The following is a 230,686-nucleotide window of genomic DNA, read 5'->3' on the forward strand; positions in this document are numbered from 1 at the left end:
GGGTTTCCGTCGAGATTGTCCAGGTACTCGGTGATCGCCGTGCATTCGGAGATGCAGAGGCCGTCGTCCAGCTCCAGCACCGGCACGGTCCCGGTCGGGTTCTTTTCGAGGAACGCCGGCTGCTTGTGCTCGGCTCCGGGCAGGTCGACCGGCACGAAGGTGACCTCGGCGCCCAGGCCCTTTTCGGCCAGGGCGATGCGGACGCGGGCCGGGTTCGGCCCGATGGCGAAGTCGTGGATTTTCATGGCGGCTGCCTTTCCGATGATTCTACCTATCAGTAGGTAGACAAAACCCGTAAAGGCCTTTCGCGCGACGCCGTCAACAATTATCTATCGATAGATAGGCAAGGAATCAGCGGTGCCCCCCGAGACGAAGCCGGACACGAGACAGGCGATCCTGGACGCCGGGCAGGCCGTGGTGCAGGCCCGAGGCTACAATGCGCTGAGCTTCCGCGACCTGGCCAAGACGGTCGGGATCAAGAGCGCCAGCATCCACTACCATTTCCCGACCAAGGGCGACCTGGGGGCGGCCCTGGCCAAGCGCTATACCGAGGGGGCCGCCAAGGCCTTCGAGCATTTCCTGACCGTCGCGCCCGACGCGGTGACGCGGATGAGCCTCTATACCGGCGTGTTCCGCGCCGCCTTGGTCAACGACAACCGCATGTGCCTGGTCGGGATCATGGCCGCCGAGAAGGCCGACATGCCGGCCGAGGTGATGATCCAGGTCGATGCGTTCGTCGCCCTGAACGTCGCGTGGCTGACCCAGGTGCTGGGCCTGACCGGCCCCGAGGCCAGCCAGAAGGCCCTGGCGGTGCTGTCGGCCGTCAACGGCGCCCAGCTGCTGGCGCGCGGCGGCGGCGACGTGGCGATCTACGACCGCACGATCGCCGCCTACCGGGCGGCGGGGCTGTTCCCCTAGCCCCGCCCGTGGCCCTCACCCTCGACCGCAGAGCACCTCGGCGATCTGGACGGCGTTGAGCGCCGCGCCCTTGCGCAGGTTGTCACCCGTCACGAACAGCGCCAGGCCGTGGACGACGGTGGGGTCGGACCGCACCCGTCCCACGAACACCGGGTCCTGGCCGGTGGCGGCCAGCGGATTGGGGACCTCGGCCAGCACCACCCCCGGGGCCCGGCCCAGCAGGTCCAGGGCGTCGGCGACGGACAGCGGCCGCTCGAACTCGGCGTTGATCGACAGCGAGTGCCCCGTGAACACCGGCACCCGCACGCAGGTGCCCGACACCGGCAGGCCCGGGATCTCCAGGATCTTGCGGGTCTCGTCGCGCAGCTTGGCCTCCTCCTCGGTATAGCCGTCCTCGCCCAGCCTGTAGTTCAGCGGCACGACGTTGAAGGCGATCGGCGCGACCCACTTCTTCGGCGGAGGAAAGGCCACGGCGGCGCCGTCGCGGGCCAGGGCCGCGCCGCCGTCCGCGGCCGTCGCCAGCACCTGCTCGCGCAGTTCGTCGATCCCGGCCACGCCGCCGCCCGACACCGCCTGGTAGGTGCTGACCGTCAGGCGCTTCAGGCCGGCCGCCGCATGCAGCGGCTTGAGGACCGGCATGGCCGCCATGGTCGTGCAGTTGGGGTTGGCGACGATCCCCTTGGGGATCGCGGCCAGGGCGTGGGGGTTCACCTCGGCCACCACCAGCGGCACGTCCGGATCGTCGCGCCAGGCCGAGGAGTTGTCGATGACGATCGCCCCGGCGGCCGCCACCTTCGGAGCCAGGGCGCGCGAGGTGTCGCCGCCGGCCGAGAAGAACACGATGTCCAGGCCGGCATAGTCGGCGGTCGCGGCGTCCTCGACCACGACCTCGCGGCCGCCGAAGCGCAGCGTCGTCCCGGCCGAGCGCGCCGAGGCGAACAGGCGCAGGGAAGCCAGCGGGAAGTCCCGCTCGGCCAGCAGCGTCCGCATCATCTCGCCGACCAGGCCGGTGGCGCCGACGATGCCGACGCGGGGCGGGTTGGAGCTGGAAAAGGACGGGGTCATGTCATGCGTCTCCTGAGGATGCGGAGGCGCGGGGATCTTGCCGGTCTGGAAAGGACGGCCCCGCGCATCGGCGGGGCTTCTGTCCGGGTTGTCGCGCCCTAGACCCGGCGCATACCCGCAGACGCCCCGCGCGAGCGGGTCGTTTTGCGAATAATGGCTTTGGTCATGACGACGGACATGGCCAAGCTCTCTAGGGGCGGACGCGGCGGATGTAAACCTCCCGCCGCTCCCACCAGGGCGTGGAAACTAGTTTCCTTCCGGAACCGGCGACATCGCCGCCACCGCCTGGCCGGCGACCGGGATCAGGAAGCCGGGGACCGGACGCGGCGCGGGGGCCGGAGCCGCCGTCGGGACCGTCGCTCCGCCCGCGGCGTCGTTGACGCACTGGGCGGTGTCGATCAGGGCGTGCTGGCCCAGGCAGAAGACATCCTCGTAGTGCGGACCGGCGACGGCCAGGCACTGGTAGAGGTTCAGCTTGGCCATCTTCATGCAGAAGCCGCTCTTCTTCTCGTGCATGACGACGTCCAGCTTGGCCACGTCGTCGTCGCCGGCCGCGCCCAGCACGGCCAGGGCGGCCAGGGCGGCGGCCCGCACGGTCACCGGGGTGAAGGCCGCCCCGCCCTCACCGCCGCCAAAGGCGTTCGCCCCCTCGCGCGGCGCGGTCGCCGCCTGGATCAGCCGGCCGGCGTCCTCGTCGCCGGGGGTAAAGAAGGCGGCGGACATCGCCTTGACCTTGGCCAGGCGGCCGGCGCTGTCGGCGACCGGGTCCTTGGACCAGCCCTGGCGCTGGACGTCGTAGGCCGCCTGCTTGACCGCCTTGCCGGTGACGCCCAGCGGCGCGCCGCGCTTGAGCAGGGCCGCCTGGGCCCGGCTGGCGGCCGCGCCGACGCCGTCGATCTCGACGACGCTTTCGGGATTGGCTTCCAGGCGCTCGACCAGCTCTTCGGGCGACGTTTCGCGCGCCGCCTGGCGCACCCCGTCGATGAAGGCCTCCTCCTGCAGGGCGGCGATGGCGCCATAGGCGATCATGCCGGCGTCCAGCTGCTCGGGCTGGTAGGCCGCGCCCTTGGCCAGGGCCTCGGCGACGCCGCCGCCGTTCTCGAACGCCGCCGAGATGGTCCCGGCGCCGCGCGTATAGGTCTCGAAGGCGCTGGCCGCGGCGACCACGTCGCGGGCCAGGCTGACGCCGGGCGCCCCGCGCTCCTGGCGGGCGACGGCGAAACCGGACACGGCGACGGCCGCGATCAGCGCGCTCGTCGCCCAGAGGACAGGATATTTCATGGTGATGGCCCCAAACCCAACTTGAGGCCATTGGGCGACCATCGCGGTTGATCACCCTCTAATGTTCATGCCCAATTGGACATTAACGTCCCTGTATTGGACTGTTTTTGCTGCGCATTTTGTCGCACAACAGCTTGGCCGATAGCACTCGTGTCGAGCTTGCATCTCTAGATACAGAAATGTCGAAGGGCCGACATTTGTACCTTGATGAATATTTCTCGCCCGAAGATTGTATAGCGCGACAACCACCGCGCCTCGCCCTTCACCGACGACAACGTCCGAAAACCGCGAGACGTCGCCTCGTCCGGGGCTATGATCGGGCGCATGGACCTTGATCCCGACGCCTGCTACCGCGCCATCCAGACCCGTGACGCCCGCTTCGACGGCCGGTTGTTCGTGGCCGTCAAGACCACGGGCATCTACTGCCGGCCGGTGTGCCCGGCCCGCACGCCCAAGCGTGAGAACGTCACCTTCCACGCCTCCGCCGCCTCGGCCCAGGAGGCTGGCTATCGGGCCTGCCTGCGCTGCCGGCCCGAAACCTCGCCGCAACTGGGGGCCTGGAACGGGGCGTCCAACACCGTCAGCCGGGCCCTGGCCCTGATCGAGGCCGGCGCGCTCGACGAGGGGGACGTGGAAACCCTGGCCGAACGCGTGGGTGTGGGAGGACGCCAACTGCGGCGGCTGTTCCTGCAGCACCTGGGCGCGACGCCGGTGGGCGTGGCCCAGACCCGGCGGGTGCTGCTGGCCAAGCAGCTGATCCACGAGACCGACCTGCCGATGGGCGAGGTGGCCCTGGCCGCGGGCTTCGGCAGCGTGCGGCGCTTCAACGAGACCTTCCAGCAGCTCTACGATCGTCCGCCCGCCGCCCTGCGCCGGAGGAAGGCGCTCCCGGCCCCGGCCGGTGAAGCCATCTCCCTGACCCTGCGCTACCGTCCGCCCTACGACTGGGACGGCATGCTGGCCTTCCTGGCCATGCGGGCGATCCCCGGCGTCGAGGTCGTCGAGAACAACGTGTACCGCCGGGTCATCGCCCTGGATGGCGCGGCCGGGACGATCGCCGTGGCGCCGATCGGCGGCGACCGACTGAGCGTGGCGGTGCGGTTCCCCAAGCCGTCGGCCCTGCCCCGCGTCCTGGCCCGGGTGCGCGGGGTGTTCGACCTGTCGGCCGACCCGGTCGGCATCGGCGAGGTGCTGTCGCGCGACCCGGACCTGGCGGGGATGGTGGCCCGGCGCCCGGGCCTGCGGGTGCCCGGCGCCTGGGACGGGTTCGAGCTGGCGGTGCGGGCGATCCTGGGCCAGCAGATCACCGTGGTCCAGGCGCGCAAGCTGGCCGGCGACCTGACGGCCGCGCACGGCGAGCCCCTCCCGGCGCCCTGGGCCGAGCCCGGCCTGACCCACGCCTTCCCGTCCGCCGAACGCCTGGCCGCCGCCGACCTGTCCGGGATGAAGATGCCCGGCGCCCGCATTCGCTGCCTGGCGGCCATGGCCGGGGCGATCGTCGCCGACCCGAACCTGCTGTCGCCGACCGCCAGCCTGGCGGAAATGGTCGCCCGCCTGCGCGCCCTGCCCGGCATCGGCGAATGGACGGCCCAGTACATCGCCATGCGCCAGCTGCGCGAGCCCGACGCCTTCCCGGCCGCCGACGTGGCCCTGATGCGCGCCCTGGCCGACGGCGACGGCGTTCGTCCGACGGCGGACCAGCTGCTGGCCCGGGCCGAGGCCTGGCGGCCCTGGCGCGCCTACGCCGCCCTGCACCTGTGGGCCTCGCTGGCCGACGAGGGCGCGCCGCCGGTCCGGAAGGTCAAGCGTGCGGCCTGAGGTCCTGACGCTCGACGTGCTGACCACCCCGATCGGCGAGATCGACGTGGTCGCCGACGCGCAAGGCCGGCTGCGGGTGCTGGAGTTCCACGACCAGCCCCAGCGCCTGGCCCGGGCCCTGCGTCTGCACCACCGCGGCCAGACGGTGGCGACCGGCGCGGCCCCGGCGGCGGTGCGCGAGGGCCTGGCGGCCTATTTCACCGGCGAGCTGGCGGCGCTCAGGGCCGTGCCCTGGACGATCGGCGGCACGGCTTTCCAGCAGCAGGTCTGGAACGCCCTGGTCGAGATTCCCCCGGGCGAGGCGACGACCTATGCCCGGCTGGCCGAGAGGATCGGCCGACCCAGCGCCGTGCGCGCCGTCGGCCTGGCCAACGGGGCCAACCCGATCGCCGTCGTCGTGCCCTGCCACCGGGTGGTCGGAACCGGCGGGTCGCTGACCGGCTATGGCGGCGGGATCGAACGCAAGCGCTGGCTGCTGGCGCACGAAAACGCTCTGCGCGCAACCTTCCAAACTTCGCTCATCCCGGCGGATTTCAAAGGTTTCCCCGCCCCGAACAATCCCTAAGATACCTTCGCCCCCGCCAAGCCCACGAGCGTCATGCAGCTGTCCCTTCCGACCACCACCTCCGTGCGCTGGCTCAGCTGGCTGCGGCGGCGGATCCGGTCCAGCGAGCTGTGGCTGATCGCGGTGGCCACCCTGATCGGGGCCGGGGCCGGGGCCCTGGCGGTGCTGCAGGCCAAGCTGGCCCACGGCCTGCAGGTGCTGCTGTTCGCCATCGACGTCGACGAGCGGCTCAGCGCCCAGAGCGCGATCGCCCCCTGGCGGACCCTGGCCATCCCGCTCGGCGGCCTGGCGCTGGGCCTGGCCACCTGGGCCTGGCTGAAGTACCGCCCCAAGCCCGCCGTCGACCCGGTCGAGGCCAACGCCCTGCACGGCGGCCACCTGTCGGTCCGCGACAGCGCCTTCATCTGCGGCCAGACCCTGCTGTCGAACGGGGTCGGGGCCTCGGTCGGGCTGGAGGCCGCCTACGCCCAGGCCGGGGCGGCGGTCGCCTCGTTCGCCGGCCAGAGGCTGAACCTGCGCCGGGCCGACATGCGCACCCTGGTCGGGGCCGGGGCCGGCGCCGCCATCGCCGCGGCCTTCGGCGCGCCCCTGACCGGGGCCTTCTACGCGTTCGAGATCGTCATCGGCGCCTATACCGTCGCCAACCTGGCCCCGGTGGCCGCCGCCGCCCTGGCCGCGGTGCTGGTGGCCGGACGGATGGGCGGCCTGCCCTATCTGCTGAAGACCTCGACCCCGGCCGTGCAGTCTTGGTTCGACTACGGCCTCTACGCCCTGCTGGGCGTGGTCTGCGCCTTCGCGGGGGTCGCCCTGATGCGGCTGGTCGCCTCGGCCGAGGGGCTGGTGGGCAAGTCGAAGCTGCCCCGGATCTTCCGACCGATGGTCGGGGGCGTGGCCCTGGCCGCCCTGGCGATGATCACGCCCCAGACCCTGTCGGCCGGCCATGGGGCGGTGCACGTCAACCTGACGGCTGACCTGGGCCTGAAGATGCTGCTGATCCTGCTGGCCATGAAGGCCCTGGCCAGCGTGGTGTCGCTGAGCTTCGGCTTCCGGGGCGGCCTGTTCTTCGCCTCGCTGTTCCTGGGCGTGCTGGTGGGCCAGATCTTCGCGGCCCTGACGGTGTTCGTGCCCTGGCTACCCTCGCTGGACCCGACGGTGGCGGCCCTGGTCGGGCTGGGCGCGTTCGGCGTCGCGGTGGTCGGCGGCCCCTTCACCATGTCGTTCCTGGTGCTGGAGGCGACTGGCGACTTCACCGTGGCCGCCGCCGCCCTGGTCGCCTCGCTGATCGCCAGCGCCATCGTGCGCGAGACCTTCGGCTACTCGTTCTCGACCTGGCGGCTGCACCTGCGCGGCGAGACCATCCGCAGCGCCCACGACGTTTCCTGGATGCGCCCCCTGACCGCGGGACGGATGATGCGCAAGGACGTCAAGACCGTGCCGGCCCAGGCCAGCCTGGCCGAGTTCCGCCGCCGCTATCCGCTGGGCTCGACCAAGCGGGTGGTGATGCTGGACGACAAGGGCCGCTACGCCGGCATCGTCCGCACCGCCCTGGCCTACGCCCAGCCCGACGAGAGCGAGTCCCCGGTCGGCGCCCTGGCGCTCTATACCGACACCGCCCTGACGGCCGAGCAGTCGATCAAGGAGGTCATGCGCGCCTTCGACCACACCCAGGCCGACGAACTGGCGGTGATCGACGCCAATCGCGAGGTGATCGGCATCCTGTCCGAAGCCTATGCGACCCGACGCTACGCCGAGGAGCTGGACAAGGCGCGGCGCGAGCTGACGGGGGAAGCGGGGTAGAAAACCCTCTCCAACCGAGAACCTTCTCCCTTTGGGAGAAGGTGTCGGCGTAGCCGACGGATGAGGGGGGGGCCGCGGGCCGGAGCGCCGGCACGCCGTCCGACGCCTTCACCCCTCACCCTCCCACCGCTTCGCGGCGGGCCCCTCCCTCTCCCCTCCGGGAGAGGGATCAAGGCCGCAAATAGATCGGATTGCCGATCAGCAGCAGCCGGCCCTGGACGTCGCGCAGGTTCAGCCGCACCCACGACGCCTTGTCGCCCATCTTCAGGGTGAAGGTCCCGGACGGTCCCACCGTCACCGGCAGCTTCGTCCCGTCGCGGATCACTTCCAGCCCCGCCATCTCGCCGCCGGTCAGCGACGCCGTGAAGGCCACCGTCTCGCCCGGCCGCGCGGTCAGGACCCCGCCCATGACCGCCTGGCCCGCCTTCGAGCGGGCGCTCAGGTCCAGCATCCAGTCCCTGGTTCCGTCCAGGTCGATGAACACCCGGCCCGCGCGGATCCCCGCCAGGATTCCCGCCGTCGACAGCGCCTCGGCATGGACCACCGTGGTCGGTCGGCCGACCGCGCCGGGGGTGTCGAGCGACAGGCCGGCGTCATGGTTGTCGCTGCCGCCGACGGCGGTGATGCGGTGGCCGGCGTTCAGCTGGGCCTCCCAGAACGGTGCGCCGAACAGCGGGCCTTCCACGCCGCCCTGGGCGCGCTGCGACCCGCCGTTGGCGACCTCGATCGACTGCACCTGGTCATAGTCCGTGTTCGGAACGGTCCAGCCGCAGCCCATGCACGGCTCGCCGGAGGGAGAACTGGGATGGTTGATCGAGAACAGCCCGCCGGCCGCCGCCACCGCGCCTTGCAGAGCCCGGATGTCCGGCACGCTGGGATCGCCCAGCCTGAAGTCGATGAAGGCGGTCGGGCCGAAGACGTTGGCGTGGCCCTGGAACGTGGTCACCTCGCGGCCGGGGATCAGCAACAGCTGGTCGAAGGCCGGCTGCAGCTCGGCCATGGCCTCGTAGTGGCTGGTGGTGTTGTGGTCGGTGATGGCGATGAAATCCAGGCCCCTGGCCTGGGCCGCCTGGACCGTGCGATAGACCGGGCACGGGGCGCGGGCGCCGGACTGGGCCAGGCACGCGCCGTCGCTGTGGGCGGTGTGCATGTGCAGGTCGCCGCGATACCAGCCCGGCGCGGCCTTCAGCGGCTTGGGCGCGAAGCTGGTCGCCACGGGACCGCGCTCGAAGCTGATCCCGGCCTCGTAGGCGGCCGCCGAGCCGGGCCGCGCATAGGGCACGCCCAGCAGCAGGGTCCAGCGGCCGGCCGGCAGCGGGCCGGGCAGGTAGCTGGGGGTGGCGTCCTCGGTCGAGACGGTGAAGCGCCTCTTGTTGCCGCCGCTCCAGCCGCGGAACCGCACCGGGTCCAGCAGGCCCAGGTCGACGACGGTCTTCTGGTCGCGGGCGTAGTCGACCTCGACAGTCAGGCGGGTGACGCCCTCGGGGACCTCGAAGGCGACCGGCTTGTAGGTCTGGTGGTCGGCGCCCAGCACCTGGCCGGTCAGGACCAGGTCGGGCTTGGCGGCGTCGGCCCGGGCCGGGACCGCCACCAGAAGGAAGATCAAAGCCAGCCAGCGGATCATGTTCGGCTTCCGAAAAAACGGGCGACCGGTTGCAGCCGGCCGCCCAGTCGAGGGGATTCAGAAAAGGAAGAGTGCGATACTTCCGAGTTCGCGCCCTCTAGAACCGGTACATCAGCGCCGCGCGGAACGAGCGGCCGAACTCCGGGCGGCCGATGCCGTACAGGGCCCCGGCCTCGCCGCTGATGATCTGGCCGGCCCGGGGGTTGCCCTCGGTCAGGCCCAGTTCGTCGAACAGGTTGTTGCCATAGGCGTAGACCGTCAGGGCGTCGGTGATGTTGTAGCGGACCGTGGCGCCCACCAGGGTGTAGGCCGGCAGCTTCGAGGTGTTGGCGGCGTCGGAATAGCGGTCGCCGTAGCGCTCGACGGTGGCCTCCAGGCGCAGCTTCGTATCCAGCAGGTTCAGGCCGGGGGTCAGGCGGAACGAGGTCTTGGGCACGCGCACCAACTGGTTGCCGGTGAAGTCCCGGGTGCGGCTGGCCGTGGTGGCCGGCGGCTTGACCTGGCAGCTCGGGTCGGCGGCCGAGACCGTGCAGGCCTCCTCGAACTTGTAGTCGCCGAACTCGGGGTTCTGGAGCGTGGCGCTGACCCGCAGGTCGAACCACGGGACCGGGCGCACCGTGCCCTCCAGCTCCAACCCCAGGGTCTTGGTGTCGGTGATGCTGGTCTGGTTGACGTAGGCGCCGGTGGTCGGGTTGAACACCAGGCTGCCGAAGCCGAGGTTGTCATAGGTGGTCTGGAAGGCCGTGGCGTAGAGCTCGACCTTCGGGGTCACCCATTTGAAGCCCAGCTCGGACAGATCCATGGTCTGGACCGAACCCGAGGCGTTGGTGGCGTTGGTGATGTAGTCGCCCAGCGACGGCAGGCGGAACGCCGCGGTGTAGCGGCCGAACAGGCCCATCTGGCCGTTGAACTTGTAGTCGACGCCGAGCGTCCAGCCGGCATGGTCGAACTTGCGGTCGAGGCGGTCGTAGACCCCCGTGCCGGACAGCACCGTGTCGTCGGCCGGCATGGCCGACTGGCCGAGGTTGCGGGTCGCGCTGCGCTCGCTGCGGCCTTCGAACTCGATCTTCTCCCAGCGCACGCCGGCGTCGATGCGCAGCTTGGGCGTCAGGGTCCATTCGTCGGTCAGGTAGAGGGCGACGGTGTTGGACTTGCCGTCGCCGTTGGCGAACTCCGCGCCGTAGCGGCTGATCCCGTTCTCGGTCAGGCTGGACAGCACCCGGCCCGCGCCGTCGACGGCCACCAGGTCCAGCCGGCGGGCGTTGCCGCGCACGTCCAGCAGGGCGTTGGCCGAATAGCGGTTGAAGGCCTCTTCCACGTGGGCGGTGTAGACGCCGAACGCCACGTCGTGGCTCTGCTCGCCGAACTGGAACTTGTGCAGGAAGCGGGCGTCGTTGATCAGCTCGTCCAGGGGCACGGAGACGTAGCGCAGCGAGCCGTCGAGGACGAGACCGTTGCCGTTCTGGCCCGCCCCGGCCGTGTTGAACACCTCGCCGCTGGTCGTGTAGCGCAGCTGCACGTCGGCGGCGCCCGGCGTGGCGGCCAGCAGGGCGGCGCGATACTGGGCGATCCGCGCCGAGCCCAGCACCGGGGTATTGGGGAACAGGCCGATGCGCTTGGACTCCGAGGTGCGGTAGCGCAGCGTGTCCTGGAAGCGCCAGCCGTCGAACGGCTCGTACTTGAACACCGCCGTGGCCTGGGTCAGCTCGACCTCGGTGCCGCGCGTCAGGTCCCAGTTGAAGGGCCCCGTCGGGCCGCGCAGGGTCAGGTGGGCGGTCTCCGGGCCGGCCAGGGTGCCGGTCAGCGGATCGAAGCCGGGGGCGGCGCTGGGCTCGCCGGCGGCGTTGAACTTCAGCGGCACGCCCGCGAACAGGATGATGTTGTCGTCCAGGTGCTTGAGGTTGAACTCGAAGCTGCCGCGCTCGAATTCGCGGCCGGCCTCGATCCGCCACTGGTAGCCCTTGTTGGCCGTGAAGCCCGGGTCGCGGACGCCGTCTTCCTCGCGCCAGAAGCCGCCGACCGAGGCGTGCCAGCCGCCGCCGACCGGACCGCCGTAGAACAGGTCGACCCGCTTGGTCCCGTAGTCGCTGACCTGGACCTTGGCCAGGCCCTCGGGCGTGTCGCCGCCCTTGCGGGTGATGAAGTTGACCGTGCCGCCGGGGGCGTAGGAGGCGAAGATCGACGAGGGGCCGCCGCGCACCACCTCGATGCGGTCGATGGTCTCGTCCAGGCGGAACGACTGGTCGGCGTTCAGGTAGCCCAGGCCGCCGTCGTGCTGGATCGGCGCGCCGTCCTCCTGCAGGGCGATGGCCGAGAAGCCTTCCTGCGGGATGCCGCGGGCCCGGATGTTGGCGCTGGCCTCGCCGCCCGAGGCCTCGACCCAGAAGCCGGGCACGGCCTTCAGCGCATCGGCCACGCCCATCGGCGAGCGCAGGCGCAGCGACTCGGCGCTCATGGTGGTGACGGCGTAGCTGGTCTCCAGCCGGGTGCGGACGTCCGATCCGGCCCGCGAGGTGACGATGATCTCGCCGACCACGTCAGCCGGCGCGTCGGCCAAAGGGGCCGGGCCCTTTTGGCGCAGGGTGATGACCTGGGCGCTGGCCGAGGCGATCTCCAGCTCGCCGCCATCGATCAGCCGGCGCAGGGCCTCCTCGCGGCCATAGGCGCCCTTCAGCCCCGCGGTGCGGTGGCGGGCGGCGACGTCGTAGGGGAACAGCAGCTGCACGCCGGCCTGGCGCGAAAAGGCGTTCAGGGCGCTGGCGGTGTCGCCGGCCGGAATGTCGAAGGCCATCCGCGCGGCGGCCTGGGACTGGGCCGTGGCCGGAGCGACGGACACCAGGGCGGTGGCGCCCAGCAAAGCGCATGCGCCGAGGCGCGGGCCCAAGGTCTTGATCATCAGGAAAGCCCCCTTGTCGTCAGGACGCCGCGATCGGCGTCTCGAACGGCAAGACGGGGGAGCGGGGCGAAACCCCTATCGAGATTTAAGAAGAATTCGCGACGGCCCGTCCTCGACGATCCGTACGCCGAAGGTCGTGCGCAGGGCGTCCAGGAAGCTGTCGGGATCGCCGGTCAGGAAGCGGCCGCCCAGGCGCAGGGCCCCGGCCCGGTCGTCGCCGATCACCAGCTTGCGGATCAGGTAGCGGTTGTACTCCTCGACGGCGACCGACAGGGCCTGCCCCTCGAAGACGATCTCGCCGCGCCGCCAGGCCTGGAGGCTCTGGAGCTGCGCCTCGGGCGTGGCGACCACCGCGACGCCCCGGGGGGTGACCTCCAGCGCCTGGCGGGCGTCGGCGGGCCCGACCACCTGGGCCTGGGCCCCGCCCGAGGCCGTCTCGACCGCCGCCCGGCCGGCCAGCACGATCAGGTCCAGGCCCGCCGGCCGCAGGCGGGCGTTGAACTGGCCGGCGGCCAGGCGGGCCAGCCCCTGGGACGTGAACAGCTCGAAGGGGCGCAGGCTGTCGTGGGCGATCATCAGGGCGGCCTCGCCGCGCGACAGCCACAGCCGCCGGCTCTGGCGATCGAACCGCCAGAAGACCTCGGTGTCGGTGTTGAGCTCGACCGAGCTGCCGTCGGACAGGGCCAGGGTCCGGCGCTCGCCCACCCCGGTGGCCACGCGGTCGCGCAGCAGGACGTCGCGGCCCAGCCAGGCGCCGCCCGCCAGGCTCGCCGCCAGCGCCGCGCCGCCGCCGGCCAGCCAGGTCCGGCGGCTGGGCCTGGGAACGGTCTGGTCGTCGGCGCCCTTCAAGGCGTCCAGCCGGGTCCAGGCGCTGGCCACCTCGGCGAAGGCCGCCGCGCGGCGCGGATCGGCCTCGCGCCAGGCGTCCAGGTCCTGTTCGGAAGCCCGGCCGGCGTCGAGGCGCGCCAGCCACAGCGAAGCCTCGGCGATCAGCGCGTCTCTGTCTTGATCGCCCGGTCGCGCCATGAACTCGATCGTTTCCCGATACTGCGGCCATCGCCCGTGGCCAGGGTCTTGGTCAAGAGCTTGAGGCCCTTGGCCAGGTGCTTCTCGACTGTAGAGACGGACAAGTTCAACCTGACCGCTATCTGTCCAGGCGACAGGCCGTGCATTTTTCGCAGGGTCAGCACTTTTCGGCACTGGACGGGCAGGCGCTCGAGCGCCGCCAGCACCAGGTCCAGCTCCTGGCGAGCGCTGGTCACCGCATAGGCGTCCGGCGCCGGGTCGGGCAGGGCGTCCATCTCCAGCACCCCGATCTGGCGGATGCCCACCACCTTGGCGCGGCGGAAACGCTCGAAGGCCAGGTTGCGGATGATGGTCAGCACGAACCGCTCGGGCGCCTCCAGCCGCCGCCACTCGGCCACGCCCAGCACCTTGGCGTAGGCCTCCTGAACCAGGTCCTCGGCGTCGCCGTCGTCGCCCACCAGCTTGCGGGCGTAGGCCCGGTAGTTGGCGGCGTAGGGCAGAACCCTGGCGGCGAACCAGCGGTCGATGTCGCGCAGCCAGGCCATGGAAGACGTCCACCCCCTCATCGCACGCCAGGATCCGGAGCGCTGCACTAGCCGGATCGTGTGTCGGTTTGCTGACAGGCCGTCGCCGGCCGGGGAAAATGGGGCCGGGGAATGGAGGAGCCCCCAGCGTCGCGGGGCGTTTGATCACCGGCTTCGAAAACCAAGGCGGCGTCATGACCAGCTTCGACCTTCGCCGGGACCTGATCACCCGGCCGATCCTCTCGTGGGCGCGCGGCGTGATGCCGGCCCTGTCCCAGACCGAGCGCGAGGCGATCGACGCCGGCGACACCTGGTGGGACGCGGCCCTGTTCACCGGCGATCCGGACTGGAACCAGTTGCTGGCCTTCCCGACGCCGAAGCTGCGCCCCGACGAGCAGGCCTTCCTCGACGGACCGGTGAACGTCCTGTGCGCCATGCTCGACGACTGGACCATGACCTGGGAGACCAGGGACCTGCCGCCCGAGGCCTGGGCCTACCTCAAGAGCCAGAAATTCTTCGGGATGATCATTCCCAAGGACTACGGCGGCCTGGGCTTTTCCGCCTTCGGCCACGCCGAGATCGTCCGCAAGATCGCTACCCGCTCGGTGTCGGCGGCGGTGACGGCCATGGTCCCCAACAGCCTGGGGCCGGGCGAGCTGATCATGAAGTTCGGAACCCAGGCCCAGCGCGACCACTGGCTGCCGCGCCTGGCCGACGGCCGCGAGGTGCCCGCCTTCGGCCTGACCAGCCCCGAGGCCGGCTCGGACGCCGGGGCCATGGTCGACGAGGGCGTGGTCTGCCGGGGACTCTGGAAGGGCCAGGAGGTGCTGGGCGTCCGCCTGAACTGGCACAAGCGCTACATCACCCTGGGCCCCGTCTGCACGGTGCTGGGCCTGGCCTTCAAGCTGCGCGACCCCGACCGGCTGCTGGGCGAGGTCGAGGACATCGGCATCACCTGCGCCCTGGTCCCGACCGACACGGCGGGGGTCGAGATCGGCCGCCGCCACCTGCCCGCCTTCCAGACGTTCCAGAACGGCCCCAACTGGGGCCGGGACGTCTTCATCCCGATGGAGATGGTGATCGGCGGGGCCGAGCGCGTCGGCCAGGGCTGGAAGATGCTGATGACCGCCCTGGCGGCGGGGCGCGGCATCTCGCTGCCGGCCCTGTCGGGCGCGGCGGCGTCGTTCAGCGCCCTGACGACCGGGGCCTACGCCCGCGTCCGCAGCCAGTTCAACGTGCCGATCGGCAGGTTCGAGGGCGTGCAGGAGCGCCTGGCCCGCATCGCCGGCAACGCCTACCTGCTGGACGCCGGCCGCCGCCTGACCTGCACGGGCCTGGACCTGGGCCACCACCCGTCGGTGATCTCGGCCCTGCTGAAGTCGGGCGCCACCGAGCGCATGCGGGTGGTGGTCAACGACGCCATGGACGTGCATGGCGGCAAGGCGGTGGTCGAGGGGCCACGCAACTACATGGGCTCGCAATACCGGGCCATCCCGGTGGGGATCACGGTCGAGGGCGCCAATATCCTGACCCGCAGCCTGATGGTGTTCGGCCAGGGCGCGATCCGGGCCCATCCGTTCCTGCTGCAGGAGATCCTGGCGATCGGCGAGGAGGATCGCGCCAAGGGCCTGGCCGAGTTCGACGCAGTGTTCTGGAAGCATGTGGCCCACAGCATCCGCACCGGCCTGCGCGCCTGGAGCCGATCCTGGACCGGCGGAGCCTTCGCCCCCGCGCCGGATGCCGGCCGCGCCACCCGGTTCTACCGACAGATGGGCCGCTACAGCGCCGCCTTCGCCCTGACGTCCGACCTCGCCCTGCTGACCCTGGGCGGGGCGCTGAAGCGGAGAGAGATGCTGTCGGGCCGGCTGGGCGACATCCTGGCCGAACTCTATTTCCTGTCGGCCGCCCTGAAGCGCTGGGAGGACGAGGGCCGCCAGGACGCCGACTTCCCGCTGCTGCAATGGTGCATGGACACGGGCTTCGCGACGATCGAACAGCGCCTGGACGAGGTGTTCGCCAACCTGCCCAACGTGCTGGCCGGCTGGCTGCTGCGGACGGCGATCCTGCCGCTGGGGCCGCGCCGCCGGGGTCCGTCGGACCGCACGACGACCGCCTGCGCCGAGCTGCTGCTGCACCCCTCGCCCACCCGCGACCGTTTGATCGAGAACGTCTATGTCGGCGGCCGGGACGAGGCGGTCGGGCAGCTGATCGACGCCTTCGAGCGCGTCGTCGCCACCCAGCCGATCCACGACCGCCTGCGCGCCCAGAAGATCCGCCACTGGAAGGACGGGGTGGAGCAGGGCTGGGTCACCGCCGACGAGATCGCGGCGCTCGAGGCGGCCGACAGGGCCGTGGCGGCGGTGATCGCGGTCGACGACTTCGCCCATGACGGCCTGGCGACCCAGGTGGCGGCGGAGGCGCGGCCGGGCCGCCCGATCTGGACCGACGGCCTGACGCCACGGCAGGGCCTGGACTCGGAGGCGCGGACGTTCAGCGGGGCGGAGACCTGAACCTCCCCCTGTGGTGGAGGCGATCGCGCAGCGATCGGTGGGGGGAGCTTCAGGGTCGTCGATCGTAGGACTCGCCGCCTACCGATCACGCCCCCCTCCGTCGGCTTCGCCGACACCTCCCCCACAGGGGGAGGATCTTCGAAACTCCGCGCTTGATTTATAATATAATTGCCGACACCTTCCGCCGGCCTCGCCGAGGCGCGTCAAGTCGGAAGGAACGTCATGCGGGGCAAGCGTCGCTTCATCGTCGCCGGGATGGCCGCCGCCGTCGCCAGCCTGGTCAGCCTCGCAACGGCCCACGCCGCCGAACCACCGATCTATCTCGGCGTCGACATCTCCTACGCCAACGAAATGGACGACTGCGGCGCGGTCTACAGGTCGGGCGGCAAGACGGTCGACCAGTACCGGTTCTTCAAGTCGGCCGGGGCCAATGTGGCGCGGATCCGGATCTGGAACGATCCGGACTGGACGAAGTACTCCAACCTGGCCGACGTGAAGCGCAGCCTCCGTCGCGCCAAGTCCGCCGGCCTGCGGGTGCTGCTGGACTTCCACTATTCCGACGACTGGGCCGACGGCGACAAGCAGATCGCCCCCAAGGCCTGGGCCAAGCTGTCGACGCCGGACCAGGCCAACGCGCTGTACGCCTTCACCCACGACACCCTGACCGAACTGAACCGCGAGGGCCTGATGCCCGACCTCGTGCAGGTGGGCAACGAGACCAACGGCGAGATCGTCTCCAGCCTGGCCAAGGCCAAGGAGCCCATCCACTGGGACCGCAACGCCCTGCTGTTCAACGCCGGAATCCGGGCGGTGCGCGACGCCGGGCGCGAGACCGGGACCCGGCCGCGCGTGATGCTGCACATCGCCCAGCCCGAGAACGCCGAGCCGTGGTTCGCGGCGGCGGCCAAGGCCGGCGTCACCGACTATGACATCATCGGCCTGAGCTACTACAGCAAGTGGTCCAAGCGCTCGATGGCGGAGCTGGGCCAGACCATCAACCGCCTGCGCAACACCTACGCGGCCGAGGTGCTGGTGGTGGAAACGGCCTATCCGTTCACGACCGAGAACGCCGACACCTCCCCCAACCTGCTGGGCGCGGACTCGCTGATCGCCAGCTATCCGGCCACGCCCGACGGCCAGAAGCGGTACCTGGTCGACCTGACCCAGCTTGTTCTGGCCAGTGGCGGCGCGGGCGTCTTCTACTGGGAGCCGGCCTGGGTCTCGACCCGAACCTGCGGCACCCGCTGGGGCAAGGGCTCCAACTGGGAGAACGCGGCGGTGTTCGACTTCAAGGGCGAGACCCTGGGCAGCGCCGAGGCCTGGCTGAAGCACCCCTACGTCCTGCCGGTCGAGGTGACGTTCAAGGCCCAGGCGACGGCGGAAACGGCCTTCATCGACGGCGATTTCCTGGGCGGCGCGGGCCCCAGGCCCATGACCCGCGAGGGCGACGCCTTCGTCTACCGCACGCGGCTTATGCCCGGGACCTCGGTGACCGTGGCCACGGCGGCGACGGCCGCGGCGGCGCCCGACGCGCCGGCGGTCACCGCGACGATCGGCGCCCGCGCGGCGACCGTTCCCCTGCCGGAACAACCCTGACCTTTCGGATTCGACCTCCGATTGTCTGTTTAATAATATGAATGGAGATTCCCCCAGAACGGCGATATGGCTGTCGAAAGAGGGGAACGTCGGGCGCGGGGGCGCGCCGGTCGAGGAGGTGGCGATGCCGCGGGAGAACCCGGCGCAACATCCGATGGAGGCGCAGGACGATGGCCAGATCGACCGCCTCAGCGCGCGGTATCGCGGGCCGCTGACCAGCTATTTCCTACGCCGCGTCCACCGTCGCGACGAGGCCGAGGACCTGACCCAGGAGGTGTTCCTGCGCATGGTCCGCAGCCTGCAACGCTCCGATCGCGACGGCGGCGAGCGGATCGACAATCCCGAGGCCTTCCTGTTCCGGACCGCGGTGAACCTGCTGCGCGACCGGGCGCGCCGGGCCAAGACCTACGCCGAACACCTGGCCGAGACGGCCCACCGCGACGAAACTATTGAGGTGCGGTCGCCCGAGCGCGTCTTACAGGGCAGGCAGTCCTTGCGTTCCGCGCTGGCCGCCCTGGAGGAACTGGACGCCCGCACGCGCGACGTGTTCATCCTGCATCGACTGGAAGGGTTGAAACACGCCGAGATCGCGACGCTGTACGGCGTCTCGGCGAGTTCGATCGAGAAGTACATGATCAAGGCGCTGGCGCACCTGGCAAGGCGCGCTCGCGCGGTCTAGAGCAGGTCCGTGGCCCGATCCTTGTCCGACAGCATCGTTCATGAAGAGGCCGCGCGCTGGCTGATGCGCCTGGGCGAGGCCCCGGACGACGCCGCGATCTTCCAGGCCTTCGAGGACTGGCGCGACGCCGCGCCCGAACACCGCCAGGCCTTCGAGGCCGTCCAGGAAAGCTGGGCGCTGTTCGGAGACCAGGCGGCCGCGCCGGAACTGCTGGTCCTGCGCCGCGACGCCCTGGGCCGGGCCGGCGGAATCGGCCGGCGACGCGGCTACGACCGCCGTGCTGTCGCCGCCGGCCTGGCCGCCCTCGCCGCAGGCCCCTTGGCGGTCTACGGCTGGCGGCGACTGCATCCTGACGCTCGCCAGACCCTGCGGACGGCGGTGGGCGAGCAGCGCACGGTCACCCTGTCGGACGGCAGCCGGGTTTCCCTGGACGCCAACACCCTGGTCAAGGTCGCCTATTCGCCCGCCCTGCGGCTGGCCGAGGTGGTCGAGGGCCGGGCCCATTTCGAGGTGGCCAAGGACAAGGCCCGGCCGATGAAGGTGCGGGCCGGCACGCGCACCGTGACCGCCCTGGGCACCGCCTTCACCGTCGAGCACGAGGGCGCGCGCGTCGTCGTCACCCTGGTCGAGGGCCGCGTGGCGGTGACCGAGACCGCCCCCGCCCGCGGGGGCGCGCCGCCGCCGGCGAAGGAACTGGCGCCGCAGCAGCAGCTGGTCTTCGCCGCCAACGCCACGCCGCTCATGCACGAGGCCGTCGACGTCGAGCGGGCCATGGCCTGGCGCGAGGGCAAGCTGGTGTTCGACGACGAAAGCCTGGCCGACGCCGTGGCCCGGGTGAACAACTATTCGCGGGTGAAGATCGTCGTCGAGGACGCCCCCGCCCGGGCCCTGAAGATCAGCGGCATCTTCAACGCCGGCGACACCCCAGCCTTCGTCGAGGCCGTGCAGAGCTATTTCCCCGTCGACGTCTCGACCGGCGAGTCCACCGTCCAGATCCGCTCGCGAAGCTGATCCCCGGACCCGACCCCGGCCATTGTGAAGTTTTTTCTTGAGGGCTCCGCGAGGAACCGCGTCGTAACCCATATCCGCTGGTTCAAGAGCCAAGACGGCCGCCAGAGCGAACCGCGGACAGGGAGGGAAAACGATGACTGCCTATCGTCCGCGCGGACACCGCCACGGCCTGTGCGCCGGCGCCGCGAGCGCCATTCTGCTGACCGGCGTGGCGACCGCCGCGCCCGCCCTGGCCCAGGGCCAGGCCGCCGTCGCCCAGACCTACGAATTCAACATTCCGGCCAAGGACCTCGACCAGGCCCTGAAGGCGTTCGGCGACCGGTCCAACACCCAGGTGCTGTTCACCAAGGCCGTCGTCCAGGGACGCAAGAGCCCGGCGCTGCGCGGCCGCTACACCAGCGCCGAGGCCCTGAACCTGCTGCTCAAGGGCTCGGACCTCAACTACCAGCGCACCGCCTCCAACGTGGTCCTGATCCGCGAGGGCGCGCCGCCGGCGTCGTCCATGGCCGGGTCGGCCGCCGAGGCGCCGGCGTCGACCGCGGCGCAGGAGAGCGTCGCCGTCGATGAAGTGGTCGTCACCGGGGTGCGCAAGAGCCTGCGCGAAGCCCTGGACGTCAAGCGCGGCTCCGACAAGGTGGTCGAGGCCATCTCGGCCAAGGACATCGGCGTGCTGCCCGACGTCACCATCGCCGAGTCGATCGCCCGCCTGCCCGGCGTCAACGCCACCCGCGACCGCGGCAACGACAGCCAGGCCGTCGTGCGCGGCCTGGGCGCCCGCCTGGTGCTGGGCACGATCAACGGCCGCGAGGTCGCCTCGTCCGAGCCCGACCGCAACGTCCGCTGGGAGATCTATCCCTCGGAAGTCGTCTCGGGCGTCCAGGTCTACAAGTCGCAGTCGTCCGACCTGATCGCCGGCGGCGTGGCCGCGACCATCAACATCGATACGATCGCCCCGCTCGACTACAAGGGCCCCGAGTTCGTGCTCCGCGCCGGCCCGGTGTTCTATGACGGCGGCAAGGACATCCCGAACTACAAGACCACCGGCTACCGCGCCTCCGGCTCGTGGGTGCACAAGATCAATGACGACCTGGCCGTGGTGCTGGGCGTGACCGGCCAGCGCCAGAAGAACGGCTACGGCTCGTTCACGGGCTGGGGCTACAACGACTCCAACGCCCGCCCGCCGGCGGGCGCCAGCGACTACAGCAGCGACCTGAACCGCGACGGCGTGGTCGACTACACGCCGTGGGGCGCGCAGATGTCGGCCAGCCGCATCGACCAGAAGCGCACCGGCGTCTCGGGCGGCCTGCAGTACAAGCCCACCGACCACTTCGAGCTGAAGGCCGACGCCCTTTATTCGAAGATCAAGATCACCGAGGTCCAGGACCAGACCGTCTGGGGCGCCAACAACTGGGGCAACTGGAACCGCGGCGACGGCACCAACACCGGCTGGAACGACGCCGACTACCACGCCGCCGGCTCGTCCTTCACCCTGGTCGACAACACCGTGGTGGCCGCCACCCTGCCCTTCAGCTCGGTCCAGACGGTGCTGGCCAAGTACAGCGAGGACAAGGACCTGTTCGCCGGCGGCCTGAACGGCAAGTGGACCGGCGACCAGTGGACCGTCGTCGCCGACGCCTCCTATTCGAAGGCCAAGCGCACCAACACCTGGAAGGCCGTGCGCTTCGAGGCCTGGCCGACCTGGACCAGCTTCGACTGGCGCGACGGCAAGACCCCGACCATCACCACCAGCCAGGACAGCCTGAGCCTCAGCCAGACGGCCGACCTGGCCGGCTCGCACGACGGCCCCGAGCACCTGAACGACGAGCTGAAGGCCGCGGCCCTGGACGTCACCCGCGACCTGCAGGGCTCGCCGTTCAAGAGCTTCCAGTTCGGGGTCCGCGCCTCGGATCGCACCAAGGACCATGACAGCTACAGCTTCGCGCCAACCGCGACCGGCGCGACCGTGCCCGCCAACCTGCTGACCGCCTACACGCTCGGCGACGGCGCCGATGTGCCGGCCCTGCTGACCGGCGACATCGACAAGATCGCGGCGGTCGCCTACGGCCCCGACGCCTTCGCCCTGTCGAACGCGACCGAGGAGCTGGGCGAGCGCTGGAGCGTCAACGAGAAGGTCTTCGAAGGCTACGGCAAGCTGAACTTCGCGGCCGACAGCGTCGGCGGCGCGTGGCTGACCGGCAATGTCGGCGCCCGGGTGGTGCACACCGAGACCAGCAGCGACGGCATGCAGCAGGACACCGCCGGCGCCTTCAACGCCGTGACGGTCGACAACGACTACACGGACTTCCTGCCCTCGGCGAACGCCAAGTTCGACTTCGGGGACGGCAAGGTGGTGCGTTTCGGCCTGGCCAAGGTCATCGCCCGGCCGCCGCTGGACGAGCTTCGCGCCAGCCGCACCCTGGCCAACTGGGCCCCGTGGACCGGCAGCGCCGGCAACCCGAAGCTGAAGCCGTTCGAGGCCTGGCAGTTGGACGCCTCGGCCGAGTGGTACTTCCGCCCCGAGGCCCTGATCGCCGCGTCCTACTACTACAAGGACGTCGACTCCTACATCGGCTGGAAGCAGAGCCCCGTGGCCTTCGGCGGCCAGACCTATACGGTCGCCAGCCCGGCCAACGGCGGCGGCGGCTACATCCAGGGCCTGGAGCTGACCTTCCAGACCCCGTTCTTCTTCCTGCCCGGCCCGCTGAGCAAGTTCGGGATCTATTCGAACTACGCCTATGTCGACTCCGACCTGAAGGAGTTCTCGCCGGTCAACAACCCGCTCTCGATGACGGGCCTGGCCAAGAACACGGCCACGGTCGACCTGTGGTACGCCAACGGCCCGATCGAGGCGCGGCTGGGCTGGAAATACCACTCGCCGATGACCGTGATCTACGGCTGGAACGGCTCGGACCTGCAGACCCTGGAGAGCGAGAAGACCCTCGACTTCAGTTCGTCCTACACCTTCAACGACCACGTCGCCGTGCGCTTCCAGGTCAACAACCTGACCAACGAGGAACTGCGGATGTACCGCGACAACGATCCCAACCGGATCGGGCGGTACGACAGCTACGGCCGCCGCTACCTCGTCGACGTGACCCTGAAGTTCTAGGCTCGCGCCTCCCCAAAGATCCTGCGACTGGGGAGGAAGCACACCGCTTCCTCCCCGCTTTTTTGCCTTCCGCGTGAGGACTCCATGGTCGACTTCAGCCGCCGCCAAGCCCTGGCCGCCACCGCCGGCGTCGCCGCCCTTGTCGGGGCGGGGGCCGCCGCTTCCGCCCCGCTGAAGGGCGCGGCGCCCGCCGCCCCGCCGCTCGCCCCCTTGCCCGTCGTCGACCTGGCCCCGCGCGAGCGCCTGTCCCTGGACTTCGACTGGCGCTTCAAGCTGGGCCACGCCCAGGATCCGGCCCGCGACTTCGGCTTCGGGGCCAACCAGCGCACCTTCGCCAAGGCCGGCGCCACGGCCGCCAACTGGGCCGTCAGCCAGCTGTCCGACCCGAACTTCGACACCGGCGCCTGGGCCCCGGTGACCCTGCCCCACGACTGGGCGGTCGAGCTGCCGTTCGTCGACAACCCCGCCTATGTCCCGTCCGGCAAGCCCGACGACGAGGACCTGCGCGCCGCCCACGGCTACAAGCCCCTGGGTCGCGAGTTCCCGGAAACCAGCGTCGGCTGGTATCGCAAGACCTTCGCCCTGCCGGCCGCCGACGCCGGCAAGCGGCTGTCGATCGAGTTCGACGGCGCCTTCCGCGACGCCACGGTGATCGTCAACGGCTACATCCTCGAGCGCGAGGACAGCGGCTACAGCCCGTTCCGCGTCGACATCACCGACATCGCCAATGTCGGCGGCGACAACAGCCTGGTCGTGCGCGTCGACGCCAGCCTGGGCGAGGGCTGGTTCTACGAGGGGGCGGGCCTCTATCGCCACGTCTGGCTGGTCAAGACCGCCCCGGTCCACGTGCCGCAATGGGGCGTGTTCGTCCGCGCCAAGGTCGACGGAACCCTGTCGATCGACACCGACCTGGTCAACGAGGGCGACGCCCGCGCCGCCTACGCCGTCGCCCACACCGTGCTCGACGCCGCCGGCAGGCCGGTGCTGGCCCCCGCCCCGGCCGAGGGCCTGCTGCCGGCCTGGGAGCGCCAGTCGCTGTCGCTGACCGTGTCGCTGCCCAACCCGGTGCTGTGGTCGCTGGAGGCCCCGCACCTCTACACCCTGGTCACCGAGGTCAAGGTCGGCGGGGCCGTCGTCGACCGTCATCTCACCCGCTTCGGCGTTCGCTCCATCGCCTTCGACGCCGACAGGGGCTTCCTGCTCAACGGCCAGTCCGTGAAGCTGAAGGGAACCTGCAACCACCAGGACCATGCCGGGGTCGGGGCGGCCATCCCCGACGCCCTGCAGGTCTGGCGGCTGGAACAGCTGAAGAGCATGGGCTGCAACGCCTATCGCGCCGCCCACAACCCGCCAACCCCGGAACTGCTGGACGCCTGCGACCGCCTGGGCCTGGTGGTGATTGACGAGACCCGGCGGATGTCCAGCGACGGGGCGTCGCTGGACGAGCTGGAGCGCCTGGTCCGCCGCGACCGCAACCACCCGTCGGTGATCCTGTGGTCGATCGGCAACGAGGAGCCGCAGCAGGGCACGGCGCGCGGGGCCAAGGTGGCGGCCACGATGAAGCGGCTGGTCAATCGCCTGGACCCCACCCGCCTGGTCATCGCCGCCATGGACAACGGCTTTGGCGAAGGCATCAGCGCGGTCATCGACGTCCAGGGCTTCAACTATCGCCACGAGAAGATGGACGACTTCCACGCCAGGTTCCCGCACATGCCGATCATCGGCACCGAGAGCGCCAGCACCGTGGCCACCCGCGGCGAATACGCCCGCGACGACGCCAAGCTGTACGTGCCGGCCTACGACACCGAGCACCCCTGGTGGGCGACCACGGCCGAGAAGTGGTGGAGCCACGCCGCCGACCGCCCCTGGATGGCCGGCGGCTTCATCTGGACCGGCTTCGACTATCGCGGCGAGCCGACGCCGTTCAACCGCTGGCCCAGCATCAGCTCGCACTTCGGCGCCTTGGACACCTGCGGCTTCCCGAAGGACAACTATTACTACTACCGCGCCTGGTGGCGGCCCGAGCCGCTGCTGCACCTGCTGCCGCACTGGAACTGGGAAGGCCGCGAGGGCCAGCCGATCGCGGTCTGGGCGCATAGCAACTGCGACCGGGTCGAGCTGTTCCTGAACGGCAAGAGCCAGGGCGTCCGCGATGTCGTCCCCAACCACCACGTCGAATGGTCGGTTCCCTATGCGCCGGGCGTGATCGAGGCCCATGGCTATAAGGGCGGCAAGGTCGTCCTGCGCGAGCGCCGCGAAACCGCCGGCCCGGCCGCCGCCCTGCGCCTCACCGCCGACCGCGCGAGCCTGCGCGCCGACGGCCAGGACGTGGCGATCCTCAAGGTCGAGGTGCTGGACGCCAAGGGTCGCCCCGTACCCCGCGCCGACGACCTGGTGTCGTTCACGGTGTCCGGCCCCGGCGAGGTGATCGGGGTCGGCAACGGCGATCCCACCAGCCATGAGGCCGACGTGGCCAGCCGGAGGAAGGCGTTCAACGGCCTGTGCCAGGCGATCGTCCGCACACGGCGCGGCCAGGCGGGGGCGCTGCGAGTGACCGCTTCGGCGCCGGGGCTGAAGGCCGCCGCGGTGAGCGTGACAGCGGGCGTCTAGCGCTATCCCCAATATCGTTGTCATCCCGGAAAGCGCGCAGCGCTTGTCCGGGACCCAGGTGAACCGCAAGGCCTTCGCCCAGTCCCCTGGGTCCCGGACAGCCTCTGCGAGGCTTCCGGGATGACAACCTTGAGCTCTAGCGCCTGACCAGCGACTCGATCGCCACCGCCTCGCCCATCGCCTTGTAGCCCGCCGGCGAGGGGTGCAGCTGGTCGCCGGAATCATAGGCCGGCAGCAGGCGTTCCGGATGGGCCGGATCGCGGGTCACGCGGTCGAAGTCGACCACCGCGTCGAACACGCCCGAGCCGCGGATCCAGGCGTTGACCGCCTGGCGATCGGCGTCGGCGTCCGCGTCGGAGCGGTAGATCTTGGTCCCGCCGCACGGCAGGATCGTCGCCCCGATCACCCGGACGCCGCGCTCGTGCGCCCGGGTCACGATCTGGCGGTAGGCGGCGATCAGGCCGGTCACGACCTGGGTCCGCTTTTCCGGCGTCACCTCGCCCTCGCGCGACAGGCCGCCGATGTCGTTGACGCCGATCAGCACGATCAGGGCCTTGACCCCCGGCTGGGCCAGCACGTCGCGATCCAGGCGCGCCAGGGCCGCCTGGCCGCTGCCGTCCTTGAGCAGCTTGTTGCCGCCGATGCCGACGTTCAGCACCGAGACGCCCTTGGTCCGCGGATCGGCCTGCAGCCGCGCGGCCAGCACGTCGGGCCAGCGCTCGTAGACGTCGACGCCCGCGCCCGAACCGTCGGTGATCGAGTCGCCCAGGGCCACGACCGCCATGCCCTTGCCGGCGGGCCTTTCGACGTCGACGCCGGCCAGCTGCGCCCACTGGGTGAAGGTCGCCGCGCCCGCCAGCTCCGGCGCGGCCGACTGGTCGCCGGCCACGACGAAGGCCGTGGTCCGGGCAGCGCGGTGCACGCTGGCCTGGCGGGGCGCTTCGGGCAGGCGCAGGCTGACGGCCAGCCGCGCCAGGCCCTCGACCGGCAGGTCCACAGGATCGGACAGCCAGGTCGCGCCGGGCGGAAGGGTCACTCCGGCCTGGCCGTCGAAGGTCACCGCCCGGTCGGTTCCCGCCACGATCGCCGAGCCGCCCGGCGCGGCCGACAGCGCCACCCGAGCGCCGTCGATCCGCAGCGGCGCCGTCCCGAAGGTGTTGGCCAGCCGCAGCCTCAGGCGCGGTCCGCCGGCGCCCAGCCTCACCACCTGGCGGATGGTGACCTCGCCCTGCGGCGCGGGCAGGTTGGCCGCGTCGGTGGGAACCAGGGCCGTCGCCCACGAGCCGGTCCAGGCCGGCGGCGAGGGAGTGGCGGCGACGGCGGGCCAGGCCAACCCCACGCACAGCGCCAGCCCCAAAAGCCGCGTTCCGATCCGCCGCATCGCACCCTCCCAAGATCTCACAAAATGGATTGACGTCACAGAATATGGAATTAGCGTCGCTGGCAAGATCGCGCTGATCCGGCCGGCGACGCCGAAGGCGGCGCGCAGGAGGAAGCGCGCCATGAACTCTCACACCCGACGCGAGGTGCTGACCCGGACGGCCCTGGCCGGCGCCGCCGCCGGCCTGGCGGGCCCGGCCCTGGCCGCCGCGCCCGCCCGGGCCGTGTCCGCCAAGTCCCTGCCGCCGACGCAGGCGGCATGGATCGACGGCGCCCCGCCGCCCCTGAACGCCGGCCAGACCTGGGGCGTACCCTGGCCGCGGGGGGCCTATCCCCGCAAGCAGGCGTTCCGCGCCAAGGCGGCCGACGGCTCGGCCGTGCCCCTGCAGACCTGGCCGATCGCCTACTGGCCCGACGGTTCGCTGAAGTGGACGGCCCACGCGGTCGGGGCCGGCGACCTGGGCCAGGGCCTGACGATCGAGCCGGGCAAGCCCGGCCCCGACGCCCCCGGCGTCCGCGTGACCGAAGGCCCGGCCGCCATCGAGGTCTCGACCGGTCCGGCGGCCTGGCGCTTCCCCCGCGACGGCTCGGCCCTGATCGCCTCGGCCAGCCGGGGCGGCCGCGAGGTGCTGCGCAACGTGCGCCTGGTGCTGCGGACCCAGGACGCGCCGGAGATCGACACCGCCCCGGTGGGCCGCAAGACCTTCGAGAGCGCGCTGGACAAGGTGACGGTCGAGCAGGCCGGTCCCGTCCGCGCCGTGATCCGCGTCGAGGGCCGCCACAGGAACGCCGACCGCGCCTGGGCGCCGTTCATCGTCCGCTTCTACGCCTATGCCGGCGCGGACTCGCTGCGGATGATGCACACCTTCATCTTCGACGGCGACGCGGCCAAGGACTTCGTCTGCGGCCTGGGCGTCACCGCCGACGTGCCGATGGCCGACGAACTCTACGATCGCCATGTCCGCTTCACCGGCCAGGACGCAGGCCAGAATACGGGACTGTGGGCCGAGGCGGTCAAGCCGCTGACCGGCCTGCGTCGCGATCCGGGGGCGGCGTTCCGCGACGCCCAGATCGCCGGCCGCAAGGTCCCGCCCGCCGACCAGATGGCCGCGCCGGTCCGCTCGGCCCTGCACCTGATCCCGGCCTGGGGCGACTTCCTGCTGTCGCAGCCCACGGCCGACGGCTTCACGATCCGCAAGCGCACCGCGCCGGGCCACGCCTGGATCCATTCGGACGGCGGCCGGCGCGCCACCGGCGTGGCCTATGTCGGTGGCGCGGGCGGCGGGGCGGCGATCGGCCTGGGCAACTTCTGGCGCGCGCCGCCGACCGCCCTGGAGATCCGCGGCGCGGCGGGCGAGGTCGCCCAGCTGACCGCCTGGCTGTGGTCGCCCGACGCCCCGGTGATGGACACCCGCTTCTATCACGACGGCCTGGGCATGGAGACCCACGCCGAGGAGACCCAGGGCCTCAACATCACCTACGAGGACTACGAAAAGAACTGGGGCACGCCCACGGGGATCGCCCGCACCACCGAGCTGCGGCTGTGGGCCCTGGACACGACCCCGGCCCGCGACCAGTTCCCGAGGATGGCCCAGCTGAACGACCGGCCCCCGCGCCTGATGACGACGCCCGAGCGGATCCACGCCGCCAGCGTGCTGGGCGCCTGGAGCCTGCCCGACCGGAGCACGCCGCGGAAGGCGAAGATCGAGGACCGGCAGGACCAGTTGCTGAACTTCTATCTCTCGCAGATCGAGCAGCGCCGCTGGTACGGCTTCTGGGACTATGGCGACGTCATGCACAGCTACGACGTCGACCGCCACGTCTGGCGCTACGACATCGGCGGCTTCGCCTGGGACAATTCGGAACTGTCGACCGATCTGTGGCTGTGGCTGAGCTATCTGCGCGGCGGGCGGGCCGACGTGTTCCGGATGGCCGAGGCCATGACCCGCCACACCGGCGAGGTCGACGTCTATCACGTCGGCCCCTATCGCGGCCTGGGCACGCGGCACGGCGTGCAGCACTGGGGCGACAGCTCCAAGCAGCCGCGGGTCAGCAACGCCATCTACCGCCGCATCTACTACTACCTGACCGCCGACGAGCGGGTCGGCGACCTGATGCGCGACCTGGTCGACGGCGACGAGGCCCTGACCCGGGTCAATATCGGCCGCAAGCTGGAGGACGGCGCCTGGCCCAAGGGCGAGATCCGCGCCTCGTTCGGCACCGACTGGAGCTCGCTGTGCGGCGCCTGGTTCACCGAATGGGAGCGGACGGGCGACACCCGCTGGCGCGATCGCATCGTCGCCGGCATGAAGTCGATCGCCGCCCTGCAGAAGCAATGGTTCGCCGGGGCCGCCACCTACGACGTCAAGACCGGCACGTTCTCCGGCCCGGGCGACAAGCTGGCCGTCGGGCACCTGAACGCGGCGTTCGGCGCGCCCGAGATCCACGTCGAGATGCTGGCCCTGATCCGCGAGCCCGCCTACGACAAGGCCTGGGTCGACTATTGCCGCTGGTACAACGCCTCGCGCGAGGACCAGATCGCCCAGTTCGGCCGGCCGCTGGGCGCCAACGGCCTGCGCCAGGGCCATTCGCGCCTGACCGCCTACGCCGCCTCGCGGCTGGGCGACAAGGCCTTGGCCGAGCGGGCCTGGAAGGAGTTCTTCGGCCGCGGCGTGGTCGAGGACCTGAACCTGTCGACCGCCACCAAGGCCTTCGCGGGCCCCGACGTACTCAACCCCATCGACGAGGCCCCCGGGGTCACCACCAACGGCACGGCGCAATGGGGCCTGGCGGCGATCATGAACCTGGCGCTGGTGTCGGACGCCCTGGAGGCGGTGGAAGCGAAGTAGGCGGGGCGTTTCCCAAGCTCCCCTCCGAGTTGTCATCCCGGAAAGCGCGCAGCGCTTGTCCGGACCCAGGACAACCGCACCGCGCCAGCCCAGTCTCCTGGGTCCCGGACAGCCTCTGCGAGGCTTCCGGGATGACAACGAGAATGCGGCGCCGCTTCTCAGCGGCAACACCCCGCCTCCCCGCCGATACGCGCCCGAAACACTGCGCCGGTTTCGCGCCCCTCTGCTTATCGGCGTCGATACCCGGGGGTCATCCGCCAGCCACGGCGGCGCTCTAGGCCATGACGGCTCACCCTCACAGGCCGTTCATGTCCCGCAAACTTCTCGCCTCGGCCGCCCTGGCTCCCCTGCTGCTCTGCGCCGGAGGCGCGGCGGCAGAGACCCAGGTGACCAGCAGCTCGCGCACCACGCCGATCGCCACCTCGACGGCCGCGTCCGGGGCCGCCGACGACGTCAAGATCACCAGCGACGGCGCGATCACGCTCAGCGTGTCGGGCGCCATCGCCACGCTCGACAGCGACAACACCCTGACCAACGCCGGAACGCTGTCCAGCGTCGGCGTCTCGGACTCGATCGGTGTGCTGGTGCTGGGCGGCCACGCCGGAACGCTGCTCAACAGCGCCACGATCAGCCTGACCGAGGACTACACCTATACCGACGACGACAGCGACGGCGACTATGACGGCGCGTTCGCCAAGGGTTCGGGCCGCTACGGGATCCGCCTGACCGGGACCGATCCGTTCGTCGGGACCCTCACCAACGACTCGTCGGGCGCGATCACCATCGAGGGCAACGATTCGGCGGGCGTCAGCCTGGAAGCGCCCCTGACCGGCTCGCTGGTCCACAGCGGCTCGATCAGCGTCACCGGCGATCGAAGCTACGGGATCCACACCACCGGGACGATCAGCGGCGGCCTGACCAGCAACGGCTCGATCAGCGTGCTGGGCGGCGGCGGTGTCGGCCTGACGGTGGACGGCGACGTCGGCGGGGCGGTCGTCATCCAGGGCTCGGTCTATTCGACCGGCTACCGCGTCACCTCGCGCTATTCCGACCCGGACGACGAGGCCCTGCTCGACGCCGACGACCTGCTGCAGGGCGGCGGCGGGGTGAAGGTCACGGCCGACGTGGCCGGCGGCGTGCTGCTGGACGCCCCGCCCACCGACACCAACGACGACACCTCCGACGACGAGGACGGCGACGGCACGACCGACAGCAGCGAAGGCACGGCCTCGATCACCGCCTACGGCTCGGCCCCCGCCCTGCTGATCGGCTCGGACACCCGGGCGGTGACCCTGGGCGCGGTCGGGACGGGCGACGACGCCTACGGCCTGGTCATCAAGGGTTCGGTGACGGCCGCAGGGGTCCATGACGGGATCAGCGCCACCGGCCTGCAGCTGGGCGGCGACGCGGGCCTGTCGACGATCGTCACCGGCGGCGTGAAGCTGACCGGCTCGATCTCGGCCAGCGCCTACGAGGGCGACGCCGTGGGCCTGAAGCTGAACGCCGGCGCCGTGGCCGACACCCTGTGGAACACCGGCGCCCTCAGCGCCTCGGTGACCGGCGACACCGCCGTCACCGCCAAGGCCCTGAGCATCGCCTCCGGCGCCGACATGACCAGCGTGACCAACGCCGGGACCCTCAGCGCCACCGTCGCCGGCGAGGGCGGCTCGTCCTACGCCATCATCGACGAGAGCGGCGGCCTGAAGGCCATCACCAACACCGGCACGATCGCGGCCTATGTCTACGCCACCGACGACGACTACGACACCGACGACGACGACACCGACGCCAGCAACGAGACGATCACCGGCGTGGCCACGGCCATCGACGTGTCGAAGAACACGACGGGCGTCACCATCGTCCAGAGCGGCGTCGACGACGGGGATGACGGCGACGACGGCGTGGCCGACACCGATACCGACGGCGACGGTGTGGACGACGGCGACGAGCCGCTGATCCGCGGCAAGGTGCTGTTCGGCTCGGGCGCCGACAGCCTGTCGATCCTGAACGGCGGCCTGATCGGCGACGTCTCGTTCGGGGCCGGCGCCGACCGCCTGACCCTCGACGGCACGGGCTACATGATCGGCGCCTTGACCGACAGCGACGGCCTGCTGGACATCCGGATAGGCAACGGCTCGCTGGGCCTGACCAACACCGAGACCATCAAGGCCACCAGCCTGACCCTGGGGGCCGACAGCACCCTGGTCTTCTCGATCGATCCCACCGCCGGAACCCAGACGAAGCTGGTGGTCGACACCGCGACGATCGAGACGGGCGCGACCCTGGGCCTGAACTTCAAGAGCCTGCTGACCGACCCAACCACCTATACGGTGATCCAGGCCGGCAGCCTGACGGCCGGAACGATCAACCAGGACCTGCTGGGCCACACGGCCTACATGTACGTCGCCAACGCCTATGCCTCGGGCGACGACATCGACATCGACGTGCGGCGGCGCACCGCCTCGGAGGCGTCGATGTCGCGCAGCCAGGCCAGCGCCTATGACGCGGTGTTCGCGGCCCTGTCGAACAACACCGACATCGCCAGCGCCTTCCTTAACCAGAGCACCCACGACGGCTTCTTCAACCTCTACGACCAGATGCTGCCCAGCCAGGGCGAGGGGCTGTTCTCGGCCCTGCAGAGCGTGCAGCAGCAGATCTCGGCGGCCACCGCCCACCGCCCGGACATCGGAGACCGCTACGGGCCCGACAGCGTCTGGCTGCAGGAGATCAACGTCCTGGTCCGCCGCGAGGACGGCGACACCCGGGGCTCCGACACCCAGGCCCTGGGCGTGGTGGCGGGCTACGAGGCGATGGGCGACGCCGGCGGGGCGCTGGGCGTCACCCTGGCGGCGGTCAGCCTGGAAGAGCACGACACCGTCGCCAAGGCCGGCGAGAAGACCACCGCCTCGATGCTGCAGGCCGGCCTCTACTGGCGCCGGTCGGTCGGCGGCTGGCGGTTCAACCTGGGCGGCGGCGTCGGCTACAGCCGCTTCAACGGCGACCGCGGCTTCGTCAGCGAGGACGTCGACGGCGACGGGACGGTCGATGTCAGCCTGACCAACACCGCGGCCTGGAACGGCATGGTCGCCAACGCCTTCGCGGGACTGGCCTACGAGGCCCGGCTCGGCGAGGTCTATCTGCGTCCCGAGGCCCGGCTGGACTATGTCTGGCTGTGGGAAGGCCAGCGCAAGGAGCATGGCGGCGGCTCGGGCTTCGACCTGACCGTGGCCTCGCGCAAGGCCGACAACCTCAGCGGCGACCTCGGCCTGGTGCTGGGCAGGCAGTACGGCAAGGACGTCTGGGTGCGGCCCGAACTGCGGGTCGGCTATCGCCAGACCCTGGCCGGCGCCATGGGCGACACCATCGCCAGCTTCGCGGGCGGAACGCCCTTCACCCTGGCCGCCTCGAGCGAGAAGACCGGCGCGGTCACCCTGGGCTTCGCCATCCGCGCCGGCTCGGCGCTCTCCTACCTGGCCCTGGAAGGCGGGGCCGAGGCCTCGCGCAAGCAGACCAAGTACACCGCGCGACTGACCGGGAGGGCGATGTTCTGACCATGGACAAGCGCATCCTCGTCCTCGACGGCGACCCGGTCGCCCGCCACGACATGACGGGGCTGCTGGCCGGCTATGGCCTGACGACGCTGGAAGCCGGCAGCGCCCGCGAGATGGAGCAGATTCTGCGCGAGACGCAGGTCAACCTGGTGATGCTGGACATGATGCTGCCCGACGCCTCGGGCCTTTCGGTCTGCTCGCGACTGCTCAGCCTGCCCTCCCCGCCGGCCATCATGATGGTCTCCGAGTCCGGCGAGGAATGCGACGTCGTCGTGGGGCTGGAGTTCGGGGCAGACGACTATGTGATCAAGCCCTACCGTCCCCGTGAACTGCTGGCCCGCATCAAGGCGGTGCTGCGCCGCCATGACGACGCCCGCCCCGACGAGCCGGCCCGCGAGCCGCCGACCGTCTATCGCTTCGACGGCTGGCGGCTGAACGTCGCCACCCAGGCGCTGTTCGATCCGCGCGGCCGGCCCGTGCCGCTGTCGACCGCCGAGTTCCTGGTGCTGTGGGCCCTGGTCGCCCGGCCAGGCCGGGTGCTGACCCGCGACGAACTGCGCCAGGGCCCGCCCGACGCCTATGCCCGCCCCGCGCCCCAGCAAGTCAACGTCGCCGTCAGCCGGCTGAGGAGCAAGCTCGACCGCGTCGAGGGCGGCGGCGAGCTGATCCGCACGGTGCGCCATGTGGGCTACATCTTCGCGGCGCGGGTGGAGCGGGTTCAGGAGTGAGCTAACCGCCTCCACGCCATCATCCTCGGACGGGTGTCGCCCGAGACCGACAATTGCTCGCGGTAGCAGTCTGAAGGTTCGGATTGAGCGTCAGTCCTGACCGTGCTCACCGCCGAGAAACGGCGGGAGCTGCTCATGGCGCCGGCGGCGTCCTGACCTCCGCCAAGACTTTTCGGATCGCGGCCACTACGGCCGCTGGCTGGCTGGCCTGAATATAATGGCTGGAGTCCGGCACGCTGATCGCCTCGCCACGGCTCGACCGCGCCGCCAGCGCCCGGTGTCCACGCTTCCAGACCTCCACGACGCTCCGATGCGAGGCCTCCGACTGGCCGGGGGTGGGCTGGAACCTGTCGCGCGTCAGCACCACGACCGGCAGAGCGCCCCAGTCTCGTTGCGGTCCCTTGTCCTCGTCCACGTGGGTGTATTCCGACGCGATCGTCTCCCAACGCTCGGGGCGCTGATAAACGGGCGACATCCGCGCCGCTTCGTCGCGGGTGTAGTAGGGCAGCTTCGCCGCGAAGCAGCCTTGCGGCGCCTCCAGCGTGACCGCGCCCTTGCGCGCCGCGTCGGCGCAGTTCGACCACTTCTGCAACACCTTGACCCGCAATCCGTCGAAGAACGCCTGGTCGCTGACAGACAGGCCCAGGTCGTCCTGCCCCGCGAATCCCGGATCCACCAGCACCAAGCCCGCGACCTCGGCGGGAAACCGCTCGTAGTAGTAGGTCGCGTAACGGCCGCCGATCGAGTGCCCCACCAGGACCACCGGTTTGTGCTCTCCGGCCTTGCGCAACAGGGCGTGCAGATCGTCAGTGACGTTCTGGGGGGAGCGGGCGCGGTCCGAGGCGTCGCTGTAGCCGTACCCCGCGCGGTCGTAGAAGCAGGCGCGGTTGGTCTGGCTGACCTCGGCCTGGATGTATTGCCAGTCGAGGATCGTCCCACCCAGGGCCTGGTCGAACACCAGGGTCGGCGAACCCTTGCCGATGCAGACCATGTTCAGCCGCCGGCCGCCGATGTCGATCAGGCGCTTGTCCAGCATCTTCGAGCTGCCGGCCGACATCACCGGGGTCACCGCCCGGGCCGACGGCAAGGACGGCCACAGACATATCAACGCCAACAGACAGATACGAAGACTGCGCATCACCCCTCCCCCTGAAGCTCCAGCGAAGCCTTGTCAGCGGGAGAGGCGATTCAATGGCGCCTTCAGGGCCATGCCCTTCGCTGCGCATAGAATGACCGACTGGAACGTTCGTTATCCGCGCAGGCGACGGGAATTGCCGGCAGTGGTGCAATCCCCGTCATCCTGGGAGCGAGTCCGAGGATGATGGGCGTTGGGGGCATGGACGGGCGCCTACACCGCGGCCGCCGCATGCGCCGGCCGATAGCCGGCCGCGTCGGTGACGTATTCGGCGTGGCCGTAGCGGGCCAGCAGCTTGCGGACCCGGCGCTCCAGCACGGCGTCGGCCACCTCGCGCAGGCCCGGCGTCCGGCCGGCCGCGCGGAAGATCGCCATACGCGCGGTCACCCCCAGGGCCACGGCCGCGAAGATCAGCCCGTCGGCGGGCCCGACCTCGACGCCCATCCGCGCCGCCGCCGCCCGGTCGCCGTCCATGAAGTGGCGCAGGAAGAAGACCTTGGCGAACCGGCGCTCGATGCGATCGTGCAGGCGGCTGGCCAGCGAGCGGTCCGGCGGCAGGTAGGCGGCCAGGGTGGCGCGGATCAGCGCGCCGCAGGTCTCGTCGTCAAAGCCCTTGCGCAGGGTGGAGTTGCGCGCGGTCATGGCCCGCACGATCCCTTCGGGCGTCTCGGCCAGCAGGTCGCGCGGCAGGCCCAGCAGGAAGCAGCGATAGCGCGCCAGCTCGACCTTGGCCCGCTCCTCGGCCGTGAACCGGCGGCGACCCTGGCGCAGCATCTTGAACGCCATCAGGTAGATCGGGATCAGGCCGGCCGGCATCTGGTCGACCTGGGGGATCGGCACGCCGTAGACCAACACGTCCCAGCGGCCCGAGCGCAGGGCGTTGAACCGGACCATCGAGTGCATCAGCCGCACCATGGCCGCGGCCTTGAACCCCGCGCCGTGGCGCTCCAGCGCGCCGGGCAGCACCGTGGTGGCGAAGAAGGTCGCCGTCTCGTTCACCCGGCGGGCGGCGCTGTCGTCGGTCAGGGTCCCGGTCAGGGCCATCGGCAGGGCCGAGTACTTGTTCAGGAACGTGGCCACGAAGGCGCCGCGGATCGCGAACGGCGCCAGGTGGGCCATGGCGTTGAGGTCCAGCCGCGCCCCCTCGCGCACCAGGTCCATGTCGATCCAGTCGGGCGTGGCCTCCATGTCGGCGATGAAGGCGGCCAGTTCCGGCGGGGCGGCGGCCACGGCCTCGACCCCGTGCTCGCAGGCCGTGGCCAGCATGTCGATCAGCCGGCGAAAGCCGTATCGCGGGATCAGGGCGGCGTAGCCGTCGGCGACGATGTCGCCCAGCATCGTATAGGCCTGGACCCGGTCCAGGTCGTCCTGGGTGACGGTCACGCCCAGCGGCGCGCGGTCGCGCACCACCGCCTTGGACGCGTCCAGCGTGAAGCGCTCGGGCACGGCGTCGAAATCGACGTTTCCGTACAGCGCCGGCAGCAGCGTCTTCTGCGACGCCACCTTGGCGCGGACCTGGTCGATGGAGAGGCTCATCGGCGCTCCTGAAGTTGCGAAATCCGCCACGGCCGGCGGCCCCTGGTGTCAGCGCCAAGGTTATGTAAGCGTCGTTCAGGTTCCTACTCGCCTTCCCACGAGGGGGGCGAGGCGACGGGCGAGGGATGGCAAGTGGCTGAAAGACAACGCAGAACGCCGCGCCAGGCCCGGTCGGAATCGACGATCGACGCGATCCTGGACGCGACCTTTCAACTTCTCGAGGCCGACGGCGTCGACCGGCTGACCACCAATCGCATCGCCGAGCGGGCCGGGGTCAGCATCGGCACCCTCTACCAGTATTTCGCCGGCAAGCAGGCCATCCTGGCCGCCCTGGCCCAGCGCCGCGCCTCCAGCGTGCGCGACGCCATCGCCGAGACGGTGATCGAGCGCCCTGAGATCGGCAGCGTCCGGGCGATCGTCCGGTCCCTGATGAAGGGCGTCGAGGGCTCGCCCGCCACCGGCCAGGTGCTGTTCGACGCCCTGTTCCAGACCGGCAAGGACGGGATGCTGGCGCACCATCACCAGGCCTTCCTGGCCTCGATCGCCGGCAAGGCGCGGCTGGAGATCGCCCTGACCAACGAGTCGGCCTTCGTCCTGACCCACGCCGCGATCGGCCTGCTGCGCGCCGCCGCCGCCGAGCCGGCCCTGGCGCTGGATCCCGCCAAGCTGGAGGACGAGCTGGTGCGGCTGATGGAGGCCTATGTGGCGGCGCTGGCGCTTCGTCCTTCCTCCCCCTCGGGAAAGGGCGCCGATGAAGCCGACGGACCTCGGAACGTCTCGCGCCAACCGCGGACCAGTAATGTTTCCGATTAATACAGTAATGTTTCAAGCCGATACAAATGCGCGATGAAAAAGGCGCCTGAAAAGCTGACAAAACTCCAAGTCGCGACGCTTCACCCATAGCGAAGGTCCAGGCTCCGCCTTATTCTGGATATATGCTGGCCGCCATGATCCAGCCCGCCCCTTCCGAAACCGCCACCGTCCTGCTGGTCGAGGACGACGAGGTGCTGCGCCAGGAGATGGCCGGCTATCTGGCCGGCCAAGGCTACGCCGTGCGTCAGGCCGCCGACGTGCCCGCCGCCCGCGAGGTGCTGGAGACCCGGCCCGTCGACGTGCTGGTGCTGGACGTCAACCTGCCCGGCGAGAACGGCCTGTCGCTGTGCCGCCAGGTGTCGGGAACCGACGGGCCGGCCATCCTGCTGCTCAGCGCCCTGGGCGATCCGGTCGACCGGATCGTCGGACTGGAACTGGGCGCCGACGACTATGTGGTCAAGCCGATCCCGCCCCGCGAGCTGCTGGCCCGGGTCAAGGCCCTGCTGCGCCGCCGGGCCGGGGGCAGGGGGCCGCGCAGCGACGTGCGGCTGTTCGCCGGCTTCCGGCTGGACGCCGCCGCCCGCCAGCTGACCGCGCCCAACGGCGTGCTGCTGCTGCTGACCCCGGGCGAGTTCACCATCCTGTCGACCCTGGCCGACCACGCCCGCTCGGTGGTGTCGCGCGACGAGCTGCTGACCATCATCGCCGGCGAGACGGTCGAGAACCTGGGCCGCCGCGTCGACCTGCACATCAGCCGCCTGCGCCGCAAGATCGAGGCCCAGTCCGAGCAGCCCCTGATCCGCACCTATCGCGGCATGGGCTACATGCTGGACGCCAAGGTGACGCTGGAATGACCCCAGGCGGCCGCCTGTTCAAACGCTGGCCCAGCCCGCCGATCGCCTTCCAGATCCTGGCCCTGCTGCTGGCCGGCCTGGTCGTGGCCCAGACCGTCACCCTGGTCCTGACCGTGCTGCTGCCGCCGGCCCCGGCCATGCACCACAGCCTGGCCGACATCGCCGCCGGCCTGCGCGGCGCCGTGCCCGACAGCGACGCCGACCGTCCCCTGGTCCGAACGATCGAGACCCAGCCGCCCAGCCTGCAGAGCCCCGGCTGGGTGGCCTCCGAACCCGCCAGCGCCGACCTGGCCCGCCTGCTGAACGCGCCGCGCGAGGACGTCCGCCTGCTGTTCTACGCCCCGCCGCCGTTCGCCGGGACCGAGAGCCGCCGTCCGGGCCGCTCGCCGGTGGCCCTGCTGTTCACGAGCTATGCCGAGGCCCAGACCCTGCCGCCGGGCCCGGGGCCGGGCGGCGTCGGCGGCCTGCGCGGCGGCATGGGCCCGATGGGCGGCGCCGGGCCGGGCGGCGTCCAGATCGGCCAGGGCTTTCCGCCCGACGCGGCGATGCGCGCCGCCGCCGGCCAGCGGATCTTCAGCTCCGCATCGCCCGCCGCCGCCGGCCGCTCGGCCGACCCGCTGTTCACCGCCCCGTTCCGCTCGCAGAGGGTAACCCTGCCCCCCTCGCTGCGGGGCGTGGCCCCGCCGGCCCCGCCGCTGGACCCGGTCGCCGACGCCGCCGCCCGCGAGCCGACCCTGAAGCGGCCGCCGCCGCCCCAGCCCCTGGCGGCAACCGCCCCGGTCACCGAACCGGTCCAGACCGCGCCCCATGTCGCCCTCCCCGCGCCCCGGCCGCCTCCGCCCAGACCCGCGCCCGAGCCCGAGGCGACCGCCGGCCGCCCCTTGCCGGCGCCGGCGGCCCGCAGCCTGTTCGGCCTGGCGCCGCCGCCGTTCATCGAGGGCGACTTCGTGGCCGCCCTGCGCATCGGCCCGAACCAGTGGGTGACGCTCCGGCCCGAGCCCGAGGCCTTTCCCAACAGCTGGCAGCGCCGGGTGCTGATGTGGTTCGCCCTGTCCCTGGCGGTGGTCGCACCGCTGGGGTGGATCTTCGCCCGTCGCCTGGCCGCGCCCCTGGCCGGTTTCGCCGCCGCCGCCGAGCAGCTGGGCCGCGACCCCGCCTCGCCGGTGATCGTGGCCGGCGGCCCCGCCGAGATCGGCCGCGCCGCCCGGGCCTTCAACGCCATGCAGGGCCGGCTGAGCCGCTACATCACCGACCGCACCGCGATGATCGGCGCGATCTCGCACGACCTGCGCACGCCCCTGGCCCGCCTGCGCTTCCGCCTGGAGCGGGCCTCGCCCTCGCTGCGCCGCGAAATCGGCCAGGACCTGGACCAGATGGAGGCGATGATCACCTCGGTGCTGGCCTTCATGCGCGAGGACGCCGAGGCCGGCGCCCGCCAGCGGGTCGACCTGCGCTCGCTGCTGGAATGCGTGATCGACGAGGCCGAGGTCACCGGCGCCGACGTGGCCCTGGCGCCGGGCGAACCCGCCGAGGTCGAGGTCTCGGTCCTGGGCCTGCAGCGGGTGTTCGCCAACCTGGTGGACAACGCCGTCAAGTATGGCGACAGCGCCCGCGTTACGCTCCGCCTCGAGGGCGACGAGACGGTGGTCGAGATCCGCGACCGGGGACCGGGCCTGGAGGCCAGCGAGCTGGAACGGGTGTTCACCCCCTTCTACCGCGGCGTCGAGGCCCGCACCTCCAGCAAGCAGGGCGTCGGCCTGGGCCTCAGCTCCGCCCGCTCGATCGTCCGCGCCCACGGCGGCGACATCCGGCTGATGCTGCCGGGCGAGGGCTTGCTGGTGCAGGTGCGCCTGCCGCTGGTCGAGGGGGTCGCGACGGCGCCGCCGGTTCGGTTGCAGGCGGCGGAATAGGCGTCCGGTCAGGACACCGCGACGCCGCAGTACCGGTCGAGGAAGGCCTGGTGTTGCGGCAGGCCGCCCACGGCGCGGGCGATGTTGCCGCTCAGGTCGGCCAGGGCCGCGCGCAACTGCTCGGGCGGCATCAGCCGGCCCATCTGGTGATGGGCGGCCGGCCGCAGCCGCTGGCCCAGCATCACCTGCAGCCAGGAATCGACCTGGAACAGCTCGCCCGGGGCCTGGAAGGCCTGGGCGCTTTCGCGGAACAGGTCGATGCGCTGGGCCAGGCTGTCGGGGATCGCCATGGTCCGGCAGCGGTCCCAGAACGGGCTGTCGGTCCGCTCGGTCAGCTTGTAGTGCAGGATGATGAAGTCGCGGATCTTTTCCAGCTCGTCGACGGCCTGCTGGTTGTAGCGGGCGACCACCGCGTCGCTGACGCCGTGGAACGGGAACAGCTGCATCAGCCGCGTGACCCCGATCATGATCAGGTGGATCGAGGTCGATTCCAGGGGCTCGACGAAGCCGCTGGCCAGGCCCAGGGCCACGCAGTTCTTGGACCAGGTCTTCAGCCGCCGCCCGGTGCGGTAGCGGATCACCCGCGGCTCGATCAGCCGTTCGCCGTCCAGCGCGCCCAGCAGGGTCTCGCGGGCCTGGTCGTCGGACATGTATTGGCTGCAATAGACCAGGCCGTTGCCGACCCGGTGCTGCAGCGGGATCTTCCAGCGCCAGCCGGCCTCGTGGGCGATCGCGCGGGTATAGGGCGCGGCCGGGCCGGTCGAGCGGGTCTGCACGGCCAGGGCGCTGTCGGTCGGCAGCCAGTGGCTCCAGTCCTCGTAGCCGGCCTTCAGGGTCTGCTCGATCAGCAGGCCGCGAAAACCGGTGCAGTCGATGAACAGGTCGCCCTCGACCCGGTCGCCGTTCTCCAGCACCAGGGCCTGGATGAAGCCGGTCTCGGGATGCTGCTGGACCTGGCTGATCTTGCCCTCGATCCGCTTGACGCCCAGGCCCTCGCTCATCCGGCGCAGGAACTGGCCGTACAGCGTCGCGTCCAGGTGATAGGCGTAGTTCAGCTCGGGCCCCTCGCCGACCGAGAACCGGTCGGCCTCGGCCGCCTTCAGTTCGAAACAGTAGTCGCCCAGCTCGCCGCCGAAGCCGGCCGCCTTGGCCTGCAGCCAGAAGTGATGGAAGCTTCCCATCCAGTTCGACTTCCCGACCTGGCCGAACGAGTGGATGTAGCGATCGCCGATCCGGGCCCAGTGCTCGAACGAGATGCCCAGCTTGAAGGTCGCCTGGGTGGCGCGCATGAACGCCGGCTCGTCGACGCCCAACAGGGCGTTGAAGGTGCGGGCCGTGGGAATGGTCGACTCCCCCACCCCGACCGTGCCGATCTCGTCGGACTCGACCAGGCTGATGTCCAGCAGCGGGCCCAGTTGCTTGGCCAGCGCCGCCGCCGCCATCCAGCCCGCCGTCCCGCCCCCGGCGACGACCACCTTCTTCACGACCTGGTCTTGCATGGGAGTCTCCGGTCCGGCGTCAGCGGTTCAGGCGATTGAGCAGATAGGCCCGCAGCCGCCGGGCCTTGCGGTCGTCCATCGGCGCCAGGTCGCCGCGCGCGGCTTCCGGCAAGTGCGCGCCCGCCCGGTCGGCGGGACCGAAGACGTAGTAGTCGAACAGTTTCTTCCAGGCCTGCTTCTCGAAGTCGGGCCGGTCGCGCAGGCTGAGCAGGCCGTGCAGCAGGGTGTTCATGGGCGTATCCATGAAGGTCGGCGCGGCGTTCCACCAGTAGTTCACCAGCACGTTGAACGGGTCCAGAGCCTCGACCTGGTGCCACCACAGGGCCGGATAGACCAGCACGTCGCCGGGTTCGAGGTCGGCCACCTGGGCCGCCGCCAGGGCCTCCCGGAACCGGGGGAAGCGCGCGAAGTCCGGCGCGGCGAAGTCGACCATGCTGACCGCCTGGCCGCCGGGCGTCGGGTCCAGCGGGCCCGGATACAGATTGTCGACCTGGTCGGGCGGGAACAGCGTGAACCGCCGCCGCCCCACCGCGCAGACGGCGATGTTGTTGGACATGTCGTAGTGGGCCGCCGCGACCGTGCGGTTGCCGATCCAGATGCTGGCCAGGGGCGTCTCGTCGCCCAGGGCGGCCCAGTCCAGGCCCAGGTCATTCTCCACGCGCAGGCCCGGCAGATAGGCGTCGATGTCGCTGGAGCCGATGTAGAACGACGGCCCGTCGGGCGCGTCCAGCTGCTGTTCGACACGGTCGAGGAACGCCCGCAGCGGCACGCGCTCGGTCCGGAAGTTCAGGCGCGCGACGCCCTCGTCATAGCCGAACCGCCCCTTGATCTCCGGCGCGCCCGTATAGCCGACGAAGGGCTCGCCGCGATCGTGGGACAGCAGATGGTCCATGGCCGCGCGCGGCGAGGTCAGGCCCGCCCGCACCAGCGGCCAGTCGCGGGCCATGCCGCGAAAGATCGTCGGGCGCTGCTCCGCCAGGATCTCGTCGAACGGGATCTGGCCGGGCGCCATCCCCTCGATCACCGGCGTCTCGCGAGCGATCTCGATCATCGGCGTCCCTCGCTCAAGCCGCCCGGATCCGCTTGCGGTTCTTCAGCTCGACCAGCGTCCCGACATTGCCCAGGGACGACAGCGCCCATTGGGCGGCGGCCAGGAAGCCGCCCTGGTGCAACACCTGCAGCGCCGCGCCGTCCAGGTCGGCGAACCGCGCCTGCGAGATCGTGTAGAGGTCGGGCAGGTCGTACTGGACGTGCTCGTCCAGCTTGATCTCCACGTCGACCGGCTCGATCAGGTCCAGCGCCTCGAACGCCGCGAACATCGCCTTGCCGATCTCAAGCCCGTCATAGATCAGGCCCAGCAGTCGGGCGACGTGCTGGAGATAGGGCGAGTTGCCGCCCGCCGGCAGGAACACCGGCTCGCCCTCGCCCGCCCGGACGCGAGGATGGTCGAGATCGACATGGATCATCGGCTCGCCGTCCCGCTCGCGCAGGGCGATCGAGAACGGTCCGCGCTGCTGGACGGCCGGCACGTAGCGGGCGTTCCAGCCGCTTCGGTGACTTGCGTCGTCGAGGAACAGGTTCTCGTCGCGGTCCAGGCCCAGCAGGGCCACCGCCTGGAACGCCCCCTCGGCGTCCTTGCGGAAGAAGATCGGATATTCGCGCTGGACCGCCTCGAACTCGGTGGGGAAGACCAGCACCTGGTTGATGTTGTCGCCGAACGCGGCGCCGTGCCCCGTGACGACCCGCAGGTCGCCATGGTCGACGTTGTTGAGCAGCACTCTGTTGGTCATGTCCGCCCTCGGCCCAAGCGACGCCCCATCGGTTCGACGCGCGGTCACTCTAGAGAAGAAAGGGCCGCTGCGAACAGCGACCCTTTTCCGGATCCGGACGGGCCCGAAGGCCCGCCGTCGCCGTCATCCCTAGAAGCGGTAGCGCGCCCCGAGCAGGAAGCGACGATCCAGTTCCTGGGCGTACCACAGCTGGTTTTCGTCGCGCGCATAGGTGCGCAGGTTTTCCTTCGTCAGGTTGATGCCTTCCAGCGAGATCGCCAGCTGGGGCGTGACGTCGTAGCTGATGTTGAAATCCAGCTGGGCGAACGGCGCGACGAACACCGGGTTGCGCGAGCCGCCGCGATTGGTGGCCTGCAGGAACTTGTCGCGCCAGTTGTAGGCCAGCCGGGCCGAGATCCCGTTCTTGTCGTAGATCAGGGTGGCGTTGGCCGTGTCGCTCAGGCCCAGCAGGGCGAACTGGTCCTCGCCCGGGTCCGAGGCGATGTCGAAGCCGACGTCGCCGCGCACCAGGGTGTAGGCCCCGGCGATCCCGAAGCCGGTGTCGCCGAAGAAGTGCTGGGCGGCGATTTCGAAGCCGTGGATCTTGCCGGTCTTGTTGTTGATCGGCTGGGCGACCTGGAAGTTGAACAGCGGATCGGCCGCGTTGGGGCTGATGTCGGTGCTGGCCAGAACCTGGTCGACGAAGGCCTGGTTCAGGTCTCCCGAGGGGCCGCGATTGGCCTGGAACACGGCCGTGGCGGCCGCGACCGAGCCCGTGGACTGGATCAGGGACGTCATGGTGAACAGGTTGACGTCGGTCTGGTCGGCCCCGATCGTGGTCAGCGAGGCCTTGGCGTCGCCCGACCGCGTGCCGGGGGCGCCGGAGCTGGCGTCACGCAGGCCGAACAGGGTCTGGGTGAAGGTGCCGGTGCCGACGAAGTTGTTCACGCGCTTCTCGAAGAAGCCGGCCGAAACATAGCTGCTGGGCTTGTAGTACCACTCGACCGAGACGTCGAAGTTGTCCGAGATCAGCGGCTGCAGTTCGGGGTTTCCGCGGGTGCCCAGCGGGATGGCGCCGTTGGCGGTCGGCCGGTTGGGCGCCCCGGCCGAGACCGAGGCGAACAGGTTGCCGTAGTCGGGACGGGCGATCGTGCGGCTGAACGAGAAGCGGCCGACCAGGTCCTTGGCCAGGTCCATCTGGAAGTCCAGGGCCGGCAGCAGGTTGCTGTACTTGTTGCTGCCCGAGACGGGCGAGTAGGTGGTCGTGGTGTCGACGCGGAAGTCGTTGTCGGCCGTCCAGACGATGGCCTGCGGGGTGCGGATCAGCGAGACCGACTTCGACTTGGTCTCTTCGTAGCGCACGCCGGCGACCATGCTGGCGTTGCGGCCCGCCAGTTCGCCCTTCCAGGTCAGCTGGGCGTAGCCGGCCCAGATGTCCTCGTCGACCTTGTTGTTGTCCTGGCCGGTGACGCCCACCGCGTTGCCGCGGGCGACATAGGCTGGCGACAGGGCGTTGTAGAGGTCGATCGCGTCGGCCCGGAAGGCGATCAGGCCCGCGCCGCTCTGCTTGGGATCGAAGCTGTCGAACCGGCAGGCCAGGCAGAACTGCTTGACCAGGCTGCCGGCGTATTGCGACACGTCGCGCGGGTTCGAGATGCCCCAGCTGCCCAGGTCCTGCTGGGTGTTGATGCTGGTCTGGCTCATCTTCGAGGTGCGGTAGTTCAGGCCGAAGTCGAAGCGGCTGCCGTTGTCGTCCAGCTCGTAGGACGCGTCGGCGCGGATCTCCTTGACCTCCTGCTGCTGGCGCTGGGCCGAGGTGCGGGCCACCTGGCTGCCCAGGTCGCCGATGTCGAGCACGCCGTTGCCGTTGCCGCGCGGCAGGGCGTCGTTGATCGTCACCGACTGGATCGGAATCTTGCCGCTGTAGTCCACCGAGTGCGACGAGATGATCGGCGCGCCGATGCTGACCGAGGTCGAGCTGGTGCCGTTCGGCGCGTCGGGGGCGCTGTCGGCCTTGGAGATGTGGCCGTCCACCGAGACCTTGAAGCGGTCGTTGACGTCCCAGACGCCGTTCAGGCCGAACGACTTCAGGGTGTCCTCGTTGGCCCTGTACTGCTGCTCGAAGCCGGTGTCCTTCACCCCGCTGAGGTTCTCCTGCAGGAAGACCGCCGTGGCGACCACGGGATTGTCGTCGAAGGTCACCCGGTCGAACGGCCGGTTGAACCAGTTGGTCTGGTCGTTGCGCCGCTCGTAGGTCTTGTTGCGGGCGTAGAGGGCGTCGGCGGTGATGGTCACGTTCTCGACCGGCCGCCACTGCAGGGTGGCCTGGCCGTTCAGGCGTTCGCGCTGGCCCTGCGAGAAGTGGTAGCGGCTGTCGTTGGGGATCGCCACCAGGGTGTTGGGATTGGACGGCGCGTTGGTGATCTGGGTCGCGCCGCCGTTGCGGACGAAGCCGTTGGCCGGATTGATGAAGTCGGCGTAGGTGCGGATGTTCCAGTCGTTGGAGGTGACGCTGCGGCTGGTGAAGTTGCGCTTCTGGTAGCTGCCGAACAGGGCGACGCCGAACTTCTCGTCCTCGTCGGTCCAGTTCAGCAGGCCCGACACTTCCGGCGTATACTTGGAGGTGTCCTCCAGCTTCTCGTCCATGCTGGTGTCGTAGACGCCCTTGACGCCGATGCTGCCGCTGAGGCCGCTTTCGCGGGCGTCGAACGGGCGGCGGGTCTTGACGTTGATCGCCGCGCCGATGCCGCCCGACGGGATCGCCGCCCGGCCGGTCTTGTAGACCTCCAGGGTCGAGACCCCTTCGGAGGCCAGGTTCGAGAAGTCGAACGAGCGGCTGGTGCCGGCCGCGAAGTCGACCGACTGGTCGCCACCGACGGTGGAGACGTTGGCTGTCGGCATCGTGCGGCCGTTGACGGTCACCAGGTTGAAGCCGCCGCCGAAGCCGCGGACCGTGACCTGCGAGCCTTCGCCATTGCTGCGGTCGATCGACACCCCGGTGATGCGCTGCAGCGATTCCGCCAGGTTGGTGTCGGGGAACTTGCCGATGTCTTCGGCCGAGATCGCGTCGACGACGCCGCTGTTGGTGCGCTTGATCTCGATCGACCGCTCCAGCGAGGCGCGGATGCCGGTGACGACGATCTCGTCGACCGTGCTGCTTTCGTTGTTGCTCTGGGCCCGGGCCTGGCCGGCGGCGAAGATCGCCACGGACAGCGCCAGCAAGGACGCAGAGGTGTTCAGGCGACGGTGTCGCTTCATGGCCGTTTCCCCGCGCAACGCCCCCGCACTGGAGGGCTTGGTTCTTCTTGTTTCGGCGCCGACAACTTGTTCGCGGTCGTTTTTCGCGATCTTCGTCAAAAACAACCAGACGTCGACGACTGCGTTAGCGGTAACATCAGTATCTGAAATCGGTCAAGCGCCCGAAAATCGATTCTGACAGCGCTGTTTTGGTCGATAATTCATACAAATGGCCGGAAATCCTGGCCCGACAAGCCAATAGCCATCTTTTTGACGCAACCGTCTTTTTCGTAAGGGCGGTCGATTGTTGCGGGGCCGACACAGAAGATCCCCCACAATCTGTGGATAAGTCAACCCTTCAAGCTCCACCATGAAGGGTCCGAAGCGCTGGTCTCGGGTCGAGTCGCACGAGCAACGCGAGACAAATCCCGTTGACGCAACCGGGAAGAATGTTACCGCTATCTTCGGCTTTGAGAGCCGGCGCTCTTGAATCGCTTGCTCGATCCGCCCGTGGACCACTTCAGGGGCCGCCATCCTGGATGTCGGCCCCGTCTTTTCGACTGTGGGTCATCGCTCGCCGACCGACCGTTGACACCAAGGGCGACTGCGACGGCAGCGGAAGAAATCCTCGTCCTTCGACAGGCTCAGGATGAGGATTTCTACTGAACCGTCGTTGAATTCGTCCTCATCCTGAGCCTGTCGAAGGACGAGGACGCCTCCGGGGCGCCGGCCGTCGCTGCACCGGGGCGCCGGCCGTCGCTGCATCAGAGTCCAAACAATTTCAACGCGATCCCACTAGACCAACGAACCGGATAGCCGTGGCGCAAAGGCCTGGGATGACGGTGGAAGACGATGATGGAGATGCAAAGCGTAGAGCGCCCTACCCCGCTGGATCAACCTTCGCCCACGCGCGACGCTCGGCCGCGAACCGGTCCGGAACCACCGCGCAGGCCACGTCCAGCACCATGGTCGACCGCGTCTTCAGGTCATAGGCGGGCCAGGTCGGCTGCCCCGGCGCGCCGGGCCGTCCCGTCCGCGCGAAATTGGCCCACATGGCGCTGATGTTACGCGCCGCGGCGAAGCGGTCGGGCCGGCTGCCGGCCAGGGTGTCGGGCGAGGCGACGGTGTTGAACACCAGGGGGATGTCGCTGGCGTGCATGGCCCCCAGCTCGATGTCGGTCCCGTCCATCCTGCGGTTCGAGCGGTAGGCGATGTTGTAGACATAGACCGGCGCCTTGCCTTGAGCGGCCTTGCGCTCGGCGGCCAGCACCGAGCCGGCCCCCATGGCGTGGTAGCTGGCGACGGCCAGGTAGAGGTCGCTGGGCGTCGCGCCGGGACGGTCGGACCGGTAGGCGTCGATCAGGGCCTGGGCCTTGTCGCCGAACCGGCCCGCCAGCCGCGCCTTCAGCCCCGCCTCGTCCAGCCGGAACGCCTCGACGTCCTTGCCGGTCCAGGCGAAGAACGCCGCCTCGTTGTCCAGCCAACCGATCATCAGCGGCTTGTCGGCGGCGCTGGCCGGGGCGGTCGGGTCGAACGGATGATGCGGCAGCAGGTCGCCATCGACAATCGGGCCGTAAGCGCCCGGATTGAGCGACTGGATGCCCTTCCAGCCGCCGCTGTCGCCCTTGACCCTGGCGTTCAGCGCCTTCTGCGCCGCCAGAATCCGGGGCGCGGGCGCGTCCAGAACCTGGCGCCAGTCCGTCGGGGCGATCCCCAGCTGCGCCAGGAACATCCGCGTGGTCTCGGCGGCGACGTCGGGAGTCGAGATCCGCACCACCGGCCCGCTCTGGATGATCGCCCTGGAGAACAGCGGCGCGACCGACGGCATGGCGTAGAGGCACGAGGTCTTGGCCCCGCCGCCGCTTTCGCCGAAGATCGTCACGTTGCCCGGATCGCCGCCGAAGGCCTCGATGTTGCGCGCCACCCACTTCAGGGCCAGCACGATGTCGGACAGGCCCTGGTTGCCCGAGCCGGCGTATTCGGCCCCGCCCAGCGCGCCCAGATACAGATAGCCCAGCACGCCCAGGCGATGGTTGGTGGCCACCACCACCACGTCGTGCTCGCGGGCCAGCATCGCGCCGTCTTGCGCCGTGCTGCCGCCCGAGCCGGTCGTGTAGCCGCCGCCGTGGCTGTAGACCATCACCGGCCGCCCCTTCCCGCCGCCGGCCGGGGTCCAGACGTTCAGCACCAGGCAGTCCTCGCCCGGCGCGGGCTCGTTCTTGCCGTAGACGGTGGTCGGGTCCTGGAGGGACGGCGTCCCCAGCCTGGTGGCGTCGAACACGCCCGTCCACGGCGCCACGGGCCTGGCCGGCTTGAAGCGGTTCGCGCCCGAGACGCCGGCTCCATAGGGCACGCCCTTGTAGGCGTCGACGCCGCCGGTCCGCACGCCGCGCAGCCGCCCCTCGGCGACCTGGACCTCCACGGCCTCGGACGCGGCCTCGGCGCAGGCGGCCATCGGTACGGCCAGGACGCCGGCCGTCGCCGCGCCTCCGGCCAGCAGGCGGCGGCGATTGATGTCGGCGTCGCGGATCAAGGACGTCACGGGCAACTCCTGTTTCGATCGACCGCCGAGGCGGAAACCGAGATTCATCCCGACGGCGCCCGGATTCCCAGACCGACCTTGGTCGATCAGGCGGGCGCCTATCGGCACATCCTGTCGAGCTCGGCGAAGGGCAGGTCCAGCCTGGGAACCGGCAGGCCCTTGGCCTTCATGGCCTCCTCCAGGCTGGTGGGGACGCGGGTCGGCCTGGTCTTGAAGTCGGCCGCATAGAACCTGTCGCGCTCGGCCTCCTCCAGGCTGACGAAGGTCACGCCGTTGTCGCGGTACATCTTCAGCAGCCGCGGCATGATCCGGGCGTCGAAGGCGCCGGCGTGCATCAGCAGCACATAGGGGATGTCGCGGCCGTACAGCGTGGCCGACAGGCTCCGCGAATAGTCCAGGCTGTCCTTGGCGGCCTTCAGGAAGCTGGCCTCCAGGGCCGCCACCGCCGCGGCGTCGCCCTTGGCCATGCAGCGGGCGTAGGGCTCGTTCCAGGCGTAGTCGCCAAAGCTCATGGTCACGCTGGCGATGCGGTAGCCATGGGCCTTGAGCAACTGGCGGGCGACGACGTGCTTTTCCGACGTCTCGCCCTCGCTGAGGAACGGATAGCGCAGCCAGCGCCAGTCCTCGCCGGCCATCTGTCTTTGCAACAGCGGCTCGTTGCGGACCAGGTCGGCCTCCCAGTCGGCCAGGCTGTTGGAGTCCAGCCCCATGTGCGACCAGGTGTGGTTGCCCAGCGGATGGCCGGCCGCGCGCCATAGCGACAGCACGCCCACCGAATCCGGCTCGCGCTCTTCGCCCACGCCGTTGACGAAGCCGTAGACCGGTCCGGTCCCCGCGTCGTGGAAGGCGGCCAGCAGCCGGCCGGCCACGTCGATGCGGCTGACGCCCGGCGGCAGGGCGCTGTGGACGGGCAGGTCGTCGAAGGTCAGGGCCATCTTGACCGGCGTGGCGGCCTGGGCCGCGCCCAGCGTCGTCGCGGCGGCGACCAGCGGCGCGATCCAGCGTGTCCAGGCGGGCGTTCGCACGCCCCTGTGGCCCTCGATGCCCATGCGTCCTCCCGCTTCATTCCTTGGCGAATGATAACGGTACCAGTTATGCCGCCGATCGCGCTCGCCGCAAGGACGTTCGCGCGCCGCCGCCGCTCGCGCGAAAACTTCCGGGCGGCGCGGTGCGGGTTTTTCCGCGACGTGCGTCATACATCCTGGGAAAATCGTCAGACCCCCTGGGACAGGACCGTGCGGCCAGCCACCGAGCCAGACCTGAGCAGACTCGACCGGCGCTATCGGCCGGCGCTGATGGCGTTCTTCATGCGCCGCGCCGCCAGCCACGGCGACGCCGAGGACATGACCCAGGAGCTGTTCGCCAAGCTGGCGACGGCTGAAGCCGGTTCGATCGACAACGCCGACGCCTACATCTTCCAGATGGCGGCCAACCTGCTGCGCGACCGGGGCCGGCGCGAGAAGGTGCGGGCCAACTACCGCGCCAGCCTCGACACCGGCGTCCTCGACCTCGAGCCCCTGGATCCGGCCCGGGTGCTGCTGGGCCGCGAGAGCCTGGGCGAGGTTTCCGACGCCCTGCGCGAACTGCCCGAACGCACCCGGGCCATCTTTCTCCTGTTCCGTCTGGAAGGCATGAAGCAATCCGAACTCGCCGCCCTGTACGGCGTCTCCGTCAGCGCGGTGCAGAAGCACATCCTCAAGGCCATGACCCACCTGACCCGACGCGTGAGGGCCGGCGAATGACCCTGTCGTCTTTCGAAGCGCGGATGGACGCGGCGCGCGAGCAGGCCGCCCTGTGGTGCGTGCGCCTGGCCGATGGCGAGCTTTCACCGGCGCAGCAGGCTGATCTCCAGGCGTGGTTCGAGGCCGACGCGGCCCATCGCGGCCTGCTGGACGACGCCGTCACCGCCTGGCGCGCCATCGAGGAGCAAGCCGCCACCCCCGGCCTGATCGCGCTTCGCCGCGAGGCTCTGGAGGACTTGCGCCGGGCCCAGCACGGGCGCTGGGCCCGGCCCGGCCGTCAGCCGGCGATCTGGGCCGGCCTGGCCGCCGGCCTGGTGATCGCCGTCGGGGCCGGGGTCGCCTGGCGGGCCAGCCAGCCCGACGTCTACCGCACCACCGAGGGCGAGCGACGGATCGTCGAGCTGGCCGACGGCTCGCGCGCCTCGCTCGACAGCGCCACCGTGCTGAAGGTGAAATATTCGGGCGGCCGCCGCCGGCTGTGGCTGGACAGCGGCCGGGCCAAGTTCTCGGTCGCCAAGGACCCGCTGCGCCCGTTCTCGGTGGCGGCCGGCGACAAGCTGGTGGTGGCCACCGGCACGGTGTTCAGCGTCGAGCGCCTGACCGGCCAGATGCGGGTGGTGCTGTACGAGGGCCACGTGGCGGTGCTGGACGACAAGACGGGCCGGGCGGACAAGGCCGCGCCGGTGCAGATCGACGGCTCGCCCGCCGATCGCCTGCTGACCCCCGACCACGAGCTGGTGACCTCGACCCGGACCAACGCCACGGTGGTCAGCCCGCTGGACCCGGCCCGGGCCCGGGCCTGGGAAAACGGCCAGTTGGTGTTCCAGGACGAGCCCATGGACCTGGCCGTCGAGCGGGTGAACCGCTACGCCCGCGACAAGCTGCGGATCGGCGACCCGGGCGTGGCCAGGCTGCGGATCAGCGGGGTGTTCACCTCGGGCGACACCGGCGCCTTCGTCGACGGGGTGACGGCCGTCCTGCCGGTCCACGCGGTTGCGGCCAATGGCGTGACCGTGCTGAAAATCGACCACGGCCAAAAAAATTCCGCGCCGGCCGGTGTGTCTTCGACGAGCTGAGGCGTCTCACCTTCCAAAGCGCCGCAATCAACGTCGGCGCATGTTGGGAGGGAAGACAGATGCGCAGATCCTTCGACCGCCGTCCGGATCGCTATGGGGCCTGGGGCTCCGCCGCCGCCGCGGCCCTGATGCTGGCGACCGCCCCGGTCGCCGTCCACGCCCAGTCGCAGCGGGCCACCTACAGCTTCGACATTCCCGCCCAGGACCTGAGCGGCGCCCTGCGGGCCTTCGGCCAGGCGTCCGGCCAGCAGCTGGCCTATGACGAGGCCAGCGTGCGCGGCAAGCGCGCCCCGGCCCTGACCGGCGCCTACACCGCCGAGGCCGGCCTCAAGCGCCTGCTGAACGGCACGGGCCTCAGCGCCCAGGCCACCGCCAGCGGCGTCTACGCCATCCGCGCCAAGACCCTGCTGGTGGCCACCAGCGCCCAGACCGAGGCCCAGCCCGCCACCGCCGTCGAGCCCACGCCCGAGACCCCCGCCCAGGTCGACGAACTGATCGTGGTCGGCACCCCCGGCGGCAAGGGCGTCGACAAGCTGGCCGCCAGCTTCGCGGTCACCACCGTCAACGCCGACGACATCACCAAGGCCTCGCCCAAGAGCACCGCCGAACTGCTGACCCTGGTGCCCGGCGTCTGGGTCGAGACCTCGGGCGGCGTGGCCGGGGCCAACGTCTTCGTGCGCGGCTTCCCCGCCACCGGCGACGCCGAGTTCCTGACCATCCAGCTGCAGGGCACGCCGATCTACCCGCCCTCGACCCTGTCGTTCCTCGAGAACAGCTCGATCTTCCGGGTCGACGAGACGATCTCGCGGATGGAGGCCCTGCGCGGCGGCCCCAACCCGATCTTCTCGAACGGCCAGCCGGGCCTGACCACCAACTTCCAGCTCAAGGAAGGCGGCGAGGAGACCCACGGCCTGGTCAAGCTGACCACCTCCGACTACGACCTGCGCCGCGTCGACGGCCTGCTGAGCGGCAAGCTGGCCGACGACCTCTATTTCATGGTCGGCGGCTATGCGACCACCTCGCCGGGCGTGCGCGACACCCAGTTCGACAGCGAGGTCGGCCAGCAGTTCACCGTCAACATCACCAAGCGGATGGAGCGGGGGAAGCTGAACCTCTATGCCCGCTACACCGACGACCACGGCGCCTGGTACCTGCCGTTCGCGATCAACGTGCCCGGCGTCGACAAGGGCGAATACACCCAGCTGGGCAACGCCAGCCGCTTCCACACCCTGCAGGTCAACGGGGCCGGCGCGACCCGCGATTTCGACCTGGCCGACGGCCGGGGCTTCAAGGGCTACGTGGCCGGCGGCAGCTTCGAGCACGAGTTCGGCGACGGCTGGCAGGTGCGCGACCGCTTCAGCCTGACCGACGGCGACGCCAACACCTACGGCCTGGTGCCGGACGGGGCGGCGATCACCGTGGCCGCTCTGAACACCGTGGTCCCCGGCGCGATCACCACCCGCGGCGGAACCGCCCTGGGCGCCAACGACTACGTCCAGAACTGGGGCGCCTGGATCGTCGAGAAGAAGATCAAGGCCGTGACCAACGACCTGTCGATCGCCAAGACGATCGGCGGGCACCAGCTGTCGGCCGGCTACTACGCCTCCAGCTTCAAGTCCGACGACTTCTGGACCATCGGCAATGTCGAGCCGATGCAGGTCAAGGCCAATGGCGACTACCTGGCCGCCCCGGTCACCTGCGCCAACCTGGCCGCGGCCGGCAGCACCTCCAGCTGCTTCAAGTTCGGCCTGACCTCGGCCGGCGACGGGCGGGTGGACGCCCTGTACCTGGCCGACTCCTGGCAGGTGATCGATCCGCTGCGCATCGACCTGGGCGTGCGCCGCGAGCGGTTCCAGACCGACTACGTGGTCGACGACGGCCCCGGCTATCCCGACGGCCTGGCCCTGCGCGCCACCGACTACAGCAACAGCAAGACCAGCTACACGGTCGGGGTGAACTACGACATCAACGCCGTCTCGGGCGTGTTCGGCCGCTATTCGCGCGGCTACAAGTTCCCCAGCTTCGACAACTTCCGCGAAGGCCTGACCGACACCCTGTCGGTCGACCAGTACGAGCTGGGCTACAAGCTGCGCAGCGGGCCGTTCGAACTCTACGCCACGGGCTTCGCCAACAAGTTCGAGGGCGCCAAGTTCGCCGACGTCGGCGGCATCCAGGAAAGCAACAGCAACAAGGCCCACGGCGTCGAGCTGGACGGCCGCTGGCGTTCGGACTTCGGCCTGTCGCTGGCCTTGAACGGCACCTTCCAGAAGACCGAGATCGTCAAGTCGTCGATCCCCGGCAACAAGGGCAACAGCGCCCAGCGCCAGCCCGACTGGATGATCCGTTTCACGCCCAGCTACGACGTGACCCTGGGTTCGGTGGAGTCGACCTTCTACGGCACCGTCAGCGCCGTGGACGACCGCTTCGCCGACAACGCCAACACCCAGGTGCTGAAGGGCTACACCAAGGTCGACCTGGGCGCGATCTTCGACGTCAACGACTTCACCGTCCAGGTCTCGGCCGACAACCTCACCGACAGCCACGGCCTGACCGAGGGCGACCCGCGCTCGACCAGCGGGGCCAACGCCCGCCCGATCCTGGGCCGGTCGTTCAAGGTCAGCGTCGGCTACAACTTCTGACCGGTCCGCCGATCAGGATCCGCCGGAACCGCCCCCAGCGGTCCGGCGGGAACGGCGCCGCTCCCCCGCGGCGCCGCTTGCGGATCGGGTTCGCCACGGACCCGATCCGCGCTTTTGCCGTTTGAAACTCGGGTGATTTTTTAGAATCGCTCATCCCGGCGAACGCCGGGACCCAGATCCCGAAGCTGGGCAGCTGATTGGAAGACCTCGGCGATCCTGGAAACAGCCTCTGAGCCATTCCATCTGGGTCCCGGCATTCGCCGGGATGAGCGGATATGTGGAGGACCTGTCGTGAAGCATCGCACCCTACTGGCCTCCATCGCCTGGCTGGCTCTCGCCTCTCCGACGCTCGCCCTCGCCCAGGCGCCCAAGGCCAGCGAGGTTCCCTCCCCCGCCGACATCTATGGCGAGCTGTTCCACCAGGTGCAGATGCGCAAGCTGTTCCCGGACGGCAAGACCTTCGTCGACGCCACGCCCAAGCGTCCGCCGGCCCAGATCCTGGCCGCCTACCGCGCCCATGCCGCCTTCACCGACGCCGAGCTGAAGCGCTTCGTGCGGGCCAATTTCGTCGTGCCGCAAAGCGCGCCCCTGCCCCCGCCGTCCCAGGACCGCACCACGCTGAAGACCCACATCGCCGCCCTGTGGCCGGTGCTCACCCGGCCGCCGGTCAAGGCCGTGGACGGCGACAGCGCCCTGCCGCTGGACAAGCCGTTCGTGGTGCCCGGCGGGCGGTTCCGGGAGATGTACTACTGGGACAGCTATTTCACGATGCTGGGCCTGGCCGCTGACGGCCGCCGGGACGCGGTGGAAAGCATGGTCGACGACTTCGGCGGGCTGGTCGACCGCTACGGCCACATCCCCAACGGCACGCGCACCTACTATCTCAGCCGCTCGCAGCCGCCGTTCTATTTCGCCATGGTCGGGCTCGCCGACAAGACCGACAAGGCGCGGTTCAAGCAGCGCCTGGACCTGATGCGCCGCGAGCACGCCTTCTGGATGGACGGCGAGAAGACCCTCGCGCCGGGCCAGGCCTGGCGCCGCGTGGTCGCCTTGCCCGACGGGGCGGTGCTCAACCGCTACGCCGACGACCGGACCACGCCGCGCGACGAGTCCTACCGCGAGGACGTGCTGACGGCGCGCGAGGCGACCAGCCGCCCGGCCGGCGAGGTCTTCCGCGACCTGCGCTCGGGGGCCGAAAGCGGCTGGGACTTCAGCTCGCGCTGGATGGCCGACGGCGGGAGCCTGAAGACCATCCAGACCACCGCGATCGTCCCGGTCGACCTGAACGCCCTGCTCTATGGCCTGGAGACGGCGATCGCGGCCGGCTGCGCCGACCTGGCGGACGCGCCGTGCGTCGCCGCGTTCAGCGGCCGGGCCAAGGCGCGCCAGGCGGCGATGGACGCCTGGCTCTGGGACGCCCCGCGCGGTCTCTATCTGGACTACCAGTGGCGCCAGCGGACCCGGCTGGACCATCCCAGCGCCGCGACGCTCTATCCGCTGTTCGTCGGGGCGGCGAGCCCGGACCAGGCCAAGGCGGTGGCGGCGGCGACCCGCGCCCTGCTGCTGGCCCCCGGCGGCCTGCGCACCACCACCGTCTCCACCGGCCAGCAGTGGGACACCCCCAACGGCTGGGCGCCGCTGCAATGGGTGGCGGTCTCGGGCCTGCGCCGCTACGGCGAGGAAGCGCTCGCCAAGGACATCGGCGAGCGCTGGCTGGCCACCGTGGCCCGCGAGTACGAGGCCAGCGGCAAGATGCTGGAGAAGTACGACGTCGAGGAGGCCAAGGCCGGCGGCGGCGGCGAATATCCCCTGCAGGACGGTTTCGGCTGGACCAACGGCGTGACCCGCGCCTTGCTCGATCTCTATCCGGCGCCGCGCTGAACGCCCAGGCGCCGAGGGCCGGCGCGCCGTGCGCTCAGCCCTCGGCGTCGAGCTGCGCCTTTCGCCGTTCGCGGGAGGGTCCCGGGCCGCCCGCCCCGTCAGCCTCGTGGCTCGCCGGCCTCGACGTCCGGCCGGCGCGCGTCACGGCCGAGACCAGCGCGGCCATGTCCACGGGCTTGACCACGAAGTCGTCCATGCCGGCCTCGCGGCAGGCCTGGACCTGGTCGTCCATCACGTCGGCGGTCAGGGCGATGATCGGCAGTCCGGCCCAGTCCGGGCGCGCGCGGATGCGGCGCGTCGCCTCCAGCCCGTCCATCACCGGCATGTTGACGTCCATCAGCACCACGTCGAAACGGTCGGTCTCCAGCCGGTCCAGCGCGGCCTGTCCGTGCTCGGCCTCGACCACCACGCAGCCGAACGGCGCCAGCATCACGCCGACCACCTTGCGGTTCACCGGATGGTCATCGACCAGCAGGACCCTGCGGCCCTGGAGGTCGAAGGGCGCGGCGGCTTCCTCGGCTTCGGCCTGGGGCGCCTCCATGGTCGGCGCGCCGCAGCGGAAGGACAGGGTGAAGGTCGAGCCGACACCCTCCTGGCTCTCGACGGTCACGCCGCCGCCCATCATCCCGGCCAGGCGGCGGGTGATGTTGAGTCCCAGGCCCGTGCCGCCGAACCGGCGCGTGGTCTCCGCGTCGGCCTGCACATAGGCCCCGAACAGCTTGGCCAGGGTCTGCGGCGCCATGCCCACCCCGGTGTCGGCGACGCGGATCGTCGCCATCACGTCGCCGTCCGCCAGGGGCTCGCACCGCAAGGTCATCGCGACCTCGCCCTGGGCGGTGAACTTGACGGCGTTGGACAGCAGGTTGGAAACGCACTGGCGCACCCGCACCGGATCGAACGACAGCCTGGCGGGCGTGTCGGCGGCCGCGTCGAAGGTGATCGCCAGCCCCTTGTCCGCGGCCAGGGCGCCATGGACTCGGACCAGGCGGGCGCAGGTCTGGACCAGGTCGCCGGGGATCGGCGCGATGTCCAGCTTGCCGGCCTCGATCTTGGACAGGTCCAGCACATCGTTGAGCAGGGTCAGAAGGTTGCGGCCCGAATCCTCCAGCAGCTCCACCTGTTCGCGTTCGCCGGGCTCCAGCGGCTCCAGCTTCAGCGTCTGGGCCAGGCCCAGCATGCCGTTCAGGGGCGTGCGCAGCTCGTGGCTCATGGTGGCCAGGAAGGTCGACTTGGCCTCGCTGGCGGCCTCGGCGCGGGCCCGCGCGTCGCGCAGTTCCCGCGAGGCCCGCCGCTGGTGGACGATCCAGGCCGCGCCGCCGGCCGCCAGCAGCGTCATCAGGCCGGCGACCAGGGTCCAGGCCGTGTTCAGCCCGCGCTGGAGCGCGGCCTCCTTCTCCACGTGCTGCAGCCGCTCGCGCTTGGCGCCCAGCTCGGCCTGCAGGGCCGAGGAAATGTCGGCGATCTTGTGCTGATGGTCTTCGTCCATGGCCCGCATCGCCTTGCGGCGCCAGCGGTCATAGACGTCGAAGGCCTCCAGGCCCCGCTTCTCGGCCCGCAGGGCGTAGGCGTCGCTGAACAGGTCGGACAGCGGATCCTCGGCGCCCAGACCGTCAGGCGCGGCGCGCAGCCTCGCGAAATCGCGGCGGGCTCCCTTGGCGTCGCCGAGGCGCGCCTTGACCTCCAGCCTCAGGCGCAAGACCCCCACGGCCCATGCGTCCTCGGGCTTGTCGAGGAGCGGCGCGATGTCGTCCAGGCAGCGCAGGGTCCGCGCCCATTGCGCCTGATCATAGGCGATCGAGGCGCAGAGATAGCGGTTGAAGAAGGTGGCCCGGGGGCCGCCGGACGTCTTGATGACCTCGCCGTGCAGGGCCGCCAGCCGTTCGGCGGCGGCGTATTCGCCGGCCGCGCTGGCCATGTAGGCCAGGTTGTAGACACGCTCGGCGTCCTGGGTCGCCGACCCGATCCTGCGGTCCAGGTCGGCGGCCGCGGCCATGTGGTCCAGCGCGCTGACATGGTCGCCAAGATCGCCCAGCGTCGTCGACAGCTGGGTGTGGGCCTCCGCCGCCAGGGGCCAGGTCAGACGATCTGGGCCGTCGACGTCGCGGATCAACGCCGCGCCCACGGTCGAGGCCCTGGCCCAATGGCTCAGGGCGACCGCCACGCGCAGGCGCTCCAGCTGGGCCACGCGGCGGACGTCGGGACCCGCGGCGTCGAACCGGCTCCAGACCGCGTCGTCCAGGTCGTCCGTTCGTCCGGACAGCACCGGCGCAGACAGCGTCATCGCCTCGACCATGCCGGCCAGCCTCGGCTCGCCGTCGCGCGCCGCGACCTTGCGCAACTGGTCGCCCCAGCGTTCGAAATCGGCGTCCTGGCCGTTGTTGCGGTAGTAGTTCAGCACGCGCCAGCCGCCGTAGAAGCGCGCGTCACCCTTGGCTTCCAGCGCGGAGCGGCCCATGGCCTCGATCAGGGCCGGCGTCAGCGTGCCGCGGTGGGCGCGGATCTGCGCGCCCAGGGCGTCGAGGCGCGCCTCCCGGGTTTCGGCCTGCGCCGCGCCGGCCGGCAGCGCGGCCAGGGCCAGCGCGACCGCCAAGGCCGCGCGACCGGCGCGTCCGCCAGCGATCCTGATTGTCGCCATCGGCGATCCCCCGTTCGTCTCCGGCCGGACCAGATCACGAGTTGATGCAGCCACGCTTAACGCGCCGTCTAAAAGCGCCAAGACTCCTGCGACGTATCGCCCCTGTCGAAGGCCCCCGCGCGCCATCAGGCCCGAGGGCCGCGCCGGGCGGGCCGATAGGCGTCGATCTCGATCCCGTGGCGGCGCAGCTTGTCGTAGAAGGTCTTGCGCGGCGTGCGCAGCAGGCCCATCGCGGTGCGCGCGTCGCCGTTGCAGGCGGCCAGGGTTTCACGGATCGCCATCGCCTCGTACCGCTCGACGCGCTCGGCCAGGCCCTCGGCCTGACCGCCGGTCCCCGCCTCGGCGACGATGGCGGACGACAGGCCCAGCGCCACGCGTTCGGCGTAGTGCGCCAGTTCCCGCACGTTGCCGGGCCAATCATGGGCCAGCAGATGGTCGCGGACCGCGGCCGTCAGGCGTGGAACGGGCCGGCGAAACCGCGCCGCGGCCTCGGCCAGGAAATGCCCGAACAGCATCGGCACGTCCTCGCGCCGTTCGCGTAGCGGCGGCACCACCAGGGTGACGACGTTCAGCCGGTAGTAGAGGTCGGCCCGGAAGAGACCGTCGCGGACCGGTTCGGCCAGGTCGATCTTGCCGGCCGCGATGATCCGGAAGTCCAGGTGCCGGGGCTCGGCCGCGCCGATCGGCCAGATCTCCCGTTCCTCGACCACCCGCAGCAGCTTGGCCTGCATGGTCGGCGTCAGGCCCTCGATCTCGTCGAGAAACAGCACGCCGCGATCGGCGAGCTCCAGACGGCCGATGCGGGGCCGGCCGCCCGCCGCGCCGCCCGCCACCCCGAACAACTCGGCCTCGAACACCGCCTCGGGCAGGGCCGCGCAGTTGACCGTGGCCATGGGGCGGGCGCGCCGCGGACCGCCGCGGTGCAGGGCCTGGGCGACCAGGTCCTTGCCGACCCCGGTCTCGCCCTGGATCAGCACGTCGACCTCGGCCTCGGCCAGCTGGGCGATCGTCGCCCGCAGGCGCTGCATGACCGGGGCCTCGCCGAGCAGGGGCGAGCCGGCCGTCGCCTGGGCGGCCGCCGCCTCCAGGCGCCGGTTGTCGAGCACCAGGCTCCGCTTCTCCAGGGCGCGCGCCAGGGCCACCGCCAGCCGCTCGATCGGGAAGGGCTTGGAGACGAAGTCGTAGACGCCGTCCTTCAGGGCGGCCACGGCCATGGCCACGTCGCCATGGCCGGTGATCAGCAGCACCGGAATGTCCGGGTCGATCGCCTGGACGCGCGCGAACAGCGCCAGGCCGTCCATGCCCGGCATGCGGACGTCGGAGACCACCGCGCCCGCGAAGTCGCGCGACAGCGCCTTCAGCGCCGCGGGACCGCTGTCGAAGGCCGCGACGTCGAAGCCGGCCAGCTCAAGCCCCTGGACGGCGGCCACCCGCAGGGCGTCGTCGTCGTCGACGAACAGGACCTTGCCCGCCGCGGCGCTCATCGGTCGGCCTTGCGCAGGATCAGGGTGAAGGTCGCGCCCTCGCCGGGGACCGAAGCGGCGGTCAGCTGGCCGCCGAAGCCGGCCGCGATGTCGCGGGCGATGACCAGTCCCAGGCCCAGGCCCTGGGACTTGGTGGTCAGGAAGGGTGTGAACAGGCCGCGCTCGACCTCCGGAGCCAGCCCCGGCCCGTTGTCGGCGACGGCGATCTCCACCGTGTCGCCGGCGTCGCGCACGGTCAGGGTCACCAGGCCCTGGGCGCGATGCTCCACCGCCTCGAATGCGTTCTGCAGCAGGTTGACCAGCACCTGCTCCAGGCGGATCCGCTCGCCCAGCACCCTCAGGCCCGGCGTCTCGCCCTGGCGGACCAGGCGCGCGTCGTGACGGCGCGACCGGCTGGCGGTCAGCAAGACCGAACCCTCGACGACCTCGGACACCAGGGTCGGCTCCACCCGGCCATCGGCCTTGCGCGAGAAGGCCCGCAGTTCGTCGGTGATCCGGCCGATCCGCTCGGTCATGGCGGCGATCGCCACCAGGTTCTCCCGCGCCGTCTCCGGCTTGCCGCGACCGATCAGCACCAGCCCGTTGTCGGCGTTGGCCCGGATGGCGGCGACCGGCTGGTTGATCTCGTGCGCCACCCCGGCGGCGATCTGGCCCAGGGCCGCCAGCTTGTTGGCCTGGACGAGGTCAGCCTGCAGCGCTCGCAGCCGGGTCTCGGTCCGCTGCCGCTCGTCGACCTCGCGCGACAGGGCGCGGTTGACCTCGGTCAGCTCCTGGGTGCGGACCTCGACCCGCCGCTCGAGCTCGACGCGGGCCTCGCGTTCGCGCTGGGCGGCCAGGCGGATGCGCCGGCGGCGGATCCACAGCCAGAACAGCACCGTGCACAGGAGGGTCCAGACCAGGGCGGTGATCCAGCGCGCCGCCGCCGCCGCCTGGTCGGCGGGGGCGGCGGCGGTCAGCAGGTGCAGCGTCCAGCCGGGCGCGACCTGCGGCAACAGGGTCTCGACCTGGCGTTCGGCGCGGGCGACGTCGGTCCGCTGGACGCCGTCGCCGCCGCGCGATCTCAAGGGCAAGGGCCCGAACGCCGCATCGCCGAACTGGCCCTGTTCCCGCAGCGCCGCGCGATCTTTCTCGGACAGCGGACGGCGCGTCTGGAAGCGCCAGTCGGGCTGGCTGGTGATCAGCACCAGACCGCGCTGATCGACCACGAAGGCGGGCTCGCCGATGGCCCGCCAGGCCGCCTCGACGCCGTCGAACTCCAGCTTGACCACCACCACGCCCAGCGGTCCCGCGGCCCCGTCCACCCGACGGGTCAGGTAGAGGCCCGGCTTGCGGCTGACCGTGCCCAGGGCGAACTGCTCGGCCTGGCCCTGGCGCATCGCTTCGGTGAAATAGGGGCGAAAGCCGTAGTTCGAACCGACGAAGCTGGCCGGCCGGTTCCAGTTGCTGGCCGCGACGGTCACGCCGTCGGCGGCGATGACATAGACGGCGGCGGCGCGGGCCTGGAGGCCAAGGGTCTCCAGCTTGCGCGACAGGGCGGCCAGGCGGGCGGGCGCGCGGCTGGACAGGGCCGCCTCCAGGTCGGCGTCGTCGGCCAGGACCAGGGGCAGGGCCCGCTGCTTGTCGAGCTCGCTGCGCAGCACCGCCGCGTGCAGCGCCGCCGAGGCCGTCGCCCGCGACCGCAGGCTGGCCATGGCGCGATGCTGCGTCAACGCCCCGACCGTCCAGGCCAGGATCAGGCCGATGAGGGCCGCCACCAGGGCCAGGCCGAGCAGGCGGCGGCGCGAAACCGGCGCGTCCGAGGTCGAAGATGCGGTCAAGCCAGCCTCCGAGAATTGTGCCATATACCACACAGATACGGATCTTCGTGGGCGGAATACGATACGGATTGAAGCGTCAAGGCAAGAAGAAACCCGAATTATATTCCTAAAAATCATTGACTTATGGAGAATATGAAGAAATCCAAGAACGCGGCGGTGAAAATCCCGCACTCTAGGACCAAGCGCCACGCCTTCAGAGACGCGCGAGGAAACGAGCCCAGGAGCCCGCCGATGATTCCGCAGACCCCCGCCGCAGCGCCGTCGCGCCCCGGTCGCTGGTACGCCCACCTCTATGTCCAGGTGCTGATCGCCATCACGGCCGGCGCCCTGATCGGCCATTTCTACCCGGGCTTCGGGGAATCCCTCAAACCGCTGGGCGACGCCTTCATCAAGCTGGTGAAGATGGTCATCGCCCCGGTGATCTTCCTGACCGTGGTCACCGGCATCGCCGGCATGCGCGACCTGGGCAAGTTCGGCCGCGTGGTGCTGAAGGCCTTCGTCTACTTCCTCACCTTCTCGACCCTGGCCCTGGTCCTGGGCATGGTGGTGGCCAATGTCGTCCAGCCCGGGGCCGGCATGAACATCGACCCGGCCAGCCTGCACAGCGACAAGGTCGCCGACTACGCGGCCAAGGCCCACGAGACGACGATCGTCGGCTTCCTGAGCAACATCATCCCCGCCACGGTCACCGGGGCCTTCGCCGACGGCGACATCCTGCAGGTGCTGTTCTTCTCGATCCTGTTCGGCGTCGCCCTGGCCCTGGTCGGCGACAAGGGCCAGCCGGTGGTCGACCTGCTGGAGTCCATCGCCCACGCCTTCTTCCGCCTGGTCGGCATTCTGATGAAGGCCGCCCCGATCGGCGCCTTCGGGGCCTTCGCCTTCACGATCGGCAAGTACGGCATCGGCTCGGTGATCAACCTGGCCGCCCTGGTCGGGACCTTCTACGCCACCTCCCTGGTGTTCGTGCTGGTGATCCTCGGCGCGGTGGCGCGCTTCAACGGCTTCTCGATCCTGCGCCTGATCCGCTACCTGAAGAGCGAACTGCTGCTGGTGCTGGGCACCAGTTCGTCGGAATCGGCCCTGCCCAGCCTGATCGACAAGCTGGAGCGGGCCGGCTGCTCCAAGCCGGTGGTCGGCCTGGTCGTGCCGACCGGCTACTCGTTCAATCTGGACGGCACCAACATCTACATGACCCTGGCGGCGCTGTTCATCGCCCAGGCCACCGGCGTCCACCTGTCGATCGGCGACCAGCTGCTGCTCCTGGGCGTGGCCATGCTGAGCTCCAAGGGCGCGGCTGGCGTCACCGGCGCCGGGTTCATCACCCTGGCCGCCACCCTGTCGGTGGTGCCGTCGGTGCCGGTGGCCGGCATGGCCCTGATCCTCGGCGTCGACCGGTTCATGTCCGAGTGCCGGGCCCTGACCAACTTCATCGGCAACGCCGTGGCGACCATCGTCGTCAGCCGCTGGGAGAACGCCCTGGACAAGGACCAGCTGGAGGCGGCCCTGGCCGGCCATCCGGCCCCGTCCGACGTCGAGCCCACGCCCGACCCGGTCACGATCGCGGCCCAATAGGCCTTCTTCTGCGGGAGGCCGCCCCGCCGGCCTCCCTCCCGTCCCCATCCTGACCACCGGCTTCCGGCGCGTGGCGCCGAAGACGGGGAGACTCCGTCATGCGCATGCTTTTCGCCACCACGGCCCTGGTCGCCGCCAGCCTCGCCGGCGCGGCCCACGCCGAAGACCCCGACCTCGCGGCCCTGAAGGCGCAGATCCAAGCGCTGCAGGCCCGGCTCGACGTCCTGGAACGCCAGGCCGCAGCCGTCCCGCCCGCCGCCGCCCCAACTCCAGCCGCCGCGCCGATCCAGACCCTGCCGTCCAAGCCGGCCGCCGAGCCAATCCGCTGGGAAAACTCGCCGCGCTTCACCGACCCGGCGTCCGGCGCGACCTTCAAGCTGCGCGGGCGGATGTCGCTGGACGCGGTGGACTCCACCACCGAGCGCGACGGTCTGGCCGACTATCACGCCCGCCAGTTCCGCGCCCGCCAGCTGTTCCTGGGCGTCGAGGGCCAGACCGGCCGCTGGGCCTATCGCCTGGAGGGCGGCGCGGTCAGCGGCGGCGCCTGGGGCTGGGACGACGCCATCATCGAGTACAAACTCGACAGCCAGACCTCGCTGCTGGCCGGCAACCAGAAGGCCGCCTCGCTGGAGGGCCTGACCTCGTTCAAGTCGATCACCTTCATGGAGCGCGGCGCCTATGGCGACCTGATCGACGCCGGCTACACCCTGGCCCTTGAAGCCGTGCGGACCGGGCCCAACTGGTCGCTGTGGGCGGCCCTGCAGGGCGACAGCATCAACAAGGCCGACGTGACCGGCGGCTTCGACCCCAACCAGGCCGTCGAGCGCTCCGGCGCGACCGTGCGGGCCACCTGGTCGCCCAAGCTGTCGGAGAACAACCGCCTGCACCTGGGCGCCTGGGCGCGGCGGCGCGATCGCGGCGGCGAGACCGGCTTCACCTATTCGGCCGCCGCCAACACCGCCTTCCGGCCGCAGACCTCGGCCGGCGCCACCCTGCTGAGCACCGGCGCGGTGGGCGACGGCGACACCACCCTGGCCCTGGAAGGCGCCTGGGTGCACCGCGCCCTGTCGGTGCAGGCCGAGGCCGCCCGGATCAGGGTCGATCGCATCGCCACCACCCTGAGCCCGACCCTGGGCGGTCCGAACTTCGACATCGTCACCGCCTATGGCGCGGTCAGCTGGTTCCCGACCGGCGAGACGCGACCCTACAATCCCAACGGCTCGTTCGGGCGGATCAAGGTGCTCCACCCGCTGGACAAGGGCGGCCTGGGGGCGGTGGAGCTGGCGGCCCGCTACGACTACGCCGACCTCAGCGACATGGCGGCCAACACCGTGGTCGCCCCGTCGCTGCAGACCGGCCTGGCCACGGCCGGGATCTATCGCGGCGTCACCCTGGGGGCCAACTGGTATCCCTACAGCTACGTCCGCCTGACCGGGAACCTGACCCGGGCCAAGATCGACAACCGCAACATCGCCGGCTCGCAGCTCGACGCCGACGTCACCGTGGCCCAGGCCCGCCTGCAGGTGGAGTTTTAGGAGCGACGTTCGAGCCCTGGGCGCGCAAGGTTCGAAAACACCAGCAATTCAAAGACAGTTGTCATCCCGGAAGCCTCGCAGAGGCTGTCCGGGACCCAGGGGACTGGGCCGATGCGGTGCGGTTCACCTGGATGCCGGCTCTCCGCTTCGTTCCGGCCGGGATGACAACATTCGGGTGTTGGGATTCAACCCTTGATGCGCCCCCCCGCGATCAGCGCCCGGCGCCCTCGATGATCGCCACGCCCCAGGGCGGCAGGTCGAGGGCCTGGCCGGCCTCGAGCTTGCGTCCGGACAGCAGCTCGGTCCCGGCCCCTGCCCCGCCCGCCAGGCGCCGCGGCGCGGCCGAATAGTTCAGCACATAGCGCACGGCGTGTCCGTTCGACAGCTGGCCGCCGCGGACGATGACCGGAAAGCGGGTTTCCGGGATCGCGACGCCGGCGCGCCGGGCCTCGCCGGCCAGGATCTTCTCGATCATCGCGTCGGTCGGCATGAAGCCGACATAGGCGACCTCGCCCTTGCCGTAGGCGTTGCGGGTCATCGCCGCATAGGCCGGCCAGGAGGGATGCTTGTAGCGCGCGACGACGGTCGCGGTCGTCGGCGTCAGGAACTCCATCCACCAGCGGGCGGCATTATCCTTGTCGCCGACGGCGAAGGGATCGCCGTCCAGGGACACGCCCTCGGGCCTGGTGAACTGCTCGTAGCGCACGCCCGCCGCCTCGGCGATCCGGCCGGGCTGGGACGTGTAGCGCACCTTGGTGTTCTCGTCCGAGAAGCCGCTCTTGAAGGTGTAGACCAGGTGGCCGCCGGCCTTGGCGTAGGCGTTCAGCCGGTCGATCTCGGCGTCGCTGGCGGCGTAGAGCGCGGGCACGACGATCATCTGGTAGTCGGACAGCGGCGCCTTGGAGGTGGGCGACAGGATGTCGACCTCGACGTTCATCCGATAGAGGGCGTCGTAATAGGGACGCATGACGTCGTTGTAGCCGACGTCCGAACTGATCTTGAACGAGTCGAAGGCGCTCAGCGCGGTGTTGCTGACATAGAGCGCGACGCGGTTGCGCTTCTTCAGATTGACCAGTTTCGGCCCCAGCCGCTTGAGGTCGGCGCCGATGGTCTTGGCCTCGTCGTAGACAGCGTTGGGCTGGTAGTCCTGCGACAGCACCCCGCGCCAGTAGGTCTCGATGGCGTTGGCGGTGCTGGCCCAGTGCCAGTACTCGACCATGTTGGCGCCTGACGCCAGGTGGCTGAAGGCCTGCAGCCGAAGCTGGCCGGGATAGGGCGTCCATTCGGGGAAGCCCTGGGCCTGGGTCTCCAGCACCAGGTAGTTCTGGCCGTCGCGCAGGGACCGGGTCAGGTCGCCGCCGAAGGCGATCTCGGCGCCGGTCAGCTTGTCCTGGCTGGGGTGGTAGATGTCGATCCCGGCGACGTCGAGGGCCCGGGCCGCCTCCCAGTGGTTCACCTCGGGCTGCACGCCGAACGAATGGCCCCGCCAGCTCAGGTCGAAGTTCTGGGTGATGAACTGTCCCGGCCGGGCGTGGGCCCGCACCAGACCGGCCTGCCAGGCCAGGAAGTCGGTGACCAGGCCGCGCTGGAACCGGGCGAAGGCGTTGGACAGGCTGGCGTTGATCGAGCCGTTGACCGACGGGAAGTCCTCCCACCGGTTGATGCGGTTGCTCCAGTAGTCCAGGCCGTAGGCCTTGTTCAGGGCGTCCAGGTCGGGCCAGCGGCGCTTCATGTCGGCGACGAAGGCGGCCTGCACGTTGGGACCGCTGGTGTCGTAGGCCTTGGTCTCGTTGTCGACCTGGTAGCCGATGACGGCCGGATGGTCCTTCACGTGGTCGACCAGGGCGACGATCACCCGCTCGGCGGCCCGGCGGTAGTCGGGATCGGTGATGTCCATGTTCTGGCGGCGGCCGTACTCGGCGCGGCCGCGCGGCGTCGTCACCAGGACGTTGGGATGCTCGCGCGCCAGCCAGGTGGGAACGGCGTAGGTGGGCGTGCCGACGATCACCTTGATCCCGTGGCGCTGCATGGCCGCCAGGGTCCGGTCGACGTGGCTGAAGTCGAAGACGCCGGGCTGGGGTTCCAGCGTGCCCCAGGTGGACTCGGCGATGCGGACGACGGTGATACCCGCCGCCTGCATCATCCGCGCGTCTTCCTCGACCCGGTCGGTCGGGGTGTATTCGTCGTAATAGGCGACGCCGAAGAGAATGGTGTCGGGGAGATCCGCCGCCGCCGCGGCCCGTCCGCCGCCCAGGGCGAGCAGGAGGGCCAGCGCCATGGCCCGCAGGCGTCGATCGAAGTTCAGCATCCCGGCCTCCCGAGCCGTTCATCAGGGGCCGGCGGCGCCGGAGCAGCCGGACCGGCCAGCGGCGACGCCGCCGGCCGGTCCTTGCATCATTCGCCGAAGCGGAAGCGCAGGCCCAGGCCGTAATAGCGGCCTTCGTAGCGGACATCGACCGGATAGGTGCGGTCGGGCTGGTAGTTGTTGTAGTTCTCGAACGGCTTGGCCAGCAGGTTGGAGACGTCAAAGCTGACGGTCAGGTGCTTGGAGATGTCGTAGCTCAGCGACGCGTCCAGACGGGAGATCGCCTTGACGCCCACGCCGGTGTACTGCGAGCCGTCGGTGGCCTGGCGGTAATAGTTCACCCAGGGCGAACGGTGATTGTAGGAAAGCCGCCCCGTCACGCCGTTCCGCTCGTAGAACACGGCGGCGTTGTAGGTCCACTTCGACAGGCCCGTGATGCGGACATATTCACCGTCGCCGCCCAGCGTCTGGGGAAACTGGTTCTTGCCGTCGATATAGGTGACGTTCCCCTGGACGCCGAAGCCCTTCAGCGCCTCGGGCAGGAAGTCGAGGAAGGTCTGGGCGCTGACCTCAAAGCCCTTGATCTTGCCCGCGCCGGAATTCTCCGGGCGATTGATCTCGATCAGGCCGTAGACCGGATCCTGGATCCGCCGCGTGTAGTTGCTCGTGAAGCCGAAGAGGTCGCGATAGAAGCCCGCGACGGTGATGCTGCCCGTGCTCGAGAAGTAGTATTCGGCGCTGACGTCGTAGTTGTCGGACGTGAGCGGCAGGAGGTCGGGGTTCCCGCCCGAGCCATAGGCGTTCGGCTGCGGGGGCGCGTTGGGATCGACCGGCTGCGAAGGATCCCGCACGACCTGGGTGACGTTCAGGGACGGGTTGAGCGCCCCGAAATCGACACGGGTGCGCGTCTGGGTGTAGCCGAGGCGCAGCTGCAGCTTGTCGATCGGCCGGATCCGCAGACTGACGTTCGGCAGCACGTCGGTGTAGTTCTGCCGGATGGTCCGCGGGATCAGGCTCGTGGTCCCGTTGACGGAAACCCGCGAGGTGCCGGAATATTCGCCGAGGGTCTGGACGACCCGGACGCCGACCACGCCGTCGATCGCGATCGAGCCCACGTCGAAGGCGTATTTCGCCTGAGCGTATTCCGCGTAGCTTTGCTCGGTGGCGCTGAAGGCGCCGCCCTGGTCCAGCGGCACGTCGGGGCTGCTGAAGGCCTTCAGCGTGTCCTTGTAGCCCTGGTCGTTGGGATTCAGCGCCACCAGCTGCTGCAGGGCGGCGATGGAGCGTTGCTGCAGCCCCGCGTAGTTTCCGGCGATCCCGTCACGCGTCGGCATCAGGTACTGGGTGAAGCCCTGCGAGTTTCCGCGGAACGGATCCTCGACCATCTGCAGCTCGCCCACGGGGAGGCCGGCCAGGGGCAGCTTCAGGGGCAGCACCCAGGCGTAGCGCGAGCCCTGGATCAGCGAGGCGTCCCGGTCGGTGAAGCGCAGGCCGAACTTGATTTCCGGCAGCCAGGAGGCGCCCGTGTCGAACTTGGCGTCGCCCCGCCACTGCACGCCGCTGCCCTTGGCGATGTAGTGCCGCTCGTAATAGCCGCGCCAGTAGTAGTTGGCGGGGTTGGCGGCGTCGAAGTTGGTGATGTCGAAGGCCGCGCCGTCCTTCTCGTTGAAGTTCACGACCACCGTCGGAGGCGAGGCGAAGGCGCTGTCCAGGCTCCAGTTGCGGGCCTCGTACTCGCTGTCCTCGTAGGCCAGGTCGGTGGACAGGGTCAGGCGATCGCCGCGCCAGGTCGCGCCGACCGCGCCCTGGTAGGTGTTGGTATGGTCGGCGCCGGTCGAGCGGTAGGCCTGGGGCGCAACGCCGCCGGTCTTGGTGAAGCCGGCCGCCTGGTCGGGCTTGCCCGGCACCAGGGTGACGTTCGTCAGCGTGGGATCCTGCTGCACCGTCGAATCCCAGTCGCGCAGGTTGACATCCAGGTTGTCGGTCGCCTGCCGGCCGCGATAGCCCTGGTAGATGCCGTCGAAATAGATCTCGAGCTTGTCGTTCGGCCGCCACTGGAGGGCGATGTTCCCGGAGGGTCGGAAGCGCTTGCCGCCGTCGTTGTAGAGGCCGACGGAGTGGGGATGGTAGAAGCTGTTGCCCGCGCTCGCCGGCGAAACGCTGGACGCGGGACTGACCTGACGGATCCACTGATTGTTGTAGCGCACGCCGTTGCGGTACTGCGACTGGGCGTAGGTGGCATTGGCCAGGACGCCGATCTCGCCGATCGGCGTGTCCCAGCGGTCCGAGACCAGGATGTTGCCGTTCGGGTCGTATTTCTTGGTCTGGTCGTTGTAGGTGCCGCGGACGCCGCCGCCGACGAACCAGTCCTTGAAGTCGAAGGGGCGGCGGGTGCGGACATTGATCAGGCCCGCCAGGCCGGGCTCGACGATCTCGGCCGTGCCGGACTTGTAGACCTCGATCCCCGCCAGCGCCTGGGCCGGGAAGTCCTGCAGCTGCACGCGGCGCAGCTCGGCGGTGAAGATCTCGCGGCCGTTATAGGTGGTGGCGACATCCGGCAGGCCACGGATCAGCACGCGGTTGGCCTCGTCGCTGAACCGTTCGACCTGCACGCCGGTGATGCGCGCCAGGGTCTCGGCGGCGGTGTTGTCGGGAAGCTTGCCGATGTCCTCGGCGACGACCGCGTCGAGAATGGCGTCGGAGTTGCGCTTGATCTGCTGGGCCGACCGCAGGCTTTCCCGCAGGCCGGTCACGACGATTTCGTCGACGGCCGCGTCGTCCTTCGCCGAGCCGGCCGTCACGGGCGTTGCGGCGCCTCGCTTGGCCGGGGCAGACTTGTCAGACAATACCGGACTTGCTGGCGCCGTCTGCGCCGCGGCAGGCATGGCCAAAAGCGCCATCGGCGCAACCGACAGCATGAAAGCGAGACGTTTCATCGTTCCCCCTAGTGATCAAGCCCGAGGTATTTTCCTCGTGGCTGCATTTGTCCGACCAAACGTGCCCGTCCCGTCACCGATCGTCAACAGGTTTGTAATACTAATACCATTTCGCCACGCCCGTGGAAATGAAGGTTCACGCCAGAATCATGAAGAAGTCATTGAATTACATGATCTTTATGGCACCCTCGATTGCCGGCCTATTGCCTTGCATGGCAGGAGGTCGGGCGCGCGGGCTTCAGGCCCCACAGGATCCGTGCGGTCCCGGCGCGCCGACGCGGACATATAGTCGGACAAAACTGAGGCCGCCGACAGAATCGTGACGAAATGCGGCGGCCGCGAGGGAATCAGCGTCAGGCGGAACGTCGGCGACCGGCCCGGTCCCGACCATCGAATCCCGGCGCGCCGGACCGGCGAGGAATCGCGGCCGCCCCCGCCGCGCGCGTCCGGCGGCCGAGGGCGGGAAGACCGACGAGCGTCAGCCGAGCCGTCTTGTGGACAGTCCTCCGGGAGAAGGCCTACGACCAAGGCCGGAGCTTCGCGGCCCGGCGCCCTGGCCCCTGCCCGGGTGAACCTTCATGGCTTCGACGGCTAGGTCACCGGCGGCTGAAGGCCGTACCAGCCCTCGACCCGCGCCACCATCCCGGGTGAGAGGCCGTGGCCCTTGGTGTCGAAGCTGAAGGCGTCGAACCGGTCGTTGCCGCCGCCTTCGATCTGGGCGGCCGCCGCCGCGACCAGCTCCGAGCGGACGCGCCGGTCGTGGACGCCGTAGACGATCAGGCCGGGCTTCTTGCCGATCACCTGCGCGCTGGGCCGGCAGCGGTCGTTGGACTGCCAGCGAAACTCGTCCAGGCGCGAAAGGTCCGTGACCGGGGAGATCGCGATCCAGCCGTCGACGGCCGGGTCCTGGGCGGCGAGCATGGCGTGGTAGCCGCCGTAGCTGATCCCGACCGAATAGTCCTTGGCCGGACCATAGCGTTGCGAGATGTCCTTCTCGAAGGCCGCGAACCAGGTCCGGAACGCCTGGCAGTAGGTCGCGCCGCCGTCGGCATAGAAGGCCTGCCGGGCCGGGGGCAGGCGGACGACGACGATCTGTGACCCGTCCTCCTGCAGGGCGTCGACCAAGGCCTGCCGATCCGGGCTCTGCCAATAGCCGTCGAGGCCCGGGAGACCATGGAAAAGATAGACGCGCTTGCCGAAGTTGCGGCCGATCACCCGTTCGGCCTGGGTAAAGGTCGGGGCGACGGTCTTGGTGGGCAGGGCGGCGGCGCTTTCGGCCAGCCTCCAGACAGGCGACGCGGCGGCGCGTCGTTGCACCGTCGGGAAGGCCAGGGCCAAGCCGAACGACAGCACGCCCGTGAGGGCGATCAGATACCGCGTCTTCATTCCTGGAGTCCCCCGACCCGTTTCGATCCGGAGCGAAAATTTCGCCCTTAGCGTCACCATGGCACGACGACTATCGCAAAGCGATCAGGGAAGCGGTGCGGCGGACGGCCGCACCCAGGGATGGAGCGGACGCTCGCCCCTGGGCTCAGGCGAACCTCAGCCGCAGTTCATAGCGAAGCGGCGTGCGTCCGGTGATGTAGAGCTGCCGGCCGGGGAGCCGCAGGCGGCCGCCCGCCCAGCTGTAGGTCTCGCCGGAACTCACCTTCACCGGACCGTCCCCGTTGCCGGGCCCGATCAGGAGACGCTCGTCGCCCAGGCGATAGCTGGCCTGCCCTTCCACCAGGTGGAAGCCGCCGTCGTCGAGTCCGCGGGCGCCCTCCAGGACGCCGCCGTCGCGCAGGGTGAGCTCGAGGGTCATGTCGACCTCCTCCTCCCCGGCGCTTTCGAACAGCATGCGGTAGCCGTCGGGTTCGGGGGTGACCAGGATCTGGACGCCCAGCCGGCGGAAGGTCGCGGGACGGCGGCTGAAATCCAGCGCGCTGTTGAAGCGCCCGTCGACCGAAGGGCTCAAGGCGTAGGCGCCGTCCGGCCGGCGCCGGTCGGCCGGCATGGGCTGATAGTAGGGCACGGCCAGTTCCCCGCCCAGGCGGACGGCGCCGTCGGGCTCCATCGTGACGCCCGACGGCCGGAAGTGACCCATGTTGAAGAAGTCCGGGATCAGCCGGACCGCTTCCAGCGCCAGGCCGCCCTTCCACAGGCGCATCAGCGTGGGGTTGGCGGCCAGCCCCGACCCGATCGTGTTGAAGAACGCGGAAGGCGCGCCGTCGGCGTACCAGTCGCTGCCAGCGTACAGGCTGGCGGTGATCGGTCCCCGTCGCTGGCGCACCAGCCCCACGGTCTTGAAGTGACGCCTGAGATCGACGAAGGGCTGGGTTTCCGCCGGCAGCGGCCGGGCGAGATCGGGCGTGTCGATGAAGTCGGCCAGCGTGTCGGCCAGCCGGCCGCTGTCGTGGCGTTCGATCCAGCGGACCACGCCGGCGAACCGGCTGTCGCCGTCGAGCAGCGCCATCTCGCGGTATTGCAGGTAGTAGGGGTGCAGGGTCTGCTGGCGCTGGTCCTGGTCCTGCCGGCGCGATTGCATCGTCTCCACGCCGCCACCGAACGGCTCGGCCAGGGCGATCGTGGTTTCAAGATTGCGCCGGACGAGATCGCGCAGCCCGGCCAGGCCAGGCAGGCGCGCGAGCGCCAGCAGCGACGGATTGCTGACCTCCGACGCATAGATCGCGCTTCGCTCGGAATAGAAGCCGTCCGCGTCGATATCGACGCCCTCCGCGAGCCACGCGTCGATGCGGTCGCGATAGGCGGGGTTGGGGTCGATCCGATCGATCTTCGACAGCGCCGCGGAAAGCTCCCAGCGGTGGTTGGGCGTGTGGATCCCTCCGGCCGCCAGGGTCGGTCCGGCCCTGCGCATCATCGCCACGAGCCGCGCGGCGATGGCCTGGCTCTCGGGGCGCCCGTCCTGCCGCAGGCCTCCGACCATCACCGACATGTCCTCGACCAGGAAGGCGGCGTCGGGCGGCGAGTGGCGGTTTCCCCCGGAGCGGAAGGTGCCGTCGTCGTGCTGGGCGCCTTCGACCTTGGCCAGCAGCGCCTCGATCGGCGCGATCAGCGCGTCGTCGTGAAAATGGGTCGAGGCCGGCCAGATGAACGGCGCCACCAGGCGGCGCATCTGGCGAAGCGTGGCGCGGGCGGCCGTCCGCCCGCCTCCGAGGCCGGGCTGCGACAGGATCGCCGCCGCCTGGCGGTCCGCCGCGGCGGTGACGAGCGCCAGGGTCTGGGTGTCGCGGGCGCGCGGCCGGGGCGCGGCGAATGCCGGAACGGCGGCGGCGGCCGCGGCCGTTCCGGCGAGGAAAACGCGGCGGCGCATGGTCTTTCTCCCTCCTGCCCGACCCGATTCCTCGGGGTCCTTGTCCAGCCACGCCATCTGGACCTGGACGCGGGCGGGACCGCAAGGCGGTTGCGAGCCCTCCGCCAGCGGGCCAAGGACGCCGGGATCTCGATCTCGGGCAAGGCGGCAGCCGGCCCCTCGCGGACAGACGGAGCGGCGAGGCCGACCGCGCGTTGTCGACGCCCCGTCGCGCGTGAGGAGCCTGGCCCATGTCGACGCCTGGGCGCTCGCCCCTGGGTCCCGGCCCTACGGTCCGCCAGGCGGACCTTCGGCCGGGATGACAACTGAAAATCAACGATCCAATAGAGTCCGGACCCTAGGTCGCGCGCCATCCTCCGCCCAGCGCCTGGAACGACCGGATCGCCGCGCGGGCCGCCTCGGTGCGGGCCTGGGCCCGGGCGTCGCGCACGGCCAGCAGGCGGGCGTCGGCGTCGAGCACTTCGATCAGGCTGACGACGCCGCCGTCATAGGCGGCTTGCGAAACGGTCCTGGCCTGGGCCAACGAGGCCTCGCCGGCCGCCAGGGTGCGCTCCTGGCTCTCGCGCTTGACCAGGCTGGAGAAGGCGTTCTCGACGTCCTCGGTCGCCCTCAGCACCGACTGCTGATAGGCGGCCAGGGCCTCGGCCTTCTGCCCGCGGGCCGCGGCCACCTCGGCGCCGACCCGGCCGAAGTCGAACAGGCGCCAGCGCAGGCCAAGTACGCCTTGCGCCTGGTTGGCTGCCCCCTGGAAGAGCCCGCCGCTGTCGGTGGTGGCCGTGCCGACGAGGCCGCTCAGCGAGAACTTCGGGAAATATTGGGAGATCGCCGAGCCGACCTCGGCGTTGCTGGCGCGCAGACGGTGTTCGGCGACCACGAGGTCGGGGCGGCGGCGCAACAGTTCGACCGGCCCGCCGGCCTCTCCAAGGCCCGGCGCCGTGGGAACGGGCGCCGGCCCGGCCAGCTCGGCCCGATAGGTTCCCGGCTGGGCGCCCTGGATGACGTCCATGGCGTTGAGCGCCGCCTCCAGACCTTCCTCGAGGACCGGAATGCCGGCCCGCGTCTGTTCCAGCGCGCCGCGAGCCTGCTGCAGCTGCAGCTCGGCGGCGACGCCCTGCTCACGCTGCAGGCGGACGGTCTCGACGAGCCGCGTCTGGGTTTCGACCTGGCCGCGCGCCACGGCGAGCCGCTCCTGCAGCCCGCGCACCAGCATGTAGGTGTCGGCGGTCTGGGCGGCGACCGCCAGCCGCGCGGCGGCGACGCCAACCTCCGCGGCCTTGTACCGCGCCATGGCCGCCTCGCGGTCCCGACGGGCGCCGCCGAACACGTCCAGCTCCCAGCCGGCGACGATGTCGCCCTCGTAGAGTTCGCCGTCGCGATCGAAGTTCGGCGTGGCGGCCAACAGGCGTCCCGTGGGCGTCTGGGTCGAGGCGTGAGCCTTGGCCGCGCTGGCCTGGATCGAGGCGGACGGCAGCAGGGCCGCGGTCGCCGCGCGCACGCCCGCCCGCGCCTGGGTGACCCGCGCGGCCGCCTGAGCGAGGTCAAGGTTCTGCGCCAGGGCCCGATCGACGAGACGATCGAGCACCGGATCGTTGAAGCCGCGCCACCAGGCATCGGTCGAAACGGGCGCGGCGGCGCGTGCTTCGACCGCGGCGGCGCCCATATAGGCTTGCGGCGCGGCGATGGTCGGCGCCGCATAGTCGGGACCGACCGCGCACCCGGCCGCGAGCGCGGAAGCGGCCATGACGGGAAGGACCCGGAGGAAGGCAGAGCGCATGGAACAACCCGCTTGAACGATCAAATTCGATGTGACCAATTTCCAATATCGTCACTCGTTTGTCAATCCACGCGTCCGGTGGTAGCGTCCCCCCATGAGCACAATTGACCTTTCGCCCCCCACAGCGGGCCAACGGGGCCCCGTCGAGCACGGTGTGCGAGACCAGATCGTCGACGCCGCCAGGGCGCATTTCAGCCGGTTCGGCTATGGCAAGACGACCGTGGCCGACCTCGCCAAGGCGATCGGGTTCTCCAAGGCCTACATCTACAAGTTCTTCGATTCCAAGCAGGCGATCGGCCAGGCGATCTGCGTGCAATGTCTGGACAAGGTGCTTGCGGCGGGCGAGGCGGGCATCGCCGACGGCAAGACTGCTTCTGAGAAATTTCGGCGCTTTTTCAATGGGATAATATCCACCAGCGCCGAACTCTTTTTCGAGGACAAGCTCCTCTACGACATCGCCGCCCATTCGGCCGAGGAGCACTGGCCCTCGGCGGTGGCCTATGTCGAGCGCGCCGAGGTCCTGCTCAAGGAGATCATCCTGCTCGGCCGCGAGACCGGCGAGTTCGAGCGCAAGACGCCGATCGACGAGACCTGCGAAGCCATCATGCTGGTGATGCAGAGCTTCATGAACCCGCTGATGCTCAAGCACAATCTCGACGGCATGCCCGAAGCGCCGACCAAGGCCATAAACCTGGTTCTGCGCAGCTTGGCCCCATAAAAGACAAAGTGACCAGTTGACAATTTAGTCACTCGCCACCAGCCTAAGGGCCTACCGTCAAGGCAGGACCCTAAGCCATGTCGTCTCGAACTCTCGCCGCCGCCCTGCTCCTGGCCGGCCTCACGCCACTCGCCGCCTGCGGCGACAGATCCGAGGCCGACGACCCTCGCACCCTGCCCCCGGTGGTGCGCGTCGCCGTAGCCAGTCCCGCTAACGACGGCGAGCGCCGGTTCAGCGGCGTCGTCACCGCCCGGGTCCAGAGCGACCTGGGCTTCCGGGTCGGCGGCAAGGTGGTCGCGCGCCTGGTCGACGCGGGCCAGACGGTGCGCCGCGGCCAGCCGCTGATGCGCATCGACGCCACCGACTACGCCCTGGCGCTGTCGGCCCAGAACGAGCTGGTCGAGGCGGCGCGGGCGCGGGCCCTGCAGACGGCCTCGGACGAGCGGCGCTATCGCGGGCTCGTCGCCGCCGGCGCGGTCTCGGCGATCGCCTACGATCAGGCCAAGGCCGCCGCCGACGCCGCGCAAGCCCAGCTGGAAGCGGCGCAGGCCCAGGCCCGGGTGTCACGCAACACGACCGGCTATGCGGTCCTGACCGCCGACTCCGACGGCGTCGTCGTCGAGACCCTGGCTGAAACCGGACAGGTGGTGGCCGCCGGCCAGCCGGTCGTCCGCCTGGCCCATTCCGGCCCGCGGGAAGCGACCATCACCCTGCCCGAGACCGTCCGGCCGGCGCTGGGCTCCATCGCGACGGCCTTCGCCTTCGACGGCGCCCAGGCCGGCCAGGCGCGCCTGCGGCAGCTGTCCGACGCGGCCGACCCTCGCACGCGCACCTATGAGGCCAAGTATGTCCTGGCCGGCGCGGCCGCCCAGGCGCCGCTGGGGTCGACCATGGTCGTGGCCCTGCCGGCCCCGGCTGGTGCCGACGGCCAGCGCGGCGTCGAAGCGCCGATCGGCGCGATCCAGGACGCCGGCAAGGGCCCGGGCGTCTGGGTCGTCGACCCGAAGTCCTCCACCGTCCAGTGGCGGGCGGTGCGGGTGGCCGCGCTCGGCGCCGAGACCGCGACGATTTCCGGCGGACTGCAGGGCGGCGAGCGGTTCGTGGCCCTGGGCGCCCACCTGCTGCACCAGGGCCAGCGCGTCCGCGTCCAGACCGGAGCGGCGCAATGAACTTCAACCTTTCCGCCCTGGCGGTCCGCGAGCGGTCGATCACCCTCTTCCTGATCATCGCCATCACCTTCGCCGGCGCCTTCGCCTTCATGAAGCTGGGGCGCGCCGAGGATCCCAGCTTCTCGATCAAGGTGATGACCATCGTCAGCGCCTGGCCCGGCGCCACCGCCCAGGAGATGCAGGACCAGGTCGCCGAGCCGCTCGAGAAGCGGATGCAGGAACTGAAGTGGTACGACCGCTCCGAGACCTTCACCCGGCCGGGCCTGGCCTTCACCACCCTGACCCTGAAGGACCAGATTCCGGCCAAGGAAGTCCCCGAGCAGTTCTACCAGACCCGCAAGAAGATGGCCGACGAGGCGCCCAACCTGCCGCGCGGCGTGCTGGGTCCGTTCGTCAATGACGAGTATGGCGACGTCACCTTCGCGCTCTACGCGCTGAAGGCCAAGGGCGAGCCGCAACGCCTACTGGCCCGCCAGGCCGAGACCCTGCGCCAGCGCCTGCTGCACGTGCCCGGCGTCAAGAAGGTCCAGATCATCGGCGAACAGCCGCAGAAGATCTTCGTGGAGTTCTCGCAGGCGCGGCTGGCCACGCTGGGCGTCAGCCCCACCGACATCTTTTCGGCCCTCAACGCCCGCAACCTCGTCACCCCCGCCGGCTCGATCGAGACGCAAGGCCCCCAGGTCCAGATCCGCCTCGACGGCGCGATCGACGGCCTGGAGAAGATCAAGGAGACGCCGATCGTGGTCGGCGGACGCACGCTCAAGCTCTCCGACATCGCCGAGGTCAAGCGCGGCTACGAGGACCCGGCGACCTTCCTGATCCGCAACGGCGGCGAGCCGGCGATCGTGCTCGGCGTGGTGATGAAGGACCGCTTCAACGGCCTGGAGCTGGGCAAGAACCTCGAGAAGGAGGCCAAGGCCATCGGGGCCGAGATGCCGCTGGGCATGAGCTTCACGAAGATCACCGACCAGTCGGTGAACATCGTCGAGGCCTATGACGAGTTCATGCTGAAGTTCTTCGTGGCCCTGGCCGTCGTCATCGTGGTCAGCCTGATCAGCCTGGGCTTCCGGGTCGGGGTGGTGGTGGCCATGGCCGTGCCGCTGACCCTGGCCGGCGTCTTCGTGATCATGCTGGTCACCGGCCGCGACTTCGACCGCATCACCCTGGGGGCGCTGATCCTGTCGCTGGGCCTGCTGGTCGACGACGCCATCATCATCATCGAGACGATCGTGGTGAAGATGGAGGAGGGCAAGGACCGGATCTCGGCGGCCACCTACGCCTGGGGCCATACCGCCGCGCCAATGCTGGCCGGCACCCTGGTGACCATCATCGGCCTGATGCCGGTGGGCTTCGCCAAGTCCACGGCGGGCGAGTACGCCGGCAACATCTTCTGGGTCGTGGCCTTCGCCCTGATCACCTCGTGGTTCGTGGCGGTGATCTTCACGCCCTATCTGGGCGTTCTGATGATTCCCAAGATCAAGCCGATCGAGGGCGGCCACGGGGCGATCTACGACACCCCGCGCTATCGCCAACTGCGTTCGCTCGTCGTCTGGACGGTGAAGAACCGCCTCAAGGTGGCCGCTGGGGTCGGCGTGGCGATGGTCATCGCCGTCATGATGATGGGCGGCGTCAAGCAGCAGTTCTTCCCGCTGTCGGACCGGCCCGAGGTGCTGATCGAGGTGCAGATGCCCGAGGGCCAAAGCATCGGCTCGACCAGCCAGGCCGTCGCCAAGGTCGAGGCGTGGCTCGCCAAGCAGCCCGAGGCCAAGATCTTCACCAGCTACATCGGCCAGGGCGCGCCGCGGTTCTTCCTGGCCATCTCGCCGGAGCTTCCCGACCCGTCCTTCGCCAAGATCGTGGTGCTGACGCCGGACGAGAAGGCGCGCGACGCCCTCAAGAAGCGCCTGCGCCAGTTCGCGGCCAGCGGCTCGGTTCCGGGCGCGAAGATCCGCGCCACCCAGATCGTGTTCGGCCCCCCCTCGCCCTTCCCGGTGGCTTTCCGGGTCATGGGCCCGGACGCCGACCGCGTCCGCGAGATCGCCGAACGGGTGAAAGGCGTGATGCTGCGCAACGACGGCATGCGCCAGGTCAACACCGACTGGGGCGAGCGCACGCCGACCGTCCATTTCGTGCTCGACCAGGACCGGCTTCGCGCCTTTGGCCTCAGCTCCGCCGACGCCTCCCAGCAGCTTCAGTTCCTGCTGACGGGCGTGCCGGTCACCCAGGTGCGCGAGGACATCCGTTCGGTCGAGGTCGTCGCCCGGACCAGCGGACAGGAACGTCTGGATCCGTCCAGGCTCGGCGCCTTCACCCTGGTCGGCGCGGGGGGTGAACGCATCCCGCTCGACCAGATCGGCAAGGCCGAGATCCGCATGGAGGACCCGATCCTGCGCCGCCGCGACCGCCTGACCACCATCACCGTGCGCGGCGACATCGACGAGCGCCTGCAGCCGCCGGACGTCTCGACGCAGATCCAGAAGTCCCTGCAGCCGATCATCAAGACCCTGCCGACCGGCTACAGGATCGAAATGGGCGGCTCCATCGAGGAGGCCGGCAAGGCCAACGCCGCCCTGGCCGTGGTCTTCCCGCTGATGTTCATCCTGATGATGGTGGTGATCATCTTCCAGGTCCGATCCCTGTCGGCGATGTGGATGGTGCTGCTGACCGCGCCGCTGGCCCTGGTCGGGGTCGCGCCGACCCTGCTGGTCTTCCACCAGCCGTTCGGGTTCAACGCCATCCTGGGGCTGATCGCCCTGGCCGGGATCATCATGCGCAACAGCCTGATCCTGATCGGCCAGATCCAGATCAACCAGGACGAGGGTCTTGATCCCTTCCATGCGGTGGTCGAGGCCACGGTGCAGAGGGCCAGGCCGGTGATCCTGACCGCCCTGGCGGCCGTGTTCGCCTTCATCCCGCTGACCTGGTCGGTGTTCTGGTCATCCATGGCCTACACCCTGATCGGCGGCACGATCGGCGGCACCGTCCTGACCCTGGTCTTCCTGCCGGCGCTCTACGCGATGTGGTTCCGGATCAAGGAGCCTGGGCGCGACACCGCCCAGGCCAGCGACCCGCACCCGCTGGCCACTTGATCGCCGCCCCCGATCGCGGGGCGGGCCGGCGCGGGCGGCGGGCAAGGTCTTGACCTTCGCCCGCCGCGGAGCCGGCGGCGAATATCGCCCCTTCATCAGGGCGGATTGTCGCACCCCACCGGCTCCCGAGACAACTTGGCAATAAAGTAAACAATTTGTAATATTTAATGACAACGCTGTCCGCGCGGCCAACGAGCCGAGGCGGGGAACAGCGAGCGCGATGTCCTGGGGTTCAAAAGCGGCGCGGGATGTCGGTCGGCGCATGGCGGCGGTGAGGCGCTTGCTCGTCGGCCTGCCGAACGACCAGCGGGGCGCGGTCGCCGTCACCTACGCGCTTTTGATCATTCCGATGGTCATCGCCATCGGCGCGGCGCTCGACTTCACCCTCGCCTATAACGCCAAGGACCGAATGCAGGGCGATCTCGACGCGGCCCTGCTCGCCGCCGTCAAGACGCTCAACACCGGGGACACGGCCGCGGTCAAGGCGAAGGTCCGTACATGGTTCGCCACCCAGACCAACCGCAGCGCCTATAGCCTGGACGATGTCACGATCGACCAGTCGAGCTATGTCGTTCAAGCCAAGGCCACCGCGTCGGTCCCGACGATGATCATGGGCGTCGTCGGGATCAACAGCCTGCCGATCGGCGCGAGCAGCGCCGTCGCCGGACCCGGCACCTCCTATATCAACATCTACCTGCTGCTCGACACGTCCGCGTCCCAGATGCTGGCTTCGAGCGCCGACGGCCAGGCGACCATGCGCAAGGACATCGGCTGCGAGTTCGCCTGCCACACGGGTGATCCGCAGACGGTGAACAACGTCGCCTACGCCAACAACTATCTCTACGCGAAGGCGAAGAACATCAACCTGCGCTCCGATGTCCTGGTGGACGCCGCCAAGACCATGGTGACGTCCGTCGACAGCGTCGATCCGACCCATAAACGCATCAAGGTGGGCGTCTACGCCTTCAACACCACGACGACCCAGGTCCTGGCTCCGACCTATTCCACCAGCTCGGTCCGCTCGGCCCTGACCACGACGACCTCCGCCGACGGCACGGCCTTCGACACTTCGCTCAAGGCCATGGCGGGGCTCGTGGGGGCCAGTGGCGACGGCAAGACCGCGGCCAAGCCCCTGAAGTTCGTGATGCTGGTCACCGACGGCGTTCAGTCGCAACGCAACTGGGTGGGCGCCTCCGCATGGACCTGCAAGAAGAAGATGGGATCGGTCTGCCTCTCCTATCCGATGTCGGCGGCCTCCTACAATGTGACGCCGCTCAATCCCGCCTGGTGCAACTACGTGAAGAACAACAAGGTGACCATGGCGGTGCTCTACACCGAGTACCTGCCGGCGCCGCTGGACTGGGGCTATAACGGCACCCTGGGTTCCGTCATGCCCGGTTCCTGGACGGGAACCCTGAGATCAGGCGTCAGTCCCACGACCACGCGGCAGGCCTACCTGCCCTACGCCCTCGAGGATTGCGCCTCGTCGAAGGATCTCTACATGGGCGCGGAGTCGGAGGACGCCATCAAGAACGGCATGAACAAGCTGTTCAAGAAATACATGAACTCCGTGCACCTGATCCAATAGATGCGCAGGTCTTCCCCACATCCCCGGCCGCCCGGTCTGCTTGAACGCTGGCGACGATCGACCAGCGGAGCCACGGCGGTCGAGTTCGCCATGCTGTTCGTCGTGTTCATGGGGATACTCGCCGCCGTCCTCGACACCGCCATCATGTATTTCGCGGCGGCCGGCCTGGATGCTTCCGTGCGCACCGCCAGCCGCCTGATCAGGACGGGACAGGCCCAGACTTCCGGCATGACGGCCGAAACCTTCAAGAAAAACATCTGTTCAGGCGTGGTTGGCGCCTTCTATTGCGAAAAGGAGCTCTATGTCCGGGTCTCCGTGATCTCGGCGTTCGCCGACGCCGATCTGAGCACGCCGATCGTCGGCGGCAGGCTGAGCACGACCAGCGCCTATGATCTCGGCAACGCGGGCGACATCGTGGTCGTTCAGGCCTATCTGCCCTGGGACCCGATGTTCAACGTCCTGGCCTATGCGACGCCGAAGCTGTCCGACGGCAGAACAATCATCGCCTCGACCGCCGCCTTCCGCAACGAGCCGTTCAATTGAACCGGATCGTTCGCAGATCGGCGACCTTCTGGCGGAACCAGACGGGCGTCGCCGCGGTCGAGTTCGCGCTGATCCTGCCCAGCTTGCTGCTGCTCTATGTGGGGACGGTGGAAATCGGCCAGGGCCTGACCGCGGCCCGGAAACTGAACAACGCCGCGGTCGTCGCCGCCGACCTGATGGCCCAGAGCGAGAGCCTTTCCACCGACGACATGAACGACATTTTCGCCGCCGCCCAGGCGACCCTGGCGCCCTACGATACGGGCAGCCTCAAGCTCCAGGCCTGCGTCATCACGATCACCGGCACGACCCAGAAGGTCAAGTGGTGCTCGGCCAAGAACGACCTCGCCCCGGCGAAAGGCGCGACGCCGCCGGCCCCCGTCCCTTCGGCCTTGCTCGAGAGCGGCGTGGACATGGTGGTGGTTCGAACACGCTATCATCTCGACACGCCCTTCTCGTCGGCCATGTCCGTCATAGGGCGCGGCTACGACTTCCAACGGGTCTATGTCCAACGACCCCGCATCGGCGACGCCATCGACAAGGAATGAGACCACGCCGACCGCGCGCCCGCACCCGCGCATCAAGCTTTGTCAGGCGCCCGCGACCTCCGACGGGTCGGCGAGCGCGGGGGCCAGTACGGCGGCGATGGTCTCGAACAGCGCGGCCACCTCGATCGGCTTGCTGACATGGGCGTCGAGGCCGGCCGCCAGATAGTCGTGCTTCTGATGGGCCATGGCGTTCGCGGTCAAGGCGATGATCGGCGTTCGCGCGCGCCCCTCGGCGTGCTCCTCGGCGCGAATGGCCCGGGTGGCGCTGACGCCATCCATGATCGGCATGTTGATGTCCATCAGGATCAGGTCGAACCTTCCTCCACGCCAGGCCTCGAGCGCCAGGCAACCGTCCTCGACGAGTTCCAGGCTGACGTCGGCGCCGTCCAGCAGGCTTCGAAGAACCAGTTGATTGGTCGGATTGTCCTCGGCCACCAGGATGCTGAGCGGCCCGGAGGTCTGCGGGGCTCGCGCGCTCGCCGTGGTGGCGGTCGCCGAAACGTCCGCGGGCCCGGCGGCCGGCAGGGGAAGCGCCACCCGAAAGGCCGAACCCTCCCCGACCCGGCTGTCGACCACGATGTCGCCGCCCATCAGGTGGACCAGTTCCCGCGCGATCGGCAGGCCAAGCCCCGAACCCCCGAAGCGTCGGGTCGTCGTGGCGTCGGCCTGGGCGAACCGCTCGAAGAGGCTGGCCTTGGCCAGTTCGGAAAAGCCGATGCCGGTGTCCTCGACCACCAGTTCGAAACCGGCCGGCCTGTGCGCCAGCCGCACCACGACATGGCCATGATCGGTGAATTTCAGGGCGTTGCCGATCAGGTTGTAGAGGATCTGCCGGACCCGCGTCGGGTCGCCGCGATAGCGGACGGCCTCGCCTTCCATCTCGAGATGCAGGTCAAGCCCCTTTTCGCCGGCGATGCCCGCGAAGGCGTCGCAAGCGCTCCGCGCCACGGTCTCCGGGTCGAAGTCGAGGGATTCGAGCTGGATCTTGCCCGCTTCGATCTTGGCCATGTCCAGCACGTCGTTCAGCAGGGTCAGCAGGGTCGCGCCGGACTGTCGCAGAACCCTCAGGCGGTCGGCCTGGTCGGCCGTCATCGGTTCGCGCGCCATCGCCTGGGCCATGCCCAGCACGCCATTCAGCGGCGTGCGGATCTCGTGGGACACCGTGGCCAGAAAGGCGCTCTTGGCCTGGCTGGCCTGCTCGGCGTTCGACTGCCCATTGATGACTTCGGCATAGGAGCTGGCGTTGGCGACCTGCAGTCCGCGGGCGTTGACCAGGAAGCACAGGCCAAGCGCCGTCAGGACCCAGGCTTCGGCGCCCGATTGCAGCCGGCTCATGCTGTAGAGCAAGGCCGCCGCCGGAACGGGGGCCGTCCAGAAGAACATCCCCCGCGTCAGGGTGTGCTGGGCGGCGATGGTCATCAGGACGCCGGCGCTGACGATGACCATCGAGATCACGCCCGCGCTGCTGGTGGGCCGCGCCAGCAGCAGCGGCCCCGCGGCGACCGCGGACAGCAACGCCGAAATCGCGATCAACTGGTTGCGAAAGGCCAGGATCTGTTCGGGCGTGGCCTCGGGCAGGCGCGGGACGACCCTGCGCCACCAGGCCATGGAATAGGCTTCGCACAGCGCGAAGGACACGATCCAGCCCAGGGCGATCCCGGGACTGACCACCTTCAGGACGAACAGCAGGGCCGCGACCAGGCCGATGCTGCCGATCCGCGTGACGACGTGACCGGAATAGGTTCGAGCATAGTATTTCTCGAACGCCTGCTGGGAGTAGGGTCTGTACGCGCCTGCCGTCATGCCCGCCAGACTGACCAGGTTAGCCTTTACGTGGCGTTGGCGGGACGTTCCGCGGGATCGCACGGCCCTGCGGCATGGCGCCACATCGCCGCGTCCCGTCGGCGGGCTCGACGTCTCGCCCACGGCGATCCAGCAGCCGCGCGCAACCCCTTCAAGCGGGCGGGTTATCGCCTATGCTCAAGACGACTGTCATCCCGGACGAGCGCGCAGCGCGAAGATCCGGGACCGGGGCGTGAACGCGGCGTCTGCGGCGGTCCCGGATCGGCGCCCGGCTCCGCCGAGCTTGTCCGGGATGACAGGTTCTTTCAGAGCAGATCCATGGCCGATAGCCCTGCTTCAAGCGGGCGGGATCACCCGGCTCGCGGGCTCGGCGCATCCGCCCCGGCGACCACGATCCGCGCGTGGGCGAAGGCTTCCTCGTATTCCGGCGCCAGGGGCAGATCCGTCACCAGCACGTCGACATCGACCAGCTGGGCCGTCCGGATCAGTCCGTAGCGGTCGAACTTGCTGGCGTCGGCGGCCAGAATCACCGTGCGCGCCTTGCCATAGACGATCCTGTTGGCGGCGGCCTCGCCCGAATGGAAGTCCATCAGGCCCTGGTCGCGGCTGATCGCCCCCACCGACAGCACCGCCAGGGTGGGCGTGAACTGGGCGAGATAGTCGCAGCTGCGATGGTCGAAGAAGGCCTTGTACTGGTAGTCGAGCTCGCCGCCCGACAGGAAGACCCGGTTGTCGTTGCGTCCGCCCAGCTCGGCGCTCACGGCCACCGAGTTGGTGATCACGGTCAGGGACCTGTGCTGGCGCAGGGCCTTGGCGACGTAGTAGCTGGTCGTGCCGCTGTCGATGTGGACGATGCCGCCGTCGGGAACCAGGCCGGCGACGGTCCGGGCGATGCGCTGCTTGGCCTCGGCGTTTTCCCGCAGCCGCAGCTCGAAGGGCCCCTCGGTCACGCCGAGCGGCAGGCTGACCGCGCCATGGGCCTTGGAGATCGCGCCGCTGGCTTCCAGCACCTTAAGCTCGCGGCGGATGGTCTCCTCGGAAACCTGGAGCTCATGGGCCAGGTCGCGGACCGCATAGGCGCCCGCCGCCTGGACGCGGGCGATGATCGCCTGTTGCCGAACCCGTCGCTTGGTCATGGTCGCCCTCTGAAACTGACGGAGAAATGACCGAGTTGCGAGCAACTCGTCAAGGTTGTTGCGAAAACCGCGCGGAATATCACATTTTTTGAGGGATAAATGTTGATATTTCCAGGTTTACGCACTTTTCGGTCAGAAATGTCGCAGAACTGACGCGTGGGATCCCTAAGGAGGGCGCCGACAGACGGACCCGCTGGGGGGCCGCGCCTGAGCTGGTGACATGATGACCCGATCGACCTTCAGCGGCCTCGACGCCCCTAGCGCCGGTCACGCGCGGCGGTCGCGCGGCGCCTGGCTGGCGGGAAGCGCCGCCGGCGCCCTGCTCCTGGCGACCCTGGGCTCCGTGGCCCACGCGGCGGACCTGGACGGCGGCGACGTCTCGGCGGTGGTCGTCAACGGCAAGCGCAAGGCCGAGGCCGACCAGCAGGTCCAGGCGATCGGCGCGACCAATGTGCTGTCGGCCGACCAGATCCGGCGCAATCCCGACCAGAACGTGGTCGACGCCCTGGCCCGCCTGCCTGGCGTCTCGGTCTCTCCCACCGACAACATGGGCTCGCCGTCGCAGGGCAACCACCACGGCGTCGACGCCGCCGGTCGTGGCGAGGGCTCCTTCGTCAGCCTGCGCGGCCTGAACGGCGCCTACAACGTCAACTTGCTCAATGGCGTCAACGCCGCCCAGGGCATGCCCTACAGCCGGCAGATCGAACTGAGCCTGCTGCCGCCGGTCGGCCTGGACCGGATCGTGGTGTCCAAGACCTCGACGGCCGACATGGACGGCGACGCCATCGGCGGCACGATCGACTTCCGCACGCCCACCGGCCTGGACTTCCAGGAACCGATGACGCGGATCTACGTCCAGGCCGGCCTGGCCCAGTTGCCGCTGCGCTACGGCCTCAAGGGCGGTTCGGGCCTGACCCAGGCGGAGCTGGCCCGCCGGTTCGGCGCCGACGGCCGGTTCGGGCTGTACGCCACCGCCTACTACGGCCAGCGCGACTTCGCCTCGACCATGCAGGACTATCAGGCCGGCCAGTGGGAGCACGCCATTTCCGAGGGCGAACAGGGCTCCAATCCAGCCGGCATGGACAAGAGCGACAACCTGCTGCTGACCAGCCTCAACGCCCAGTTCACGCGCGGCCGGCAGAAGCGCTACGGCGCCATTGCCTCGCTGGACTGGGAAGGCGAACGGACCACGCTGTACGCCCGCGGCAGCTTCGCCCGCTCGACCATCGACCAGGAGGTCTACCAGAAGAGCATCCAGGCCGACGGCTATTCGGCCGGGGTCCTGCGGCCCGACGGCCTGTACCAGAACGCCGAGGACGACGGCGAATACCACTACTGGTTCGAAACCTCGCCGGAAGTGTCGGAGCTGGACTCGTTCCAGCTGGGCGGCCAGTCGAGGTTCGGCAAGCTGACGGCGGACTACAACGTCTTCTACAGCTGGGGCGAGAACTCGGCTCCCGACCACGCCGAGATCACCTACCAGACCAGCGCCGACAACGACCTCAACGGCCCGTTCACGGTGACCTATCGCGACCGCTATCCCATACCGCAGCTGACGCCGGCCCAGCTGGCGCGGCTGAACGACAGCCGCCTGTTCCTGGTCGGCGAGGACAGCGGCGAATTCACCAGCTCCCATAGCGAGCAGCGCAAGACCGGCGGCAAGGTCGACTTCCACTACGACTTCGACCGCGACGTGCTGAGCGACGTGGCGTTCGGCGCAAAATATGTCGAGAGCCGCCGGGAGACCAGCTCGCGCGACTACAGCGGGCTCAATCCCTATCCGGCGGGCTCGACCCTGGCCGACAGCCCGTTGATCGACAGGACGCTGGGCCAGACGATCAAGGGCGTCTATCCCTACGCCCTGCCGATCGGCGACGGCGCGGCCCTGACCGACCTGATGGCCGGCCTGGCCAGGACCCAGACCTTGTCGGCCGACGACTTCAACAAGAACAGCCTGTCGGGCACGGAGAAGGTCTCTTCCGTCTACGTGCTGGCCAATCTCAAGCTCGGCGTCGTCGAGGTGCAGCCGGGCCTGCGCTACGAGCACACCGACATCCGCGACACCTTCTGGAACCAGGTCACCAATCCGGACGACAGCGCCGGCGCCTCGGCCTTCGCCTCCAACCGGACGACGTACGACTTCGTGCTGCCCAGCCTGCACGCCAACTACCGTCCCGACGCCGAGACGGTGGTCCGGGCCTCGGTCTGGCGCAGCTACGTGCGGCCGGCCTTCTTCCAGCTGGCCGGCGGCCGCACCACCTCGCTCAATCCCGACGGCTCGATCGACATCACCGAGGGCAATCCGAACCTGAAGGCGGTCTCGGCGGTCAATTACGACGTGTCGTACGAGCACGCCGGCGCCGGCGGGACCCAGGTCATGGTCGGCCTGTTCCTGAAGGACCTGTCCAACTACCTCTACGACCGCGGCAACACCTACCGCGCCCAGGCCGTGGCCCAGACGGGGATCTCGTCGATCAGCCGGCCCGAGAACGGCGGCGACGCGCGCGTCTACGGCCTGGAGATGTCCGCTCGGCGCCAGTTCGCCGAACTGCCGGGCCGGCTGGCCGGGCTGGGCCTCAGCGGCAACCTGACCCTGCAGCGCTCGAAGGTCGACCTGAAGGACCCCGACACCGACAGCGGCATGCGGATGCAGGGCTCACCCGACCTGCTCTACAACGCCTCGCTGTTCTACGATCGCGACGGCCTGACCGCGACCCTGTCCTATCGCTACGGCGGGCCGACCCTGGTCAGCTACCGGTTCGGCGACTATGGCGGGGCGGATCTCAACGAGTGGCAACGCGCCACCCGCACCCTGGACGCCAGCGTGGCGTACCAGTTCCGGAGCGGGCTGAAGCTGACCCTGTCGGCCTCGAACCTGCTCAACGACTACGGCTACTACCGGACGGTCGGCCGCGACAGCGGGACGATCCCGCAACTGGTCTCGTCGGGTCGCAACGCCTTCATATCAGCGGCCTATAGCTTCTGATCCTTCCCTCGCCCGGCCGCTTCGTGCTCCCCCTCGCGAAGCGGCCCAGCCGGAGCGCCCCATGCCCTTCACCCGACGCCGTTTCATGAAGACCGCTTCGGGTGCGGCCCTGGGCGCGACGGTGGCCAGCGGCCCCGCCCGGGCGACATCGCCCGGGCGGGGTTCGATCCAGGACGTCGAGCACGTGGTCATCCTGATGCAGGAGAACCGCTCGTTCGACCACTATTTCGGCGCCCTGCGCGGCGTGCGCGGCTTCGACGATCCGCACCCGGCGCTCAAGCCGAACGGCGATCCGGTATGGATGCAGAAGCAGCTGGACCAGGACGGCGGCGAGACGATCATGCCGTTCCGGCTGAACACCGGCGCCACCGCCGCTCAGTGCCTGTCGGGCCTGGACCACAGCTGGAAGGGCAGCCACGACCGCTGGAAGAACTACGACGTCTGGATGCCCGAGAAGGGCCCGATGAGCATGGGTTACCTGACGCGCGAGGACATCCCCTACTACTACGCCCTGGCCGACGCCTTCACGATCTGCGACGCCTACCATGCCTCGGTGCACGGGCCGACGGGACCCAACCGCCTGTTCCTGTTCTCGGGGACCAACGGCCTCAGCGTCGGCCAGGTCACGGTCTCGGCCGTCTCCAACGAAGGCTCCGACGACAACGGCTGCGCCGACATGGCCAAGGACGACCCGGCCTTCGCGGGCTACGGCTGGACGCCCTACGCCGCGCGCCTGGAGGCGGCGGGGATCAGCTGGAAGGTCTACCAGGAGTACGACAACTACAGCGACAATCCGCTGGCCTACTTCCCGATGTACCGCAACCTCGACCGCGGTTCCGTGGCCTACCGGCGCGCCCGGGCCTGGGTGGCGGGATCGACGCAGGAGAACGCCGCCGAGACCACGGGCCAGCACCTGGTCGACACCTTCGCCGCCGACGTGGCGGCCGACGCCCTGCCGGCCGTGTCGTGGATCGTCGCGCCGTTCAAGCTGTGCGAGCACCCCGACGCGCCGCCGGCCTATGGCGAGACCCTGACCGCCCGCCTGGTCGCGGCCCTGGGCGCCAATCCCGAGGTCTGGAAGAAGACCGTCTTCATCCTGAACTATGACGAGAACGACGGCTTCTTCGACCATGTGCCCCCGCCGATCCCGGCCATCCGGCCCGAGCTGGGCGCCAGCACGGTCGACCTGCGCGGCGAGGACTATCACGGCGAGCCGCTGGGCCTGGGCTTTCGGGTGCCGATGCTGATCGTCTCGCCCTGGACGCGCGGCGGCTGGGTCAATTCCCAGGTCTTCGACCACACCTCGGTGCTGCGCTTCCTGGAGCGGCGGTTCGGGGTGGCGGAACCCAACATCGGCCCGTGGCGGCGCGCGGTGTGCGGCGACCTGACCTCGGCCTTCGACTTCGAGGTCTCCGAGGCCGAGCGGCGCGACACGAGCTGGCTGCGGCGTTTGCCCGACACCGGCGACTACAAGGCGCGCGCCGACGCCAGCTGCCGCCTGCCCAAGGCGACCTACGCCCAGCCGCCGGCCATGCCGCGCCAGGAACCCGGCGTCCGGCCAGCCCGGCCCCTGCCCTACGATCTGGAGGTGCTGGCGCACTGGAAGGCCGGCGCCCTGACCCTTCGGTTCCTCAACCGGGGCCAGGCCGGGGCGGTGTTCATCGTCTATCGCGACGGCGACGACACGGGCCCGCGCTACTACACCGTCGAGGCCGGCAAGACCCTGTCGGGAACCTGGCCGATCCCCGGATCGGGCAAGGCCCAGGGCTTCACCGTCCACGGTCCGGGCGGCTTCTACCGGGCGTTCCGCGACACGAACGCCATCGGGATCACCTGAGAGCGGCGTACACGACCGCCGGTAGGGTCTTCCCTTCCGCGCCAGGGCGGTACAAGCTTGGCTTGCGGCGGGGCGAAAGTGCGCGGCGCGTAGTGCCTAATCCTCGAGACTGACGCCCGCCGTCGATGAAAGCCGCCTTCGCATGCTGACCCTGGCCCAGGTGGAAGCCATGGCCCCCGATCAGTCGGCGCTGACGGCGGCGTCCAAGCTGCTCAAGCCTTCGGCCTGGCCGCTGCTGGCCCGCGACCCGGCGACCAGCGTGGTCTGGGGCGAGGCCCAGGGCTCCGGCAGCGCGCCCTACCGCCTGATGTTCGATCCGGCCGATCGCGGCCATAAGTGCAGCTGCCCCAGTCGCAAGTTCCCCTGCAAGCACGTGCTGGCGATGATGTGGCAGTTCGCCGAACATCCCGATCGCTTCGCCGTTGGCGAGCCCGCGCCCTGGGTCATCGAATGGCTGTCACGCAGGCGTCCGGGGACCGGCCGCCCCGCCGGAAAACCGGCGCAGGCCGACGCCCCCGCGCCGTCGATGGCCGCGCTCGACCCGGTCGAGGCGCCGCTCGCCGACCCCGCCGCCCAGGCCCATGCCGAGGCCCAGGCCGCCCAGCGCCGGGCCAAGGCCGAGGCGGCGCGCGAGGCTTCGGTCACCGCGGGGCTGGAGGCCCTGGATGTCTGGATCGGCGACCAGCTGAACACGGGTTTGGCCGGTTTCGTCCAGCGCGCCCAGACCGCCTGCCGAACGGCGGCCCAGCGGCTGGTCGACGTCAAGGCGCCGGGGCTGGCCGCGCGACTGGACGCCTTGCCGGGCGCCCTGCTGAGCCGGCCCGAGGCCCTGCGGCCCGACTTCCTGCTGGCCGAGCTGGGCCGGCTGCATCTGATCTCGGCGGCATGGCGGCGGCGCGAGGGGCTGGACCCGGCCCTGGTCGACGACCTGCGCCGGGCCATCGGCTGGAGCGTGCGCCGCGAGGACGCCCTGAACGATCCGGCCGTTCCGCGCTGGGCGGGCGAGTGGGTGGTGGCCGGGGCGCGTGTGGTGATCCAGCCCGACCGCCTGCGCCGCACCGAGACCTGGCTCACCGCCGCCGATCCCGCCACGCAAGGGCCGCGCGCCGCCGTGCTGCTGGATTTCACCCCGGTGCAGGTCGGGGCCGGCGAGGCGATCCCGGCCGGCGAGCGGTTCGTCGCCGAACTGGCCTTCTACCCATCGACCGCGCCGCTGCGGGCCCTGGTCGCCACGCGCGGTCCGGCCCGGGCCACGCGGACGGCGCCGCAGGGCGGTCCCGGCCTGGCCGAGGCGCTGGCGGCGCATCACGCGCGGCTGGCGGCCCTGCCGTGGCTGGGCGACGACCTGCTGGTGGCGGGCTCGGGCCGCATCGTCGAGGCCGAAGGCGGGCTGTGGGCCGTCGATCCCGAGACCGGGGCGGGCCTGCGCCTGGCCGTCGAGCAGACCCGCGCCGCCGCGCCTCTGCTGGGCCTGGCGCTGTCCGGGCTGGCCGGGGTCTGGGACGGCCAGATCCTGACCCTGCTGTCGGCCGCCACGCCGCACGGCCCCTGGTTCGCCGACTCATGACCGATACAGCGGACTGGAAGCGCCTGGATGGCGCGCTGTCGCTGGGCCTTTCGCGCCAGCCCCTGCCGCCCCTGCCCGGCGTCGAAGGCCTGGACGAGCCAGCCCGCGCCCTGGCGGCCCTCGCCCTGCTGGGCCAGCGCGCGCGCCTGGCGCCGGCCGCCGGCCCGCGCGGCGAGGCGGCGGGCTCGCGCCTGCCCGACGATCCGCGCCCCATGCTGGATCCGGCGGCCCGCGAGGCCTTGCTGCGGCTGGACCGCCGTCTGGACGCCGAAAGCCGCCGTCGCCTGGCCCCGATGATCCTGGCGGCGATCACGGCGGCGGGCCGACGCCCGCACTTGTTCGACCTGCCCCATCTCGACGCCCTGCTGCGGCTGGGCGGCAAGGGGCTGGGGCTCGTCGAACGGACGTGGCTGGGCTGGACCGGCGCGAGCGCCTCGGACGCGCCTGATCCCGAGGGCGGTCCGGCCGACCGGCTGGGCGCCTTCCGCCAGGCCCGTCGCAAGGACCCCGCCGCGGCTCGCCAAGCCCTGGCCGCCAGCCTGTCGGGTGAACCCGCCAAGCTGCGGGCCGAGCTGGTGGGCGGCCTTGGAATCCACCTGAGCCCCGAGGACGCGCCGCTCCTGGAGTCCTGCCTGGCCGACCGCGCATCGGGGGTGCGCGAGGCGGCGACCGGCCTTTTGGCCCGGCTGCCCGGGGCGCCGGCCTACGAGGCGCGCCTGGCCCTGGCCCGCGCCGGCCTGGGCGTCGAGACCAAGGGCCTGCTGCGCAAGACCCGCCGCCTGACGTTCAAGCCGCCTACCGGCGACCGCCACGCCGCCGCGACCCTGTTCGAGGGTTTTGGCCTGACCGTCCTGGTCGGCGGGTTGGGTCTGGAGACCCATGACCTGCCCGAGGCCGCCGCGGGCGCCCAGCCCGCCCTGCCCCTGCTGGCTCGCGCGGCCTTGCTGGACGACGACCCGGCCCTGGCGGCGGCCTTCCTGGCCAGGCTCGACGATCCGGTCTGGCCCGGCGACGTGCTGAGGCTGCCGCTGGACGCCGACCTGATGAGCCGCGAGACCCGCCACGCGGTGATGGCCGCCAGCCTGACGCCCGAGGTCCGCTTCGATCCGCGGCTCGACGGCTTCAATCTGGCGGAGTTCCTGGACGGGCCCATGTCCGGCGACCTGGCCGCCCGGCTGATCGCCAGTCCGCCGTGGCGGCGCTGGCTGGCCGAGGTGATCCAGCAGGCCGAGACCAACGACAGATTCGAGCCCGACGACGTCCTGCTGCGCGCCGTGTCGGCCATGCCCTCGCCGATGGCCCGGGCCGTCGCCGACGCCCTGGCCGCGATCCCGCCCGCGCGCCAGCCCAAGACCGCCGCCTACCTGGCCTTCCTGGCCCGGCTGGCCACGCCCTCCAACCCGTCCGCCCTTTCGGAGACGCCCGTTGCCTGATCCTTCCCAACAACTTCGGCTGGCCGCCGAGGATCTGTTCGCGCACGAGCTGGCCGCGCTCGCCAAGGACGACGATCGTCCCCGGCCCGAGGGCTGGAAGATGTCGCCCCAGGCCGTGGTCACCTACCTGCTGGGCGGCAAGGCCAAGGACGGCACGGCGATCAGCGCCAAGTACGTCGGCAACCGGCGCCTGATCGAGACGGCCGTGGCCACCTTGGCCACCGACCGGGCCCTGTTGTTGCTGGGCGTGCCGGGCACGGCCAAGTCCTGGGTGTCGGAACACCTGGCGGCGGCGGTGTCGGGCTCGTCCCAGCGGCTGATCCAGTGCACGGCCGGCACCGACGAGACCCAGATCCGCTATGGCTGGAACTACGCCCTGCTGCTGGCCCAAGGCCCGTCGCGCGCCGCCATCACCCCCACCCCGCTGATGCGCGGCATGGAGGACGGGGCGATCGTGCGGCTGGAGGAACTGACCCGCATGGGCGCCGATGTGCAGGACACCCTGATCACCGTGCTGTCGGAAAAGATGCTGCCGATTCCCGAACTGAACGAGGCGGTCCACGCCCGGCGCGGCTTCAACGTGATCGCCACCGCCAACAACCGCGACAAGGGCGTCAACGACCTGTCGGCGGCGCTGAAACGCCGCTTCAACGTCGTGGTGCTGCCGCTGCCGTCCAGCTTCGAGGAGGAGGTCGGCATCGTCTCCAAGCGCGTGACCGAGCTGGGCGCCAGCCTGGCCCTGCCGCCGGTCAAGTCCGCCACCGCCGAAATCGAGCGGGTGGTGACGCTGTTCCGCGAGCTGCGCTCGGGCGAGACCGCCGACGGCCGCATGAAGCTGAAATCGCCCAGCGGCACGCTGAGCACCGCCGAGGCCATCGCCGTGACCATCGGCGCCTGGGCCGAGGCCGGCCACTTCGGCTCGGGCGTCATCGACGCCGGCAGCCTGGCGGCTAACATCGTCGGCGCCGTCGTCAAGGACCCGGTGCAGGACGCGGTCGTCCTGGGCGAATATCTCGAGACCGTGGTCAAGACCCGCAAGGGTTGGGGCGACCTCTACGGCGCGATCCGCGAGGTGCTGTGAGCGATCGGCTCCATCTTTTCGGCGTCCGCCACCACGGTCCCGGCTGCGCCCACAGCCTGGCGCGGGCGCTCGACCGGCTGGACCCGGCGATGGTGCTGATCGAGGGGCCGCCCGAAGCCGAGGCCGTCCTGGCCTTCGCCGCCTCGCCGGACATGGTCCCGCCGGTGGCGCTGCTGGCCCACGCGCCCGACCGGCCGGGCCTGGCCAGCTTCTACCCCCTCGCCGAGTTCTCGCCCGAGTGGATCGCGATCCGCTGGGCCCAGGACCACGGCCGGCCCGTGCGCTTCATCGACCTGCCGGCCACGCACAATCTGGCCCTGCGCGCGGCGGCCGAGGCCAGGGTCGAGCCGCCGCTCGCCGAAGAGCACGAGGCCGAACCTTTGGAGGCCCCGTCCGACGAGACCGTGGAAGCCGTCCCCGCCGAAACGCCCTCGGCCGGGCCCCGCGATCCGCTGGCGGACCTGGCCGAGCTGGCCGGCTACGGCGACGTCGAGGCGTGGTGGAACAGCCTGATCGAGGAAGGGAGCCACCCCGAGTCCCTGTTCGCCGCCATCGAGACGGCCATGACCGCCGTGCGCGAGCGGGCCGAGCTTGAGCAAGATCCGACCACGGACGAAGCCGTGCGCGAGGCCCGGCGCGAGGCGCATATGCGGCTGGCGATCCGCGCCGGCCTGGAGGCCTGCGAAGGCCCGGTCGCGGCCGTGGTCGGCGCCTGGCACGTGCCCGCCCTGCGCCGCCAGGTTCCCCTGAAGGACGACAGGGCCTTGCTCAAGGGCCTGCCCAAGACCGAGGTCGCCGTCACCTGGACCCCCTGGACCGACGCCCGCCTGGCCCGCAACTCGGGCTATGGGGCCGGCGTGGTGTCGCCCGGCTGGTACCGGCATCTGTGGGCGGCGCTGGAAGGCCGCGAGGTCCTGGACGTCCGGACCCTGGCCGTCGGCTGGCAGGCGCGGGTGGCGGGGCTGCTGCGCGACGAGGGCCTGGCCGCCTCCACCGCCTCGGTGATCGAGGCCGTGCGGCTGGCCGAGACCCTGGCGGCGCTGCGCGATCGCGGCGCCCCGGGCCTGGACGAGCTGAACGAGGCCAGCCTGGCCACCCTGTGCCATGGCCAGGACGCGCCGATGCGGCTGATCGAGCAGCGGCTGGTGATCGGATCGCGGGTCGGGAGCGTCGACCCCGCCGTGCCCCTGATGCCGCTGCTGGCCGACCTGGCCCGCCAGCAGAAGAAGCTGCGGCTCAAGCCCGAGGCGGTCGAGACCGAGGCCAGCCTCGACCTGCGCTCGGAGGTCGGCCTGGCCAAGTCGGCCCTGTTGCACCGCCTGAGCCTGATCGACGTGCCGTGGGGCCGGCTGACCGACGTCGGCGGCAGCCGGGGCACCTTCCGCGAGCGCTGGATCCTGCTATGGGAGCCCGAGCTGGGCGTGGCCCTGGCCGAGGCCCTGCGCTGGGGCGTGACCATCCTGGACGCCGCCTCGGAGGCCGCCGTCGAGCGCGCCGAGGCCCGGGACGATCCGGCCGCTGTCGCCGAACTGGTGCGCGCCACCCTCCTGGCCGACCTGCCGCGGGCCGCCGAGCGCTGCATCGACCGCCTGCAGGCCGTGGCCGCCCGGTCCGGCGACGTCGGCGCCCTGATGCGCGCCGCCGCGCCCCTGGCCGAGACCCTGCGCTACGGCCAGGCCCGCGCCATTCCCGAAGCCCCCTTGCGGCGGCTCATCGAGGCCATGGTCGAGGAAGTCTGCGTCGGCCTGCCGGTCGCCTGCCGCCAGTTGGACGATGGGGCCGCCGCCGTCATGCTGGCCGCCGCCGCCGGATTGGAGCGCGCCCTGCCCCTGCTCGATCGCCCCGGACTGGTCGCCGACTGGCGCGCCGCCCTGGGCCGGCTGATCGAGGACAGGGCGGTCGCCGCCGGCCTGCGCGGCTTCGCGGCCCGCAAGCTGCACGACGGCGGCGCCGGCGTCGAGACCACCGCCACCCGGCTGTCGCGCGCCCTGTCGTCGGCCGTGCCACCCGCCGACGCCGCCGCCTGGCTCGAGGGCTTCCTCGACGACGCCGGCCGGCTGCTGCTGCACGACCAGCCGCTGCTCGACGTGCTGGACGACTGGCTGCGGCGTATTCCGCCCGAGGACCTGGACGGCCTGCTGCCTCAGCTGCGCCGGGCCTTTTCGGGCCTGGACCGCATGGAACGGCGGCGTCTGCTGGACGCCGCGACCGGCGATCGCGCCGCCCCGGATCCCGACGAAACGGCCGCCACGGGCGACGACACGGCCTTCCAGGCCGCCCTGCCGCTGCTGAAGACCCTGCTGGGAATGAGCGCATGAACCAGGACGCCGCCCCGCGGGACGAGACGATCGCGCCGACCGCCGAGGACGCCCGTCGCCGCTGGCGCCTGGTGCTGGGCGCCGAGGACGGCGATGAGCCGCTGGCCCCGCGCGACCAGCGGCTGGACGCCGTGCTGACCGCGCTCTACGGCCCCGGCGACGACAGCGGCGGCCGCAAGGGTTCGCTGGGCGCCTCGGCCCCGAAGGTGTCGCGCTGGCTGGGCGACGTGCGCGAGTTCTTCCCCGCCCCGGTGGTGCAGATGGTGCAGCGCGACGCCTTCGAGCGGCTGGGCCTGCGCCAGATGCTGCTGGAGCCGGAGTTCCTGGCCGCGGTCGAGGCCGATGTGCACCTGATCGCCGACCTGATCTCGCTGCGCTCGGTGATGCCGGAGAAGACCAAGGAGACCGCGCGGCAGGTGGTGCGCAAGGTGGTTGACCAGCTCCTGGCCCGGCTGGAGAGCCAGACCACCCAGGCCCTGCGCGGAGCGCTCAACCGCAGCCAACGCAGCTTTCGGCCCCGTCCCGGCGACATCGACTGGCCCCGAACCATCCGCGCCAACCTGCGTCACTGGCAGGCCGAGCACCGGACCATCGTGCCCGAGAAGCTGGTCGGCTTTGGCCGGGCCAGCCGCCGCCGGCGGCTCGACGAAGTGGTGCTGTGCGTCGACCAGTCGGGCTCCATGGCCAGCTCGGTGGTCTATGCCTCGATCTTCGCGGCGGTGCTGGCCTCCATTCCCGCCATGCGCACCAAGCTCGCGGTGTTCGACACCGTGGTCGCCGACCTGACCGAGGACCTGGCCGATCCGGTCGAGGTGCTGTTTGGCGTCCAGCTGGGCGGCGGCACCGACATCAACCAGGCCCTGGCCTGGTGCCAGGCCAACATCGCCGATCCGTCCCAGACCCACCTGGTGCTCGTCACCGACCTCTATGAGGGCGGCGACGCCAAGGCGATGCTGGGCCGGGCCGCGGCGCTGGTGAACAGCGGCGTCAACCTGATCGTGCTGCTGGCGTTGAACGACGACGGCCGCCCATCCTATGACGCCAACCTGGCCGCCGCCGTCGCCGCGCTCGGCGCGCCCGTCTTCGCCTGCACCCCCGATCTCTTCCCGGACATGATGGCCACCGCCCTCCGACGCGGCGACCTGAACGCCTGGGCCGCGAGCGCCGGCATAGGGATCACGCGCAGCCAGGCCTGAGAGCGGAAGGCCGCGTCGCGCCGGAATCGGACCTTGACCTGACGCCGGAAGACGGGCCCGCCCGCCGACCCGGCGCGCCTGACCATAAGCTCCTCATCCTGTCGCGCCCCGGTCCGCGGACGAAAGCCAAGCGGTGTCTGGCTTTGCGAGTTGGCTGACAACCTTGTCAGCTTGGCGTCAGCCTGGCGACCGCATGGGATTGCTAGGTCTGGCCCTCATTCTTCCGCAACGACGGAACCTGCCATGACATCCCTCGTGCGGATCGCGCTTTCACGTCCCTACACCTTCGTGGTCGCCGCCATCATGGTGCTGATCGTCGGGGTTCTGGCGGTGCTGCGCACGCCGACGGACATCTTCCCCAACATCCGGGTGCCGGTCGTGGCGGTGGCCTGGACCTATAACGGCCTGTCGGCCTCGGAGATGTCCGGGCGGGTGCTGACCCCCTACCAGCGGACGCTGACCACGACGGTCAACGACATCGAGCACATCGAGGCCCATTCCCTGCCCGGCATCGGGGTGGTGAAGATCTATTTCCAGCCGGGCGCCGACGTGCGGCTGGCCAACGCCCAGATCACGGCCATCTCCCAGACCCTGCTGCGGCAGATGCCGACCGGCACGACGCCGCCGCTGATCCTCAACTACAACGCCTCCACGGTGCCCATCGTCCAGCTGGCCCTGGCCGGCGACGGCCTCAGCGAGCAGAGGCTGTTCGACTACGGGGTCAACTTCATCCGCACGCGCCTGGTCACGGTGCCCGGCGCGGCCCTCCCCTTCCCGTTCGGCGGCCGAACGCGCCAGATCCAGGTCGACATCGATCCGCAGGCCCTGCTCTCGAAGGGGCTGTCGGCGACCGACGTCGGCGCCGCCATCGCCGCCCAGACCCAGATCACCCCGGCCGGCTTCGTCAAGATCGGCGAGTTCCAGTACAGCCTCAAGCTCAACAACGCCCCCGGCACGGTCGAGGAGCTGAACAATCTGCCGATCCGCACCATCAACGGCGCCACCGTGCGGATGAGCGACGTCGCCCACGTTCGCGACGGCTCGGCGCCGCAGCAGAACGTCGTGCACGTCGACGGCCAGCGCTCGGTGCTGATGACGGTGCTGAAGTCGGGCGCCACCTCGACGATCTCGATCGTCGACGGCGTCCGTGCGGCCCTGCCCGAGCTGAAGACCAGCCTACCCAAGGAACTGACCATCACCCCGCTGAACGACCAGTCCGCCTTCGTGAAGGCCGCGGTGGCGGGCGTGGTGCACGAAGGCGCGCTGGCGGCGGTCCTCACATCGCTGATGATCCTGCTGTTCCTGGGGTCCTGGCGCTCGACGACGATCATCGCCATCTCGATCCCGCTGGCGGTGCTGGCCGCCATCGCCGCCCTGGCCGCCTTCGGCCAGACCCTCAACGTCATGACCCTGGGCGGCCTGGCCCTGGCGGTCGGCATCCTGGTCGACGACGCCACGGTGACCATCGAGAACGTCAACTGGCACCTGGAGCAGGGCAAGGACGTCCGCACCGCCATCCTCGACGGCGCGGCCCAGATCGTCACGCCCGCCTTCGTCAGCCTGCTGTGCATCTGCATCGTCTTCGTGCCGATGTTCTTCCTGCCCGGCGTCTCCGGCTTCCTGTTCGTGCCGATGGCCCTGTCGGTCGTGTTCGCGATGATCGCCTCGTTCCTGCTGTCGCGGACCCTGGTGCCGACCATGGCCATGTTCCTGCTGCGGCCGCACGCGGCCCATGGGCCGGACGGGCCGCCTCCCTCCTCCAAGCCGCTGGTGCGGTTCCAGCAGGGGTTCGAGCGCCGCTTCGGCCGCGTCCGCGACGGCTATGCCGGCGTGCTCGGCTCGGCCCTGGGCTCGGGACGGCTGTTCGTCGCCGGTTTCGTGGCCTTCGCGCTCGTCAGCCTCGTCCTTGTCCCGTTCCTGGGCCGCAACTTCTTCCCGGCCGTGGATTCGGGCGCGATCGCCCTGCACGTCCGGGCGCCGGTGGGCTCGCGCATCGAGGAGTCAGCGGCGCTGTTCGACCGCATCCAGCGCCAGGTGCGCACGATCATCCCGCCGGCCGAGATCGAGACCATCGTCGACAACATCGGCCTCAGCAGCAGCGGCATCAACACCATCTACAACGCCTCGGGCACGATCGGTTCGCAGGACGGCGACATCCTGATCAGCCTGAAGAAGGGCCATGCGCCGACGGCCGAGCACATCGCCCGGCTGCGGCGGGACCTGCCCCGCCTGTTCCCGACCGCGACCTTCTCGTTCCTGCCGGCCGACGTCACCAGTCAGATCCTCAACTTCGGCGCGCCGTCCCCCATCGACATCCAGGTGACGGGCAACAACCTGGCCGCCAACCAGGCCTACGCCCAGAAGATCCTGCGCGCGATCCGCGGGGTCGACGGGGTGGCCGATGCGCGGATCCAGCAGCCGGCCGGCGCTCCCGAACTGCGTTTCGACGTCGACCGCACCCGGATCAACGCCCTGGGCCTGGACGAGCGCGACGTCACCGCCGGCCTGGCCGGCTCGGTGGCCGGCAGCGCCCAGGCCGCGCCGGTGTTCTGGCTCAACCCCGCCAACGGCGTGTCCTACCCCGTCGTCGCCCAGACCCCGGAATACATGATCGACAGCCTGCAGAAGCTGGCCGCCATCCCCGTCACCGGGTCCCGGACGCCCGGACAGGACCCGCAGGTGCTGGGCGGCCTGGGCGTGCTGAGCCGGGGCGCGACCCCCGCCGTCATCTCGCAATACAACATCCAGCCGATGGTCAACGTCTTCGCCGCCACCCAGGGGCGCGACCTGGGCGGCGTGGCGGACGACATCCAGAAGGTTCTCAAGACCCTGGAGAAGGACAAGCCCGCCACCGTCAAGGTGACCCTTCGCGGCCAGTATCAGACGATGAACACCGCCTTCTCGGGCATGGGCTGGGGCCTGCTGGGCGCGGTCGTGATGATCTATCTGCTGATCGTCATCAACTTCCAGTCCTGGTCCGATCCGTTCGTCATCGTCTCGGCCCTGCCGGCGGCGCTGGCCGGCATCGCCTGGATGCTGTTCGCCACGGGCACGCCGCTGTCGGTGCCCGCCCTGACCGGCGCGATCATGTGCATGGGCGTGGCCACGGCCAACTCCATCCTGGTGGTCAGCTTCGCGCGCGAACGGCTGGCCGAGCACGACGACGCGGTCCAGGCCGCTTTCGAGGCCGGGGTCACCCGCTTCCGCCCGGTGCTGATGACCGCCCTGGCGATGATCATCGGCATGGCTCCCATGGCCCTGGGCCTGGGGGAAGGCGCCGAGCAGAACGCGCCGCTCGGCCGCGCCGTGGTCGGCGGCCTGCTCTTCGCCACCTGCGCCTCGCTGCTTTTCGTTCCCTGCATCTTCGCCCTCGTCCACGGCCGCCGCGCCTCCCGCCGGGATGCGCCTTCCCAAGGTCTCGCCCATGCCTGACGCCCCCTTGCCCACGACCTCGCCCAAGCGGCTGCGCCGCGCGGCCTATGTGATCACGGCCGTGCTGGCGGTCGTCCTCGTCGCCGGGACCGCGACCCGGCTGACGGCCCGGCAGGCCCTGAGCGCGGCGACGAACGACAGCGCCGTACAGTCCGTCAGCGTCACGCGGCCTTCGCGGGGCGAGGCCGGGACGCTGGTCCTGCCGGGCCGCCTGCAGGCCTGGGCGGAGGCGCCGGTCTACGCCCGGACCAGCGGCTATCTGCGCGGCTGGTACGTCGACATCGGAACCGCGGTGAAGGCGGGCCAGCTGCTGGCCGAGGTCGACGCCCCGGAGGTCGACCAGCAACTGGTCGCCGCCAACGCGGCCCTGGCCACCGCCCAGGCCCAGCGCGACCTGGCCGCCGTGACCTCCAAGCGCTGGGAGCGCCTGGTCAGCGAGAACGCGGTCTCCCAGCAGGAGGCCGACGAGAAGCGCGGCGACTTCGCCGCCCGCGAGGCCATGCGCAACGAGGCCCAGGCCAATGTCCAGCGCCTGCGGGCCCTGACCGGCTTCCGGCGGATCGTCGCGCCGTTCGACGGCGTGGTGACCAGCCGCGCCACCGACGTCGGCGCCTTCATCGCGGCAGGCGACGGGCGGGCCACGCCGCTGTTCACCGTCGCCGACATCCGCAAGCTGCGCCTCTATGTCAGCGTGCCCCAGAGCCTGGCCGCCGGGGTCCGCCCGGGCCTGACCGCCCGCTTCACCGTGCCCGAGCAGCCCGACCGGGTGTTCCAGGCCCGGATCGTCCGCTCGGCCGACGCCGTCGACACCCAGACCGGCGCCATGCTCGTGCAGCTGGAGTTCGACAACAGCGCCGGCCAACTGAAGCCGGGCGCCTACGCCCAGGTGACCCTGGACCTGCAAGGCCCGGCGACGGATCCGAATCCGCTTCGAGTGCCGTCGAACGCCCTGCTCTTCCGCAAGGAAGGCACGGCGGTGGCCCTGGTGGGAGCCGACAACCGCGTCCGGATCCGGACCGTGCGGATCGCCCGCGACTTCGGTACCGACCTGGAGCTGGCCGGCGGCGTCGGGGCCGGCGACTGGGTGGTCAACAGCCCGCCCGACTCCATCGCCGACGGCGACGTGGTGCGGGCGGTGCGGCCGAAGGGCGCGTCCAATGCGGCCTCGTAGCCTTTCCCTGGCGCTGGTCGCGCTCCCCGCCCTCGTCGGGGGCGGCTGCAGCCTGGCCCCTGCCTACGCCCCGCCGCCCGTCGTCGCCGCGACGCCGGCCTATCGCGAGACCGGTCCCTGGACCCCGGCCGCCCCGGCCGACGCCCAGGCGCGCGGCGCCTGGTGGCGCGTCTTCGGCGATCCGGTGCTCGACGACCTGGAACAGCGCCTCGAAGCCGGCGGGCCGGACCTGGCCGCGGCCCTGGCCCGCTACGACCAGGCCCGCGCCCTGGCGCGCCGGGCCCGCGCCGCCCGCTCGCCGACCGTGGACGCCACGGCCAGCGTCGAGCGGTATCGCGACGCCGGCCTGGGCCGACAGGACGACCGCCTGGTCGAGGCGACGGCGGCCTACGAGCTGGACCTCTGGGGCCGGGTCCGCGACCTGGTGGCCGCCGGCCGCGCCGAGGCCCAGGCCAGCGGCGCCGACCTGGCGTCGACGCGGCTCAGCCTGCAGGTCCAGCTGGCCGACACCTACTTCCAGCTTCGCGGCCTGGACGGCCAGATCTCGGTCCTGACCCGCACCGCCGACGCCTACGAAAAGGCCCTGGCCCTGACCGACAAGCGGTTCCGCGGCGGCGCCTCCAGCGCGGTCGACGTCGGCCGGGCCCGCACCCAGCTGGCCGCGACCCAGGCCCAGTACGAACAGGCCCTGGCCGATCGGGCCCTGCTGGAACACGCCATCGCCGCCTTGGTGGGCGAGTCCGCCTCCCGCTTCACCTTGGCGGCGGCGCCCGACCTGGTCGAGCCGCCGAGGGTCCCGGTCGATGCGCCGTCCAGCCTGCTGCAGCGACGTCCCGACGTCGCCGCCGCCGAACGCCGGATGGCGGCGGCCAACGCCCGTATCGGCGTGGCCCGCGCCGCCGCCTTCCCCCGCCTGACCCTGGCGGCGACCGGCGGTTTCGAGTCGGCGGGCGGGGACCTGCTGTCGGCGTCCAACCGCCAGTGGGCGCTGGGCCCGATCGCCGTCGGCCTGCCCCTGCTCGACGGCGGCGCGCGCCGCGCCGACGTCGCCGCCAGTCGCGCGGCCTTCGACGAACAGGCGGCGCTCTATCGCAAGACCGTGCTGGACGCCTTCCGCGAGGTCGAGGACCAGCTGGCCCTGGCCAACCGCCTGGCGACCGCCGAGGCGCGCCAGGCCGAGGCGGTGGACGCCGCGGTCCGGACGAACCTCCTGGCCACCACGCGCTATCGCGAGGGCGCCACCAGCTATCTGGACGTGGTCACCGCCCAGACCGCCGAGCTCGACGCCCGCCGCACCGCCCTGGACCTGCGGACCCGACGGCTCGCCGCCGGCGTCGACCTGATCCGCGCCCTGGGCGGCGGGTGGGACGGAACCCCAGGACCTTCAAGCTAGGGGGCAAGTTAGAGCGGGCGGACGAGTTCCGGCTCGGCCGGCGCGCCGACGGGGCGCCGGGCCGGAGCGTCCGTCCGCCCGTCGATCGGCGGCGGGATCCGCCTGCGCAGGAACAGACCCACCAGGACCTCGCCGTTCTCGCAACGGGCGAAGACGCTCCCGCCATGCATCGACGCCACGGCCTTGACCACCGCGAGCCCCAGGCCGTGGCTGTCGCCGCTGTTCTCGCGGGCCGGATCCGGGCGGTAGAAGCGGTCGAAGAGTCGGGCCAGATGGGCGTCCTGGATCGGCGCGCCCCTGTTGCGCACGCCGATGCAGACCTCCTCGCCATGGTCCTCGATCGTCACGGTCACCAGACCGGGTCCGGCGCCATGGCGGATGGCGTTGTCCAGCAGGTTGGTCAGGGCCCGGGCCAGCAGCGACTCCTCGACGGCGAGGGTCGCATCGCCCACCACGCGCAGGGTGACGCCGGCCTCCTCGAACAGCACGTCGAGGAAGTCGGCGGTCTTGCGGACCAGGCCGGCCAGCGAGGCGGTCGCCAGATTGGCCGCCATCGCGCCCTGGTCGGCGCGGGCCAGGAACAGCATGTCGTTGATGATGGTGCGAAGGCGTTCCAGTTCCTCGAGATTGGAGTGGAGCACGTCCTCCAGCTCGTCGGCCTGGCGGGGGCGCGACAGGGCCACCTGGGTCTGGCCGATCAGGTTGCTGAGCGGCGTGCGCAGTTCGTGCGCCACGTCGGCGTTGAACGCCGACAGCCGGACATAGGCGTGCTGCAGGCGGTCCAGCGCGCCGTTGAAGGCGGCCATCAGGCCCTTCAGTTCCGCGGGCAACGCCTGGGTCGGCATCCGCAGGCTGAGGTCGTCGGGGTTCAGCGCCGCGGCGTGCTGCGACAGCCGGTCGACCGGCGCCAGGCCGCTCCTGGCGATGCGGCGGCCCAGCAGGCTCACGACGGCGACCGTCAGGAGCGAGACGGCCAGGACGCCGACGCCCAGCACCAGCCCGGAAGCGTCGAAGGGCGCGGTGTCGGCGGCGATGGTCAGGCGCACCGCCGGGCGTTCGCGATTAGGCGCCACCACCTTCGACAGGGTCATGAACCGCCGCTGGTCGAAGCGGACATAGCCCAGGCCCTCGCGGCCGCCCTGGATCTTCGCGTCCGCGGGCCAGGCGGCGCCGTAGACGAAGCGGGGGTCGGCGCTCTCGACCCGATAGCGGATGCTGTCGTTGGCCGGCGTGAAGGAGGTCAGCTTGTCGGCCAGCAGCGGCCATTTGGCGACCTCGCCGAGGCGCAGGACCATGGCCTCCACGATCTCGAAACGGGCGTTCAGTTCCTCGGCCTGGTGCCGCCTCAGCTCCAGGGTCTGGAACATGAAGATCGCCACTCCGGCCAGGGCGGAGACCAGGCCGGTGGCCACGGCGAACATCAGGGTCAGGCGTCCGGAGATCGAGGTCGGCATCAGGCGGTCTCCTCCGGACGGTGTTCGAGCACGTAGCCCATGCCTCGGATGGTGTGCAGCAGCTTGGTGTCGAACCCGCCGTCGATCTTGGCCCGCAGGCGCTTGATCGCCACCTCGACGACGTTGGTGTTGGTGTCGAAATTGATGTCCCAGACCAGTTCGGTGATCACGGTCTTGGACACGATCTGCGACTGGCGGCGGCCCAGCACGCCCAGCAGGGCGAACTCCTTGGCGGTCAGGTTCAGGCGCTTGCCCGCCCGGGTGGCCCGCCGCGCCAGGAGGTCCAGATGCAGGTCGCCGACGGTGATCGAGGTCGACTCGTTGCGACCGCGGCGGGTGATCGCCTGCAGCCGGGCCAGCAGTTCCAGGAACGAGAACGGCTTGACCAGATAGTCGTCGGCGCCCGCGCCCAGGCCCTGCAGGCGGTCCTCGACGCTGTCGCGGGCGGTCAGCATGATCACCGGCGTCTGGTGGCGCTGGCGCAGGCGCTGCAGCAGGGCGACCCCGTCCAGCCGGGGCAGCATGACGTCGAGGATGACGGCGTCGTAGTCCAGGGTCTGGGCCAGGTGCAGGCCGCTCTCGCCGTCGCTGGCGAAGTCCACGGCGTAGCCCTGTTCGGTCAACCCCTTGCGCAGATAGGCGACGGTCTTGGGTTCGTCCTCGACGATCAGGATCTTCATGTCGGCGGTTCGCGCCTTCAACTCACGGTCGGTTGGGCGGACACGGTCCGCGGTGGGGCACTCTACAGCCAGGAACCTCGCACCTGAAGGTTCTGGCGAATGCACCCCCGGGGGGGAGAGGAATGCGGTGCGAACCGACAGGGCGAGGCGCGGCGACTATGGACGTCGGTTCCGGTCCGGCCGCTGACGCGAAAATGACAAATCCGACCCGAAACGCGCTGGCCCCGGGGCGCGGCGCGCCCCGAGGCGCGCCAGGAGCGGACGTCCGACTTCCGCTAAGGGACGTCGGACTCGGCCGGGCCTTCGCGAAACTCGTCCGCCGCAACGAACACGACGCCCTCTTCGTCCAGCACCCATGCGCCGAGGAAGGCGGCGTGGCCCGGATCGATCTCCTCGTCGATCAGGTCGCCGTCATAGAGGCCGACCGTGCTGAAGTCGAAGTCCAGCGACAGTTGATGGGCCATGCCCACCATCTCCTCGGCCATGCGGCGCGAGTACCCCAGGGCCTCGCTTTGATCGCCGAAATCATCGCTCAGCGTGCTTACCTCCACCGCATCGCTGCCTTGGGTCGCACTGGTGGTGACGATGGTGAACGCGGACATGGGCATTTCTCGTGAAGCAGGAATCCTCACCTAACCCCATTTGTCCGGGTCGAGGGCCATATTCTGCAAGAACCTTGTTCTCCGACCAGGTCGGTCAGTCCCCGCCTCGGGCGTCTCTCTTGTTGGCGCGATAGGCTTTCTGCAGCGCGGCCAAGCGGCGACGCTCGGTGTCCCTGGCGGCGCGGTCGGCGCGGTCCTGGACCTCGGCCAGTTCGACGCCCAGCTTCCGGAAGTGGGCCCAGCGGGCGGGATCGAGCGCGCCGTCCGCCAGCGCCTTGCGCACCGCGCAGCCGGGCTCGTTGGCGTGGCCGCAGTCATTGAACTTGCAGGTTTCGATCAGGCGCTCGATGTCGTCGAACACCACGCTCAGGCCTTCCTCGGCGTCGATCAGGCCCACTTCCCGCATGCCGGGCGTGTCGAGGATCAGCCCGCCGCCGGGCAGCAGGACCAGCTGGCGATGGCTGGTGGTGTGGCGGCCCTGGTCGTCGGACTCGCGGATCGCCCGGGTCGCCAGGCGGTCCTCGCCCAGGAAGGCGTTGACCAGGGTGGACTTGCCGACGCCGGACGAGCCGATCAGCACGCAGGTCTCGCCGGGCGCCACGTGGGCCAGGAGGGCGTCCAGGCCCAGCCCCTGCCGCGCCGACACCGTCAACACCGGGCAGCCGGCCGCCAGGGCGGCGATCGCGTCGGCCTGGCCTTGCGGGTCGTCGGCGAGGTCGGACTTGGTCAGCACCACCACGGGCCGGGCCCCGCTCTGCCAGGCGGCGGCCAGGTAGCGCTCGATCCGGCGCGGATTGAGGTCGGCGTTCAGCGAGCTGACGACGAAGGCGACATCGATGTTGGCGGCGACGACCTGCAGGGTCTGCACGCTGTCGGCCGCCCGGCGCACGAAGACGGTGCGGCGCGGCAGGATGGCGTGGACGGTGGCGGCGCCCTTGGCCGGGTCCAGCGACAGCGCCACCCAGTCGCCGACCGCCGGATAGTCCGCCTCGCCGGCCTCGTGCAGCAGGCGGCCGGCGGGATTGGCGCGCAGTTCCCCCTCGCCGGTGACCACGTGATAGCCGTCGCGGTGCTGGGCGACGATACGGCCAGGGCTATGGCCGGCGCGCGCGTGCGGCTCGAAGGCCCGCCGCAGCGTATCGGACCAGCCGTATTGTTTGATCACGTCACGGGCCTTCACATCGCCAGCGATTGATCGCGGCTCGCCACGACCTTTCTATGGCCGTTGGCCGGCGCCCGCCAGCGATCAGTGCGCCTCCCTGGGAGCGAGGATCGTCGTTCCCAGCCCGTCAGGGGCGGTACTGAACCTGGCTCGACAGCGGCAAGTCGCGCGACGAGCCGCCCACCCGAACGCCACGCGCCTCCGTCGGAACGCGCCAGGCGCGGTCTCGCGGCGACCAGTAGGACAGCGACCGTTGGTCGACCTTCAACTGGATCCGGCGACTCTCGCCGGCGCGCAGGGTCACGCGCTCGAATCCGGCCAAGATCCGCGGCGCGAAGGTCAGGCCCTCGGGACGCGAGCTCGGGCCGTCGACATAGACCTGCGCCACCTCGTCGCCGTCCACCGCGCCGGCGTTGCGCAGGGTGAAGGCCACCTCCAGCCCATCGGCGACAGGCGTGACCTTCAGGCCGCTGTAGTCGAAGCGCGTGTAGGACAGGCCGTGGCCGAACGGGAACAGCGGCTTGGCCTTCTGGGCGTCGTACCAGCGGTAGCCGACCAACACGCCCTCGGAATAGGTCTGCCGACCGCCCACGCCCGGGAAGCGCTCGGGTCGGGCGACCGCGGTCTGGCTGTCGGACATCGGGAAGGTGACGGGCAGACGGCCCGACGGATTGGCCTTGCCGGTCAGCAGGTCGGCGGTCGCCTCCCCGCCGCGCTGGCCCGGATACCACATCTGCAGCACCGCCTTGACCTGGTCGATCCACGGCATCAGCACCGGCGCGCCGGTGTTCAGCACGACCACGGTGTCGGGATTGGCCCGCGCCACCGCCCGGATCAGTTCGTCCTGATGATAGGGCAAGGCCAGGGAGCGATTGTCCTCGCCCTCGGTGCCTTCGACGTGGACGAAGACGACGGCGGCCGGGGCCGCCCTGGCCGCCGTCGCCGCCGCCTCGATCAGGCGCCGGCGCAGGCCGGGCGTGGTCCAGGCCAGGCGCAGGCGCAACGGCTCGACGGCCGAGGCCTTGACCGCCAGCTTGAGGCGATAGCGCGCCCCGCGCTCCAGGCGCACGACATGGCCCTGGTTCAGCAGGCCGTCCGAGGTCTTGATCAGCCGCGAGCCGCCGAACAGCCGGCCGCCCTCGATGATCCGCTCGCCGTCCAGCTCGACGTCGGCCATGCCGCGATCGGCCTCGGCCAGCGCCAGGCCGCCGACCGGCGTGAACTGCAGCATCAGCTCGTATTCGCCGGTCTCCGGAGCCGTGACCCAGCCTTCCCAGCTGGCCGCCTGGCCCTTGTCGACGGTCGTCGCGCCCGTGAACGGACCCGAGGCGCCGGCCAGGCCCGCCCCGGCGTCGGACGCCAGGGCCGCCGCCGGGATGGGCTCGCCTTCCAGGCGCAGGCCCTCGGCGAAGACCAGGGGCGCGCCCGCCCGCGCGCCCAGCGCCTGGTAGGGATCGTCCAGGGCGGTCGGCTTGACCTCGGCGCTGCCGCCGCCCCCGAACAGCGACCGCCTGGCGGTCGGGCCGATGATCGCGGTCCGGGCCAGCCGGCCGGCGTCCAGCGGCAGGACGCCGCCCTCGTTCTTGAGCAGCACCGCGCCTTGCAGGGCGATCTGGAGGGCGAGGTCGGCGTGGGCCCGGCGCTGGGCGTCCTCTTCGGCCGGCCGCGCGACGGCGCCGCCGAGCAGGCCGATGCGGTCCATCTGGGTCAGGATACGCCGCGCCGAGCGGTCGATGTCGGCTTCGGCGACCTCGCCCTTGGCCACCGCGGCCATCAGCGCCTCGCCCAGGAACTTGCCGTTCGGCATCTCCATGTCCAGGCCCGCCTTCAGCGACGGAGCCGTGCTGTGGGCGGCGAACCAGTCGGACATCACGAAGCCGGAGAAGCCCCATTCCTGGCGCAGGACCTTGTCCAGCAGGAACGGGTTTTCGCACGCCCCCAGACCGCCCACCTTGTTGTAGGCGCACATGACCGCGCCGACCCCGGCCTGGACGGCCGCCTGGAAGGGCGGGAACTCGATCTCGCGCAAGGTGCGCTCGTCGACCTGGACGTCGATCGTCTTGCGGTCGGTCTCCTGGTTGTTCGCCGCGAAATGCTTGACCGTGGCGATCACGCCGCCGTCCTGCAGGCCCTGGACGCTGGCGCCCACCAGGCGCGAGGCCAGCAGTGGATCCTCGCCGAAGGTCTCGAAGTTGCGGCCCGCCGTCGGCACGCGGACATTGTTGGTCATCGGCGCCAGAAGCAGCTGCTGGTCGCGCGCCAGGGCCTCGCTGGCCACGGCGCCGCCCCAGGCCTTGGCCAGCATCGGCGAGAAGGTGGACGCCAGGGCGACCGGCGCGGGGAACGCCGTCGCCGCGCGCGCGGTGCGCACGCCCGCCGGGCCGTCGGCCAGGCGCAGGGCCGGAACGTTCAGGCGGGAGACGCCGGGGATGTAGCCGCCGCCGGCCAGGCGCTGGGGATCCTCGCGGCCGTGCAGGAGGCCGACCTTCTCCTCCAGGGTCATGCTCCCGATCAGCAGGTCGACCTTGGCGGCGTCGGCCCTGGCCGCCGGACCCGCCAGGGTCCAGGCGAGAACCGCGGCGCTGGCCCGGACCAGAAAGCGGGAAAGAGGGCTCATGCGATGATCTCCAGGCGGCGGCGAAACACTGGAGGCTCGCGCCCCCCTTCCGCCTCACGCGAAAACGCCGCCCAGGCCGGTGACGGCCTGGGCGCGGTGGGTATCCGGCGGGTCAGAACCTGGTGTCGAGCCGCAGGCCGGCGTATCGCCGGGCGTCGCGACCGTACCAACCGCTCATCGCCGCCTTGTTGCCCCAGCGGCCGCCGACATCCGAGACGTTCGACAGGTAGAGCTTGTCGGTCACGTTGTTGACGAAGGCGGTGAGCGACCAGCTCTGGTCGGGGCGTCCGACCGTCGCCGACAGATTGACGATGGCGTAGGCGTCCTGGGTCGCCAGCGGGTTGTTGTTGGCGTCGAAGTTGATCCGGCTCTGGTAGTTCACGACCCCGCCCAGGGTCAGCTCCAGGTCGCTGGACAGGTCGATGCGCTGCTCGGCGCCGGCGTTGAGCTTCCAGCGCGGCGAGCTGGACAGGCGCTTGCCCGACAGGTCCTGGAAGCTGGCGCCGCCCGTGGTGACGCAGCCGGCGGCGGCGGTCTGGCCCGCATAGCAGGTGGCGCCGGCGAAGCTGTCGTACTTGGCGTCGACATAGGCGACCGACGCATTGAGGCTCAGGCCGCGGGCCGGGCGGATCGTCGTGTCCAGCTCCACGCCGCGCGTGCTGGCCTTGCCGGCGTTGGTCAGCTGGAAGGTGGGCGCCGCCGCGGTCGGGTCGACCGCCTGGACCTGGAAATTCTTGTAGGTCGTGTAGAAGGCCGCGAGGTTGAGGCTCACCCGCCGGTCGAAATAGTCGCCCTTCAGGCCGCCCTCGAAGTTGTCGACCTTTTCCTTGTCGACGGGATTGAAGGTGTTGGTCGGGGTGACCGTGGCGTCGAGGTTGTAGACCTTGGGCTTATAGCCCCGCGAATAGGTCGCGTAGACATTGGCCCGCGCGCCGATCTCCTGCTTCAGGGTCACGTCGCCGACGATCGTGTCGAAGCTGTCCGAGCCCTTGCGGGTGAACGGCGTCGAGTTGCTGGCCGGCGTGGTGTTGTATTGCAGGTTATAGACGTAGGCGATCTTGTCGTGGTTGTAGCGCAGCCCGGTGATCAGGGTCGTGCTGTCGGTCAGGTCGAAGTCCGCCCGCACATAGGCCGCGTAGCTCTTGTTGTTGGCTTCGCGATAGGCCCCCAGCGGGATGGGCGTGCCGAAGGCGGGGCGGTCGAACTGGAACCCGGTCTTGCTGTGGTCGTAGTACAGGCCCGCCAGCACGCGGCCGAAGCCCAGGTCCCGCGACGCCAGGCGGAACTCCTGGCTGAAGCCGTCGATCTTCAGCTGCGAGCGCTGGATGTTGTTCCAGGAATAGGTCCCGCCCGACAGGCGCGAGGCCCAGTCGATCTTCTGGCCGTAGACGTCGTAGCGCAGGTCGCGGTCCTCGTGCGACCTGGCGGTGATCGAGCTCAGGGTGAAGTCGCCGATCTCGTAGTTCGCCACCGCGCTGTACAGCTGGTCCTTGGTGTGCTGGCCGGGCGTGGTGATCGTGTTGTAGTCGGTGTTGTCGCGGCTGGGCGTCACGCCGACCAGGGCCTCGCTCTGGGCGAACGCGCCGCGAAAGCGGGCCGTCGGGTCGATATCGATGAAGGCCTGGAACTGTCCCTTGTCGCGCGCGTCGACATAGTTGGCCGACAGGGTGACGTCCAAGCCGTCCGTGGGCTTGAACAGCAGCTTGCCGCGCACGCCGGCCGCCTTGGAGACGTCGTTGTCGCCGGTCGCCAGGTTGCGGGTGACGAACTCGGCCCGGTTGCGGAAGCCCGAGAGCGAGAAGCCGATGCTGTCGTTGATCGGCCCGGCCACGAAGGCCTGGGCGCGCAGCTCGTCATCGGTCGTGGCCGTCACCGAGGCCCGCGCCTCGAACACGTCGGTGGGCTTGCGGGTGACGATGTTGACCACGCCGATCGAGGCGGTGCGACCGCCCAGGGTCGATTGCGGGCCGCGCAGCACCTCGGCGCTGGCGATGTCGGTCAGCTGGCGCGCGGCCAGCGATTCCGGGGCCAGGGTAACGCCGTCCAGCATCACCGCCACGCCGCTGGGCGAGCCGACGGTGATGACGTTCGTGCTGACCCCGCGCAGGGTGTAGAACGGCCGCAGGGTCGAGGTCGCCGGCAGGGCCACCAGCGAGGGCACCGCCTTGCCCAGGTCGTCCAGGGTCGTCACGCCGGCGGCCTCCAGCTGCTTGGGGGCCACGACCGCGACCGAGACCGGGGTGTCGCGCAGGTTTTCCGTCCGCTTCTGGGCGGTGACCACGATCTCGCCGATCTGGTTGTCGGCGGGCGCCTGGGCCGGGCCGGCCTCCTGGGCGTGGACGTTGCCGGCGGCAAGCCCGACCACCAGCGCCTGAAGGCTGGCGACCGAACACAAGACCGTCTTGCGTTTCATGAATCCTCTCCTGGGTCGTGTTCTTATCGTGATGGGCGCCGCGGTCCGCCGAGCGCTAGGGATGGACATCCAGCAGGACCCGGCGATACCGGGTGATCGCTGGCGCGCCGGCGTCTCGAACCTCGAGAACGATGTGGTAGACGACCGCCTCCTTGACGGCCGGGGCCACGACGCTGGCCTGCGGCTTGTCGGCGTCGACGAGGTCGAGCTTGGGCGGCGAGAAGCCCGGTCGGCCGCTGGGCTCGGCGTACTGCCACCAGCGATAGGTCAGCCGGTCGCCGTCCGGATCGCGCGAACCGGCGGCGCTCAGCGCCACGATCTGGCCGGCCTTGGCCTGGAGCGTCACGGGGGCGTCTCCGGGCGCGCCGTTCAGGACCAGCGCCGGGGGATGGTTGGCCTTGGCGCGGTCCGGCGTCAGGGTCCAGCCGATCCGCGCGGCGAAGTCGTTCTGGAAGGCTTCGCGCCAGCGGAAGATGGTGGCCTGGTTGCTGAGCCAGCGGGTCCCGTCCGGCCCGGGGACGGCGTCCTGGGTGTCTCCGTACTGCGCCGCGCCCTCATAGGTCGGGACATAGCGACCGCCCCAGCCGCCGTACTCGGGATGCTCGGGGACGTTCAGGCCGTTGGGGATCAGCCACAGGAACGCGGGCGTGTCGCCTTCCATGATGAACTGGTGGGGCGGATAGAGCGCGCCGAGGGGGCCCCGGCGGATGTTGGTCTCCAGCCAGGCGTTGGTCACCATCTCGCCGGCGGGCCACTTGGCGGGCCGCAGGACGTCGGCGGAAATGCCGGTCCAGGCGGCCTGGCCGTACTGGCCCCAGCCATGGACGCTGGCGATCCAGAACAGGTCCGGGAAGTTCTGGCGCAGCCAGGGGCCGGCGTCGTCCTGGTCCGAGATCGAATAGACCCGCAGCTTGGCGACGAAGGCCTTCAGCTGCTCGGGCGTGCGCGTCGCGCGGACGGTCCACAGCGCCTGGGCCAGGTCCAGCGCCCCGCCCCATACCGAGACGTAGACCGGCCGGGGATCGGGTCGATCCACCGTCGCGATGATCAGGCGCGAACCGTCGGTGTCCTTGCCCTGCCCCACCCCGCGCATGCCGTAGGCGGCGGCGCCGGACCGGACCAGGCCCTCCAGCCTGGCGGCCTCGGGATAGCCGTCGGCGTGGCGGCGCAGGTTCGGCAGGACCTGGCCATAGGCCGCGATCCGCTCGCGCATCAGCTGGGGCTGGACGCGGTCGCGCTGCCAGGTCGAGGTGGTGGCGACCAGGCCCTCCAGATCCAGCACGTTGGCGTACAGGAGCAGGCGGACCAGGGACTCGGAGTCGTCGGGCTCGTTGCCGATGTCCGAGAGAACGATCACCCGGGGCTTTTCCACGGCCGATCGCGCCTGGCCGACGCTTCCGGCGGACAGGGCGCCCAGGCCCGCGAGCGCGGCCAGCCACAGTCGAACTTGACGCTTCATCGTCCCTCTCCCGTCCCGACGTCCCGCGTGAAGCGGACGCTCCAGCCTGGCGCCGGCCGTTCGCCCCGCCGCCACCCGCACCGGATTTTTTCATTTTCTTTCGAATATCTTCGAATTTAAACGAAGACGTAGCCGCGCTTCGGAACCATGTCAATCAACCTCAACGGTCCGAGCGCCAGGCGACGAGAGATATGAAATTTTCTTCTAATTTCAGCTGCTTACGCTGCACACACGCGCAACCACCCCGCCAACCGAAGCGCCGGCGAGACCCTTGGACGTGAGGACTTCGCCCGAGGCGGAGCGCGTCGATACCGACGGAGGCCTCGCTCATGGGATTTTATCATGCGAAATAGATTTGACTATGACCAATTGTCAAATCAACCTTGGTCGACGGAAACCGGACCGCCGCCACGCGACGCCGTGGGCATCAAACCCAGGTCGGGACCGTTTTCCAGGCGCGGAGGAAAGACATCATGGCGGGCATGCAGCCGGGTCCCGAAGGGGGACTCGACCAGGCGCGGTTCGGCGCGTTCCAGATTGGCGTCACCGCCCTGTGCGGGCTGGTGGCGATGCTGGACGGCTTCGACACCCAGTCGATCGCCTATGTCGCGCCGCGCATCGCCGAGGACTGGGGCCTGCCCGCCTCCGCCTTCGGCCCGATCTTCGGCGCGGGCCTTCTGGGCCTGACGATCGGGGCCTTCGCGCTCAGCTCGGCCGCCGACCGCTTCGGCCGCAAGATCATCATCCTGCTGTCGGTGGCGGTCTTCGGGATCTTCGCCCTGCTCACCGCCCAGGCGCGCACCCTGGACGAGCTCCTGACCCTGCGCCTGCTGACCGGCGTCGGCCTGGGCGGCGCCATGCCCAACATCATCGCCCTGACCAACGAGTATGCGCCCGCCCGCTACAAGGCGACCTTGGTGACGGTGATGTTCTGCGGCTTCCCCCTGGGCTCGACGATCGGCGGCCTGGTCACCGCCCCGCTGATCGCCGACCACGGCTGGTCGTGGGTGTTCCTGGTCGGCGGCGCCATGCCGCTGCTGCTGCTGCCGGTGCTGATCTGGCGATTGCCGGAGTCGGCCCGCTTCCTGGCCCTGCGCCCGGGACAGGAGCCGCGCATCGCCGCGATCCTGCGCAAGGCCGCGCCCGGCCTGTCCGTCGAGGCCTTCGTCGCCTCGGTGCGCGGCGAGAGCGGCGACCGCGACGGCGTCAGGCGCTTCCCGGTCGCGGCCCTGTTCACCGAGGGTCGCGCCGGCCGCACCGCGCTGGTCTGGACGGCCTTCTTCATGAACCTGCTGGTCATGTACTTCCTGGTCAACTGGCTGCCGTCCCTGCTCAAGAGCCTGGGCATGCCCCTGAAGACCGCCATCCTCTCCACCGCCCTGCTGAACCTGGGCGGCGTGATCGGCGGCGTGGTGCTGGGCCGGCTGATCGACCGTCGCGATCCCTACCTGATCCTCGGCGCGGCCTATTTCGCCGCGGCCGTCTTCATCGCCGTCATCGCCCTGGCGGGGCCCAACACGACGCTGCTGCTGGCGGCGGCCACGGCCTGCGGCTTCGGCGTGTCGGGCGCGCAGATCGGGCTGAACGCGGTGACCGCCAACGCCTATCCGACGGCGGTCCGCTCGACGGGCATCGGCTGGGCGTTGGGCGTGGGGCGCATCGGCTCGATCCTGGGCCCGACGATCGGCGGAGCCCTGCTGACCCTGGGCTGGACGCCGCGGGCCTTGCTGCTGACGGCGATCGCGCCGGCCCTGATCGCCGCCCTGGCGGTGTTCGCGCTGCGCCGGACCTGAGGGCCCGGCCAGAGTCTATTCGGCGTCGGGCTGCCGTTCCGGCGCCGCCCGGCCGAAGGCGTCCAGCGCCAGGCAGGCCGCCTCGATCGCCAGCAGGCGCGGCCAGCGCAGGTCGACGCCGAAACGCCGGGCGTTGACCAGTTGCGGGACCAGGCACAGGTCGGCCAGGCTCACCTGGCCGCCGAAGCAATAGGGACCGTCGGCCGACACCAGCCGCGCGCAGGCCTCCAGCCCCTCGTCGATCACCTGGACCGCCCAGTCGTTGACCAGGGGCTCGGCCACGCCCAGGGCTCGCAGCCGCGCCAGGACGCGCAGGTTCTGCACCGGGTGGATGTCGCAGGCGATGACCTGGGAGAAGGCCCGCACCCTGGCGCGCGCCAGCGGGTCGGCCGGCAGAAGCGGCGGATCGGGATGGAGCTCGTCCAGATACTCGCAGATCGCCAGGCTCTGGGTCAGCACCGCGCCGCCGATCTCCAGTGCGGGCACCAGCCCCTGCGGATTGATCGCCAGGAATTCCGGCGCGCGCTGCTCGCCCTTGCGCAGGTGATGAAAGACGTCGCCATGGGCGACGCCCTTCAGGTTCAGCGCGATGCGGACCCGGTAGGAGGCCGTCGAGCGAAAATAGCCGTGCAGCGTCACCGGGTCAGTCACGGGCGGGCGGCCCGACCTTGACGGCGCAGTCGCTGAGACCGGCGATCGACACGACGATCTCGTCGCCCTCGACCACCGCCCCGACCCCCGCCGGCGTGCCGGTGTAGATCAGGTCGCCTGGCTCCAGCCGGTAGAAGCGCGAGACATAGGCGATGACGTCGGCCACGGGCCAGATCAGGTCGGCCAGGTCGGCGTCCTGCCGGACCGCGCCGTTCACGGTCAGGGCGATGCGGCCGCTTGCGGGATGACCCACCTCGGCCACGGGATGGATCAGGCCCAGCGGCGAGGACTGCTCGACGTTCTTCCCGGTGTCCCAGGGGCGGCCTTTCTCGCGGGCTTCCAGCTGCAGGTCGCGGCGGGTCATGTCCAGGCCCGTGGCGTAGCCGTGGACATGGGCCAGGGCCTCATTCACGGGGATATCGCGGCCGCCGGCGCCGATCGCGACGACCAGTTCGGCCTCGTAGTGGAAGTCGCCGGTCTCGGGCGGATAGGCGACGACGCCGCCGCTGGGCACGACCGTCTCGGCCCACTTGGTGAAGAAGAACGGCGCTTCACGATCCGGATCGCGTCCCATCTCGCGCGCGTGGGCGGCGTAGTTGCGTCCCACGCAGAAGATCCGCCGGACCGGGAAGCCGCGCCCATCGCTGGTCGCGGCGATCGTCGGCGCTTGAGGCTCGAACACCAGGGTCACGCGCATTGCTCCTTGTAGAGATTGAGTTTTTCCTGCGCCGCCTTGTCGGAATAACCGAACAGCACCAGGTCCTCGGACGCGCCCAGGCGCAGGTCATGCCAGGACGGCACGACCAGGATGTCGCGCGGCGCCAGCCGGATCTCGCGCCCCTCGACCGACGCCCAGCCGCTTCCCTCGACCACGACGAAGATCGTGCCGTCGGTGGCGCGGCGCGAGCGGGTCTCGAAGCCCGCCGGCAGCAGGCGCACATGGGCGGCGATCGTGGGCATGACCGAACCGCCGTCGGCGGGGTTCACGAATTCCAGCGCGTGGCCCAGGTGCGGATCGATGTCCGCGCCGGCGGCCATGGCGCCGAGGGACGGACGCCAGTCGGCGTAGGGATAGTGGAACAGCGGCTGGCCGGCCGGCCGGCGATCGGCCGGCGAGCCCCGCACGGGCCGCAGGTTGCGGCCATAGCGCGCCAGGGTGTCGCCGGGCGGCGCGGTCTCGGGATGGGCCTTCTCGGAAAAGCCCTCGGCGAAACCGGCGTCGAAATGGCGAACGGTCGGGATGTCCAGGCCGTCCAGCCAGATCATCGGCCGGTCGGTCGGATTGCCATGGTCATGCCACTGCCAGCCGGGCGTCAGCACCAGGTCGAACGGCCGCATGATCGCCTTCTCGCCGTCCAGGGCGGTGAAGGCGCCCTCGCCTTCCATCACGAAGCGCAAGGCGCACTGGGCATGGCGGTGGGCCGGCGCGACCTCGCCCGGCAGGATCAGCTGCAGGCCCGCATAGAGGCTGGGGGTGATCGCCGACTGCCCCTTGAGGCCGGGGTTCTCCAGGATCAACACCCGCCGCTCGGCCTGTTCCGCGCTGATCAGGTCGCCGGCGCGAAGCAGATAGGCGCGCGCCGCGTCATACGACCACCGATGGACCGCCGCCGGCGAGGCCGGGCGCCGGGGCACCAGCTGGGCCAGCGACTCCCATAACGGCGTCAGGTTCGACGGCGCCATCTCCGCGTAGAGCGCTTCCAGCTGGGCGCGCTGGTCGTTGGGCGAGGTCATCACGCATCCTTCGTTACCCCGCGTCTCGAGGACATCGGGATGGATGCGATTTTTTGACACTGAGAAATCATTTTCGCAATGAATAATGACTCAACCCAACCAGCCCAGTTGCGCGCTGATCTCGCGGCACAGGTCGCCCAGCTCCGCCAGCGCCTCCTGGTGACGGTCCCCCGCGAACATCTCCGGCAGCAGCGCGGTCGCGGTCAGCACCGCGCGCCCCTGCAGGTCGAAGATCGGAAACGCCGTGGCGCGCAGCCCCGGCACCATCGTGCCCTCCACGTGCCCGTAGCCGCGCTCGCGAACAGTCTGGCGCAGGGCCTCGACCTGGGGGCGGGTCATCGGCCCGGTCGTCAGTTCGCGATCCAGCAGGTGCTCGGTCTCGATCGGCGGGGTGAAGGCCAGGAAGGCGTGCCCCGTCGCCGAGTACAGCAGCGGCAGCACGGATCCGACATTGAACGAGGTCATCACCGCCGGCCGCCCCATGTTCCAGCGGACGATGGTCGGGCCCAGCGGCCCCAAGGCGGCGATCTGCACCGTCTGGCCGGTCCGCTGGGTGAACTCGCCGATCGCGGCGTCGACAAGCCGGAAGGCGTCGATCCGCGACAGGGCCGCCATGCCCAGCTTCAGCGCCTTGGGTCCAAGGTCGTAGCGGCCGGTGGCCGGGTCCTGGCAGGCCATGCCGGCCATGATCAGGCTCTGAAGATAGCGGTGCACCTGGGGCGCGGCCATGCCGCTGGCCTGGGCCACCGCGCCCAACGTCGAGGCCTGGCCCAGTCCGGCCAGGGCCTCCAGGATGCCCAGGCCGATCTCGACGGACTGGATGCCTCGGCGTCGCGCGGGGGACTCGGCTTCGGCCTCGTCGATCATGCTCTTCTCCAGAATGGCTTGGGCGGCGAAACCCACCAACCGCTCGAGGAAGAGTCCTAGCCCCCGCGCGGGGCTCGAACCATAGGCTAGAGACGCGCTAGAACGCGCCGAACAGGGCCGAGCGCGCGATATCCAGCGCCGTCACGGCGTCCTGGCGCGCCTGGGCCGCCTTGAGCCCCTCGATGTCCAGCCGATCCAGCGCCGCCTCGATGCGCTTCAGGAAGCGGATGGCGCTGTTGGCGGCGGCGACGCTGTCCTCGCGGAACGGGAACTGGTCCAGCTGCCAGACCCCCTCCCAGCCGTTCTTGCGCAGGGTCCAGAAGAACTCGAACAGCTCGATCGGGTGCACCGAGCCGGCGATCAGGTCGTCGTCCCAGCCGCGCATGTTGTCGTTGACGTCCATGCCGAACAGGCGGCCGTGGTCGATGGCCAGCTGGGCGGCGTCGGCGGGGGACTCGCCGCCGTACAGCGAGTGGCCGAAGTCCAGCAGGATGCCGACGTTCGGCGCGCCCATGCGCTCGATGGCCAGCAGGGTGCGGGCGACGGAGTCGTAGCTCATGTGCACCCGCGGCTCGCGCGGCTTGTACTCGATGACGAACTTCAGGTCCGGGTTCTGGGCGGCCAGCTCGGCGACGCCCTCGACCGAGGCGGTCCACAGCGCCTTGTGGTCGACCTGGAACGGATAGTCCCAGCCGTCCTGGCCCGGCCACAGCTTGACGTAGTCGGCGCCGAAGTGGCGGACCATCTTGGCCGCCTCGTTGCACATTTCGTTGGCCAGGCGGCGCACGCCCGGGTCGGGATTGGTGAAGGCGCCCTTGGAGAACTGCCGGGTATAGATCTCGGGCGTGACGCCGATGACCTTCAGGCCGTTGCGGTCCAGCGCCTGGTCGATCGCCGACAGCGAGACCCCCTGCCCCACGAACGGGAAGTTGATGTCGACCACCGACAGGTCCTCGACCTGGCCGGCCAGGTCGATCATCTCCAGCAGGGTGCGCGGCGAGCCGTAGCCGTCGGTCGCGTAGCGGTCGACATAGGTCGCGAAGTGCCAGATGCCGGCGCCGTATCTTTGCTTGGCCGTCATGGGGATACGCTTTCGATTGGGGGTTTCAGAGGCCTTCGGGCTTGGCCAGCGCGAAGTTGTTCAGGCGGGGAGCATTGCTCCGATCGACCAGGAAGCAGTTCATCAGGAGCTTCTCGCGCTCGCCGGTCTTGCCGGTCTTGAGGAAGCGGTCGGCCAGCTCGACGGCGTACTGGGCCTGGCGGTGGGCCGGCTGCAGCACGGTCGCCCGCATCTTGCCCGCCGCGATGGCGTCGCGGGCGTCGTTGGAGCCGTCGAACCCGACGACGACCACGTCCCGCCGGCCGGCGCTCTCCAGGGCGGCCACCGCCCCCAGGGCCATGGTGTCGTTGCCGGCGATCACGCCCTTGAGGTCGGGGTGGGCCTGCAGGATCGACTGCATGACCGCGAACGCCTGGGCCTGGTCCCAGTTGGCGCTCTGGCGCGAGACCATCTTCAAATCGGGATACTGGTCGAGCACGTCGTGGAAGCCGCGCGAGCGGATGGCGGCGTTGGTGTCCGACTCCTTGCCGACCAGCTCGGCATAGGGGCCCTTCTCCCGCAGCGCCTCGGCGAAGGCCTGCGCGCCCAGGGCCGCGCCCTGGTAGTTGTTGGAGACGATCTGCACGGCGGCCGCGCCGCGGCTGGAGATCTCGCGATCGATCAGGAACACCGGCACGCCCGCCGCCTTGGCGCGCAGGACGGCCGCGACGCTGGCGTCGGCGCCGGCGTTGTCCAGGATGATGGCCGCCGCGCCCTGGGCGATGGCGGTGTCGATCAGCTGGCTCTGCTTGAAGGCGTCGTCGCCGTGCGAGAACTTCAGCGTCCGGTAGCCCAGGGCCACGGCCCGCTGCTCGGCGGCCAGGGCCTCCTGGCCGAAGAAGGGGTTGTCGAGCGAGGGCGTGATCACGACCATCAGGCTGGACCGGCCCGCGCGCGGCGCGAACACCAGCAGGACGACCGCCAGCACGGCGATGACCGCCACGCCCAGGACCAGCAGCCCGGTTCTTCGCGTCATGCCACTATGACCTCTATGCCGGCGTCTTCGAAGGCGCGGCGATCCTCGTCGCGGATGCCGCTGTCGGTGATCAGGCTATGGATGTTCTCGACCCCGCCCAGCGACGAGAAGGACGTCTTGCCGATCTTGGTGGAGTCGGCGGCCAGATAGACCTTGGAGGCCGACTTGATCATCGCGCGCTTGACGGCGATGTCGGAGATGGCCGGGAAGGTCAGGCCCGCCTCGAACGAGATGGCGGCCGTGGCCAGGAACAGCTTCTGGGCGAACAGGCCCTCGAAATAGTCGGCCGAGCGTTCGCCCGACAGCGACAGGGTCGGCGCCTTGAACTGCCCGCCGGGCATGTGGACCGTGTAGGTCGGGATCGCGCCCAGGATCAGGGCGATGTTGAGGGCGTTGGTGACGATGTTCAGGCCCTGCCGGTCGCCCAGGTTCATGGCGATCTCGGTGATGGTCGAGCCGGCGTCCATGATGATGGTCTCGTGGTCCTCGACCAGGGCGGCGGCGGCCTGGCCGATCCGCTTCTTGGCCTCCATGTTGACCAGGTGATGCAGCGCCATGGCGCGCACCTGCTGGGGCACCGACTTCAGATAGGCCCCGCCGTGCTCGCGAACGACGTGGCCGTCGGCTTCCAGACGCTCCAGGTCCTGGCGGACCGTCACTTCCGAGACCGCGAAGGCCTCGGCCAGGTCGCGCACCCGGGCGCTGCCCGACTCCTGGAACCAGGCCAGCATCTTCATGCGGCGCGGCTCGCCCAGCAGCGAGGCGCCGGACGAGGCTGTCCGCGGGCTGACGGCCTTGGGGCGCGGCGCCTTGGCCGACGCGGTCTTGCCCGCGCTCTTGGCGGTTTCAGTCTTGGTGGAAGTTTCCTTGGCCATGTCCGCTCTCAGTCCCGCGCGCCGATGATCCGGCCCTGCAACTGATCGAGTACAACGGCCGTGACGATTACCGTACCCTTGATCACCATTTGCCAGAACTCGCTGACGCCGATCATGACCAGGCCGTCGCCGAGAACGCCGATGACGCAGGCGCCGATGATCGCCCCGCCGATGGTCCCCCGCCCGCCGACCAGCGAGGCGCCGCCCAGGACGACCGCGGCGATGGCGCTGAGCTCGAAGGTTTCGCCCGAGGCGGGGTGGGCCGCGACCAGGTCCGAGGCGACGATCAGGCCGACCAGCGCCGCGCACATGCCCGAGATCACGTAGACCAGGGTCTTGATCCGGGCGACGCGCACGCCCGAGAGCTGGGCGGCCCGCTCGTTGCCGCCCACCGCGTAGACGCGACGGCCGAAGGGCGTGTGGGCCGCGACCCAGGCGGCCAGCGCCGCGAGGGCGATCATGATCAGCACCGGAACCGGCACGCCCAGCAGGCGTCCGGCGCCCAGCATCGGAAAGCCGCCATTGCCGAGCTCGACGTTGCCGGTCAGGTTCGGAAACGTCGCGCCGTTGGAGCACAGCAGCGCCGCGCCGCGCGCCACGTACAGCACGCCCAGGGTGGCGATGAACGGCGCCACGCCGAAGCGGGTGATCAGCACCCCGTTCAGCAGGCCGATCAGGCCGCCGATCGCCACCACGATGGCGATCACCGCCGGCACGGACGGATAGATCACCACGCCCAGCGGGCCGGCGGTCAGGCCGTTGAGGATCAAGGCGCCGCCGATCATGCCGGCCAGGCCCGCGATCGACCCGACCGACAGGTCGATGCCGCCGGTCAGGATCACATAGGTCATGCCGATCGCCAGGATGGCGATGGTGGCGATGTGCTTGGCGGTGATCAGCAGGCTGGCCACCGACAGGAAGTTGGGAGCCTGCACGGCGAAGAAGGCGGTGACCAGCACCAGCGCGACCAGGGCCCGCGACTTGAACAGCAGGGCGAGCCAGGCCGGGGCGGGCGGCTTGGCGATCGGAGCGGCCGGGGTGGAGGCGATCGACGTCATGCTGACCTTCACTGCGCGAGCGCGGCGCGCTGGGGGCGCGGCGCGGAAGAGGAAACGACCGCGCCGTTGGCGGCCCGGACCAGGCGCCCTTCATCGGCCTCGGCCGCGGGCAGGTCGGCGGTCAGGCGGCCCTTCGAGAGCACCAGGATCCGGTCGGCGACGCCGAGGGCCTCCAGCATGTCCGAGGTGGCGAACACCACGGCCAGGCCGTCGGCGGCCAGGGCGCGCATGGCCGCGAACACCTCGGCGCGCGCGCCGATGTCGACGCCGCGCGCGGGCTCGTCCAGCAGCAGGGCCAACGGATCGCAGAGCAGGCAGCGGCCGATGACGACCTTCTGCTGGTTGCCGCCCGACAGCGCGCCGATCGGCGTCGCGCCCGACGGGGTCTTCACCCCCAGGCGCGAGATCATCGTCCTGACCGCGCCGGCCTCCGCCCCGCCCGAGACGACGCCCAGGCGCGAGAGCCGGCCGATGGTCGAGAGGCCGAGATTGCCGCCGACGGTCAGGTTCTGGAACAGGCCCGCGCGCTGGCGGTCCTCCGGGACCATCAGCAAGCGCCGCTCGACCCGCTCGGCCGTCGAGCGCTTTTCGATCGCCTCGCCGGCCAGCCGCACCGCCCCGACGCCCCGACGCAGGCCGAAGGCGTATTCGAACAGTTCCGTGCGCCCCGCGCCCAGCAGGCCGTAGATCGCCACCACCTCGCCGGCGCGGAAGTCGGCGCTGACGCCGTCCACCAGCCTGGCGCCGTCGCCGCGCTGGACGACCACGTCGTTCAGGGACAGCACGACCTCGCCGGCCGCGCGGGGCGCCGGCCGCGCGGGACCCGCGGCGGCCTCGCCCAGCATGGCTTCGATGATCCAGGGCACCGAGGCCTGGGCGACCGGCGCCGAGGCCACCACCGCGCCGTCGCGCATGACCGTGATGAGGTCGCCGATGCGCATCAGCTCCTCGAGCCGGTGGGAGATGTAGACGACGCCCACGCCCTGCCGCTTCAGCTCGCCGATCACGGCGAACAGGCTGGCGACCTCCTCCTCGCTGAGAGCCGAGGTCGGCTCGTCCATGATCAGGACACGGACGTCCTCGACCAGCACGCGGGCGATCTCGACGATCTGCTGCTGGCCGATGCTCAGCGCGGAGACGGGCGTGTCGCCGCCGAAGGTCGCGCCCAGGCGCGCCAGGGCCTCGTCGGCCTTCCGCCGCTCGGCGGCGTGATCGATGGCCAGGCCGGTCCGCAGGTTACGGCCCAGGAAGATGTTCTCGACCACCGTCAGGTTCGGACAGAGGTTCAGCTCCTGGAACACGATGCCGATGCCTTGCCGGACCGCGTCGCGGATCGAGCGCAGCCGCGCGGGGGCGCCGGCCAGGGCCAGTTCGCCGCCGTCGGGCTGCTCGACCCCGGCCAGGATGCGCATCAGCGTCGACTTGCCCGCGCCGTTCTCGCCGATCAGGACATTGACCGCGCCGCCCCGCACGTCGAAGTCGACGCCGCGCAGGGCCTGGGTCGCGCCATAGGCCTTGGTCACGCCGCGGGCGCTGAGAAGGACGGGGCCCGGGCTCATGGCGCGACGCCCCGCGGGCCCGGCTTGTCAATCAGCACCGGCGTCACCAGCACGGGCTGGTCGGCCGCCGCCAGGTCGAACGCGCCGACGAAGCGGACCTCGTCCCCGGGCTTGAGGCCGTCCAGGGTCGGGGCCAGCCGCGACAGGGCGGTGTTGGTCAGCGCCCGGCCGACGTCGGCATAGGCCAGTTGGTCGGTGAAGTCGTCGAACGCGATGAACGGCAAGGCGTCGCGCAGCGAGGTTCCGACCACCACGGGCCCCGCCTGCAGCCTCACGGAACGGGACAGGCCGTCGCCCAGCGCCACGGCGATGGTGCGGCGTCGCGAGCCGGAGTCGACGGCGGTGACGACGCCCTCCCCGGAGACGACGAAGGTCCAGGGCGCGCCCTCGCCGGACCGACGGCCCAGGCGAACGCCGGCCTCCTCGGCGTTGGCGTCGATCGCGGGAAACAGCGTCTTGGCGGGCGCGGCGCGGGCGCGGAAGGCCGGCAAGGCCTGGGTGTCCCAGATCTTGCCGACATAGTCGTCGGCCTTGAAGTTGAGGCTGCGCTTGGCGCGGATGGCCTGGTCCTGGTCCAGCGTCACGACCTTGCAGCCCGACAGCGTCGCGGCGCCCGCGAGCAGGACGGCGCACACCGCCCATCGCGCCCCACGCCGTCTCGGACCGATCTTCGTCACGCGCCCTCCCTGCCCGGCGCACTCGCCGGCTGAGCTTCGTTTATTTTCTTTTTCCGACGGCAAGATGCATACGAGATTCCGCGCTGTCAAACCAGGCTCGACGATTTCCCTGGAAATTCCGAAGAGATGCGCTTTCGCCCAACGCGGCAATTCGAAGCCATTCGAAAGTTTCCCTTGTTTCCGACCAAGGGTGCGGATAGTCAAATCCTCACGATGGAGGAGGCGGGATTGGTGAAAGCCCTGGACGCAAGGCGAGAGGCCGTGGCCGCCGGGCGCGTCGACCGCGTGCGGGAGCGCGCGAACTGGATGCGCCGGCGCAGTCTCCAGATGATCTACGAGGCCGGGCAAGGCCATCCGGGCGGCGACCTGTCGGCGACGGACGTCCTGGCCGCCTTGTATTTCGGCGTCATGCGCTTCGACCCCGCCGCGCCGGCCGCGCCGGATCGCGACCGGTTCATCATGAGCAAGGGCCACTGCACCGGCGCGCTCTACAGCGCCCTGGCCGGCGCGGGTTTCTTTCCCGAAACCGAGCTGTCGACCTATCTGCAACCCAATTCACGGCTCAACGGCCACCCCAACCGCACCTATCTGCCAGGCGTGGAGACCAATACCGGCCCGCTGGGCCACGGCCTGCCCGTGGCGGTCGGCGTGGCCATCGCCGCCCAGGTGGACGGCGCCGACCACCGCACCTTCGTGCTGACCGGCGACGGCGAGCTGCAGGAAGGCAGCATGTGGGAGGCCGCCATGCTGGCCGGCCACCGCAAGCTGGGCGGCCTGACCGCGATCATCGACCGCAATCGCCTGCAGCAGGGCGCGCGGACCGAGGACACCAATGGCCTGGAACCCCTGGCCGACAAATGGCGGGCCTTCGGATGGGAGGTCGTCGAGGTGAACGGCCACGACCACGCCGCCCTGCTGTCGGTCCTCGACGCCCCGGCCACGCCGCGCCAGCGACCTCGCTGCGTGATCGCCAACACGATCAAGGGCTATGGTATTTCGTTCATGCACGACCAGGCCCGATGGCATCATGGCGTACCGAACGCCGAGCAATACGCCCAGGCCCAGGCCGAACTGGCGGACGGCAAGGATCCCGCATGAACGCGCACGCCCCCTCCCCGCCCGGCCTCTTCGACTGCCGCGACGCCTATTCGCGCACGCTCGAGACGCTGGCCGCCGCCGATCCCCGCATCGTCGCCGTCGTCAATGACAGCGTCGGCTCCAGCAAGCTGGGCCCGTTCCGCGACCGCTTCCCCGAACGCCTGATCAATGTCGGCATCGCCGAGCAGAACATGGTCGGCGTCGGCGCCGGCCTGGCCAACGGCGGCAAGATCCCGTTCGTCAGCGGCGCCGCCTGCTTCCTGACCGCCCGCGCCCTGGAGCAGATCAAGGTCGACGTCGCCTATTCGGCGGCGAACGTGAAGCTGTGCGGCATCTCCAGCGGCGTCGCCTATGGCGAACTGGGCGCGACCCATCACTCGATCGAGGACCTGGCCTGGCTGCGCCCCCTGCGCGGGCTGACGGTGATCGTGCCCTGCGACCCCTGGGAGACGGCCGAGGCGGTCAAGGCCGCCGCCGCCAGCGACCAGCCGACCTTCATCCGCATCAGCCGCATGCCGGTGCCGGAACTGGAGCACGGGACGCCGTTCCAGATCGGCAAGGCCGAGATCATGCGCGAGGGCGCCGACGTGGCGATCATCGCCACCGGCGCCCTGGTGCATCGCGCCCTGGCGGCCGCCGAGCTGCTGGCGGCCGAAGGCGTGTCGGCCCGGGTGATCAACATGGCGACCATCGCGCCCCTGGACGAGGCGGCGATCATCGCCGCGGCCGCCGACTGCGGCGCCATCGTCACCGCCGAGGAACATGTCGTGCGCGGCGGCCTGGGCGGCGCGGTCGCCGAGGTCGTGACCCAGAACCGGCCCGTCGCGATGCGCATCCTGGGCTTCGACGGTTTCCAGCCGACCGGGTCGGCCGAATGGCTGATGGAGCGCGCCGGCCTGACCGCCGGGGGCGTCGCCGCCGCGGCCCGGGACCTCGTCGCCCAAAAGACCCGCTGATGGCCGGCGCGGCGATCCTGGCGATCGACCAGGGCACCACCAACACCAAGGCCCTGCTGGTCGGCCAGGACGGCGGGATCATCGCCCGCGCCTCGCGCCCGATGAGCCTCGGCCATCCCCGGTCGGGCTGGGCCGAGCAGAACGCCGAGCATGTCTGGGCCAGCGTCGTGGCGGTGATCGACGATCTGCTGGCCGCCGCCCCGGGCGTCACCGTGGCCGCCCTGGCGATCAGCAACCAGCGCGAGACGATCGTCGCCTGGGACGCCGACACCGGCCGCCCGGTCGCGCCGGCGATCAGCTGGCAGTGCCGTCGCTCGTCGGACCTGTGCGCCAGGCTGAAGGCCGAGGGCCACGAGGCGTTCATCGCCGAGCGCAGCGGCCTGGGCCTGGATCCCCTGTTTCCCGCCGCCAAGCTGGCCTGGCTGCTCGAGACCCAGCCGGACGTCGCCGACCTGGCGGCGCGCGGCAAGCTGCGCGCCGGCACGATCGATTCCTGGCTGCTCTGGAATTTCACCGGCGGCGCGGTCCACGCGACCGACCCCAGCAACGCCTCGCGCACCCAGCTCCTGAACCTGCGCACCCGCGCCTGGGATCCCGAGCTGGCCGCGGTGTTCGGCGTTCCGCTGTCGATCCTGCCGGCCATCGCCCCGTCCGACGCCCGCTTCGGCGCGGTCGCGGCGGGCGTCACCGGGCTGGAGCCGGGCACGCCGATCCACGCGATCCTGGGCGACTCCCACGCGGCGCTGTTCGGCCACGCCCAGGCCGCGCCAGGGGCGGTGAAGGCCACGATCGGCACCGGCTCGTCGATCATGACCGCGACCGACGAGCCGGTCGCCTCGTCCCATGGCCTGTCGTCGACGATCGCCTGGACCCAGGGCGGGACCTGCGTCTACGCCCTGGAAGGCAACATCACCGTCTCGGGCCAGGCCGCGGCCTTCGCGACCCAGCTGCTGGGCCTGGCCGACGAGCAGGCCCTGACGGACCTGGCGCTGTCGGTCGAGACCAGCGACGGGGTCGTCTTCGTCCCCGCCCTGGCCGGGCTGGGCGCGCCGCACTGGCACGACCGCGCCCGCGGCCTGATCAGCGGCATGAGCCTGGGCACCCGTCCGGCCCACGTCGCGCGCGCCGCCTTCGAGGCCATCGCCCTGCAGATCGCCGACGTCGTCGCGGCCATGGAGGCCGATCTCGGCCGGGCGCTCAGCGAGATCCGCGTCGACGGCGGGGCCACCCGCAACGCTTTCCTGCTTCAGCTCCTGGCCGACCTGATGGACCGCGCCGTCGTCCGCCAGCCCAGCCCGGAGGCCAGCGCCCTGGGCGTGGCCCGCATGGCCGCCCAGGCCCTGGGCGCGCCCCTGACGGCGGACACCGCGCCCAGCCGGCGCTTCCAGCCCGCCATGCCGGCGGCGACGCGCGAGCGGATATGGCGCGCCTGGCGCGCCGCCGTCGCCCAGGCCAAGCCCGCGGACTGAACCTGGGCCGCGCTTCGTCCCGAAGAAAAAGGCCCGCCGAGAGAGGAGAACGTCGCTCCCGGCGGGCGAGCGCGGGCTAGAACTTGGTGCGCACCCCGACCGAGACGAGGCGGCCGAGCGTCGAGCCGTTGGCGTAGCCGCTGTTGGCGTTGCGCCATGGCGGGTCCTTGTCGAACAGGTTGTCGACATTGAGGGTCAGCTGCGCGCCCTGCATCGGCCCGAGGTCGCCCAGGTCCAGGCCGCCATAGAGATCGACGGTGTTGAAGGCGCCCACGCTCGACTGGACCGCTTCGCCCACGATCGGATAGCCGCCGCTGTGCGTCAGGGTCACCCGGCCGGTGACCTTGCCGTAGGCGCCGCCGGCGGTGGCCACATAGTTGAAGCGCCCCACGCCGTTCTTCAGGCGGTCGACATAGACGCCGTTGTTGGCGTCGCTGGTCTTGCGGTTCAGCGTGTAGGTCCCGCCGAAGCTGGCCGACAGCGATCCGAAGCGGGTCGCGCGATAGGCCTGCAGGTTGAAGTCGACGCCGTCCTGCTTGACCCGGCCGCGGTTGTAGCGACGCAGGTCGTAGATCGCGTACGGGCTGCTGGTCGCGAAGAACGCGGCCAGGGAGTCGAAGTTGTCGGCCCGGGCGCCGCGCGAGAAGGCCTGGGCCTGCGCCAGGGTCGGGTTGAGGATGTAGTACGGCGCGTTGGAGGCGTCGGCGTAGAAGGCCGCGCCACCGTTGAAGCCCCCGGCGTTGACGCTGATCACGTCGGAGAAGTCGACGTTGTAGTAGGTCACGCTGGCGGTCACGCCGGGCAGGAACTTCGGCTTGAAGTCCGCGCCCAGCGACCATGTATCGGCGGTTTCGGGACGCAGGGTCGGGCTGCCGCCGGAGATGTACAGGATCGGCCGCAGGGCGCTGCCGGCCGGATCGCCCGGACGGACGTTCAGCGCGATCGGGAACGAGGTCACCCGGGCATCGACCGCGCCGGTGGTGTCGGCCAGGCTGGGCGCGTGGAACGAGCTGCCCCAGTTGCCGCGGATGCGGACGCCGTCGAACGGCGTGTAGTTGAAGCCGACCTTGGGATTGGTCGTGCCGCCGACGTCGCTGTAGTCGTCATGGCGGATCGAGCCGGTCAGGTCCAGGGCCCGCAGGAAGGGCTTGGCGTTGCCCGCGCCGACCAGCGGCACGAGGACTTCGCCGAACACGGACTTGACGTTGCGCGAGGCCGAGACGGCGTTGCGCTTGGGCGTGGCCGTCGGACCGAAGGCGATGGCCGCGTCGATGCTCTCGTGATGATACTCGGCGCCCACGGCCAGGCGGACGTCGCCGCCCGGCAGGATGAACAGCGCGCCGTCGGCGACCAGGCGGCCTTCGGCCAGGTCCTGCTTGGCCTTCGAGATGTTGGTGTAGTCGCGGATCGCGGCCAGCACCGCCGGGTTGGTCTGGGCCAGGTCGTAGGGGTTCAGCGCCGTGGCGGTGGTGGTCGCCCGCAGGGCCTGGTCCACATAGGGGCTGTTGATCGAGCCCTCGTTGGTCTGGCTGTAGCTGTGACCGAAGTTGCCCATGCCGCGCAGCTTCCAGCCATGGCCGAGGTCCAGGTCGAAGGTCGGGGTGACGCCCTCGGAGCTGAACTTGGCGGGGTTGTCCGTGCTGTCGCCGAGCACCGGCGCGTAGCTGAACAACACCGACTGGCTGGTCTCGGTCCCGATCGGGCGGAAGTAGGGGTTGGCCGAGGTGATCGTCGAGTTCGTCGACAGCGGCGCGGTCTTCATGTTGGTCTTGCGGACCGAGTAGTAGCCGGTGACGTTGACCGACAGGTCGTCGGTGACCTGCTGGTCCAGGGTCACGAAGACCGTGTGGCGACGCTCGCGCGGATAGACGTCGGCGTGGTCGGTGGTGTCGCAGAGGTTACGGGTCCCCGCGACCAGGCCCGGCATGGCGTAGGCGACGCCCGCAGCGGTGATGTTGGCTTGCGCGCAGGTCGCGGCGCGGCGGTCCGTGCCGCCGGTCCCGCGGTTGTCCTGGGTGACGTAGTCTCGCTCGCGGCCCAGGATGTCGTCGTGCCAGGCATAGGCGTAGGACGCCGACAGCGAGCCGCGGCCCCAGTCCTTGCCGACCGTCATGTTGGCGTCGAGGGTGTGGTAGCCGTCGGCCACGCCGTACTTGCCCGACACCTCGGCGCCCGACATCCGCTTGCGGGTGATGAAGTTGATGACGCCGCCGATGGCGTCCGAGCCATAGATCGACGACCCGCCGTCCGGGATGACCTCGACGCGCTCGATGACGCCCGGCGGGATCACGGTGGGATCGACATAGGTCTGCAGGATGCCCGCGCCGACCACCCGGTGGCCGTTCAGCAGGACCAGGGTGGTGGTCCCGCCCGAGGCGCCCAGGTTGCGAAGGTTGGTCTGGGCGATCGGCTGGCCGAAGCTGGCCGAGACGGCGGGGAAGCCGTTGAAGTTGCTGATCTGCGGAATGGTGGCCAACAGGTCGTTGGTCGAGGCCGCGCCGCTGGCGATCACCTCGTCCTTGCCCACGCCGATGACGTTGGTGCCCACCGGCGCGACGCCTCGCAGCAGGGTGCCGGTGACGACGACCTCTTCCACCTGGGCGGCGTCGGCCTGGGCCGCCTCGTCCGATGGCGCCGTCTGGGCGTAAACCGGCCCGGCGATGGCGACGGCGATCGCCGCCAGGCTGGCCGAAAACACGGTCGCACGCGCGCTGTCGCGGTTCTTCACTGCCACGTCCCCTCTCCCATTCGCGCCGCGAGCTCTTTGGTCCCGCGGTCCCTTTGATGCTTTCATTCGTAACTCAATGATCTCCGAATGACAATTGACTGCTTTCGAATATCTTCGTATCTCGAAACAGACCTGAGAATGAACGCGAAAATGCGCGCGACGGCGACCCGAGGGAGGGGTTGGGAATGAACGTGAGGGGCAGGATCTCCAGGCGGGAATGGATGGCGTCGGCCGCGGCGACCGCCGCCGCGCTGGCGGCGCCGACCGGCGCGCGGGCGATTGGCGCGCGGGCGGCCGGCGCGCGGGCGGCCGGCGAAGGGGTCGCCACGGCGGTGGTCCAGACCGACCACGGTCCGGTGCGGGGGCGGGTCGAGGGCGGCGTCAACGCCTTCCGCGGCGTTCGCTACGGCGCCCCGCCCGTCGGCAAGCTGCGCTTCCGCCCGCCCCGCCCGCCCCAGACCTGGTCGAAAGTGCTCGAAGCCGACAAGTTCGGCGCGGCCGCCATGCAGACCCCGGGCCCCGACGCCCCCAAGACCGAGGAACACAGCGAGGACTGCCTGTTCCTCAACGTCTGGACCGCCGGGCTCGACGCCGGGAAGCGGCCGGTCATGGTCTGGCTGCACGGCGGCGGCTTCTGGGAGGGCGCGGCGGGCCGTCCGACCTATTATGGCGACCATTTCGCCCGGGACGGCGTGGTGCTGGTCTCGGTCAATCACCGCCTGAACGTCTTCGGCTTCGCCCAGCTGCCCGACAGCTGGGGGCCGGACTACAGGTCCTCGGGCCTGGCCGGCATGCTGGACATCGTCCTGGCCCTGCGGTGGGTGAAGGCCAACATCGCCCGTTTCGGCGGCGATCCCGACAACGTCACGATCTTCGGCGAGAGCGGCGGCGGGGCCAAGGTTTCGCTGCTGCTGGGCATGCCGCCGGCCAAGGGCCTGTTCCGCCGGGCCATCATCCAGAGCGGGGCGGGCCTGAACGCGGCGCCCCGCGACTACGCCCAGGCCCTGGGCGGGGCGCTGACCGAGGTCCTGGGCGTGAAGCCGGGCGATGTCGACGCCCTGGCCGCCCTCGACGGCAAGACCATCTTCGACAGCCAGAAGGCGGCGGTCGAGAAGGCCAAGGGGGCCGCCCGCCCGGGCTTCCTGGTCGACGGCTTCGTGCCCAGCATCGACGGCCAGGCCCTGCCGCGCGGCCCGTTCACGCCGGGCCCGCAGCCCTGGATCTCCGACGTGCCGCTGCTGATCGGCTCGAACCGCGACGAGATGGCCCTGTTCCTGTCGAACGTCCCGACGGTGGTCAACCAGACCGACGCCGACTTCCAGAAGGGCGTCCGCGACGCCTATCCGGACAAGGCCGACCCGATCATCGCCGCCCTGCGCGCGGCCAATCCCGGCGCGACGCCCGGCGAGCTGACCATCGCCTTCCAGACGGCCAAGGCCTTCTGGATCGACTCGGTGACCCTGGCCGAGCGCAAGCTCACCCAGCCCGCGCCCGTCTGGATGTATCGAATGGACTGGGACCAGTCGCCGGCCCTGGGCGGCAAGCTCAAGGCGTCCCACGCCATGGAGCTGTCGTTCGTGTTCGGCACCTACGAGAACATCCGCTTCTTCGTCGGCCCGGGCGACGGCCCCGCCCGCATGGCCGCCCAGATGCACCCGGCCTGGGTCGCCTTCGCCAAGACCGGCGATCCGCGGACGGCGAGCTTGCCCGACTGGCCGCGCTATGACCTGGCCAGGCGCCAGACCATGATCTTCGACCTGGAAAGCAAGGTGGTGAGCGACCCGCTGGGCGACCTGCGCCGCCTGATCGGCGCCTAGCCAGGACGCAAGGGCGGGAGGCGCGCGGGCCGCTTCCCCATGCAATACGACGCCACGAACGGGTCGATCTGTCGTCAATCCGTCACCCAAGCCGACTAGTGACGGCTTGGTTCGGTCGCGTCGTCGGGACCCGAGATTCCTCGCAGCATGCCACGCAACCTCTGTCGCGCCACGCTGCTGGCGATCACCACGGCCGGCTCGATCCCGACCCTCGGCCACACCCAGGCCCGGCCGGACCTGGGTCCCGCCCTCACGCGGCTGGCCATCGAACGCAATGTCCAGATCCTTTTCCAACCGCGTCTTGTCGAAGGCCTGGTCGCCAACCCGGTTCGGCATGGGATGGCCCTGGACCAGGCGCTGGCCGCGATCATCGGTCGCCAGGGCCTCAGGGTCCGCAAGGTCCGCGCGGGGGTCTATGCGGTGGAGCCGGAGGTCAGGCGCGTGTCCCTTCCCGGTCCGCCGGGTCCGCCCGCCGAGGAAGACGGCCCGAACGACGTGGCCCCGCTGGTCGTCACCGCCGCCTACGCCGCCAGCCTGGAGCGGGCCCTGGCGCTCAAGCGCCAAGCCGGCTACGGCCTGGACGCCGTCAGCGCCGAAGACATCGCTCGCCTGCCCGCCGCCAACGCCGCCGAGGCCCTGCAGCTGGCGCCGGGCGTGAGCCTGGAGCGCCATCGCGGCGTGGGCCTCTATGTCAGCGTCCGGGGCCTTGGACCGCAGTTCCAGAACGTCCTGCTGAACGGCCGGTCGATCGCCATCAACGACCTGGTCGAGAACGGCGGGTTTCGCGGCCGGCAGTTCCGCTTCGAGGTCCTGCCCGCCGACGTCATCGACCGCATCGAGGTCGTCAAGACCACCACCGCCGACATGGACGAGGGCGCGCTGGGCGGCAATATCGACGTGCGGACCTTCAAGCCGCTGGAGCGCGGCCCGCGCGCGGTGCTGTCGGTCCGGGCCTCGCAAGGCCTGGCCGGCAAGCCCGACCCGGCGGTGTCGGGCGTCTGGAGCTGGGTCTCGCCCGACGGCCGTCTCGGCCTTCTGGCTGCGGGCATGGCTGAGCGGCGGCGGATCCGCAACGACCGCCTCTACCAGACCGGCTGGAACCTCGACCGCTTCACCCCCGTCCTCCCCGCCGGGCTCTACACGCCCACGCGCACGCGACCGACCATCGAGCTGGAGGACCGCCGCCTGATGTCGGGCGATTTCGCCCTGCAATGGCGGCCCTCGCCGGACTGGCGGACCGACGTCGACCTGCTGGTCACGCGCCTGGACGCCCACTACGACGAGTTCGGTCTGGACATCTATCCGGACGACACCACCTTCGCCCGCCCCGCCTTCGTGGCCGGCAGCCAGAGGGTGGTCGGCGACACCGTGCAAGCTGGCCGGATCGACAACGTGCGCTGGATGGCCTCGCGCGAGACCAGCCTCAATCGCCACGACCTGGCGGCTTTCGGCGTCCGGCAGAGCTGGACGCCGGGCGCGTGGGCGCTGGACGTCGACTACGCCTATTCCCGCGCCCGCAGCTACCATCCCGACGGCCGGGGCACGGTGCGGGCGCGCGCCGCCTTCTTCGCGCCCCTGATCTACGATTTCGGCGGCGGCCTGCACACCGCGCCCACCCTGAGGACGACGGTCGACTACACCGATCCGGCGCGGTTCGTCGGCCAGGCGTTCGACTACACCTGGAAGGACTCGCGCGACACCGACGAGGCCCTGAAAGCCGATCTCGCCCGGTCGCTGGGCCCGGGCCGGTTCAGCGTGGGGGTCGAAGGCCATCGGCGGGTGCGCGACTATCGTCGGCGCGACTGGATCCTCGACACGGTCGTCGGCGCCCCCCTGACCAGCCTGGGCCGCGACGATTACGGCCAGACCCCGGTCTCGGACTATCTGGCCGGCACGCGGGGCGACCTGCCGCGACGCTGGGTCGCCCTGGACGCCCGGGCTTTCCACCAGCGCCTGTTCACCGAAGAGATCGCCGCGCGAGCCCCGTCGGTGTCGGACCTGCGCAATTCGTTCGTGGTCGAGGAGAAGATCGTCTCGGCCTATGCGCGCGGCGACTTCTCGGCCCGCTGGTACGGCCTGCCGGTCGACGGTGACGTGGGGGTCCGCTACGCCAGCACCCGGCAGGTCTCGACGGGCGTGCTGTCCAGCGGGGCCGAACCGATCCCGGCCGAGTGGCGCAAGTCGTATGGAAACTGGCTGCCCAGCGCCAATCTTCGCGTCGCCCTGACCCCGGACCTGCTGTTGCGGCTGGCCGCCTCACGGGTGGTCAACCGCCCCAATGTCGTCGACAACGCCCCGCGCATCACCCTGGCCCGCGACACGCCGACGGCCAACGGCGGCAATCCCGATCTCGACCCGTTCCTGGCCACCCAGCTGGACGCCTCGCTGGAGTGGTACTTCCCGTCCGGGGGCGCCCTGACCGGGGCGGTGTTCGACCGGCGGCTGGACAACTACATCACCGCCCAGAACACCTTCATCCAGGTACCCGGGCGCGGCGAGATCCTGCTGTCGACCAACGTCAACGGCGGCGACGCCCGCATCCAGGGCCTGGAGCTGGCCTATAGCCGCTCCTTCAAGACCCTGCCCGCGCCGCTGGACGGCCTGGGCGTGCAGGGCTCGCTGACCCTCGTGCGCAGCCAGGCCAGCTATTTCGCCGGCGACCGGGTGATCCGCAACGCCCTGCTGGGCCTGTCGCGCACCAACTACAGCCTGCTGGCCTTCTACGAGCGCGGCCGGGCGTCCGTGCGGCTGGGCTACAACTGGCGCAGTTCCTACCTGACCACGATCGGCAGCTCGATCACCGCCCCGGCCACCACGGCGGCCTTCGGGTCGCTGGACGGCGCGGCGTCCTGGCGGATCAACCGACAGGCGACGATCACCGTCGAAGGCGTGAACCTGGCCGACGCGCGTCGCTTCGTCCACGGCGAGAGCCGCGATCAGCCGATGGAGATTCATCATTGGGGCCGCTACCTGTCCACGAGGCTGCGATGGGCGTTCTGATCTTCCCGAGCCTGGCGTCGACCGACGAGGAGCCGCCGGTCAGGGCCAGCGACGCCGCCGAGCCGCGGCCAGCGCTGGACGCGCCGCGGTTCGACACCCTCGTCTCGCGCTATCGTCGACCGCTGCTCAGCTTCTTCCAGCGACGTTCGGTCGGGGCCGAAGACGCCGAGGACCTGACCCAGGAGGTGTTCATGCGCCTGTCCCGCCGGTTCGCGCGCCTGCACTGGGGCAACCCCGACGGCCTGGTGTTCACCGTGGCGGCCAACGCCCTGATCGACCATGAGCGCCACGAACGCTCCCGCCGGCGCGACCGCCACGTCGAGGTCGATCCCGGCCTGCCCGACGAGGAGCCGTCCGCCGAGACCGCCCTGGCCGGCCGCGAGCGGCTGCGCAGCCTGGTGGCGGCGCTGGACACCCTGAGCCCCAGCGTCCGCGCGGCCTTCGTGCTCTGTCGCTTCGAGGGCCTCACCCAGGCCGAGGCCGCCGCGCGGCTGGGCGTGTCGGTCAGCGCCGTCGAGAAACACATGATGACCGCCCTGGCGCGGCTGCGCCTGGCGATCGGAACCGAACATGACGCCTGACACCCCGACCGAGCCCGCCGGATCCGACCCGCGCCGGATTCTGGCCGCCAGCCTTTCGCGCCCCCTGTCCGCCGCCGAACAGGCGGTGCTCGACGCCTGGGCCGAAGGTTCCGCCCAGGCGCGCGAGGAGATCGCCGAGACCCGCGAGGCGTGGCTGGCCATCGGCCTGGCCGCCGAGGATCCGGCCGTGCGCGCCCTGCGCCGCTCGGTGCGGCTGGAGACAGGCCTGGACCGCCCGGCGACGCGCCGGCCGCATCGAACCGATCGCCGCTGGCTGATCGGCGGGCTGACCCTGGCGGCCGCCGGCGTCGTGGCCGGCGTGGCGCTGGTCGATCATCCCCGGACGGAGACCTATGTCGCCCCGCCGCACGCCGCGGCGCGGTTGACCCTGGCCGACGGCAGCCGCATCACCCTTAGTCCCGGCGGCCGCCTGACCGCCCGGTTTTCCCGGCGCGCCCGGACCTTGGCCCTGACCGAAGGCGACGCCTTCTTCGACGTCGGCCACGATGCGCGACGCCCCTTCACCGTGGCGGTTTCGGACCGCACCCTGACGGTGCTGGGCACCCGCTTCAATGTCGCGGGCGGGCGCCGCCTGACCGTGTCGCTGGTGCAGGGCTCGCTGCGGGTGAGCCAGGCGGGCGCGCCCGACGTGCTGCTGCGGCCCGGCGAGCGCTACCTTGCGACCGAGCACGGCGGTCGCGCCGAAGCCGGCGACGTGGCGGGCGACGCCGCCTGGACCAGCGGCCGCCTGGTCTTCGCCGACGCCGGCCTGGTCGAGGTCGCCGAGCGGCTCTCGCGCGCGGCCGGCCGAAGGGTGATCCTCGGCGATCCGGCCCTGGCCGACCTGCGCCTGTCGGGCTCGGTGCGCGTCGAGCGGCTGGACGACGTCCGCGCCGCCCTGGAGGTCGCCTTGCCGGTGAAGACCCACACGACGCCCGACGGAAGCCTGGTCATCACCCCGGCCAAGGATTCATCTCGGCACGGATGAAAGCCCAAGGTTTTCAACAGGTCGTCGCAAATAATTCACCGACGGCGAACTGAGGGCGAACCGCCGGGCTTTCGTTCTACCCCCTCGACCCGCGCCTCCCCGCGGGTCGCAACCGATCGGGGGACAAGATGATCCGCTCCAAGAACTCGTCGGCGCGCTGCGCCGGCGCCGTCGCCATTCTCGCCTTCGCCGCCCTGGCCTCCAGCCAGGCCGCCCAGGCCGCCGAACCGACCGCCGAACCCACCGCCGCGCCCGCCGAAGCGGCGGACACCGTCGATACGATCGTGGTCACCTCGTATGGCAAGAGCCTGCAGGCCGCCGCCGCCCTGAAGCGCTCGGCCGCCTATGGCCTGGACGCGATCAACGCCGAGGACATCGGCAAATTCCCCACCCGCAACGCCGCCGAGGCCCTGCAACTGGTCACCGGCGTGACCATCGACCGCCAGCGCGGCGCGGGCCTCTATGTCAGCGTCCGGGGCCTGGGTCCGCAGTTCCAGTATGTCGAGCTGAACGGCCGCTCGATCGCGGTCAACGAACTGATCGAGAACGGCGGCGCCAAGGGCCGCCAGTTCCGCTTCGAGGTCCTGCCCGCCGAACTGATCTCGCAGATCGAGGTGGTCAAGACCCCGACCGCCGACATGGACGAAGGCGCCCTGGGCGGCAACATCAACATCAAGACCTTCAAGCCGCTGGACGTCGGCCACAAGGCCGCCTTCTCGATCCGCGAGACCTATGGCGACGTGCGCAAGAAGGCCGATCCGTCGGCCTCGGGCCTGCTCAGCTGGACCAGCGCCGACAACACCCTGGGCCTGCTGGCCTCGGGCCTCTACGACGAGCGCCACGTCCGCAACGATCGCCTGTACCAGGTGGGCTGGAACCTGGATAAGTTCAAATCGGCGCTGGGCAGCGGCCTCTACACGCCCTCGCGCACCCGTCCGACCATCGAGACCGAGCATCGCAAGCTCTATTCCGGCGCGGTGACCGGCCAATGGCGGCCGAACGGCGACTTCCAGACCGACGTCGACGTGCTGGTGACGCGCCTGGACGTCGACTACGACGAGTTCGGCCTCGACATCTATCCGGACGACACCACCTTCCGGACCCCGACCTTCGTGGCCGGCAGCCAGAAGGTGGTCGGCGACACCGTGGTGGGCGGCACGATCAACAACGTGCGCTGGATGGCCTCGCGCGAGACCAGCCTCAATCGCCACGACCTGACCGCCGTCGGCCTCAAGCAGACCTGGACGCCCGGCGCCTGGAGCTTCAACGCCGAATACGCCTTCTCGCGGGCCCGCAGCTACCATCCGGACGGCCAGGCCACCAAGCGCAACCGCCTGGCCTTCTTCGGCCCGCTGACCTACGACTTCTCGCGCGGCTACAAGTCGATCCCGCAGCTGACCACCACGGTGGACTACACCAACCCGGCCAACTTCGTCGGCCAGGCCTTCGACTACACCTGGAAGGATTCGCGCGACACCGACGAGACGATCCGGCTGGACGGCGGGCGGGTGTTCGACGGCTGGTTCAGCAAGATCGCCTTCGGGGCCGAGCGTCACAACCTGAAGCGCGACTACCGCCGTCGCGACTGGGTGCTCAACAACGACCTCAACGTGCCGGTCAGCACGCTCGGCTCGTCCTTCTACGAGGCCCTCCCCTACAAGAACTTCCTGTCGGGTTTCGACGGCAATACGCCGCGCAACTGGGTCACCCCGACCACCACGGCCTTCTACAACAGCCTGTTCACCCCGGCCGTCGCCGCCCAGCCGCTGTCGGCCGCCGACGCCCGCAACTCGTTCGTCGTCGACCAGAAGATCACCAGCGCCTATGTGCGCGGCGACTTCCGGTTCGAGGCCGTCGTGCCGATCAGCGGCAATGTCGGCGTCCGCTACGCCCGCACCGAACAGGTGGCGAGCGGCACCCTGACCAGCACCGACGCCAGCAACAACCCGGTCCTGACGCCGGTGGCCTATCCGCAGGACTATGGAAACTGGCTGCCCAGCCTGAACGTCAAGGCCGAGCTCAGCGACACCCTGATCGCCCGCTTCGCCGCCTCGCGCGTCGTCAACCGGCCCAACGTCACCGACAGCGCGCCGCGCATCAGCGTCTCGCGCGACTCGCCCAACGCCTCGGGCGGCAACCCGGCCCTGAAGCCGTTCCTGGCCGACCAGCTGGACGCCTCGCTGGAGTGGTACCCGGCCCCGACCACGGCCCTGACCGGGGCGGTGTTCTGGAAGAAGATGGACGACTACATCACCCAGCAGAACACCACGATCCAGGTCCCGGGCCGCGGCGACATCCTGCTGTCGACCAGCGTCAACGGCGGCGACGCCAAGCTGACCGGCGTCGAACTGGCCTACAACCAGAGCCTGGCCTTCCTGCCGGGTCCGTTCGACGGCCTGGGCGTCCAGGCCTCGGTGACGCTCGTGGACAGCAAGGCCAGCTACTTCGCCGGCAACCGCCAGATCAAGGACGACCTGATCGGCCTGTCCAAGACCAGCTACAATCTGGTCGGCTACTACGAGAAAGGCCCGCTGGCCGCGCGCCTGGGCTGGTTCTGGCGCTCGCGCTACCTGTCGGGCACGGGCAGCACCACCACCGCCGAGTCCTATATCGACGCCTATGGCTCGCTGGACGGCTCGATCTCGTACGACCTGACGCCGAACTACGCCCTGACGCTGGAAGGCTCCAACCTCACGAACGAGATCCGCTACGTCTACGGCAAGACCAAGGACCAGCCGATGGAGATCTATCACTGGGGCCGCACGGTCTCGCTGACCCTGCGCGGCAAGTTCTAACCGTCCCCCGAAGGCGGCCGCCCCCTCGGCCGCTTCACCTCGCGGCTGGGCGCGTCCGCGCGCCCAGCCGACTTTTCCCTTCACGAGATCCGTCATGCGCCTGTCCGCCGCCCTGCTGTCGTCGATCGCCCTGATGGCGCCACTGATGGCGCCACTGCTGTCGCCGCTGGGCGCCCACGCCGCCGATGCGCCCCGGCTCAACGCCATGCACGTGCTGGGCTCGCACAACAGCTATCGCCCGGACCTGGACCCGGCCGCCCTGGCCCACCAGCGCCAGGTGATGGGCCCGCGTTCCACGGGCGTCGAATACGGCCATCCGCCGATCGCCGCGCAACTGGACCTGGGCCTGCGCCAGCTGGAATTCGACCCCTATGCCGATAGCGCCGGCGGTCTCTACGCCGCGCCCTATGCCGGCGATCCGGCCCGGCTGGCGACCATGAAGCGGCCGGGCGCCAAGGTCCTGCACGCCCCCGTCGTCGATGCGCGCACGCTCTGCCTGACCCTGGCCGACTGCTTCGGCCAGGTCGCCGCCTGGTCTCGCGCCCATCCCGATCACGACCTGATCGTGATCTTCGTCAACACCAAGGAAGAGCCGTTCGACACGCCCGCCATTCCCAACCCGCCGGCCTATACCGAGGCGGACCTCGCGGGCCTCGACGCCGACGCGGTCCGGGCGTTCGGCCGCGCCCATGTCGTCGCGCCGGACGACCTGCGCGGCGACGCTCCCACCCTGCGCCAGGCGGCGACGGACGGGCGCTGGCCCAGCCTGGCGGCGTCGCGCGGCAAGGTGCTGCTGGTGCTGGATTCCAACCCGCGGATCGCCCAGCTCTATCGCCAGGACCATCCGTCCCTGGCCGGCCGCATGATGTTCGGCCTGTACGACGCCGCCGAGCCCGAAGCCGCGGTGTTCAACATCCAGGATCCCCGGGCCGAGGAAGCCCGGATCAAGGACCTGGTCGCCCAGGGCTTCCTGGTCCGCACCCGCAGCGACGCCGACACCCGCGAAGCCCGCCTGCACGACCAGGGTCGCCTGCAGGCCGCGCTGCGCTCGGGCGCGCAGATCATCAGCACCGACTACTATCCCGGCGCGCCCGACCCGCTGAACTTGCGGTTCGTGGTGCGACCGCCGTGGTTCAAGGCGCCCTGATAGACAGGATCGAGCGCGATGTTCGAGGCTGGCGGCGACCGCGGACTGGCCGGAAGGACTGTCAGCCCAGGCCATGGGCGAACCAGGTTCGCCTCCATGATCCTGAAGCCCGTCGCTCTCCAGCGGCGGGCTTCTTCGCGTTCTCGGGCTTGGCTCCGTGGTCGGCGATGCGCGCGATCCTCGGTGGCGACCGTCGTTGATCCCTGGCTGATTACATGATTGCATTATCGCCGGGTGAAATCGGTGGTTTAGTTGGGGGTGGGCTATATTCGACAGTATTTCCGCGTTCGCGCGTTCGCGACGCGCTCGAAGGCATTTGCTTCCCTTGCTGAAGGCCGCCCGCTCTGGCGGCGGCCCCCTCCGGGTGCTCGACGTCGGGGGGACGGCGAATTTCTGGCGGCCTATCATGCCTTCCTTGGAGGGAATGGACGTCAGAATCACCGTTCTCAACCTTGAGCCTCGGTCGGGAGCCGACGACGAAACTTTCACCTACGTGGTGGGGGACGCCTGCGCGCTGGAGTACGAGGACAACGCATTCGACATCGTCGTCTCGAACTCGGTCATCGAGCATGTGGAAGACCCTGCCGGCGTCGTCACATGGCGAGCCCAGCGCAGATACGCCTCCGAAGTCCGGCGCGTCGGCAAGAGCTTCTACGTCCAGGCCCCCTATTTCTGGTTCCCGGTGGAGCCTCACTACCGCCGCCTCTTCTTTCACTGGCTGCCGTTGCCGCTCCAGGCCTGGATGCTGATGAACTTCGATCTGCGTGGCGGGCGGAAATCGGGCTCGCTTCACGACGCCTACGAGCGGCTCGACAAGCACCCCCGGCTCCCGACCTTCGGCGACATGAAGCTGCTGTTCCCGGATGCGCGCATTGAGCGGGAGGGGTTCGCCTTGCTGACGAAGTCGCTGACGGCGATCCGTTTGGATGCTCACTGAGGCGGAGATCTTGGCGGCGTTGAAGCGCCGGCCGGGCGGTTCGGTCCGGGGGCGGCCCGAAAGGACCACCCCCTTTCCGACGACATGACGGAGCTCGCCTTGCCGTCGCTCGCCGGGATCAGACGGCGCAGCTGGCGGTGTTGGTGTTCTTGTCGGTCTTGTCATAGGCCCGAACCGAACCATCCTCGTTCGTATAGATGAACAGCAGCATGTTCGGGTCGGCGGTGATGCCCCGCGGCAGCGAGGTGCTGCTGACCAGGCTGGTGTACTGGTCCCAGTCGCCGCCGCTGTGGTTCGACGGCGTGCGATCGTCGATGCCGCCGACATCGGGGTGGTTGTGGATGTAGCCGACGATGCGCGCGCCGTCCGGAACGCCGCCGGCCCCGATGTCGACCTGGCCCGTGTTGCTCTGCGTATAGACGTTGCCCACGCCCACGGAACCGTTGTGTTCGTAGATCAGCGCGCCATATTCGTAGGTCTCGTCGTTGCCCGCCGCGATTTGCGAGGCCGCGTTGCGGGCGGCGTCGAGGATCGATCCGGCGTCGACGCCTTCCGGCGCGGCCGCGACGCACGGCGGGTATTCTTCCGGGGGCGGATCGCCGCCGTCACCGCCGCCGCCGCCGTCGTAACCGCCGTCGCCGCCGTCATAGCCCCCGTCCCACCAACCGTCCCAGCCATCACCACCATCGGGGTAGCCAGTGACGGTGATGCCGTCGACCCAAGTATCGTCCGTGGTCGTACCGCCGGTGATCAACTCCAGCTCTTCCAACGTAAGCTCGCGCATGTCATCGCACCTATGTGGCGTCACCCCACCATGCGGGGCCACGATTTTGGGGCACGCTTAAGTGGAAGAATCCATATCGTACCCTTAGATTGAGTAATAAAATTTTCGTGATCAAACGAGCGTTCGTGCGGACGCGCGCGGAAGGCGAAAAACGGCGTTGCCAAACAGCCGAAAGCCACCATAGGTTGCCGAGAAAGGTGCGCAAGGAACATTTGTAGTTGTCGCTACAGTCCACACCGCCGCTGCCCAACGCGCCTCGGGAATTGGGCGCCCGACTGGCCGCGAGCATGCGGGAGGGCGGCTACGCCCAGACGGCGCGCCTGTTCAGGGACATCGCCGCGCGCCATTCCATTCCGCCGAAAATGGCCGCCGCCTTCGGCGCCTACGCGGCCTATCACGACCAGGCGCGAGCCAGCGAGGAAGCCTATGAGCTGGCGTTGAACGCCGCCCCTTCCGCCGACACCCTCCTCTGCCGCGGCCTGTCGCGTCTTCGCCAGGGCAATTGGCGCGAAGGCTGGATCGACATGGAGAACCGACTGGACGCGCTGAGGCTGACCCCGTTCTCGCAACTGCGCGGCAAATCGAGCGGACGCAGCGTCGAGCGTTGGCGCGTGGGCGAACCCCTACCCTCCGACCTTCTGGTGTTTCCGGAACAAGGCCTGGGCGACACGCTGCAGTTCGCGCGCTTTCTGCCCGACCTCGTCCGCCGCGGCGTCGAGGTGACGGTGGTCGGCCGCGCCTATCTCGAACCGGCGATCAGGTCGCTCTCGCCCGCCCCCCGGTTTCATCGGATCGACGAGCCCCTGATAAGCCGCGCCGAGCGTTGGTGCTGCCTGATGAGCCTGCCCGCCCTGCTCGGGCTGGAGCGGAGTTCGGACCTGGCGCGTTCGGCCTACCTGTTCCAGGACGTGATCGGTTCCAGGCCCGCGCGCGCCGAAAGCGGCCGGCTTGCGGTCGGTTTCGCCTGGCAAGGCAATCCCGACCACCCGCGGGACGCCCATCGCTCGACCCGCCTGTCAGCCCTGGCGCCCCTTCTGCGAGCGCCCGGCGTCCAACCGGTAAGCCTTCAGATTGGTCCGGGCGCGAGCCAGATCGCCGAAACCCCCGAAGCCGAGCGCATGCTTACGCCGCTCGGCGACGACGCCTCGCTCGTCGACACCGCCAAGGTGATCGCCGACCTCGACCTGGTGATCAGCGTCGACACCGCCGTAGCGCACCTGGCCGGCGCGATGGGCCGTCGCACGATCCTGCTTCTGGCCGCCGCCGGCGTCGATTGGCGCTGGCGGCGAAACCAGCGCCGCACGCCCTGGTACGAAAACATGACCGTGGCGCAGCAGTCGCGCGCGGGCCGCTGGGCCGATCCGGTGAGCGAAGCCCTGGCTCAGGTCGCCGACATGGGAGCTCGAGCCTGATGACGGGGTCGCGCCTTTTTCTCCCGCCAGCGCGACTTTATGTTGTGTGATTTTGGAATGTGTATCTAGGGTAATCCCGATGGGGGCGTACCGGCTTCAACTTGAGCCTAACGGCGTGCGGCCCGCAAGGACTGACCGCGTGACGTTGCGTATCCAGATCGTTCGCCGCCGACAGCGTTGCGCGACGCGCGCGCGCGCTGGCGCCCCGGGCTCGCGGCGGCTCGGCGGCCGGACGTCCCGGCCATGAAAAACATCAAGATCGCCATCCCTCCGCCGTCCAACGACGACGACGCCTCGCTGTTTCGGGAAAACGCGGTCAGGGCCGCGCGCTCGCGCCTGGGCTCGCCGTCCGAGACGTTCGGCGTCAGCAGCTGGGTGCTGACGGGCTTCCTGGGCGTCCTGCTGCTCGCGGGCTTCGCCTTCCTGATCTTCACGCGGTACGCCCGCGTGGAGCGCGTTCCCGGCCGGATCGAGCCGGACGCCGGCGCCATCAAGCTGACGACCACGCGCGCGGGCGTGATCTCGCAGGTGTTCGTCAAGGACGGGCAGACGATCTCGGCCGGCGCGCCGTTGATCAAGATGGCGCTGGACGCGACCGTCGACGCCGGCGCCGTTTCGGGCCTCTATTCGTCCGCCTCGGCCCAGCAGGAAGACGCCATCAGCGCGCAGGGCGAGGCGCGAGGCGCCAGCGCCAGACAGACCGAAGCCTTGGGCCTGGCCCGGCAAGCCGGCCTGATCCAGGAAATCCGCGGGCTGGAGGATCAACTGCAACTGCAGCGCGGTCGCCAGGCGCTGAACGAACAGACCGTCGCCTCGGCCCGTGAGCTTTTCGAGAAGCGGCTGATGCCCGCCATCCAGCTGCGCCAGCGCGAAGACAGCCTGCTGGAGGCCAAGATCAGCGTCGCGGGACTGGAGCGGCAACTGAGCGAGACCCGCGCCAACCTGGCTCAGGCCCAGATCGAAACCCGGCGCGCCCGGGCCGACGGCGCCGCCGCCCAGGCCGACATCGCCAAGAGCCGGGCCGAATTGCTGGAGCGGCGCGCGGCCCTGGCCAGCGAGGGACAGGTCCTGCTGACCGCCGAACGGTCGGGCCGTGTGGCGGCGCTGGCCGCCCGTCCGGGCCAGACGGCTGTTCCGGGCAGTCAGCTGGCGATCCTGCTGCCCGCCAACGCCCAGCAGACCGCCGAGCTCTGGGTGTCGTCAAAGGCGATCGGCTTCGTGCGAAAGGGCGACCGCGTGAGGCTTCTATACGAGGCGTTCCCCTATCGCCGGTTCGGCGTCGGCGGCGGCACGATCACTGAGGTGTCGGACGCTCCGGTGGCGCCCGCCGACCAGCCGGCCGGCGTGGCCGCGCCCGAAGGCAAGGAACCGCTCTACCGGGTCGTCGCCAGGCTCGATCGCCAGACGGTCTCCGCCTATGGCCGCGAATGGCCGCTGATGCCCGGAATGCGACTGAGCGGCGAGATCGTCCTCGACCGTCACTCGCTCATCGAATGGGTGCTCGACCCCATCCTGGCCATGCGCGAGCGCTCGAAGGTCCAGTAGCCCATGACCCCCGATTACCGACTCCAACAGACCGAGGCCGCCGAATGCGGCCTGTCGTGCCTGGCGGCCGTGGCGCAGATCTTCGGCGACGAGACCGACCTGGCCTCACTGCGCAAACGCTTCCCGATGTCCTCTCGCGGCATGAGTTTCCGCGACATCATCGACCTGGCCGGCTCGATGAACCTGGCGGCGCGCCCGCTGCGGTGCGAGCCCCAGGAACTGACCAACGTGAAATGCCCGGCCATCCTGCACTGGGGTCTGTCGCACTTCGTGGTCCTGATCAGCGTCAACCGCGGCTGGGCCAAGATCTTCGACCCCAGGCGGGGCCACGTGAAGGTCAGCCTCAAGGACCTGGACGCCAAGTTCACCGGCGCGGCGCTGGAGCTCTCGCCCACGCCCGCGTTCCAGCGCCGTCGCGATCGCTCCCCGCTCAATCTCTGGAGCGTGGTGCGCTGGGCCCCGGGCCTGGGCGGCGGGCTTGGCCAGGTGGTCGTGCTTTCGCTGGTGCTCCAAGTCTATGTCCTGATCAGCCCCTTCTACATGCAGTTCGTCGTCGACGACGCGGTCCTGAAGGGCGACTTCGATCTGCTGACCGGCCTTGCAATCGGCTTTGGGCTGTTCGCCATCTTCAACGTCGTGGCCGACACGCTGCGAGGCTTCGCGACCCAGAAGCTTTCGGCCCTGATGAACTGGGACATGACCCAGCGGCTGTTTCATCATTTGATCCGGCTGCCGCTGCCCTGGTTCCAGCGTCGACGGCTGGCCGACGCCCTGATGCGGTTCCAGGCTCTGGATCCGATCCGCAACCTCATCGCCGGCGGCCTGATCGCTGTCGTCCTGGACGGCGTGCTGTCGATCGCCACGGCGGTGATGATGTTCGTCTTCGCTCCCAGCCTGGCCGCGGTCACCGTCAGTTGTCTGGCGCTCTACATCGTCGTGCGTCTGCTTTCGATCCCGCTGACCATGAACTACGCTGCCAAGTCGCTGACCACGAGCATCATCGAGAACGGCAAGCGCATCGAAACCCTGCGCGCCATCCAGACGATCAAGGTGATGGGCGCCGAGCCCGAACGCCAAGCCGACTGGTCCAACCGGATGGCCGACAGCATCCGGGCCAGCCAGCTTTCGGCCTTCGCGACCATCGGCGTGGGGGGCGCGCAGAAGCTGATCCGCGGTCTGGCCAGCGTGGTGGTCATCTATCTGGCGGCGCGGATGATCATGGCCGACCAGATGTCGATCGGCGTCCTCTACGCCTTCATGGCCTATCACACCCAGTTCCTGGATCGCGGCGCCAACCTGATCGAGCAGGCCGTCTCCTGGAAGATGCTGGATCTCTACACCTTCCGCCTGGCCGACATCGTCCTGACGCCGACCGAAACCGACATCGACAAGCCGACCGCCGGCCTGCCGCAGATGAAGGGCAAGGTCAGCCTCGAAGGCGTTGGGTTCACCTATGCTCCGCACGAGCCCACGGTGCTCAGGAACCTCACCTTCACCGTCGAACCCGGCGAGTTCGTGGCGATCGTCGGACCGTCGGGCTCGGGCAAGTCGACCTTGGTCAAGGTGCTCTGCGGCCTCTATCCGGCGACGTACGGCCAAGTACGGATCGACGACATCCCGCTCAATGTCTGGGGGCCCCGCGGCGTTCGCCGCAACATCGGCGTGGTCCTGCAGGACGACGAGCTGCTCTCGGGCTCGGTCGCCGACAACGTCACGTTCTTCGACGAAACCATCGACATCGATCGCGTCAACGAATGCTTGCGACTGGCGGGGCTGGAGGACGAGATCAACCGCATGCCCATGCGTACGGAGACCTTCGTGGGCGACATGGGCTCGTCGCTGTCGGGCGGCCAGAAGCAACGCATCCTGCTGGCCCGCGCGCTCTATCGCCAGCCGAGCGTGCTGATCCTGGACGAGGCGACCTCGCACCTGGACCTGGCGCGCGAACGCCTGGTCAACCAGTCGCTGGCCAAGCTCAACATCACCCGGCTGGTCGTGGCCCACCGGCCCGAGACGATCGCCGCCGCCGACCGCGTGATCATGATCGAGGACGGCACGGCGACCGCTGATCGCCGCCGCTCCCGGATCTCGCCCGCCAGCGGCGACGAAGCCGAGCCCCCGCCCCTGGCCACCGCTTGACCAAGGCGCCTTCGATGCCGCTGTTTCGACGCCAGCCTCGTCGCCTCACGACGGGTCTCCTGGCCGCGGGTCTCCTGGGCGCGGGTCTCCTGGGCGCGGGTCTCCTGGGCGCGGGCCTGGGCGGCGGCCCGCCGGCCAGGGGCGAGACGCTGGCCCAGGCCGTGGCCCTGGTCTATGACGCCAACCCTCAGCTCCAGGCGCAGCGCGCGCAGTTGCGCGCCGTGCAGGAGGCCGAAAACCAGGCCCTGGCCGGTTACGGCCCCACCGCCTCGCTCCAGATCGCGCGAACCCGCACCCACAGCGACGCGCGCGGCGTCGAGGCCGAAGCCACCTCCAACACCGATCAGCTGTCTGTCGAGCAACCGCTCTATTCAGGCGGCGCGGCCCATGCGGGCCTGAACCTGGCGCGGGCCCAGGTCGCCGCCGGCCGCGAGGCTCTCCTGCAGTCGGAGCAACAGATCCTGCAGAGCCTGGTCGCGGCCTTCTCGGCGGTGCGCCGCGACGAACAGGCCGTGGCGATCGCCCGCGAGAACGTCCAGGTGCTCGAGCAGCAGCTCGCCGACACGGAAGCCAAGTTCGCCCTGTTCGAGGTGACCATCACCGACCGGTCGCAGGCGCAGGCGCGACTGGCCGGAGCCCGGGCCCGGCTGCTGGCGCGCCAGGGCCAGCTGGCGCAGAGCCGCAGCGACTATCTGGCCGTGGTCGGGCAGAACCCCGGGGACCTGGCGCCCCCGCCGGCGGCGCCCAACCTGCCCGGGGCGATCGAGGACGCCTTCAGCCGCGCCGAACGCAACAACCACGCCCTGCGGATCGCCATCTACGCCCAGCAGCAATCGCAGGCTCGCCTCCAGCTGGCCAAGACGCCGAACCGGCCGACCATCTCGCTTCAGGTCCAGAGCGCGGCCACGCCGCTCAACAGCTTCAACCCCATCGAAAACGCTCGGGCGACCACGGCCGCCGTGGTCTTGCGGCAGATCATCCCCCTGAACGGCGCGGTTCGATCGCGCGTCGCGGCCGCCGAGGCTCAGGCGCATCGCGACCAGTTGCTCGTGGACGACGCGCGCCGGCAGGCGATCCGAAGCGTCTCGCAGGCGTGGAACCAACTGGCCACCGCCCGCGGCACGCTTTCGGCGCGGCGCGAAGAGCTCAAGGCCCAGCAGGTCGCCTACGAGAGCGTCAAGGAAGAGCAGCGACTGGGGCTCAGGACCGTCCTGGACGTGCTCAACGCCGAACAGGAACTGCGCGACGCCAAGTTCAACCTGATCGAAACCGCCTATCAGGAATATGTCTCCTCCACCGCCTTGCTGGCGGCGATGGGCGAGCTGCGGTTCGTCGACTTTTCCCCTGGCCTGACGCCGATTTCCGTCGAGCCGCGCCGCGCCCTGCGGGCGCCCTGGACGGGACTGCTCGACACGCTGGACTCCGTCGGGGTCCGCGATCCGGCTCCGATCGAACAGACCCTGGGGACGAGCACGCGCAGGCCCGACGGGTCGCTGCCCCTGGTGGCGGCCGACGGAGCGACGCCTTGAGCCCGGCCGCGCGGCGAAGATCCTTCTTCCCCTGGCCCGACTGGTCGCAGGCCACCAGCGAGGTGGCCGACCTGGCGGCCCGCGCCCAGGCTCACGTCCTCGCGGCGCCGCCGATGATGGAGGCGCGTGTGCGCGCCTGGCTGGAAGGGGCCCCTCTCAACCTCAGCCGGGACTGGAATCTGGATCCGGCGCTGCGACACCCTCTCAGCCCCTGGTTCGCTCCCGACGCCGGGGCCGCGCGCGAGGGCCGGTCGCTGCGCGAGTGGAGCGTGGTCGACGAGTTCGGCGAGCGCCTGATCACCGCGATCGCGGCGGAGGACACCGCTGATTTCGTTCGAGGCCTGGCGACCCTGGCCAGCCATGGGCTGCGACGGCGCGTCGTCCCGAGACGTCGCGGCGTCGGCACCGAGCGCGATCAGAGCGGCCGGCGGGTGGCCTTCCCACCGGCCGCGTCGATCGCCGATCGCATGGTCCTGATCCATGAGCGGCTGCGCGCACCGGACGGACCGGTGATCCATCAGGCCGTCATCGCCCTGGCCGCGATCTCCAACTGCCATCCGTTCGTGGATGGGAACGGCCGAACCGGCCGCATGCTGTTCAACGCGCTCCTGCGGCACGGCCTGGCCCGGCCGCGCCTCTACGCCCCACTCCATGAACTGACGACCTTGGCGGGCGGCACCCTCACCCTGGCCGTGCGCGAGGCCGAACTGCACGGACGTTGGGAGCCCCTGTTCGGCTTCGTCGAGCGTTGCCTGTTCCTGATGGCCAACGACGCCTTGCCCTCGCCGACCGTGTCCGTGGCGGCCAGGCCGGCGGGGGTTTCCGGCTGACATTCGGACTCGCCGCCCGCCCTCGAACAGGGACGCGCGCATCCGGTCGCCAGGCAAGGGCGTCGCGTCGAAAAACAACCCAGGTTTGCTCAAATAGCCCTTGCGGACAGGCAAAAACAAAACCTAGGGTAGGCGCAACAGAAGCGAGTTCGGGATCTCCGCGTCCGTGCCAGCCGCATCCCCTTTCGAGCGTCCGACGTCGCACGCCAGCCATGGCGTGACGGAAAGCCAACCACCGTCCACCTCCCGCGACGAACCCCCGCCGCCTGGGTTCAAGGCCTTGACCCAAGCCTGCTTTCGCCAGGCCGAGATCCAAGGCTTTCCGCCCTTCGTCAGTCCAGAGCGCCTGAGCACGCCGATCAACGCCACGCCTTATCTGATCGATCTCTCCAGCTTGGTGGCGGGCGAGGGCTTGGCCAACCGCAGGCCCTTCATCGAGGCCTTGGCCGTTACGGTCCGGGCGCTGGACGCCATCGGCGGGCAAGCCGTGGCGGCCTTGCTGGGCGGCAGCGCCATCGGTCCCAAACCCGATCCTGGCGATCTGGACTGCGCGCTGTTCTACCGGTGGGTCGACGGAACCGCGGACGCCGCGGCCCTCAAGCGGCTTCAGACCGCGTCCAGGGCGCATGGGCTCGACCTGCGCCTACTGCCCTTGGATGGCGACCCGCTGCTGCTGATCAAGACGATCTCGTATTTCAGCATGCTCTACAGCAAGAACGAAGGCGAACGCACGATCGTGCGCGGCCTGGTTCTTGTCGACTGTCGAACCTAACGGGGGCGCGCCGAGTATCCCGGTCCAACAGCGCCCGCCCAGACCGCTCCCAGCCTTCGTTTTCCAGCCACGAGAGTCCCAGATGAGCGATTCTTCCGAGACCGCCGTTCTCGTTCGTCCCGCCCATATCCGGGACGATCCGATGGACGCCAAGCTTCGGTTCCTCGACCAGTTCGGCGCAACGGGTGTGGCGCATTCGGGCCATGCGCTGATGGACCACTTGAAAGCCACCGCGGCCATGCTGGCGGCCTGGGGCGAAGAGTCGGCCGTGTGCGACGCGGGCCTGTTCCATTCGATCTACGGCACCGAGAGCTTCAAGCGCGCGATCGTCTCGACCGACCGTCGCCACGACGTGGCGGCGGTGATCGGAGAACGCGCCGAGCGGCTGGCGTTCCTGTTCGGAGCGATGACCAAGCGGAGCTTCTTCCTGGCCCTATCGCCACGCGGACCGGGCGAGTTGACCCTGCTGGACCGGACTCAAGAGCCGGTCGCGCGCAGCGACCTTCGCGACCTGGCCCACATCTTCACCGCCAACTGGCTGGAGCAGTTCCCGCGCATGCAGCCCCGCCAGCGCGCGGACGCCGGAACCGGCCTGCGCGGCCTGCTCCCCTGGCTCAGCCCCGCGGCCCGCGAAGCCTTGTCCGACACCTACGGCTTCGATCGGGCCGCTCCCTCCATCGCCCTGCGGGCCCGTCCCCCGAGGGATGGCGAGATCCGCATGGTCGATGACATCGTCCCGGCCGAGCTGAGACTGCAGTTGTCGGGCCTGATGGACCGCAATATCTGGCGTTACGGCTGGCGGGCCAACACCACCCAGGTCAATCACGGCTTCTGGCACTCGCATTTCGGCGGCGGCGACGAGAACAGCCTGGACAACTGTGAGGCGGACCTGCTCGACCGGCCCCTGATCGCCCCGGTGATCGCCCTTTGGAAGCTGATCCGCGAACAGGTGGTGGGCGATCACGTCCCGGTGCGGGTCTACGCCAACGGCCATACGTTCGGGGGCGACGGCCATATGCATACCGACAGCGCCCAGCCCGACTACCTGACGACCATCTACTACGCCCACCCGCAGTGGGAGGCCAACTGGGGCGGCGAAACCGTCTTTTTCGACCAAGGCGGCGGCGATGTCATCCACGCGGCGTTCCCAAAGCCCGGACGACTGGTGACCTTCCCGGGCGATATTCCGCACGCGGCCCGCACGCCAAGCCGGGACTGTCCGGCGCTGCGCGCGGTGCTGGTGTTCAAATCCCGAGCCCGCAACGGCAACGACGCGCCCAGCTTGCTCTAGAGCATCGTGCGGAAAGGTGGACACCGGCTTTCCGCAAAAACGATGCGAAGACAAAAACCTAGAGCCAGTCGTGTTTCTCATGTCGCGCGACTGGCTCTAGCCGACGCCCTGGCGGCCGCTCCGGCGGTCGTCAGAGTCCCACGGCCTGGGCCAGTTCTTCGTTGACGCCGGCGCGGCCGCCCTCCCGCGCCAACCGACTGGCCACGTCGGCCTTGAACCGCGCGATCCATTCGGCGCTGACCGCGTCGCCCTGCCTCGACAAGGTCGGGATCGGCGCCGGAGGACAGTCGCTGGTCCGGGGCAAACCCAGGCGCTGGCGCACCGCGTCGACCAACGCCGCTTCGCGCCCCTGATAGTCCTCGTAGGCCGCCGAAAGCACGTCCGCTCCCGTCAACTCGAAGGCCGATCGCCACCAACGCTCCTGGTTCAGCAGGCTTCGAAGGCATCTGCCGATCAGGCCGCGGCTGTAGACCGACGGCAAGGCGTCCGCGCTCCACGAGCACCAGGCCTGGGTCTGCTGGGCCCTGGCCAGCGATACCGCCTGGGCGACCTTGTCGCGCCGGTACAGATGCACCGCCACGTCGCTGCGCAACAGGGGCAGCAGGTCCGGACAATGACGCACCGCCATCACATAATAGGGCTGAAACAGCTTATGCCCGAAAACGCCGTTGGGAGACGTGCGGCGGGCCTGGACCGCCCGCCAATAGTCGACGTAGTTCTCCGCGCCCAGCCGCGCGGACATCTGTTCGATATGCAGCGGGTTTAGATATTCCAGCGGCGCCCCGAGATCCCCTTCGCGCCAGAGGCAGGCGGCTAGGTGCGTGCTGCCGCTGCGCGGCGTGCTGGCGATGACATAGCTACGCCGCGTCCGCACACCGGTGGGGAAGTCGTGATCGGCGCGGTAGAGATCGTAGAGGTCGGACATGAAACGATGGTCCAATCCCCGGCCGCGCGACTCAAGCGGAAATTGCATTGGCGAACGATTCCATCCGCCCCTGGGTAGCGCCGCAAAAAAAGATCGTTTAGCGTGCATTCGTGGATCGATCGGCGGCCTCGGATCTCGGCCGCCGCCCTTCAGTACGCGAGCGGGTGTGGTGTGATTGCGCTTTTGCTGTTGCTGGCCATCGGCGCCTCCGACGTTGCCGCGGAGGGTCGCTCGGAGATCGAAATTCATCAGACGCGGTGGCCCAACGCCGCGCCCCGCTATTCCATCCCCCTGTCCATCGCCGGCCGCGCCCCTATCGAAGTCATGCTCGACACCGGCTCCACCGGCCTGCGGCTGCTGCCCGCCGCCGGCCCGGTCGCCGAGATCCGGGGCGCCCGCCCGCAACGCTACGCCTATCGCAACGGCGTGGTGCTGACCGGCAAGACCGCCCGCGCGGCGCTGGCGATCGGCCAGTTCAGGACCGAGGTCGAGCTCAGCGCGACGTCCGCGGTGGCTTGCGCGCCCGAACGACCGCAGTGCCCCGCGGCGAATCTGTCGCCCGCACAGTTCCGGATCGGCGGGGCCACGCCCACCGACGGGTTCCTGGGCATTCTGGGCGCGGGGCTGCGGGCCGGGGACGTCGACAATCCGCTGACCCGGACACGGGACCAGGCCTGGATCCTGCTGTTGCCGCGTCCCGGCGACGCGACGGCCGGCAAGCTGATCCTGAACCCTACGGCCGCCGAGCGGGCCAGGTTCACGCTCTTCCCCCTGGCCAGGGATCCGCGGGGCGACGGATCCGACTGGGTGGACACCGTTCCGACTTGCCTGGTGGCGGCCGAGGGCGCGAAACGCCTGTGCGCCCCGACCTTGCTCGACAGTGGAGCGCCCGGCCTCAACGTCATTTCCCGCTCTCCCCCGCCCGACGAGTGGCCGGCCGGCGCCAAGGCCGAGCTACGGTTTGGCCAAACCGATCCGTTGGGACCTAGGCAGGAGGTGACGCTTGGGCGAGGCTCCGCGCGCCTGGTGTTCACGACGCCGCCGGCGAACCTGCCCTGGGAAGGGCTCAACGCCGGCGACCTGCCCTTCCACGATTTCGCGGTGCTCTACGACGCCAAGGCCGGGACGATCGGCCTGGCGCCGCGCCAGGCCTTCATGGAGCCGGCCGCGCCATGAGGCCTTTACGCCCCGCTCCAGCCCCCCGGTTCGCTAGAGATCACCGGCGATACGCCCCATCAGTGTGAATGGAGAGGAACACCCATGCCCGGTTACGTCGCGTTGCCCTTGCTCCTGGTCGGCTTGCAGGCCGAGCCCGCGGTCGTGTCCGCGGTCGAGCCCACCCGCCCTGAACTGCTCAGCACGCGGTCGGAGGCCCGGTGCGGGAGCGACAAGCTCGTGCTCGATCGCCTGGGCGCGGGCGTCCCGGCTTCCGCCGAACCAACCCTGACGCTCGGCGGCAAGGCGCTGGCCCTGCCCGCGGCGATCCGGTCGTTCCTTTCAGCCGAACGCACGGCCTATCGGATTTCGGCCGTGTGCGACGCCAACCGGACGTTCCAGTTGCGTCTGTACCGGGTCTCCGGCTTGGCGACCGGCGCCCACGACTTCGCGCAGTACTCGTTCAACGTACATTCCGACGGCCGGATCACCGACGAACGCAGCGACAAGACCACCGCCGAAGGGTTCTTTTTTCGGTAGGGAACGGCGTCACCGCCGATTTGCCAGTAGGCGGCCCGTCCCGTCCGTCAGCATGGTGGATGGGCTGTCCCCCGCCTGCCCGACCGCTCGGCTCGTCGCACGTTCCAAACCGCTCGTGTCGGGCGCTCCTCGGGCCCCTTGTCCTGATGGGGCCGAAGGCGGCCGGGACGCGATCAGCCTCGTCGCCTTGTCGGTCACCTCCCGCCGTCGTGGCTTCGAGGCGTCACGGCGAACACCAGAACGACGCCTGGGCTGTCCTGATCGAAATTGTCGTCGGACATCAGGACCAGTGTGCGTCGACCGTCCTTCAGGCGCGCCCCCCAGGCCATGGCTTCGAGATTGCCGGCGTCGACGCGCTCCAGCTTGGCGAAGTTGACCAGCAGGCGCTTGGCGAGCGGGCGGACCGGGGCGCCGGCGAGGCTCTCGCGGCCAGCGACATCCCGAGCATGACGGATATCGACCAGATAGAGGCGGCAATGGAAGACGAAATGACCCTTGCGGACCTCCACGCCGGATCGCTCCAGCACCAGTAGCCGATGATCGTCCACGGCCAGTATCTCGCTGATCCCGTTGTCGGCGCGCAGACCGTCCCGGGGCGCGGCCTGAATGGGGTCCAGCCGATAGGCGTACTGGGCCAGAACTCGGCCCTTCCGGTCCAGGCGGGTGAGCCGCGTCAGGCCGCCGGCTCGCACCGAACTGACCGGCCCGTCCTGGATCAGGGGCGCCTCCATCGAAATCCAAAGCGATCGGCCATCCGGCGAAAAACTCAGTCCCTCGATCGTCTGGTTGGCCCTGGCGCCGGATTGGCCATGGGGATCGAACGCCAGGCTCGTCGGCAGTGGAACGCGCCCCGAGGGCGCGCCGTCGACACTCATGCGGCGCAAGGCCGGATCGAAGCCGCGCGCGGGATCGCCCTCGCTGGCCCAGACGATCTGGCCGTTGCTCGGATCGAGTCGCAACGCTTCGGCGTCGGCGCGCTCGCCAGCCAAGCTGGCGGTCGGTGGAAAGGCCTTCCCGTCCTCGCCGCGAAGCGCGACGCTGCGGTTCAGCCTGAAGGCCGAGACGCCACGCGCGTCATAGCTCAGACGCACTCTGTAGAACCGCGCCGACGCCTTGTCGGACCGGTCATCCGAGATCATCAGCCAGTCGCCGGCTCGTGGATCATAATCGATCCCTGAGACCCCACCGAACGGCGCGCCGTCGAGCGCGAGGTCCTTGGGAACCTCATAGGCGCCGAGAAGGTCCAGGCGGGGAGGGGCCGCCGCTCCGGCCGGGGCGACGGCCAGTACCGAGGTCGCCAGGCCGATCGCGAGGGCCAGGCGCATGCTCAGACCAGGCGGCGGACGGAGTCGCGCGTGATCAGCTCGACATTGAACATCACCCGGCGACGAGGTTCGGTCTTGTTGGCCATGCGGCGCACCAGGGTCTCGACCGCGGCGGCGGCCATCTCCTCGATAGGCATGTCGATGGTGGTCAGGGCGGGCTTGTTCAGCTGAGCCCAAGGGATGTCGTCGAAACCGACCACCGAGACGTCGTCGGGCACCGTCAGTCCCATGGCTTGGACGTGGCGAATGACTCCGATGGCGATCAGGTCGGTCCCGGCGATCACGGCGGTGGCGGTGCGAGTCTCCAGCGCCGCGGTCACCTGCGGTTCGAGGTCCAGTGCGAAAGCGTTGTGCACATGCCAGGTCAGGTTGGCCCGCTCGCGCAGCACGGCGATCGCCGCCTCGGCGCGCTGGCGGGCGCTGGACGCTGCATGCGGACCGGAGATCACTCCGATGTCCACATGACCGGCCTCGATCAGATGCTCGGCCGCCAGCCGGCCCCCGTCGGCATAGTCGGCCTGGATCACATCATAGCCCGGCAGGTTGCGGTCCAGCACGACGGTCGGGGTGTTGCCGATCAGCTTGCCCACCGTGTCGGTGTCGGCGATCGGGAACCAGACCACGCCGTCCACCCCGCGATCGATCAGCAGGCTGACCGAACGCTGCTCGGCCTCGGGCGAGCCTTCGGTGTCGGTCAGGAAGACGCTGTAGCCATGGGCCCGCGCCGCCTGGATCACGCCCTGAGCCAGGCTGGGGAAGAACGGATTGGTCAGGTCGGGCAGGATCAGGCCGATCGCGCCGGTGCGACCGGTCTTCATCGCCTTGGCGCTCTGATTGGGACGATAGCCCAGCTGGGCGGCGATTTTCAGAATGTGCTCGCGGGTCGCTTCCCCCACTGATCCCGTGCCGTTGATCGCGTAGGAGGCGCTGGCCAGCGATACGCCCGCCGCCTTGGCCACTTCCTTCAGCGTCGCGCGCCGCCCGGTATCATTGCGCGGCGGATCGTTCCTGGTCATGCGTCGGTCCCGTTTTCCGCACAGCACGTGAAACCTTTCACGTGCATCGTCAAGAATAAGCGCCGTCAGGAAAACGGGGCGGGCCTTGCGGCCCGCCCCTGCGAAAGCCCCGGAATGAGGGGCGCGGAACCTTCGCGTCTCGACGTCAGAAGCGGGCCCGCACCGAAAAGGTATAGGTGCGCGGCGCGCCGACGAAATAGCGATCCAGGGTGCGGGCGTTGGGCGTCGCGGCGGTGTAGCCAAACTCCGGCTGCGTGGCCGTCGAGCCGCTGACGGCGCCGATGTACGTCTGGTCGAACAGGTTATCGACGTTGAGCTGCAGCCGAAGATCCGGGACGCCCTCGCGCTTGACGTCGTAGCTCGCCGACAGGCCAAACAGCGTATAGCCGTCGATCTTCTCGACCCCGATCTCCTGGAAGGTGACCGGCGCGATGATGTGGCCGCCGACCCGGTCGCCGACATAGCGGGCGCTGGCTTCCAGCTTCAAGCCCGGCAGAGGACGCCAACCGATCTGGCCGAAGAACGAGTTCTTGGGGATGTCGCGGACGCCCGCGCCGCCGATCACCCCGACCGAGGCCAGAGCCTTGCGCGCGACGCTGCCGACGGCCGGATTGTCGTGCTTGGCGTCCTGCCGCGAATAGGAGCCGTAGAGATCGACCACGCCGAAGTCGTAGTAGCCGGTCAGCTCGACGCCCTTGGTCCTGACGCCGGCGATGTTGGCCGCCTTGGTCGCGACGTTGCCGCGCACCACTTCGTCCGGATCGAGCGCCGCGGTGGAGTCGCGCGGCACGATGCCGACATTGTTCTTCAGCGCGACGTCATAGGCCTGGATCGAGAAGGCCAGGCTCGGCTTCACATAGCGCAGGCCCAGATCGACGTTTTCGGTCGAGACCGGGTCGAGGTCCTTGGGATTGATCACCGCCGTCGACCCCAGGAAGGCGTCTTCGGGAATGCCCGCGAAGTTCTTGGCGTAGCCGCCGAACAGCTCCCAATCACCGCCCAGCCGGTAGGTCGCTCCAAGCTTGGGATTGATGTCGGAGTGCTGCGAGAACTTGACGTTGGCCTTGTATTCCAGCGGCGACTTGGCGTCGTAGCGGACATCGTACCAGGTCAGGCCCAGATCGACCTTCAGCCGGTCGTTCAGCAGCTTGATCTCGTCCTGGGCGTACAGCATCACCGTCTCGACCGAGGCCGTCCGTTCGTACTCCACATAGTCCAGCTTGGAACGATCGTAGGCGATGCCCTGGGCCGAATTGATGACCGGGTAGAAGTTGCGCTTCTCGGTGGAGTCGCCGCCCTCGTACCAGGCGCCGACCCTCAAGGTGTGGCCGGAGACCAGGTTGTCGGCCTTGATCTCGCTGGTGACGCCGTAGCGCTCGCGGTCGCGCGGGGTGACGCGCATGTCGGCCGGGCCGCCCACCACATTGCTGTTGCGCAGGGTGGTCAGGGTCGGCCGAACAGCGCCGCCGTTGGCGTTGTAGCTGGTCACGGCGCGGGGATTGCCCCCGGTCAGGATACGCTGGCGGTCCTGATAGCGGAAGGATTCTCCCTCCAGCGTCTGGCGATAGGGATTGACGTCGAAGCTGATCTTGTCGGTCAGCCTGAAATGGCCGTTCAGATAGACCAGCCAGTCCTTGCGCCAGCCGCCCAGGGCGCCGCCGAAATCGACGTCCTTGGCCGGAATGCCCGTGATCGCGTCCAGCGCCCGGTCGCTGCGCGGCGCGGCCAGGAACTCGTTCTTGGTGACGATGTTGAAGTCGTTGTCCTTCTGGTCGTTGTAGGAGACGCGGGCCTTCACGAACGAGCCATTGTCGAAGTCCTTGACCAGCTTGAACTCATAGTGCTCGCGCCGCGATCCGCGGCTCTTGCGGCCGGCCCAGACGTCGTTCTCCTGATGCGAATAGGTCAAATAGCCAGACAGACCTTGTCCGATCTCGCCGGTATCGACGCGCGCGTAGATGCGGCGGAAATCGAACGAGCCGATCCCGCCCTCGACCGTCGCGCCGAAGTCCTTGCGCGGGGCGTCGGTGACGAAGTCGATGAAGCCGCCCAGGGCGAAGCGCGACGGCGCGCCGATGTCGCCGGCGCTCTGCGACACGGTGATCTTGCCGACATTGCTCGACTCGATGAAGCGCGCGGGCGGCGAGCCGCCGTTGAAGCGCGAGTCGCCGGTCGGAACACCATCCAGGGTCAGGCCGATCTGCTCGTCGCTGAGGCCGCGCATATAGATCTCGAACGAGAAGCTGCCGCCCCGTGCATCGCCGGTCGAGACCTGGACCCCCGGCACCTTGACCAGGGCCTGGGTGATCTCGGCGCCCAGCGGCCGCTGCTGGATGTCCTCGGCGCCCAGGGTGAAGGTGGCGCGGGTCAGGCCCGAACCAAAGCGCTCGGCGGTGACCACCACTTCCTCGATGGTCTCGGTCGGCGCGGCGGCGGACTTGGCCGTTTCCTGAGCGATCGCCGGGCTCGAGGCGAGGACCGAGCACAGCGCGCTCGAAACCAGCCAGATGGACGTCTTCATGCTCTAGCCCCCTTTTTGCGATCCCCGATCGCGAACGTCGATGCTATTTAGTGAAACGTTTCATATCCAATTTCAATGACAATTTCATCACGGGGCCGGCGGCGCTCCAAAGCGCCCAATTGGACAGCAACCCCTGTCTTCTCAATATCCTTTGGGCGATACGCCCCTTCGAGCGCGGACCACGGTTGAAATGGTCCTGGACCATTTCCCCTTGGGATTGCAGGCTCTTTCTTTGAAACGTTTCACTCTATAAGGCTTCGCCATCTTCCGTCGAACGGACTCGCCATGATCGCTAGTGAAATCGCCGCTGGAGAAATCGTCAGGGGCCTGATCGGGATCATCGCCTTCATCGGCCTGGGCTGGCTGCTGTCGGAAAACAAGCGCGCCTTTCCGATCAAGCCGGTGCTGGTCGGCCTGGCCTGCCAGATCGGCCTGGCGATCCTGCTCACCCGGGCGCCGGCCATCACCGCCGCCTTCGCCGCCGCCACCCACGGCATGGACGCGCTCCAGGCCGCCTCCCGCGCCGGCTCCAGCTTCATGTTCGGCTATCTGGGCGGCGGTCGCGCGCCGTTCGACATCGGCGACCCCGGCGCCACCTTCATCTTCGCCTTCCAGGCCCTGCCGGCCATCCTGCTGGTCGGCGCTCTGTCAGCCCTGCTCTGGCACTGGAAGATCCTGATCTGGATCGTCCGGGGCGCGGCCTGGGTGTTTGGCAAGCTGTTCGGCGTCAGCGGCCCTGTCGGCGTTTCGACCTCGGCCTGCGTGTTCATGGGCATGGTCGAGGCGCCCTTGCTGGTCAAACCGTTCCTGCCCCGGCTGTCGCGCGGCGAACTCTTCATCATCATGGTCGACGGCCTGTCGGTGATCGGCGGCTCGATGATGATCGTTCTGGGGGCCTTGATCTCGGCCAAGATGCCCAACGCCTTCAGCCACCTGCTGATCGCCTCGCTGATCAGCACGCCGATGGCCATCGGCATGGCCCGGCTGATCATCCCCGGCGACGCCCTGGCCGCGCACGAGCCGATCGTGCTGGCCAGTCCCTATCGCAGCAGCCTGGAGGCCCTGACCTTCGGCACGCTGGACGCGATCAAGATGGTGCTCAACATCGCCGGCCTGCTGATCGTCTTCGTCGGCCTGATCGCCCTGATCAATATGGGCCTGGCCGCCCTGCCCCATTCGGGCGCGCCCGTCACCCTGGGCTTCCTGCTGGGCAAGCTGCTGACGCCGATCGTCTGGCTGACCGGAACGCCGCTGGGCGACCTGCAGACCGTCGGGTCCCTGCTGGGGACCAAGGTCGCGGCCAACGAGGTCGTGGCCTACAGCGACATGATGGCCCTGCCGGACGGGGCGCTTCAGCCCAAGAGCCTGCTGATCCTGACCTACGCCCTGGCCAGCTTTGGCAATGTCGGCAGCGTCGCCATCCTGATCGGCAGCCTGTCGTCGATGGCGCCCGAAAAGGTCGGCGAAGTGGTCGAGCTGGGTTTCAAGGCCTTGGCGGCGGCGTTTCTGACCACCTGCCTGACCGCGACGATCATGGGTCTGCTCAGCGCCCTGCCGTAAGTCGCGAGGCGAGCAACGCCCGCGCCGCCTCGATCCCGGCGCGCGCCGCGTCTCCCGCCCCGCCGCCGCGGATCAACGCCGCCAGGGCCGCGCCGGCGAAGGTGTCGCCAGCCCCGGTGGCGTCATCGACCTCCATGGGACGCACGGGCTGGTGAACCTCGCCGTCCGGACCTTCGACGACCACGCCCGCCGCGCCGCGCGTCTCGAACAAGCGTTGCCCGGCGGGCCTTGGCCCCGACCGCGCCGCCTCCAGCCAGGCCCGTTCTCCGGCGTTGCAGAAAATCACGTCGGCCCGGCGCGCGAGGCGGGTCGCCAGGTGGGCGGGGAAACAAGCGGCGTCCTCCTTGGCGATCCAGGCCAGGCGAGTCGTCGGCGTCAGAACGTCGAGCAGCCGGCCGGCGATGTCTGGCGGCCCCGCGCTGATCACCAGCCAGTCGGCGGCCGCCGCCAGGGCCAGTTGGACGCAGGTCAGCAAGGCGGGGCCGGGCCGCAGCAGGCAACCATAGCTCCCGTCGGCGTTATAGATCAGCAGGCAGCGGGTCGATGGCGCGCCTCCGGCGATCGCGAGGCCATCCAGTTCGACGCCGCCGCGCAGACAGGCGGCCCGATAGGCCGCGCCGTCGGCGTCGTCGCCGATCCAGGTCAGGGGCGCGGCGGCGACGCCCGCCGCCGCCAGCGCCGCCCCGGCATAGAGCGCCGCTCCGCCCGCTCGGGGCCAGGCGTCCTCCGCGCCCTGGCGCATGACGCGCGTGCCGCGACCGGAGAAGTCGCCCTCGACCCGCGCCACATAGTCCAGCGTCGCGTAGCCCGCGATCACCACCTCGGCCATGCCGAACCTCCTTCGAGATGAAGATTGACTGAAACGTTTCACTTGCTAGTTTGCAAGGGTATTCAGCATTTCAGCTCGCGGATTTTCCCCATGCAGCCGCCATCCTTCATTGCGTTCACCGGCGTCGATCGCCTTGATGTGCTGCCCGGCATGCGTCGGCTCTCCACTCGCTATCCGATCGAATGGGGCGTGCTGGTCGATCCGCACCAGGAGGACAAGCCGCTGTTCCCCGACACGGCGACGCGGGCGGCCTTGCTAGCCGAGCCCGGCCTGCGGTGGGCCGCTCACATCTGCGGCGCCGGCGCGCGCGACATCGTCGCCGCGCCTCGCGAAACGGCCGTGGCGGTGACCGGTGTGCAGCGCGTGCAGGTCAATCACAGCTTTCAGGGCAGCACGTCCGAACAGATCGCGGCGGCCCGCGACTATGGCCGGCGGCTGGGCGTGCGGACGGTCCTGCAGTGCGCCAGCGCCTTTCCGGCCGAAACAGGGGTCGACTGGCTCTACGACGTCTCGTTCGGCACGGGGGTAAAGCCCGACCGCTGGCCCGCCCTGCCCCCCGCCGGCCCATTCTGCGGCTATTCGGGCGGGATTGGACCGTCGACCGTCCGGGACATCCTGACCCGCATCGCCGCGCCCGACGGCGCCCTCTACTGGATCGACATGGAGTCGGGCGTCCGCACCGACGGGGTCTTCGACCTGGCCAAGTGCGAAGCCGTCTGCCGCGCGGTCTACGGATGAGCCCGCCGACGCCAAAGCTGGTCATACTCGACACGGATCCGGGCGTCGACGACGCCTTGGCCTTGCTCTATCTCACCGCCAGTCCGACCTTGCGCCTGCTGGCCATAACCACGGTGTTCGGCAACGCCGACATCGAGACCACCACCCGCAACGCGCTCTATCTGCGGGACCGCTTCTGCCCCGCCGCGCCGGTGTATCGCGGGGCGGGCGCGCCGCTCGTTCGTCCGCGTGGCGCGACGCCAGTCCATATCCATGGCGAGAACGGCTTGGGCGGCATGCTCCTGCCCGAGGTGAAGACCAAGGCCGATCCCGGAGACGCCCACCTCCGGATCATCGATCTGGTCCGCGCCCATCCAGGCGAGATCACGCTCTTGGCCATAGGTCCGCTGACCAATCTGGCCCTGGCGCTACGAAGCGCGCCGGATATCGCCGGGCTGGTCGCCGAGGTCGTCGTGATGGGCGGGGCGTTCGGAACCCATGGCAAACACGGCAACGTCACCCCCTTCGCGGAGGCCAACATCCACAACGACCCCGAAGCCGCGGATGCGGTCCTGGCGGGCGAGTGGCCCGTCACCCTGATCGGGCTGGACGTAACGACCCTTTGCGTGCTGACGAACGCCCAAGCCTCGGAGCTAGCCCTGTTTGGGGGCGAGCACGGCCAGTTCGCCAGCGACGTATCCCGTGGCTACGCCGCCGCCTACGCCGCTTACGAAAGCCTGGATGGCTGTTGCCTGCATGATGTCGCCGCCGTCGCGTATGCTCTGGATCCCATGCCCTTCCAGACCAGGCGCGGCGCCGTCACCGTCGGCCTGGACGACAGCCGGCGTGGCGAGACGCGATGGGACGTCGGCGACCGCCGCGCGCCCCAAAACGTCTGCCTCTCGGCCGACCCCGCGGCCATCGTCTCTGGCTTCCTGCGAACCCTGACGCGCCGGCGCCATGACAGATAGAAAGGACGATCCCCCTTTCCGGTCTTCGGGCCTTTGAAAGCGCGGGAGGTCATTTGCATTTCGGCAAGGCGGGCGCGGAACTGGGGGTGACGCACGGGGCGATCAGTCATCAGATCCGATCGCTGGAAGCCAATGGGGGCCGATCGACTCCGAGGCGTCCATGAACGCGGGTTGGCTGAAGGTCAGGAAGGCCCACAGCGGAAAAAGGGGTTCAGCCTCGGACCAGGCCGGGTCGCAGACCTTGAAGAGGCCGGCCCAGCGGCGAGAACCTGGTGCTGGCCGCGGTCCTGGAGTTGTCGGGCCGCCAGGATCTTGTTCCCGCGTCCAGCTTCCTGGCCTCAGGCAATCGCCCGAGCGCGTGCTGGCCGCCCTGGACGAACTCGGCGGCGGCTCCAAGTTCGCTTAGCCGGTCAGCCGGCCGACAGACACGCGCCCCTCCGTGGACTTGTCAGACAAGTCGCGCGAATGGAGCTTATCCTTGTTGGACGAAGCTGGTCCGAAGGGGGCGGGTGTCCAGGGCAATCTTTTTCAAAGAGCCTCATTGCCAAATGTCGAGAGGCCGATCGGTGTGGCATAATTCCCACCGTTTTTCACAATCGGTACCGCTACCATTGGCGATCGGAGGGGTATTTTGCCCGTGTCGTCAGCTCCGTCATTCGCTAGGACGCGGAAAAATAACGTCGTTTTGGATCTGACCATTGGTCAGGCCAATAGGAGGCTGGCCAGGCCAAGCCTCCCTCAAGCCTTATTGACTACGACCTGAGCCTGGCCAAAGGTCTGATGTCGTCGGCCTAAGCCGCCGGCGCCAAAAGCAAAAAGTCAGGCCGCGCCTCGGCGGCGGCCGCCTAGGAGGGGAAATCATATGCGAACGCTCGCCATTGGTGTGCGTCTGGGGCGCGCGGCGCTTCTCGGCGCGACCATGCTTTCCGGATTTGTCGCGGTCCAGGCGCAGGCGCAGACCGCGCCGGCGGCTCAGGCGCCCAATAGTGACCTCGTCGAGGAAATCGTCGTCACCGGCTATCGTCGCAGCCTGGCGCAATCGACCGTCGCCAAGCGCGAGACGACCGGCTTCGCCGACGCCATCTTCGCCGAGGACATCGGCAAGTTCCCCGACTCCAACATCGCCGAGTCGTTCAACCGCATTCCCGGCATCACCATCACCCGCGACATCACGGGCGAGGGCACGAACGTCGCCATCCGCGGCCTGGGCTCGAACTTCACCAATGTGACGCTGAACGGCGCTTCGATCGCCGTGGCCTCGTCGGGCGCCACCGACGCCCAGGGCACCGATCGCTCGGTCGACCTCAGCTTCTTCCCGACCGACCTGTTCACCAAGCTGACGGTCAACAAGAGCTATTCGGCCAGCCTGCTGGAAGGCGGCGCGGCCGGCAATATCGACATGCGCTCGGCGCGGCCGTTCGACCGGCCCGGCCAGCACCTGACCATGAATGTCCAGGGCGTGAAGCCGGACGGCGCCGACTGGGGCGGCAAGGGCTCGCTGATCGCCAGCAAGACCTGGGACAATTTCGGCGTCCTGTTCGGGATTTCCGGCCAGCGGCTCAAAACCGATACGCGCGGCTACGAGACGATCGGCTTCACCAACCCGAACCTGTCGGCGGCGCAATGCGGCGCGGCCACGGGCTGCAACGCCACCGGCGGCGGCAACTGGACGATTCCGGGCACGGTGCCGGTCGGCGCGGGCGGCGGCCTGACAGCCGGCACGGTCATCGACCGGGCCTTCCTGCTGGCCAACAACCCCGGCGCCTCGATCCAGCAGATCGACAACGGCCTGCTGCCGCGCCTGGGCCGCCCGTCGGCCGAGTACGGCCGCCGCGACCGCTTCAACGCCGTGGCCAGCCTGGAATGGAAGCCGACCGACGACCTGAACTTCTATGTCGACGGCATGTACGGCTACAAGAACAACGACTTGATCCGCGAAGACATGATGTGGATCGTGCGCAACGGCGCGGTCATTCCGCTCAACACCAAGTACGACAAGACCGATTGCTCGACCGGCTGCACGGTCACGCAAGGCACCTACGCCAATTCGCAGTTCTTCCTGGAATTCCGGCCCTATCTCGAGAAGACCGAGCTGTGGGGCATCAATCCGGGCGGCGAGTGGCGCATCACCGACAAGCTGAAGGTTGAAGCCCAGGCCAACTACACCAAGAGCAACTTCCACCGCGAAAGCCCGACCTTCGGTCCGGTGACCGCGCTGGGGGCCGGCACGACCGTCGACTACACCTACAACCCGACCGGCATCCCGACGATCAAGAGCAGCGTCGATCTGAACAACCCGGCCAATTTCGTCTGGACCGGCGGCCGGTTGAACATGCAGGACGAGAAGCGCTGGTATGAGACCAAGGGCGCCCGCGCCGTCGTCACCTGGGGCGACGAGGCGCTGAACCTGAAGTTCGGCGGCAACTACGACGACATCTCGCGCACCATCCGCGGCTACGACAACACCCAGCCGTGGCAGAACGCGACCTGCGGCAACAATCCGAGCATCAACCTGCCGTCGCCCAACGGCCAGCCGCCCTGCCAGGGCCTGAACCAGCCGGGCGCCGCGCCCGCGGGCTATCCGACCTATCCGGGCTATGGCACGGGCTATACGGCCGGCCAGACCGGGACGCTCACCTACGGCGGCTCGCTGATCCCGACCGCCAGCCTGGCCAGCTATCTGAGGCCCGGGCCCGCCGGCTTCGTCACGGTCGATTGGGACGCGGTCAAGAAGGCCACCAACTACGACCAGCTCCACGCCAACACGCCGGAGACGGGCGGCTCCAACACCGGCGCCAGCGGCGGCTACATCAACGAGAAGAACAGCGCGGCCTTCACCGAGCTGAATGGCGTCACCCAGGTGATGGACAGCGACCTGCGCTTCAACATCGGCGCCCGCTATATCCACACCAAGCAGACGATCGGCGGCCGCGTCTCGATCGCGGATCCGCGCAACACGCTGCCGGGCGGCGCCCAGCTGCCCGATGGCTCGCGCTACCCGAACCTGGTGAATTTCGTCTACACCGAGAACACCTATTCGAAGTGGTTGCCGGCCGCCAACATCGCCTATGACGTCGGCGAGCACGCCGTCGCCCGCGTGGCGGTGTCGGAGACCATGACCCGTCCGGATCCGGCCGCCCAACTGCCCGGCGTCAGCTTCGGCGCGCCGTCGGCCGACCAGGCCACCATCGGCAACTCGGCCCTGAAGCCGTATTTCTCGAAGAACATCGACCTGGGCTTCGAGTTCTACACCGGCCAGGAAGGCGTGATCGCGGTCAACGCCTTCCGCAAGTCGCTGACCGGCTTCACGACCAACAACGTCGTGACCCAGCCGTTCTCGTACCTGGCCCAGTACGGCATCACCTACGACACCCTGAACGACACCCAGAAGACGGCGATCAATTCGCGCGGCGGCCCGACCGCGGCGACGGTCCAGATCCAGTCGCAGATCAACGTGCCCAACAAGCTGACGATCAACGGCCTGGAATTCCAGTGGGTGCAGCCGCTCGACTTCCTGACCAGCCGGTTCGGCGTCGAGGGGCTGGGCGTCAACGCCAACGCCACCATCGTCGACCAGACCAGCAACGGCGCGGCCGTCGCCTACGGCGTGGCCAAGTACACCTACAACCTGACGGGCTATTACGAGCACGACGGCGTCAGCCTGCGCCTGAGCCACGTCTACCGGAAGGGCTCGCAATCCAGCGGCGCCAACCAGAACGGCGTTACCGCCGCGGCGCTGTTCGCGGACGACTACAAGCAGACCGACTTCTCCTCCAGCTTCGACCTGGAGAAGATCTTCGGCCTCGGCGGCGTGCCGCAGCTGACCTTCAACGTGACCAACATCACCAACGAAAAGCTGCGCTCGCACTTCCAGTACGACAACGCGACCTTCACCTACTACAAGCCCGGCCGCCAGTTCCTGGTCGGCCTGCGGGCGACCTTCTAAGGCGGCGGGCGGACGGCGGCGACGCCGTCCGCCCGCGGTCCTGGCGCTGGCCGGCGTCGGCCAAGGCCAATGGAAGCCGGCCTGGCTGGCCCGAGACTTGGGCGTGCTCGGCTTGGCGTTCGCGCTGATCGTGGCCTCATGCGTCCTGACGGCATGGTTGCTGGAGCAGCGGCTGCCCGACTCAAGTCATTGGCGCGGCGACAAGTCGAACGGGGTGGCCGCTCAGCGGCCGGGAACTCGCTCGTAGACGATCAGCCGCGTCCGCCGCAGCCGCACCACTTTCACCGGCCTGTAGGCTCGCCGCAGTTCCGCCTGAACGATGGCCACGACCTCGAAATTGAAGTCGCGCGCCGCCGGCTCGTGATCGACGATGACCTTGGGCCGTCCGGCCAGAATCCGCCTCACCTCCGTGGCCTGGTCGACGCCGATCGCGCCGTTCTCCCGCAGCAGGTTCAGGTGGCCCGCGAACGGATAGCGCGTGGGCAGGCACGAGCCGGTCAGGTGGTAGAGGAGCGGGTCGCCGTTCCACACATAGAGGCAGCCCTTCAGGCGGGGTCGGATCGCCTCGACCATGGCCGTCATTTCCGCCTGATGGCCGCGCTTGAGCCACATCTTGCGGACCACCACCCCGTTGGCGATCGCGCCGGAGAGCAGAATCAACGCCGCGGCGACCAGCCCCAGTCGGTACGGGCGATAGATGAACAGCGGCGCGCAGGCCGCGGCCAGGGGCGCGAACAGCGGCAAGGCGTAGTGATCGAAATAGGTGCCGAACGCCAGGTAGCCGACGACCGCCGCGGCGAGCCAGGCCAGCGCGAACTTCATCGTCGCGGCCCCGTTCGGAAAGCGCCGCCACGGTTCCAGCAGGGTCGCCAGGACGACGGCGAAGACGGGGACGTGAAGAAGCCTCCAGGCCTTGGCCAGCCGCCGCGCGAGTTCCTCGGCCGGCGCGCCGGAACGGTCGCCGATCGACAGGAAGTTGGCGTAGACGAAGGCGTCGGCATGGCCGATCCAGGCGTACCAGCACCAGGCGATCAGGGTCGGGGCGATGGCGATGGCGATCCAGATCGCCGCGTCGGCCGCCAGGCGGGCCGGCCGGGGGGTGGCGCGCCACGAGGCCCACATCAGCGCCAGCCCCATGAAGACCCCTTCGAAGACCGCCGTATATTTGAGCTGCATCGCCAGGCCGATCAGCCCCATGGCCAGGGCGCCCTCGCGCCGGATCCGTTCCGCCGACACGTCGCGCGACGTCAGGGCGGTCAAGGTCGCCAGGGCCGCGCCTGCGACGAACAGGTTGTAGAAGACAGGCGCCTGCCCGCCGGATCCGCCGACCAGGCCCAGCAGCAGCAGATAGATCACGCCGGCGATGGTCGCCGCCTTCAGGCCAGCCATCGGCGCGGCGATCCGGGCGACGATCATGGCCGTGCCGGCCGCGAAAAGGGTCGCCACGACCTGGTATTGGACGATCCCGTCGCCGCCCAGCAGGCGGATCGCGGCGAACAGCACGAACAGGCCGACGGGCTTGCGGTCCCATATGTCCACATACGGAACGGCGCCGTGCAGCATGCGATCGCCGACCAGCAGATAGAAGTTCTCGTCGACATGGATCAGCGGATTGCCGAACTGCGCGCACCGGATCGCGAACGCGGCCAGCAGCAGGATCAGGCCCACGACAGCCCAGCGCCGACGCTCGTCGAGCGTCGGCGATCGCTTCAGCAACGAGCGGCTCATCGGATGATCCTCCCGGCCCAGGCGGCCAGGACCATTCCGGCCTGCCGCGCCGCCTTGGCCGGACGCCAGGTGAGGCGCTGCACGGCGCGGTAGTTCCAGAACGCGCCCGCGACCGCACCGGCCGCGCCGGCCGCGAACCAGGGGACGCCCAGCGCATGCAGCCCCGCGCCGACCGCTTCGCTGATGGCCGCGCCGCCCAGGCAGGCGACATAGAAGCTCAGCAGGCCTTGCCAGAGCGCGCGGCCGTGCAGGCGCTGATCTCGAAACGTCAGGCCGTTGTTGAGCATGAAGTTCCAGTTCATGGCCAGGAAGATGGCGCTGCTCTGGCCCAGCCAGAACGGCGCGCCCAGCGCCCGTCCCGTGCTCAGGACCGTCAAGTGGACCAGCAGGCCCGTCAGGCCCACGAACAGGAACTGGGTCATGCGCGCCGACAGAGCTCCACCCGTCCGCTTCTCGACCAGCAGCGCCAGGAGATCGAACACGACCCGCAGGTCCAGCTTCGACACCCCGCCGACCCGGGCGCGCAGGGCGGTCGGCACCTGCTCCAGGCGCGGCCGACGTCGCGTCGAGGCGACCACGTCGATCAGGATCTTGAACCCCAGGCCCGACAGGCGCGGCCTGGCGGCCTCGTACCAGGCGCGGGTCATGACGAAACAGCCGCTCAGCGGGTCGGCCAGGCGCAGGCCCAGCAGCAGGCTCGACGCCATCACCCCGGCGCGGCTGCCCCAGTGACGCAGGCCCGTAAGGCCTGACCCGTTGTCGTCCAGGTAGCGGCTGGCCACCACGACGTCGGCATGGGCCTGGGCCATCCGCTCCAGCATTCGCCGGATCAGCCGCGGGTCATGCTGGCCGTCGCCGTCCATGATCGCCAGGGTCTCGCCGCGCGCCGCGTCCCAGCCCGCGATCGCGGCCGAGGCCAGACCCCCGGCGCCGTTGCGGCGGATCAGGCGGACGGCGGGGTGACGGCGGGCCCGGCCGAGGACGACCTGGGCCGTGGCGTCGTCAAGGGAATCGTCGACGACGATGATCTCGTGGCGAACGCCGGCCAGGTCGGCGATCACGTCATCCAGGACCCCGCCGATCGCCTCGTGTTCGTCGAGGGTGCAGATGACCACCGACACCTTTGGAACGGGTTGGGGCGTCACCACGGGAACATCGCGGCGCGACGCGACGAGCGCGCCAGAGAGGGAGCGTGAGAGCATGGATCGGGTCCGGATTGCGACCGGCGGAGCCGTCGCCTGAGGAGTGAAAGCCCAGGCCTGGTCGGTGGACGGACCACACGCCTCGCGAGGGCGCGCGGCCCCTGGGGCGGCGTCACCCGAACCCTATGTCACATAGTTTTAGATTGTCTAGTTATTACTATACAAACCAACCTGGCGTCGCCGCGTCGCGGTGCATCGGGCGACGGTTCGTTCAGCCCACGATGTCGGTCCAACCCGACCAGCTTTCGCCGGGGGCGACCGTGCAAGGGTCGAAGCCGTGCTCGGCCGGCGAGGTGTCGGCCGGCGCGGCGTCGCCCTGAGGCGCGATGAGCACGTAGCCGTCGACATGCCCGTTACCGTCGAGATCGACCTCGATCTTCCGGCCGCCCCGGGCGTCCTTCGGCGTCTCGACAGGTTCGTTCGATGGCGGCGCGCCGACGGCCTCGCCCCTGGCCGTCACCAGCCTGTCGCCTTCGCGGGTGTTGTAGCCGAGGATGGAGCCCAGCAGGGTCTCGGCATGATCCATCACCATGGGCGTGCTGATCACGAAAGTGTCGGCCCCGTCGCCGCCGGAGGCGAGAGCCTCGGACGTCAGAACGATCCAATCGTCGCCCGCCCCGCCCTCGAGGACGTCGCGTCCGCCGCCGCCGATCAGCACGTCGTCGCCATCCCCGCCGACCAGGTGCTCCGCCTCAGCGCCGCCGATCAGGACGTCATCGCCGCTGGTCCCATGGATCTGCACCAACAGCGCGGCCGGTCCGTCCGCCCGCGTATCTCCCTGGGCCTGCCGCCAGCCGGTCTGCCGCCCCTGCTCAACCTGGGCGGACGCGGCGGCCGGGGCGGCCGGGGCGACCGCGGCGGGGGACGCAACGACAAGCGGCGCGGCGTCCGCCTCGATCGGGGGCGGCGTCAGCGCGACGACGGCCCGCTCGGCCGAACCGCCGACATCATTGTCGCCAAGCCCATGCCGCGGGGCGTGGCTCGCCATCTCGGCCGCGATCGGGGCCAGGTGCTTGGTCGGCGCCTTCGCTTCCAGGACCGGGGCGTCGGCGATCGACCAGGCGAGCCCATCCATCACTTGCACGGCGTGATGGCGCAGCGTCTCCTCCAGCAGGGCCGCGACGGCGACGAGGATCATCATGTCCACGCCGCTCTGCAGCCTGCCGAACGGCACCACGACGCCCGGGCGGTCCGGCTCGGGTCTCAGCCAGCGCCCCAGGGCGTCGCGCAGGTTGTCGCCGCGCGAAACCACCTCCTCGCCGGCCACGTGCACGAGGAACTGGTTGGCGAGGCGGGCGACATGGACAAGGACCTCGCCCTCCCCGTTCATCACCGCGCACCACGGCGCGCCGTCGTCGGTGGCGCCAAACACCACCTCCAGGTCGCCGCCGCCCGGAAAATGTTCGGTCAGCGCCTGGAGGCGGCCGCGCTCGGCCGCGGTCCATTGGCCGCTGTCGCGGATCCAGTCAGCCAGGGAAAGGATGGTGCCCACGTCCGGAAACTCGCCGCGGCCTAGGCGCGCGCCTGGCTTGCCGAGGCGGTCGCGCCGAACAGCAGTCGGTGCAGCTCGGGCTCATAATAGGCCAACAGCGTCTTGGCGAACTCCGCCTCGTCCAAGTTCAGCGCCCTGGCCCAGACGGCCTGGGTCTCGATCGGCAGTCGACCGACGCCGCTCTCCACCTGCGAGACAAAGGTGTAGTAGCGCAGCCCGATCGCGTCGGAGAGCTGGGCCTGTGTCAGGCCCGCTCGCTCCCGCGCCGCCTTGAGCCAGCGGCCGGCCTCTTGCCGTAGGATCTTGGTCTGCGCGACCTTGGCGGCGTCGGGAGCTGATCGAGACATGCGGGTCCTGAAGTCTGGCCGCGTCCGCTGGGCGGGCGCTCCTTGATAACAGTAATTATGCAACGCTTTATCACGCAATGCCAGCGAACGCCCGAGAGATCTGACATTGACTTCAGTTATAACTAGATGCAATAAAATGAACTAGCCGCCGGATCACCGATCCAGGATCACCATGATCAGCCTCCCCCCGGCCGATCGATGGCCGATCCGGCGGCGCCTTTTGCACAACGCGGCCATTCGGCCCCTCAGCTGCAGCCGGCTGGGATAGCCCCGATCCTGGCCGGCTAGATGTTTAGTCCCGGACCTTGATGGTGCACTATTTTCCAGTGGTTGGAAGGATGCACTATGGGGCAGGTACATCACGGGAGGCCGCGCCGCCCAGCGCCTCATAGCGCCGCGCCGATAGCCATTGCAGGCGCTTAAGTCCGCCGCAATACGCGCCCTACCTCTTCCGTGCAGAAGCAGCCTTTACGCCGTCGATGTCTCCATAGCGGGGCAGCCGAGCGCCAATTGCTGCCATCGACATCCCTCCAGCAACTGGACATTCAGCCCGCCGCGCAAGCGCGAGATCGACCCGTCACCAATAGGCGAGAGCATTCTCGCCGCCGTATGACCGCCCATCCGGGCTGAAGCGCTACTTGGGAACACTGCGTCCCGGGCTCTTCCGGGCTCTTAGAGCAACTCGTGGGGACAACCGCATCGCGGCTCCATGACAAAGGATGCCTATCGGTTGTATGTCTACCCCGAACTAGCGTTGCTTAAAGGTCGGGGGCGAAATGACGAAAGGCCAGGACTCTAGGAGAGGTACCCAGTCCGGCGCCTTGGTGGGCGCCACTTGGGCTAGGTCGGTGGCGTCATGATCCGTATCGGCGCAGCCCCAGCCCCCGCATTTCTCTCCTCGCCGTTCATGCAGGATCGAACGCGCGAGTTGCTGGCCCATCTTCGTCTGTCCCCGCTTCAGCGTCGGCAGCGCCGACCGCCTGTCGCAGATGGGCTCTTCTACCAAGGCGACCTTCATGATGCCGTCGCGGACCGCTGTCGACACAAATGCGTGTTCTGCGAGACCGATGAAGTTCAGCCGCATATCGAGCATTTCCGGCCTATTCAGGTACGCGATGCCTTTGAACGGGGCGAAGACGACCACTACGCATGGTTGGCCTATGAGTGGGACAATCTGATCTATGTTTGTGACTACTGCCAACGGTCGCGACGAGATCAGTTTCCGGTCAAGTTCAGGCGCGCGGCCTATCTCGCCAGCTTTAAGGAGGTGCGTCGAGTCGAGAACCACTTGCGACGCCAGCGCGAGATCGCCCCGTCTGCGAATTTCTATCGGGAATTCCGACCGCCTGCAGAGAGTCGATCTCGCCCCGGCACCGAACTTCCTGGAATGTCCGGTATCGGAGGCGAGCCAACTTCGGCTTATGGCGCATTCAGGCCTAAACGGCCTCAAGGCCCAAGCCCCTAGCCCCAAACCACCTGCGACCGCCTCGCACTATTGACGGCCTTAAGTTGCAAATGGGTACGTCTTAAGTTGCAACGACACCCACAAAATGTGCGCGCAATTTAGAACTGCTATCATTAAATAAATGAATACATTGAGAAATAGCACATTCCACAAATATCATCTTACCAATTAAGGCTGCTACTTTATGGCGTGCCCGCAAGTTAAGGCTGCTACTTGGCGCGAAAACGCGGGCAAGCCGCGCGCATGTGCGGGCGGATTCAACCTCTGGAAATACTCCCCTCCTAACAGTTCCCCCTTCAAGTTGCAGGGTCGCTAGAGGGTGTCGTGTTTTTCCAATTTCTACGGTTTTTCACCAAGCGCGCCCGGGCACGAGACGCGGAGCATTGGCAGCGATGGGAGAAAGTGCGGCGGGCCGCCTCAGAAAGTTCTGATTGGCAGCTTGGTATTGTGACATCCATTCGCCAAACGGCTCGGAGCGGCACCAAGGGATACATCACTTGGTTTGAAACGGGCGTCACCGATGCGTTCTGGTCTCAGGACTATTTCCCATCGACAGGAAGCGGCCTCCTTGTGGACGGCAACCATGGTTACGGCGAGCATCACGACGAACCGGTCTTTTACATCAATACGGTGAAAGCCGAGGTGCCAGCCAAAGTACATCGTGGCTGGCGCCGTCATGGCCTTCGCCTTAGAGCGCTTGAGAAAATCGAACTCACCAAAAATTCGCCAGCGGCAGACGCGCACAATAGTGACTTAGAAAACGTAGCTCAGCGGTAAGTATCAGCCGACCTGTTAGACGAGCCTTGATCCATCGCCGAGCTCGTCCAGAGCGGTCAGCACGCGCTCCAACGATTGCCTGAGGCCCAGGAAGCTGGCTGCCGGAACGAGATCCCGGCGGCCCGACAACTCTAGGACCGCGGCGAGCACGGCGTCCGAATGGCGTATCAGCGCCACCAGGTTCTCGCCACTTGGCCCGTTCTTGCCCTCAAACCAATTGCGGACCGTGCGCTCGTTGGCCCGTGTGACCCGCCCAACTTCTTTGCGCGCCGACGGCGTCTCGCCCCACTGGGAAAGCATGGCCGTAGCGATCGCCGGGGCGAACGATCGGGCATCATGCCCGCTCTCGACGTGAAAAGATTTTCCTTTTTTGGACTGAAAATTTCGGTCCTTTTTATGAAAAGACATTCCGCGATCCTTCACCTAACCTCGCCTCAAACGAGACTTCCTGGCCGAGAGCCAGAGGCAATTGGCGCGTGCGATGAACACAGCGGTTACCAATGCAGGTGTCGGTTCTGTGCGGAAAAGTATCCGCGCGGCGCAATACGTACGCATGTCGACCGAGCACCAAAAATACTCGACCGAGAACCAGGCCGACGTCATCGCTAGCTATGCCGCGAAGCGCGGCTTCGAAATTGTCCGCACCTATGCTGACGACGGAAAGAGTGGCGTGGTGCTCAGCGGACGCGGCGCGATGCAGCGCCTGTTCCATGACATCAACTCAGGCACGGCCGACTTCACCGAGATCCTGGTCTACGACGTGAGCCGCTGGGGCCGCTTCCAGAACACCGACGAGCCCGCCCATTACGAGTTCCTGTGCAGCATGGCGGGAATGACCGTCCACTACTGCGCCGAGCAATTCGAGAACGACGGCAGCATCGGCGCCACCATCATAAAGAGCGTCAAACGGGCGATGGCCGGCGAGTACAGCCGCGAGCTATCGGTGAAGGTCTTCGCCGGCCAATGCCGCCTCATCACCCTGGGCTTTCGGCAAGGCGGGCCGGCCGGGTTCGGGCTGCGGCGGCAGCTGGTCGACGAACACCTGACGCCGAAGGCCGAGCTGCGTCGGGGAGAACATAAGAGCCTGCAGACCGATCGCGTCGTGCTGCGTCCGGGCCCGCCAGAAGAGGTGGAGATCGTCCGGCGGGTCTATCGAATGTTCGTGGTGCAGCGGCGTACCGAGCGCGACATCGCCAATCTTTTGAACGCAGAGGGCGTGCTGACCGACCTTGGGCGCCCGTGGACGCGCGGCGTGGTCCACCAGTTGCTGACGAACGAAAAGTACATCGGCAACAACGTCTACAATCGGGTGTCCTTCAAGCTGAAGGCCAAGCGCGTGACCAATGATCCCGAGGCGTGGGTGCGGGCCAACGGGGCGTTTGAGGCCATCGTCGAACCCGACTTCTTCGAGGCCGCCCAGCGCATCATCCAGGATCGTTGCCGTCGCTATACCGACGAGGAGATGCTTGAACGCCTATCCAGCCTTCTCGCGGAGAAGGGCTGGCTATCGGGCCTGGTCATCGACGAGTTCGAAGACATGCCTTCCAGTTCCGCGTTTCGGAGCCGGTTTGGCAGCTTGGTGCGCGCCTATCAGATGGTGGGCTATTCCCCGGCACGAGACTATCGCTACATCGAGACCAATCGCGCCCTGCGCGCGCTCCATCCCGACATCGTTTCTCAGATCGTCGGCGAGGTCCGGGGCGCCGGAGCGATCATCGAGCGCGATGAGGCTACCGACCTCCTGCACGTCAATCACGAGTTCACGGCCTCCGTTGTTGTAGCTCGATGCCATCAAACGCCGGCTGGCGGGCTTCGCTGGAAGATCAGGCTCGACCAAGGTCTGCGACCTGACATCACCATCGCCGCGCGCATGTGCGCCGACAACGCGACCGTCCGCGACTATTATCTGCTGCCCTGGATCGACATGGGCGCCGCGCCCAGTGTCAGGCTCGCACCCGAGAACGGCATCCGGCTCGACGCCTATCGCTTCGACAACCTCGACCCCTTCCTCGACCTCACGCGCCGTACGGCGTTGCGTGCCTCATGACCCAGGTCGCGCCGGAAGTCAGGATGATCCCGGTGGAGGCGATCACCGTCCTCAATCCACGGGTCCGCAACAAGCGCATCTTCCAGGAGCTGGTCACCAGCATCGCGCATCTTGGCTTGAAGAAGCCGATCACCGTCAGTCCCAGATCAGGCAAGGCGCGCTACGATTTGGTCTGCGGCCAGGGCCGGCTCGAAGCTTTCATCGCGCTTGGCCAGCCCGAAATCCCCGCCATCATCATCGACGCCAGCGAAGACGACTGTTTCGTCATGAGCTTGGTGGAGAACCTGGCGCGCCGGCAGCACACGCCGTTGGAGCTGGTGCGCGCGATCGGATCGTTGCGCGAGCGCGGCTACAGCTACCAGGAAATCGCCGCCAAGGTCGATTTCAGCCCCGAATACGTCTACGCGATCTCGTACCTGCTCGAGAACGGCGAGGAGAAACTGATCGCCGCCGTCGAGCGCGGGATCATCCCTCACACAGTGGCCATGGAGATCGCCAAAGCCAAAGATGGCGAGGTCCAGCAAGCCCTGGCCAAGGCCTATGAAGAGAAGGCCATTCCGGGAAACCAGGTGCTGGCCATTCGCCAGATCATCGACCAGCGCAACAGCAGCGGCAAAGGCCTGCGCGATCGAGGGGGTAAGGGACGAGGCCGGGGGACGGTCACTTCAGAATCCCTCATCCGAGCCTATCAACGCGAAACCGAACGTCAGCAGCAGCTCGTCAAACGCGCCTCGCTCACTCGCAGCCGCCTGATGTTCGTGTCGAACGCTCTGAAGATGCTCCTGGCCGACGAGCACTTCGTGGCGCTGATGCGGGCGGAGGGCTTTCACACGGTGCCGTCAGCATTGGCTGCGCGGATAGGCCAGGATCGGATTTGACCATGGTCGATGACGTCAAAATCGCCTTCGAGCGGCAGGTGCGCATTTTGGCCCTCAACGACATTCTGCCGTCGAAAATGCTGCCGGCCGCGGTGAAGGATTCCGCGAAGTATAAGCGGATCGCCAATTCGGTGGCTCAGCTCGGTTTGGTCGAGCCCTTGATGGTCTATCGGCCCACGGCCGGCGGCCCCTATCTGCTGCTGGATGGGCATGTCCGCTTTTGCGCCCTGCGCGAACAGGGCTCCGCCGAGGCGCGCTGCCTGGTCGCCGACGATGATGAGGGCCTGACCTACAACAAGCGCGTCAATCGCCTGGCGACCATCCAGGAGCACTACATGATCGTGCGCGCCCTTGATCGCGGGGTGTCGGAAGAAAAGTTGGCCCGCGCGCTCAACGTCGATGTGGGCGCCATCCGCGCCCGCCGGCATTTGCTCAACGGCATCAGCGCCGACGTCGCCGAGGTCCTGAAGGACAAACCCGTCGGGATCCATGCTTTCCAAAAACTTCGAAAAATGAAGGCCATCAGACAGCTTGAGGTGGCCGAGTTGATGGTGTCGGCCAACAACTACAGCGCCAACTACGCCAAGGCTTTGCTGGCCACCACCAAACCGGTCGACCTGCATCACCCCGAGGAATTGAAGAAGGCGACCGGCCTGACATCGGAGCAGATGGCGCGGCTGGAGCGTGAAATGGCCTCCGTCAGCCATGACTACAAGGAACTCGAAGCTTCCTACGGGGACGACATGCTCTTGCTGGTCATCGCGGCCGGGTTCTTGGAGCGGCTCCTGTCTCGGCCCGAGATCGAGCGGTTCCTGGCGGGGCGCCACGCCGAGATTTTGGAGAACATGCGATCCATCGTTGCCGCCACGTCTCTAGACCAAGCGCCGGCTATCGCGGCGTAGCGCCCGAGAACATGCGAAGGGGACCGGGACCCATAAGCGCCGGGACCATCGGAGAAGCCGCCGTGTGGGGCGGATCAAGGATGGCGGCGGGAATGGCGGCGAACCCGTTCGGAGCCCGCCAGGCCCGCCGCCATAGGGTTGGCCGAGGCCGGCGCGTGGACCGCGCCGGCCCCTAACCTATGTCCACTCCAGGACCTCCTCGACTTCAGCGCGGAGCCAGAACGGACAGCCCTCCTGGCGCTCGATTTCGAGCTTTTCGAGGAGATACCTGACGCTGTTGGGCTTGATGCCGTAACGCGCGCCGATCTCCTGCGCGCTGACATACTTGGACGCCAGTCGAACGACCTCGGCGCGTCGGACCCGGACCCCCACGCCTTCGACAACGAACAGTTCGCGGTTTTCGATCAGCCACGACACATCGTTTGGCAGGGCGTTGAGATAGTTCTGGGCGTCGACACGCTTGAGGTCAGCTCGGGGCATGTCCCCGTAAATCGACGGGTCCACCCGAAACCGTTCGCCGTCGGGTGAGATCAGCAGATGAAAGGCTTCATCGGAGATCGTTAGCGACCGCAATCCCACGCCAGCCGCATCGTCGCTCCCCAATCCGCCTGGCAGCGCGCCGGCGAGTGCGGATTTCAGAATAGGCGCCCAGGGCTTTTCCTGCTCGCCCAGCGCGGTGAAGGCATGCTCCAGCGCCACGCGCCCTGGCTCGCCTGGTGCGTGCCGTACGATCACTCGACCAAGGCTTTCCGTCAGGGCCAACACATCCTCACGGTCGAGCTGAAGCCCCTCGTGAAGCGCACGGACCGCCGGCGACCGGTTGGGCCGGACCAGTCCGTACGCGACGACCTGCTCGGCGGCATAGACGGGAAACGCATGCCCCTTGCAGAACTCATGTGCCGAGGTGCGGCTGGAAAGCTCGGCGACAAGGGCGTCGATATCGGCCGGCGCAAACCAGGCGTGGGTTCTCGCCTTCCCACGTTTGGAATGCGGCGTTAGCGCGCCAGTCTTCACCAATTTCAAAATGGCCCCATTGTCTATGCGGGCTCTTCGGGCGGCTTCGGCGACACTCAAAAACTGCGAAGTCTGGCGGACCTGCTTGAGGCGCTCGACGCCGCGCTTCTCGCCCGCGTGGAAGGCGACGATCGTCTTTGCTAGCCTCAGGGTGCTTTGACGGGCGTCGCTGGCGACCATCTTTCTGATACGGCTGAAAAATGCGGGCACCGTAGCGTTGGCGTCCCTATCGCCCCTCCAGATGCTGTCCATGGAGCTTGGATAGTCGAGCAGGATCCTAGCCCCGGTGGCGAGACTGGTGATGGAGCGCAGGCTAGGTTCGTCGAGAAGCGCGTCGTTGCCGATCGGATCGGTCGCGGCGCGGCCGAACATCATGGCCAACTCGACAACCACCCACGGATCGAGCTGGCCGAGTTGTCGCGGCACCCGTCTGATTGCCGCCTCGCGCCGAACCGGATCCGCATCAACGAGCCCGGACAAGAACGCGAGCCCGTCGCGCAGTTCGACGGGCACCTTTTCGACCTGAGCCGTCTTCAGATCGAAGTTGCAGTGCTCGCAGCGATCCACGCCAGCATGGCTATTCCAACCAAGGCCCTGGCCACACTCCTCATCCGGACATTGGCCGATCAGAAGGTCCCAGGTTTCGGCGCAATAGCCAAACGGCCGCACCATCCAAATCGCACGATGGTGGTCTGAAATTGAAAGCGCCGTCGGCGACACGCGCCGTCTTTGGTGGATGATTGATCGCTCCGCCACCGGCACGCCGTTCACCAGCTTTAGCGGTGAGTTGTGCACCGGGCGGGGAAAGGTCAGGGGACGCAGAGCCTGTTCATCCACGCCAAGGCATTTCGACAGACCGCCTAGCCGCGGCTCGATGTATCGGTGCAGTTCGCTAAAGCCCTCCAGACCGGCCTCGCGAAGAATAAGCAGCGGTGAAGACAAATAATTCCAGGCGCAAGCGCGCACGACATAGCCTGGCAAACTTTCGCCGGCGATCGGCTGAAGCGGAAAGAGGACGCAGCCTGCCACGCCCTGGGGCCGCACGGCGGTTGAGAACGAAGTCATTGGCCGCGCTCCCCGTGAAAGGGGTTAAATTTGATGAAGGCCTGCGGAATCGCCCAGCGGTCGACCGCCTCGGCGAGATCTTCGACCTCAAGGCGATCGCCATCTCGCCTGAGACTCATTTCCAGCGCCGAGTGGAATAGGCGGGAGACGCGACCAACGACGCCGTTGCTGACCGCGTGGAGGCCGCCCAGCACCCAGGGATCAACGTGGAAATTCGCGGGGTGTCGCACCACGCCAACATCGACCATTGCCCGATCCAAGCGCTCGACATAGCCCGCCAGCAGCGCTTGATCTCCCGGATCGTCGGCTTGAAGCGGATCGAAATCGCAAGGCTCGAGCAAGCGCCCGTTGAGCTGGAGGTTGCGCTGGAACATGTCCGTGGCTTCCTCCGTGCCGAGGAAGACAACGGGGACGACGCCCCCATCGAGCAAACGTTTCAAACTGTCGGTGACGTCGCTCCGGCCGCGGACGCGCGAATTGAGATGTTGCACTTCGTCGATGATTAGGAGCTGCGTCCCGAACCGCTTGATGTATTCGCGAGTTCGCTTAATCAGCAGCTGTTCAGTTCCATGAGTTGCAAATCCATCCCCATACTGCTCAAGGATCGATATCATCAGCTTCTTGCTGGTCATGTTCGCGTCGAGCGCAACATAAAGAACGGGGATAAAGTCGGGCGTTCTCGGAGTTCGTTGCTCCGCCAATCGGATGTAGGCCTGGGCGGCGGAAGTCTTGCCAGAGCCGCTGGGAGCCAAGACACGGAACCCCTTTTGGGGACTACCTTTGGAGTATTGCCCGAGCTTTTGGAGAAAATCGCACCGCGCGTGGAATTCGATGTGCTTGGTGTAGGGAATGTAGATTTGATCATAGATCGCGACAAAGCGGGCCGCTTCTGAATTGAATTCAGAGGGAGTCATGTGAATTTTCCAGATTGGGGCGGCCGGGCACGCGCCCGGCCGCGTTGATGTTTGCTAAGCGCCCGAAGGCCGGTTCACTCGAACGCGTCCCAAGGATTCCGCCCGTCAGTCCGCGGCGGCTTGCGGCGCGCAGCGGCTTTGACGGGATCGGCCTTGGTCGGCCCAGGCTTGGACTGCTGAACCGCGCGCTTGCGCCGCCCCTTGGCCGGGCGTGGCGACGGAAGGCCGCCGTCATTGCGGTTTGAAGCCAAGGGTTCGTGATCGATGATCGGAGCTAGGCCGTCAGGTCGTGGCGGCGCGTAGGCGATAGAGACCCTGTCGCCACTGACCGGGTGGACGGTCGGCGGCGATAGCAATCTGGCCTTAGCCCGACGGTCACGGATTTTGGCGCCGGGGACAGCACTCTGGGTCCGATCGACGAGCCGCGCACGCGCAGCCAGACGATCGGCTTCCGTAATGAATTCCAGACTGCGATCTTTGGCCCAGGCCTGAACCTGCCTATGGTGCCAAAGCGACATTCCCGCGACGTAGTCTACATCGACGCAGGGTAGCGTGACGTAAACCTTCCGCCGCCGGTTCCAGACATGGATTTCCGAGATATTGGCAGGGTTGTAGTGGACTTTAACTGTGGCGGTCGCTGCTCTTGAGCCGCGCTGCTGTTGCCGGACCGGTTCAATGCCGATCAGGTCATCGAGCAACCCGGCGACGGCGCCTTGGTCGTGATACTGCAGCCCAAAGAGCCGAACACCACCCCGCGTGACCTTGCATGGGTACTCGGTTTTGCCGGCGATTTTATCGAGCAGACTGTCGTCGCCGATGACGTCGATGCCGTTGGCGAGGACGTCGCGTTGCCAAAGATCGGCGGGAGCCATCCCGATCCCGCGATGCTCGCACTTATGGTAGTAACAGATGGCCTCCCACATGAGATCTTCGATTTCACTCAAGGTGAGAACCGCGTCTTTGTAGGGATCGTATCCCATCTCCCGCAGGATTTCGGGCTTGTAGACGGCTCCCGTCACCTTGTGAGCTAGCAGGTTATTGAGCGTCCGGAAGAACCGCTCGACGATCGCCTTGTAGGTAGGCGACCGCACGGGGGCCCAGCGGATGGCGGTCCCGACGTCATTCATGACGTCTTCAAGGGAGTTGCCCGCAAATTCCCAGCCGTTGTCGACGACGATTTCGTCGAAACGGCCGAATATCTCAGCCAGTATTTTGAATCGAGGTTCGCGCTTCCTGAGATGTAATTTTGGCCGGTTCGCCCTCTTTATGCATTCGGTGACCGAATAGAGAGATGGCGGCTCAAAGCTGATCACGAAACCCACGATGCAGCGCGTTCGCACATCGATGAGCACGGTGACCCATGGCCGCCCGATGGGGATCATCCAATCGGTGTCCAGACAGACGACTGTGTCTAGGAGGTTGTGATCCATGCACCCCAGTTGGAGGGCGCGCGTGGACGTCAAGCCCTCGCCGTGCGCCTTGAAGCGGGCCTTGGCTTTGAGAGGGCCATACTTGGCCGCATAGGTCTCGAAGTGCTCATGTAACCGCACGTCCAGCCGGAAGGTCTCGAAGCTGGGGATTCTGAGCTGAGGGAAGCCCAGGTTACCCCTCCGTCGGCGTTTGTTGATGTAGCTAATCAGGCGATGAAAGAGGGAATAGGCATCGCTGATGCTAAGCTTCCCACGCGACCAATATTCCGCGACGCTGCGCCGTAACAATTCAAGAGTCTCGGGCGGAAATTTCCGCTGCCTCTCCACGCGGCCCGTCATCGAGATCATCTGCCTGATCGGACGCTCGCCGGGCGTTCCTCGATTGTCGAGCCAACGGCGGACCGACCAAACAGAGGGCATTCTCTCGAACTGCGCGGCCTTCTCAGGCTGCTCCCGCCAAAGTCGGACGAGGGCTCGCTCGATTGCCTTCAAGCCGCGCCCCATTTCGCCCTGTGCGTCAAACCAGTTGACTACGAAGGCTCGCAATCGTGCCTTCCGGTCTCGCTGTTCAACGAATTCGGTATCGACCTCGATTGCCGCGGCCTGGCGTCTCGGCCTTGAACTGGGGACGTCTGGTACTCGCTTCAGCCTTCCACTTTCGAAGGCCTCCAACGCCCAGGCGCGGGTCGGCGCCCATTTTCGCCCTTCATCGTCCTCCAATTGAAGGGGCGCGAGCGTTAGCTCGATCCTGAAAACGAGCAGATCATCGCCCAGCTCACGTTCGAAGCCCAGCGCGAGGCCGTCATAGGTCCACCGCTGGCCTGGTTTGAAGATCATCGACATCAGCGGACCTCCGAAAACTGGAGGTGCGCGCCCGCGTCGCGAACCAAGCGGACTTCGCTGTCGTCGGTGAGGCGACGATCCAGCATGATGTCGGCCACGCGCCCGACCATCAGCGCCTTCACGATCGCTCGCCCTTGTCGACGTTCCCCGAGGGCGTCGGCTACGGCGCCAAGGGGCGCTGCCCCGCCTTCGCGCACGATAAGCGCGCAGGCCCGATAGATATGGGAGGCGTCGTATCGAACCGTCCGCCGCGACTGCACTTCCTTGACGTTGGCGTGGAAGATCGGGGGCTGTGTGAGCGCGGGCTTGGTTACGACCCTAAAACTCCAGCCCAGAGAGTGGCAGACCTCCCCTACGCGCGCCAACTTAGCCGCGTAGTCGGGGTCACGAAGCGCCCGCCAGTCGTTCTTGACCTCGACGACTTCGAGCGCGCCGGTATCCAATTGCCGAACACTATCGGCGATGTAGATCCGCGGGCGGCCGTCGAGCGTGAACTCGAAGCGGAACGGTTGAGCTCGATAGTCGATGACGGTCGTATCGACCTCGCTGTGCATGAAGAACGCGAGCTCGTTCATGCCCTCGTGCGGAAAGGCCCTGCGCGCTTTTCGGCTCGGGTAGCTTCCCGTGACGATGTGGCGGCGGCCGGTGATGACCGTGCGGAGCGGTCGGCCGTCCAGCGTCATTACAATGCGGCAACTGCAGTTGAGCAGATTTCGGCCCGTCGAGTTCGGGTCAACGAGTTGCGCCTTGATACTGTCTTCGATCGAAGGAAGCCCCGATGGCCGCCTTATCGGACTGCCCCAACGGTCTGCGTTGGTCATGGGGGCGCTAAGCCCTCGGTTGGAAGGTCCCATTGAACATCTCCAGAAGTGATTTTCTTGGCGATGGACACCGCATGCGACAGCGACCGCCCTCTCAGGGCGCTTGACGGAATCGCAATAACGGGGGAGAGTTCTCAGGTCGCAAGCCAAACGACACGAAGAAAATGCTCTCCAAATGCATAAGCCTGGGTGTTGGAAGCGCCCGGGCTTATTCATTTTCCAGGTTCAGGAAAGCGCGTCGATCAATCCGGCGGCATCGCGAAGCCCTCCAAAATTGAAAATTTCGAGATTGGCGCGCACTTGTGCGCGCAGATGAGTCGTAACGACTCCATCCAGTTTCAATTGAAGTAACGAAATCTTTGGATTCGCAATCGGAAATTATCTCCGCTGCGCTAACGATTAAAATTCGACGTTTCAGCCCACTGATACCCTATAGGGTATATTCTTGATAGCAGACCAACATGCGAACACACTTGCGAAATACTTCGCATGATACATACTGCTGAGCGCCAAGGCCCGAACCGCCCCTGGCTGAATGCGAGCCGGGAGCGTGAACTGTGGATGCCGCTTTTCTTGTAAATGCAGCGCAGGTGATAGGCGGTGCGACCATCATGCTGGTGATCGTATACGGGGCGAAGGCGCTTTTGCTTCACTGCGCCGATAGGCATGCTGGCGATCGCACGAAAGATACTGAGGACCAGTGACTGTTCCTCAGAATTCCCTACGGGGCGTCGAGTGGCTTCTTTTGGTCCCGCGGTCGAAGACAGCCACTTAAGAACGCCAGCTTCGCGCTCGACGTGTGGCGAAGCCAGGTTGGTGTTATCCAGTCTAATCCGAAGCAACGGATTCGGCCGTGATACCGGCGTGGGGCGATGGCGTGCGCAGCTACGATTTCCATGAAATCTCGCCGGTCGATTTCGAGGTCCTGACGCGTGATCTGCTGCAGGCGCGCGACAAGGTGGTCTTTCAATCCTTCAAGAGCGGCCGTGATCGCGGCGTAGACCTGCGCTACGCGAGTGATCGCGAAAATCGCATCGTGCAATGCAAGCATATGCGCAAATCCGGCTATCGGGCCCTCCTCCGCGAGGTTCGGGCCGAGGTCGAAAAGATCAAGCGGATGCGCCCCGCGCCGTCCCGATACTATTTGTCGACCAGTGTCGAGCTGTCCAATGACAACAAAGACGAACTCGCCAAGATATTAGGCCTCAAGCACACCCGGGACATCCTCGGGAGTGAGGATCTGAACAACCTCCTGGGCCTATTCCCTCACGTCGAAACGAGCCACTTCAAGCTTTGGCTGGCCAGCTCCGAGGTGCTTCAGCGAGTCATCCATTCCGCCGAGGTCACGCAGAGCAGGTTTGAATTCAAGAGGATCCGTCGCGACATCCCTCGCTTCGTGCAGACCTATGGCTACGAGCTGGCCAAGGAACAACTGGACGAAGACCGGATCATCATCCTGTCGGGCATGCCTGGCGTTGGAAAGACGACCATTGCGGAGTTCCTGCTCTACGAGAAATTCGCCGATGGGTTCGAACCGGTCATCGCGCGAAACGGCGTTCACGAGGCGGGCAAGCTCTACAAAGAAGGCGTCCGGCAGGTCTTCTACTACGACGACTTTCTGGGGGCGACGTTTCTGGGCGAGACGGGGTCGATCCTCGCGCGCAACGAAGACAGGGCGATTTCCGATTTCATCGCCCGGATCGAAGACGACGACACCAAGCTGCTGATCCTGACAACCCGGGAGCATATCCTGGCCGAGGCGCTTGAAGGGTCCGAGCGCCTGAAGGCGTCGACGATGGCCAGTTATCGCTACGTCGTCGAGATTGGTGACTATGACGCCGATGAGCGCGCCCGCATCCTCTACAACCACGCCTATTTCAACGGCTTGCCGTCGGCCTATCTTAACCAGTTGCTCAGGGCCGATTTCTACATCGAGATCATCGAGCACCCCAAGTTTTCGCCGCGCCTGATCGAATGGATCACCAGCCCGCGGCGATTGAAAACCTGCCTGCCCGACGACTATGCCAAGTTCGCACTTCGCCTGCTCGACGACCCCGCCGAGATCTGGGACCACGCCTATAAGCGGCAGATCAGCCATGCTGCTCGCAGCCTTCTGCTCGCCCTCCATGGCGTCGCGCAGTGGAACTCCCATGCCAATGTGACGACTGCGTTCGAAGTCCTCCATCGGCTGCGTGCGGAGCGGTATCATTTCTCGACTTCGCCGGACGATTTGGTAGCCGCCATGCGCATCCTCGGCGGCTCGTTCATTTCTATCCGCCGATATCAGATCGAGTTCCTCGATCCTTCGGTGCGAGACCTGATGAACGCCGTCCTCGTCGAGGCACCCGACAACTGCATCGACATCGCCGCGGCTGCGGTGGAAATCACCCAGATCGAAACGGTCTGGCGGCTGGCCGAGGCCGAGCCATCGGGCGAAATCCGCAGGCGTCTTGTGGCGCGCTTCGACGACTGGGTCGAAGGATTGGTCCGCGCGCTCCAAGCTGTTCACACCAGCCACTGGGAAGATCGGACCTGGACCTATGCCTACCGGGTTGATGAGCGCCTCGGCCTCCTCGTTGACATGGCCATGACCCTTCAGATTGATGCGTTGAAGCCGCTGATCGCCCCCACTATTGATCACGTCATCGCCAGCTGGGCTCACGATCGTCCGCGGATGCCCGTACTCATCCGCTCATTGCAGGCTCTGAAGAATACGCCGTTCCTCGCGACGCCCGCGATCGAGGCCAGCCGCCTTCAGCTCAGATCAGCTCTGATGCGACAGACGATCTACGACCTCACGCCTGCCGAGGTTACGGACCTTCTGAACCTTGAGCCGGAGCGGCCGCTCTCTAGCAAGGAGGCGAGTGCGCTTCAGCTGGCGGCTGGGGGATGGCCGCGCCGCATGGGTGATTGGTTGCGCGACTGCCGAAGCGAATGGGAGCTGGAGGCTCTGCGCAAAAAGCTGGTGATCTTGAGGGACCGACTGCAGGTCGATTTGCGCGGCCCCATCGGCGCGGTGGAAACCGAGCTCACCATGTACGTCGAGCCGGAAGAACGCGAGGATCGGGCTCGCGCGGAGCGCCAACGGGAGCGGCAGATGAACAGCCGGCAATACGGCGCATTATTCGACACCCTGCGTCGCGACGACGACTACACGGGCTAGGGCATCAGTGGGGGCGGGCGATGAGGCGGGTATATTCCAATGGCGGCAAGTTCGACTATGTGCGCAACCCCTTCGAGCGACTTGCGGCCAAGGCCTCGAACCTGCACCTGGCGGCACCCTACTTCACGGCCGCCGCGCCCATCGTCAGCGCCGCCTCCGCCGGCAAGGCGGTCCAGCTTCTTGTCGGTTTGAACAGCGCCACCGAACCGGCCGCTCTATCCGCCGTCCTCAAGGCGCCAAACGTTTCGGTGCGTTTCCTGACCCACCGGTTCCACGCCAAGATTTACCTCTTCGACGATTGCGCGATGCTGGGTTCAGCCAATCTCACCGATGGGGGGCTCAACTCCAACCGCGAGGCCGCTATCTGCCTTGATCAGCCAGAGGACTTCCAGGCGATTGAGGAGGTACGCGCCCTCTTCCTGGAGCTGTGGGATCAAGCCAAAGTCCTCACCCCGGCCATACAGGAGACGTTCGCTCGGGCCTGGAACACCAACCGCCCCAAGGGGCCAGATCCGGACGATGCGATCGAAGCTGCGGTCGGCCGCGCTGAGCCGCGCAACATCGCCGTCGGCAGCGTCACCAAGTCCAGGGAGCGCCTGTTTCTCGACGGCCTGCAGCGCCAAATATACGAACAGTACAGGCCGGCCTTCACAGAGGTCGCCAACGTCCTGTCAGAAAACGACTTCCGGCGTCCCGAACTGGCGATCATCGGTCTGGCCAACGAGACCAACCGTTTTTTGAACTGGGTTCGGCTCAGTTACGTCCATGGCGACGAGGCTTGGAGAACAGCGCCACAGCTTCCGCCGGCGGAGCGCCGGAAGCATCTCCTCCAACTCGGCGCCGAATGGGCTGCGACCGACAACAACATGGTGCCGCAAACCTACGTCGGTTGGCTTGAGACGGTCGATAGGATCTTCGGCTCCGCCGTGGCGATCGAAGCGGCATCCCAGGACGACATCACCGCGGGCATGCTGTCGCTACATGCCTTCACCGAGCAGCTACGGTTCGTCAAAGGCGGCTTAGCCGCCCTGCCCGCCGCATTCTGGTCGGTCAACAACGACGATGTTGGAAAGGTTCGCCGCACCCTGACCCACCTCATTCATGGACCCGGCGATTTCGTCCCGCGCTTGCATGACGTGCTCTACGATCCCCGGATAAAACTCGGCTACTTTGGCTTTTTCTGCGCTTTGGAACTCTACGGCACCGTGAAGCCGGAAGACTCTCCGCCGATGAACGGTCGCATGGCCAAGGCTCTGCGCTATCTGGGGTTCGACGTGAAGGCGGCATAAGCCACCCGCCTCCGCCCACGTGACAACAGCCGACAACTGGCGCCGATCGGTTCGGCAAATCCAGCGTTCGCCCCCCGGCTTCGAGAGGAGCTAGACCGTCACTCCTTATGCCCATATTCGTAGGTCGGCGTGCAGGGCGTCACCATCGCCGTCACTTCGCAGCGTTTCGGAGCATTCGTGACCGTCGACGAATTTATCGGAAAGTGGTCTCCCTCTGGAGGCAATGAGAGAGCGAACACGCAGCTATTCGTCGCTGATCTATGCAGATTACTGGAAGTTGATGCACCACAGCCAACGGTGAGCGAATCAAGCCTCAACGACTATGTGTTTGAGCGCCACGTGCTGAAGACCGATATTGACGGCACCACGTCGAACGGTTGGATGGATTGTTATAAGCGCGACTGTTTCATTCTTGAGGCGAAACAAGGAAGCGTTGCCGACGCAGCGGCGGTCGATGCTGGGCACGGCGATAGCCGACACGACCTATTCGGCCAGACGGCAGCCGAGCGATTTAAGCGCGGCATGGCAAAGCGCGGCACCGCCCAATGGACAGCCGCGATGTTGCGGGCTGCGGGACAGGCGGATGGCTACGCTCGAGCACTTCCGGGGCATCACGCCTGGCCACCATTTCTCCTTGTTACAGATGTTGGCTATTGCATAGACGTCTACGCGAACTTTGCTCGCGACGGTCGACCCTACGCGCCTTTCCCTGATAGGCGCCGTTTTCGAATTACGCTGGATGACCTGCGTGATCGAGATGTGCGAGACCGCCTCTCCGCCATGTGGCGGGCACCGCTGTCCCTCGACCCCTCCATAGAGGCGGAACGCGTCACGAGCGCCATCGCTGTCCATTTGGCGAACCTAGCCAGGGCGCTCGAAGCCCGGGAACAGGATGCGGACGTAGTCGCAGCCTTCTTGATGCGCCTCCTATTCACGATGTTCGCCGAAGATACTGGCCTCATCAAAAAGGACAGCTTCAAAGATTTGCTCAAGCGCCATCGAGATGAGCCAGATATTCTAGGGCTCCAATTGAGCGCGCTTTGGACGGTGATGAACACCGGTGGATTCGCTGCATCGATCGCGAATACAGTCATTCAATTTAACGGCTGGCTGTTCAAAGATACGAAGGCGCTGGCAATGTTGCCAAGCGAAATCGACATATTGATCGAGGCCGCTGAAGCCAAATGGGACAAAGTCGAACCGGCAATTTTTGGCACTTTGCTTGAGAGAGCTTTGAATCCAAAAGAACGGGCCAAGCTTGGAGCCCATTATACCCCACGCGCCTACGTTGATCGCCTCGTCGGCCCCACAATCATGGAACCTCTGCGGGATGATTGGCTAGGCGCGCGCACCGCCGCAATGGAGGCCGCCGAGGCCGGAGATCAGGGCAAAGCCCGTAGGCTTGTCGAAACGTTTCACAGCAAGCTGGCCCAGACTAGAGTACTAGATCCAGCCTGCGGAACTGGAAATTTTCTCTATGTTGCCATGGCGAGAATGAAGGAGCTTGAAGGAGAGGTCTTGGAATTGCTGCAAGAGCTGGGGGATGTCCAGTATTTGGCAGAGATATCAGGATATACCGTTACTCCGGAGAATTTTCTCGGCCTCGAAGTCAACCCGCGCGCAGCAAATATTGCACAGCTTGTGCTTTGGATCGGCTATTTACAATGGCACTTCCGCGTAAATGGCGAGGGGCGCCTACCCGAGGCGCCCGTGCTTCGAAATGTGAAGACAATCGAGAACCGCGACGCGCTGATCGATTGGGAACGACGAGAAACGGCGCTCGATAGCGACGGGCGCGCAAAGACGATCTGGGACGGCGCATCGATGAAGCTAAACCCAGTTACTAGCAAGCTTGAGCCTGACGAAACCGGACGTCAGCAATTGTATTTCTATTCGGGAGTGAAGGCGGCAAAATGGCCTAAGGCAGATTTCATTGTCGGCAATCCGCCATTCATCGGAAACAAGAAAATCAGAAAACGCCTTGGCGACGGCTATGTCGCTGCACTTCGAAAAGCGTACCCGAATATATCGGGCGGGTGCGATATCGTTATGTATTGGTGGGCACTTTCTGCAGAAGCTACCGCCCGAAAAGCAGTTCGGCAGTTCGGCTTCGTCTCAACTAACAGCATAAAACAGATCACCAATCGCGCCGTGATGGCAAAGTACCTAGCCGCCAAGCGAAGCATCTCTCTCTCATATGCGCTTCCCGATCACCCATGGATGGACGAGGCGACGACGGCTGCCGTCCGGATCGCTATGACCGTAGCCCGCGCAGGATCTGAAGATGGCATTCTCGAACGTGTAAAATCCGAAAGGAAACAGAAAGGATCTCTCCCCGCAGTAGAGGTGATGACGTCAAAGGGACGCATAAACAGCGACCTAACAACTGGGGTGGACGTTACATCTGCAGCCACGCTTCGAGCAAATTTGAGCGTAAGCTTCATGGGAGTTATTCCCTCAGGCACTGGCTTTCGCATCACATCGGAAGATCTTATGCGCCTGGGATACAAGTCCCCACCCGATGTCGTTCGCACATACATTGGCGGAAGCGACCTAACGGACAACATTCCAACAAAACTGATTGTAGACTTTTTTGGAAAAAAAAAGGATCAAATAGAGCGAGATTACGCGCCGCTATATAATTACCTTGTTTCGACAATGAAAGGCGAGAGAGAGGCGCGATCAGGTGAGACCGTCGATTCTCAACAGTACGCCGCCGAATGGTGGCTTTTTGCAAAGCCACGACCTGAAATGCGCATGGCGTTGAAGGGACTTTCGCGTTACATCGCTACGACAGAAACCTCGAAGCATAGGTGGTTTACATTTCTGGCAAAGACGGTTCTTCCAGACCAAAAAATCCGCGTAGTGGCTTTGGATGATGGATATAGCTTGGGAATTCTAAGCAGCCGCATCCACGTGCTCTGGGCAGACGCGACGGGTGGTCGACAGGGCGTGGGAAACGACCCAGTCTATAACAACAGCACTTGCTTCGAAACATTCCCATTCCCAGAAGATCCTGGCACAGACCTTAAAGGCCGAATCAGCACCGTCGCCTCGAAACTCGACATGCTCAGGAAAAGTGTACTTGAGCTTCATCAAGACCTGACATTTACGAAACTCTACAATGCGCTCGAAGCAATTCGACAGGCGAAGATTTCGGGAGCCGTGCTCTCGCCGAGCGACCGCGATATCGCTGAGCGTGGGTGTGTTCCTTTAATGGGGGAGTATCACGATCACCTCGATGCAGCTGTGGCTGAGGCCTATGGCTGGCCGTGCGACTGCACCGACGAAGAAATTCTCAGGCGCTTGCTGACGCTAAACGGGGAGCGTGTTCGGGAAGAATTGAGGGGCAAGGTGCGTTGGCTACGCCCAGATCGGCAAAACACAGTCCATAACGTTTCTGTTGATCAAACCGCACTGGAGTTGTCTCGGACTGAGACGCCTGATTTTCAAGCGCTTGAATGGCCGATCGCCCTGCCAGAACAGGTTGTCGCGGTAGCTGGCATTGTAGCCCGCGCTGACCGTCCGCTGGCGGCTTCCGACGTAGCTCGAGCTTTCAAGAGCAAGCGAGCCAGCACTGTCATGCCCGTCCTCGACGCACTTGCGGGAATGGGGCGGTTACGCAAACTGCAGGATGGCCGTTACGTGGGTTGAGGCCTTTAGTTTCAGACAGTGCTGTATGTAGTAAATGACCGAAATCCGGAAAATCGGGCGGAGCATAAATTGACCTGACTCCACCCAAGACGAGCTGGTTTCTCTTCATTCTCGCAACGCATTCTGGGTCAGGGAGTGACGGTTGGCCGTATCGACGGCGCCGGTCCGGACATGCTGGCGCTATGTCGCAAATTATCGCTCGGTTCGGCGAACTTATACCTTGCGCGGGCAGCGAGCTTGGCGACGAGCGCTTTGATCTGGGCTTTGGCCTGCGGATTGCGGTCGCCTTGGCCGTGTCTTCATCGAAGAGATGCGGATCGCGGCGATAGCCGTAAAATCCCGGTCGGACGAGCCGACCGGGATATGCGGGTGTGTGGAGTAGTAGAGACTAGAGCGACTTGCCGAGATAGGTCGCGACCTTGGCGGCGCTGACACCGACGGCGGTGACCGCCGCCTGGAGTTCAGCGCGCGTCACAGCCCACTTGGCCGTCCAGTAGGCGACCTCGTAGCCCTCATGCATGTTGATCTTCGACGCGTCTTGGGGACGGCGCTTGGTCTTATCGTCGGACATTGTATGGATCCCTTGAGGCGGCCGCAGTGATGCGGTCCACCAGGTAATCGAGCGCGAAGTCTCTGATCGGAAACGGCGATCGAATTTTTCCCCTGCCTTACAGTTTATTTTTCCAACCGGCACACACCCGTTGAAATTGTCGCCGAGGTTGTCTTAGCTGCTACTTATGCAAGAAGACGAAGCCTCATCGAGCTCGAATCCTGGTGACGTCATCCCACCACTTCGCAAGCTTAAGAAAACCAAGGCTGATGATGGGTCGATCATCGAAACGCTCTACCGGCGACCCGATCGGATCATGCAACTGATCGGAGGTTTGATCGGTCTGCCTGAGGATGAAATTCTTGCGCGCGCGTCGCTTCGGCGCCGAAGCTCGCCAGGCTGGCTTCCGGGCGAATGTCTTGTGTTCATGATGCGCTTTGCGGCGAGGCGGGGGGATCGGCGATCCTATGGCAAATGGGTCAAGCTGATTGTCGAACGCATTACAGCGGCCATGCCGGGTGGCGGCCTCGATACGGCTTCGCCTCAAGAAAGAAAGATGTCTGACTACGGCGTGGATCGCTTCGTGCGGCTGCTGGGCCCTGACCTGACGGGGTACGAGGACAAGCTCGACATTTATGAAGCCAGGTTCGACAAGGCCGTGCAGAGCCTGAAGCTCGACGCGCTGCGCTCACACCTGACTCCAAAGGGCGAAGATCCGATCGTTGAAATCGGCGTCGAGCACGAGCAGGATCTCGATGCCGCCATGCAGAAGGCGAACCCCGATATCTTCAACGAGGCACAAAACAACGACGACGATTTCCGATCCCGCGTTTGGAAGGCGATTGACGCTCTGCCTCGAGAACAAAAGGAGATTCTTACCATGACGAGAGATGGTATGACGCCCGGCGAAATCGCTGCCCAGACCGGAACCCAGCCTCGCACCCTGCTAAATCGGAAGAACGCCGCAATCATCGCCGTGCGCGCGGCCGTCGAAGGTTCAAGCACATGACCGCGGCCATGAGAGACGAACTTAGCGATGTTCTTGAAGCCTATATGCTGGACGACGAAGAGCCGGGTGTCCTAGCTCGCTATCTGAAGCAATATCCTCAGTTCGCGTCGCACCTCTTGGCGCTTGCGCACCAGGTTGCTGAAGTGCTGCCAGACGAGGCCCCCGAACCTGATGAGGTCGCACGCGCCTCGGTCGATGCGGCGGTTTCGCGGGTGATGGCCGATTGGCCGGCCGCAATCTCGACCGACAATCCTTTCGCGACCATGGAGCCATCCGACTTCCGCCGTGTGTCTAAACTCCTTGGAGTGCCGATTCAGGTCATCGGCGCGATCCGCGATGGACTGGCCATCCCTACGTCCATTCCCATGGGCTGGGCCCGGCGGCTTGCACTAGCTATGAACGTTTCGGTGAACGACCTGATGCGGGCTATAGGGGCAAATGGTCAGCCCGTCGCCAGCTTCAAATCCGATGATCGGCCCGCGGCTAAGAAGCCGGTTCCGTTCGAGCAGATCCTGATCGACGCACAGGTCGATCCGGCGAAGCGCGCGGAGATCATGTCCGACGTCACCTGATGGATGCGATCGAAGCGTCTCGCAGGCGCGCGGCGGCACGGCATGCCGTTGCGGTTTCGCGTGGACTCGACCCCTTTAAGCCCCTGGATCTGGTCCTGAGCGAGGTCGAGAACGCCGGCTTCGGCGCTGAGCCAGCCAGACCTGGGGCGGCGCAACTCGGCAACGCCCAAGCCAAGTTCGACCCGTCACTCGGGCTGATTCTCTATTCCGATACCGGCTCGGACTTCGACAAGGCATTCTTGATCGCCCATGAGCTGGGGCATGGGCTTCTGGGGGACGCCCGAGGCGCATGCGAGGCCGATCCGGAGCGATCATCCGAACCGGCCCCAGATGGCGAAGAGCGAGTCATCGCCCACGGACCGCGTCAACGCCGCGAAGTTCAGATGGATCTGTTCGCCCGTGAACTGCTCCTGCCTCGCCCATGGATGAGACAACTGCATCTCGACGCCGGAATGTCGGCGGCCGAGATCGCGGGCAAGATCGGTGCGCCGGTTGGGGCGGTCTATCAGCAGTTGCTCGACTCCCTTCTGCTCCCAGAGATCTCGAGCGAGCGCACGCCAGTACGGCCCAAGCCGTTGAACGATCGCCAACGCGAGGCAGCGAGCCACAGGGGCGAGGCCTTTCTGCTCGAGGCTGGACCCGGAACCGGCAAGACGCAGACGTTAACGGCCAGGGTCGGCGAGCTTCTCGCAGCCGGTGTCGATCCTCGCCGCATCCTCGTTCTGACTTTTTCCAACAAGGCCGCCGCCGAGCTGACGGATCGGATCGCCGGTCAGCAGAGCGATGCGCTTTCGGCTCTGTGGATTGGGACCTTCCACGGTTTTGGCCTGGATGTTCTTCACACCTTCGGCGATCGGGTCGGGCGGTCGCGTAAGCCGACCTTGCTGGATCGCGCGGAGGCCGTCGCGCGCCTCGAGGACGAACTTCCTAGGCTCGGACTGGTTCATCATCGCGATCTCTATGACCCCACGACCGTGGTGTCTGACATGTTAGCGGCGGTCTCCCGCGCCCAGGATGAGATGTGTGATTATATTGCTTACGGCAGGCTCGCCGACGCGATGCTGGTCCGGGCCCGGGCGCTTGAGGGCGAGGCGAGAGCGCCGGCTATCGAGAAGGCCGAGCGGGCCCAGGAGGTCGCGCGCTTCTATGAGCGGTATGAACAACTAAAGGGCGAAGGCGATCTCGTCGATTTCGGCGATCTGGTGATGCTCGCCGTTCGACTTCTGGAGACTGATGAAGCCGCCAAGTCTCATTATTGCGATCGGTATAGTCATGTGCTCATCGACGAATATCAGGACGTCAATCGCGCCAGCGTGCGGCTGATCAAGGCCTTACGGCCGACCGGCAACGGTCTTTGGGTCGTCGGGGACGCCCGCCAGTCCATCTATCGGTTTCGGGGCGCTTCATCGCGCAACATGGCTCTGTTCAAGCGCGATTTCCCGAACTCGAAGGACGGCGGGCTCGTCGTCAACTATCGGTCGTCGGCCGAAATCGTCGGCCTCTTCAACCGATTTGCCGAAACCATGGCGCAATTCCCGGGCGACGGCGATCCGTCTGCTCGCCCGCTTGAGCCTCTGCACTCGAACAGCGGCCCCAGTGGGCGCGCGGCGGATCTCATCATCGCTTCCGACAAATCCACGCTCGTGCCGGTGATCGCTGATCAGATCGAGGCGGATGTCAGGGCTGGCGGGCGCTACCGTGACCACTGCGTTCTGGTTTCGGGCAATGACCGATTAGCCACGATCGGTCGCGAACTAGAGGCACTGGGCCTGCCAATCCTGTTCCTTGGCGGCCTGTTCGAACGGCCGGAAGTCAAGGATCTCCTTTGTCTTCTGTCGCTCGCTCATGATCCCTGGGGGGCGGGGCTCATTAGGGTCGCGACGATGCCGGAGTTCGAGATGGACTTGGCGCAGGTGACCGAGACGATGGCGGCGCTGAAGGATCCCGCGACACCGCCGAACGCCCTGGCGCGTCCGGATATTGCAGTAGGTCTCACGCCCGGCGCCGCCGAGCCGCTGAGCGCAATCGCCACGGCATTGAGGGGAGTCGAGCCATCCACCCGCCCTTGGACGGCGCTGGCCGAAATCCTGTTTGATCGGACGCGGCTCGGCGCACGATTAGCGGGCGGTCGCGACGCTGGCGAGATGACGCGAGCGATCGCGGTCTGGCAGTTCATGAATTTCGTCAAATCGGTCCGTGGACTGGGCGTGCCGACAATCCCGGCCTTGTTGAAACGGGTTCGCCGTCTCATCCGTCTTGGCGACGAACGCGAACTGCGGCATTTGCCCGCCTCTGCGTCCGGAATCGATGCTGTGCGGTTGATGACCATTCACGGTGCCAAGGGTCTTGAGTTCGCGACCGTGCACCTACCGGGCTTGAACGCGGACACTCTTCCCAAACGCCCACACCTCGGCCGGCCGGCCTGTCCGCCACCCGCCAACCTGATCGAATTCGCCCGCGGCGATGTGGATGAGGAACTGGCGATCAGTCATTTGGAGGAGCAGGACTGTCTGCTCTATGTGGCCCTCTCTCGGCCGGAACTCGGGCTGAATCTCTATCGCTGCCAATCGGATCGGCGGGGTGTCGCGCGGCAAGAATCGTCTTTCATCGCGCGTCTGGGCCTATTCGGCCGGGTCGTCGCGCCCTCGAGACATCTTCCGCCTGGCGCGGACTCCGCCCCTGTCTCATTGAGCGCCTCCGGCGAGGGGCGGATCCCGGTCTGGCGGCTAGCGCAATATCGCAGATGTCCGCGGCGTTTCTTCTATTCCCACGTCCTCCGGACCGGCGGCGCATCCGAGCCGACACCCTATAAGACCGTCCATGACATCGCTCGCCGGATCATCGGAGAGCTCGCAGATATGGCGAGGATCCCCAGCGACGAGGACGTTGCGCGCTTGACCCGCGAGGCCTGTCGGATTCCGACCCTGACGGAACACGGCTACTACTCTGACTTCGAACGACTGGCGATCGATTTGGTCAGCTTCTACGCGGAACAAAGACGGTCCCTTGCCCCGCACGCCAGGCCGGTTCTGGACATTGAGGTCGAGGGTCTTGCCGTCGAACTCCAGCCCCATGACCTGGTATCGGACGGCGTCGAAACGTCGATGTGGCTCGTTCAGACCCGTCATGCCCGGTCCAAGTTCCAAGACGAGTTGGATGTGCGGGCGCTGATCGATCTGGCCAGCGCGCGCGGCCTCCGGGCTGAGGTGCTGCATCTGGCGGATCGCCAACGTTCCATCGTCGAGCCCAAGCGCGGTGCGCCAGCTAGTTTGCGCAAGATGCTGACGGACGATGTGACAAAAATCCGGGCGGGTCTTTTTCCAACGATGGACGACCCCAATCCGAGAGTTTGCGGGAACTGCCCCGCTCTGATGATCTGCCATGCCCTACCGCCCGGACGCGCGACGTTGAGATTTTAGGCCGGTCCTTTCCGATCGACCTGCCGGCCTTCGATTGTCCTCTCAGAGCCCGCGGGTGGCTCAGATTGGAGCAATACGATGGAACAGGTTTCTACTCACGACCGGGCCGATGGCGCCCCCCTCGACGACAGCGTCGAGGTCAACCGTACGGCGGGCTATCGCCTGCTGTATGGCGACAACGGGCTGGACTTCCGCCCGCTGGTGCTGCGGGACCCCGTTCCGATCGGCCGGCAGATCCTGGAAGCCGCGGGTGTGCGTGATGTCGAATCCACCGCTCTGGCGGCCATTCTGGCCGGCGGCGCGATGGAGGACATCCGCCTGGGCGAATCCTATGACCTGAGCGCGCGGGGCGTCGAAAGGGTGGTCGGCTTTCGCACGGACACGCTCTACCGCGCCTTCCTGGTCGGCCGCGAGCTGATTTGGGGTCGTAAGGAAATCCACGGCGAGGAACTCTACACCCTGGCTGAACTGGCCGAGACCGAAGCCCTCTATATCGATGTCCCGGGCGGAACCGATGTGCACGTTGGGCGCGACGACGTCATCGATTTGTCCAGGCCGGGGGTTGAGCACTTCATCGTCGGCCCGATCCCGGCCCCCTCGGGCTTCGAGGTGTCAGTGAACTACAATGGGCTCGTCCGTCAGGTCCGGGTTCAACTGCGCGATCTGATCGCTTCGGTCATCGAGACGGCCCGCCCGTTGTTCGGCAATCCGGGCGGCGACCTCGTCCTGATCGACACCGCCTCCGGTCGGGTTCTGGAACCTAGCCGTACGGTGGCTCAAGAGGGCGTGAAGACGGGGGCCCAACTGCAGCTGCGCGCGCCGATTGTGCGGGGCGGCTGATATGGCCGTTCTTCTGCCCAAGTCGATCCTGGCAGAGACCTTCGACCGCCTCCGCAGTTGCGGGGGCGGTCGTCGCGAATGTCAGGCTCTGTGGGTCGGGCCTTGGTCCGAGCCGAACCGGATCCTACGCGTCGTGCATCCGCTTCACAGCGCCAACGCCGTCGGCTTCACGCTAGACGACGCTTGGCTGACCCAATTTTGGTCGTCCCTGGCCCAGGCCGATGAAGGTGTCCGGGTCCAGATCCATACCCATCCCGGCGCGGCCTATCATTCGGCGACCGACGACGCCTTTCCCATCCTCGCCGTCCCCGGCTTCCTCAGCTTGGTAATCCCGCGCTTCGCCATGGGGCCCTCGGACTTCCAGGACGCTTTTCTGGCGCGCCTGGATGCCGACGGTCGTTGGCGGCAGGTCCCCATCTCTGACCATCTGGAGCTTGTCTGATGACCTTGATCGACGCTCTGTCGCGGACCCTGCTGCTGATGCGGTCGGACCTCGACGACAACGTTTCCGATGCCGCCCTTGCCGACGCCCTGACCTCGGTCAAGATCGTGCTGCAGGCCGGACCGGACGCCATGGCAACCCATTCCGGCCAGTCCGCCCTGGTAGCCACGGCCCTTACGCTAGCCCGCTCAGGCCATGAGATCTGGATCAATGGGGAGGAGATCGAGGCAATCGGACCGCAGCCGCCGCTCCCTCCAGGTCCGCTGCTGGCGGCGTTGAAGGCGGTCGGCGGTGATCTTCTGCCGAGCTGTTCAATCCGGCTGGGCGCGCCGGAGGTGCCGGATCTTTCGGTCGTTTTCGGCCAGGCTCAGCCGGCATGTGACGCTCTGAGGGCGATCTCGGTGAACGCGACGGACTGGGAGGCCCGCCAAGGGGCGCAACCCACGCCTTGGTGCGGCGGAGACTGGCCAATCGGCGGCCTCGGGGTCGGCGTTCTCGTCGCCTCCGAAGCCTTTCGTATCGCCATGCGACGGCTGACCGGGAATGCCCGTGACCGCGGCTATTTCGACGCCCTCTATGCGCCCTCCAGATCAATCGTCTTCGCCTTGGCGGCCCCTGACACGCCGCGTCATATTCGGTTGCCGGAGTTTGACTTTGTCAGCGGCGGGGCAATCGCCAATGCGGCCCTGTTCGCGCTGGCGCGCTTGCCAGGCCTATCGGGGCAGGCACGGGTGCTGGACGATGACGTTTCAGCTCTGAGTAATCTGAACCGCAACGCCATGCTGACCCGCAGCGCCCTGGATCGGTACAAAGTGGAGGATCTAGCCCGTTTGACGGGAGGCCTCACGGTCGATCCACGTCCGGTTCGCTATGAGGCCGGCATGGCCACGGCCCCCACAGTGCTGGTTGGGGTGGATGACATCGCCTCGCGCTGGGCGGTCCAGGCCGCCGGACCGCGCTGGCTCGGCGTGGGCGCGACCGAGGGCTTCTCGGTCATGGTCTCGTCGCACGCCGAAGGCCAGGCGTGCACGGGCTGCCTGCACCCTCAGGCCGCCTCGTCCGACGGACCGATCCCGACGGCCGCCTTTGTGTCCCTGCTTTCCGGTCTGCTTTTGGTCACGCGCTGGCAACGCGCTCTCGGACCCGAAGGCGCGGCGTTGAGCGATCAGCAGACCTTTGTGAACGCTCTTCGGCCGGAAAGCTGGTCCCATGGTTCGATGCCGATCGCGCCGAACACCGCCTGCCCAGTGGCCTGCATGGCCTCCCAAAGCCGCTGCGTTGCCTATTAGGCCTATTCAAGCAAGGGAAAGGCCCCGGTGCGCGGGGCCTTTTCGATTCAAGGCAGATCGATCCGGGTGATGGCACCCACGACCGGCTGATGGACCCAGTATTCAAACCGCGTCCGCCCGGTGATCCGCTCTAGAGCGTCGGCATAGAGCCGAACCTGGCCGGCGAAGGCTCGGAGCCGATTCTGATCCATGACCATGGAGCCGGGGAAGCTCTTGTGGTCGATAATGGCGTAGCCGTCGCCCAGATCGACAAGAAGATCAAGACGGCCGGCCACGATCTGCAGACCGTCCTCGGCATGGACAGGCCATTCCTTCAGGGCCGGCGCTTCGCCCCATCTGTTGACGACGAAAGCGGTCAGACGATCGCTGATGACCACCAGATCCGCGGCCGAAAGGTGAGGCGCGCCCCAGCGCGTCAGAAGTTCACCGGCAAGGCGTTCGCGGTCCGCCCTCTCAAGGGTCTTGTCGTCCGCCGCCAGGAAGCGGTGAATGGCTTCGCCGAGACGCTGGAGGTCGGGATCGCCCACCAGAGCGATGCGGGCGCCGAGCGCCTCGGTGGCAAGGATCTGAATATCGTCGGCCGCGGCGACACCCTCGCTGGGACGAAGCCTGAGCGGAGGATGAGCGACACTGGCGGAGGGTGGGCGCGCATATTCGGCGGCGGGCGGCTGGACGGCCTCCGCAGGATCACGCAGATTCGGCGCGTCTCGGTTTGGGAAGGGTGCCCCCCCCACGCTCACCCCGCCCGCCAGGGATATCAGCGGAGCGCCGGCGTCATCCAGCAGCTCGTCGAGCCAGGCCAAGCCTCCCCCCGTCGCGGCCAAGGCCAGGTGATCGCGCGCGCGGGTCAGGCCCACATAGAGCACCCTGCAGCGCTCCAGTCGATCCTGAGCCATGGCGTGAAGGCCCTTCTCCGACAGGGGAGCGGAGACGTCGAGGCCGACATTCTTCTGCTGATCGCCATATGGCCACGGCCAGTAGCGCAATATCCGCGCCGCCAGCGGATCGGTCCAGTCCGGCGGGGTTTGATCCTCAGCCGTCAGACCGAAGGGCGAGCCCTTTGCTTCACTGTCGAGCTCGGTCAGGATGACGATCGGCCACTCAAGGCCCTTCGCACCGTGATAGGTCAGAACGTTGACAGCGTCCGGATGGCGGCTCTGCGGCTGACGCGCATCGGGACGACTGTTCAGCCATTCGCAGGCACCGGTTAGGGTGACGGCCTGGCGTTCAGAATGCTGATCTTCCTGGTAGTCCACAATCATCGCGCGGACCGCTTCAAGGTTCTGCAGACGCTGTTCAGCTGCTCCCCAAGCCAAGAGGGTGGCCAGAATACCATCAGCATGCAACAGGGCGTCGAACACCTCGGCGGGCGTCAATTGTGGCGACCGATCGCGGATTTCGGCCAGAGCTGCCGAGAAGGGCAGAACGGCGGTCAGCTGGTCCCGAGCCTTACTGTCGAAGACCGCGCTGAACCAGTCATCACCGTCATTTACCAAGCGGGCCAATTCGGCGAGCGCCAGGGTGTCCGAGGCGTCCGCGATCCAGCGGAAAGCCGCCAGGGCGAACTCGACTTCGGGCTGGTTTAGAAGTCCGCCGCGTTCCACCGCCACACGAACGCCCTGGGCCGACAAGGCGACTGCGAGTTCAGCGACCATGCTGTTGGAGCGGCAGAGGATTGCGACGTCGCCGCCTCGCGCCCGACGGCTTGACCCGTCCCGGGCCGACACCGGCCAGGCGTCTGCGTCGGCGAGGAGGCCGGCAACGCGCGACGCCAACATTTCAATGCGAAGGCCCTTGTTCTTGCCCGACATCTCCCAGACCGATAGCGCCGCCGGCATGGCAAGGTCCTCAGTCCGTTCGCACTTGTCGAAGGTGATTTCCTCGTTGGACATGCCAACGCGCAGCATGTTCGGCGCTATGGCCGCATTGACGAAGTCGGCGAGCTGCGGCCGGGTGCGATAGGACCGCCGCAAATAGCCGGTCTCGCCGCCGGTCGCGGCGGTGATCGCGGCGGACGCCGTGCTGGTCAGTTCGGGATCGGCGTCCCGAAAGCCGTAGATCGATTGTTTGGGATCGCCGACCCAAAGATTGCGGCCTGCGATCCGGGAAAGAGCCGTGAAGATCGCAATCTGGATTGGGCTGGAATCCTGAAATTCGTCGACGAAGACGGCGCCGATCAGTTCACGCAGGCGCGGCCCGTTCGCCGGGTCGGCGATGATCTGAAGCGCCAGTCTTTCCTGATCGATGAAGTCCAGCAGACCCCGGGCGTGCTTATAGTCGGCGTAGGCTCCCATGCAGCGTGCGGCGCAATCGAACATCAGCTCTATGTAGGTCCTCAGATCCGCCTTCAGCGCTGGATGACGGGGATGAACCGTGGCCGCCGCAATGACCTCCGCAAACAACGGAGCGTCGGTCTTGGTCGCTCCCAGCTTACACAGCCGGGCCCAGTCATCCCATCCCAGTAGTTCGCTCGCGCGCAGGATACGCAGCGCCTTGTCGACAAGCGGGACATCCTTGTCACGCGTGCCGCCCTTGAGCGCGTCCCCCGCGCGCTTCAGTTGGCTTTCACAAGCTTCCAGCGCCGCGAGAAGCGCGGCGTTGAGGCTGGCGGCGGTCTCTCCCGCGACATCCGGCGGCAGGAGGGCGATCAGACCGTCGGCGGAATACTGCGCGCAAAGCGCCAAGCGATCCGGCGCGATGCCATTGGATCGGGCCAGGTCGACCGCGCGCCTGAGATCGTCCTGCCAACCGCGCACCATTCCGCGTGGGGTCGCATAGCCACGCGCGACCATACCGAAGCGTTCAGCGATGTCCGAGATCGCCGGCCCGGCGGCCTCGATGATCGCGCCCGCCGCGCGATCGAAGATCGGACGCTGACGTTCCTCGGCGATGACCTCGACGACGGGCGAACGTCCAAGTTCGAAAGCGAACTCTGAGATCAGCCCCCCACAGACGGAATTGATCGTGCCGACCCGGGCCGAGAGCATGGCCGCGCCAAGATCGGGACGGCCTCTCTCGATCAGACTGGCGCGTATGCGTCCCGCGAGTTCGGCCGCCGCCTTCTTGGTGAAGGTGGTGGCGAGGATGCGGTGCGGCTCCACCCCGCCTTCGACTGCTTCGACGATGTCGCGGACGAGGCGATAGGTCTTGCCCGTTCCTGCGCTGGCGATCGTCGTGTCGACCGGGTTCTGGGTGATCACGTCGGTCATGCCAGACCCTTTTGGCGACAGAGGGTGGAGTAGTCGCACCAGTCACAGCGCGCTTCCCGCGCCGCGCCAAGATCGACCGGCAATTGGGCCGCGACGCCATCGACGCCGGTCGCCAGAAGCCACCCCGCGTCCGCGGTGTCGCGCCAGGTTCTCCAGTCCTTGACCACGGCTTTCCAAGTCTCGGGGAAGGTTCGTTCGCCTTGAACGAGGCGGCCGATCAGGCCGCTGTCGGCCAGGGTCGCGAACTGCCGCTGGTTCAGCAGGAAATAGCCCGCGCGATAGGGATCATCGGCGGCGATCATGGCGCCGTAGGCCGCAAGTTGGATCGCGCCTCCGCCCGCCAGCTCGTCGATCCGGGTCTTTTCGCGGCGGGTCCATTTGAGGTCCACGATTACCGGTCGGCCGGCTGAGTCTCGTGCGACCAGGTCTACAGCGCCGCGCATGGCCAGCAGGGTCTCGAACGTGCCGCTGACCTGATGCTCCATGGCTTCGACCTGAAGATGGTTCGAGGCCAGCGACTTGGCCAAGGCGGCCATGGCTCCGGGCAGTCGCCTGCGGGCATGGTTGAGATCCTCAGCAAACTGGGGATGGCGCAGGGGCGCCGCCAGCTGATCGATCCGACCTTCGAGCAGTTCTGCCGTGCGCCGCTCCGCGTCCGCCGGCGGCGGAGGCGGCCCGGGGAGAAAAACGTCGCGGGCGATGGCATGGGCCAGATTGCCCAGAAGCTGATTGGCGTCAGGAATGGACCTGACCCGCCCGGGCCTCAGCCTTGCCACATGGCGAAGCGCCCACATGAGCTGACAGGCCATCAGGCTTTCGAGCGAGGTCGCCGATTCCGTGACGTCGACCAACCTGGCCGTGAACGTTGTGGGTGTCGCCCAAGCAATCTGCGCGCCCGGCAAGTCGCGCGGCGTGGAAGGTGCGCGCGGGACCATTGTCCCCCCCAGCTTGATCTCGGGGCCGTAGAGGCCGTCTTCCAGTTGGGTGCGCACCGCCAGGACATCCAAAGCCGGCTTCAGCCTGTGGGCCAAAGGATGAAGCGCGTCCTCCGCCTGTCGGTCGAGGCCCGCGGCGATCAGGATCACGCGGTCCCGGGTATTCAGAATGGCCCGCTCCCATGCGGCGCTGGCGACGCTCGCCGGCAACGTCAAGGCGTCGGCAGGGCAGCCCGCCCGCGCCAGTTCCGTACGCTCCGCTTCGGTCCAGGGCGCGCGCTGGGCGCCTTCCGTCGTGGTTTCGAAGCCCCACCAGACCAAGGTCCCCGCTGGCGCCCAGATCGCGCCAGGATGGATCACGCTTCGCCAACTGGCCGCCTGCGCCTGGGCACCCGGATCGGTTTGGCCCGCGTCCATCGCCTGATCGATGACGCGTTCGATCAGCAGACGCGGGAGGCGTTCATGCTGCAGCGCGGCCAGGGCGGTGCGCACTTCGCCGGCCAATGTGGTGGTCGCGGCATAGAGGCTATCGCCAGTCGCGGCGAACCTGAGAGCGGCCCAGGTCGTCACGCGGTCACAGATCCGCAGCGCAGAAGCGAGGGGCATACCGACTACGGGATCCGCCAGAGCCGGTTCGGCCCAGTCGCGCCATCGCGCCAGCCTTGGTTCGATCTTAGCGATCTTCGCCGCATCACCGGCGGCGGCGTCCAGCTCGGCCTGCGCCACGTCGGCCCAAGCCGATATCCAGTCGTCGCCTCCCCGTCCCGGTGCCTCTTCCAGAGCGAACGCCAACCGTCGCGCGGCGCGCGGGGGGATTGGCGAGTTTGGAAAGACAAGAAGCTCCATCAACGCGTGGGCGTCGAACGGCGCCCAGGCACCCTTGAAGGCCAGCAGAAGTAGCTGCAGGGAACCGCGGTGGATTGAGGCCTGGCTGCGACCAGCCCGGGGCTGGCCCGATCCGCTGAGGCCGTGGTCGAGCAGCGCGGTGTCGCCGCCTTGCGCCACCAAAACCAGTTCAGGCAACGTCTGGGCCGCCATCCATTGGCCGAACAGTTCCGCCGCGAGCGGTTCACTGGCCGCCGTCGCCAGGGTCAGGGTGTCGTCCGGACCTGAAAGCGCATCGGTTGATCCCAGCATCCAGCGCTGGAGCTTGCCTAGGGCGGTCCCAGCCGGAGCGGCCGCCGCAACCGGAATGTTCTCGATCACGCAGCCAAGGGCTTGAAGGCGTTCCGCGAGGCGGCGCAGGGGCGACGCCAGAAGGGTCATTGGATCAATCAGCCGAAGACGTGTCAGCGGCGACCTTACGCCGCCTTCAAGGCGCTTGAGCAAAGCCTTGATCCGGTCGCTCAGGCCCGGCGGCGTATCGGACGCCTGTCGGCATGCCACCGCCAGTTGGGCGAGCCGCACCTCGGTCCAGTCAGCATCGGGGTTCCAGCCCAGTCCGATCAACTCATCTCGCCAAGCCAGAAGCTTTCTGGCTGTGGACCATGGATCCATGGCCAAGGATCTTGACCAGAAGAAGGTCCCTTCGAGCGCCTCCAGCGCCGCTTGGAAGGCGGCGACACGCACGACCTGGGCGTGCGGAGGCCCGCCGAGCCCCAGGTTGGTTTCAAGGATGTCGAGTAGTCCGATGGGGCCCACGACAGGCTGGCCCAGGGCCCCGCGGACATCACCGCCATGATCGGGGCTCGCGCCGCCGTCCGCCCAGGCTCCAAAAACGACTTCCATCCCCGTTTGCCCTTCCGGCTTTTCATAAGCTCTATCGTTAATCATCTTCCGATAGAAGATATGAACAATATAATCTTTAATTGCATAGACATGACTTCGCCAAAATGTCCGTCGGATTGGCAATCGAGTGTGACGTGTCCATTCGGAAGCCCACCCACTGAGTTCTTATGGCGACGGTTGCGGTCGCATTGGCACGCTGGGGTAGCTTAACCGTTAGCGCTTTGGGCCGCTATACGCCGAGTCTAAGCGGCCGACACGGACTCCTGGGGCCGGACAAGTCAGCGTTATCCGAATATTGAGGTCCCTCGGACTTCGACCTTACGTCAGAGAGATCGCGGCAACACTCCGTCGAAGCTGGCCTTTTCGGCTTCGACCGTCCCAAAGAGTCATGCCCCTTGGCAGGCGGCAAAACTCCCTAGCGAAAATGGACCTTCCCAAAGGTTGCGATGAGTGCAGCGACACCGGCCGACGCGCCCGGGGCCGTCCCATAAACGGACCGTCCCAACGCCAGAGAGGAGTTTAACAACTGCCAAACGTTCAGTTTGCGCTCACTCCGTCGCACTAATCTTGAGATCGAATCGCAAGTTGAGCGGCCTTAAGTTGGAATCGGAGCAGCTCTAACTTGCGCCAACACAAAATTGGCGGCCCGGAAGGGACTCGAACCCCTGACCTTCGCTTTAGGAAAGCGCTGCTCTATCCTGCTGAGCTACCGGGCCGCGTTGCGCGCGCCAGGGTCCATAGCGCAAGATTCCGGGCGTGCGAACCCCGGGGCGAAAAAGCGCTGCGGTGGGGGATTGCGATGGGGGATGACGATGGCCTCGCCGCGCCCGCTGAAGACGCTCCAGGTCCAGGCGTCGATCGCCATCGCCGGGGGCCTGGTCGGGGACCGGGCCCCGAGGCCGGGGCGGCGCCGAAGCCGCTGGCGGCGCATTCATCAGGCTGGTCAAGCTGGTGAGCGCCCCGGTGATCTTTCTGACCGTGACCCGCGGCGTCGCCCACATGGGCGGCGTCAAGGCGTTCGGCCGCGCCGGCGACCTGGTTTTCCCGAGGCCTTCGCCGAGGATCATCTTCCAGGTCACCGCCATCGGCTTCGTGTTGGGGCGGCCCGCTGGGTGGGCGCGGCGGATCGCGACCGATTGTCGCGGGATCTGGCCCCGGGCCCGCGGCGCCCGCGCCTTGAAGTCGTTGAGGATCTTACCGCCAGCCGCTCCTCCGGACGCGTCCGGAGCGGCGCGGGCCGCCGCGTTCGACGAGCATTAAGCATATGCTCCACCTTGCCGCGACCCTCGCCGGTGCTAGGGTCGCGGGGGGAGATGCGCATGCGGGATATCCAGGAGTGCTGAACGTCGCCAATGCCGAGCGTTCGGAACAGGCGGACCATGCCGCCCTGATCACGCTCGTCGAGACGATCGAGGCGCTGTCGGCCACGCGCACGATCGAGGAGGTCGCCGCGGTCGTCCGCTCGGCCGCCCGGCGGATGTCCGGCGCCGACGGCGTCTGCTTCGTCCTGCGCGACGGCGACCAGTGCTGGTACCTGGACGAGGACGCCATCGGCCCGATGTGGAAGGGCCAGCGCTTCCCGATGACCGCCTGCATCTCCGGCTGGGCCATGCTGCACGGCCAGACGGTGGTGATCCCCGACATCTACGCCGACGACCGCATCCCGCACGACGCCTACCGCCCGACCTTCGTCAAGAGCCTGGTGATGACGCCGGTGCGTCCTAGGGACCCGATCGCGGCGATCGGCGCCTATTGGGCGGTGGGCCAGACCCCGTCGCCGGACACGGTGATCCGGCTGGAGACCATGGCCCGCGCCACCGCGGCGGCGATCGAGAACGCCCGGCTCTACGCCTCGCTGAACGAGGCGCTGGAGCGACGCACCTTCCTGCTGCGCGAGCTGGACCACCGGGTGAAGAACACCCTGGCCTCGGTGCAGTCGATCGCCCGCCAGACGCTGCGCGCCGCCGCCTCGCCGGCCGATTTCGCCGACTCGTTCGAGTCGCGGCTGATGGGGCTGTCGCGGGCCCACGAGCTTCTGACCCGCCAGGCCTGGGGCCGCACCGACCTGCGCGACGTGCTGGAGGCGGCGCTGCAGCCGTTCGGCGGCCTGGCCGACCCGCGCTTCACCGCCCGCGGCCCGGCCATCGCCCTGACCGCCGAGACGGCGGTGGTGCTGCACATGACCCTGCACGAACTGATGGTCAACGCCGCCAAGCACGGCGCGCTGACCTCGGCCAGCGGCCAGGTCACGGTGGCCTGGCGGATCGAGACCGTGGACGGCGTCGCCAGCCTGGCCCTCGAATGGGTCGAGCGCGGCGGCCCGCCGGTCTTCGTACCCAAGCGCCAGGGCTTTGGCACCAAGCTGCTGGAACGCGGCGTCGCCCGCGACCTGGGCGGCGAGGCCAGGCTGACCTACCAGCCCAAGGGCCTGAGCTACGCCCTGCGCGCGCCGCTGTCGGACCGGATCGCGGCGGAAACGGCTCCGAGGGTCCCGGCATGACCCCGCACCAAGACGCGCCGCAAGACGCCCCCCAAAACGCGCCCCAAGACGCCCCAAGAATCATGATCGTCGAGGACGAGGCCCTGGTGGCCCTGATGGTCGAGGACCTGCTGACCGACTTCGGCTGTCGAATCTCCGGCTCGTTCGGCGCGGTCGACGAGGCCCTGGCCTATCTGAGCGGCGCGGCCGTGCCGCCGGCGGCCCTGGACGGGGCGGTGCTGGACGTCAATGTCGGCGGGACCATGGTCTTCCCGGTGGCCGAGCGCCTGCGGGCCGCCGGCATCCCCTTCGTGTTCGCCACCGGCTACGGCGCCCTGCCCCGCCAGGGCTTCGAGGACATCGTGGTGCTGAACAAGCCGATCGACCCGATCCTGCTCGAGGACGCGGTGAGGGGGTTCCGCCGGGCGGCGTGAGCCGTGGCCCCCTGGCGGGAGACAGTCCGTCAGTCCCCGCCGCCGGTCAGGAACGGGTTGAAGAACACCCGCTCGACCGGCAGCTCGAACAGGGCGGCCAGGCGATAGGCCAGCGGCAGCGATGGATCGTACTTGTCCGCCTCGATCGCGTTGATCGTCTGGCGGGAGGCGTCCACCCGCTCGGCAAGGTCGCCCTGGCTCCAGCCCCGCGCCAGGCGCTCCTCGCGCAACCGGTTCTTCACGAGGCTCTGGGCCGGCGCATCGCCCACCAGGCCAGCCAGCAGACGACATAGGCCGCCACCTGGGCCAGGAAGACCAGGGCCGCGCCGTGGAACAGCGGGCTCCCAACGCCGCTCGAGGCGATGGCCGCCAGCAGGGCCACACCGCCGCCGAACGACGCGCCCCAGTACCAGGCGCTCAGATGGGCGTCGCGCGCCATGTGGTCCAGCCGTCGCCACCAGGGCATGGCGGCCAGCAGGGCCGCCCCCGTCAGAGCGGCGCAGGCCAGCACGATCACGACCAGGGGAACGCGGCCATGGCCGGCGGTGATGACCACGCCGCTGACCAGTCCTACGCCCGCCGCGACCAGGAGCGCCACGCCCCCGGCCATCCAGATCCTCTTCTGATGTCGTTCGACAGCCATGCCGGCCTCCTCGCTACCTGTAAAAGACTTTTGACACCTCGGAACTGTCTGTCAAATTCTTTTTACAGGTTGAGAGCGACTCCGCCGACCCGAAAGGGCCTCAGTAGGCCTTGCCGTCGTTCTTGCGCACCGGCAGCTGGTCCCAGGCGAAGTCCACCAGCAGCCGGGCGTTGATGCTGATGCGCGGGTCGTCGAAGTCCGGCGCGCCGCTGTCGAAGCTAGGAAACTCCGAATAGGTCGGGCAGCCGCAGACGGCGCAGTGGTGGTGCTGGCCCAGATAGTAGCCCCACTGGTAGGTCGAGACCCGGTCGCGGGCCGTGGTCAGCCTGAACTGGGCCGGCCGGTAGTAGGCGTGAAGCGCGCCGCGCCGCGAGCAGAACGAGCAGTTGCAGTCGGTCAGTTCGGTCGGCGCGTGGGTCACCTCGAACTGGGTGGCGCCGCAGTGGCAGCGGGCCCTGAGCGGCAGGTCGGTCATGGCGGTCCCCATCCCCAGGGGACAAGGCTTGGACCCTAGGCGGCCCATGCTGACAACCTGCTGTCAGCATGGGCGCGCGCCCTCCCCGGGATCAAGCCGCCCGGGGCCGGGTCTCATCCCGACCTTGGGCCGGGCAGAGGAACCGGCCCGCCAGGTCGCCGTTGCGAAGCCGCAGCTCCAGCAGGCACGTGCGGCCCGCCCGGTTGAAGCGCTGGGCGAGCGCGCGCGCCGCCGCCTCGGCCCGCGCGCCGCTCTTGAAGATCATCGGGTTTTCGAACGCCGGGCAACGCACGGCCCAGGCCTCGCCCTCGGGGGCGACGGAAATCACGGTCGGCACGACCTTTCTCCAAACTCGAACTGAAAAACGGGCGGCCGGCCCGCGGTCGGCCGGCCGCAGATCTGGAACTCCGACCTGACTGCGTCAGGCCTGAGTTCCAGATATCTGTTCAACGCATTTTCTGACGACGAACCGGCGTCCACTTCGTCGGAAAATGCTGCGGCCTCAGGACGCGCTCGCGGCGTCGAGACGCCGAAGCGCGGCCAGCACCTCGCTCACCGGCACCGGGGCGCTGGTCCCCAGCAGCCAGCGGTGGGTAGGTCGGTCCTCGACGGCGCTGGCGTCCGAGGCCCAGGCCGCCAGGATCTCGCGCTTGGCGCGCGGGTCGAGGTCGCCGTCCTTGACCACCTCCAGCGGGTGCAGGAAGCCGACGGCGGGGCGGCAGGGCCAGGGCGCGGCGCGCTTGGCCGGTTCGGAAGCGGCGAGCATGGTCACCTCCCGCCTCAGGCCGCCCTGCGGGCCTTGTCGGGCCCGGCCAGCCGCTGTTGCCTGGCCGCGCCGATCTCGATGCGCCGGGGCTTCAACGCCTCGGGGACCTCACGCTCGAGCTCGATCGTCAGCAGGCCGTCGGCATGGTTCGCGGACCGAACCACCACGTGGTCGGCCAGCTCGAAGCGCCGCTCGAACCCGCGCATGGCCAGGCCCCGGTGCAGGAAGTCGCGCTCGCCCTCCTCGGCCCGGGCCTTCTTGCCGGACACCACCAGCAGGTTCGGCTGGGCGGTCACCTCCAGCTCCGCCGGCGAAAAGCCCGCGGCGGCGATCGTCACGCGATAGCTGTCCTGGCCCGTCTTCTCGACGTCGAACGGTGGATAGCTGGCGTCAGCGGGGCCGCGCAGCGCCGCCTCGGCAAGGTCGGCCATGCGGTCGACGCCGATCATCGAGCGATAAAGGGGAGAAAAGTCGAAAGCGGTGCTCATTTCCATCTCCTCGCAAGCAAGTTGGACATGAGGGACGCCCGAAGCGCTCGGCGCCCCAGAGCCGAACCCATGGGGCGTTCGGCACGAGCGGAAATTTAATACAACTCCAACACCGGTCAAGCAGCGGCGCCCGGATTTTTCGGTTCCTATTTAATAGCCCCACGTCGCGCGGCTGGATGCCGTATCCATTCAATGACCGTAGAGATAACGGTCAGTACATAGTGACGCCAGATCAACGCTTCCCCTGGGCACGACGCCCCAAGATCCATCCTGGAGCCGAAAACCTCCCCCCCTCGACAAACTCAAGATGAGGTTTTCTCACCGCCGCGCTCGAATGGTCCTCATCCAGAACTTGTCGAAGAGTGGGACCTGATTGAAGCCGCCGGCTCGTTGTCATCCCGGACGAGCGCGCAGCGCGAAGATCCGGGATGACAACCGTTTTGAGGCATATGCGATACCCCTCTGCCCACGGGGGGAGGGAAGCGCCGGCCCTACCGCCCCGCCTTGGCGTAGGCGCTGATCGCCGGGGCCATTTCCGGCGTGGGGGCGACCGGCGGCGGAGGCGGCTCCTTCGGAGTCGCGCCGGCCAGGCGGGCCTGGGCTTCGGGCGACAGGGTGACGGTGTCGGTCGGCTTGGCCGACGACTGGGCCGACGACTGGGCCGACGACTGGGCCGGCGACTGGGCCGCGTCGAGGTCGGCCTGCAGGCGGGCGCGGTAGTCGTCGACGCTGGCCGGCGGCGGCGAGCCGCGCATGCCGACCTGCAGCGAGGCGATGATTTGCTGGTGATCGTCCGACAGGCCCTCGAAGGCGTCCTTCATCCGTTGCTGCGGCGCGGGCGGGGCGGCGTCGGCGCCGGGCCAGGCGGCGCGGGTGAAGGTGTTGACGGCCGTCTGGATGGTCCGGGCGAACGGCGACTCGGTCAGGGCCTGGGTCAGGGCGGCGCGCTCGCCGTGGCTGGCCCCGGCCCAGCGGCCGGACAGGGCGTGATAGGCGTCCAGCTGGCGGCCGATCGCCGTCGCGCCGCTGGCGTCGTTGACCGCCGCGGTCGCCGCGGCGACGCCGCCCGGAAAGGGGAAGGCGGCCGGTCCGCCACCGGTCGTGGCCGGGATCTGATCTAGCTTCATCGGACCGGCAGGCTCGCGCGGGCCCGGTGAAGAGGATGTAAAAGCCGGGCGCGACGCGTGGTCGCGGCCCCATTATCTCCCGAACCGCGCCAGATAGTCCGGCACCATCCCCGCCGGCATCGGCCGGCTGAAGTGGTAGCCCTGGATCTGGTCGCAGCCATAGTCGGCCAGAGCGTCCAGCTGGGCCTGGTCCTCGACGCCCTCGGCGACCACCTTCATGCCCATCGAGGCCCCCAGGGTGATCACCGCCTTGACGATGGCGGCGTCCTCGGTGTTCTGGACGAAGGACTTGTCGATCTTCAGCCGGTCGATCGGGAACTGGCGCAGGTTGGCCAGGCTGGCGTAGCCGGTGCCGAAGTCGTCCAGGGCGATCATCACCCCCGCCTGGTGCAGCTGGCGGACGGTGTCGCTGACCATGTCCGAGCCCCAGCCCATATAGACGTTCTCGGTGACCTCGATGGTCAGGCGGTCGCAGGGCACGTTCCAGCGGGCCAGGCGCTCCTGGATCTCCTGGGCCAGGCGGCCGCTGCGGAACTGGGCGGCCGAGATGTTGACCGCCACCCGGCCGAACTCCACGCCGGCGTCCAGCCAGTCGCGCATCTGTTTCAGCGCCGTCTCGAACGCCAGGTCGCCCAGCTTCAGCGACAGGTCCTGGTCCTCGAAGGCGGCCATGAAGCGGTCGGGCGTCAGGACGCCCTGTTCGGGGTGGTCCCAGCGCATCAGGGCCTCGAAGCCGCTGACGCTGCGCGTCGCGATGTCGACCACGGGCTGGTAGTAGAGCACGAACTCCCTGGCGGCGATCGCCGCGCGCACGTCGCGCAGCAGCTCGATGCGCTGCTCCAGGGCCGAGCGCATCGACGGATCGAAGACGACGCTGCGGTTGCGGCCCTCGTCCTTGGCCCGGTAGAGCGCGATGTCGGCGTTCTTGATCATGTGGCTGGGGTCGGCGTCGGGATCGCCGTGCAGGGCCGCCCCGATGCTGGCGCTGACCGAGAAGCTGCGGCCGCCGTGCTCGATGGGCCGGCGCAGCAGCTCCTGCAGGGCGTTGACCGGCCGCATCATGTCGGCCTCGGAATGCAGGCCGCGCAGGATCACCGCGAACTCGTCGCCGCCCAGCCGCGCCACGGTGTCGCCCGAGCGGAAGGCCGCGTGCAGCATCTCGGCCAGGCGCTTGAGCAGGGCGTCGCCGGCGTCGTGGCCCAGGGTGTCGTTGATGTCCTTGAAGTGGTCGACATCGACCATGATCAGGCCGAACAGCTCGCCCATGATCTCCGAGGCGTCGACGGCCTCCTGGAACTTGCGATTGAAATAGGCGCGGTTGGGCAGGCCCGTCAGCGAGTCCCGGAAGGCCAGGTTCTCGACGGCCTCGGTCTGGCGGCGGCGGTCGGTGATGTCCTTGAACAGGTTGACCAGCCGCTCGGGCTTGCCGTCGGCGCCCAGGAACTTCTTCCCGACCGAGCGCACCCAGGTCTCGACCCCGTCGTCGCGGTTGAGGCGGAATTCGAAGACCTGGGCCTCGCCGTCCTTGCGGTTGCGGACCATTTCGGCGATCCGCTCATGGTCGTCGGGATGGACGATCTCCAGCGGGTCGTCCTTGAACAGGCACCACTTCTCCAGCTCCGGCGAGGTGCCCGAGCAGTAGATCTCGCCGGTCCGCAGGTCGTATTCGCGGACCATCAGCTCGTCCAGCTCCAGCGCCATCCGCAACCGCTGCTGGTCGCGCTCGGCCTTCAGGGCGGTCTCGGCGTAGCCGCTGACGTCGCGGGCGGTGACGATCACCGCCAGGGGGCGGCCCGTCTCGGTGAGGGTGGCGGCGAACTCCGTGCGCCAGATGCGCGGCTCGGCGGGCTTCGCGTCTTTTCCCGGCAGGGCGATGGAGCGGTAGCGCGAGAACGGCTCGCCGAACGCCACGCAGCGCTCCAGGCTGTCGACGTCCTCGGGGCTGATGAGGGCGCGGCGGAAGTCGTCGCCGATCACCAGGCCGGGCGACAGGCCGTGGTCGGCCCAGTCCGGGCTGACGGCGGTCAGGCGAAAGCCGGTGTCGACCAGGGCCGCCGCGAACGGGGCGTGGCGCACGAACGTCTCGAAGGCGTCCATCTGCGCGCCCGCGGCCTTGGCGTCGGCGGGCGTGATCGAGACCTGGGTGCGCACGGCGGCTCTCGTCATGGGTCGGGCTGTCGACTTCTTGTTTATTTTCCTCGGCTTGGTTGTGACCGAGCTTCGATAACAAAGGGTAACGTAACGACGGTATCCGAGGATCCGCGCCCATTTAAGGGGGCGTTGGAGGTCCAGGGGGAGACCGGTGTAAGAAATCCTGCGGCCCCGCGCAGCCAAGCCGCATTGACAAGCGGCCCCTTGGCTTCGAAAACGCGGCCTCTCTCGCGCTAGTCCCGGAACGCACCGAGCCTTCGATGACCTACATCGTTACCGACGCCTGCATCAAATGTAAGTTCATGGACTGCGTCGAGGTGTGCCCGGTCGACTGCTTCTACGAGGGCGAGAACTTCCTGGCCATCAATCCGGACGAGTGCATCGACTGCGGCGTCTGCGAGCCGGAATGCCCGATCGACGCCATCAAGCCCGACACCGAGGACGAGCCGGACGGCAAGTGGCTGCGGATCAATTCCGAATACGCCAAGATCTGGCCGAACATCACGGTCAAGGGCACGCCCCCCGCCGACCGCGAGCAGTTCGAACGGGAAACCGGTAAATTCGAGAAATATTTCAGCGAAAAGCCCGGCAAGGGCTCCTGATCCGCTCGGATCGGGCGGCTAAACAGGTCGCAAGCCTTTCATCAAGCTGAATTTTATGATATTGTCGCTCTCGACGTAACGGTCGCGATTGCTCGCGCCTGCCGTCATGTGGACGATGTCAGCCGGGAAACCGGCGCGCCCGATCGAAGGCGAAGGGTGACTTAAGCACTATTCCAAATCCTGACCGGCGCTGGCCCCGCAACATTTCGCGGACGGGTCCTTGTCGCCGTTTGGGACGCCCTTTGGATGGTTTCGAGACGTGGTGTTTTGGGCTTGGCCCGAACTTATTGAGGACGAACGAATGAGCAAGAGCGGTCTGGAATTCTCGGTCGGCGATCACGTCGTTTATCCCGCGCACGGCGTGGGCAGCATCCAGGGCGTCGAGACCCAGGAAGTGGCCGGAATGTCGCTCGAGGTCTACATCATCACCTTCGACCACGAGAAGATGACCCTGCGCGTGCCGACCAAGAAGGCCAAGACCGCGGGTCTGCGCCCGCTGGCCGAAGGCAATGTCGTCAGCCAGGCCCTGACCACCCTGAAGGGCCGCGCCCGCGTGAAGCGCACCATGTGGTCGCGCCGCGCCCAGGAATACGAAGCCAAGATCAACTCGGGCGACCTGATCTCGATCGCCGAGGTGGTCCGCGACCTGCACCGCGCCGAGAACCAGCCGGAACAGTCCTATTCGGAGCGCCAGCTCTATGAATCGGCCCTGGACCGCATGGCTCGCGAAGTCGCCGCCATCGAGCGCATCGACCGCGAAGCCGCCATCGGCATCCTGACCAAGTCGCTGGTCAAGAACGCCGCCTGAAGCCAATAGTCAGAGTTAAACGGAGCGCCCCCGGATTTCGGTCCGGGGGCGTTTTGCGTTTTGTCGCCTGGAATCGCGCTGAAGGGTCGGAGGGCGCGCGACTTGGCGCGAGGCTGATTGATACCGCTACCACCATCGATTACTCTGACATGAACGAGGCCGACCCGCGGACGTAGAATCCGCGCTGGCGAGGAAAGCGCAGGAAGGATTTCGATGATCGACGCAAAGTTCCAAGGCCGGGCCAAACGGCCTTGGCGGCTGCTGCTCGCGGGCCTGACCCTGGCCGTCGGGCCGATGGCCGAGGCGGCGCACGCCCAGGCCCAACCGCCGGCGTCGATGGTCCAGCAGGGCGCGGACGGCCTCACCGTCCGCACGGCCCTGGGCGCGGTCAATGTTCAGGTCTGGGGCGACAACATCGTCCGGGTCCGCCGCTACCGAGGCGAAGCGCCGAACCGGACCAGCCTGGCGGTGATCCTGCCGCGGCCGGCCCAGCGGTTCAGCGTCGCCACCACCGCCGCCGGCGTCGAGATCACCACCGCCGCGCTCAAGGTGGCCGTCGCCCGCGACAGCGGCGCGGTGTCGTTCAGCGACGCGGCCGGAAAGCCCTATACCCGCGAGCTGGTGGAGGCGGGGAACGACGGCCTGGCGCCGGCCGCCGGCGCGCCCGGCCTGTTCTCGATCCGCCAGGCGTTCGAGATCGCCGGTCCGCAGGAATTCCTCGGCCTTGGCCAGCATGCGGACGGCGCTCTGGACCGCACCGGCCACAGCGTGCTGCTGCAGCAGAAGAACGCCGACGTCGCCGTGCCGATGCTGTGGTCGACCAAAGGCTATGGCGTCCTGTGGGACAACGCCTCGGTGACGACCGTCGAGGTCGGCGCGCCCAAGGCGTCCGGCCAGCTGGCGTTCCAGTCGGAGGCCGGGCGCGACATCGACTACTACTTCATCGCCGGCCCGAAGCCCGACGCGGTGATCGCCGGCTATCGCCGCCTGACGGGCGCGGCGCCGATGATGGCGCGCTGGACCTGGGGCTTCTGGCAGTCGCGCGAACGCTACAGCACGCAGGACGAACTGGTCGGGATCGCTCGCCGCTACCGCCAGATGAACATCCCGATCGATGCGGTGATCCAGGACTGGCAGTACTGGGCGCCGGGCCAGTGGGGCTCGCACCAGTTCGATCCCACCCGCTTTCCCGACCCCAAGGCGATGCAGGCCGACCTGAAGGCGATGGACGTGCACGCCATCATCTCGGTCTGGCCGCGGCTGGACGCGGGCCTGGCCAACACCAAGGCGCTGGACGCGGCCGGCGTGCTGTATCCGCCGACCTACCGCAACGTCTATCCGGAGGGCTCCGGCCGCTGGTACGACCCCTATGGCAAGAAGGGTCGCGACCTCTACTGGTCGCAGGTCTCCAGATCGCTGACGCCGGTCGGCTTCGACGGCTACTGGCTGGACGCCAGCGAGGCCGAGCTGGGCGGAAACTGGGGCGAGATGCGCGCCCTGAAGACGGCGGCCGGGCCGGGGGCCGAGGTCTACAACGCCTATCCGCTGATGCACACGACGGGGGTCTATGACGGCCAGCTGAAGGACGCGCCCGGCAAGCGGCCGTTCATCCTGACCCGCTCGGCCTGGCTGGGCCAGCAGCGCAACGCGGCCGTCACCTGGTCGGGCGACATCCACGGCGACTGGGAGGTGTTCCGCAAGCAGATCCCCGCCGGCCTGAACTTCGTGGCCAGCGGCATTCCCTACTGGAACACCGACATCGGCGGCTTCTTCGGCGGCGAGCCGGCCGACGCCGACTATCGCGACCTGTTCGTGCGCTGGTTCCAGTTCGGGGCCTTCACCCCGATGTTCCGGGTGCACGGCACGGGGGCGGCCAAGGAGATCTGGCGGTTCGACGAGCCGGCCCAGCAAATCCTGCGACGCTATGTCGAGCTGCGCTACCGCCTGCTGCCCTACATCTACGCCACGTCCTGGCGGGTCACCGACCAGGGCTACACCATGATGCGGCCGCTGGAGATGGACTTCGCCGCCGACTCGCGGGCCCACGGGATCCCCGACCAGTACCTGTTCGGGCCCGACCTGCTGATCAGTCCGGTGACCCAGCCCAAGGCGCAGACGCGGGCGGTCTACCTGCCCGGCCAGGCGCCCTGGTACGACTTCTGGACCGGCCGCCTCTACGCCGGCGGGTCGACCGTGACGGCCGCGGCGCCGCTGGACGTCCTGCCGATCCACGTGCGGGCCGGGGCGATCCTGCCGCTGGGGCCGGTGGTTTCGCATGCGGAGGCAGGGGCCAACGCGCCGCTGGAGATCCGGGTCTATCGCGGGGCGGACGGGGCCTTCACCCTCTATGACGACGAGGGCGACGGCCAGGGCTACCGCCAGGGGCGGCGGGCGACCGTCGACCTGCGCTGGAACGAGGCGCGCAAGACCCTGACGATCGGGGCGCGGAAGGGCAGCTATCCCGGCATGCCGCGCGAGCGGGTCTTCAACATCGTCTGGGTCGGCGACCAGACCGGCGCCGGCCTGGCGGCGGCGCCGCCGGCCCGGACGGTGCGCTATGCCGGCCGCGAAACGGTGGTGGCCGCGCCTTAGGGGGCGGTGCTCGATTGATTGACTGGGGTTGTCATCCCGGAAGCCTCGCAGAGGCTGTCCGGGATCCAGGGCCGGCGCAGCGCGGTGGCCCTGGATCCCGGCTCTCCGCTTCGCTGCGGCCGGGATGACAACCGCCTGCGGTCCCAGGCGATAGCCGTGCCCACGAGGGGGAGAAGAGGAAGCTACCCCTCCACCGCCTCGTACAGCTCGCGCGCCTCGGTCGCCGGCCCGCGTCGCTCGCCGAATCCCAGCACCCGCACCGAGACGATGCGGCCGCCGATCGCGAAGACCAGGGCGTCGCCGATGCGCAGGCCGCGCGAGGGCTTGTCGACCCGGCTCTCGACGCCCGTTCGCGTCAGGCGGATGCGGCCTTCCTCGACGAAGCGGCCAGCCAGGGACCGGGTCTTGAAGAACCGCGCGCGCCACAGCCAGACGTCGGCGCGGCAATGGCCGGGATCCTCGTCGTTCATGAGGCGGCCTTCGTGGCGGCGGCGTCCGGCTTGCGGCGGCGCGGCTTCTTCCGTCTCGGCGGCGGCTCGGTCAGCCGGGCCAGGGCGGCGAACGGCGAGTCCGGACGCGCCGTGACCTTTGGCTCGGGCCGCTGGGCGCCGCGCCGTTTCCACAGGATCGGGTCGCCCTCCCTGGGGCGGATGGCCGGGGTGTAGTCCAGGGCCCGCAGCACGGCGGCGGCCTCGGCGGGGGTCCAGCCCAGGGTGTCGCGGGCCGCGTCGGTCAGCACCACGCCGCCGGGCCGCTGGCCCTCGCGCAGCAGGGCGTCCAGCCGCTCCAGCATCTCGACCGGCGCCAGGTGCCTGCCCACCAGCCGCAGGCCGTTGGCCGACAGGGCGCGGGCGTCCGGCGCCGGGCTGGGCGCGGCGGCCAGGCGCTCGGACTGGCCGCGCCAGCCGCCGGGCGACAAGGCCCGGGCGGCGGCCAGGGCCTCGGCGCGCAGCACAGAGGGCAGGAACAGGCTGAACGCCCCGATCCGCACGCCCAGGGCCTTGAGGTTGCGCCGCTCGGCCTGACTCATGGCCTTCAGGTCGGTGTCGACCGCGCGCTTGTCCAGCACGCCGCCAGCCTCCAGCAGGCGGTGGGCCAGGCCGCGCGGCAGGCCCTTCAGCTCGCCGCCGGAGAGGGCCCGCTCCAGCTTGCGCAGGCCCGCCAGCTTGCGGTCGACCTCGCCAGCCAGGAAGGCGTCCAGCCGCCGCTCGGCCCGTTCCCGGGCGCTGGCCTCGCCCAGCTCGCCCAGCAGGCGGGCCCGGGGATGCAGCAGGTCGCCGCCCCCGCTTCCCGGAAGACCGCGCACCGCCCCGGCCGCCTCGCCGTTCCACAGCACCGTCCCGTCCGGCGTCAGGGCGAAGGCGCTGTCGGGCTCGGCCGCCAGCTTGCCCAGGCGGCGGGCGATTTCCGGCGTGACCGCCCGCTGGGCGGTGTTGCGCAGCGCCTTTTCCTCCAGAGCGCTGGCGCCCTTTTCCTGGACGAAGGTGACGCCCGTCAGCCGGCCGACCACGTGGCCCTCGACCGTCACCGCCCCGTCGGCGCCGACCCCCGCCAGCATCGTCTCGCGGTCGCCCAGCTGGCGCATCAGCACGCTGGTGCGCCGGTCGATGAACCGGGCCATCAGCTTCTCGTGCAGGGTGTCGGACAGCCGGTCCTCCAGCTGCCGGGTCATGCCCTGCCACTGGACCGGGTTGTGCAGCCAGTCGCCGCGATTGGCGATGTAGCTGAGGGTGCGCACCCCCGACAGGCGGGCGGCCAGGCTGTCGATCTCGCCGTCGGTGCGGTCCAGCGCCTTGAACTGGCCGGCGATCCAGTCCTCGGGCAGGCGCTTGCGCCCCGTGGTCAGGTCGTCGAACAGGGTGCGGACCATGCGCTGGTGGTCGTCGTCGGTGGTCTTGCGGAAGTCGGGGGTCTGGCAGACGTCCCACAGGCGGATCAGGGCCGAGCGGTCGGCCTTGCAGCGGGCGACCACGTCCTCCTGCTGGGCCAGCTTGCGCAGGGTGCGCTCGTCCAGCGCCTCCTCGGCCAGCTTCAGCCCGCCGCGCTGCGGCGGCTCGGCCAGCGAGCGCAGCAGGCCCTGCAGGCTGCCGAAGTCGAGCCGGGCGTTGCGCCACTCCGCGCCCATCACCGGCTCGAACTGGTGGTTGACGACGCTCTCGACCAGGTCCTCGTCCATCTCCTCGCAGTCGCCAGTGACCCCGAACGTGCCGTCGCGGGTGTAGCGCCCGGCCCGGCCGGCGATCTGGCCCACCTCCTGGGGGTGCAGCCAGCGGGTGCGCTTGCCGTCGAACTTGCGCAGGCCGGCGAAGGCCACATGGTCGACATCCATGTTCAGGCCCATGCCGATGGCGTCGGTGGCCACCAGGAAGTCGACCTCGCCGCTCTGGTAGAGGGCCACCTGGGCGTTGCGGGTGCGGGGGCTGAGCGAGCCCATCACCACCGCCGCCCCGCCCCTCTGCCGGCGGATCAGCTCGGCGATGGCGTAGACCGCGTCGGTCGAGAAGGCGACCACCGCCGAGCGGCGCGGCAGGCGAGTCAGCTTCTTGGAGCCGGAATAGGTCAGGGTCGAGAAACGCTCGCGGCTGACGATCTCGGCGTCGGGCAGCAGGCGGCGCACCAGCGGGGCCATGGTCCCAGCCCCCAGCAGCATGGTCTCGAACTTGCCCCGGGCGTGCAGCAGCCGGTGGGTGAAGATGTGGCCGCGCTCGGGATCGGCGCACAGCTGGATCTCGTCGATGGCCACGAACTCGACCTCGCGGGTCAGCGGCATGGCCTCGACCGTGCAGACGAAATAGGCGGCGCGCGGCGGGACGATCTTCTCCTCGCCGGTGATCAGGGCCACCGAGGCCTTGCCGCGCAGCTTGACGATCCGGTCGTAGATCTCGCGCGCCAGCAGGCGCAGCGGCAGGCCGATCATGCCCGAGGCGTGGCCCAGCATCCGCTCGACGGCCAGGTGGGTCTTGCCGGTGTTGGTGGGGCCCAGCACCGCCGTCAGCTTGGAAGGGGCCAGGCCTGTCGAACGGTCGCTCATGAGTCAAAGGTGGGATGGGAATCGCGGCGGGGCAAGCGGGGCGTGGAGCGGCTGGACGCCGCATCGGCGATCGGCCAGGCGAGGGGGGGAAGGCTTGAGGCTCCCCTCGCCGGGGTATATACATGTACTTACGGAGACACGGATGGCCACGAGCAGCAGCAAGACGTTCAGGAGCGGCAACAGCGAGGCGGTTCGGTTGCCGCGCGACATGGCCTTCGGCGCGGATGTGGAGCTGACCCTCGTGCGATCCGGGGACGTTCTGACGGTCTATCCCGCGCGGACTTCGGTCGCCGCCTTGGTCGAACGCCTCGCGACCTTGCCGCGGCCGGCCGGGATCGAGGTTCGGGACGAAGAGCCGCTGGACGAGCGCCCCGGCCTTTGACCCATCTTCTCGACACCAACGTCGCCATCCATCTGCGCGACGGCGACCCGACCGTAAGCGCGAAGGTCGCGGCGCTGGAGGGCGCCGTCCTGCTGTCGATCATCTCGCGGGTCGAGCTGGAGGGCGGCGTCTATCGCGAACCGGCCGAGTCCGGCGTACGGCGGGCGCGGCTGGACGTGATGCTGGACGCCCTGCCGGTGCTCGACTTCGGCCGCGAAGCCGCCGACGCCTACCGCGCGATCGTCGAGGCGGCCGGCTATTCCCGCCGCAAAATCCTGGATCGCATGATCGCCGCCCAGGCGCTGGTGCACCGTGCGGCGCTGGTCACCCGCAACGCGGCCGACTTCCGGGACATTCCGGGACTGATCCTGGTCGCGTGGTGAACTGACGCACGGGATCGGGGCGGCTTGCCCTCGCCCCCGCGAAGCCTATGCTTCCCAGGCTGTCCTTGACGTCACCGACCGGAGGATCGAGCCGTGCAGAATTCCCGATGGAAGGCCGCCAACCCCGAGGTCCAGGCCGCGGTGCTCGACGCGAAGATCGCGGCGGTGATGCGGGCGATCGAGAAGGTGGACGCCGCCCTCATCGCCGACGAATATACGGTGTTCGCCGCCGCCCTGGCGCCCGAGCTGGTGGTCAACAATCCGGTCAACATCGTCGCCTCGCGCGCCGTGGTCGCCCAGCTGAACGCCGACGGCAAGATCAGCTACAGCCAGTACGAACGTCTGATCGAGCACGCCTCCCTGCGCGGCGACATGGTGCTGCTGATGGGCGAGGAGACCGTGGTGCCCAAGGGCCAGAACCCGATGGCCGGCCAGACCGTGCGACGCCGCTTCACCGAGCTGTGGCGGCCCGAGGGCGCGGCCTGGCTGCTGAGCGCCCGGCAGGCGACGGTGGTGCGGTAGCGGGGCTGGTCCGCGCCATCATCCGACCCCATTCACGCTTTCTCATCCCCCTGACACGGGGGCGAGCATGAGACATCCCATTTGGGCGGCGACCGCCATGGCCTGCGCGGCGGCGGGCGCGACGATGGGCGCGGCGGCGGCCCAGGTTCCCGCCGCCATCCCCTCGGCCGCCTACACGGCCCCGGCTCGCCTGGTCGACATCGGCGGCGGCCGCAGGTTGAACCTGTTCTGCCAGGGCCACGGACCCGTCGTGCTGATGGAAACCGGCTTCAGCGACACCACCATGACCTGGCGCAAGGTGCAGGGGCAGATCGCGACCTTCGCCACCGCCTGCTCCTACGATCGCGCCGGCCTGGGCTTCAGCGACGCCGCCGATCACCCGTCCGACCTGGTGAACAACGCCGCCGATCTGGAGCGGCTGATCAAGGCTGCGGGCCTTGGGAAGCCCGTCCTGGTCGGCCATTCGCTGGGCGGGCGTTAGTCAGCTACTACGCCCGCACCCATCCCGGGCAGGTCGCCGGCCTGGTGCTGGTCGATCCCTCGACCTTCGGCCAGCGTGAGAGCTATCTGAGATTCCTCGGGCCGGAGGCCGTCGCCAAGCAGGACGCCGGCCGCCTGGAGCAGATCGCGCGCTATCGCCATTGCCTCGAGCTGGCCAGGGCCGGCCGGTTGGTTCCGGGCCAGGCCGCCGACGCGTCCTGCCTGGACGATCCGCCGCTGGAGGACCCCGTCCTGCACGCCGAGACCGACCGCCAGCTGGCCCGCGCCCAGACCCAGGCGGCCACCCTGTCGGAATATCTCGGCTTCCACGGCGAGGCGCCCGCCGGCCCGAGGCCGGACCAGGTCCAATGGCGCGCCGCGACGCCATTGGCCGAGGTCCCGCCGGTGATCCTGCTCAGGCGCGTCTACGGCAAGCCGGCTTCGATCAGCGAGGCGGCCTATGACGGGATCGTGGCCGACGCGGTCGCCGAGTTCGCCGAGCTGGCGCCAGCGCCGGCCGGCCGGATCGTGACCGTCGCCAACACCGGCCACCAGATCCAGCTCGACCAGCCACAGGCCGTCATCGACGCCGTGCGCGAGGTGGTCGAACGGACGCGGAAGTAAGATCCACCCCTCTCCGTTGTCATCCCGGAAGCCCCGCAGGGGCTGTCCGGGACCCAGGGGACTGGGCTGGCGCGGTGCGGTCCCCCTGGGTCCCGGACAAGCGCTGCGCGCTTTCCGGGATGACAACCGTTGGGGCAGGTGGACAGAAGCGGCCCGCCCCTACTTCTCGAACACCACCTTGCCATCGACCACCGTCAGCACCGCCTCGGCCTTCAGGATCTCCGCCGGGGGCACGGTCATCAGGTCGCGGCTGAACACCGTGACGTCGGCCTTCTTGCCCGCCTCCAGCGTGCCGCGGTCCTGCTCGGCGAAGGCGGCGTAGGCCGGGGCCCAGGTCAGCATGCGCAGGGCCTGGTCGCGGCTGACCGCCTCCTCCAGATGCCAGTCGGCGTTCGCGAAGCCGTCCAGGCTGTGACGATAGACGGCGGCGTAGAACTCGATGCGCGGGTCGCCGACCTCGACGGGCGCGTCCGAGCCGGCGGCGACCACCGCCCCGCTGTCCAGGAAGTCCTTCCAGCGGTAGCCCTCGTGCAGCCGCGCCTTTCCCAGACGGGCCGGGGCGAAATAGAGGTCGCCGATCGCGTGGCTGGGCTGCATCGAGGCGACTACCCCCAGCCTGGCGAAGCGCGGCAGGTCGGGGTCGGCGACGATCTGGGCGTGCTCGATCCGCCAGCGGGCGGCGGCGTCGCCAGCCAGGCTCTGCTCGAACCAGTCCAGGGTCATGCGATTGCCGCGGTCGCCGATGGCGTGCATGGCCACCTGGGCGCCGACCGCCTTGGCCTGCTTCATCAGCGCCAGGCCCTTGTCGCGCGGGGTCAGCTGCAGGCCGAGCCCTTCGGCGTCGCTGTAGGGCTCGAGCAAGGCCGCGCCGCGCGAGCCCAGGGCGCCGTCCATGTAGAGCTTGATCCCGCGCACCCGGATCAGGCCGGTGGCGTCGGTCGACGGCCCCTTGGCCAGCACCTGGGCGGCGCCGCTGGGGTCCATGTAGTTGTCGACGCGCAGGCTGAACTTCTTCTCCGCCGCCAGCCCCTGGAGGATCGCCAGGTCGGGCGCCTCGACGCTCATATTGCCCAGGCCGGTCCAGCCGCGCGCGGCGTAGAGGGCGCCGGCCTTCTCCAGGGCCTGGCGCTTGAGGGCGTCGGACGGCGGCGGGATCACCCCGGCGACCAGGCTCTGGGCGTGGTCGACCAGCATGCCGTCGGGCGCGCCGTCCGGACCCTTGAGGATCTGGCCGCCGGCCGGCGCGACGGTGTCCCGGGTGACCTTGGCCGCCGCCAGGGCGGCGCTGGAGGCGACCACCGCGTGGCCGTCGGCCCGCTCCAGCACCACGATCCGACCGGGCGCCGCGCGGTCGAGGTCGGCGCGGTTGGGGAAGCGCTTTTCGGGCCAATGGGTCTCGATCCAGCCGCGCCCGAAGATCGGGCCGTCGGGATGGGCGGCGGCATGGGCCTTCACCGCCGCCACCAGGCTCTCGACCGAGTCGGTCCGGTCGAGATTGAGGGTCAGCTCGCGCAGGCCGACGCCGGTCAGGTGGGCGTGGGCGTCGACGAAGCCGGGGAAGGCCGCCGCCCCCTTCAGGTCGATGTCGCGGACGTCCCTGGCGGCCTTGGCCCGGGCGGCGGCCAGGGCGCCGACGAAGGCGATGCGGTCGTCGCGGATCAGCACGGCCTCCGCCGTCGGCGCGGCGGCGACGCCGGTATGGATCGGCCCGCCGTGGAGCAGGAGGTCGCCGGCGAGCGCGGACGCCAGGCCGGATACGGACAGCAGGGCGGCGAGGACGAGGGTGCGGCGCAAGGCGATCTCCCGACAGCAAGAAACGGGAAATCTAGGCCGGGACCATCCGTGCTGAAAGCTCCCCTGCGCCCCTTCTTCCCTGCCCGCCCTTGCGGCCTCCGGACTGACGAAGGTTTCAGCAGCGTCGGCCGGCGCGATCCATCCCATGCGGCGATGGCGGATAACGGACTCCAAAGCGCCAAGCCCGCTCGAAACGCCGCATGCCGCTGCTATAATCGCGCCCATGACCCAAGGCTTCGCCCTTTTCGAAACCCCGATCGGACTGTGCGGCCTGGCCTGGGGCGAGCGGGGCCTGACCGGGGCGCAGATGCCCGACCCGACGCCGGGGGCGTCCTGGGACCGCCTGCGCCGCCGCCATCCGGAGGCCGCCGAAGCCGCGCCCCCGGCCGAGGTCCAGCAGGTCATCGATCGGATCAACGACCTGCTGTCGGGGGGACGCGACGACCTGACCGATGTCGCGCTGGACTACGACGTCGTGCCGTCCTTCAACCGGCGGGTCTATGAGGTGGCCCGGGCCGTGCCGCCGGGCGAGACCATCACCTACGGCCAGATCGCCAAGGCCATCGGCGAGCCGGGCGCGGCCCGCGCCATCGGCAAGGCCATGGGCGACAATCCCTGGCCGATCATCGTGCCCTGCCACCGGGTGCTGGGCGCCGACGGCAAGCCCGGCGGCTTCTCCTCGCCCGGCGGCCTGCAGACCAAGGCGCGGATGCTGACCATCGAGCGGGCCCGGACGAGCCCGGCGCCGACGCTGTTCGACCTGGAGTTCTCGGTGGCCCCCAAGCGGGGGCGTTGAGCCGCCTCGGCCTATAGCCCCCGCCCGACCCGCAGCACCAGGTCGCGGATCCACATCGAGCCTAAGTCCTTCTGCGCCACCACGGGGTGGAACAGGTACTGCCGGTCCTCGCCCGGATCGAGCGGCGGCTCGACCCGCGCCAGGTCGAGCGGCCCCGCCAGGGCGGCGATCAGCCGGCCGGGCACGAAGGCCACCAGGTCGGAGCGGGCGGTCATCCGCAGGGCCTGCAGGTAGCTGGACACCGTCAGGGCGATGCGGCGCTCGACGCCCTTCTGGCGCAGGAAGGGCTCGATGGCGTCGTCGCGCTCGCCCGCCCCGACCACGGCCACGTGGCGCGCGGCGTTGAAGCCCTCCAGGGTCGACAGCCGTCCGGCGTCGGGATGGCCGCGCCGCACGGCCAGGGCGTCGCGATCGGTGTAGAGCGTCTGGCGATGGAAGCCGGGATAGGCCTCGCCGGTCCAGGCGACCACCAGGTCGATGGTGCGGGCGAAGTCGGGGGTCAGCACCGCCGGACCGCGCCAGGGCACGACGTCCAGGCGCACGCCGGGCGCGGCGGCGGCCACCTGGGCCAGGACCGCCGGCATCAGCAGGTCGACGCACAGGTCGGGCATCATCAGGCGAAAGCCGCGGGCGCTGGTCGCCGGGTCGAAACCCTGGGCCTGGAACAGGCCGCGCACCTGCTCCAGCGCCTGGGCCAGCGGCGCGCGCAGGGCCTGGGCGTGCGGCGTCAGCTCCATGCGCGGCCCCACCCGCACCAGCAGTGGATCGCCGGTCGCCTCGCGCAGGCGGCGCAGGGCGTGGCTGACCGCCGGCTGCGACAGGTTCAGGCGTTGCGCCGCCCGTCCCACGCCGCCCTCGGCCAGCAGGGCGTCCAGGGCCACCAGAAGGTTCAGGTCGAGCTGGGCCAGGTTCATCCGGCGAATATAGATCATCATCAGCATCGATTGGATGAATGATGCTGGTCGCCGGATCATGAGGCTCCACCTCGAACGGAGAGCCGCCATGAGCGCGACCGCCGACAACAAGCAACGGATCCAGGCGATCTTCGAGGGCCTGGCGCGCGGCGACGCCCGCCTGTTCCTCGACAGCCTGGACGAGGCCGCCGTCTGGCGGATAATCGGGACCACGGCCTGGTCCGGCGTCTACACCGGCAAGGCCGCCATCCGCCGCGACCTGCTGACCCCGCTGATGGCCCAGTTCGCCGACCGGTATGTCAACGTCGCCGACGCCATCATCGCCGAGGGCGACACGGTGGTGGTCGAGTGCCGGGGCAAGGTCACCACCAAGACCGGCAAGCGCTACGACAACACCTATTGCTGGGTGCTGCGGATGAGGGACGGCAGGATCGCCGCGCTGACCGAATATATGGACACCCAGCTGGTCGCGACGGCCCTGGAGCCGCCCGTCCGCCCAGGCTGAAGGGGTCGAAACGCTTGACCGGTTAACGCCGGCTAACCTTCATCCGAACACGAGCGAAACGAATCATGACCGAATCAGCGACTTGGCCCGATTCAGTGTTTGTTCCCTACCATCTATTGTA

General features: G+C 68.7%; 164 protein-coding genes, 1 tRNA gene and 3 pseudogenes (1 of these 168 running past the window's edge). 91 read left to right on the top strand and 77 right to left on the bottom strand.

The window, feature by feature from the left end:
* Positions 1 to 245, bottom strand: the 5' end (the start) of a protein-coding gene (locus AC07NX_RS02410; protein ID WP_494638778.1) for a glutathione S-transferase family protein. The gene continues 403 nt to the left of window position 1, outside the view; only the first 245 of its 648 coding nucleotides appear in the window; its start codon is at positions 243 to 245; its stop codon lies off the left edge, out of view.
* A 112-nt stretch (positions 246 to 357) separates the two neighbouring features.
* On the opposite strand from AC07NX_RS02410, the gene AC07NX_RS02415 reads away from it, so the two are divergent.
* On the top strand, positions 358 to 918 hold the full coding sequence (locus AC07NX_RS02415) for a TetR/AcrR family transcriptional regulator (RefSeq protein ID WP_494638780.1): 561 nt from the start codon (positions 358 to 360) through the stop codon (positions 916 to 918).
* Positions 919 to 933: 15 nt separating this feature from the next.
* Here the strand turns inward: AC07NX_RS02415 and AC07NX_RS02420 are convergent, their stop codons facing one another.
* Positions 934 to 1,983, bottom strand: a complete 1,050-nt coding sequence (locus AC07NX_RS02420; RefSeq protein WP_494638782.1) for an aspartate-semialdehyde dehydrogenase — start codon at positions 1,981 to 1,983, stop codon at positions 934 to 936.
* Between the two features lie 246 nt (positions 1,984 to 2,229).
* Positions 2,230 to 3,264, bottom strand: a complete 1,035-nt coding sequence (locus AC07NX_RS02425) for a hypothetical protein (protein ID WP_494638784.1) — start codon at positions 3,262 to 3,264, stop codon at positions 2,230 to 2,232.
* Between the two features lie 324 nt (positions 3,265 to 3,588).
* Between AC07NX_RS02425 and AC07NX_RS02430 the strand changes: the two genes are divergently transcribed.
* The 4 genes and pseudogenes from AC07NX_RS02430 to AC07NX_RS02445 form a co-directional block, all read left to right on the top strand.
* Positions 3,589 to 5,082: an AlkA N-terminal domain-containing protein gene (locus tag AC07NX_RS02430; RefSeq protein WP_494638786.1), complete on the top strand. Its 1,494-nt coding sequence runs from the start codon at positions 3,589 to 3,591 to the stop codon at positions 5,080 to 5,082.
* On the top strand, positions 5,072 to 5,647 hold the full coding sequence (locus AC07NX_RS02435) for a methylated-DNA--[protein]-cysteine S-methyltransferase (RefSeq protein WP_494638788.1): 576 nt from the start codon (positions 5,072 to 5,074) through the stop codon (positions 5,645 to 5,647). Before AC07NX_RS02430 ends, AC07NX_RS02435 begins: the two co-directional genes overlap by 11 nt.
* Positions 5,648 to 5,680: 33 nt before the next feature.
* Positions 5,681 to 7,444, top strand: a complete 1,764-nt coding sequence (locus tag AC07NX_RS02440; RefSeq protein ID WP_494638790.1) for a chloride channel protein — start codon at positions 5,681 to 5,683, stop codon at positions 7,442 to 7,444.
* 71 nt (positions 7,445 to 7,515) lie between these two features.
* Positions 7,516 to 7,599: pseudogene (locus AC07NX_RS02445) on the top strand (hypothetical protein); the annotation flags it as partial.
* A gap of 14 nt (positions 7,600 to 7,613) precedes the next feature.
* On the opposite strand, the gene AC07NX_RS02450 reads toward AC07NX_RS02445, so the two are convergent.
* The 4 genes from AC07NX_RS02450 to AC07NX_RS02465 all read right to left on the bottom strand — a co-directional run bounded on the left by AC07NX_RS02450 (position 7,614) and on the right by AC07NX_RS02465 (position 13,535).
* The gene (locus tag AC07NX_RS02450) at positions 7,614 to 9,068 is read right to left on the bottom strand and encodes a CehA/McbA family metallohydrolase (RefSeq protein ID WP_494638792.1); all 1,455 of its coding nucleotides are present in this window, start codon (positions 9,066 to 9,068) and stop codon (positions 7,614 to 7,616) included.
* Positions 9,069 to 9,165: 97 nt separating this feature from the next.
* A complete protein-coding gene (locus AC07NX_RS02455; RefSeq protein WP_494638793.1) occupies positions 9,166 to 11,964 on the bottom strand; it encodes a TonB-dependent receptor in 2,799 nt (932 codons plus the stop codon).
* A 75-nt stretch (positions 11,965 to 12,039) separates the two neighbouring features.
* Positions 12,040 to 12,990 carry a FecR family protein gene (locus tag AC07NX_RS02460; protein WP_494638795.1) on the bottom strand — a complete coding sequence of 317 codons (951 nt, stop codon included), beginning with the start codon at positions 12,988 to 12,990 and terminating at the stop codon, positions 12,040 to 12,042.
* On the bottom strand, positions 12,954 to 13,535 hold the full coding sequence (locus AC07NX_RS02465; protein ID WP_494638797.1) for an RNA polymerase sigma factor: 582 nt from the start codon (positions 13,533 to 13,535) through the stop codon (positions 12,954 to 12,956). The genes AC07NX_RS02460 and AC07NX_RS02465 overlap by 37 nt, the downstream gene beginning before the upstream one ends.
* Before the next feature lie 173 nt (positions 13,536 to 13,708).
* Between AC07NX_RS02465 and AC07NX_RS02470 the strand changes: the two genes are divergently transcribed.
* From AC07NX_RS02470 to galA, 6 genes are all read left to right on the top strand, one after another.
* Positions 13,709 to 16,024 (top strand): acyl-CoA dehydrogenase, encoded by a 2,316-nt coding sequence (locus AC07NX_RS02470; protein ID WP_494638799.1) that lies wholly within the window; start codon positions 13,709 to 13,711, stop codon positions 16,022 to 16,024.
* A gap of 222 nt (positions 16,025 to 16,246) precedes the next feature.
* Positions 16,247 to 17,620, top strand: a complete 1,374-nt coding sequence (locus AC07NX_RS02475; protein ID WP_494638801.1) for a glycoside hydrolase family 53 protein — start codon at positions 16,247 to 16,249, stop codon at positions 17,618 to 17,620.
* A gap of 124 nt (positions 17,621 to 17,744) precedes the next feature.
* A complete protein-coding gene (locus tag AC07NX_RS02480) occupies positions 17,745 to 18,299 on the top strand; it encodes an RNA polymerase sigma factor (protein ID WP_494638803.1) in 555 nt (184 codons plus the stop codon).
* A gap of 9 nt (positions 18,300 to 18,308) precedes the next feature.
* Entirely contained in the window at positions 18,309 to 19,310 is a 1,002-nt protein-coding gene (locus AC07NX_RS02485; protein ID WP_494638805.1) for a FecR family protein, read from the top strand.
* Between the two features lie 133 nt (positions 19,311 to 19,443).
* Positions 19,444 to 22,419: a TonB-dependent receptor gene (locus AC07NX_RS02490; protein WP_494638807.1), complete on the top strand. Its 2,976-nt coding sequence runs from the start codon at positions 19,444 to 19,446 to the stop codon at positions 22,417 to 22,419.
* Positions 22,420 to 22,503: 84 nt separating this feature from the next.
* Complete coding sequence (gene galA, locus AC07NX_RS02495) at positions 22,504 to 25,029, top strand: beta-galactosidase GalA (protein WP_494638809.1); 2,526 nt, start codon at positions 22,504 to 22,506, stop codon at positions 25,027 to 25,029.
* A 136-nt stretch (positions 25,030 to 25,165) separates the two neighbouring features.
* On the opposite strand, the gene AC07NX_RS02500 is transcribed toward galA, so the two are convergent.
* Entirely contained in the window at positions 25,166 to 26,410 is a 1,245-nt protein-coding gene (locus tag AC07NX_RS02500) for an SGNH/GDSL hydrolase family protein (protein WP_494638811.1), read from the bottom strand.
* A 121-nt stretch (positions 26,411 to 26,531) separates the two neighbouring features.
* Here AC07NX_RS02500 and AC07NX_RS02505 point away from each other — a divergent pair, with 121 nt between their 5' ends.
* The 3 genes from AC07NX_RS02505 (at position 26,532) to AC07NX_RS02515 (ending at position 33,537) form a co-directional block, all read left to right on the top strand.
* Positions 26,532 to 29,258, top strand: a complete 2,727-nt coding sequence (locus AC07NX_RS02505) for an exo-rhamnogalacturonan lyase family protein (RefSeq protein ID WP_494638813.1) — start codon at positions 26,532 to 26,534, stop codon at positions 29,256 to 29,258.
* Between the two features lie 308 nt (positions 29,259 to 29,566).
* Positions 29,567 to 32,809, top strand: coding sequence for an autotransporter outer membrane beta-barrel domain-containing protein (locus AC07NX_RS02510; RefSeq protein WP_494638815.1), 3,243 nt, complete (start codon positions 29,567 to 29,569; stop codon positions 32,807 to 32,809).
* 2 nt (positions 32,810 to 32,811) lie between these two features.
* Positions 32,812 to 33,537 carry a response regulator gene (locus AC07NX_RS02515; RefSeq protein WP_494638817.1) on the top strand — a complete coding sequence of 242 codons (726 nt, stop codon included), beginning with the start codon at positions 32,812 to 32,814 and terminating at the stop codon, positions 33,535 to 33,537.
* A gap of 133 nt (positions 33,538 to 33,670) precedes the next feature.
* On the opposite strand, the gene AC07NX_RS02520 is transcribed toward AC07NX_RS02515, so the two are convergent.
* Both AC07NX_RS02520 and AC07NX_RS02525 read right to left on the bottom strand, forming a co-directional pair.
* Positions 33,671 to 34,675, bottom strand: a complete 1,005-nt coding sequence (locus tag AC07NX_RS02520; RefSeq protein ID WP_494638818.1) for an alpha/beta fold hydrolase — start codon at positions 34,673 to 34,675, stop codon at positions 33,671 to 33,673.
* A 210-nt stretch (positions 34,676 to 34,885) separates the two neighbouring features.
* A complete protein-coding gene (locus AC07NX_RS02525) occupies positions 34,886 to 36,208 on the bottom strand; it encodes an oxygenase MpaB family protein (RefSeq protein WP_494638820.1) in 1,323 nt (440 codons plus the stop codon).
* A gap of 132 nt (positions 36,209 to 36,340) precedes the next feature.
* Between AC07NX_RS02525 and AC07NX_RS02530 the strand changes: the two genes are divergently transcribed.
* The 3 genes from AC07NX_RS02530 to AC07NX_RS02540 all read left to right on the top strand — a co-directional run bounded on the left by AC07NX_RS02530 (position 36,341) and on the right by AC07NX_RS02540 (position 39,785).
* A complete protein-coding gene (locus AC07NX_RS02530) occupies positions 36,341 to 37,021 on the top strand; it encodes a TetR/AcrR family transcriptional regulator (RefSeq protein WP_494638822.1) in 681 nt (226 codons plus the stop codon).
* Between the two features lie 134 nt (positions 37,022 to 37,155).
* Positions 37,156 to 37,875, top strand: coding sequence for a response regulator (locus AC07NX_RS02535; protein ID WP_494638824.1), 720 nt, complete (start codon positions 37,156 to 37,158; stop codon positions 37,873 to 37,875).
* Positions 37,872 to 39,785, top strand: coding sequence for a sensor histidine kinase (locus AC07NX_RS02540; RefSeq protein WP_494638826.1), 1,914 nt, complete (start codon positions 37,872 to 37,874; stop codon positions 39,783 to 39,785). The genes AC07NX_RS02535 and AC07NX_RS02540 overlap by 4 nt, the downstream gene beginning before the upstream one ends.
* 8 nt (positions 39,786 to 39,793) lie before the next feature.
* Here the strand turns inward: AC07NX_RS02540 and AC07NX_RS02545 are convergent, their stop codons facing one another.
* The 4 genes from AC07NX_RS02545 to AC07NX_RS02560 all read right to left on the bottom strand — a co-directional run bounded on the left by AC07NX_RS02545 (position 39,794) and on the right by AC07NX_RS02560 (position 46,311).
* Complete coding sequence (locus tag AC07NX_RS02545; protein ID WP_494638828.1) at positions 39,794 to 41,284, bottom strand: tryptophan halogenase family protein; 1,491 nt, start codon at positions 41,282 to 41,284, stop codon at positions 39,794 to 39,796.
* A gap of 19 nt (positions 41,285 to 41,303) precedes the next feature.
* Complete coding sequence (locus AC07NX_RS02550; protein ID WP_494638830.1) at positions 41,304 to 42,335, bottom strand: cupin-like domain-containing protein; 1,032 nt, start codon at positions 42,333 to 42,335, stop codon at positions 41,304 to 41,306.
* A 13-nt stretch (positions 42,336 to 42,348) separates the two neighbouring features.
* The gene (locus AC07NX_RS02555; protein WP_494638832.1) at positions 42,349 to 43,074 is read right to left on the bottom strand and encodes a SapC family protein; all 726 of its coding nucleotides are present in this window, start codon (positions 43,072 to 43,074) and stop codon (positions 42,349 to 42,351) included.
* A gap of 129 nt (positions 43,075 to 43,203) precedes the next feature.
* Positions 43,204 to 46,311 carry a TonB-dependent receptor gene (locus tag AC07NX_RS02560; protein WP_494638834.1) on the bottom strand — a complete coding sequence of 1,036 codons (3,108 nt, stop codon included), beginning with the start codon at positions 46,309 to 46,311 and terminating at the stop codon, positions 43,204 to 43,206.
* 567 nt (positions 46,312 to 46,878) lie between these two features.
* On the opposite strand from AC07NX_RS02560, the pseudogene AC07NX_RS02565 reads away from it, so the two are divergent.
* Positions 46,879 to 47,009: pseudogene (locus tag AC07NX_RS02565) on the top strand (hypothetical protein); the annotation flags it as partial.
* 161 nt (positions 47,010 to 47,170) lie between these two features.
* On the opposite strand, the gene AC07NX_RS02570 reads toward AC07NX_RS02565, so the two are convergent.
* Both AC07NX_RS02570 and AC07NX_RS02575 read right to left on the bottom strand, forming a co-directional pair.
* On the bottom strand, positions 47,171 to 48,832 hold the full coding sequence (locus AC07NX_RS02570; RefSeq protein ID WP_494638836.1) for a carboxylesterase/lipase family protein: 1,662 nt from the start codon (positions 48,830 to 48,832) through the stop codon (positions 47,171 to 47,173).
* Between the two features lie 98 nt (positions 48,833 to 48,930).
* Complete coding sequence (locus tag AC07NX_RS02575) at positions 48,931 to 49,881, bottom strand: polysaccharide deacetylase family protein (RefSeq protein ID WP_494638838.1); 951 nt, start codon at positions 49,879 to 49,881, stop codon at positions 48,931 to 48,933.
* 186 nt (positions 49,882 to 50,067) lie between these two features.
* Here AC07NX_RS02575 and AC07NX_RS02580 point away from each other — a divergent pair, with 186 nt between their 5' ends.
* The 4 genes from AC07NX_RS02580 (at position 50,068) to treF (ending at position 56,170) form a co-directional block, all read left to right on the top strand.
* Complete coding sequence (locus AC07NX_RS02580) at positions 50,068 to 50,574, top strand: sigma-70 family RNA polymerase sigma factor (RefSeq protein WP_145684876.1); 507 nt, start codon at positions 50,068 to 50,070, stop codon at positions 50,572 to 50,574.
* On the top strand, positions 50,571 to 51,650 hold the full coding sequence (locus AC07NX_RS02585; protein WP_494638840.1) for a FecR family protein: 1,080 nt from the start codon (positions 50,571 to 50,573) through the stop codon (positions 51,648 to 51,650). Before AC07NX_RS02580 ends, AC07NX_RS02585 begins: the two co-directional genes overlap by 4 nt.
* A 59-nt stretch (positions 51,651 to 51,709) precedes the next feature.
* Complete coding sequence (locus AC07NX_RS02590; RefSeq protein ID WP_494638842.1) at positions 51,710 to 54,289, top strand: TonB-dependent receptor; 2,580 nt, start codon at positions 51,710 to 51,712, stop codon at positions 54,287 to 54,289.
* Between the two features lie 291 nt (positions 54,290 to 54,580).
* Entirely contained in the window at positions 54,581 to 56,170 is a 1,590-nt protein-coding gene (gene treF, locus AC07NX_RS02595; protein WP_494638843.1) for an alpha,alpha-trehalase TreF, read from the top strand.
* Between the two features lie 34 nt (positions 56,171 to 56,204).
* On the opposite strand, the gene AC07NX_RS02600 is transcribed toward treF, so the two are convergent.
* The 3 genes from AC07NX_RS02600 to AC07NX_RS02610 all read right to left on the bottom strand — a co-directional run bounded on the left by AC07NX_RS02600 (position 56,205) and on the right by AC07NX_RS02610 (position 62,106).
* The gene (locus AC07NX_RS02600; protein WP_494638845.1) at positions 56,205 to 58,805 is read right to left on the bottom strand and encodes a hybrid sensor histidine kinase/response regulator; all 2,601 of its coding nucleotides are present in this window, start codon (positions 58,803 to 58,805) and stop codon (positions 56,205 to 56,207) included.
* Positions 58,806 to 58,930: 125 nt separating this feature from the next.
* Positions 58,931 to 60,289, bottom strand: a complete 1,359-nt coding sequence (locus AC07NX_RS02605) for a sigma-54-dependent transcriptional regulator (RefSeq protein ID WP_494638847.1) — start codon at positions 60,287 to 60,289, stop codon at positions 58,931 to 58,933.
* Positions 60,286 to 62,106, bottom strand: coding sequence for a sensor histidine kinase (locus AC07NX_RS02610; protein ID WP_494638848.1), 1,821 nt, complete (start codon positions 62,104 to 62,106; stop codon positions 60,286 to 60,288). The genes AC07NX_RS02605 and AC07NX_RS02610 overlap by 4 nt, the downstream gene beginning before the upstream one ends.
* A gap of 231 nt (positions 62,107 to 62,337) precedes the next feature.
* Here AC07NX_RS02610 and AC07NX_RS02615 point away from each other — a divergent pair, with 231 nt between their 5' ends.
* Both AC07NX_RS02615 and AC07NX_RS02620 read left to right on the top strand, forming a co-directional pair.
* Complete coding sequence (locus AC07NX_RS02615; protein WP_494638850.1) at positions 62,338 to 63,678, top strand: dicarboxylate/amino acid:cation symporter; 1,341 nt, start codon at positions 62,338 to 62,340, stop codon at positions 63,676 to 63,678.
* A gap of 98 nt (positions 63,679 to 63,776) precedes the next feature.
* Entirely contained in the window at positions 63,777 to 65,213 is a 1,437-nt protein-coding gene (locus AC07NX_RS02620; protein WP_494638852.1) for an OprO/OprP family phosphate-selective porin, read from the top strand.
* Positions 65,214 to 65,424: 211 nt separating this feature from the next.
* On the opposite strand, the gene AC07NX_RS02625 is transcribed toward AC07NX_RS02620, so the two are convergent.
* The 5 genes from AC07NX_RS02625 to AC07NX_RS02645 all read right to left on the bottom strand — a co-directional run bounded on the left by AC07NX_RS02625 (position 65,425) and on the right by AC07NX_RS02645 (position 75,541).
* Positions 65,425 to 67,521, bottom strand: a complete 2,097-nt coding sequence (locus AC07NX_RS02625; protein WP_494638854.1) for a beta-galactosidase — start codon at positions 67,519 to 67,521, stop codon at positions 65,425 to 65,427.
* An 86-nt stretch (positions 67,522 to 67,607) separates the two neighbouring features.
* Positions 67,608 to 70,364, bottom strand: coding sequence for a TonB-dependent receptor (locus AC07NX_RS02630; protein WP_494638855.1), 2,757 nt, complete (start codon positions 70,362 to 70,364; stop codon positions 67,608 to 67,610).
* Between the two features lie 681 nt (positions 70,365 to 71,045).
* Complete coding sequence (locus tag AC07NX_RS02635) at positions 71,046 to 71,840, bottom strand: alpha/beta hydrolase family protein (protein WP_494638857.1); 795 nt, start codon at positions 71,838 to 71,840, stop codon at positions 71,046 to 71,048.
* A 145-nt stretch (positions 71,841 to 71,985) separates the two neighbouring features.
* Positions 71,986 to 73,767: a hypothetical protein gene (locus tag AC07NX_RS02640; RefSeq protein ID WP_494638859.1), complete on the bottom strand. Its 1,782-nt coding sequence runs from the start codon at positions 73,765 to 73,767 to the stop codon at positions 71,986 to 71,988.
* Positions 73,768 to 74,104: 337 nt separating this feature from the next.
* A complete protein-coding gene (locus tag AC07NX_RS02645) occupies positions 74,105 to 75,541 on the bottom strand; it encodes an efflux transporter outer membrane subunit (protein ID WP_494638861.1) in 1,437 nt (478 codons plus the stop codon).
* A gap of 94 nt (positions 75,542 to 75,635) precedes the next feature.
* Here AC07NX_RS02645 and AC07NX_RS02650 point away from each other — a divergent pair, with 94 nt between their 5' ends.
* The 6 genes from AC07NX_RS02650 (at position 75,636) to AC07NX_RS02675 (ending at position 83,193) form a co-directional block, all read left to right on the top strand.
* Positions 75,636 to 76,259, top strand: a complete 624-nt coding sequence (locus tag AC07NX_RS02650) for a TetR/AcrR family transcriptional regulator (protein ID WP_494638863.1) — start codon at positions 75,636 to 75,638, stop codon at positions 76,257 to 76,259.
* A gap of 77 nt (positions 76,260 to 76,336) precedes the next feature.
* The gene (locus tag AC07NX_RS02655) at positions 76,337 to 77,428 is read left to right on the top strand and encodes an efflux RND transporter periplasmic adaptor subunit (RefSeq protein ID WP_494638865.1); all 1,092 of its coding nucleotides are present in this window, start codon (positions 76,337 to 76,339) and stop codon (positions 77,426 to 77,428) included.
* Positions 77,425 to 80,517 carry an efflux RND transporter permease subunit gene (locus tag AC07NX_RS02660; protein ID WP_494638867.1) on the top strand — a complete coding sequence of 1,031 codons (3,093 nt, stop codon included), beginning with the start codon at positions 77,425 to 77,427 and terminating at the stop codon, positions 80,515 to 80,517. The genes AC07NX_RS02655 and AC07NX_RS02660 overlap by 4 nt, the downstream gene beginning before the upstream one ends.
* A 280-nt stretch (positions 80,518 to 80,797) precedes the next feature.
* Positions 80,798 to 82,105 (top strand): TadE/TadG family type IV pilus assembly protein, encoded by a 1,308-nt coding sequence (locus AC07NX_RS02665; protein ID WP_494638869.1) that lies wholly within the window; start codon positions 80,798 to 80,800, stop codon positions 82,103 to 82,105.
* The gene (locus AC07NX_RS02670; protein ID WP_494638870.1) at positions 82,106 to 82,648 is read left to right on the top strand and encodes a TadE/TadG family type IV pilus assembly protein; all 543 of its coding nucleotides are present in this window, start codon (positions 82,106 to 82,108) and stop codon (positions 82,646 to 82,648) included.
* The gene (locus tag AC07NX_RS02675) at positions 82,645 to 83,193 is read left to right on the top strand and encodes a TadE/TadG family type IV pilus assembly protein (RefSeq protein ID WP_494638872.1); all 549 of its coding nucleotides are present in this window, start codon (positions 82,645 to 82,647) and stop codon (positions 83,191 to 83,193) included. Before AC07NX_RS02670 ends, AC07NX_RS02675 begins: the two co-directional genes overlap by 4 nt.
* Before the next feature lie 42 nt (positions 83,194 to 83,235).
* On the opposite strand, the gene AC07NX_RS02680 is transcribed toward AC07NX_RS02675, so the two are convergent.
* Together AC07NX_RS02680 and AC07NX_RS02685 are read right to left on the bottom strand one after the other, a co-directional pair.
* Entirely contained in the window at positions 83,236 to 84,996 is a 1,761-nt protein-coding gene (locus tag AC07NX_RS02680) for an ATP-binding protein (RefSeq protein WP_494638874.1), read from the bottom strand.
* 350 nt (positions 84,997 to 85,346) lie between these two features.
* Complete coding sequence (locus AC07NX_RS02685) at positions 85,347 to 86,132, bottom strand: DeoR/GlpR family DNA-binding transcription regulator (protein WP_494638876.1); 786 nt, start codon at positions 86,130 to 86,132, stop codon at positions 85,347 to 85,349.
* Positions 86,133 to 86,355: 223 nt separating this feature from the next.
* Here AC07NX_RS02685 and AC07NX_RS02690 point away from each other — a divergent pair, with 223 nt between their 5' ends.
* The 10 genes from AC07NX_RS02690 (at position 86,356) to AC07NX_RS02735 (ending at position 104,546) form a co-directional block, all read left to right on the top strand.
* Positions 86,356 to 89,118 (top strand): TonB-dependent receptor, encoded by a 2,763-nt coding sequence (locus AC07NX_RS02690; RefSeq protein WP_494638878.1) that lies wholly within the window; start codon positions 86,356 to 86,358, stop codon positions 89,116 to 89,118.
* 61 nt (positions 89,119 to 89,179) lie between these two features.
* A complete protein-coding gene (locus tag AC07NX_RS02695; protein WP_494638880.1) occupies positions 89,180 to 90,955 on the top strand; it encodes a phosphocholine-specific phospholipase C in 1,776 nt (591 codons plus the stop codon).
* Between the two features lie 142 nt (positions 90,956 to 91,097).
* The gene (locus tag AC07NX_RS02700; protein ID WP_494638882.1) at positions 91,098 to 92,522 is read left to right on the top strand and encodes an SWIM zinc finger family protein; all 1,425 of its coding nucleotides are present in this window, start codon (positions 91,098 to 91,100) and stop codon (positions 92,520 to 92,522) included.
* The gene (locus tag AC07NX_RS02705; RefSeq protein ID WP_494638883.1) at positions 92,519 to 93,955 is read left to right on the top strand and encodes a DUF5691 domain-containing protein; all 1,437 of its coding nucleotides are present in this window, start codon (positions 92,519 to 92,521) and stop codon (positions 93,953 to 93,955) included. The genes AC07NX_RS02700 and AC07NX_RS02705 overlap by 4 nt, the downstream gene beginning before the upstream one ends.
* Positions 93,948 to 95,036, top strand: coding sequence for an ATP-binding protein (locus AC07NX_RS02710; protein ID WP_494638885.1), 1,089 nt, complete (start codon positions 93,948 to 93,950; stop codon positions 95,034 to 95,036). Before AC07NX_RS02705 ends, AC07NX_RS02710 begins: the two co-directional genes overlap by 8 nt.
* On the top strand, positions 95,033 to 97,354 hold the full coding sequence (locus tag AC07NX_RS02715) for a DUF5682 family protein (RefSeq protein WP_494638887.1): 2,322 nt from the start codon (positions 95,033 to 95,035) through the stop codon (positions 97,352 to 97,354). The genes AC07NX_RS02710 and AC07NX_RS02715 overlap by 4 nt, the downstream gene beginning before the upstream one ends.
* A complete protein-coding gene (locus AC07NX_RS02720) occupies positions 97,351 to 98,550 on the top strand; it encodes a VWA domain-containing protein (RefSeq protein ID WP_494638889.1) in 1,200 nt (399 codons plus the stop codon). Before AC07NX_RS02715 ends, AC07NX_RS02720 begins: the two co-directional genes overlap by 4 nt.
* Positions 98,551 to 98,793: 243 nt before the next feature.
* Entirely contained in the window at positions 98,794 to 101,982 is a 3,189-nt protein-coding gene (locus tag AC07NX_RS02725) for an efflux RND transporter permease subunit (RefSeq protein WP_494638892.1), read from the top strand.
* A complete protein-coding gene (locus tag AC07NX_RS02730) occupies positions 101,975 to 103,153 on the top strand; it encodes an efflux RND transporter periplasmic adaptor subunit (protein ID WP_494638894.1) in 1,179 nt (392 codons plus the stop codon). Before AC07NX_RS02725 ends, AC07NX_RS02730 begins: the two co-directional genes overlap by 8 nt.
* Positions 103,140 to 104,546: an efflux transporter outer membrane subunit gene (locus AC07NX_RS02735; protein ID WP_494638896.1), complete on the top strand. Its 1,407-nt coding sequence runs from the start codon at positions 103,140 to 103,142 to the stop codon at positions 104,544 to 104,546. Before AC07NX_RS02730 ends, AC07NX_RS02735 begins: the two co-directional genes overlap by 14 nt.
* Positions 104,547 to 104,554: 8 nt before the next feature.
* Here the strand turns inward: AC07NX_RS02735 and AC07NX_RS02740 are convergent, their stop codons facing one another.
* The 7 genes from AC07NX_RS02740 to AC07NX_RS02770 form a co-directional block, all read right to left on the bottom strand.
* Positions 104,555 to 106,000, bottom strand: coding sequence for a heavy metal sensor histidine kinase (locus tag AC07NX_RS02740; protein WP_494638898.1), 1,446 nt, complete (start codon positions 105,998 to 106,000; stop codon positions 104,555 to 104,557).
* Positions 106,000 to 106,680, bottom strand: a complete 681-nt coding sequence (locus AC07NX_RS02745; RefSeq protein ID WP_028038289.1) for a heavy metal response regulator transcription factor — start codon at positions 106,678 to 106,680, stop codon at positions 106,000 to 106,002. The genes AC07NX_RS02740 and AC07NX_RS02745 overlap by 1 nt, the downstream gene beginning before the upstream one ends.
* A 275-nt stretch (positions 106,681 to 106,955) precedes the next feature.
* A complete protein-coding gene (locus AC07NX_RS02750) occupies positions 106,956 to 107,282 on the bottom strand; it encodes a hypothetical protein (RefSeq protein WP_494638900.1) in 327 nt (108 codons plus the stop codon).
* A gap of 94 nt (positions 107,283 to 107,376) precedes the next feature.
* Entirely contained in the window at positions 107,377 to 108,447 is a 1,071-nt protein-coding gene (rsgA, locus tag AC07NX_RS02755; protein ID WP_494638902.1) for a ribosome small subunit-dependent GTPase A, read from the bottom strand.
* A 124-nt stretch (positions 108,448 to 108,571) separates the two neighbouring features.
* Positions 108,572 to 111,061 (bottom strand): beta-glucosidase family protein, encoded by a 2,490-nt coding sequence (locus AC07NX_RS02760; protein ID WP_494638904.1) that lies wholly within the window; start codon positions 111,059 to 111,061, stop codon positions 108,572 to 108,574.
* A 112-nt stretch (positions 111,062 to 111,173) separates the two neighbouring features.
* Entirely contained in the window at positions 111,174 to 113,474 is a 2,301-nt protein-coding gene (locus tag AC07NX_RS02765) for a TonB-dependent receptor (protein ID WP_494638906.1), read from the bottom strand.
* A gap of 55 nt (positions 113,475 to 113,529) precedes the next feature.
* Positions 113,530 to 114,933: a DUF1593 domain-containing protein gene (locus AC07NX_RS02770; protein WP_494638908.1), complete on the bottom strand. Its 1,404-nt coding sequence runs from the start codon at positions 114,931 to 114,933 to the stop codon at positions 113,530 to 113,532.
* Between the two features lie 473 nt (positions 114,934 to 115,406).
* Here AC07NX_RS02770 and AC07NX_RS02775 point away from each other — a divergent pair, with 473 nt between their 5' ends.
* On the top strand, positions 115,407 to 116,726 hold the full coding sequence (locus AC07NX_RS02775; RefSeq protein ID WP_494638910.1) for an MFS transporter: 1,320 nt from the start codon (positions 115,407 to 115,409) through the stop codon (positions 116,724 to 116,726).
* A 15-nt stretch (positions 116,727 to 116,741) separates the two neighbouring features.
* Here AC07NX_RS02775 and maiA read toward each other — a convergent pair whose 3' ends face one another.
* The 10 genes from maiA to AC07NX_RS02825 form a co-directional block, all read right to left on the bottom strand.
* The gene (gene maiA / locus AC07NX_RS02780) at positions 116,742 to 117,377 is read right to left on the bottom strand and encodes a maleylacetoacetate isomerase (protein ID WP_494638912.1); all 636 of its coding nucleotides are present in this window, start codon (positions 117,375 to 117,377) and stop codon (positions 116,742 to 116,744) included.
* Positions 117,370 to 118,068: a fumarylacetoacetate hydrolase family protein gene (locus AC07NX_RS02785; RefSeq protein ID WP_494638914.1), complete on the bottom strand. Its 699-nt coding sequence runs from the start codon at positions 118,066 to 118,068 to the stop codon at positions 117,370 to 117,372. Before AC07NX_RS02785 ends, maiA begins: the two co-directional genes overlap by 8 nt.
* Positions 118,065 to 119,111: a gentisate 1,2-dioxygenase gene (gene gtdA / locus AC07NX_RS02790; RefSeq protein WP_494638916.1), complete on the bottom strand. Its 1,047-nt coding sequence runs from the start codon at positions 119,109 to 119,111 to the stop codon at positions 118,065 to 118,067. Before gtdA ends, AC07NX_RS02785 begins: the two co-directional genes overlap by 4 nt.
* Before the next feature lie 90 nt (positions 119,112 to 119,201).
* Positions 119,202 to 119,978 carry an IclR family transcriptional regulator gene (locus AC07NX_RS02795; RefSeq protein ID WP_494638918.1) on the bottom strand — a complete coding sequence of 259 codons (777 nt, stop codon included), beginning with the start codon at positions 119,976 to 119,978 and terminating at the stop codon, positions 119,202 to 119,204.
* 97 nt (positions 119,979 to 120,075) lie between these two features.
* On the bottom strand, positions 120,076 to 121,059 hold the full coding sequence (locus AC07NX_RS02800) for a sugar phosphate isomerase/epimerase family protein (protein WP_494638920.1): 984 nt from the start codon (positions 121,057 to 121,059) through the stop codon (positions 120,076 to 120,078).
* A gap of 25 nt (positions 121,060 to 121,084) precedes the next feature.
* On the bottom strand, positions 121,085 to 122,053 hold the full coding sequence (locus AC07NX_RS02805) for a D-ribose ABC transporter substrate-binding protein (protein ID WP_494638922.1): 969 nt from the start codon (positions 122,051 to 122,053) through the stop codon (positions 121,085 to 121,087).
* Positions 122,050 to 122,928, bottom strand: a complete 879-nt coding sequence (locus AC07NX_RS02810; protein ID WP_494638924.1) for a DeoR/GlpR family DNA-binding transcription regulator — start codon at positions 122,926 to 122,928, stop codon at positions 122,050 to 122,052. Before AC07NX_RS02810 ends, AC07NX_RS02805 begins: the two co-directional genes overlap by 4 nt.
* An 8-nt stretch (positions 122,929 to 122,936) precedes the next feature.
* Complete coding sequence (locus AC07NX_RS02815) at positions 122,937 to 123,986, bottom strand: ABC transporter permease (protein ID WP_494638926.1); 1,050 nt, start codon at positions 123,984 to 123,986, stop codon at positions 122,937 to 122,939.
* A gap of 8 nt (positions 123,987 to 123,994) precedes the next feature.
* Complete coding sequence (locus tag AC07NX_RS02820) at positions 123,995 to 125,545, bottom strand: sugar ABC transporter ATP-binding protein (RefSeq protein ID WP_494638928.1); 1,551 nt, start codon at positions 125,543 to 125,545, stop codon at positions 123,995 to 123,997.
* Positions 125,542 to 126,222, bottom strand: coding sequence for a DUF2291 family protein (locus AC07NX_RS02825; RefSeq protein ID WP_494638930.1), 681 nt, complete (start codon positions 126,220 to 126,222; stop codon positions 125,542 to 125,544). Before AC07NX_RS02825 ends, AC07NX_RS02820 begins: the two co-directional genes overlap by 4 nt.
* Before the next feature lie 231 nt (positions 126,223 to 126,453).
* Between AC07NX_RS02825 and AC07NX_RS02830 the strand changes: the two genes are divergently transcribed.
* Genes AC07NX_RS02830 through AC07NX_RS02840 form a run of 3 tightly spaced genes read left to right on the top strand, consistent with a single transcriptional unit; the run spans position 126,454 to position 129,745 of the window.
* Positions 126,454 to 127,320, top strand: a complete 867-nt coding sequence (locus AC07NX_RS02830; protein WP_494638932.1) for a transketolase — start codon at positions 126,454 to 126,456, stop codon at positions 127,318 to 127,320.
* The gene (locus tag AC07NX_RS02835) at positions 127,317 to 128,276 is read left to right on the top strand and encodes a transketolase family protein (RefSeq protein ID WP_494638934.1); all 960 of its coding nucleotides are present in this window, start codon (positions 127,317 to 127,319) and stop codon (positions 128,274 to 128,276) included. The genes AC07NX_RS02830 and AC07NX_RS02835 overlap by 4 nt, the downstream gene beginning before the upstream one ends.
* Positions 128,276 to 129,745: an FGGY family carbohydrate kinase gene (locus AC07NX_RS02840; RefSeq protein WP_494638936.1), complete on the top strand. Its 1,470-nt coding sequence runs from the start codon at positions 128,276 to 128,278 to the stop codon at positions 129,743 to 129,745. The genes AC07NX_RS02835 and AC07NX_RS02840 overlap by 1 nt, the downstream gene beginning before the upstream one ends.
* A gap of 76 nt (positions 129,746 to 129,821) precedes the next feature.
* On the opposite strand, the gene AC07NX_RS02845 is transcribed toward AC07NX_RS02840, so the two are convergent.
* Entirely contained in the window at positions 129,822 to 132,479 is a 2,658-nt protein-coding gene (locus AC07NX_RS02845) for a TonB-dependent receptor domain-containing protein (RefSeq protein WP_494638938.1), read from the bottom strand.
* 215 nt (positions 132,480 to 132,694) lie between these two features.
* On the opposite strand from AC07NX_RS02845, the gene AC07NX_RS02850 reads away from it, so the two are divergent.
* The 7 genes from AC07NX_RS02850 (at position 132,695) to AC07NX_RS02880 (ending at position 143,738) form a co-directional block, all read left to right on the top strand.
* A complete protein-coding gene (locus AC07NX_RS02850; RefSeq protein WP_494638940.1) occupies positions 132,695 to 134,290 on the top strand; it encodes a carboxylesterase/lipase family protein in 1,596 nt (531 codons plus the stop codon).
* A gap of 147 nt (positions 134,291 to 134,437) precedes the next feature.
* Positions 134,438 to 137,290 (top strand): TonB-dependent receptor, encoded by a 2,853-nt coding sequence (locus AC07NX_RS02855; protein WP_494638942.1) that lies wholly within the window; start codon positions 134,438 to 134,440, stop codon positions 137,288 to 137,290.
* On the top strand, positions 137,278 to 137,871 hold the full coding sequence (locus AC07NX_RS02860) for an RNA polymerase sigma factor (protein WP_494638944.1): 594 nt from the start codon (positions 137,278 to 137,280) through the stop codon (positions 137,869 to 137,871). The genes AC07NX_RS02855 and AC07NX_RS02860 overlap by 13 nt, the downstream gene beginning before the upstream one ends.
* The gene (locus AC07NX_RS02865; RefSeq protein ID WP_494638946.1) at positions 137,861 to 138,859 is read left to right on the top strand and encodes a FecR family protein; all 999 of its coding nucleotides are present in this window, start codon (positions 137,861 to 137,863) and stop codon (positions 138,857 to 138,859) included. The genes AC07NX_RS02860 and AC07NX_RS02865 overlap by 11 nt, the downstream gene beginning before the upstream one ends.
* 128 nt (positions 138,860 to 138,987) lie before the next feature.
* Positions 138,988 to 141,654, top strand: a complete 2,667-nt coding sequence (locus AC07NX_RS02870) for a TonB-dependent receptor (protein ID WP_494638948.1) — start codon at positions 138,988 to 138,990, stop codon at positions 141,652 to 141,654.
* A gap of 94 nt (positions 141,655 to 141,748) precedes the next feature.
* A complete protein-coding gene (locus AC07NX_RS02875) occupies positions 141,749 to 142,801 on the top strand; it encodes a phosphatidylinositol-specific phospholipase C domain-containing protein (protein WP_494638950.1) in 1,053 nt (350 codons plus the stop codon).
* A gap of 325 nt (positions 142,802 to 143,126) precedes the next feature.
* Positions 143,127 to 143,738: a methyltransferase domain-containing protein gene (locus AC07NX_RS02880; RefSeq protein ID WP_494638952.1), complete on the top strand. Its 612-nt coding sequence runs from the start codon at positions 143,127 to 143,129 to the stop codon at positions 143,736 to 143,738.
* Positions 143,739 to 143,856: 118 nt separating this feature from the next.
* Here AC07NX_RS02880 and AC07NX_RS02885 read toward each other — a convergent pair whose 3' ends face one another.
* A complete protein-coding gene (locus AC07NX_RS02885) occupies positions 143,857 to 144,522 on the bottom strand; it encodes a hypothetical protein (RefSeq protein ID WP_494638954.1) in 666 nt (221 codons plus the stop codon).
* Between the two features lie 437 nt (positions 144,523 to 144,959).
* Between AC07NX_RS02885 and AC07NX_RS02890 the strand changes: the two genes are divergently transcribed.
* The 7 genes from AC07NX_RS02890 to AC07NX_RS02920 all read left to right on the top strand — a co-directional run bounded on the left by AC07NX_RS02890 (position 144,960) and on the right by AC07NX_RS02920 (position 154,040).
* Complete coding sequence (locus AC07NX_RS02890) at positions 144,960 to 145,934, top strand: glycosyltransferase family 9 protein (RefSeq protein ID WP_494638956.1); 975 nt, start codon at positions 144,960 to 144,962, stop codon at positions 145,932 to 145,934.
* A gap of 243 nt (positions 145,935 to 146,177) precedes the next feature.
* Positions 146,178 to 147,479 (top strand): beta-barrel domain-containing protein, encoded by a 1,302-nt coding sequence (locus tag AC07NX_RS02895; RefSeq protein WP_494638958.1) that lies wholly within the window; start codon positions 146,178 to 146,180, stop codon positions 147,477 to 147,479.
* A 3-nt stretch (positions 147,480 to 147,482) separates the two neighbouring features.
* Positions 147,483 to 149,618 carry a peptidase domain-containing ABC transporter gene (locus AC07NX_RS02900; protein ID WP_494638960.1) on the top strand — a complete coding sequence of 712 codons (2,136 nt, stop codon included), beginning with the start codon at positions 147,483 to 147,485 and terminating at the stop codon, positions 149,616 to 149,618.
* A 14-nt stretch (positions 149,619 to 149,632) separates the two neighbouring features.
* The gene (locus AC07NX_RS02905) at positions 149,633 to 151,147 is read left to right on the top strand and encodes a TolC family outer membrane protein (protein WP_494638962.1); all 1,515 of its coding nucleotides are present in this window, start codon (positions 149,633 to 149,635) and stop codon (positions 151,145 to 151,147) included.
* On the top strand, positions 151,144 to 151,977 hold the full coding sequence (locus AC07NX_RS02910; protein ID WP_494638964.1) for a Fic family protein: 834 nt from the start codon (positions 151,144 to 151,146) through the stop codon (positions 151,975 to 151,977). The genes AC07NX_RS02905 and AC07NX_RS02910 overlap by 4 nt, the downstream gene beginning before the upstream one ends.
* 280 nt (positions 151,978 to 152,257) lie before the next feature.
* Positions 152,258 to 152,749, top strand: coding sequence for a DUF6932 family protein (locus AC07NX_RS02915; protein ID WP_494638966.1), 492 nt, complete (start codon positions 152,258 to 152,260; stop codon positions 152,747 to 152,749).
* Between the two features lie 82 nt (positions 152,750 to 152,831).
* Positions 152,832 to 154,040, top strand: a complete 1,209-nt coding sequence (locus AC07NX_RS02920; protein ID WP_494638968.1) for a DUF6817 domain-containing protein — start codon at positions 152,832 to 152,834, stop codon at positions 154,038 to 154,040.
* Positions 154,041 to 154,170: 130 nt separating this feature from the next.
* Here AC07NX_RS02920 and AC07NX_RS02925 read toward each other — a convergent pair whose 3' ends face one another.
* Positions 154,171 to 154,965 (bottom strand): Stf0 family sulfotransferase, encoded by a 795-nt coding sequence (locus AC07NX_RS02925; protein ID WP_494638970.1) that lies wholly within the window; start codon positions 154,963 to 154,965, stop codon positions 154,171 to 154,173.
* A gap of 324 nt (positions 154,966 to 155,289) precedes the next feature.
* Between AC07NX_RS02925 and AC07NX_RS02930 the strand changes: the two genes are divergently transcribed.
* Complete coding sequence (locus tag AC07NX_RS02930) at positions 155,290 to 156,141, top strand: hypothetical protein (protein ID WP_494638972.1); 852 nt, start codon at positions 155,290 to 155,292, stop codon at positions 156,139 to 156,141.
* An 84-nt stretch (positions 156,142 to 156,225) separates the two neighbouring features.
* Positions 156,226 to 156,660, top strand: coding sequence for a hypothetical protein (locus AC07NX_RS02935; RefSeq protein WP_494638974.1), 435 nt, complete (start codon positions 156,226 to 156,228; stop codon positions 156,658 to 156,660).
* Positions 156,661 to 156,854: 194 nt separating this feature from the next.
* On the opposite strand, the gene AC07NX_RS02940 is transcribed toward AC07NX_RS02935, so the two are convergent.
* From AC07NX_RS02940 to AC07NX_RS02950, 3 genes are all read right to left on the bottom strand, one after another.
* Positions 156,855 to 157,985, bottom strand: a complete 1,131-nt coding sequence (locus AC07NX_RS02940) for an esterase-like activity of phytase family protein (protein ID WP_494638976.1) — start codon at positions 157,983 to 157,985, stop codon at positions 156,855 to 156,857.
* Positions 157,986 to 157,987: 2 nt separating this feature from the next.
* The gene (locus AC07NX_RS02945; RefSeq protein ID WP_494638978.1) at positions 157,988 to 159,001 is read right to left on the bottom strand and encodes a LacI family DNA-binding transcriptional regulator; all 1,014 of its coding nucleotides are present in this window, start codon (positions 158,999 to 159,001) and stop codon (positions 157,988 to 157,990) included.
* A gap of 145 nt (positions 159,002 to 159,146) precedes the next feature.
* Complete coding sequence (locus tag AC07NX_RS02950; RefSeq protein WP_494638980.1) at positions 159,147 to 161,522, bottom strand: TonB-dependent receptor; 2,376 nt, start codon at positions 161,520 to 161,522, stop codon at positions 159,147 to 159,149.
* Positions 161,523 to 161,807: 285 nt separating this feature from the next.
* On the opposite strand from AC07NX_RS02950, the gene AC07NX_RS02955 reads away from it, so the two are divergent.
* Entirely contained in the window at positions 161,808 to 163,082 is a 1,275-nt protein-coding gene (locus tag AC07NX_RS02955) for a NupC/NupG family nucleoside CNT transporter (protein ID WP_494638982.1), read from the top strand.
* On the opposite strand, the gene AC07NX_RS02960 is transcribed toward AC07NX_RS02955, so the two are convergent.
* Entirely contained in the window at positions 163,066 to 163,911 is an 846-nt protein-coding gene (locus AC07NX_RS02960) for a carbohydrate kinase family protein (RefSeq protein ID WP_494638984.1), read from the bottom strand. The genes AC07NX_RS02955 and AC07NX_RS02960 overlap by 17 nt on opposite strands.
* A 90-nt stretch (positions 163,912 to 164,001) precedes the next feature.
* Between AC07NX_RS02960 and AC07NX_RS02965 the strand changes: the two genes are divergently transcribed.
* From AC07NX_RS02965 to AC07NX_RS02980, 4 genes are all read left to right on the top strand, one after another.
* Entirely contained in the window at positions 164,002 to 164,649 is a 648-nt protein-coding gene (locus tag AC07NX_RS02965) for a beta/alpha barrel domain-containing protein (RefSeq protein WP_494638986.1), read from the top strand.
* Entirely contained in the window at positions 164,646 to 165,599 is a 954-nt protein-coding gene (locus tag AC07NX_RS02970; RefSeq protein ID WP_494638988.1) for a nucleoside hydrolase, read from the top strand. The genes AC07NX_RS02965 and AC07NX_RS02970 overlap by 4 nt, the downstream gene beginning before the upstream one ends.
* Before the next feature lie 8 nt (positions 165,600 to 165,607).
* Positions 165,608 to 165,763, top strand: coding sequence for a LysR family transcriptional regulator (locus AC07NX_RS02975; protein ID WP_494639146.1), 156 nt, complete (start codon positions 165,608 to 165,610; stop codon positions 165,761 to 165,763).
* Between the two features lie 698 nt (positions 165,764 to 166,461).
* Positions 166,462 to 169,545 carry a TonB-dependent receptor gene (locus tag AC07NX_RS02980; RefSeq protein ID WP_494638990.1) on the top strand — a complete coding sequence of 1,028 codons (3,084 nt, stop codon included), beginning with the start codon at positions 166,462 to 166,464 and terminating at the stop codon, positions 169,543 to 169,545.
* Between the two features lie 222 nt (positions 169,546 to 169,767).
* On the opposite strand, the gene AC07NX_RS02985 is transcribed toward AC07NX_RS02980, so the two are convergent.
* The 5 genes from AC07NX_RS02985 to AC07NX_RS03005 all read right to left on the bottom strand — a co-directional run bounded on the left by AC07NX_RS02985 (position 169,768) and on the right by AC07NX_RS03005 (position 175,458).
* Entirely contained in the window at positions 169,768 to 171,273 is a 1,506-nt protein-coding gene (locus AC07NX_RS02985; protein ID WP_494638992.1) for a glycosyltransferase family protein, read from the bottom strand.
* Positions 171,270 to 172,421 (bottom strand): glycosyltransferase, encoded by a 1,152-nt coding sequence (locus tag AC07NX_RS02990; protein WP_494638994.1) that lies wholly within the window; start codon positions 172,419 to 172,421, stop codon positions 171,270 to 171,272. The genes AC07NX_RS02985 and AC07NX_RS02990 overlap by 4 nt, the downstream gene beginning before the upstream one ends.
* Positions 172,422 to 172,686: 265 nt before the next feature.
* Positions 172,687 to 173,967, bottom strand: coding sequence for a hypothetical protein (locus AC07NX_RS02995; protein ID WP_494638996.1), 1,281 nt, complete (start codon positions 173,965 to 173,967; stop codon positions 172,687 to 172,689).
* 20 nt (positions 173,968 to 173,987) lie between these two features.
* A complete protein-coding gene (locus AC07NX_RS03000) occupies positions 173,988 to 174,314 on the bottom strand; it encodes a helix-turn-helix domain-containing protein (protein ID WP_494638998.1) in 327 nt (108 codons plus the stop codon).
* A 748-nt stretch (positions 174,315 to 175,062) separates the two neighbouring features.
* Positions 175,063 to 175,458, bottom strand: coding sequence for a hypothetical protein (locus AC07NX_RS03005; protein ID WP_494639000.1), 396 nt, complete (start codon positions 175,456 to 175,458; stop codon positions 175,063 to 175,065).
* Between the two features lie 645 nt (positions 175,459 to 176,103).
* Between AC07NX_RS03005 and AC07NX_RS03010 the strand changes: the two genes are divergently transcribed.
* Entirely contained in the window at positions 176,104 to 176,556 is a 453-nt protein-coding gene (locus tag AC07NX_RS03010) for a hypothetical protein (protein WP_494639002.1), read from the top strand.
* Positions 176,557 to 176,571: 15 nt separating this feature from the next.
* On the opposite strand, the gene AC07NX_RS03015 is transcribed toward AC07NX_RS03010, so the two are convergent.
* Entirely contained in the window at positions 176,572 to 176,964 is a 393-nt protein-coding gene (locus AC07NX_RS03015; RefSeq protein ID WP_494639004.1) for a hypothetical protein, read from the bottom strand.
* A 145-nt stretch (positions 176,965 to 177,109) separates the two neighbouring features.
* Here AC07NX_RS03015 and AC07NX_RS03020 point away from each other — a divergent pair, with 145 nt between their 5' ends.
* From AC07NX_RS03020 to AC07NX_RS03030, 3 genes are read left to right on the top strand one after another with little or no spacing between them, the layout of a single operon-like run.
* The gene (locus AC07NX_RS03020; RefSeq protein WP_494639006.1) at positions 177,110 to 178,603 is read left to right on the top strand and encodes a recombinase family protein; all 1,494 of its coding nucleotides are present in this window, start codon (positions 177,110 to 177,112) and stop codon (positions 178,601 to 178,603) included.
* Positions 178,600 to 179,481, top strand: coding sequence for a plasmid partitioning protein RepB C-terminal domain-containing protein (locus tag AC07NX_RS03025; RefSeq protein ID WP_494639008.1), 882 nt, complete (start codon positions 178,600 to 178,602; stop codon positions 179,479 to 179,481). Before AC07NX_RS03020 ends, AC07NX_RS03025 begins: the two co-directional genes overlap by 4 nt.
* Before the next feature lie 2 nt (positions 179,482 to 179,483).
* Complete coding sequence (locus AC07NX_RS03030) at positions 179,484 to 180,383, top strand: plasmid partitioning protein RepB C-terminal domain-containing protein (protein ID WP_494639010.1); 900 nt, start codon at positions 179,484 to 179,486, stop codon at positions 180,381 to 180,383.
* A gap of 177 nt (positions 180,384 to 180,560) precedes the next feature.
* Here AC07NX_RS03030 and AC07NX_RS03035 read toward each other — a convergent pair whose 3' ends face one another.
* The 4 genes from AC07NX_RS03035 to AC07NX_RS03050 form a co-directional block, all read right to left on the bottom strand.
* Positions 180,561 to 182,462 (bottom strand): hypothetical protein, encoded by a 1,902-nt coding sequence (locus AC07NX_RS03035; RefSeq protein ID WP_494639012.1) that lies wholly within the window; start codon positions 182,460 to 182,462, stop codon positions 180,561 to 180,563.
* A complete protein-coding gene (locus tag AC07NX_RS03040; protein ID WP_494639014.1) occupies positions 182,459 to 183,376 on the bottom strand; it encodes a TniB family NTP-binding protein in 918 nt (305 codons plus the stop codon). The genes AC07NX_RS03035 and AC07NX_RS03040 overlap by 4 nt, the downstream gene beginning before the upstream one ends.
* A gap of 74 nt (positions 183,377 to 183,450) precedes the next feature.
* Complete coding sequence (locus tag AC07NX_RS03045) at positions 183,451 to 185,649, bottom strand: integrase catalytic domain-containing protein (protein WP_494639016.1); 2,199 nt, start codon at positions 185,647 to 185,649, stop codon at positions 183,451 to 183,453.
* On the bottom strand, positions 185,649 to 186,470 hold the full coding sequence (locus AC07NX_RS03050) for a Tn7 transposase TnsA N-terminal domain-containing protein (RefSeq protein WP_494639018.1): 822 nt from the start codon (positions 186,468 to 186,470) through the stop codon (positions 185,649 to 185,651). Before AC07NX_RS03050 ends, AC07NX_RS03045 begins: the two co-directional genes overlap by 1 nt.
* Positions 186,471 to 187,347: 877 nt before the next feature.
* Here AC07NX_RS03050 and AC07NX_RS03055 point away from each other — a divergent pair.
* The 3 genes from AC07NX_RS03055 to AC07NX_RS03065 all read left to right on the top strand — a co-directional run bounded on the left by AC07NX_RS03055 (position 187,348) and on the right by AC07NX_RS03065 (position 194,576).
* Positions 187,348 to 189,633: an nSTAND3 domain-containing NTPase gene (locus AC07NX_RS03055; RefSeq protein ID WP_494639020.1), complete on the top strand. Its 2,286-nt coding sequence runs from the start codon at positions 187,348 to 187,350 to the stop codon at positions 189,631 to 189,633.
* A 20-nt stretch (positions 189,634 to 189,653) separates the two neighbouring features.
* Positions 189,654 to 190,922: a phospholipase D-like domain-containing protein gene (locus tag AC07NX_RS03060; protein WP_494639022.1), complete on the top strand. Its 1,269-nt coding sequence runs from the start codon at positions 189,654 to 189,656 to the stop codon at positions 190,920 to 190,922.
* 129 nt (positions 190,923 to 191,051) lie between these two features.
* Positions 191,052 to 194,576, top strand: coding sequence for a class I SAM-dependent DNA methyltransferase (locus tag AC07NX_RS03065; protein ID WP_494639024.1), 3,525 nt, complete (start codon positions 191,052 to 191,054; stop codon positions 194,574 to 194,576).
* Positions 194,577 to 194,964: 388 nt separating this feature from the next.
* Here the strand turns inward: AC07NX_RS03065 and AC07NX_RS03070 are convergent, their stop codons facing one another.
* Positions 194,965 to 195,147 carry a DUF3606 domain-containing protein gene (locus tag AC07NX_RS03070; RefSeq protein ID WP_494639026.1) on the bottom strand — a complete coding sequence of 61 codons (183 nt, stop codon included), beginning with the start codon at positions 195,145 to 195,147 and terminating at the stop codon, positions 194,965 to 194,967.
* A gap of 166 nt (positions 195,148 to 195,313) precedes the next feature.
* Between AC07NX_RS03070 and AC07NX_RS03075 the strand changes: the two genes are divergently transcribed.
* The 6 genes from AC07NX_RS03075 to AC07NX_RS03100 all read left to right on the top strand — a co-directional run bounded on the left by AC07NX_RS03075 (position 195,314) and on the right by AC07NX_RS03100 (position 202,697).
* On the top strand, positions 195,314 to 196,135 hold the full coding sequence (locus AC07NX_RS03075; RefSeq protein ID WP_494639028.1) for an RNA polymerase sigma factor: 822 nt from the start codon (positions 195,314 to 195,316) through the stop codon (positions 196,133 to 196,135).
* Complete coding sequence (locus AC07NX_RS03080) at positions 196,132 to 196,707, top strand: hypothetical protein (RefSeq protein ID WP_494639029.1); 576 nt, start codon at positions 196,132 to 196,134, stop codon at positions 196,705 to 196,707. The genes AC07NX_RS03075 and AC07NX_RS03080 overlap by 4 nt, the downstream gene beginning before the upstream one ends.
* Positions 196,707 to 200,126 carry a UvrD-helicase domain-containing protein gene (locus AC07NX_RS03085; RefSeq protein WP_494639031.1) on the top strand — a complete coding sequence of 1,140 codons (3,420 nt, stop codon included), beginning with the start codon at positions 196,707 to 196,709 and terminating at the stop codon, positions 200,124 to 200,126. The genes AC07NX_RS03080 and AC07NX_RS03085 overlap by 1 nt, the downstream gene beginning before the upstream one ends.
* 78 nt (positions 200,127 to 200,204) lie before the next feature.
* Entirely contained in the window at positions 200,205 to 200,966 is a 762-nt protein-coding gene (locus AC07NX_RS03090) for a multiubiquitin domain-containing protein (RefSeq protein WP_494639033.1), read from the top strand.
* 1 nt (position 200,967) lies between these two features.
* The gene (locus tag AC07NX_RS03095; protein WP_494639035.1) at positions 200,968 to 201,408 is read left to right on the top strand and encodes a hypothetical protein; all 441 of its coding nucleotides are present in this window, start codon (positions 200,968 to 200,970) and stop codon (positions 201,406 to 201,408) included.
* Complete coding sequence (locus tag AC07NX_RS03100; RefSeq protein WP_494639037.1) at positions 201,408 to 202,697, top strand: hypothetical protein; 1,290 nt, start codon at positions 201,408 to 201,410, stop codon at positions 202,695 to 202,697. The genes AC07NX_RS03095 and AC07NX_RS03100 overlap by 1 nt, the downstream gene beginning before the upstream one ends.
* Positions 202,698 to 202,744: 47 nt before the next feature.
* Here the strand turns inward: AC07NX_RS03100 and AC07NX_RS03105 are convergent, their stop codons facing one another.
* From AC07NX_RS03105 to AC07NX_RS03115, 3 genes are all read right to left on the bottom strand, one after another.
* The gene (locus AC07NX_RS03105) at positions 202,745 to 205,906 is read right to left on the bottom strand and encodes a UvrD-helicase domain-containing protein (protein WP_494639039.1); all 3,162 of its coding nucleotides are present in this window, start codon (positions 205,904 to 205,906) and stop codon (positions 202,745 to 202,747) included.
* The gene (locus tag AC07NX_RS03110; protein WP_494639041.1) at positions 205,903 to 208,614 is read right to left on the bottom strand and encodes a PD-(D/E)XK nuclease family protein; all 2,712 of its coding nucleotides are present in this window, start codon (positions 208,612 to 208,614) and stop codon (positions 205,903 to 205,905) included. Before AC07NX_RS03110 ends, AC07NX_RS03105 begins: the two co-directional genes overlap by 4 nt.
* Before the next feature lie 594 nt (positions 208,615 to 209,208).
* Positions 209,209 to 209,285 (bottom strand) — tRNA-Arg (locus AC07NX_RS03115).
* Positions 209,286 to 209,520: 235 nt separating this feature from the next.
* On the opposite strand from AC07NX_RS03115, the gene AC07NX_RS03120 reads away from it, so the two are divergent.
* From AC07NX_RS03120 to AC07NX_RS03130, 3 genes are all read left to right on the top strand, one after another.
* Positions 209,521 to 209,829, top strand: coding sequence for a hypothetical protein (locus AC07NX_RS03120; protein ID WP_494639043.1), 309 nt, complete (start codon positions 209,521 to 209,523; stop codon positions 209,827 to 209,829).
* Between the two features lie 76 nt (positions 209,830 to 209,905).
* Positions 209,906 to 211,069: a sensor histidine kinase gene (locus tag AC07NX_RS03125; RefSeq protein ID WP_494639045.1), complete on the top strand. Its 1,164-nt coding sequence runs from the start codon at positions 209,906 to 209,908 to the stop codon at positions 211,067 to 211,069.
* A 62-nt stretch (positions 211,070 to 211,131) separates the two neighbouring features.
* Positions 211,132 to 211,482: a two-component system response regulator gene (locus tag AC07NX_RS03130; RefSeq protein WP_035074326.1), complete on the top strand. Its 351-nt coding sequence runs from the start codon at positions 211,132 to 211,134 to the stop codon at positions 211,480 to 211,482.
* A 29-nt stretch (positions 211,483 to 211,511) separates the two neighbouring features.
* Here the strand turns inward: AC07NX_RS03130 and AC07NX_RS03135 are convergent, their stop codons facing one another.
* The 8 genes from AC07NX_RS03135 to AC07NX_RS03170 all read right to left on the bottom strand — a co-directional run bounded on the left by AC07NX_RS03135 (position 211,512) and on the right by AC07NX_RS03170 (position 217,147).
* Entirely contained in the window at positions 211,512 to 211,724 is a 213-nt protein-coding gene (locus tag AC07NX_RS03135; RefSeq protein ID WP_494639047.1) for a helix-turn-helix transcriptional regulator, read from the bottom strand.
* On the bottom strand, positions 211,721 to 212,125 hold the full coding sequence (locus tag AC07NX_RS03140) for a hypothetical protein (RefSeq protein ID WP_494639049.1): 405 nt from the start codon (positions 212,123 to 212,125) through the stop codon (positions 211,721 to 211,723). The genes AC07NX_RS03135 and AC07NX_RS03140 overlap by 4 nt, the downstream gene beginning before the upstream one ends.
* A gap of 100 nt (positions 212,126 to 212,225) precedes the next feature.
* Entirely contained in the window at positions 212,226 to 212,600 is a 375-nt protein-coding gene (locus AC07NX_RS03145; RefSeq protein ID WP_494639051.1) for a GFA family protein, read from the bottom strand.
* A gap of 91 nt (positions 212,601 to 212,691) precedes the next feature.
* On the bottom strand, positions 212,692 to 212,937 hold the full coding sequence (locus AC07NX_RS03150) for a hypothetical protein (protein ID WP_494639053.1): 246 nt from the start codon (positions 212,935 to 212,937) through the stop codon (positions 212,692 to 212,694).
* Between the two features lie 165 nt (positions 212,938 to 213,102).
* Positions 213,103 to 213,366: a hypothetical protein gene (locus tag AC07NX_RS03155; protein WP_057186611.1), complete on the bottom strand. Its 264-nt coding sequence runs from the start codon at positions 213,364 to 213,366 to the stop codon at positions 213,103 to 213,105.
* 14 nt (positions 213,367 to 213,380) lie between these two features.
* Positions 213,381 to 213,854 (bottom strand): Hsp20 family protein, encoded by a 474-nt coding sequence (locus AC07NX_RS03160; protein ID WP_494639055.1) that lies wholly within the window; start codon positions 213,852 to 213,854, stop codon positions 213,381 to 213,383.
* Positions 213,855 to 214,345: 491 nt separating this feature from the next.
* Positions 214,346 to 214,981, bottom strand: coding sequence for a hypothetical protein (locus AC07NX_RS03165; RefSeq protein ID WP_494639057.1), 636 nt, complete (start codon positions 214,979 to 214,981; stop codon positions 214,346 to 214,348).
* A gap of 72 nt (positions 214,982 to 215,053) precedes the next feature.
* Positions 215,054 to 217,147: a putative bifunctional diguanylate cyclase/phosphodiesterase gene (locus tag AC07NX_RS03170; protein WP_494639059.1), complete on the bottom strand. Its 2,094-nt coding sequence runs from the start codon at positions 217,145 to 217,147 to the stop codon at positions 215,054 to 215,056.
* A gap of 245 nt (positions 217,148 to 217,392) precedes the next feature.
* Between AC07NX_RS03170 and fdxA the strand changes: the two genes are divergently transcribed.
* From fdxA to AC07NX_RS03185, 3 genes are all read left to right on the top strand, one after another.
* A complete protein-coding gene (fdxA, locus tag AC07NX_RS03175; protein ID WP_019848405.1) occupies positions 217,393 to 217,734 on the top strand; it encodes a ferredoxin FdxA in 342 nt (113 codons plus the stop codon).
* 301 nt (positions 217,735 to 218,035) lie between these two features.
* Positions 218,036 to 218,542 (top strand): CarD family transcriptional regulator, encoded by a 507-nt coding sequence (locus AC07NX_RS03180; RefSeq protein WP_019848404.1) that lies wholly within the window; start codon positions 218,036 to 218,038, stop codon positions 218,540 to 218,542.
* Positions 218,543 to 218,755: 213 nt separating this feature from the next.
* The gene (locus AC07NX_RS03185) at positions 218,756 to 221,134 is read left to right on the top strand and encodes a glycoside hydrolase family 31 protein (protein WP_494639062.1); all 2,379 of its coding nucleotides are present in this window, start codon (positions 218,756 to 218,758) and stop codon (positions 221,132 to 221,134) included.
* 30 nt (positions 221,135 to 221,164) lie between these two features.
* Here AC07NX_RS03185 and AC07NX_RS03190 read toward each other — a convergent pair.
* The 3 genes and pseudogenes from AC07NX_RS03190 to AC07NX_RS03200 form a co-directional block, all read right to left on the bottom strand.
* Positions 221,165 to 221,264, bottom strand: a pseudogene (locus AC07NX_RS03190) (hypothetical protein); the annotation flags it as partial.
* A 52-nt stretch (positions 221,265 to 221,316) separates the two neighbouring features.
* A complete protein-coding gene (locus AC07NX_RS03195) occupies positions 221,317 to 221,604 on the bottom strand; it encodes an RNA-binding S4 domain-containing protein (protein WP_145682547.1) in 288 nt (95 codons plus the stop codon).
* Entirely contained in the window at positions 221,601 to 224,165 is a 2,565-nt protein-coding gene (locus AC07NX_RS03200) for a helicase-related protein (RefSeq protein ID WP_494639064.1), read from the bottom strand. The genes AC07NX_RS03195 and AC07NX_RS03200 overlap by 4 nt, the downstream gene beginning before the upstream one ends.
* A 142-nt stretch (positions 224,166 to 224,307) precedes the next feature.
* Between AC07NX_RS03200 and AC07NX_RS03205 the strand changes: the two genes are divergently transcribed.
* From AC07NX_RS03205 to AC07NX_RS03225, 5 genes are all read left to right on the top strand, one after another.
* Positions 224,308 to 224,547, top strand: a complete 240-nt coding sequence (locus tag AC07NX_RS03205; RefSeq protein WP_494639066.1) for an antitoxin — start codon at positions 224,308 to 224,310, stop codon at positions 224,545 to 224,547.
* Entirely contained in the window at positions 224,544 to 224,930 is a 387-nt protein-coding gene (locus tag AC07NX_RS03210; protein WP_494639068.1) for a type II toxin-antitoxin system VapC family toxin, read from the top strand. Before AC07NX_RS03205 ends, AC07NX_RS03210 begins: the two co-directional genes overlap by 4 nt.
* Before the next feature lie 93 nt (positions 224,931 to 225,023).
* Complete coding sequence (locus AC07NX_RS03215) at positions 225,024 to 225,452, top strand: nuclear transport factor 2 family protein (RefSeq protein WP_494639070.1); 429 nt, start codon at positions 225,024 to 225,026, stop codon at positions 225,450 to 225,452.
* A 67-nt stretch (positions 225,453 to 225,519) separates the two neighbouring features.
* Complete coding sequence (locus tag AC07NX_RS03220) at positions 225,520 to 225,933, top strand: alpha/beta fold hydrolase (RefSeq protein ID WP_494639072.1); 414 nt, start codon at positions 225,520 to 225,522, stop codon at positions 225,931 to 225,933.
* Between the two features lie 44 nt (positions 225,934 to 225,977).
* Complete coding sequence (locus tag AC07NX_RS03225) at positions 225,978 to 226,556, top strand: hypothetical protein (RefSeq protein WP_494639074.1); 579 nt, start codon at positions 225,978 to 225,980, stop codon at positions 226,554 to 226,556.
* A 159-nt stretch (positions 226,557 to 226,715) separates the two neighbouring features.
* Here the strand turns inward: AC07NX_RS03225 and AC07NX_RS03230 are convergent, their stop codons facing one another.
* Positions 226,716 to 228,350 carry an amidohydrolase gene (locus AC07NX_RS03230; protein WP_494639076.1) on the bottom strand — a complete coding sequence of 545 codons (1,635 nt, stop codon included), beginning with the start codon at positions 228,348 to 228,350 and terminating at the stop codon, positions 226,716 to 226,718.
* Positions 228,351 to 228,573: 223 nt separating this feature from the next.
* On the opposite strand from AC07NX_RS03230, the gene AC07NX_RS03235 reads away from it, so the two are divergent.
* Positions 228,574 to 229,146 carry a methylated-DNA--[protein]-cysteine S-methyltransferase gene (locus AC07NX_RS03235; RefSeq protein ID WP_494639078.1) on the top strand — a complete coding sequence of 191 codons (573 nt, stop codon included), beginning with the start codon at positions 228,574 to 228,576 and terminating at the stop codon, positions 229,144 to 229,146.
* Between the two features lie 11 nt (positions 229,147 to 229,157).
* Here the strand turns inward: AC07NX_RS03235 and AC07NX_RS03240 are convergent, their stop codons facing one another.
* Positions 229,158 to 230,078 (bottom strand): LysR family transcriptional regulator, encoded by a 921-nt coding sequence (locus AC07NX_RS03240; RefSeq protein WP_494639080.1) that lies wholly within the window; start codon positions 230,076 to 230,078, stop codon positions 229,158 to 229,160.
* A gap of 70 nt (positions 230,079 to 230,148) precedes the next feature.
* Between AC07NX_RS03240 and AC07NX_RS03245 the strand changes: the two genes are divergently transcribed.
* Positions 230,149 to 230,565 carry a nuclear transport factor 2 family protein gene (locus tag AC07NX_RS03245; protein WP_494639082.1) on the top strand — a complete coding sequence of 139 codons (417 nt, stop codon included), beginning with the start codon at positions 230,149 to 230,151 and terminating at the stop codon, positions 230,563 to 230,565.
* The last annotated feature ends 121 nt before the right edge of the window (positions 230,566 to 230,686 follow it).

The sequence above is a fragment of the Caulobacter sp. GW821-FHT09A05 genome (genome assembly GCF_059418465.1).

What these genes read in the sequence shown, in the direction of transcription:
- AC07NX_RS03185 (WP_494639062.1), top strand. Translation starts at nt 218,756, where the DNA reads ATGATCGACGCAAAGTTCCAAGGCCGGGCCAAACGGCCTTGGCGGCTG.
- AC07NX_RS03070 (WP_494639026.1), bottom strand. Translation starts at nt 195,147, where the DNA reads ATGTCCGACGATAAGACCAAGCGCCGTCCCCAAGACGCGTCGAAGATC.
- AC07NX_RS02690 (WP_494638878.1), top strand. Translation starts at nt 86,356, where the DNA reads ATGACCCGATCGACCTTCAGCGGCCTCGACGCCCCTAGCGCCGGTCAC.
- AC07NX_RS02940 (WP_494638976.1), bottom strand. Translation starts at nt 157,985, where the DNA reads ATGCGCCTGGCCCTCGCGATCGGCCTGGCGACCTCGGTACTGGCCGTC.
- AC07NX_RS02625 (WP_494638854.1), bottom strand. Translation starts at nt 67,521, where the DNA reads ATGCTGAACTTCGATCGACGCCTGCGGGCCATGGCGCTGGCCCTCCTG.
- AC07NX_RS02945 (WP_494638978.1), bottom strand. Translation starts at nt 159,001, where the DNA reads ATGACCAGGAACGATCCGCCGCGCAATGATACCGGGCGGCGCGCGACG.
- AC07NX_RS02520 (WP_494638818.1), bottom strand. Translation starts at nt 34,675, where the DNA reads ATGCGCAGTCTTCGTATCTGTCTGTTGGCGTTGATATGTCTGTGGCCG.
- AC07NX_RS02700 (WP_494638882.1), top strand. Translation starts at nt 91,098, where the DNA reads ATGCTGACCCTGGCCCAGGTGGAAGCCATGGCCCCCGATCAGTCGGCG.
- AC07NX_RS02735 (WP_494638896.1), top strand. Translation starts at nt 103,140, where the DNA reads ATGCGGCCTCGTAGCCTTTCCCTGGCGCTGGTCGCGCTCCCCGCCCTC.
- AC07NX_RS03195 (WP_145682547.1), bottom strand. Translation starts at nt 221,604, where the DNA reads ATGAACGACGAGGATCCCGGCCATTGCCGCGCCGACGTCTGGCTGTGG.
- AC07NX_RS02615 (WP_494638850.1), top strand. Translation starts at nt 62,338, where the DNA reads ATGATTCCGCAGACCCCCGCCGCAGCGCCGTCGCGCCCCGGTCGCTGG.
- AC07NX_RS02590 (WP_494638842.1), top strand. Translation starts at nt 51,710, where the DNA reads ATGCGCAGATCCTTCGACCGCCGTCCGGATCGCTATGGGGCCTGGGGC.
- AC07NX_RS03090 (WP_494639033.1), top strand. Translation starts at nt 200,205, where the DNA reads ATGGAACAGGTTTCTACTCACGACCGGGCCGATGGCGCCCCCCTCGAC.
- AC07NX_RS02895 (WP_494638958.1), top strand. Translation starts at nt 146,178, where the DNA reads ATGAAAAACATCAAGATCGCCATCCCTCCGCCGTCCAACGACGACGAC.
- AC07NX_RS03025 (WP_494639008.1), top strand. Translation starts at nt 178,600, where the DNA reads ATGACCCAGGTCGCGCCGGAAGTCAGGATGATCCCGGTGGAGGCGATC.
- AC07NX_RS03015 (WP_494639004.1), bottom strand. Translation starts at nt 176,964, where the DNA reads ATGTCTTTTCATAAAAAGGACCGAAATTTTCAGTCCAAAAAAGGAAAA.
- AC07NX_RS03050 (WP_494639018.1), bottom strand. Translation starts at nt 186,470, where the DNA reads ATGACCAACGCAGACCGTTGGGGCAGTCCGATAAGGCGGCCATCGGGG.
- AC07NX_RS02860 (WP_494638944.1), top strand. Translation starts at nt 137,278, where the DNA reads ATGGGCGTTCTGATCTTCCCGAGCCTGGCGTCGACCGACGAGGAGCCG.
- AC07NX_RS03130 (WP_035074326.1), top strand. Translation starts at nt 211,132, where the DNA reads ATGATCGTCGAGGACGAGGCCCTGGTGGCCCTGATGGTCGAGGACCTG.
- AC07NX_RS02970 (WP_494638988.1), top strand. Translation starts at nt 164,646, where the DNA reads ATGAGCCCGCCGACGCCAAAGCTGGTCATACTCGACACGGATCCGGGC.
- AC07NX_RS02660 (WP_494638867.1), top strand. Translation starts at nt 77,425, where the DNA reads ATGAACTTCAACCTTTCCGCCCTGGCGGTCCGCGAGCGGTCGATCACC.
- AC07NX_RS03205 (WP_494639066.1), top strand. Translation starts at nt 224,308, where the DNA reads ATGGCCACGAGCAGCAGCAAGACGTTCAGGAGCGGCAACAGCGAGGCG.
- AC07NX_RS02965 (WP_494638986.1), top strand. Translation starts at nt 164,002, where the DNA reads ATGCAGCCGCCATCCTTCATTGCGTTCACCGGCGTCGATCGCCTTGAT.
- AC07NX_RS02720 (WP_494638889.1), top strand. Translation starts at nt 97,351, where the DNA reads ATGAACCAGGACGCCGCCCCGCGGGACGAGACGATCGCGCCGACCGCC.
- AC07NX_RS02555 (WP_494638832.1), bottom strand. Translation starts at nt 43,074, where the DNA reads ATGACCAACAGAGTGCTGCTCAACAACGTCGACCATGGCGACCTGCGG.
- AC07NX_RS03165 (WP_494639057.1), bottom strand. Translation starts at nt 214,981, where the DNA reads ATGAAGCTAGATCAGATCCCGGCCACGACCGGTGGCGGACCGGCCGCC.
- AC07NX_RS03105 (WP_494639039.1), bottom strand. Translation starts at nt 205,906, where the DNA reads ATGACCGACGTGATCACCCAGAACCCGGTCGACACGACGATCGCCAGC.
- AC07NX_RS03075 (WP_494639028.1), top strand. Translation starts at nt 195,314, where the DNA reads ATGCAAGAAGACGAAGCCTCATCGAGCTCGAATCCTGGTGACGTCATC.
- AC07NX_RS02455 (WP_494638793.1), bottom strand. Translation starts at nt 11,964, where the DNA reads ATGATCAAGACCTTGGGCCCGCGCCTCGGCGCATGCGCTTTGCTGGGC.
- AC07NX_RS02980 (WP_494638990.1), top strand. Translation starts at nt 166,462, where the DNA reads ATGCGAACGCTCGCCATTGGTGTGCGTCTGGGGCGCGCGGCGCTTCTC.
- AC07NX_RS03240 (WP_494639080.1), bottom strand. Translation starts at nt 230,078, where the DNA reads ATGATCTATATTCGCCGGATGAACCTGGCCCAGCTCGACCTGAACCTT.
- AC07NX_RS02560 (WP_494638834.1), bottom strand. Translation starts at nt 46,311, where the DNA reads ATGAAGCGACACCGTCGCCTGAACACCTCTGCGTCCTTGCTGGCGCTG.
- AC07NX_RS02575 (WP_494638838.1), bottom strand. Translation starts at nt 49,881, where the DNA reads ATGGGCATCGAGGGCCACAGGGGCGTGCGAACGCCCGCCTGGACACGC.
- AC07NX_RS02900 (WP_494638960.1), top strand. Translation starts at nt 147,483, where the DNA reads ATGACCCCCGATTACCGACTCCAACAGACCGAGGCCGCCGAATGCGGC.
- AC07NX_RS02640 (WP_494638859.1), bottom strand. Translation starts at nt 73,767, where the DNA reads ATGCGCCGCCGCGTTTTCCTCGCCGGAACGGCCGCGGCCGCCGCCGCC.
- AC07NX_RS03160 (WP_494639055.1), bottom strand. Translation starts at nt 213,854, where the DNA reads ATGAGCACCGCTTTCGACTTTTCTCCCCTTTATCGCTCGATGATCGGC.
- AC07NX_RS03200 (WP_494639064.1), bottom strand. Translation starts at nt 224,165, where the DNA reads ATGAGCGACCGTTCGACAGGCCTGGCCCCTTCCAAGCTGACGGCGGTG.
- AC07NX_RS02750 (WP_494638900.1), bottom strand. Translation starts at nt 107,282, where the DNA reads ATGTCCGCGTTCACCATCGTCACCACCAGTGCGACCCAAGGCAGCGAT.
- AC07NX_RS02905 (WP_494638962.1), top strand. Translation starts at nt 149,633, where the DNA reads ATGCCGCTGTTTCGACGCCAGCCTCGTCGCCTCACGACGGGTCTCCTG.
- AC07NX_RS03020 (WP_494639006.1), top strand. Translation starts at nt 177,110, where the DNA reads ATGTCGACCGAGCACCAAAAATACTCGACCGAGAACCAGGCCGACGTC.
- AC07NX_RS02425 (WP_494638784.1), bottom strand. Translation starts at nt 3,264, where the DNA reads ATGAAATATCCTGTCCTCTGGGCGACGAGCGCGCTGATCGCGGCCGTC.
- AC07NX_RS02820 (WP_494638928.1), bottom strand. Translation starts at nt 125,545, where the DNA reads ATGAGCCCGGGCCCCGTCCTTCTCAGCGCCCGCGGCGTGACCAAGGCC.
- AC07NX_RS02885 (WP_494638954.1), bottom strand. Translation starts at nt 144,522, where the DNA reads ATGCGCGAGCTTACGTTGGAAGAGCTGGAGTTGATCACCGGCGGTACG.
- AC07NX_RS02835 (WP_494638934.1), top strand. Translation starts at nt 127,317, where the DNA reads ATGAACGCGCACGCCCCCTCCCCGCCCGGCCTCTTCGACTGCCGCGAC.
- AC07NX_RS02740 (WP_494638898.1), bottom strand. Translation starts at nt 106,000, where the DNA reads ATGCCGACCTCGATCTCCGGACGCCTGACCCTGATGTTCGCCGTGGCC.
- AC07NX_RS03085 (WP_494639031.1), top strand. Translation starts at nt 196,707, where the DNA reads ATGGATGCGATCGAAGCGTCTCGCAGGCGCGCGGCGGCACGGCATGCC.
- AC07NX_RS02840 (WP_494638936.1), top strand. Translation starts at nt 128,276, where the DNA reads ATGGCCGGCGCGGCGATCCTGGCGATCGACCAGGGCACCACCAACACC.
- AC07NX_RS02685 (WP_494638876.1), bottom strand. Translation starts at nt 86,132, where the DNA reads ATGACCAAGCGACGGGTTCGGCAACAGGCGATCATCGCCCGCGTCCAG.
- AC07NX_RS02540 (WP_494638826.1), top strand. Translation starts at nt 37,872, where the DNA reads ATGACCCCAGGCGGCCGCCTGTTCAAACGCTGGCCCAGCCCGCCGATC.
- AC07NX_RS02795 (WP_494638918.1), bottom strand. Translation starts at nt 119,978, where the DNA reads ATGATCGACGAGGCCGAAGCCGAGTCCCCCGCGCGACGCCGAGGCATC.
- AC07NX_RS02515 (WP_494638817.1), top strand. Translation starts at nt 32,812, where the DNA reads ATGGACAAGCGCATCCTCGTCCTCGACGGCGACCCGGTCGCCCGCCAC.
- AC07NX_RS02550 (WP_494638830.1), bottom strand. Translation starts at nt 42,335, where the DNA reads ATGATCGAGATCGCTCGCGAGACGCCGGTGATCGAGGGGATGGCGCCC.
- AC07NX_RS02500 (WP_494638811.1), bottom strand. Translation starts at nt 26,410, where the DNA reads ATGCGGCGGATCGGAACGCGGCTTTTGGGGCTGGCGCTGTGCGTGGGG.
- AC07NX_RS03155 (WP_057186611.1), bottom strand. Translation starts at nt 213,366, where the DNA reads ATGCTCGCCGCTTCCGAACCGGCCAAGCGCGCCGCGCCCTGGCCCTGC.
- AC07NX_RS03035 (WP_494639012.1), bottom strand. Translation starts at nt 182,462, where the DNA reads ATGACTTCGTTCTCAACCGCCGTGCGGCCCCAGGGCGTGGCAGGCTGC.
- AC07NX_RS02470 (WP_494638799.1), top strand. Translation starts at nt 13,709, where the DNA reads ATGACCAGCTTCGACCTTCGCCGGGACCTGATCACCCGGCCGATCCTC.
- AC07NX_RS02805 (WP_494638922.1), bottom strand. Translation starts at nt 122,053, where the DNA reads ATGACGCGAAGAACCGGGCTGCTGGTCCTGGGCGTGGCGGTCATCGCC.
- AC07NX_RS02705 (WP_494638883.1), top strand. Translation starts at nt 92,519, where the DNA reads ATGACCGATACAGCGGACTGGAAGCGCCTGGATGGCGCGCTGTCGCTG.
- AC07NX_RS02680 (WP_494638874.1), bottom strand. Translation starts at nt 84,996, where the DNA reads ATGACGGCAGGCGCGTACAGACCCTACTCCCAGCAGGCGTTCGAGAAA.
- AC07NX_RS02850 (WP_494638940.1), top strand. Translation starts at nt 132,695, where the DNA reads ATGGCGTCGGCCGCGGCGACCGCCGCCGCGCTGGCGGCGCCGACCGGC.
- AC07NX_RS03030 (WP_494639010.1), top strand. Translation starts at nt 179,484, where the DNA reads ATGGTCGATGACGTCAAAATCGCCTTCGAGCGGCAGGTGCGCATTTTG.
- AC07NX_RS02460 (WP_494638795.1), bottom strand. Translation starts at nt 12,990, where the DNA reads ATGGCGCGACCGGGCGATCAAGACAGAGACGCGCTGATCGCCGAGGCT.
- AC07NX_RS02855 (WP_494638942.1), top strand. Translation starts at nt 134,438, where the DNA reads ATGCCACGCAACCTCTGTCGCGCCACGCTGCTGGCGATCACCACGGCC.
- AC07NX_RS02585 (WP_494638840.1), top strand. Translation starts at nt 50,571, where the DNA reads ATGACCCTGTCGTCTTTCGAAGCGCGGATGGACGCGGCGCGCGAGCAG.
- fdxA (WP_019848405.1), top strand. Translation starts at nt 217,393, where the DNA reads ATGACCTACATCGTTACCGACGCCTGCATCAAATGTAAGTTCATGGAC.
- AC07NX_RS02650 (WP_494638863.1), top strand. Translation starts at nt 75,636, where the DNA reads ATGAGCACAATTGACCTTTCGCCCCCCACAGCGGGCCAACGGGGCCCC.
- AC07NX_RS02465 (WP_494638797.1), bottom strand. Translation starts at nt 13,535, where the DNA reads ATGGCCTGGCTGCGCGACATCGACCGCTGGTTCGCCGCCAGGGTTCTG.
- AC07NX_RS03040 (WP_494639014.1), bottom strand. Translation starts at nt 183,376, where the DNA reads ATGACTCCCTCTGAATTCAATTCAGAAGCGGCCCGCTTTGTCGCGATC.
- gtdA (WP_494638916.1), bottom strand. Translation starts at nt 119,111, where the DNA reads ATGACCTCGCCCAACGACCAGCGCGCCCAGCTGGAAGCGCTCTACGCG.
- AC07NX_RS02490 (WP_494638807.1), top strand. Translation starts at nt 19,444, where the DNA reads ATGACTGCCTATCGTCCGCGCGGACACCGCCACGGCCTGTGCGCCGGC.
- AC07NX_RS02815 (WP_494638926.1), bottom strand. Translation starts at nt 123,986, where the DNA reads ATGACGTCGATCGCCTCCACCCCGGCCGCTCCGATCGCCAAGCCGCCC.
- AC07NX_RS02420 (WP_494638782.1), bottom strand. Translation starts at nt 1,983, where the DNA reads ATGACCCCGTCCTTTTCCAGCTCCAACCCGCCCCGCGTCGGCATCGTC.
- AC07NX_RS02955 (WP_494638982.1), top strand. Translation starts at nt 161,808, where the DNA reads ATGATCGCTAGTGAAATCGCCGCTGGAGAAATCGTCAGGGGCCTGATC.
- galA (WP_494638809.1), top strand. Translation starts at nt 22,504, where the DNA reads ATGGTCGACTTCAGCCGCCGCCAAGCCCTGGCCGCCACCGCCGGCGTC.
- AC07NX_RS02875 (WP_494638950.1), top strand. Translation starts at nt 141,749, where the DNA reads ATGCGCCTGTCCGCCGCCCTGCTGTCGTCGATCGCCCTGATGGCGCCA.
- AC07NX_RS02535 (WP_494638824.1), top strand. Translation starts at nt 37,156, where the DNA reads ATGATCCAGCCCGCCCCTTCCGAAACCGCCACCGTCCTGCTGGTCGAG.
- AC07NX_RS02600 (WP_494638845.1), bottom strand. Translation starts at nt 58,805, where the DNA reads ATGGCGACAATCAGGATCGCTGGCGGACGCGCCGGTCGCGCGGCCTTG.
- AC07NX_RS02430 (WP_494638786.1), top strand. Translation starts at nt 3,589, where the DNA reads ATGGACCTTGATCCCGACGCCTGCTACCGCGCCATCCAGACCCGTGAC.
- AC07NX_RS02655 (WP_494638865.1), top strand. Translation starts at nt 76,337, where the DNA reads ATGTCGTCTCGAACTCTCGCCGCCGCCCTGCTCCTGGCCGGCCTCACG.
- AC07NX_RS02765 (WP_494638906.1), bottom strand. Translation starts at nt 113,474, where the DNA reads ATGAAACGCAAGACGGTCTTGTGTTCGGTCGCCAGCCTTCAGGCGCTG.
- AC07NX_RS02475 (WP_494638801.1), top strand. Translation starts at nt 16,247, where the DNA reads ATGCGGGGCAAGCGTCGCTTCATCGTCGCCGGGATGGCCGCCGCCGTC.
- AC07NX_RS03180 (WP_019848404.1), top strand. Translation starts at nt 218,036, where the DNA reads ATGAGCAAGAGCGGTCTGGAATTCTCGGTCGGCGATCACGTCGTTTAT.
- AC07NX_RS02605 (WP_494638847.1), bottom strand. Translation starts at nt 60,289, where the DNA reads ATGAGCGCCGCGGCGGGCAAGGTCCTGTTCGTCGACGACGACGACGCC.
- AC07NX_RS02770 (WP_494638908.1), bottom strand. Translation starts at nt 114,933, where the DNA reads ATGAAGCGTCAAGTTCGACTGTGGCTGGCCGCGCTCGCGGGCCTGGGC.
- AC07NX_RS02695 (WP_494638880.1), top strand. Translation starts at nt 89,180, where the DNA reads ATGCCCTTCACCCGACGCCGTTTCATGAAGACCGCTTCGGGTGCGGCC.
- AC07NX_RS03095 (WP_494639035.1), top strand. Translation starts at nt 200,968, where the DNA reads ATGGCCGTTCTTCTGCCCAAGTCGATCCTGGCAGAGACCTTCGACCGC.
- AC07NX_RS02505 (WP_494638813.1), top strand. Translation starts at nt 26,532, where the DNA reads ATGAACTCTCACACCCGACGCGAGGTGCTGACCCGGACGGCCCTGGCC.
- AC07NX_RS02745 (WP_028038289.1), bottom strand. Translation starts at nt 106,680, where the DNA reads ATGAAGATCCTGATCGTCGAGGACGAACCCAAGACCGTCGCCTATCTG.
- AC07NX_RS03140 (WP_494639049.1), bottom strand. Translation starts at nt 212,125, where the DNA reads ATGGCTGTCGAACGACATCAGAAGAGGATCTGGATGGCCGGGGGCGTG.
- AC07NX_RS03060 (WP_494639022.1), top strand. Translation starts at nt 189,654, where the DNA reads ATGAGGCGGGTATATTCCAATGGCGGCAAGTTCGACTATGTGCGCAAC.
- AC07NX_RS02925 (WP_494638970.1), bottom strand. Translation starts at nt 154,965, where the DNA reads ATGTCCGACCTCTACGATCTCTACCGCGCCGATCACGACTTCCCCACC.
- AC07NX_RS02645 (WP_494638861.1), bottom strand. Translation starts at nt 75,541, where the DNA reads ATGCGCTCTGCCTTCCTCCGGGTCCTTCCCGTCATGGCCGCTTCCGCG.
- AC07NX_RS03000 (WP_494638998.1), bottom strand. Translation starts at nt 174,314, where the DNA reads ATGTCTCGATCAGCTCCCGACGCCGCCAAGGTCGCGCAGACCAAGATC.
- AC07NX_RS02450 (WP_494638792.1), bottom strand. Translation starts at nt 9,068, where the DNA reads ATGATCCGCTGGCTGGCTTTGATCTTCCTTCTGGTGGCGGTCCCGGCC.
- AC07NX_RS03100 (WP_494639037.1), top strand. Translation starts at nt 201,408, where the DNA reads ATGACCTTGATCGACGCTCTGTCGCGGACCCTGCTGCTGATGCGGTCG.
- AC07NX_RS02440 (WP_494638790.1), top strand. Translation starts at nt 5,681, where the DNA reads ATGCAGCTGTCCCTTCCGACCACCACCTCCGTGCGCTGGCTCAGCTGG.
- AC07NX_RS03235 (WP_494639078.1), top strand. Translation starts at nt 228,574, where the DNA reads ATGACCCAAGGCTTCGCCCTTTTCGAAACCCCGATCGGACTGTGCGGC.
- AC07NX_RS02810 (WP_494638924.1), bottom strand. Translation starts at nt 122,928, where the DNA reads ATGGCCAAGGAAACTTCCACCAAGACTGAAACCGCCAAGAGCGCGGGC.
- AC07NX_RS02950 (WP_494638980.1), bottom strand. Translation starts at nt 161,522, where the DNA reads ATGAAGACGTCCATCTGGCTGGTTTCGAGCGCGCTGTGCTCGGTCCTC.
- AC07NX_RS02620 (WP_494638852.1), top strand. Translation starts at nt 63,777, where the DNA reads ATGCGCATGCTTTTCGCCACCACGGCCCTGGTCGCCGCCAGCCTCGCC.
- AC07NX_RS03080 (WP_494639029.1), top strand. Translation starts at nt 196,132, where the DNA reads ATGACCGCGGCCATGAGAGACGAACTTAGCGATGTTCTTGAAGCCTAT.
- AC07NX_RS02635 (WP_494638857.1), bottom strand. Translation starts at nt 71,840, where the DNA reads ATGAAGACGCGGTATCTGATCGCCCTCACGGGCGTGCTGTCGTTCGGC.
- AC07NX_RS02775 (WP_494638910.1), top strand. Translation starts at nt 115,407, where the DNA reads ATGGCGGGCATGCAGCCGGGTCCCGAAGGGGGACTCGACCAGGCGCGG.
- AC07NX_RS03045 (WP_494639016.1), bottom strand. Translation starts at nt 185,649, where the DNA reads ATGTCGATGATCTTCAAACCAGGCCAGCGGTGGACCTATGACGGCCTC.
- AC07NX_RS02760 (WP_494638904.1), bottom strand. Translation starts at nt 111,061, where the DNA reads ATGAGCCCTCTTTCCCGCTTTCTGGTCCGGGCCAGCGCCGCGGTTCTC.
- AC07NX_RS02730 (WP_494638894.1), top strand. Translation starts at nt 101,975, where the DNA reads ATGCCTGACGCCCCCTTGCCCACGACCTCGCCCAAGCGGCTGCGCCGC.
- AC07NX_RS02870 (WP_494638948.1), top strand. Translation starts at nt 138,988, where the DNA reads ATGATCCGCTCCAAGAACTCGTCGGCGCGCTGCGCCGGCGCCGTCGCC.
- AC07NX_RS02670 (WP_494638870.1), top strand. Translation starts at nt 82,106, where the DNA reads ATGCGCAGGTCTTCCCCACATCCCCGGCCGCCCGGTCTGCTTGAACGC.
- AC07NX_RS02920 (WP_494638968.1), top strand. Translation starts at nt 152,832, where the DNA reads ATGAGCGATTCTTCCGAGACCGCCGTTCTCGTTCGTCCCGCCCATATC.
- AC07NX_RS02545 (WP_494638828.1), bottom strand. Translation starts at nt 41,284, where the DNA reads ATGCAAGACCAGGTCGTGAAGAAGGTGGTCGTCGCCGGGGGCGGGACG.
- AC07NX_RS02510 (WP_494638815.1), top strand. Translation starts at nt 29,567, where the DNA reads ATGTCCCGCAAACTTCTCGCCTCGGCCGCCCTGGCTCCCCTGCTGCTC.
- AC07NX_RS02935 (WP_494638974.1), top strand. Translation starts at nt 156,226, where the DNA reads ATGCCCGGTTACGTCGCGTTGCCCTTGCTCCTGGTCGGCTTGCAGGCC.
- AC07NX_RS02525 (WP_494638820.1), bottom strand. Translation starts at nt 36,208, where the DNA reads ATGAGCCTCTCCATCGACCAGGTCCGCGCCAAGGTGGCGTCGCAGAAG.
- AC07NX_RS02480 (WP_494638803.1), top strand. Translation starts at nt 17,745, where the DNA reads ATGCCGCGGGAGAACCCGGCGCAACATCCGATGGAGGCGCAGGACGAT.
- AC07NX_RS03170 (WP_494639059.1), bottom strand. Translation starts at nt 217,147, where the DNA reads ATGACGAGAGCCGCCGTGCGCACCCAGGTCTCGATCACGCCCGCCGAC.
- AC07NX_RS02865 (WP_494638946.1), top strand. Translation starts at nt 137,861, where the DNA reads ATGACGCCTGACACCCCGACCGAGCCCGCCGGATCCGACCCGCGCCGG.
- AC07NX_RS02930 (WP_494638972.1), top strand. Translation starts at nt 155,290, where the DNA reads ATGCTCGACACCGGCTCCACCGGCCTGCGGCTGCTGCCCGCCGCCGGC.
- AC07NX_RS03145 (WP_494639051.1), bottom strand. Translation starts at nt 212,600, where the DNA reads ATGACCGACCTGCCGCTCAGGGCCCGCTGCCACTGCGGCGCCACCCAG.
- AC07NX_RS02960 (WP_494638984.1), bottom strand. Translation starts at nt 163,911, where the DNA reads ATGGCCGAGGTGGTGATCGCGGGCTACGCGACGCTGGACTATGTGGCG.
- AC07NX_RS02985 (WP_494638992.1), bottom strand. Translation starts at nt 171,273, where the DNA reads ATGAGCCGCTCGTTGCTGAAGCGATCGCCGACGCTCGACGAGCGTCGG.
- AC07NX_RS03245 (WP_494639082.1), top strand. Translation starts at nt 230,149, where the DNA reads ATGAGCGCGACCGCCGACAACAAGCAACGGATCCAGGCGATCTTCGAG.
- AC07NX_RS02725 (WP_494638892.1), top strand. Translation starts at nt 98,794, where the DNA reads ATGACATCCCTCGTGCGGATCGCGCTTTCACGTCCCTACACCTTCGTG.
- AC07NX_RS03220 (WP_494639072.1), top strand. Translation starts at nt 225,520, where the DNA reads ATGAGACATCCCATTTGGGCGGCGACCGCCATGGCCTGCGCGGCGGCG.
- AC07NX_RS03110 (WP_494639041.1), bottom strand. Translation starts at nt 208,614, where the DNA reads ATGATTAACGATAGAGCTTATGAAAAGCCGGAAGGGCAAACGGGGATG.
- AC07NX_RS02800 (WP_494638920.1), bottom strand. Translation starts at nt 121,059, where the DNA reads ATGACGGCCAAGCAAAGATACGGCGCCGGCATCTGGCACTTCGCGACC.